224 protein-coding genes, 2 tRNA genes and 1 pseudogene (2 of these 227 cut by a window edge) are annotated in these 223,611 nt (G+C 64.2%); 93 read left to right on the plus strand and 134 right to left on the minus strand.

All coding sequences use genetic code 11. The annotated features are described in order from the left end of the window. The 7 genes in view from SKP52_RS15690 to SKP52_RS15720 are tightly spaced (at most 47 nt apart) and all read right to left on the minus strand, a layout consistent with a single transcriptional unit that may run on beyond the window. A protein-coding gene (locus SKP52_RS15690) for a sugar phosphate isomerase/epimerase family protein (RefSeq protein ID WP_039576260.1) crosses the window boundary here: on the minus strand, positions 1-561 show its 5' portion. Its footprint begins 279 nt before the window's first position; only the first 561 of its 840 coding nucleotides appear in the window; it begins with the start codon at positions 559-561; its stop codon lies off the left edge, out of view. Then, positions 558-1,118, minus strand: coding sequence for a gluconate 2-dehydrogenase subunit 3 family protein (locus tag SKP52_RS15695; protein WP_039576262.1), 561 nt, complete (start codon positions 1,116-1,118; stop codon positions 558-560). The genes SKP52_RS15690 and SKP52_RS15695 overlap by 4 nt, the downstream gene beginning before the upstream one ends. Beyond that, complete coding sequence (locus tag SKP52_RS15700) at positions 1,115-1,936, minus strand: 3-keto-disaccharide hydrolase (RefSeq protein WP_081997575.1); 822 nt, start codon at positions 1,934-1,936, stop codon at positions 1,115-1,117. The genes SKP52_RS15695 and SKP52_RS15700 overlap by 4 nt, the downstream gene beginning before the upstream one ends. An 8-nt stretch (positions 1,937-1,944) precedes the next feature. Beyond that, positions 1,945-2,835 carry a hydroxypyruvate isomerase family protein gene (locus SKP52_RS15705; RefSeq protein WP_228383670.1) on the minus strand — a complete coding sequence of 297 codons (891 nt, stop codon included), beginning with the start codon at positions 2,833-2,835 and terminating at the stop codon, positions 1,945-1,947. A gap of 17 nt (positions 2,836-2,852) precedes the next feature. Then, positions 2,853-4,151: an MFS transporter gene (locus SKP52_RS15710; protein WP_039576268.1), complete on the minus strand. Its 1,299-nt coding sequence runs from the start codon at positions 4,149-4,151 to the stop codon at positions 2,853-2,855. A 47-nt stretch (positions 4,152-4,198) separates the two neighbouring features. Next, positions 4,199-5,242: a sugar phosphate isomerase/epimerase family protein gene (locus SKP52_RS15715; RefSeq protein WP_039576270.1), complete on the minus strand. Its 1,044-nt coding sequence runs from the start codon at positions 5,240-5,242 to the stop codon at positions 4,199-4,201. A gap of 25 nt (positions 5,243-5,267) precedes the next feature. Continuing rightward, entirely contained in the window at positions 5,268-5,657 is a 390-nt protein-coding gene (locus tag SKP52_RS15720; protein WP_039576272.1) for a c-type cytochrome, read from the minus strand. Between the two features lie 95 nt (positions 5,658-5,752). Here SKP52_RS15720 and SKP52_RS15725 point away from each other — a divergent pair, with 95 nt between their 5' ends. Then, positions 5,753-6,949, plus strand: coding sequence for a Gfo/Idh/MocA family protein (locus SKP52_RS15725; RefSeq protein WP_039576274.1), 1,197 nt, complete (start codon positions 5,753-5,755; stop codon positions 6,947-6,949). On the opposite strand, the gene SKP52_RS15730 is transcribed toward SKP52_RS15725, so the two are convergent. From SKP52_RS15730 to SKP52_RS15750, 5 genes are all read right to left on the minus strand, one after another. After that, on the minus strand, positions 6,905-8,257 hold the full coding sequence (locus SKP52_RS15730; RefSeq protein WP_052208381.1) for a hypothetical protein: 1,353 nt from the start codon (positions 8,255-8,257) through the stop codon (positions 6,905-6,907). The two genes, SKP52_RS15725 and SKP52_RS15730, sit on opposite strands and share 45 nt — an antisense overlap. A gap of 12 nt (positions 8,258-8,269) precedes the next feature. Beyond that, the gene (locus SKP52_RS15735; RefSeq protein WP_052208383.1) at positions 8,270-10,447 is read right to left on the minus strand and encodes a GumC family protein; all 2,178 of its coding nucleotides are present in this window, start codon (positions 10,445-10,447) and stop codon (positions 8,270-8,272) included. Between the two features lies 1 nt (position 10,448). Then, entirely contained in the window at positions 10,449-11,306 is an 858-nt protein-coding gene (locus SKP52_RS15740) for a UTP--glucose-1-phosphate uridylyltransferase (protein ID WP_039576278.1), read from the minus strand. A gap of 158 nt (positions 11,307-11,464) precedes the next feature. After that, on the minus strand, positions 11,465-12,397 hold the full coding sequence (locus SKP52_RS24705) for a hypothetical protein (RefSeq protein WP_052208385.1): 933 nt from the start codon (positions 12,395-12,397) through the stop codon (positions 11,465-11,467). Between the two features lie 66 nt (positions 12,398-12,463). Next, the gene (locus SKP52_RS15750; RefSeq protein WP_052208387.1) at positions 12,464-13,711 is read right to left on the minus strand and encodes an aldehyde dehydrogenase family protein; all 1,248 of its coding nucleotides are present in this window, start codon (positions 13,709-13,711) and stop codon (positions 12,464-12,466) included. A gap of 22 nt (positions 13,712-13,733) precedes the next feature. Between SKP52_RS15750 and SKP52_RS27060 the strand changes: the two genes are divergently transcribed. From SKP52_RS27060 to SKP52_RS15770, 4 genes are all read left to right on the plus strand, one after another. After that, positions 13,734-13,958 (plus strand): hypothetical protein, encoded by a 225-nt coding sequence (locus SKP52_RS27060; protein WP_052208389.1) that lies wholly within the window; start codon positions 13,734-13,736, stop codon positions 13,956-13,958. A gap of 75 nt (positions 13,959-14,033) precedes the next feature. Next, on the plus strand, positions 14,034-15,377 hold the full coding sequence (locus tag SKP52_RS15760) for a UDP-glucose dehydrogenase family protein (protein ID WP_039576285.1): 1,344 nt from the start codon (positions 14,034-14,036) through the stop codon (positions 15,375-15,377). Next, positions 15,374-16,387 carry an NAD-dependent epimerase/dehydratase family protein gene (locus SKP52_RS15765; RefSeq protein WP_039576287.1) on the plus strand — a complete coding sequence of 338 codons (1,014 nt, stop codon included), beginning with the start codon at positions 15,374-15,376 and terminating at the stop codon, positions 16,385-16,387. Before SKP52_RS15760 ends, SKP52_RS15765 begins: the two co-directional genes overlap by 4 nt. Positions 16,388-16,424: 37 nt before the next feature. Next, positions 16,425-17,618 carry a glycosyltransferase family 4 protein gene (locus SKP52_RS15770; RefSeq protein ID WP_052208391.1) on the plus strand — a complete coding sequence of 398 codons (1,194 nt, stop codon included), beginning with the start codon at positions 16,425-16,427 and terminating at the stop codon, positions 17,616-17,618. On the opposite strand, the gene SKP52_RS15775 is transcribed toward SKP52_RS15770, so the two are convergent. Together SKP52_RS15775 and SKP52_RS15780 are read right to left on the minus strand one after the other, a co-directional pair. Continuing rightward, positions 17,615-17,890: a hypothetical protein gene (locus SKP52_RS15775; protein ID WP_039576289.1), complete on the minus strand. Its 276-nt coding sequence runs from the start codon at positions 17,888-17,890 to the stop codon at positions 17,615-17,617. The two genes, SKP52_RS15770 and SKP52_RS15775, sit on opposite strands and share 4 nt — an antisense overlap. Positions 17,891-17,913: 23 nt before the next feature. Continuing rightward, positions 17,914-19,074 (minus strand): acyltransferase family protein, encoded by a 1,161-nt coding sequence (locus SKP52_RS15780; RefSeq protein WP_039576292.1) that lies wholly within the window; start codon positions 19,072-19,074, stop codon positions 17,914-17,916. Between the two features lie 195 nt (positions 19,075-19,269). Here SKP52_RS15780 and SKP52_RS15785 point away from each other — a divergent pair, with 195 nt between their 5' ends. The 3 genes from SKP52_RS15785 to SKP52_RS15795 are packed head-to-tail and all read left to right on the plus strand — an operon-like array spanning position 19,270 to position 21,736. After that, positions 19,270-20,451, plus strand: a complete 1,182-nt coding sequence (locus SKP52_RS15785) for a glycosyltransferase (protein WP_052208393.1) — start codon at positions 19,270-19,272, stop codon at positions 20,449-20,451. Beyond that, entirely contained in the window at positions 20,448-21,011 is a 564-nt protein-coding gene (locus SKP52_RS15790; protein WP_039576295.1) for a polysaccharide biosynthesis/export family protein, read from the plus strand. The genes SKP52_RS15785 and SKP52_RS15790 overlap by 4 nt, the downstream gene beginning before the upstream one ends. A 5-nt stretch (positions 21,012-21,016) precedes the next feature. Further along, entirely contained in the window at positions 21,017-21,736 is a 720-nt protein-coding gene (locus SKP52_RS15795) for a serine acetyltransferase (protein WP_081997576.1), read from the plus strand. Positions 21,737-21,745: 9 nt separating this feature from the next. Here SKP52_RS15795 and SKP52_RS15800 read toward each other — a convergent pair whose 3' ends face one another. Genes SKP52_RS15800 through SKP52_RS15815 form a run of 4 tightly spaced genes read right to left on the minus strand, consistent with a single transcriptional unit; the run spans position 21,746 to position 25,789 of the window. Further along, positions 21,746-23,044: an outer membrane beta-barrel protein gene (locus SKP52_RS15800; RefSeq protein ID WP_039576297.1), complete on the minus strand. Its 1,299-nt coding sequence runs from the start codon at positions 23,042-23,044 to the stop codon at positions 21,746-21,748. After that, positions 23,041-23,958 carry an endonuclease/exonuclease/phosphatase family protein gene (locus tag SKP52_RS15805; protein ID WP_052208395.1) on the minus strand — a complete coding sequence of 306 codons (918 nt, stop codon included), beginning with the start codon at positions 23,956-23,958 and terminating at the stop codon, positions 23,041-23,043. The genes SKP52_RS15800 and SKP52_RS15805 overlap by 4 nt, the downstream gene beginning before the upstream one ends. Beyond that, positions 23,955-24,920: a glycosyltransferase family 2 protein gene (locus SKP52_RS15810; RefSeq protein ID WP_039576298.1), complete on the minus strand. Its 966-nt coding sequence runs from the start codon at positions 24,918-24,920 to the stop codon at positions 23,955-23,957. Before SKP52_RS15810 ends, SKP52_RS15805 begins: the two co-directional genes overlap by 4 nt. Then, a complete protein-coding gene (locus tag SKP52_RS15815) occupies positions 24,920-25,789 on the minus strand; it encodes a glycosyltransferase (protein WP_039576299.1) in 870 nt (289 codons plus the stop codon). The genes SKP52_RS15810 and SKP52_RS15815 overlap by 1 nt, the downstream gene beginning before the upstream one ends. Positions 25,790-26,011: 222 nt before the next feature. Between SKP52_RS15815 and SKP52_RS15820 the strand changes: the two genes are divergently transcribed. Genes SKP52_RS15820 through SKP52_RS15830 form a run of 3 tightly spaced genes read left to right on the plus strand, consistent with a single transcriptional unit; the run spans position 26,012 to position 29,242 of the window. Continuing rightward, on the plus strand, positions 26,012-26,773 hold the full coding sequence (locus SKP52_RS15820; protein ID WP_228383671.1) for a glycosyltransferase family 25 protein: 762 nt from the start codon (positions 26,012-26,014) through the stop codon (positions 26,771-26,773). Beyond that, a complete protein-coding gene (locus SKP52_RS15825) occupies positions 26,763-28,244 on the plus strand; it encodes an oligosaccharide flippase family protein (protein WP_039576300.1) in 1,482 nt (493 codons plus the stop codon). Before SKP52_RS15820 ends, SKP52_RS15825 begins: the two co-directional genes overlap by 11 nt. After that, positions 28,241-29,242 carry a polysaccharide pyruvyl transferase family protein gene (locus SKP52_RS15830; protein WP_052208397.1) on the plus strand — a complete coding sequence of 334 codons (1,002 nt, stop codon included), beginning with the start codon at positions 28,241-28,243 and terminating at the stop codon, positions 29,240-29,242. Before SKP52_RS15825 ends, SKP52_RS15830 begins: the two co-directional genes overlap by 4 nt. A gap of 21 nt (positions 29,243-29,263) precedes the next feature. Here SKP52_RS15830 and SKP52_RS15835 read toward each other — a convergent pair whose 3' ends face one another. From SKP52_RS15835 to kdpF, 9 genes are all read right to left on the minus strand, one after another. Beyond that, positions 29,264-30,652, minus strand: a complete 1,389-nt coding sequence (locus tag SKP52_RS15835) for an exopolysaccharide biosynthesis polyprenyl glycosylphosphotransferase (protein WP_039576301.1) — start codon at positions 30,650-30,652, stop codon at positions 29,264-29,266. 185 nt (positions 30,653-30,837) lie between these two features. Next, positions 30,838-31,002 (minus strand): hypothetical protein, encoded by a 165-nt coding sequence (locus SKP52_RS26540; protein ID WP_160292435.1) that lies wholly within the window; start codon positions 31,000-31,002, stop codon positions 30,838-30,840. A gap of 136 nt (positions 31,003-31,138) precedes the next feature. Next, on the minus strand, positions 31,139-31,459 hold the full coding sequence (locus SKP52_RS15840) for a hypothetical protein (protein WP_052208399.1): 321 nt from the start codon (positions 31,457-31,459) through the stop codon (positions 31,139-31,141). Between the two features lie 343 nt (positions 31,460-31,802). Continuing rightward, positions 31,803-32,516, minus strand: a complete 714-nt coding sequence (locus SKP52_RS15845) for a response regulator (RefSeq protein ID WP_039576302.1) — start codon at positions 32,514-32,516, stop codon at positions 31,803-31,805. Next, positions 32,513-35,182: a sensor histidine kinase gene (locus SKP52_RS15850; protein WP_039576304.1), complete on the minus strand. Its 2,670-nt coding sequence runs from the start codon at positions 35,180-35,182 to the stop codon at positions 32,513-32,515. Before SKP52_RS15850 ends, SKP52_RS15845 begins: the two co-directional genes overlap by 4 nt. Then, a complete protein-coding gene (kdpC, locus tag SKP52_RS15855; protein WP_039576306.1) occupies positions 35,179-35,769 on the minus strand; it encodes a potassium-transporting ATPase subunit KdpC in 591 nt (196 codons plus the stop codon). The genes SKP52_RS15850 and kdpC overlap by 4 nt, the downstream gene beginning before the upstream one ends. A gap of 10 nt (positions 35,770-35,779) precedes the next feature. Continuing rightward, positions 35,780-37,816: a potassium-transporting ATPase subunit KdpB gene (gene kdpB / locus SKP52_RS15860; protein WP_039576308.1), complete on the minus strand. Its 2,037-nt coding sequence runs from the start codon at positions 37,814-37,816 to the stop codon at positions 35,780-35,782. Positions 37,817-37,828: 12 nt separating this feature from the next. Then, on the minus strand, positions 37,829-39,532 hold the full coding sequence (gene kdpA / locus SKP52_RS15865) for a potassium-transporting ATPase subunit KdpA (protein WP_039576311.1): 1,704 nt from the start codon (positions 39,530-39,532) through the stop codon (positions 37,829-37,831). Between the two features lie 13 nt (positions 39,533-39,545). Further along, complete coding sequence (gene kdpF / locus SKP52_RS15870) at positions 39,546-39,635, minus strand: K(+)-transporting ATPase subunit F (protein WP_039576313.1); 90 nt, start codon at positions 39,633-39,635, stop codon at positions 39,546-39,548. 387 nt (positions 39,636-40,022) lie between these two features. On the opposite strand from kdpF, the gene SKP52_RS15875 reads away from it, so the two are divergent. Both SKP52_RS15875 and SKP52_RS27265 read left to right on the plus strand, forming a co-directional pair. Then, positions 40,023-40,286, plus strand: a complete 264-nt coding sequence (locus SKP52_RS15875; protein WP_039576315.1) for a hypothetical protein — start codon at positions 40,023-40,025, stop codon at positions 40,284-40,286. A gap of 84 nt (positions 40,287-40,370) precedes the next feature. After that, positions 40,371-40,460 carry a hypothetical protein gene (locus SKP52_RS27265; RefSeq protein ID WP_267127960.1) on the plus strand — a complete coding sequence of 30 codons (90 nt, stop codon included), beginning with the start codon at positions 40,371-40,373 and terminating at the stop codon, positions 40,458-40,460. On the opposite strand, the gene SKP52_RS15880 is transcribed toward SKP52_RS27265, so the two are convergent. Both SKP52_RS15880 and SKP52_RS15885 read right to left on the minus strand, forming a co-directional pair. After that, complete coding sequence (locus SKP52_RS15880; protein WP_039576317.1) at positions 40,457-41,137, minus strand: UTRA domain-containing protein; 681 nt, start codon at positions 41,135-41,137, stop codon at positions 40,457-40,459. The two genes, SKP52_RS27265 and SKP52_RS15880, sit on opposite strands and share 4 nt — an antisense overlap. Next, complete coding sequence (locus tag SKP52_RS15885) at positions 41,134-42,480, minus strand: formimidoylglutamate deiminase (protein ID WP_039576320.1); 1,347 nt, start codon at positions 42,478-42,480, stop codon at positions 41,134-41,136. Before SKP52_RS15885 ends, SKP52_RS15880 begins: the two co-directional genes overlap by 4 nt. A 59-nt stretch (positions 42,481-42,539) precedes the next feature. Between SKP52_RS15885 and hutI the strand changes: the two genes are divergently transcribed. From hutI to SKP52_RS15935, 10 genes are all read left to right on the plus strand, one after another. Then, positions 42,540-43,724, plus strand: coding sequence for an imidazolonepropionase (gene hutI / locus SKP52_RS15890; protein WP_407695033.1), 1,185 nt, complete (start codon positions 42,540-42,542; stop codon positions 43,722-43,724). After that, positions 43,721-45,241, plus strand: a complete 1,521-nt coding sequence (gene hutH / locus SKP52_RS15895; protein ID WP_039576324.1) for a histidine ammonia-lyase — start codon at positions 43,721-43,723, stop codon at positions 45,239-45,241. Before hutI ends, hutH begins: the two co-directional genes overlap by 4 nt. Beyond that, positions 45,241-46,056 carry an N-formylglutamate deformylase gene (hutG, locus tag SKP52_RS15900; protein ID WP_039576326.1) on the plus strand — a complete coding sequence of 272 codons (816 nt, stop codon included), beginning with the start codon at positions 45,241-45,243 and terminating at the stop codon, positions 46,054-46,056. The genes hutH and hutG overlap by 1 nt, the downstream gene beginning before the upstream one ends. After that, positions 46,053-47,714 carry a urocanate hydratase gene (gene hutU, locus SKP52_RS15905; RefSeq protein ID WP_039576328.1) on the plus strand — a complete coding sequence of 554 codons (1,662 nt, stop codon included), beginning with the start codon at positions 46,053-46,055 and terminating at the stop codon, positions 47,712-47,714. The genes hutG and hutU overlap by 4 nt, the downstream gene beginning before the upstream one ends. 75 nt (positions 47,715-47,789) lie before the next feature. Next, positions 47,790-48,953, plus strand: coding sequence for an acyl-CoA dehydrogenase family protein (locus SKP52_RS15910; RefSeq protein ID WP_039576329.1), 1,164 nt, complete (start codon positions 47,790-47,792; stop codon positions 48,951-48,953). Further along, entirely contained in the window at positions 48,953-49,786 is an 834-nt protein-coding gene (locus SKP52_RS15915; RefSeq protein WP_039576331.1) for an FAS1-like dehydratase domain-containing protein, read from the plus strand. The genes SKP52_RS15910 and SKP52_RS15915 overlap by 1 nt, the downstream gene beginning before the upstream one ends. 199 nt (positions 49,787-49,985) lie before the next feature. Beyond that, positions 49,986-50,513 (plus strand): hypothetical protein, encoded by a 528-nt coding sequence (locus SKP52_RS15920; RefSeq protein ID WP_039576333.1) that lies wholly within the window; start codon positions 49,986-49,988, stop codon positions 50,511-50,513. 81 nt (positions 50,514-50,594) lie between these two features. Further along, positions 50,595-51,005: a hypothetical protein gene (locus SKP52_RS26215; protein ID WP_148309161.1), complete on the plus strand. Its 411-nt coding sequence runs from the start codon at positions 50,595-50,597 to the stop codon at positions 51,003-51,005. Positions 51,006-51,012: 7 nt separating this feature from the next. Beyond that, positions 51,013-51,747: a C39 family peptidase gene (locus SKP52_RS15930; RefSeq protein WP_052208401.1), complete on the plus strand. Its 735-nt coding sequence runs from the start codon at positions 51,013-51,015 to the stop codon at positions 51,745-51,747. An 8-nt stretch (positions 51,748-51,755) separates the two neighbouring features. Then, positions 51,756-52,322, plus strand: a complete 567-nt coding sequence (locus tag SKP52_RS15935; RefSeq protein WP_039576337.1) for a hypothetical protein — start codon at positions 51,756-51,758, stop codon at positions 52,320-52,322. A 93-nt stretch (positions 52,323-52,415) separates the two neighbouring features. Here the strand turns inward: SKP52_RS15935 and SKP52_RS15940 are convergent, their stop codons facing one another. Together SKP52_RS15940 and SKP52_RS15945 are read right to left on the minus strand one after the other, a co-directional pair. Continuing rightward, positions 52,416-53,852 (minus strand): SlyX family protein, encoded by a 1,437-nt coding sequence (locus SKP52_RS15940; RefSeq protein WP_148309162.1) that lies wholly within the window; start codon positions 53,850-53,852, stop codon positions 52,416-52,418. Continuing rightward, on the minus strand, positions 53,849-54,529 hold the full coding sequence (locus tag SKP52_RS15945; RefSeq protein WP_052208405.1) for a helix-turn-helix domain-containing protein: 681 nt from the start codon (positions 54,527-54,529) through the stop codon (positions 53,849-53,851). The genes SKP52_RS15940 and SKP52_RS15945 overlap by 4 nt, the downstream gene beginning before the upstream one ends. A gap of 358 nt (positions 54,530-54,887) precedes the next feature. On the opposite strand from SKP52_RS15945, the gene SKP52_RS15950 reads away from it, so the two are divergent. Next, entirely contained in the window at positions 54,888-55,154 is a 267-nt protein-coding gene (locus tag SKP52_RS15950; RefSeq protein WP_052187702.1) for a response regulator transcription factor, read from the plus strand. Between the two features lie 81 nt (positions 55,155-55,235). Here SKP52_RS15950 and SKP52_RS15955 read toward each other — a convergent pair whose 3' ends face one another. The 5 genes from SKP52_RS15955 to SKP52_RS15975 form a co-directional block, all read right to left on the minus strand. Beyond that, the gene (locus SKP52_RS15955) at positions 55,236-55,640 is read right to left on the minus strand and encodes a hypothetical protein (RefSeq protein ID WP_052208407.1); all 405 of its coding nucleotides are present in this window, start codon (positions 55,638-55,640) and stop codon (positions 55,236-55,238) included. A gap of 287 nt (positions 55,641-55,927) precedes the next feature. Beyond that, positions 55,928-56,004: transfer RNA gene (locus tag SKP52_RS15960), tRNA-Arg, on the minus strand. A 49-nt stretch (positions 56,005-56,053) separates the two neighbouring features. Further along, positions 56,054-56,518, minus strand: a complete 465-nt coding sequence (locus tag SKP52_RS15965; RefSeq protein ID WP_039576339.1) for a DUF1178 family protein — start codon at positions 56,516-56,518, stop codon at positions 56,054-56,056. Between the two features lie 2 nt (positions 56,519-56,520). Then, entirely contained in the window at positions 56,521-56,781 is a 261-nt protein-coding gene (gene grxC, locus SKP52_RS15970; protein WP_039576341.1) for a glutaredoxin 3, read from the minus strand. Positions 56,782-56,793: 12 nt separating this feature from the next. Further along, the gene (locus SKP52_RS15975) at positions 56,794-57,648 is read right to left on the minus strand and encodes a ComF family protein (RefSeq protein WP_052208991.1); all 855 of its coding nucleotides are present in this window, start codon (positions 57,646-57,648) and stop codon (positions 56,794-56,796) included. Positions 57,649-57,690: 42 nt separating this feature from the next. Between SKP52_RS15975 and SKP52_RS15980 the strand changes: the two genes are divergently transcribed. Further along, the gene (locus SKP52_RS15980; RefSeq protein WP_039576344.1) at positions 57,691-58,542 is read left to right on the plus strand and encodes a methyltransferase domain-containing protein; all 852 of its coding nucleotides are present in this window, start codon (positions 57,691-57,693) and stop codon (positions 58,540-58,542) included. A gap of 11 nt (positions 58,543-58,553) precedes the next feature. Here the strand turns inward: SKP52_RS15980 and SKP52_RS15985 are convergent, their stop codons facing one another. Next, positions 58,554-58,982: a (deoxy)nucleoside triphosphate pyrophosphohydrolase gene (locus SKP52_RS15985; protein ID WP_052208409.1), complete on the minus strand. Its 429-nt coding sequence runs from the start codon at positions 58,980-58,982 to the stop codon at positions 58,554-58,556. Between the two features lie 86 nt (positions 58,983-59,068). Between SKP52_RS15985 and SKP52_RS25575 the strand changes: the two genes are divergently transcribed. Together SKP52_RS25575 and SKP52_RS15990 are read left to right on the plus strand one after the other, a co-directional pair. Further along, the gene (locus tag SKP52_RS25575) at positions 59,069-59,218 is read left to right on the plus strand and encodes a Flp family type IVb pilin (RefSeq protein WP_228383672.1); all 150 of its coding nucleotides are present in this window, start codon (positions 59,069-59,071) and stop codon (positions 59,216-59,218) included. A 147-nt stretch (positions 59,219-59,365) separates the two neighbouring features. Beyond that, complete coding sequence (locus SKP52_RS15990) at positions 59,366-59,539, plus strand: Flp family type IVb pilin (protein ID WP_039576346.1); 174 nt, start codon at positions 59,366-59,368, stop codon at positions 59,537-59,539. An 85-nt stretch (positions 59,540-59,624) separates the two neighbouring features. Here the strand turns inward: SKP52_RS15990 and SKP52_RS15995 are convergent, their stop codons facing one another. From SKP52_RS15995 to SKP52_RS27065, 6 genes are all read right to left on the minus strand, one after another. After that, positions 59,625-61,124, minus strand: a complete 1,500-nt coding sequence (locus tag SKP52_RS15995; RefSeq protein ID WP_052208411.1) for a M48 family metalloprotease — start codon at positions 61,122-61,124, stop codon at positions 59,625-59,627. A 134-nt stretch (positions 61,125-61,258) separates the two neighbouring features. Next, positions 61,259-62,206, minus strand: coding sequence for an acetyl-CoA carboxylase carboxyltransferase subunit alpha (locus tag SKP52_RS16000; RefSeq protein WP_039576349.1), 948 nt, complete (start codon positions 62,204-62,206; stop codon positions 61,259-61,261). A gap of 9 nt (positions 62,207-62,215) precedes the next feature. Continuing rightward, complete coding sequence (locus tag SKP52_RS16005) at positions 62,216-63,103, minus strand: tyrosine recombinase (RefSeq protein WP_267128064.1); 888 nt, start codon at positions 63,101-63,103, stop codon at positions 62,216-62,218. Between the two features lie 28 nt (positions 63,104-63,131). Next, positions 63,132-64,934, minus strand: a complete 1,803-nt coding sequence (locus SKP52_RS16010) for a hypothetical protein (RefSeq protein WP_052208413.1) — start codon at positions 64,932-64,934, stop codon at positions 63,132-63,134. After that, entirely contained in the window at positions 64,931-65,056 is a 126-nt protein-coding gene (locus SKP52_RS27270; RefSeq protein WP_267127961.1) for a hypothetical protein, read from the minus strand. Before SKP52_RS27270 ends, SKP52_RS16010 begins: the two co-directional genes overlap by 4 nt. Positions 65,057-65,248: 192 nt before the next feature. Continuing rightward, a complete protein-coding gene (locus SKP52_RS27065; protein WP_148309163.1) occupies positions 65,249-65,629 on the minus strand; it encodes a hypothetical protein in 381 nt (126 codons plus the stop codon). 311 nt (positions 65,630-65,940) lie between these two features. Between SKP52_RS27065 and SKP52_RS16020 the strand changes: the two genes are divergently transcribed. Both SKP52_RS16020 and aroB read left to right on the plus strand, forming a co-directional pair. Next, entirely contained in the window at positions 65,941-66,531 is a 591-nt protein-coding gene (locus SKP52_RS16020; protein WP_081997412.1) for a shikimate kinase, read from the plus strand. Next, positions 66,519-67,625 carry a 3-dehydroquinate synthase gene (gene aroB, locus SKP52_RS16025; RefSeq protein ID WP_039576354.1) on the plus strand — a complete coding sequence of 369 codons (1,107 nt, stop codon included), beginning with the start codon at positions 66,519-66,521 and terminating at the stop codon, positions 67,623-67,625. Before SKP52_RS16020 ends, aroB begins: the two co-directional genes overlap by 13 nt. An 18-nt stretch (positions 67,626-67,643) precedes the next feature. Here aroB and SKP52_RS16030 read toward each other — a convergent pair whose 3' ends face one another. From SKP52_RS16030 to radA, 4 genes are read right to left on the minus strand one after another with little or no spacing between them, the layout of a single operon-like run. Next, positions 67,644-69,545, minus strand: a complete 1,902-nt coding sequence (locus SKP52_RS16030) for a cation:proton antiporter domain-containing protein (RefSeq protein ID WP_039576357.1) — start codon at positions 69,543-69,545, stop codon at positions 67,644-67,646. Beyond that, positions 69,542-69,970, minus strand: coding sequence for an iron-sulfur cluster assembly scaffold protein (locus SKP52_RS16035; RefSeq protein WP_039576359.1), 429 nt, complete (start codon positions 69,968-69,970; stop codon positions 69,542-69,544). Before SKP52_RS16035 ends, SKP52_RS16030 begins: the two co-directional genes overlap by 4 nt. Beyond that, positions 69,967-70,512: a CvpA family protein gene (locus SKP52_RS16040; protein ID WP_081997413.1), complete on the minus strand. Its 546-nt coding sequence runs from the start codon at positions 70,510-70,512 to the stop codon at positions 69,967-69,969. The genes SKP52_RS16035 and SKP52_RS16040 overlap by 4 nt, the downstream gene beginning before the upstream one ends. Before the next feature lie 10 nt (positions 70,513-70,522). Beyond that, positions 70,523-71,884 (minus strand): DNA repair protein RadA, encoded by a 1,362-nt coding sequence (gene radA / locus SKP52_RS16045; RefSeq protein ID WP_039576361.1) that lies wholly within the window; start codon positions 71,882-71,884, stop codon positions 70,523-70,525. Between the two features lie 211 nt (positions 71,885-72,095). Here radA and fsa point away from each other — a divergent pair, with 211 nt between their 5' ends. The 3 genes from fsa (at position 72,096) to SKP52_RS16060 (ending at position 75,216) form a co-directional block, all read left to right on the plus strand. After that, complete coding sequence (gene fsa, locus SKP52_RS16050; RefSeq protein WP_039576363.1) at positions 72,096-72,746, plus strand: fructose-6-phosphate aldolase; 651 nt, start codon at positions 72,096-72,098, stop codon at positions 72,744-72,746. 174 nt (positions 72,747-72,920) lie between these two features. After that, positions 72,921-73,715 (plus strand): enoyl-CoA hydratase-related protein, encoded by a 795-nt coding sequence (locus SKP52_RS16055; protein ID WP_039576365.1) that lies wholly within the window; start codon positions 72,921-72,923, stop codon positions 73,713-73,715. 4 nt (positions 73,716-73,719) lie between these two features. Next, a complete protein-coding gene (locus tag SKP52_RS16060; RefSeq protein ID WP_039576367.1) occupies positions 73,720-75,216 on the plus strand; it encodes an acetyl-CoA acetyltransferase in 1,497 nt (498 codons plus the stop codon). A gap of 114 nt (positions 75,217-75,330) precedes the next feature. Here the strand turns inward: SKP52_RS16060 and amaB are convergent, their stop codons facing one another. Then, positions 75,331-76,752: an L-piperidine-6-carboxylate dehydrogenase gene (gene amaB, locus SKP52_RS16065; RefSeq protein ID WP_267127962.1), complete on the minus strand. Its 1,422-nt coding sequence runs from the start codon at positions 76,750-76,752 to the stop codon at positions 75,331-75,333. Between the two features lie 175 nt (positions 76,753-76,927). Between amaB and acs the strand changes: the two genes are divergently transcribed. Beyond that, entirely contained in the window at positions 76,928-78,892 is a 1,965-nt protein-coding gene (gene acs, locus SKP52_RS16070) for an acetate--CoA ligase (RefSeq protein ID WP_039581321.1), read from the plus strand. A gap of 179 nt (positions 78,893-79,071) precedes the next feature. On the opposite strand, the gene SKP52_RS16075 is transcribed toward acs, so the two are convergent. The 9 genes from SKP52_RS16075 to SKP52_RS16120 all read right to left on the minus strand — a co-directional run bounded on the left by SKP52_RS16075 (position 79,072) and on the right by SKP52_RS16120 (position 89,385). Then, complete coding sequence (locus SKP52_RS16075; protein WP_052208414.1) at positions 79,072-80,268, minus strand: serine hydrolase domain-containing protein; 1,197 nt, start codon at positions 80,266-80,268, stop codon at positions 79,072-79,074. 46 nt (positions 80,269-80,314) lie between these two features. Beyond that, positions 80,315-81,049, minus strand: coding sequence for a peptidase (locus SKP52_RS16080; RefSeq protein ID WP_039576373.1), 735 nt, complete (start codon positions 81,047-81,049; stop codon positions 80,315-80,317). Between the two features lie 62 nt (positions 81,050-81,111). Beyond that, on the minus strand, positions 81,112-81,915 hold the full coding sequence (locus SKP52_RS16085; protein WP_039576374.1) for a transglutaminase family protein: 804 nt from the start codon (positions 81,913-81,915) through the stop codon (positions 81,112-81,114). Next, positions 81,912-82,853, minus strand: a complete 942-nt coding sequence (locus SKP52_RS16090; RefSeq protein WP_039576376.1) for an alpha-E domain-containing protein — start codon at positions 82,851-82,853, stop codon at positions 81,912-81,914. The genes SKP52_RS16085 and SKP52_RS16090 overlap by 4 nt, the downstream gene beginning before the upstream one ends. A 160-nt stretch (positions 82,854-83,013) precedes the next feature. After that, positions 83,014-84,411 carry a circularly permuted type 2 ATP-grasp protein gene (locus SKP52_RS16095; RefSeq protein ID WP_187337302.1) on the minus strand — a complete coding sequence of 466 codons (1,398 nt, stop codon included), beginning with the start codon at positions 84,409-84,411 and terminating at the stop codon, positions 83,014-83,016. Between the two features lie 235 nt (positions 84,412-84,646). After that, complete coding sequence (gene secA / locus SKP52_RS16100; protein WP_039576380.1) at positions 84,647-87,382, minus strand: preprotein translocase subunit SecA; 2,736 nt, start codon at positions 87,380-87,382, stop codon at positions 84,647-84,649. A 110-nt stretch (positions 87,383-87,492) separates the two neighbouring features. Then, on the minus strand, positions 87,493-87,759 hold the full coding sequence (locus SKP52_RS16105) for a hypothetical protein (protein WP_039576383.1): 267 nt from the start codon (positions 87,757-87,759) through the stop codon (positions 87,493-87,495). 91 nt (positions 87,760-87,850) lie between these two features. Then, positions 87,851-88,855, minus strand: a complete 1,005-nt coding sequence (locus SKP52_RS24715) for a TonB family protein (protein ID WP_228383674.1) — start codon at positions 88,853-88,855, stop codon at positions 87,851-87,853. A 14-nt stretch (positions 88,856-88,869) separates the two neighbouring features. After that, positions 88,870-89,385 (minus strand): hypothetical protein, encoded by a 516-nt coding sequence (locus SKP52_RS16120; protein ID WP_039576385.1) that lies wholly within the window; start codon positions 89,383-89,385, stop codon positions 88,870-88,872. 109 nt (positions 89,386-89,494) lie between these two features. On the opposite strand from SKP52_RS16120, the gene SKP52_RS16125 reads away from it, so the two are divergent. Beyond that, positions 89,495-90,298 (plus strand): SDR family oxidoreductase, encoded by an 804-nt coding sequence (locus SKP52_RS16125; protein ID WP_039576387.1) that lies wholly within the window; start codon positions 89,495-89,497, stop codon positions 90,296-90,298. Positions 90,299-90,483: 185 nt separating this feature from the next. Here SKP52_RS16125 and SKP52_RS16130 read toward each other — a convergent pair whose 3' ends face one another. From SKP52_RS16130 to SKP52_RS16155, 5 genes are all read right to left on the minus strand, one after another. Beyond that, positions 90,484-91,194, minus strand: coding sequence for a head GIN domain-containing protein (locus SKP52_RS16130; RefSeq protein WP_039576389.1), 711 nt, complete (start codon positions 91,192-91,194; stop codon positions 90,484-90,486). Positions 91,195-91,237: 43 nt separating this feature from the next. Next, on the minus strand, positions 91,238-91,984 hold the full coding sequence (locus tag SKP52_RS16135) for a head GIN domain-containing protein (protein ID WP_052208418.1): 747 nt from the start codon (positions 91,982-91,984) through the stop codon (positions 91,238-91,240). 366 nt (positions 91,985-92,350) lie between these two features. Continuing rightward, positions 92,351-93,277: a reverse transcriptase family protein gene (locus tag SKP52_RS16140; protein WP_148309164.1), complete on the minus strand. Its 927-nt coding sequence runs from the start codon at positions 93,275-93,277 to the stop codon at positions 92,351-92,353. Then, positions 93,264-93,581 (minus strand): helix-turn-helix domain-containing protein, encoded by a 318-nt coding sequence (locus SKP52_RS16145; protein ID WP_228383675.1) that lies wholly within the window; start codon positions 93,579-93,581, stop codon positions 93,264-93,266. The genes SKP52_RS16140 and SKP52_RS16145 overlap by 14 nt, the downstream gene beginning before the upstream one ends. Before the next feature lie 577 nt (positions 93,582-94,158). Further along, positions 94,159-94,395 carry a helix-turn-helix domain-containing protein gene (locus SKP52_RS16155; protein WP_039576395.1) on the minus strand — a complete coding sequence of 79 codons (237 nt, stop codon included), beginning with the start codon at positions 94,393-94,395 and terminating at the stop codon, positions 94,159-94,161. Between the two features lie 105 nt (positions 94,396-94,500). Between SKP52_RS16155 and SKP52_RS16160 the strand changes: the two genes are divergently transcribed. The 7 genes from SKP52_RS16160 (at position 94,501) to SKP52_RS16185 (ending at position 100,283) form a co-directional block, all read left to right on the plus strand. Continuing rightward, complete coding sequence (locus SKP52_RS16160) at positions 94,501-94,782, plus strand: hypothetical protein (RefSeq protein ID WP_148309165.1); 282 nt, start codon at positions 94,501-94,503, stop codon at positions 94,780-94,782. A gap of 69 nt (positions 94,783-94,851) precedes the next feature. After that, on the plus strand, positions 94,852-95,085 hold the full coding sequence (locus SKP52_RS26220; protein ID WP_148309166.1) for a hypothetical protein: 234 nt from the start codon (positions 94,852-94,854) through the stop codon (positions 95,083-95,085). Positions 95,086-95,323: 238 nt separating this feature from the next. Further along, the gene (locus tag SKP52_RS16165) at positions 95,324-95,800 is read left to right on the plus strand and encodes a GreA/GreB family elongation factor (RefSeq protein ID WP_039576399.1); all 477 of its coding nucleotides are present in this window, start codon (positions 95,324-95,326) and stop codon (positions 95,798-95,800) included. After that, positions 95,797-95,976 (plus strand): hypothetical protein, encoded by a 180-nt coding sequence (locus tag SKP52_RS16170; RefSeq protein ID WP_039576401.1) that lies wholly within the window; start codon positions 95,797-95,799, stop codon positions 95,974-95,976. Before SKP52_RS16165 ends, SKP52_RS16170 begins: the two co-directional genes overlap by 4 nt. A gap of 6 nt (positions 95,977-95,982) precedes the next feature. Then, complete coding sequence (locus tag SKP52_RS16175; RefSeq protein ID WP_039576403.1) at positions 95,983-97,161, plus strand: BaiN/RdsA family NAD(P)/FAD-dependent oxidoreductase; 1,179 nt, start codon at positions 95,983-95,985, stop codon at positions 97,159-97,161. A gap of 65 nt (positions 97,162-97,226) precedes the next feature. Next, positions 97,227-99,092: a DEAD/DEAH box helicase gene (locus SKP52_RS16180; RefSeq protein ID WP_039576405.1), complete on the plus strand. Its 1,866-nt coding sequence runs from the start codon at positions 97,227-97,229 to the stop codon at positions 99,090-99,092. A 204-nt stretch (positions 99,093-99,296) separates the two neighbouring features. Then, positions 99,297-100,283, plus strand: a complete 987-nt coding sequence (locus tag SKP52_RS16185; protein WP_039576407.1) for a quinone oxidoreductase family protein — start codon at positions 99,297-99,299, stop codon at positions 100,281-100,283. A 29-nt stretch (positions 100,284-100,312) separates the two neighbouring features. On the opposite strand, the gene fghA is transcribed toward SKP52_RS16185, so the two are convergent. After that, positions 100,313-101,161 carry an S-formylglutathione hydrolase gene (gene fghA, locus SKP52_RS16190; protein ID WP_039576409.1) on the minus strand — a complete coding sequence of 283 codons (849 nt, stop codon included), beginning with the start codon at positions 101,159-101,161 and terminating at the stop codon, positions 100,313-100,315. 62 nt (positions 101,162-101,223) lie between these two features. Continuing rightward, a complete protein-coding gene (locus tag SKP52_RS16195) occupies positions 101,224-101,808 on the minus strand; it encodes an NAD(P)H-dependent oxidoreductase (RefSeq protein WP_039576411.1) in 585 nt (194 codons plus the stop codon). Between the two features lie 88 nt (positions 101,809-101,896). Between SKP52_RS16195 and SKP52_RS16200 the strand changes: the two genes are divergently transcribed. Then, positions 101,897-102,823 carry a LysR family transcriptional regulator gene (locus SKP52_RS16200; protein ID WP_039576413.1) on the plus strand — a complete coding sequence of 309 codons (927 nt, stop codon included), beginning with the start codon at positions 101,897-101,899 and terminating at the stop codon, positions 102,821-102,823. A 4-nt stretch (positions 102,824-102,827) separates the two neighbouring features. Here SKP52_RS16200 and SKP52_RS16205 read toward each other — a convergent pair whose 3' ends face one another. The 11 genes from SKP52_RS16205 to SKP52_RS16255 all read right to left on the minus strand — a co-directional run bounded on the left by SKP52_RS16205 (position 102,828) and on the right by SKP52_RS16255 (position 115,604). Continuing rightward, positions 102,828-103,331, minus strand: a complete 504-nt coding sequence (locus tag SKP52_RS16205; protein WP_407695108.1) for a prolyl-tRNA synthetase associated domain-containing protein — start codon at positions 103,329-103,331, stop codon at positions 102,828-102,830. 2 nt (positions 103,332-103,333) lie between these two features. Then, complete coding sequence (locus SKP52_RS16210; protein WP_039576415.1) at positions 103,334-103,711, minus strand: VOC family protein; 378 nt, start codon at positions 103,709-103,711, stop codon at positions 103,334-103,336. Between the two features lie 50 nt (positions 103,712-103,761). Beyond that, a complete protein-coding gene (purU, locus tag SKP52_RS16215) occupies positions 103,762-104,655 on the minus strand; it encodes a formyltetrahydrofolate deformylase (RefSeq protein WP_039576417.1) in 894 nt (297 codons plus the stop codon). Positions 104,656-104,772: 117 nt separating this feature from the next. After that, positions 104,773-105,885, minus strand: coding sequence for an S-(hydroxymethyl)glutathione dehydrogenase/class III alcohol dehydrogenase (locus SKP52_RS16220; protein WP_039576418.1), 1,113 nt, complete (start codon positions 105,883-105,885; stop codon positions 104,773-104,775). Positions 105,886-106,410: 525 nt separating this feature from the next. Next, positions 106,411-107,790 carry an L-serine ammonia-lyase gene (locus SKP52_RS16225; protein WP_039576420.1) on the minus strand — a complete coding sequence of 460 codons (1,380 nt, stop codon included), beginning with the start codon at positions 107,788-107,790 and terminating at the stop codon, positions 106,411-106,413. 169 nt (positions 107,791-107,959) lie between these two features. Beyond that, complete coding sequence (locus tag SKP52_RS16230) at positions 107,960-108,574, minus strand: superoxide dismutase (RefSeq protein ID WP_039581347.1); 615 nt, start codon at positions 108,572-108,574, stop codon at positions 107,960-107,962. A 185-nt stretch (positions 108,575-108,759) separates the two neighbouring features. Then, complete coding sequence (locus SKP52_RS16235) at positions 108,760-110,328, minus strand: cisplatin damage response ATP-dependent DNA ligase (protein WP_039576422.1); 1,569 nt, start codon at positions 110,326-110,328, stop codon at positions 108,760-108,762. Continuing rightward, positions 110,325-111,338 (minus strand): ligase-associated DNA damage response exonuclease, encoded by a 1,014-nt coding sequence (locus SKP52_RS16240; RefSeq protein ID WP_039576424.1) that lies wholly within the window; start codon positions 111,336-111,338, stop codon positions 110,325-110,327. Before SKP52_RS16240 ends, SKP52_RS16235 begins: the two co-directional genes overlap by 4 nt. Beyond that, positions 111,338-112,753: a UdgX family uracil-DNA binding protein gene (locus tag SKP52_RS16245; RefSeq protein ID WP_321164056.1), complete on the minus strand. Its 1,416-nt coding sequence runs from the start codon at positions 112,751-112,753 to the stop codon at positions 111,338-111,340. Before SKP52_RS16245 ends, SKP52_RS16240 begins: the two co-directional genes overlap by 1 nt. Positions 112,754-112,761: 8 nt before the next feature. Continuing rightward, positions 112,762-114,012, minus strand: coding sequence for a putative DNA modification/repair radical SAM protein (locus SKP52_RS16250; RefSeq protein WP_039576429.1), 1,251 nt, complete (start codon positions 114,010-114,012; stop codon positions 112,762-112,764). Positions 114,013-114,086: 74 nt separating this feature from the next. Beyond that, a complete protein-coding gene (locus SKP52_RS16255; RefSeq protein ID WP_039576431.1) occupies positions 114,087-115,604 on the minus strand; it encodes a sensor histidine kinase in 1,518 nt (505 codons plus the stop codon). 208 nt (positions 115,605-115,812) lie between these two features. On the opposite strand from SKP52_RS16255, the gene SKP52_RS16260 reads away from it, so the two are divergent. Beyond that, positions 115,813-116,607, plus strand: a complete 795-nt coding sequence (locus SKP52_RS16260; protein WP_039576433.1) for a response regulator — start codon at positions 115,813-115,815, stop codon at positions 116,605-116,607. Between the two features lie 9 nt (positions 116,608-116,616). Here the strand turns inward: SKP52_RS16260 and SKP52_RS16265 are convergent, their stop codons facing one another. Both SKP52_RS16265 and SKP52_RS16270 read right to left on the minus strand, forming a co-directional pair. Then, complete coding sequence (locus SKP52_RS16265) at positions 116,617-117,171, minus strand: sigma-70 family RNA polymerase sigma factor (RefSeq protein WP_407695109.1); 555 nt, start codon at positions 117,169-117,171, stop codon at positions 116,617-116,619. Positions 117,172-117,312: 141 nt separating this feature from the next. Then, the gene (locus tag SKP52_RS16270; protein ID WP_052208421.1) at positions 117,313-117,717 is read right to left on the minus strand and encodes a BLUF domain-containing protein; all 405 of its coding nucleotides are present in this window, start codon (positions 117,715-117,717) and stop codon (positions 117,313-117,315) included. Positions 117,718-117,866: 149 nt separating this feature from the next. Between SKP52_RS16270 and SKP52_RS16275 the strand changes: the two genes are divergently transcribed. From SKP52_RS16275 to SKP52_RS16290, 4 genes are all read left to right on the plus strand, one after another. Beyond that, the gene (locus SKP52_RS16275) at positions 117,867-118,121 is read left to right on the plus strand and encodes a NepR family anti-sigma factor (protein ID WP_039576437.1); all 255 of its coding nucleotides are present in this window, start codon (positions 117,867-117,869) and stop codon (positions 118,119-118,121) included. After that, positions 118,121-118,756 (plus strand): sigma-70 family RNA polymerase sigma factor, encoded by a 636-nt coding sequence (locus SKP52_RS16280; RefSeq protein WP_039576439.1) that lies wholly within the window; start codon positions 118,121-118,123, stop codon positions 118,754-118,756. Before SKP52_RS16275 ends, SKP52_RS16280 begins: the two co-directional genes overlap by 1 nt. 67 nt (positions 118,757-118,823) lie before the next feature. After that, a complete protein-coding gene (locus SKP52_RS16285; protein WP_039576441.1) occupies positions 118,824-120,002 on the plus strand; it encodes a PQQ-dependent sugar dehydrogenase in 1,179 nt (392 codons plus the stop codon). A gap of 189 nt (positions 120,003-120,191) precedes the next feature. Next, positions 120,192-120,971, plus strand: a complete 780-nt coding sequence (locus SKP52_RS16290) for an esterase/lipase family protein (protein WP_039576443.1) — start codon at positions 120,192-120,194, stop codon at positions 120,969-120,971. Here the strand turns inward: SKP52_RS16290 and SKP52_RS16295 are convergent. Then, positions 120,950-121,468 (minus strand): GNAT family N-acetyltransferase, encoded by a 519-nt coding sequence (locus SKP52_RS16295; protein WP_039576446.1) that lies wholly within the window; start codon positions 121,466-121,468, stop codon positions 120,950-120,952. The two genes, SKP52_RS16290 and SKP52_RS16295, sit on opposite strands and share 22 nt — an antisense overlap. A 244-nt stretch (positions 121,469-121,712) precedes the next feature. Here SKP52_RS16295 and SKP52_RS16300 point away from each other — a divergent pair, with 244 nt between their 5' ends. The 4 genes from SKP52_RS16300 to SKP52_RS16315 all read left to right on the plus strand — a co-directional run bounded on the left by SKP52_RS16300 (position 121,713) and on the right by SKP52_RS16315 (position 124,984). Then, positions 121,713-122,177, plus strand: coding sequence for an Rrf2 family transcriptional regulator (locus SKP52_RS16300; protein ID WP_039576448.1), 465 nt, complete (start codon positions 121,713-121,715; stop codon positions 122,175-122,177). After that, positions 122,170-122,865, plus strand: coding sequence for a class I SAM-dependent methyltransferase (locus SKP52_RS16305; RefSeq protein ID WP_039576449.1), 696 nt, complete (start codon positions 122,170-122,172; stop codon positions 122,863-122,865). The genes SKP52_RS16300 and SKP52_RS16305 overlap by 8 nt, the downstream gene beginning before the upstream one ends. A gap of 336 nt (positions 122,866-123,201) precedes the next feature. Continuing rightward, positions 123,202-124,521, plus strand: a complete 1,320-nt coding sequence (locus SKP52_RS16310; protein WP_052208422.1) for a S41 family peptidase — start codon at positions 123,202-123,204, stop codon at positions 124,519-124,521. After that, complete coding sequence (locus SKP52_RS16315; protein WP_052208423.1) at positions 124,505-124,984, plus strand: MarR family winged helix-turn-helix transcriptional regulator; 480 nt, start codon at positions 124,505-124,507, stop codon at positions 124,982-124,984. The genes SKP52_RS16310 and SKP52_RS16315 overlap by 17 nt, the downstream gene beginning before the upstream one ends. A 59-nt stretch (positions 124,985-125,043) precedes the next feature. Here the strand turns inward: SKP52_RS16315 and SKP52_RS16320 are convergent, their stop codons facing one another. The 3 genes from SKP52_RS16320 to SKP52_RS16330 form a co-directional block, all read right to left on the minus strand. Beyond that, positions 125,044-125,970 (minus strand): homocysteine S-methyltransferase family protein, encoded by a 927-nt coding sequence (locus tag SKP52_RS16320; protein WP_039576451.1) that lies wholly within the window; start codon positions 125,968-125,970, stop codon positions 125,044-125,046. 73 nt (positions 125,971-126,043) lie between these two features. Beyond that, positions 126,044-126,442 carry an acyl-CoA thioesterase gene (locus SKP52_RS16325; protein WP_039576453.1) on the minus strand — a complete coding sequence of 133 codons (399 nt, stop codon included), beginning with the start codon at positions 126,440-126,442 and terminating at the stop codon, positions 126,044-126,046. Continuing rightward, positions 126,439-127,689: a threonine ammonia-lyase gene (locus SKP52_RS16330; protein WP_039576455.1), complete on the minus strand. Its 1,251-nt coding sequence runs from the start codon at positions 127,687-127,689 to the stop codon at positions 126,439-126,441. Before SKP52_RS16330 ends, SKP52_RS16325 begins: the two co-directional genes overlap by 4 nt. A 59-nt stretch (positions 127,690-127,748) precedes the next feature. Between SKP52_RS16330 and SKP52_RS16335 the strand changes: the two genes are divergently transcribed. The 4 genes from SKP52_RS16335 (at position 127,749) to SKP52_RS16350 (ending at position 132,780) form a co-directional block, all read left to right on the plus strand. Beyond that, on the plus strand, positions 127,749-128,627 hold the full coding sequence (locus tag SKP52_RS16335; protein WP_039581362.1) for an NAD(P)-dependent oxidoreductase: 879 nt from the start codon (positions 127,749-127,751) through the stop codon (positions 128,625-128,627). A gap of 11 nt (positions 128,628-128,638) precedes the next feature. Continuing rightward, positions 128,639-130,306: an amidohydrolase gene (locus SKP52_RS16340; RefSeq protein ID WP_052208992.1), complete on the plus strand. Its 1,668-nt coding sequence runs from the start codon at positions 128,639-128,641 to the stop codon at positions 130,304-130,306. Continuing rightward, positions 130,296-131,564 carry an FAD-dependent oxidoreductase gene (locus SKP52_RS16345; RefSeq protein WP_039576457.1) on the plus strand — a complete coding sequence of 423 codons (1,269 nt, stop codon included), beginning with the start codon at positions 130,296-130,298 and terminating at the stop codon, positions 131,562-131,564. Before SKP52_RS16340 ends, SKP52_RS16345 begins: the two co-directional genes overlap by 11 nt. A gap of 67 nt (positions 131,565-131,631) precedes the next feature. After that, positions 131,632-132,780, plus strand: coding sequence for an alpha-hydroxy acid oxidase (locus SKP52_RS16350; RefSeq protein ID WP_039576459.1), 1,149 nt, complete (start codon positions 131,632-131,634; stop codon positions 132,778-132,780). A gap of 117 nt (positions 132,781-132,897) precedes the next feature. On the opposite strand, the gene creD is transcribed toward SKP52_RS16350, so the two are convergent. Together creD and SKP52_RS16360 are read right to left on the minus strand one after the other, a co-directional pair. Continuing rightward, positions 132,898-134,358 carry a cell envelope integrity protein CreD gene (gene creD / locus SKP52_RS16355; RefSeq protein WP_052208425.1) on the minus strand — a complete coding sequence of 487 codons (1,461 nt, stop codon included), beginning with the start codon at positions 134,356-134,358 and terminating at the stop codon, positions 132,898-132,900. A 164-nt stretch (positions 134,359-134,522) separates the two neighbouring features. Beyond that, complete coding sequence (locus tag SKP52_RS16360; RefSeq protein ID WP_039576461.1) at positions 134,523-135,272, minus strand: TorF family putative porin; 750 nt, start codon at positions 135,270-135,272, stop codon at positions 134,523-134,525. A 251-nt stretch (positions 135,273-135,523) separates the two neighbouring features. On the opposite strand from SKP52_RS16360, the gene ispG reads away from it, so the two are divergent. The 3 genes from ispG to SKP52_RS16375 all read left to right on the plus strand — a co-directional run bounded on the left by ispG (position 135,524) and on the right by SKP52_RS16375 (position 137,989). Then, positions 135,524-136,675, plus strand: coding sequence for a flavodoxin-dependent (E)-4-hydroxy-3-methylbut-2-enyl-diphosphate synthase (ispG, locus tag SKP52_RS16365; RefSeq protein WP_039576463.1), 1,152 nt, complete (start codon positions 135,524-135,526; stop codon positions 136,673-136,675). 214 nt (positions 136,676-136,889) lie between these two features. Then, the gene (locus SKP52_RS16370) at positions 136,890-137,372 is read left to right on the plus strand and encodes a GNAT family N-acetyltransferase (protein WP_039576465.1); all 483 of its coding nucleotides are present in this window, start codon (positions 136,890-136,892) and stop codon (positions 137,370-137,372) included. Positions 137,373-137,521: 149 nt separating this feature from the next. Further along, positions 137,522-137,989: a nuclear transport factor 2 family protein gene (locus SKP52_RS16375; protein WP_148309167.1), complete on the plus strand. Its 468-nt coding sequence runs from the start codon at positions 137,522-137,524 to the stop codon at positions 137,987-137,989. Positions 137,990-138,003: 14 nt separating this feature from the next. Here SKP52_RS16375 and SKP52_RS16380 read toward each other — a convergent pair whose 3' ends face one another. The 4 genes from SKP52_RS16380 to SKP52_RS16395 form a co-directional block, all read right to left on the minus strand. Next, positions 138,004-139,113 (minus strand): S41 family peptidase, encoded by a 1,110-nt coding sequence (locus SKP52_RS16380; RefSeq protein WP_039576469.1) that lies wholly within the window; start codon positions 139,111-139,113, stop codon positions 138,004-138,006. 74 nt (positions 139,114-139,187) lie between these two features. Then, on the minus strand, positions 139,188-139,394 hold the full coding sequence (locus SKP52_RS27070) for a hypothetical protein (protein WP_039576472.1): 207 nt from the start codon (positions 139,392-139,394) through the stop codon (positions 139,188-139,190). Between the two features lie 13 nt (positions 139,395-139,407). Further along, entirely contained in the window at positions 139,408-140,541 is a 1,134-nt protein-coding gene (locus tag SKP52_RS16390; protein WP_039576475.1) for an acyltransferase family protein, read from the minus strand. Between the two features lie 108 nt (positions 140,542-140,649). Further along, positions 140,650-142,167: an acyl-CoA carboxylase subunit beta gene (locus SKP52_RS16395; protein WP_039576477.1), complete on the minus strand. Its 1,518-nt coding sequence runs from the start codon at positions 142,165-142,167 to the stop codon at positions 140,650-140,652. A gap of 55 nt (positions 142,168-142,222) precedes the next feature. On the opposite strand from SKP52_RS16395, the gene SKP52_RS16400 reads away from it, so the two are divergent. From SKP52_RS16400 to SKP52_RS16410, 3 genes are read left to right on the plus strand one after another with little or no spacing between them, the layout of a single operon-like run. Then, a complete protein-coding gene (locus tag SKP52_RS16400) occupies positions 142,223-142,708 on the plus strand; it encodes a thioredoxin family protein (RefSeq protein WP_039576479.1) in 486 nt (161 codons plus the stop codon). 10 nt (positions 142,709-142,718) lie between these two features. Continuing rightward, positions 142,719-143,498: an SDR family NAD(P)-dependent oxidoreductase gene (locus tag SKP52_RS16405; RefSeq protein WP_039576481.1), complete on the plus strand. Its 780-nt coding sequence runs from the start codon at positions 142,719-142,721 to the stop codon at positions 143,496-143,498. Positions 143,499-143,507: 9 nt separating this feature from the next. Then, complete coding sequence (locus SKP52_RS16410) at positions 143,508-144,410, plus strand: DMT family transporter (RefSeq protein ID WP_039576483.1); 903 nt, start codon at positions 143,508-143,510, stop codon at positions 144,408-144,410. 168 nt (positions 144,411-144,578) lie between these two features. Here the strand turns inward: SKP52_RS16410 and SKP52_RS16415 are convergent, their stop codons facing one another. Further along, the gene (locus SKP52_RS16415; RefSeq protein WP_039576485.1) at positions 144,579-145,526 is read right to left on the minus strand and encodes an L-threonylcarbamoyladenylate synthase; all 948 of its coding nucleotides are present in this window, start codon (positions 145,524-145,526) and stop codon (positions 144,579-144,581) included. Positions 145,527-145,579: 53 nt separating this feature from the next. On the opposite strand from SKP52_RS16415, the gene SKP52_RS16420 reads away from it, so the two are divergent. From SKP52_RS16420 to SKP52_RS24720, 8 genes are all read left to right on the plus strand, one after another. Continuing rightward, positions 145,580-147,322 (plus strand): acyl-CoA dehydrogenase, encoded by a 1,743-nt coding sequence (locus tag SKP52_RS16420; RefSeq protein ID WP_039576486.1) that lies wholly within the window; start codon positions 145,580-145,582, stop codon positions 147,320-147,322. Positions 147,323-147,436: 114 nt separating this feature from the next. After that, on the plus strand, positions 147,437-149,728 hold the full coding sequence (locus tag SKP52_RS16425) for an EAL domain-containing protein (protein WP_039576489.1): 2,292 nt from the start codon (positions 147,437-147,439) through the stop codon (positions 149,726-149,728). A 740-nt stretch (positions 149,729-150,468) separates the two neighbouring features. After that, positions 150,469-152,421 carry a ribonucleoside-diphosphate reductase subunit alpha gene (locus tag SKP52_RS16430; RefSeq protein WP_039576491.1) on the plus strand — a complete coding sequence of 651 codons (1,953 nt, stop codon included), beginning with the start codon at positions 150,469-150,471 and terminating at the stop codon, positions 152,419-152,421. A gap of 119 nt (positions 152,422-152,540) precedes the next feature. Next, positions 152,541-153,605, plus strand: coding sequence for a ribonucleotide-diphosphate reductase subunit beta (locus SKP52_RS16435; protein ID WP_039576493.1), 1,065 nt, complete (start codon positions 152,541-152,543; stop codon positions 153,603-153,605). A gap of 127 nt (positions 153,606-153,732) precedes the next feature. Then, on the plus strand, positions 153,733-153,957 hold the full coding sequence (locus SKP52_RS16440; RefSeq protein WP_039576499.1) for a hypothetical protein: 225 nt from the start codon (positions 153,733-153,735) through the stop codon (positions 153,955-153,957). Between the two features lie 16 nt (positions 153,958-153,973). After that, entirely contained in the window at positions 153,974-155,020 is a 1,047-nt protein-coding gene (locus SKP52_RS26230; protein WP_148309168.1) for a hypothetical protein, read from the plus strand. A gap of 170 nt (positions 155,021-155,190) precedes the next feature. Continuing rightward, positions 155,191-155,505 (plus strand): GIY-YIG nuclease family protein, encoded by a 315-nt coding sequence (locus SKP52_RS16450; RefSeq protein ID WP_039576504.1) that lies wholly within the window; start codon positions 155,191-155,193, stop codon positions 155,503-155,505. Positions 155,506-155,765: 260 nt separating this feature from the next. Continuing rightward, the gene (locus tag SKP52_RS24720) at positions 155,766-156,506 is read left to right on the plus strand and encodes a hypothetical protein (RefSeq protein ID WP_052208426.1); all 741 of its coding nucleotides are present in this window, start codon (positions 155,766-155,768) and stop codon (positions 156,504-156,506) included. 82 nt (positions 156,507-156,588) lie between these two features. Here SKP52_RS24720 and SKP52_RS16460 read toward each other — a convergent pair whose 3' ends face one another. Continuing rightward, positions 156,589-157,086 (minus strand): hypothetical protein, encoded by a 498-nt coding sequence (locus tag SKP52_RS16460; RefSeq protein ID WP_148309169.1) that lies wholly within the window; start codon positions 157,084-157,086, stop codon positions 156,589-156,591. Between the two features lie 254 nt (positions 157,087-157,340). Between SKP52_RS16460 and SKP52_RS27275 the strand changes: the two genes are divergently transcribed. The 3 genes from SKP52_RS27275 to SKP52_RS16465 all read left to right on the plus strand — a co-directional run bounded on the left by SKP52_RS27275 (position 157,341) and on the right by SKP52_RS16465 (position 158,322). Beyond that, a complete protein-coding gene (locus tag SKP52_RS27275) occupies positions 157,341-157,475 on the plus strand; it encodes a hypothetical protein (protein ID WP_267127963.1) in 135 nt (44 codons plus the stop codon). A gap of 76 nt (positions 157,476-157,551) precedes the next feature. Next, positions 157,552-157,719, plus strand: a complete 168-nt coding sequence (locus tag SKP52_RS26680; protein ID WP_167702734.1) for a hypothetical protein — start codon at positions 157,552-157,554, stop codon at positions 157,717-157,719. A 156-nt stretch (positions 157,720-157,875) separates the two neighbouring features. After that, the gene (locus SKP52_RS16465) at positions 157,876-158,322 is read left to right on the plus strand and encodes a hypothetical protein (RefSeq protein WP_039576505.1); all 447 of its coding nucleotides are present in this window, start codon (positions 157,876-157,878) and stop codon (positions 158,320-158,322) included. A 265-nt stretch (positions 158,323-158,587) separates the two neighbouring features. Here SKP52_RS16465 and SKP52_RS16470 read toward each other — a convergent pair whose 3' ends face one another. Beyond that, positions 158,588-158,827 (minus strand): DUF2171 domain-containing protein, encoded by a 240-nt coding sequence (locus SKP52_RS16470; RefSeq protein ID WP_039576506.1) that lies wholly within the window; start codon positions 158,825-158,827, stop codon positions 158,588-158,590. Positions 158,828-158,967: 140 nt separating this feature from the next. On the opposite strand from SKP52_RS16470, the gene SKP52_RS16475 reads away from it, so the two are divergent. Further along, entirely contained in the window at positions 158,968-159,696 is a 729-nt protein-coding gene (locus tag SKP52_RS16475; protein ID WP_039576507.1) for a hypothetical protein, read from the plus strand. Here SKP52_RS16475 and SKP52_RS16480 read toward each other — a convergent pair. The 5 genes and pseudogenes from SKP52_RS16480 to mnmA all read right to left on the minus strand — a co-directional run. Continuing rightward, a pseudogene (locus tag SKP52_RS16480) lies at positions 159,693-159,978 on the minus strand (thermonuclease family protein); the annotation flags it as partial. The gene SKP52_RS16475 and the pseudogene SKP52_RS16480 overlap by 4 nt on opposite strands. After that, positions 159,977-160,303 carry a hypothetical protein gene (locus SKP52_RS16485; RefSeq protein WP_052208429.1) on the minus strand — a complete coding sequence of 109 codons (327 nt, stop codon included), beginning with the start codon at positions 160,301-160,303 and terminating at the stop codon, positions 159,977-159,979. The pseudogene SKP52_RS16480 and the gene SKP52_RS16485, both read right to left, overlap by 2 nt. 55 nt (positions 160,304-160,358) lie before the next feature. After that, positions 160,359-161,051, minus strand: coding sequence for a DsbA family oxidoreductase (locus tag SKP52_RS16490; protein ID WP_039576508.1), 693 nt, complete (start codon positions 161,049-161,051; stop codon positions 160,359-160,361). Between the two features lie 616 nt (positions 161,052-161,667). After that, positions 161,668-162,096 (minus strand): hypothetical protein, encoded by a 429-nt coding sequence (locus tag SKP52_RS16495; RefSeq protein ID WP_052208430.1) that lies wholly within the window; start codon positions 162,094-162,096, stop codon positions 161,668-161,670. A 54-nt stretch (positions 162,097-162,150) separates the two neighbouring features. Further along, positions 162,151-163,314, minus strand: coding sequence for a tRNA 2-thiouridine(34) synthase MnmA (gene mnmA, locus SKP52_RS16500; protein WP_187337259.1), 1,164 nt, complete (start codon positions 163,312-163,314; stop codon positions 162,151-162,153). 132 nt (positions 163,315-163,446) lie between these two features. Here mnmA and SKP52_RS16505 point away from each other — a divergent pair, with 132 nt between their 5' ends. The 4 genes from SKP52_RS16505 to SKP52_RS16520 all read left to right on the plus strand — a co-directional run bounded on the left by SKP52_RS16505 (position 163,447) and on the right by SKP52_RS16520 (position 164,854). Further along, entirely contained in the window at positions 163,447-163,827 is a 381-nt protein-coding gene (locus SKP52_RS16505) for a hypothetical protein (protein WP_039576510.1), read from the plus strand. Positions 163,828-163,829: 2 nt separating this feature from the next. Further along, the gene (gene sciP, locus SKP52_RS16510; protein WP_039576512.1) at positions 163,830-164,129 is read left to right on the plus strand and encodes a CtrA inhibitor SciP; all 300 of its coding nucleotides are present in this window, start codon (positions 163,830-163,832) and stop codon (positions 164,127-164,129) included. A 114-nt stretch (positions 164,130-164,243) separates the two neighbouring features. Continuing rightward, the gene (locus SKP52_RS16515) at positions 164,244-164,450 is read left to right on the plus strand and encodes a hypothetical protein (RefSeq protein ID WP_081997416.1); all 207 of its coding nucleotides are present in this window, start codon (positions 164,244-164,246) and stop codon (positions 164,448-164,450) included. Between the two features lie 119 nt (positions 164,451-164,569). Further along, positions 164,570-164,854 carry a hypothetical protein gene (locus SKP52_RS16520; RefSeq protein ID WP_039576519.1) on the plus strand — a complete coding sequence of 95 codons (285 nt, stop codon included), beginning with the start codon at positions 164,570-164,572 and terminating at the stop codon, positions 164,852-164,854. A 223-nt stretch (positions 164,855-165,077) separates the two neighbouring features. Here the strand turns inward: SKP52_RS16520 and SKP52_RS16525 are convergent, their stop codons facing one another. Then, entirely contained in the window at positions 165,078-165,713 is a 636-nt protein-coding gene (locus SKP52_RS16525) for a GNAT family N-acetyltransferase (RefSeq protein ID WP_039576521.1), read from the minus strand. Positions 165,714-165,911: 198 nt separating this feature from the next. Here SKP52_RS16525 and SKP52_RS16530 point away from each other — a divergent pair, with 198 nt between their 5' ends. Further along, positions 165,912-166,250, plus strand: a complete 339-nt coding sequence (locus tag SKP52_RS16530; protein ID WP_052208432.1) for a helix-turn-helix domain-containing protein — start codon at positions 165,912-165,914, stop codon at positions 166,248-166,250. A 100-nt stretch (positions 166,251-166,350) separates the two neighbouring features. Here SKP52_RS16530 and lepA read toward each other — a convergent pair whose 3' ends face one another. The 4 genes from lepA to SKP52_RS26550 form a co-directional block, all read right to left on the minus strand. Continuing rightward, positions 166,351-168,174 carry a translation elongation factor 4 gene (gene lepA, locus SKP52_RS16535; RefSeq protein ID WP_039576523.1) on the minus strand — a complete coding sequence of 608 codons (1,824 nt, stop codon included), beginning with the start codon at positions 168,172-168,174 and terminating at the stop codon, positions 166,351-166,353. Between the two features lie 402 nt (positions 168,175-168,576). After that, a complete protein-coding gene (locus tag SKP52_RS16540; RefSeq protein WP_052208434.1) occupies positions 168,577-169,476 on the minus strand; it encodes a hypothetical protein in 900 nt (299 codons plus the stop codon). Between the two features lie 83 nt (positions 169,477-169,559). Continuing rightward, entirely contained in the window at positions 169,560-170,573 is a 1,014-nt protein-coding gene (locus tag SKP52_RS24725; protein WP_160292436.1) for a HEAT repeat domain-containing protein, read from the minus strand. Between the two features lie 70 nt (positions 170,574-170,643). Next, on the minus strand, positions 170,644-170,790 hold the full coding sequence (locus SKP52_RS26550) for a hypothetical protein (RefSeq protein ID WP_160292437.1): 147 nt from the start codon (positions 170,788-170,790) through the stop codon (positions 170,644-170,646). Between the two features lie 176 nt (positions 170,791-170,966). On the opposite strand from SKP52_RS26550, the gene SKP52_RS16550 reads away from it, so the two are divergent. Continuing rightward, the gene (locus SKP52_RS16550; RefSeq protein WP_052208437.1) at positions 170,967-171,917 is read left to right on the plus strand and encodes a beta-propeller fold lactonase family protein; all 951 of its coding nucleotides are present in this window, start codon (positions 170,967-170,969) and stop codon (positions 171,915-171,917) included. Positions 171,918-172,119: 202 nt separating this feature from the next. Here the strand turns inward: SKP52_RS16550 and SKP52_RS16555 are convergent, their stop codons facing one another. The 4 genes from SKP52_RS16555 to argH form a co-directional block, all read right to left on the minus strand. Continuing rightward, complete coding sequence (locus tag SKP52_RS16555; RefSeq protein WP_039576525.1) at positions 172,120-172,908, minus strand: precorrin-2 dehydrogenase/sirohydrochlorin ferrochelatase family protein; 789 nt, start codon at positions 172,906-172,908, stop codon at positions 172,120-172,122. A 142-nt stretch (positions 172,909-173,050) separates the two neighbouring features. After that, positions 173,051-174,310: a diaminopimelate decarboxylase gene (gene lysA, locus SKP52_RS16560; protein ID WP_039576532.1), complete on the minus strand. Its 1,260-nt coding sequence runs from the start codon at positions 174,308-174,310 to the stop codon at positions 173,051-173,053. 18 nt (positions 174,311-174,328) lie between these two features. Next, complete coding sequence (locus SKP52_RS16565; RefSeq protein WP_039576534.1) at positions 174,329-174,580, minus strand: hypothetical protein; 252 nt, start codon at positions 174,578-174,580, stop codon at positions 174,329-174,331. Continuing rightward, positions 174,580-175,956, minus strand: a complete 1,377-nt coding sequence (gene argH, locus SKP52_RS16570) for an argininosuccinate lyase (RefSeq protein ID WP_039576536.1) — start codon at positions 175,954-175,956, stop codon at positions 174,580-174,582. Before argH ends, SKP52_RS16565 begins: the two co-directional genes overlap by 1 nt. Positions 175,957-175,981: 25 nt before the next feature. On the opposite strand from argH, the gene SKP52_RS16575 reads away from it, so the two are divergent. Then, positions 175,982-176,578 (plus strand): TlpA family protein disulfide reductase, encoded by a 597-nt coding sequence (locus tag SKP52_RS16575; protein ID WP_039581406.1) that lies wholly within the window; start codon positions 175,982-175,984, stop codon positions 176,576-176,578. A gap of 193 nt (positions 176,579-176,771) precedes the next feature. Here SKP52_RS16575 and SKP52_RS16580 read toward each other — a convergent pair whose 3' ends face one another. From SKP52_RS16580 to zwf, 11 genes are all read right to left on the minus strand, one after another. Further along, a complete protein-coding gene (locus SKP52_RS16580; RefSeq protein WP_039576541.1) occupies positions 176,772-177,110 on the minus strand; it encodes a hypothetical protein in 339 nt (112 codons plus the stop codon). Positions 177,111-177,223: 113 nt separating this feature from the next. Continuing rightward, positions 177,224-178,225 (minus strand): NAD(P)H-dependent glycerol-3-phosphate dehydrogenase, encoded by a 1,002-nt coding sequence (locus SKP52_RS16585; RefSeq protein ID WP_039576543.1) that lies wholly within the window; start codon positions 178,223-178,225, stop codon positions 177,224-177,226. A gap of 39 nt (positions 178,226-178,264) precedes the next feature. Next, positions 178,265-179,197 carry an alpha/beta fold hydrolase gene (locus SKP52_RS16590; protein ID WP_039576546.1) on the minus strand — a complete coding sequence of 311 codons (933 nt, stop codon included), beginning with the start codon at positions 179,195-179,197 and terminating at the stop codon, positions 178,265-178,267. Further along, positions 179,194-180,054, minus strand: coding sequence for an alpha/beta hydrolase (locus tag SKP52_RS16595; protein WP_039576548.1), 861 nt, complete (start codon positions 180,052-180,054; stop codon positions 179,194-179,196). Before SKP52_RS16595 ends, SKP52_RS16590 begins: the two co-directional genes overlap by 4 nt. A 2-nt stretch (positions 180,055-180,056) precedes the next feature. Further along, positions 180,057-181,505, minus strand: coding sequence for a DUF3336 domain-containing protein (locus SKP52_RS16600; protein WP_039581409.1), 1,449 nt, complete (start codon positions 181,503-181,505; stop codon positions 180,057-180,059). Between the two features lie 149 nt (positions 181,506-181,654). Further along, the gene (locus SKP52_RS16605; RefSeq protein ID WP_039576551.1) at positions 181,655-183,211 is read right to left on the minus strand and encodes a wax ester/triacylglycerol synthase family O-acyltransferase; all 1,557 of its coding nucleotides are present in this window, start codon (positions 183,209-183,211) and stop codon (positions 181,655-181,657) included. A gap of 115 nt (positions 183,212-183,326) precedes the next feature. Beyond that, a complete protein-coding gene (locus SKP52_RS16610) occupies positions 183,327-185,672 on the minus strand; it encodes a glycerol-3-phosphate 1-O-acyltransferase (protein ID WP_039576553.1) in 2,346 nt (781 codons plus the stop codon). A gap of 131 nt (positions 185,673-185,803) precedes the next feature. Further along, entirely contained in the window at positions 185,804-187,384 is a 1,581-nt protein-coding gene (locus SKP52_RS16615) for an HAD-IB family hydrolase (RefSeq protein ID WP_039576557.1), read from the minus strand. A gap of 203 nt (positions 187,385-187,587) precedes the next feature. Further along, complete coding sequence (gene eda, locus SKP52_RS16620; protein WP_267128065.1) at positions 187,588-188,181, minus strand: bifunctional 4-hydroxy-2-oxoglutarate aldolase/2-dehydro-3-deoxy-phosphogluconate aldolase; 594 nt, start codon at positions 188,179-188,181, stop codon at positions 187,588-187,590. A gap of 20 nt (positions 188,182-188,201) precedes the next feature. Then, on the minus strand, positions 188,202-190,043 hold the full coding sequence (gene edd / locus SKP52_RS16625; protein WP_039576561.1) for a phosphogluconate dehydratase: 1,842 nt from the start codon (positions 190,041-190,043) through the stop codon (positions 188,202-188,204). A gap of 195 nt (positions 190,044-190,238) precedes the next feature. Further along, entirely contained in the window at positions 190,239-191,723 is a 1,485-nt protein-coding gene (zwf, locus tag SKP52_RS16630) for a glucose-6-phosphate dehydrogenase (RefSeq protein ID WP_081997417.1), read from the minus strand. A 103-nt stretch (positions 191,724-191,826) separates the two neighbouring features. Between zwf and glpD the strand changes: the two genes are divergently transcribed. Continuing rightward, positions 191,827-193,350, plus strand: a complete 1,524-nt coding sequence (gene glpD / locus SKP52_RS16635) for a glycerol-3-phosphate dehydrogenase (protein WP_039576563.1) — start codon at positions 191,827-191,829, stop codon at positions 193,348-193,350. A gap of 25 nt (positions 193,351-193,375) precedes the next feature. Here the strand turns inward: glpD and SKP52_RS16640 are convergent, their stop codons facing one another. The 3 genes from SKP52_RS16640 to SKP52_RS16650 are packed head-to-tail and all read right to left on the minus strand — an operon-like array spanning position 193,376 to position 196,291. Beyond that, complete coding sequence (locus tag SKP52_RS16640; RefSeq protein ID WP_039576565.1) at positions 193,376-194,038, minus strand: MOSC domain-containing protein; 663 nt, start codon at positions 194,036-194,038, stop codon at positions 193,376-193,378. A gap of 40 nt (positions 194,039-194,078) precedes the next feature. Continuing rightward, the gene (locus SKP52_RS16645; RefSeq protein ID WP_039576567.1) at positions 194,079-195,242 is read right to left on the minus strand and encodes an MFS transporter; all 1,164 of its coding nucleotides are present in this window, start codon (positions 195,240-195,242) and stop codon (positions 194,079-194,081) included. A 14-nt stretch (positions 195,243-195,256) separates the two neighbouring features. After that, positions 195,257-196,291, minus strand: a complete 1,035-nt coding sequence (locus SKP52_RS16650) for an aldo/keto reductase (RefSeq protein ID WP_039576574.1) — start codon at positions 196,289-196,291, stop codon at positions 195,257-195,259. Positions 196,292-196,377: 86 nt separating this feature from the next. Between SKP52_RS16650 and SKP52_RS16655 the strand changes: the two genes are divergently transcribed. Further along, positions 196,378-197,292 (plus strand): LysR substrate-binding domain-containing protein, encoded by a 915-nt coding sequence (locus SKP52_RS16655; RefSeq protein WP_039576575.1) that lies wholly within the window; start codon positions 196,378-196,380, stop codon positions 197,290-197,292. A 248-nt stretch (positions 197,293-197,540) separates the two neighbouring features. On the opposite strand, the gene SKP52_RS16660 is transcribed toward SKP52_RS16655, so the two are convergent. The 3 genes from SKP52_RS16660 to SKP52_RS16670 all read right to left on the minus strand — a co-directional run bounded on the left by SKP52_RS16660 (position 197,541) and on the right by SKP52_RS16670 (position 199,040). Next, complete coding sequence (locus SKP52_RS16660) at positions 197,541-197,960, minus strand: hypothetical protein (protein WP_039576577.1); 420 nt, start codon at positions 197,958-197,960, stop codon at positions 197,541-197,543. A gap of 323 nt (positions 197,961-198,283) precedes the next feature. Next, positions 198,284-198,766, minus strand: coding sequence for a bacterioferritin (bfr, locus tag SKP52_RS16665; protein WP_039576579.1), 483 nt, complete (start codon positions 198,764-198,766; stop codon positions 198,284-198,286). Positions 198,767-198,866: 100 nt separating this feature from the next. Beyond that, positions 198,867-199,040, minus strand: a complete 174-nt coding sequence (locus tag SKP52_RS16670; RefSeq protein WP_037513974.1) for a (2Fe-2S)-binding protein — start codon at positions 199,038-199,040, stop codon at positions 198,867-198,869. A 194-nt stretch (positions 199,041-199,234) separates the two neighbouring features. Here SKP52_RS16670 and purS point away from each other — a divergent pair, with 194 nt between their 5' ends. Next, complete coding sequence (purS, locus tag SKP52_RS16675; protein ID WP_037513977.1) at positions 199,235-199,465, plus strand: phosphoribosylformylglycinamidine synthase subunit PurS; 231 nt, start codon at positions 199,235-199,237, stop codon at positions 199,463-199,465. Between the two features lie 14 nt (positions 199,466-199,479). Further along, positions 199,480-200,145: a phosphoribosylformylglycinamidine synthase subunit PurQ gene (gene purQ, locus SKP52_RS16680; protein ID WP_039576593.1), complete on the plus strand. Its 666-nt coding sequence runs from the start codon at positions 199,480-199,482 to the stop codon at positions 200,143-200,145. On the opposite strand, the gene SKP52_RS16685 is transcribed toward purQ, so the two are convergent. Beyond that, on the minus strand, positions 200,107-200,502 hold the full coding sequence (locus tag SKP52_RS16685) for a hypothetical protein (RefSeq protein ID WP_039576594.1): 396 nt from the start codon (positions 200,500-200,502) through the stop codon (positions 200,107-200,109). The two genes, purQ and SKP52_RS16685, sit on opposite strands and share 39 nt — an antisense overlap. Positions 200,503-200,506: 4 nt before the next feature. Continuing rightward, complete coding sequence (locus SKP52_RS16690; RefSeq protein ID WP_039576596.1) at positions 200,507-201,256, minus strand: queuosine precursor transporter; 750 nt, start codon at positions 201,254-201,256, stop codon at positions 200,507-200,509. A 72-nt stretch (positions 201,257-201,328) separates the two neighbouring features. On the opposite strand from SKP52_RS16690, the gene SKP52_RS16695 reads away from it, so the two are divergent. Then, positions 201,329-201,405, plus strand: a tRNA-Arg gene (locus SKP52_RS16695). On the opposite strand, the gene SKP52_RS24730 is transcribed toward SKP52_RS16695, so the two are convergent. The 4 genes from SKP52_RS24730 to SKP52_RS16720 all read right to left on the minus strand — a co-directional run bounded on the left by SKP52_RS24730 (position 201,364) and on the right by SKP52_RS16720 (position 204,295). Continuing rightward, positions 201,364-203,019, minus strand: coding sequence for a recombinase family protein (locus tag SKP52_RS24730; RefSeq protein WP_052208995.1), 1,656 nt, complete (start codon positions 203,017-203,019; stop codon positions 201,364-201,366). The two genes, SKP52_RS16695 and SKP52_RS24730, sit on opposite strands and share 42 nt — an antisense overlap. A 21-nt stretch (positions 203,020-203,040) precedes the next feature. Continuing rightward, positions 203,041-203,265 (minus strand): hypothetical protein, encoded by a 225-nt coding sequence (locus tag SKP52_RS16710; RefSeq protein WP_039576603.1) that lies wholly within the window; start codon positions 203,263-203,265, stop codon positions 203,041-203,043. A gap of 183 nt (positions 203,266-203,448) precedes the next feature. After that, positions 203,449-203,754 (minus strand): sigma factor-like helix-turn-helix DNA-binding protein, encoded by a 306-nt coding sequence (locus SKP52_RS16715; protein WP_052208446.1) that lies wholly within the window; start codon positions 203,752-203,754, stop codon positions 203,449-203,451. After that, the gene (locus SKP52_RS16720; protein WP_148309170.1) at positions 203,747-204,295 is read right to left on the minus strand and encodes a hypothetical protein; all 549 of its coding nucleotides are present in this window, start codon (positions 204,293-204,295) and stop codon (positions 203,747-203,749) included. The genes SKP52_RS16715 and SKP52_RS16720 overlap by 8 nt, the downstream gene beginning before the upstream one ends. 98 nt (positions 204,296-204,393) lie before the next feature. Here SKP52_RS16720 and SKP52_RS16725 point away from each other — a divergent pair, with 98 nt between their 5' ends. Further along, positions 204,394-204,624: a hypothetical protein gene (locus SKP52_RS16725; protein WP_039576604.1), complete on the plus strand. Its 231-nt coding sequence runs from the start codon at positions 204,394-204,396 to the stop codon at positions 204,622-204,624. A gap of 465 nt (positions 204,625-205,089) precedes the next feature. Here SKP52_RS16725 and SKP52_RS16730 read toward each other — a convergent pair whose 3' ends face one another. The 7 genes from SKP52_RS16730 to SKP52_RS16760 all read right to left on the minus strand — a co-directional run bounded on the left by SKP52_RS16730 (position 205,090) and on the right by SKP52_RS16760 (position 216,629). Beyond that, on the minus strand, positions 205,090-205,974 hold the full coding sequence (locus tag SKP52_RS16730; RefSeq protein ID WP_039576605.1) for a hypothetical protein: 885 nt from the start codon (positions 205,972-205,974) through the stop codon (positions 205,090-205,092). 34 nt (positions 205,975-206,008) lie between these two features. Next, positions 206,009-207,277, minus strand: a complete 1,269-nt coding sequence (locus tag SKP52_RS26765) for a hypothetical protein (RefSeq protein WP_039576607.1) — start codon at positions 207,275-207,277, stop codon at positions 206,009-206,011. Positions 207,278-207,734: 457 nt separating this feature from the next. Further along, the gene (locus SKP52_RS16740) at positions 207,735-209,813 is read right to left on the minus strand and encodes an AIPR family protein (protein WP_039576609.1); all 2,079 of its coding nucleotides are present in this window, start codon (positions 209,811-209,813) and stop codon (positions 207,735-207,737) included. After that, a complete protein-coding gene (locus tag SKP52_RS16745; RefSeq protein ID WP_039576612.1) occupies positions 209,810-210,808 on the minus strand; it encodes a PD-(D/E)XK motif protein in 999 nt (332 codons plus the stop codon). The genes SKP52_RS16740 and SKP52_RS16745 overlap by 4 nt, the downstream gene beginning before the upstream one ends. After that, positions 210,798-213,518: a Z1 domain-containing protein gene (locus SKP52_RS16750; RefSeq protein WP_228383677.1), complete on the minus strand. Its 2,721-nt coding sequence runs from the start codon at positions 213,516-213,518 to the stop codon at positions 210,798-210,800. The genes SKP52_RS16745 and SKP52_RS16750 overlap by 11 nt, the downstream gene beginning before the upstream one ends. 10 nt (positions 213,519-213,528) lie before the next feature. Next, entirely contained in the window at positions 213,529-214,968 is a 1,440-nt protein-coding gene (locus tag SKP52_RS16755; protein WP_228383678.1) for an ATP-binding protein, read from the minus strand. A gap of 62 nt (positions 214,969-215,030) precedes the next feature. Then, positions 215,031-216,629, minus strand: a complete 1,599-nt coding sequence (locus SKP52_RS16760) for a DNA cytosine methyltransferase (protein ID WP_039576615.1) — start codon at positions 216,627-216,629, stop codon at positions 215,031-215,033. Between the two features lie 67 nt (positions 216,630-216,696). Between SKP52_RS16760 and SKP52_RS16765 the strand changes: the two genes are divergently transcribed. The 7 genes from SKP52_RS16765 to SKP52_RS16785 form a co-directional block, all read left to right on the plus strand. Continuing rightward, positions 216,697-217,137, plus strand: coding sequence for a very short patch repair endonuclease (locus SKP52_RS16765; protein ID WP_039576616.1), 441 nt, complete (start codon positions 216,697-216,699; stop codon positions 217,135-217,137). Between the two features lie 387 nt (positions 217,138-217,524). After that, positions 217,525-218,031 carry a hypothetical protein gene (locus SKP52_RS26235; protein WP_148309171.1) on the plus strand — a complete coding sequence of 169 codons (507 nt, stop codon included), beginning with the start codon at positions 217,525-217,527 and terminating at the stop codon, positions 218,029-218,031. 237 nt (positions 218,032-218,268) lie between these two features. Next, a complete protein-coding gene (locus SKP52_RS16775; RefSeq protein ID WP_148309172.1) occupies positions 218,269-220,218 on the plus strand; it encodes a hypothetical protein in 1,950 nt (649 codons plus the stop codon). A 368-nt stretch (positions 220,219-220,586) separates the two neighbouring features. Further along, positions 220,587-221,054 (plus strand): hypothetical protein, encoded by a 468-nt coding sequence (locus SKP52_RS26240; protein ID WP_148309173.1) that lies wholly within the window; start codon positions 220,587-220,589, stop codon positions 221,052-221,054. 84 nt (positions 221,055-221,138) lie between these two features. Continuing rightward, entirely contained in the window at positions 221,139-221,393 is a 255-nt protein-coding gene (locus tag SKP52_RS26245) for a hypothetical protein (RefSeq protein ID WP_148309174.1), read from the plus strand. A gap of 198 nt (positions 221,394-221,591) precedes the next feature. Beyond that, complete coding sequence (locus tag SKP52_RS16780) at positions 221,592-222,500, plus strand: tyrosine-type recombinase/integrase (protein WP_039574391.1); 909 nt, start codon at positions 221,592-221,594, stop codon at positions 222,498-222,500. A gap of 4 nt (positions 222,501-222,504) precedes the next feature. Then, a protein-coding gene (locus tag SKP52_RS16785; RefSeq protein WP_039574394.1) for an IS91 family transposase crosses the window boundary here: on the plus strand, positions 222,505-223,611 show its 5' portion. 84 nt of this gene lie beyond the right edge of the window; only the first 1,107 of its 1,191 coding nucleotides appear in the window; the start codon lies at positions 222,505-222,507; its stop codon lies off the right edge, out of view.

Raw genomic sequence — 223,611 nt, forward strand, 5'->3', positions numbered from 1 at the left:
CTTGACCAGAGCGGGATCGGTGTCAGCGACCAACATGTCGAACAGGCTGGTGCCGCCGGGCTTTACGGTGAATTCGAAATCATGATTATGATAGGCGAAGCCGAGCCCGGCCTTTTTGAGCTGTTCGGCCCAGCGGCTGAAATTGGCGACCGCGACCTTCCAGCCCTCGGCATTGCGCTGCGCCTCGGCCATCCATGGCAGGACCACCGTGTCGGCGCCGAGCGTCTTGGCCATCTTCACCGATCCATCGAAATCGGAGACGAGCGCGTCATAACCGATATGCACCGAGGGCGAGGTCAGCCCCAGCCGGTCCATCGTCTTGCGGAGCGCGGCATGGTCCATCCTGTCGTAACCGCCGCCGCCATATTCGACCTCGCGATAGCCGATCGCCGCGACCTTCTCGAGCGTGACCATCGGGTCCGCGGCGAACAATTCGCGCACGGTATAGAGCTGGATGCCGATGGGCTTTGCTTTCAAGCTCTTCGCCATCAGCGGCCCCGCCGCCAGCGTCGTCGCCAAGGCCGCACCGCCCGCCATCCATTGCCGCCGGTTGACCATCATGACGAATAGACCTTGTTCACGTTGGAATAGGGAAAAGCGCCGTCATACTGCCCTGGGACGGGCAGATATTCGCGCTCCTGCGTGATGCCGACCTCCGACGTGAAATAGCCGGTGAGCACGAGCTGGCGGAACTTGTCGAAAAAGTCCGCACCGCCCGGAATCTCGTTTTCCATTGCCAGCGTCAGCAGCGCGTCCTGCTGCACGGGCGTCGCCTTGTCGGCGGCGACCTTATAGTCACTCCGGCTGCGCGCCTCGATCGCATCGAGCCCCGCGACGATCGGCTTGCGGTCTGCGGGCGCCGCCCAATCGGCGAGCAGCTTTTCGATGAATTCGGGCACCCCGGCCGCGATCGCACCCGGCGTATCAGTCGTCGGCATCACCCGTTCGCTGAGCGCGGTCATCAGCGCGCGCTGCTGCGCGGTGAACACCGGGGCCGAGGGCGGCCCGTCGCTGATCACCGTCGGGACCGCCACCCCCGCCGCGCGGGCGATCGGCGCGAACAGGGCCGCACCGAACATCGCGGCCATTCCGGCCAGCGCGTCTCTGCGGTCGATCATTTCACCTCTCCCTGAAAATCGCGGCTCTCCGCCGCTTCGGGCAGCGGGCGCACCCAGATGTTGCGGAACGACACCGGCGAGTCATGATCCTGCAGCTGGATCGGTGCGGCGTCGCCATGCGCTTCATAGGTCGCGACCTTGCGCCAGACGGTGCTACCCAGCCACGGCTGGCGGTTCTGCACGAGCACGCCGTTGAGGAAGGCGGTGGCATAGGCCGGGCGCAGCAATTTGCCGTCGGGGCCGAAGCGCGGGCGTTCGAAGATGACGTCATAACTCTGCCACTCGCCGGGCGGACGCGACGGGTTCACCAGCGGCGGCTTCCACGCATAGATCGCGCCGACGGTGCCGTCGGCGTAGGTCGGGTTCCGGTAGCCGTCGAGGATCTGGAGCTCGTAGCGCTGCATGAACCAGATGCCGCTGTTGCCGCGGTCCTGCGAGCTTTTCGTCGGCGGATTGGGCGAACGAAATTCGAGATGGAGCTGTACGTCGCCAAAGCTCTGCTTGCTGACCAGCGCGCTCTCGCCGGCACCCCCGGCGCGCGGCGGCACGGTCATCGCGCCGTCCTTCACCGTCCACGCGCGGCCCTGCGGCTGCCAGGCATCGAGCGACTTGCCATCGAACAGGATGACGGCATCGGACGGCGCCGCGCCCGGGGCCGATCCCGGCGTTACCACCTCGGGCAGCGGCCGGTCGGCGTCGTGCACCAGCCATTTGCCGTCGGGCAGCATCGGCGTATCTTTAAAGCCGGGCTTCTCCTGCGCGATCGCGGTCGACCCCGCGGACATGATCACCATGGCCAGTATGATACGCTTCACCATAATCTCCTTCATGCCGCGTCGATCTCGCGATAGGCGGCGACCAGCCGCTCTTCGCCGGCGCGGCCGTCGATCGAATTGCCGTGTTCCATGCCGATCACGCCGGCGAATTTCTTCGCGCGCAGCCAGCGGACGATATTGCGATAGTTGATCTCGCCGGTCCCCGGCTCCTTGCGCCCCGGATTGTCGCCGAACTGGATATAGGCGATCTCGTCCCAGCAGGTTTGCAGTGTGTTGATGAGGTTCCCTGCCTGGATCTGTTCGTGATAGAGGTCTGCCAATATCTTGATCGCCGGGCTGTTCACGGCGCGTGCGACCGCATAGCCTTGCGGCACGGACGACATGAACACGCCGGGATGGTTCACCAGCGTATTGAGCGGCTCCATCACCATGACCAGCCCATGCGGTTCATAGATGTCGGCGGCGCGGCGCAGCACGTCGATAACGCGCGCGGTCTGGATATCGACCGGCAGCTTGCGGTCCATGAAGCCGGGGACGATCGTCATATGTTTCGAATTCAGCCGCTTGGCGACGTCGACCGACGCGCGGATATCGGCAAGGAAGCGTTCGCGATCGGCATCGTCGGTGCCGCCGAGTTGCGGCCGGAAATCGTCCCACCGCGGCATGCTCGCGACGAACACGCCCATCGTCATGTTCCGCTGCTGCAGCGCGCGCGCCATCGCACTCTGATCGGCGACCGACCGTGTTGCCGCTTCATTGTCCTCCCACGCGGTGAAGCCCTGATCGGCGGCAAAAGCGATCTGCTCGATGCGGCCCCCGCGGCTCGCGAAGCTGCCTTCGTGCGGGGCATAGTTCAGCGAAAAGCGTGCCGCGTTCGACGGCGCAGCGGCGTTCGCGAGCGTCGCTGCTGCGGCAGCCGCGGCGGCACCGCCTGCCAACATTGTCCTGCGCGTCAGACTCATGCAGCTTCACCGGCAAGGACCGCGCGCGATTTGCCACGCTCGCGCAGCCAGATGAAACCGAACACCGCGAGCAAGATGAGCGGCAGAATCGCCAGCCGCTGGAATGACAGCGACGCCGCCGCATCCTCGACCGCCAGCTTTGCAGCACCGGTCAGCGCCGCGAAGGCTTCGGGGCCACCCGCGAACTCGATCTTGGCCTGATCGAACATTGCACCAAGCTGCGGCAGCACGAAGAAGCTGGCGAGCGCGCCCGCCGATCCGACGAGACCCATCGCCCACGATCCGCCGCGCGGATAACGTTCGGCGACCGAGGCAAGCATCGTCGGCCACATCACGCAGACGCCGAGGCCCCAGACGGTAGCGGCGAGGATCGCGGCGACCGGCGACTGCGCCTGGCTCAGCATGAACAGGCCGATCGCGGCGAGCAGGCTCGATACCCAGAGCAGGCCGGGGTTCGTTATCCTGTTGGCGAGCCGCCCCGCGAAATGGCGGAAGATGAACATCAGCGCGTTGACATAGACGAGCAGCAAAATGCCGCGCATGCCGACGCGGTTCGAAAGGGCGACGTCGATCCACTGACCGGGCGCGAGTTCGGACGCCGCGGTGAGGAACATCGCCGCGAACCAGATGAAGAAGCTGGGCCGGCGAAATACCTCACCCACCATCTCGCCGAAGCTGACGCCGCTTTGCTCACGGAGCGGCGGCGGGAAGGTCGTGGTCAGGGCGATCACGACGGTCGCGACGGCCGGGATCATCACCAGCGCCATGATGCCCTGCCACGGCAGCGCCGCCGACAGGAAGAAGCCGGCGAGGCCGCCGACGATGATGCCGCCGGGGAACCATGCGTGGAGGACGTTCAGGCGGTGCGTCGTGTCGTCGGGATAGAGCTGCGCGGTCAGCGGATTGATCGCCGCCTCGGTCAGACCCCAGCCGATGCCGCTGAGCAGCATGCCCGCCCAGACGACCCAATAGATGGTCATGCCGGTCGCGAGATGGCCCGCAGTGACGATCATCAACGGCCCGAGAATGAAGCACAGCCCCGCGCCCGCCAGGCACCGCTTCATGCCGATCTGGTCGAGCAATGCGCTGGCGACGAACAAGGTGATCGCAAAGCTGAGGAACGCCGCGCCGAGCGCGGCGGCGACCAGCTCGCCGGCCTGCAGCGGGGCGATCGGATCGATCCATTCGGCCTTGAGCCCGCTGGCGATCGCGCCGCGGATCGCGAGGCTCGCCGCCGCGGTGAACAGTGCGAGCACACCCAGCCAGAACAACCGGCCCTTGTTCAATGTCGTCATCCTGCGTCCCCTTGATTATTATCTTTTGGCCGTCGTCTTGCGCGCGGTCAGGTCAGTCCCAGCATTTTGCGGTTGAGCGCGGGATCGCTGCCGCCAGCGAAATCGTCGAACGCCCGGTCGGCTTTGCGGATCATGTGCGCGGCGATGAAAGGGGCGCCCTCGCGCGCGCCGTCTTCGGGATGCTTCAGGCAGCATTCCCATTCGAGCACCGCCCATCCGGCATAGTCATATTGCGTCAGCTTCGAGAAGATTCCGGCGAAATCGACCTGCCCGTCGCCGAGCGAGCGGAAGCGGCCGGGGCGGTCGACCCAGTCCTGAAAGCCGCCATAGACCCCCGAGCGGCCGGTCGGATTGAGCTCCGCGTCCTTGACGTGGAACATCCGGATCCGCTCATGATAAATGTCGATGAACTGCAGATAGTCGAGCGCCTGGAGCACATAATGGCTGGGGTCATAGAGGATATTGGCGCGCGGGTGGTTGCCAACGCCCGCGAGGAAACGCTCGAAACTCACACCATCATGCAAATCCTCGCCCGGATGAATCTCGTAGGCAAGATCGACACCCTGTTCCTCGAAGGCATCGAGGATCGGCCGCCAGCGCTTCGCGAGTTCGCCGAACGCCTCCTCGACCAGCCCTGCGGGGCGCTGCGGCCAGGGATAGATATAAGGCCAGGCCAGCGCGCCCGAGAAGGTCGCATGCGCGTTCAGCCCCAGCCGCCGGCTCGCCTTCGCCGCAAGATGGAGTTGCTCGACCGCCCATATCTGGCGCTCGGCGGGTTTGCCGCGCAGCGCTTCGGGGGCGAACGCGTCGAACGCCACATCATAGGCCGGGTGCACCGCGACCAGCTGGCCCTGCAAATGCGTCGACAGCTCGGTGATCTCGACCCCCGCCTCGCGGCAGGTGCCCGATAGCTCATCGCAATAATCCTGGCTTTCGGCCGCAAGCGCCAAATCGATGCAGCGGCTGTCCCAAGTCGGGATCTGGACGCCGACATAGCCCGCATCGGCCATCCAGCGCGCGGCGGAGGGCAAAGTGTCGAACGGCGCCGTATCGCTCATGAACTGCGCGAGGAAAACCGCTGGACCCTTCATGCCGTCCCTCCCTTCGGTGCCAAAATCATTTCGACGTTTCGGCTTTGAGCCACGCGATCAGCGCCGCGCGGCGCGCCGGATCGGCTACCTTGACGACCATACGCGTGCCCGGCACCTTCTTGGTCGGCGCCGCGAGATATTCGTCGAGCTCCTTGGCATCCCAGCGAATTTTCGAGGCCTTGAGCGCGGGGCTGTAGTTGAACCCGGCGACCGATCCGGCCTGCCGTCCAAACAGGCCGTGAAGATTGGGGCCCATCGTGCTTTTACCGCCCGCCTCCAACGTATGACAGGCGCGGCAGCTCGCGAACGCCTGCGCGCCGGGATCGGCGGGGGCCGCTCGCGATGCGGGCGATAGTGCGAGCGCCAGCACAATCAAGACTACGGCTGCCGATGGCAGGGCGACTAAAAATTTCATTAACCTCTCCCGTCTGGCAACAGCCGGTCGGACGATGTAAGCGGTCGCAATCGAATTATGCAAACAAATTTGGAAATTCTTGCCAGGGGAATGCGATGAATACGCAGTCAAAAACACGCTACGGCATGGTCGGCGGCGGCGAGGGTGCATTCATCGGCGCTGTGCACCGGATGGCCGCAGCGATCGACGGCGAGTTTACGCTGGTGTGCGGCGCGTTCAGCAGTGAAGCTGGCCGCAATCGGCGGAGCGCCGCGGCGCTAGGACTCGATTCGGACCGCACCTATGCGACGCTCGACGCCCTGCTTGCGGCGGAAGCAGCCCTTCCCGCGGATGAGCGGATGGAGGCGCTCGCGATCGTCACCCCCAACCATCTTCACGCGCCGATGGCGATCTCCGCGCTCGATGCCGGGTTTCATGTCTTTTCCGAAAAACCGATGGCGCTGAACCTGGCCGAAGCGCTGGCGATCGAGGCGGCGGTTTCGCGGAGCGGCAAGCTCTATGGCCTCGCCTTCGCCTATAGCGGTTATCCGTTGATCGCGGAGGCGCGGGCGCGCGTTGCGCGCGGCGATTTCGGTGCGATCCGGCTGGTGCAGGTCGAATATTCGCAAGGCTGGCTGAGCCTGCCGATCGACCGCGACGGCAACAAGCAGGCCGAATGGCGCACCGACCCGGCGCGCGCGGGCCTCGGCGGCTGCCTCGGCGACATCGGCACCCACGCCTTCCAGCTCGCCGAACATGTGTCGGGGCTTTCGGTCGAGCAGCTGAGCGCCGATGTGACCGCGCACGTACCGGGGCGCCGCCTCGACGACGATGTGGCGGCGCTGTTGCGCTTCGCGGGTGGCGCGCGCGGCGTGCTCAAGGCTAGCCAGGTCGCCGCAGGCGACGAGAACGGCCTGCGCCTGCGCATCCACGGCGAAAAGGGCGGACTCGACTGGTCGCAGATGGAGCCCAACACGCTGACCCTGCGCTGGCTCGACCGGCCGATCGAGGTGATCCGCGCGGGCGGGCCCGGGCTCGATGCGCTGACGATGGCGCAGTCCCGCACCCCCGCGGGCCATCCCGAAGGCTATATAGAGGCGTTCGCCAATCTTTACCGCAGCTTCGGCCGGGCGGTCCGCGCAGGCGCGACGGCCCCGCCCGCGCCCGGCACCGCCGGCTGGTTCCCCGGCATCGGCGACGGCCTCAGGACGATGGCCTTCGTCGAGGCGACGATCGAAAACAGCGGCGGCGACGCGAAGTGGACGTCGTTAGCCGGGATATTGGACGATAGCCGAGCGACGCGAGACGCCTGAACCGCGGCGGCGGCTGCGCGCGGCATAGATGGTGTAGCCGCAGAGCAGGCCATAGAGCGCAAGTCCTTCAACCTGCCAGAATGGCATCGTCGCCATATTGAGCAGGAAGAAGGCGAAATGCGCTGCAAGCAGCTTGAACCGCTCGCCGTGCGCCGACGCCGCCGCGGCGACCATCACCGTCCACAGCGCAATCATCGCCGCGACGCCGAACCAGCCGAGCTCGTAGAGTGTCGCGACCAACGTATTGTGCGGATAGACTTTGAACACGCCCTCCCAGCTTTCCGGTCCGAGGCCGAACAGATGCTGGAGCGGCGTGCCGTCGGACCAGGCATAGATATAGCTGCTCCAGATCAGCGGACGCGCCGACATCACCTGGCGCTCGAGCAGATCGAAGTCGCGCGGCGGTTTGATCAGGCCGGCAGGGTCCGAGAGGAAAGCAGCGAGGTCCGCGAAACTCTCACCGTAAGATAAGGCGGCGACCGAGACGAGCAGCACGCCCGCCACCATGGCGGTGACCGCCATCGACGCGCGCTGGTCGCGCCGCACGCTCAGCGTCAGCCCGGTCAGGAACACCGCCAGCACGAGCGGCGCGAAGGCGAGGATCGTCGTGCGATAGCCTGCGAGCAGAACGCCGAGGAACGTCGCGGCCAGGAACGCCACCCGGACGCCGCGCGGCGCCGACTTGGCGAAGGCGCCGACCAGGAACCCGGTCATCATCGCGACCGAAAAGGCCGCCTCGTGATTATAGCCGCCGATCCAGACCAGCCCGTCGCCATCCTCCGACCCCTTGGGCAGGCCCAACGCCAGCGACAGCGCCTGGAAGACGAGCAGCGGCAGGAACGAAACCATCGCCCAGGTCAGGAAGCGCGCGTCGGGGTCGATGCGTAGCGCCTGGAACACCGCAATCATGATCACGATCAGATAGGCATATTTGACCCCGACATTGATCCCGCCGGCGACGTCGCCGTTCAGCGCCGCGCTGAACAGCGCAAGGCCCACCAACGCATAGACCGGCAGCAGCCATTTGAGCGCCAGATTGGCCGGCCGCACGACGAAGAGCAGCCCGAAGGCAGTCACCCCGATCGAGAGCAGGGCGTTACCCGAAAGCCCGCCCGCAAGCGGCTTGAACATATAGAGGTGATAGGCGCCCGCGGTGTAGCGCATCCATAGCGCCACCACCACGAACGCGCCCGCGACGCTGCCCGCCCGCCGCGCCGCGATGACGAGCGTGACGAGCAGCAGCGCCGTCACCGGCAGCAGGACGCCAAGCCCGAAGGACGGGCCATAAGGCAGCGCCTGCGCGGTCACGGCGCCGCCCGATCAGTCGGCATAATAGGAGCGGTAGGCCTTCAGAAAGGTGCCGCCATCCTCATAACCGGCGCGCTCCTGCTCGCGCACATCGACCAGCGTCAGCACCACGCCCAATATTTCGGCATGGACGTCGTAAAGCCGCCGCAGCGCCACCGACGCCGCCTTCGACGCCGTCTTGCGCCAGCGCACCAGGAACACCACGCCGTCCGCCATGCTGGCGATCACGCGCGCCTCGTCGACCGGCAGCACCGGCGGCGTGTCGAGGATGACCAGATCGTAACGGTCGCGCACCTGCTCGATCAGTTCGGCCAGCCGCGGGCTCTCAGTCAGCCCGAGGCCTTGCGAATCGAGCCGCTGCGGCAACAGCCACGCGTCGGACAGGCTATCCTTGACGATCGCCTGTTCGAGCGTTGCCTGACCCGCAAGCACTTCGTCCAATCCCAAGATCACATTGTCGGTGAACTGGCGGCTGGAGGCGCGGCGCCGCGCATCGACGTCGATCAGCAGCACCTTGCCGCCCGCCGCCGCCATCGCGCGGGCGAGGCCCATCGCAGTGGTCGTCTTGCCCTCACCCGGCACCGCCGAGGTGATCGCGACGACACGGATCGGTTTCGCCGCCTCGGCGAACTGGATGGAGGTGCGCAAGGTGCGGAAGGCTTCCGCATAGGTCGATTGCGGCCGCTTGATCAGCAACTCCGCGGGCGGGGCTGGCAGCCCCGCCTTGCGATAGCCCGGCAGCGTGTTGGCATCGGGAATCGCGGCAAGCGTTGGCAGCCCCAGTGCATTCTCGATCGCATCGCTCGTCTCGAGCCCGCGTTCGAGCAGCTGCAACAGCACGACGAGCAGCACGCCGATGCCCAGCCCGCCGACCACGGCCATCGCCGCATAGACCAGCATGTTGGGCGAGCTCGGTGCGCCGGGCACGCGCGCGCGGCTGACGATATAGGCGTCGCTGCGCTCCAGCCCCGACTGCGCAACCGTCTGACGATAGCGGTCGAGGAACGCCTGATAGAGCGTCCGTGCCGATTCGGCGTTGCGCTCCAGTTCATTGAGCCGCACCGATGCCTCATTGTCGCTGGCCAGCTTGCCCTGCGACTGCGCCACCGACCCCGCCAGCGAACTCGCGCGCTGGTTGGCGATGCTCGCCTGGATCGAGGCGTTTGCGACGATGCGCTGCACCTCGGCAGCGATCTGCTGATCCGCCGCGCGGAGCTGGTTCTGCGCGCGGAGCAGATCGGGATGGCGCGGACCATAGCGCTTTTCCAGACCCGCGACTTCGCGCCCGACCTCGGCGCGCTGCGCACGCAATTGGCTGACGACGGGGGAATCGAGTGAATCGCCAAGCTCCTCGCCGCTCCGTCCGCCATTGAGCTGCGCGCGCGCAGCCGACAATCGCGCCTGCGCCGCGGCATTTTCGGCCTTGGCCTGCGCGAGCTGGGTCGAAAGGCCCGACAGTTCCTGCTGCGTCACCGTGCTCGCCTCCGAAACGGCGAAGAGGTTGTGCGCGGCGCGATAGTCGGCAACTTCACGCTCGGCGCCGACCACCTGCGCGCGCAAATCCTGGAGCCGTTGCTCAAGGAAGCCGCGCGCGCGGTGCGTCGCCTCGGTCTTCGCCCCCGTCTGGCCCGAGACATAATTGTCGACCAGCGCGTTCGCGATCTGCGCCGACTGCACCGGCGTCGCGCCCTCGAACGAGACGCTGATGGCGTAGGAAAGCCCGTCGCGCTTGACCGTGAGGCCGCTCAGAATTGTGCCGATCGCACGCTGACGCCCGATCAGATCGGGCTGTTTCGCGGGCGCGCCCTGCCCCGCCGCTTCGTTGAACGCGGGGTCGCGATCGAGCTTCAGCCGGTCGACCACCCGCCCGATCAACTCGGGCGAGCGCAGGACCTGCACCTCGGTGTCAACCGCCGCCGAATCGGGATCGGTCGTCGGAATCACCGAATCGACCTTGATCACCTGCTCGGCGGTACGCTCGAGCGCAACCTGCGCGGTGGCAAGGTAACGCGGCTCGGCGACGAGATAGGCGGCCGCGGCGACCACGATCGCCGCGAGCATCGCCGCGCATAAGATCATCCAGCGTCGGCGCACCACGCCGCCGACGCGCCGCAGGTCGATCAGCGCGCCGCGATCGACCTGCGGGTCCGTTTCCCTCTGGGGCGGCGCACGCCGTACCATTGCGTCCATATTATGCGGCGGCCAGGAAAGCGCGCACCGCGGGCGCGATGTCGGGCCGGGCGAGCGCGAGCGCGAGCGTCGCGGTCACGAAGCCGCCCTTGTCGCCGCAGTCATAGCGCTTGCCATTGAAGGTGACGCCGTGGAACGGCTGCTGCCCGATCATCCGCGCCAGCGCGTCAGTGAGCTGGATCTCGCCGCCCGCGCCCTCTTCCTGATTGCCGAGCACGTCCATCACCTCGGGCTGGAGGATATAGCGGCCGATGATGGCGAGCCGCGACGGCGCGACGTCCGCCGCAGGCTTTTCGACCAGCCCCTTGACCTCGGTGATCGCCCCGGCGCGCGCGCCCGGGGTGATGATGCCATATTTATGCGTGTCTTCGGCCGCCACTTCCTCTGTGCAGATCAGATTGCCGCCGAGTTCGGCATGCGCGTCGACCATCTGCTTGAGGCAGCCGGGCGCGCCGACCATCAGATCGTCGGGGAGCAGCACCGCGAAGGGTTCGTCGCCGATCAGGCGGCGCGCGCACCAGACGGCGTGGCCGAGCCCAAGCGGCTCCTGCTGCCGCACAATCGCGATGTCGCCGGGCGAGGGCCGCGTGCCATCGAGCGCGGCGAGCGACTTGCCGCGCCGCGCCATCGCTTCTTCCAGCTCGAACGCATGATCGAAATGATCCTCGATCAGGCTCTTGCCGCGGCTGGTCACGAAAATGAACTGCTCGATACCCGCCTCGCGGGCCTCGTCGACGGCATATTGGATCAATGGCCGGTCGACGACGGGCAGCATCTCCTTCGGCATGGACTTGGTCGCCGGAAGGAACCGGGTTCCAAGGCCGCCAATGGGGAATACGGCCTTGCGTACTTTTCGCATCTTTTCACCCTTTTCTGGTCGCTGGGTTCCCCCCCCAATTACCAGCATTCGGATTTGTCGACACGATCGCCGCGTGCCGACAGCGCGCGATCTGCGCCTTTACGCTGCATTGCAGCAAGAGCCCGTCGTCGAAGCGTGTCCAAACTGCGCCCGGACCGTTAGAGCTTTGGAGGTGTCCCAGCAAAGGACACTCCCCCCGGCACCGAGCCGCCGCCGCGCGAGCGGACCAGCGGCGTGCCCGGCGGCACCTGGATATCGTGCGACCGGACGATGATCTTTGCCGCCCCCTTGTGCACGTCGAAAATCGGCCAGCCGCGATCGCTCTTCACGATCAGATGATCGATGGTGATGACGAGCGGTTCCCCGCCCGGCGCGGCCATGATCGCGAAATGGGTGGTGTCGCCGATCCCGCCAATCTTGACCGGATCGAGGCTGGTGAGCCGCGTCGCGCGCATGCTCGTCCAGAGCCGGAAGTTACGCGCGTTGCGACCACTGACGCAATCGTCGAGCAATGTCTCGCTCGATTTCAGGTCGAACCCCCCATCGCTATTGTCCCAGGCCGCGCATTGGCGGAACAGCATCCGCTTATTGCCGCGCTCGGTCGAAAAGCCGTCGCCGTTCCAATATTTCTTCGCCGCGCGCTTCCACCGAAAGCCGCGCATGACGCAGCGCTCCATCCGGAAGTCGTGGGCGGTGCCGTCAAAGGCGATGCCGACCGGCAGATCGGTTGCGCCGGTGGTCAGCATGCCGCTTGCGCTGACGTCCGCGATCACGCCGTCGTGGCTGTCGTAGCGAATGCGCGCAAAGCCGCGTTCGAGATCACTCGCCCTGGCGTCGCGTACACGCAGCCCCACGCAGCCCGCGGGCGCCTGCTTGAGTGCCGCGCTATTTTCGATCACGCGGTAGCCGCCTTCGACCCGGATATCGGATATTTGGACGTCGTGAACCGGCTCGCGGATCACGAACAGGCCGTTGCCGACGTCGCGCGCATGCACGCCCCGATAGGCGGCGCCCGAGCGCACGAAATAGACCGGTTCGCGCTCGGCGGCGATCGGAACGCGCGCTGCAACGCGGGAGGAGGTGTCGGCCATGCCGCCGCGTAAGCGAAGACCCAAGACCACGCGAGCGCGCTGCGGCGCCGCGTGGCGCGGCCGCGATCAGTGCAGCGCGGGGGCCGCGCCCGCAAACCGGCGCACGAAACCGCTGAGCGGCTGGCGACAGACAAGCCGGGTCCGGCTGAATCGGCGGAAACCCGCCTCGCCATGATCGGTATTGAGTGTCATGCCCGCGTCGGCCTTCACCGCCGACGGCACGCGCCCGTCGATCGCGATCGCGGAGGACAGCGTGCGCGCGAGGATGTGTCGGCGCTCGGCGGCGTCGCGGCCGAAATAATAGATGGCGAGCGGCGGCGGGCGGCGGTGGATCGTGGCGATCGCATCGTCGATCCGCGCATAATTGCGCAGCGGCAGGATCGGCCCCGGACTGTCCTCCTGCATCACCAGCATGTCCTCGCTGGCGTGGCGGACGATGTGGAGCGGCATCGCCGAGCCCCGCGGCTGCGCCGTCATCACCTCGCCCCCGCGCACGCGCGCGTCGTCCAGGAGCCGCGCGACCCGTTCCTGCTCGGCGTCGGTCAGAACCGCCGCGTTTGCCTCCGGCCGCATCGCCGCGCGCCACAGCCAGTCGGCGATCGCCTCCTCCTGCTCTTCGGGCACGAGCAGATAGTCGGGGGCGAGCGGCACCCGCCCGCCGTTGATGCGCTTGCACGCGATGATGGTGTCGGAAGCCTTGGCGAAATCGGCCGAGCGCCCAAGGATCACCGGCGATTTATCCGAGCGCGCGATCGTCACCCCATCGCCGTCCTGCGCTTCGCTCGTCACGAGCAAATCAAAGGCGAGCTTGGCAAAGGCGCCGTCGGGCGCGACCGCCAGCTCGAGCGGGTCGAAGAAATCGGGCACCAACTCGCCGATCAGCCGACCGAGGTGCGGCGAGCCGGGGTCGAATGTCAGTGTTACCCGATTGCCCGCCGCAAGCGCGCTGGCGATGATGCTCGCCGTCTGGAGTAGCGGCAGCGATGCCGGCGCCGCGATGCCGATCACCCCGATCGGCAGATATTCGACATAGTCGCCGGACCCGCCGAGCCGCGCGAGCAGTCCGCGTGCGCTGTCAGGGCGCATCCAGCGGGCGACGCGGTCCATCGCCCCCCGCAGCGCGGCCAGCGCGGGTGCCACTTCGGTAAGCTTTGCCGAATCAATATCTTGATTTGCCTGGTCGGCCGCGAGCGCGACGCACAGGGCATGGCCGTTTTTTTCGATCATCAGCATCGCGCGCCGCAACCGATCGCGTCGCATCGCCAGCGACACCGGCAAGTCGGCGAAAAATGCCGCGCGTTGCGCTTCCAACATCCTACCCATCCCACAGCTTATCGTGGTCAACTTCTACTCCGTCGCTGACACGTGGCAAGATCAAGTCGAAGCGTTTCGTCGCATTGCAGCCAAATTGCCTGATGGTCGTTTAGGCAAAGCCGCGAATTACCGGCTTCTTATCTGTTTCAAATATATTGCGTTTTTTCATCTTGTTCCATTTTGGGTCGGCCGCATGGCGCCGATCATTTCGCCTTTCAATTTGCTCTATTCAAAGCGGGCGCGTTGACGCCCCCGCCTCCAAAAGGCGATTGTTCGCAAGTGCAGCAAAAAGCCGACTTCATATAAATAGGAGCAACGCGTAATGCGTATCGTAATGATCGGGTCCGGCTATGTCGGGCTGGTTTCGGGCGCGTGTTTTGCCGATTTCGGCCATCACGTGACCTGCGTCGACAAGGACGCGGACAAGATCGCCCGGCTTCAGGCCGGCGGCATTCCCATCTATGAGCCCGGTCTCGACGATTTGGTCGCGCGCAACGTCGCGGCGGGCAATCTGACCTTCACCACCGAGCTGTCCGAGGCGGTCGGCGCCGCCGACGTCGTGTTCATCGCGGTCGGCACCCCCAGCCGCCGCGGCGACGGCCATGCCGACCTGTCCTACGTCTATGGCGCGGCGCGCGAGATCGCCGGGGCGCTCGGCGGCTTCACCGTGATCGTCACCAAGTCCACCGTGCCCGTCGGCACCGGCGACGAGGTCGAACGGATCATCCGCGAATGCAATCCGGTCGCCGAATTCGCCGTGGCCTCCAACCCCGAATTCCTGCGCGAAGGCGCCGCGATCGAGGATTTCAAGCGCCCCGACCGCGTCGTGATCGGCATCGAGGACGAACGCGCGCGCGCGCCGATGGAGCGCGTCTATCGCCCGCTGTCGCTCAACAAGGCGCCGATCGTCTTCACCCGCCGGCGCACCAGCGAGCTGATCAAATATGCGGCGAACGCCTTCCTCGCGATGAAGATCACCTACATCAACGAGATGGCGGACCTGTGCGAACAGGTCGGCGCCGACGTCCAGGAAGTCGCGCGCGGCATCGGGCTCGACAACCGGATCGGCGCCAAGTTCCTGAATGCCGGACCCGGCTACGGCGGCTCCTGCTTCCCCAAGGATACGCTTGCGCTAATGAAGACCGCGCAGGACCATGATGCGCCGCTGCGACTGATCGAGGCGACGATCGCGGTGAACGACCAGCGCAAGCGCGCGATGGGCCGCAAGGTTCTCGCGGCGATGGATGGGAATGTTCGCGGCCAGACTGTCGCGGTGCTCGGGCTCACCTTCAAACCCAATACCGACGACATGCGCGACGCACCGTCGATCGCGATCATCCAGGCGCTGCAGGATGCGGGCGCCAAGGTGCGCGCCTATGACCCCGAGGGCATGGAAGCGGCCGCAGCGGTGCTGAAGGACGTGGAATATGCCACCTCTGCTTACGCCGCGATCGAAGGCGCCGCCGCAGCGGTGATCGTCACCGAATGGGACGCGTTCCGCGCGCTCGACCTGCCGCGGATCAAGGCCGCGATGTCCGCGCCGGTGCTGGTCGACCTGCGCAACATCTATCCGCCCGCCCAGGCCGAAGAAGCGGGCCTGCGCTACGTCGGTATCGGTCGGCCGGACAAAGAGCGCGAAACCCCGAGCGAAAGGCAAGCCGCGTGAGCGATGACAGCCCCATTTTGGTAACCGGCGCTGCAGGCTTTATCGGCCATGCGGTGTCCGAGCGGCTCCTCGCGCGCGGCGAGCGCGTGATCGGGCTCGACAATTTCACCGACTATTACGACGTCGCGCTCAAGAAAGCGCGCGTCGCGCGGCTGACGGGCAATGTGGGCTTCCGGCTGATCGATGGCGACATCGCCAGCCCGGGGTTGGTCAGCGAACTGGTCGAGGCGAACGGCGTGCGCCGGATTGTCCACCTCGCGGCGCAGGCGGGCGTGCGCTACAGCATCGAAAACCCATTCGCTTACGAGCATAGCAACCTCAAAGGCCATCTCGCGGTGCTCGAGGCGGCGCGCCACGCGGGCCATATCGAACATCTTGTCTATGCCTCGTCGAGCTCGGTCTATGGCGAGCGCCCGCTCGGCGGCACCGGCTTTCGCGAGGACGAGCCGTGCACCGATCCCGTCTCGCTCTATGCCGCGACCAAGCGCAGCTGCGAGTTGATGAGCCAGAGCTATGCGACGCTCTATGGCCTGCCGCTCAGCGGACTGCGCTTCTTCACCGTTTATGGCCCGTGGGGCCGGCCCGACATGGCCTATTATGGCTTCGCCCAGAAGATCCTGCTCGGCCAGCCGATCGAGGTGTACGGCGAGGGCCGGATGGCGCGCGACTTCACCTATATCGACGACATCGTCGACGGCGTCGTCGGCGTGCTCGACAAGAAGCCCGCAGCCAGCGAGCACCGGCTGCTCAACATCGGCGACTGCAATCCGGTCGGGCTGATGGACATGATCGCGACGCTCGAACGCGCGCTTGGGCGTCCGGCGATCAAGCTGATGCGGCCGATGCAGCCGGGCGACGTGACCGCGACCTATGCCGACATCTCGGCGATCAACGCACTCACCGGATACAGCCCGAAGGTATCGCTCGCGCAGGGGATCGAGCGCTTCGTCGACTGGTATCTGGGCGAAATCGAAAATGGTGGAAGAGGGCCGATGGCAGCGGTGGCCTGAGCCGGAAAATCCGGCCGGGCGCTAATGGAGTTTAAGAATGCTGCAACGGACAAATGTATCTTCCAGCGATCCCGCGGGATCGCCGATCATCTGCGTGACCGGCCTCCGCGGCTTTCCGCATGTGATGGGCGGGATCGAAAGCCATTGCGAGGAACTGCTTCCGCGCATCAAGGCGCTTTGGCCCGCGCATCGCTCGGTCGTGCTCGGACGCGCGCCCTATCTGCCCGAGCCGGTGGGCGAACATCGCGGCGTTGAGATCGTCGGCATCCCCTGCCCGCGTTCGAAAAATCTCGAGGCGGTGGTGTCAACCTTCCTCGCGGTTCTCGATGCCAAAAAGCGCGGCGCCGGCCTGGTCCACATCCATGCGATCGGTCCGGCTTTGTTGGCGCCGCTCGCCCGGCTGCTCGGTTTGAAGGTCGTCGTGACGCATCACGGCACCGACTATCACCGCGCAAAATGGGGCCTGCTTGCGCGCAGCGCTCTGCGCGCTGGCGAGTGGCTGGCGCTGAACTTCGCCGATCGCGTCATCGCGGTTTCGCCCTCGCTCGCCGCGCAATTGAAGCAAAGCTTTCCTGAGCGTGCCCACACTGTCACCTATATTCCCAATGGCACCTCCGACCTGCCCGGCGATGCCGATCCCGCGCTCGTCCTCGAACGACTGGGGCTCGACGATGGCGATTTCCTCCTCGCGGTCGCGCGGCTGGTTCCCGAGAAGGGCCTGCACGACTTGATCCATGCCTATGAACAGTCGAACTGCACCGCCAAGCTGGTGATCGCGGGTTCGGCCGATCACGAGAGCGAGTACGCGCGCGACCTGCTCGCGCGCGCCAGCGACCGCGTGATCTTTGCCGGCGTGCAGTCGCGCGCAACGCTGAGGTGCCTCTATGAGCGCTGTGCGATGTTCGTGATGCCGTCCTATCACGAAGGCCTGCCGATCGCGGCGCTGGAGGCGGCAAGTTGCGGCGCGCGGATGCTGCTCAGCGATATCCCCGCCAATCTCGACATCGGACTCGATCCGCAGAATTATTTCCCCGTCGGCGATGTCGCCGCGCTCACCGAACGGCTGAATGCGGATAGCGCCGACTTTCAGGTCGACGCCGACAGCGTCCGCGCGCGCTTCAGCTGGGACAAGGCGGCCGAGGATACGCTCGACGTCTATCGCGCCGCGCTCGCGCCGCGCCGCGTACCCCCGCGTCCGTCCAACACGCCCGGCACTTTCGTCGAAGGCTAGATGCGGAGCTGGGCGACCACGTCCGCCCGGTCCGCCGCATCGATACTCCCGCTGATTTCGATACCGGCATCGGTCCGCTTCGCGCGGGCGATCAAAGGCCGCCACGCATTCTCCCGCCATTGCCAGCTACGGATGCGCCAGCGGCCCGGTCCGTCGGAATCGATCGCCAGCGTCGGCCGGCCCGTCCGCTCGGCGTCGCTATCGCCTTTCGCGGTGCACGCGCTGCTGGTGGCAGCGGCCCCGATCGAAGCCAGGAGCGTCCGTCGATCCATCGCAATAACCTCCTACATATCCATCACGGCGCCGCGAGCTTCTCCGGCACTGTCTGGAGCGCGCGCGTCGAGTTGCGGCCGATCACGCGCTTGATCACCGCCTTGCCCAGCCGCTGTCCGGGCAGTTCGACCAGCTTGTACGTCATAAAAGCAAGAACGTAGGTCACCGGTATCACGACGGCGCCCGTCAGAGCGAACCGCCCGACGGCGCCAAGCCCGATGCCGAACTGCCCGATCACCGCCGCCGCGACGGGCTGCAATATCAGCAGGTGGATCAGATAGGTGCCGTAGGAAAGCTCGCCCAGCCAGAAGAAGGGCCGACGGCCGAGAAGGCGCGAGACCCAGTCGATCAGCCCGAGCGAGCGCAAATGAACCAGCGCGAAAAAGCCGAGAACGAGCAGCTCGCGGATCGCGAAATGGAGGAAATCCTGTTCGCCCCCGATCGGGATCGCCGCGAGCAGCATCGCCGCCCCGAGGCGGGCCCATAGCTGCGCGCGGCTCGCATCGCGATCGACGGCGATCAACATCCCCGCCAGAAAGAGCTGGAGCTTGAGCGCCAGGAAGGACGGCATCGGAAACTCGAGCCCCGCCGCCCCGGCGATCATCGCGACAATGACGCCGCCAACCGCGGCGACCAGCGCCGACGGCACCCAACCGATCCGCTGGCCGAGCAGGATCAGGAAGGGAAAGAGCAGGTAGAATTGCATCTCGAGCCCAAGGCTCCAGTCGGGCAGCGGCGTACGGAAAGCATAATCGGGGAGTAGTCCGAACAGGAAGGTCAAATGCAGCGCGATGTTGGTGAGGCTGCCATCGGTATAACGTTCGCGCGGCTGGAGGTCTTGACCGAGGAAGGTGTCGATAACGACGCGGTCGGCATAGATCAGCGGCCCCGCGATCAGTGCCGCCGCGAGGGTGACGTAAAAGAGCGGCGCGAGCCGAAAGAAGCGGCGCGTCCAGAAGGCGGCCCAAGTGGCGGGCGCGTTCCAATCCTCGCTGCCCGCGCGCAGCCGGTACTGGAACATCATCAGAAAGCCCGAAAGCAGGATGAACAGGTCAACGCCGAGATCCGGCTTGCTCACCAAGGGCAAGCGAAAACCGGTCAATATCATCATATGCCCGATGAGCACCCAGAGCGCCGCGACACCGCGCAGGCCGTCCAGACACTCGACTCGCCGAATGTCCATTTCACACCTCCGCAATCGTTCGTCGATGCCCGCCTTGATAGACGCATCGCAGGGCGAAACCACCGCGCGGGGCCAGCTAATCGGCCAGCCGCCCCGCCGGGGCGACGAAGCGGGGCGGCTTGTGTGCACTGCAACAAATGCCCGTGGTAAGAGTATTTCCGAGGCGAATTCCGCCCCCAATTCCAGCGAGGAAAAATGCTGCACAGAAAGCGGATATTGTTCGCGATCAACTCGCTCGCGGGCGGCGGTGCCGAGCGCGTGCTCGCCACTTTGCTCGGCGGATCGACCCCGTGGCGCGAGCGTTACGACATCCACCTCGCGCTGCTCGACGACGAGCCGCGCGCCTATGACGTGCCCGAATGGGTCGAGGTGCACCAGCTCGATGCCCGGCACAAGTTGCTGCCGAGCCTGACCCAGCTTCGCGCGCTCGTCGGACGGCTTTCGCCCGATGCGACACTCAGCTTCCTCACCCGCGCGAATGTCGCCAACGCCTGGGCGATGGCCGGGCGCGGCCGGCCGTGGCTGATCAGCGAGCGAGTCAATACCAGCGCGCATCTGGGCAGCGCGCGCGCCGCCAAGGCAATGGTTCGCATCGTCTATCCGCGCGCCGCGCATGTCATCGCGGTGTCCGAAGGCGTGGTCGATGATCTCGCGGCCAATTTCGGCGTCGCTCGTGCGCGCATGTCGGCGATCGCCAACCCGGTCGACCATGAGCAGATTGCCAAACTCGCGGCCGAACAGCCTAGCTTCACGCCCGCCGGGCCCTATATCGTTGCGGCCGGACGGCTGATGCCGAACAAGAATTTTCCCCTCCTCCTGCGCGCCTATGCCGAGGCCGCGCCGCCGGAACGCCTCGTCATTCTGGGCGAAGGACCTGAGCGCGGCGCGCTTGAGGCGCTCGCCGCGTCGCTCGGTATCGCCGATCGCGTTGACATGCCCGGCTTCGTCGCCAATCCCTTTGCGGTGGTCGCGCGGGCGCGGGCCTATGCTATGCCCTCCAACGCCGAGGGTTTCCCCAACGGATTGGTCGAGGCGATGGCGTGCGGGCTGCCCGTCGTCGCGACGAATTGCGCCTCGGGTCCGTCGGAGATTCTGGCCGACCGGGCGCGCGAGACGATCACCGGCGCGATCGATGTCGACGCCGGCGCGCTGGTGCCGACCGACGATGTGCCAGCCTTTGCCGTCGCACTTGGCCGCGTCCTCGCGGAGCCGCGCCGCAGCCTGTGCGGCGCGCGCGCGCGCGAACGATCGCGGGCGTACGGCGTTGAACAGGCCGCCAGAAATTATTGGGCGCGGATCGAGACAGCGCTGGCCGCGCCGTCCGCCGCGCCCGAAATCAGAGAAATTGTAACAGCACGTCCGGGAGTAAGGTCATGAAATTCTATGTGCAAATCGCGCTGGCGGGGGCGCTGGCGGCGCTCGGCGGGTGCGCCGGGCAGACCCCCCTCGCGGGCAGCGGCGCGGCGCCACCGCCCGCCGAGGCGTTCCGCCTGTCCTCGGGCGACAAGATCAAGGTCGCGACCTATGGCGAAGAGACGCTCACCGGCGATTTCGAGATATCGCCCGCCGGCACGATCGCCTTCCCGCTGATCGGCGAGGTCAAGGCGGCAGGGCTCCAGACCGAGGAGCTTTCGAAGGAAATCGAGGCCAAGCTTGGCGACGGCTATCTGCTCAATCCGAAAGTCTCGATCCAGGTCGCGAGTTTCCGCCCCGTCTATATTCTCGGCGAGGTGAACAAGCCCGGCGAATATCCTTACACCCAAGGGCTCACCATCCGCGGCGCCGTCGCCAAGGCCGACGGCTTTACCTATCGCGCCAACGAGAAACGCGTCTTTCTGAAGCGTGCGGGCGAAGCGGGCGAGCAGGAATATCCGATGACCGCCGATTTCGCTGTCCTTCCCGGCGACACGATCCGTTTCGGCGAGCGCTATTTCTGATGGACATGGCCACCGCATCGCTCGCGCCGGTTCCGTTCGAGGAACCCATATCCGACGAGAGCGGCAAGCCGCATCTGCGCGGCTGCCCGGTGAGTTTCGCCAAATTGAAGGCGCTGCTCGCCGCCGATCTCTATCGCTATGCCGGGCGCGTCAGCTTCGGCGCCTTCGCCAAACATTATGCCTTCACCCCGGGATATAAATATACGGTGCTGATGCGTACCACCGGCTGGCTCAAGCTTAAGCCTGCCAAGGCGTTCGGCCTCTATCCCTTTGCCAAATGGATGCTGCTGCGCGCGCGGTACAAATATGGCTTTGCGATCCCCGAATATATGGAGGTCGGGCCGGGCCTGTTCCTCAACCGCTTTGGCGGTTTCTATTTCCACGGCGACACGGTGCTGGGCAGCAATGTCAACATCACCCACGGCGTCGTACTCGGCTATATGAACCGCGGCAGCCGCCGCGGCGCGCCGGTGATCGGCGACCGTACCTTCCTGGGGTCGGGCGCGAAGGTGATCGGTGGGATCCATGTCGGTGCCGAGGCGGCGATCGGCGCCAACGCCGTGGTGACCAAGGATGTGCCCGAACGCGGTGTCGTGGGCGGGATCCCCGCGAAGCTGCTCTCCGACCAAGGATCCGACGGCTATATCAACCGCCTTGCGCCGCCCGAATTGCTCGCCGCCTGCGAGGGGGCGCTCTACGGCTCGCGCGCAGCCAAATCCGCCTGATCGCTCGCGTCACAAGCCCGAGAAAGTGAGGCCGACCGAGACGCGATTGTCGGAAAATTCCCGCCCCGGCGTCGCCCCCCAGCTCGACTGGGTGCGGCGCTGGACGTCGAAGCGCAGCGCCATCCGCTTGCTCACCAGATAGGAGGCGCTGCCGCGCCACGTCCAGCGATCGTCCTGCCGGTCGATATTGTTGAAGTCGCGCTTTTCCAGCTCGCCCCCGGCGCTGAGGATCAAGTTGCGCAGCAATTCGTAATCGGCGCGCAATGTCATATTGGTCGCTAGATAACCGGTCGCGCCATTGACGCCGGTTTCGCGGATGCCGCGATCGACCGTGCCGGTGATCGTCACCAGCGGGGTCAGGAAATAAGCGAGCTCGCCGCGCACCAGAAAACCTGAGACATCCTCGAACTCCGCCGGGCGATAATCCTGATGAAGATAGCCGAGCCGCAGTGCGCCACGCGCCTTGCGCCCGATTTCGAAGCTGGCGCCTGCGGCGAGGTCGAAACCCGTCGAATCGCGCGCCGCGACCGGGCCAATGCGCTCGCGATAATCGCGCTTGTTGACCGATCCGGCGACGAACAGCGCGACGCTTGGGCTCAGCGCATATTCGCCGACCGCGCTGCCGGTGTAAGTCGTGTGATCGCGGAAATCCTGGTCGATCGGCGTATCATCGGGGGTCACGCTGTCCCCATAATTGCGGTTTTCGACATCGAGCACGCCGCGCACACGAAGCCGGTTGAAGACATGCGTATAGGTCGCGGTCCCGCCGCTCTGTGTGAACCGGATCGGCCGGTCCGCTTGCGTCGGGCTGTCGGGAGAGACGCGCTCCTGGCTGTAGCGCCCGTTGCGCAGCATGATGTTCAGCGTGTTCGACCTGCTGATCGTATAGAGCGCGCCCGCATTGACCGAATATTGCGTGGCGTTCTCGCTCGCGCGGCTCGCGTAGCGCAGCAGGTCGAGCTCGCCGTCGAGCGACAATTTGAGGTTCGGCGAGGGCCGCACCAGCGAAAACTTCGGCCGGATGCGCAGATAGGCGTCGCCGATCCGGTCGTTTTCCTGCGCATAGAGATTATCGTCATAACCCGCGCCGATCGCCATGCGTGGCATCAGTTCGAGCACGCCGAGCTCGATCGGTTCAGGCGTGTAATCGGGGCGGCGGCGCTCGAGCACTGCGACATTCCGATCGCGGCCGAAGCTGTTTTCGGTCGACACCGAGCCGAGCCCGTCGGTCGCATCCGATTGCTGGGCATGCGCGGACACCGCGAGGCCGCAGCTGCCGAGCAGCGCAAAGGTGATCGCGCGCTTCATCGGTGAGCCAGCGTCACGAGGATCGGGACATGATCCGACCCGGTCGCAGGCAACCGGCGTGCCGACACCAGACCCCAATCTGGCCCGGCATAAAGCTGGTCGATCGGCAGCACGGGAAAGGCGCGCGGCCAGCTGGGCAGCGCGCGCGTCATGCGGGTGAGCGGGGCGAGCGCGCGGTCTTGCTCACGCATCGCCGCGGCCCAGGGGGTGAGGTTCATGTCGCCTGCAACGATCAAGGGGCCGCGTTCGATCCGCGTCAGCGCACGCGCCACATCGCGTCTGCGCACCGCCTGATCGCGCGAGGTGGGCCGCGGATAGTGGAGCGTGACCACGGTAAAGGGTTGCCCCCCGGGGCCGACGATCCGCGCCCATAGCATCGCGGGGCCGAATTTTTGCCCCTTCGCGTCCTTCAGGAAATAATCGCTGTCGGCGATCGGCCAGCGCGAGAAGATCGCGAGGTCACAGTTCGCCGGGCATTTTGTCGCATAGGCAAAATGCTGGTTCAGCGCCGCGAGCATCGGACGGAAGTCGCCGTCCACCTCCTGAAGCATGACGACGTCGGGCTTGGCATCGATGATCGCCTGCGCGGTTTCGGCGGGATCGGCGTTGCGGGTCCAGACATTGTGAGTGAGCAGGCGAACCGGCGTCGCGCCTTCTTGCGCGGCCGGAATTTCGCGCGTCAGTTCCGGCATCACGCCGATGGCAACGGGCGTCAGGCCAAGCAAGGCCACGACGGCGGTCGAGCGCAAGCTTCGCCGCGCGAACAGCAGCCCCAGCAAGACCGCGCCCCCAAACAGCGGCAGGAACGAGGCGAGCACGTCGAGCGCCCGAACGAACCCGCCACCGAGCGACAGCCAGGCAGCAAAGCAGCCCCCGCCGGCCAGCAGGGTCCCGAAGGTGCGGGCCAGCTTCACGCCCGCGCGCGAATCCGGTTGCGCAGCGCATAGCTCGATTGGCGAAGCGACGCCGGGATCAGCTTTGCCGCGAGCAACAGCGCCGCGGTGCCGGCCCCCTCGGGCAAATAGAGGTCGCCGACCCGGATCGCCGTCCGGCCCGGATATTTCATCGCATAGCGGGCATAATGCGCGATTTCCTGGTTCACGAGCCGCCGCAGCAACGCTGACTCGCGTGCCGTGGCATCGGCAATCATTTCCCTCGCGGTCTCGACAAGGCAGGGCACGTCGAGCGTCGTGGTCGACTTGCTGACCTTGTTGTCGCTATCGCGGTGAAAGATGGCGGTGACGCGCGGGTCGTACCGCAGCGCGCCTTTGGCGAGCACGCGCAGCCAGAGATCCTTGTCGCCGCCGCGCACCGCGCGTCCTTCGGGAAACAGGCCCGCCTCGAACAAAGTGTCGCGCCGGATCGCGATCGCGCCGGTCCACATCGGACATTCGCGCACCGCTAGCCACGCCGAAAGAAAGTCGGCGAGGTCAAGACTTTGCGCCTGCTCAAGCTGCGGCGCGATCTTTTGGAGCTGAGAGCGATCGTCAAATTTGTGATCGAACCGCGTTGCCGCCGCGTGCACGTCCGGATCGGCCTTTATGCCTTCGGCGAGCACTCCCAAATGCTCGGGATGCCAAAGGTCGTCGGCGTCGAGAAAGGCGATCCAGTCGCCGCGCGCGGCGCGGATACCGATGTTACGCCCGGCATAACCGCCCGGCCCCGGCGTCGACAGGTCGAGCAGCTTGATCCGCGCGTCGCCGAGCGCGGCCACGATCTCGCGCCCGCCGTCGGTAGAGCGATTGTCGACGACCAATATTTCGTGCGCCGGGCATGTCTGCGAAAACACGCTTTCGATCGCCGCGCGCACATGCGCGGCCTTGTTGTAAAGCGGCATCACCACCGAAAAACGGGGTGCTTCAAGGGGGTTCGTCATTAGTCGCGTGCTGCCTTTCGTCCCCCCGCGAGATTCAGATATTCGCTTACCGCCACCCCGGCGAGCTGCAACGTCAGCAACATCACCGCCAGCCGCCGCTGTATTGGCAGCTCGCGCGAGACCGCCGCGCGGCGCAGCCGCCGGATCGTGTCGACCGCCGTGATGCCAAGGACATGCACGATACGCGGGCGCTGTTTGGTGCGGTCCCAGCGCCCGCCGCTCAGCCGCTGGCGCTTGCGCACCAGCTCGGCGCGGCTGGCGCGCACCGGGTGACGCACGATCATCGCGGGCACATAGATAAGCGGATGGCCGCTATCGCGGATGCGCAGCGCCATCTGCCGGTCGCCACCCGATTTCAGCGCGGCGTCGAACCCGCCCAGCGCCTTCAGCAACGCCGTCTCGCTCGCCCAATTGGCGGTTGCGCAATTGCCGCGCGCGGCATGCGCCTGGGGAAAGCTGAACAATCGTTCGTAATCGCCGAACACTTCGCGCTCCTGCGCGATCTCGTCGAACAGGTCGATCTTGCCGGCGAGCACGCCAAAGCCGGGATTCGCCGCGGCGGCACGGAGTATCTGTTCGAGCCAGTCGGGCGCAGGTTCGCAATCGGCATCGGTAAAGGCGGTGATCGGCGCCCGGACGCGTCCGATCCCGAGGTTGCGCGCGACATAGGAGCCGGGGCGCTTCTCTTCGAGCAATTCGACGCCCGTAAAGCTGCGCGCAATGCGAGCCGTCGCATCGCTCGATCCATTGTCGACGACGATGATCTGATAGCTATCGCGCGGGATCGTCTGGCGCGTCAGCGCATCGAGACAACGGCCGAGCACGGCTTCGCCATTCCACACGGGTACAATGACTGCGACTTGAAACATTTATCCGCCTGTTCAGTGCCCCCGCGACGTTCCAATCGGCCCCCGACACCATACCGGTCAACCGTATGCTGCACCTGCGAAGACGAGTTGCCCCGTTGACCGGACGACCGGAGGCGGAGTGCCTTCGCTCTCTCATCATTGCCCGCTACGAAGGACCGCCCGGGCCTGTCGGGGCTGCCGCATCGCACAGCCGTCCGAAGCCGTAAGAAGAAAGCGACATTAGTGGGTGAAATCCTGCCCGAATCGGGCGAAGCCGCCGAAGTGTTGGTGGTGTCGCTCGAATCCGCCGAAGCCCGCCGCGCGGCCTTCGCCGCACGCGCGGCGGACACGTCGCTGGCCTGGCGATTCTTCGATGCGTGCACCGGCCCCGCGCCGGGCATGGTGATCGACGAGGCCGCGGTCCGCCGGAATAAGGGCCGACCGATGAGCAAAGGCGAGATCGGCTGCTACGCCAGCCATTTCTCTATCTGGCAGGACATGATCGCACGCGGCGTGCGCCAGGCGATCGTCCTCGAGGACGACACTATGGTCGACTGGGCCTATCTCGAGCCGCTCGCCCGCACCGATCTTCACGCCGAGGGCATCGATTACCTGCGGCTCTACGCCAAAAGGCCGACGTGGCAGCGCGTGGTGCGGCGCGATTTCCTTCAGCATTCGCGCACGATCGTCGAGCTGGTCGGGCTCGCCTATGGCACACAGGGTTATGCGATCACGCTCGACGGTGCGCGCAAGCTGGTCGAACATTGCCGCACCGTCCGCCGCCCGATCGACGACGCGATGGACCGCTCATGGTCGCACGGCCTGCCCAATCTCGCGCTCTATCCCGCGCCGATCCTCGAGGCGGCGATCGTTTCGGATATCGGCAATTCGCGTTTCGGGCCCAAGAGTGACCCGCTCTATCATTCGATGAAGCAGAAGGCGTGGCGCCATATCGAGCGCGCGCGCATGCGGATGCTGAAAGCGAGACGCCTGCTTGAGCGCTGAACTCCCCGCCCGCTTCGACGATGGGCTCCGCGCGCGCAGTCGCAGCTCGATCGGCTGGACGATTACGCGATTCCTGTCGGACCAGATCTTCTCGTTCGTCGTCTTCGTAATTCTCGCGCGCCTGCTGACGCAGGCCGACATCGGCGCCTTTGCGGTGATGACGGTGACTGCCGAGGCGTTCCGCATCATCGCGACCGCGGGCCTCGTCCAGACGATCGCGCGCAAAAAGGAGCTGAGCCCGGCGTTTCTCGACACCATCTATCGCTCGCAGCAAGCCTTTTCGTTCGTTTCCGCGATTTTGATCATCGCGCTTGCGCGGCCGATCGCCGACTGGATGGACGCGCCCAACATCGCCCTCCCCCTCGCGGTGATGAGCCTCGCGCTGCCGATCTCGTCCTTCGGCGCCACGCACATGGCGCTGCGTCTGCGCGAATTCGGGCATCGCACGACGGCGCTCCGCTCGGTCGTTGGCGGCCTGATCGGCGGCGCCTGCGCGGTCGCCGCCGCCTTTGCGGGGCTTGGCCTGTGGAGTCTGGTCATCCAGCGCCTCGTCACCGAGATCGTCGGAGTCGTTCTGTCGCGCGCCTCCTATGACTGGAAGCCCGGTTGGCAGTTCGAGCGCGCGATCCTGCGCGGCAATATCATGCTCAACGCCAGCCTGATCTATGTCCAGCTCGCCTTCCTAGCCACGGTGCGCGTGCAGGAAATGGCGATCGGCGCCGGGATCGGGCTCGCCGCCGTCGGTATCTACCGCACCGCCTGGCGCACCGTCGAGTTGATCGGACGCGGCGCGATCCAGCCGTTCACCCAGGTTGCGGTACAGACGCTCGCACGCGTCAAGGACGACCCTGCCGAACTGCGCAAGGCCTATCGCTGGATGATCTCGCGCGCCTCGGCGCTCTCCTTTCCCGCGCTCGTCGGTTTCGGCGCGCTGGCGCCGATCGCCATCCCCACGGTGTTCGGCGCCAAATGGAGCGAAGCCGGTGAACTGGCGCAGATTTTTGCGTTCATGGCAGTGCCCTTCACGCTCAATTTCTTCGCCTCGCCCTCGCTCAGCGTATTGGGCGCGTCGCGCAGCCTGATTTCGCTTTCGACGACGCAATTGGCGCTCGGGGTGATCCTGACGCTCGCCGCGCTGCCCTACGGCCTGTTCGCGGTTGCCGTCGCCTATGTCGGGCGCGCCTATCTGACCCTGCCGATGCAGATATGGCTGCTGCGCCGCGCCTCGGGCATCCGTCCGATCGACAGTTTCCGCGCAGTGCGCGCGCCGTTGTTCGCCTCGACGCTGATGGGCGTGGCGCTCGCGATCGCGATGCGGCTGCTCGATGCGCACCTGCCCGACTGGCAGGTGCTGCTGTTGCTCATCGCGATCGGCGGATTTTTCTATGCCATCGCGCTGCTCGCGATCTCCGGGTTGTGGCGCGGCCATTTCCTCTCCCTGTTCAGACGCTTTAGAAAGAGCCCGATATGACCCAGAAAACCGCCGACCAGCTTGTCGGCGAACTCGCGCAGCGTTTCGTCCGGGTGCTCGATGCCGTGCTGCCCGCGGGGCCGCTCGCCTTGGTCGACTTCCCCGATCACTCGAATGTCGGCGATTCGGCGATCTGGCTCGGCGAAATGGCCTATCTGCGCAAGCGCAGCCGTCTTCCAAGCTATTATTCGGCCATCGCCGATTTCGAGGATGGCGCCTGCCGCGCAGCGATCGGCGGCGGGGCGATCCTGATCCATGGCGGCGGCAATATGGGCACGCTTTGGCCCAAGCATGAGGCGTTCCGCCTCCACCTGCTGCGCACGCATCGCGGTCGCCCGATCATCCAGATGCCGCAATCGATCCATTATGCCGATCCCGCCGCTGCGGCCGAGATGGCCGAAGCAATCCGCGAACATGGCCAGTTCACCCTGCTCGTCCGCGACGCGCGCTCGCTCGCCTTTGCCGAGCAGCATTTCGACTGCGCGATCCATCTCTGTCCCGATGCCGCGCTGATGCTCGGCCGCCAGCAACGGAGCGCCGCCACCGTGCCGGTCTTCGCGCTGCTGCGCACCGATCATGAGCGCGCGGCCGGTGAGGCCAATGCACTGCCCGCCGGCGTCGTCGCCGATGATTGGCTGGAGGAGGATGCCGGCCAGAAACGTCGCCTCCGCCTGTCGCTGAAGCTCGGCCGCCTCTTCAACCGCGATCCGATGGCGCAGCGCGCCGCGCGGCAACAGCGGCTGGCCGAATGGCGGTTTCAGCGCGGTCTCGTGATGCTCTCGGCGGGCGAGCTCGTCGTCACCGACCGGCTCCACGCGCACATCCTCTCGCTGCTGCTCGACATCCCGCACGTGCTGCTCGACAACAGCTATGGCAAGGTCGCGGGTTTCGCCGATCAGTGGACGGGCGATTATGCCGGCCTGATGCGCGCAACGCACCGCGCCGAGGCGTTCGAGACCGCGCTGGCCTGCCGCGCGCCGCTTATCGTCGACGGCTAGACCGGGGCCCGAACGCGTCGGTCAATAGGCATTGCGGTGAACCAGAACCTGCGCCGTGCGCGCCAGGATCGACACGTCGCGGAGCAACGACCAGCCATGCTGATATTCGAGATCGGCCTCTAGCCGGTTCAGAATATCGCGCTTGGTGTTGGTCGCTCCCCGGAAACCGCGGATCTGGGCGAGACCGGTGATGCCGGGTTTCAGCGCGTGGCGGTGCCAATATTGCCGGTCGACCCGCCAGAACAGCTCGTTACCAGCGGTCGAGCCCAGCGCGTGCGGGCGCGGGCCGACCAGACTCATCTCGCCCGACAGCACGTTGATCAGTTGCGGCAGCTCGTCGATGCTCGTCGCGCGAATGAATTTGCCCACGCGCGTGACCCGGTTGTCGTCGCGGCTGGCCGAACGCGCGCCGTTGGCGTCGGTGGTCTCGGCGCGCATGCTGCGGAATTTCAGGATCCGGAAGATACGGTTGCCGCGTCCCATACGCTCCTGACGGAAGAAGACCGGGCCCGGCGAATCGAGCTTGATCGCCAGCGCCACCACCAGCATCAGCGGCGCCAATAGCAACAGCGCCGGGATCGTCGCCGCAAGGTCGAGCGCGCGCTTTTTCACGCGGTTTGCCCGGTTGAGCGGCCCCCACGACACCACCAGCGTCGTCACCCCGCCGCGCTGCCGCGTGGTGAGCGGCCCCAGTGCGGCGATTTCGGGCATCACGATCTCGCCCACGATGTTCACGCCCTTCAGCGCGCGCGCCCATTCGATTTTATGCTCGGGCGCGCAAACGATCGTCACCCGGTCGTAATCCTGCAGCACGGTGCCGAGGCGATCGAGCATGTACGGATCGTCGAGATCGGTGCGGAGCCCCGATGCGCGCGCGTCGATAATCTCGCGGCCGAAATAGGCGGGCGGCAGGTTGGCGCCATCGACGATGACCAGTTCGGCGGTCAGGTCGCCGAAAGCCCGGCGCACGATCCGGCACAGCAACAGCCGCTGGCTTACCAACAAGGTCACCGCGGTCACCATGCCCATACCGACCGCCAGACGCGGCATCTTGCCGGTCAGCCGGAACGAGAAGGCGACAAGCAGAAAGATGAACAGCGTCGTCGCGAACGACAGCAAAGTCTGGCGAACGCTTTTGACCGGATGGGTCAGACACCGCGGGTTATAGGCCTGATTCTGGAAAGCGATTGCGAAGTGGACGAACAAGGCGCCCAGAATCACGGTCAGCAGTCCCTCGGAGATGACGCGCGGTTGCTCGATCATCAGCGTCACGGCAAAGCCGGCTGCGAGCGCCGCGCCGTCCAAAGCAATCAGCCCCAGACAGAGCCATATCTTGGCATCGCGCCGCGCCGCTTTTGCGAGCGGCGTCCGCACGGGTGCGCCTTGGAGCGCCAAGTCGATTTTGGTCATGGGATGGGGAGCTCCCTGGGGTTCGCGTTATATTGTTGCAATGCAACATGACTTGAACGCCAGGGAATACAAGCGAACCGCGCGGGCACGTGCCGGATACAAGATGATCCGTGCGGATACCATTTGGTGTGCCGAGATGGATCAAAACGCCCCGGGCGGCGCGGACCGTCCGGAGCGTGTGTTTATCAGAAGGCGGCCGTTACGATCGCCACCACCGCACCATCTGCGATCGAGCCGGTGCCATCGCCACCCTTGCTGAAATTGGGCTGCAACAGCGCCGCCTCGGACTTGCTGATATCGGTATCAACATAAGACAGGCCCAGCGTCAGATTGCGCCATGTGGCGTCCATGCCGAGCGACCTGCGCGAAAGCAGCGGCGGGGAGAAGTCCCGCGAGAAGCGCGGCGGCGGAAATAATGGTTTTCATACTGTCCTCTTGAACTGGCCTTTTCCCGAGTGGAGAGGCTGGCGAGGACGCCCAACTAGATCAGCGCGGCATTGGAAATCGAGAGCGCCGGGCACTCATTTTCATAGTGTTTTCGTTATGCGACGGGACGCGTTTCCATCGCGCCGACACCTCGACGGTCTCCCAAAGGCCAGCGCCGACAAACAGGAGCGCGCTTCCCGCGCTCGCGCATAGGAAGGTCGCCGCCGACAAAATGATCATCAACGAACCCGCGTCGCGCGGTCCGGTCGTCTGGGCCATGTGATGCAGCCTGAGGGCCAGCAGCCAGCCGATGCCGAGCAATGCGGCGCCCGCGGCGCGCAGGCCGATATCGGCGGCGCGGTTTCCATGCCATTTCTTCATCGTATAACCTCCAGCAGGGAGGCCATCCAATTACGCATCATCGCGTAGTATTTCGAGATCGGGAAACAGCGCGGCACATTGAGATTGCGTATAATTCAGGCGATCCGGGCTCAGCGCATTCTGTCGGCAAGAAAGGCGACCAAAGCCACCGCCGCGCACATATAGATTGTGAGGATCAAGGGCCCTTGCGCGCCCAGCCAGTCGATGACCCTGTCGTGCCGCGAAGCAGCGGGCGGGTTTTTGAAATCGTCGCCTATCATGGGGACTGAATAGGCGTTCGCGCCATATGAAATCGAGAGCAGGTCCGCCCCGACTTCATATGATCGGCGTAGAAATTGCGCGATTATTGCCCCGGCCCGGCTTCTTCGCTCACCGACCGCAACCGATAACCGATGCCGAGTTCGTTGCTGATGATCTGCGGCTGCTGCGGATCGCTCTCCAGTTTCTGGCGCAGGGTGCGGACGAGGACGCGCAGATATTCGACATGATGGTCGACCTCACGCGGCCAGACTTCGGTCATGATCTGCTTGTGGGTGATGACCCGTCCCGGGTGCCGCGCAAGCTGCGCCAGCACCGCATATTCCTTTGGCGTCAGATGGACCTCTCGCCCCGCCTTGACGACGGTGCGTGCGATGAGGTCGATCGTCACATCGCCCGCGGTCACGGCGAGCATTCCGCCGTCGCGGGTCATGCGGTTGCGCAGCGCGACCCGCACGCGCGCCAGCAATTCGTCGGTGTCGAACGGCTTGGTCAGATAGTCGTCGGCGCCCAGATCGAGCGCGGCCACCTTCTGGTCGGTCGCGTCGCGCGCCGAGACGACGATCAATGTCGTGTCGGACTGCTGTTTGACGAGCGGCACGAGTTCCAGCCCGTCGCGATCGGGCAGGCCGAGATCGAGCAGCACGATGTCGGGGCGCTCCTTGCGAAGCATGTCGAGCGCGTCGCGGGCGTTCTCGGCTTCGACGATCGCATAGTCGGCGCGCGCCAGCGCCGCGTGGATCAGGCGGCGGATATGGAGCTCATCGTCCACGACCAGAACCTTGTGACGCACTTTCATGGTACTTCCTTGTCGTCCAGATGCGTGATGATCAGCGTCTCGGGGATACGAATGGTAAAGCAGGCGCCGAGGGGATCGTCATTGTTGCCCGCCTCGACCGACAGGCCCATCGCCTCGGCAAATCCCTTGACGATGGCGAGGCCGAGGCCGGTGCCATGCTTCGCGCGGTCGCTGCCCTCGAGGCGGGTGAAGGTATCGAACACACGCTTCTCGTTCCCCGGCGCGATCCCCGGCCCCTGGTCGATGATCGACATGAAGATGGCATCGGCGGCGCGGCGGGCGCGAATGACGATCGGGGTGCCCGGATCAGCATAGCGCCCGGCATTGTCGAGAAGATTGATCAGGCAATGGTGGAGGAGCACCGGATCGACGCGCACGAGCGGGATATTGGGTGAAATGTCGACCTTGACCTCATGCCCCAGCAGCGATGCCCGCGTATCGTGCGCCGCGCTGGCGGCGGCATCGAACAGGTCGGTGGCCTCGACCTTCATCGGCAGCGCGCCCGCTTCGACGCGCGCCATGTCGAGCAGGTTCGAGACGAAGCGATTGAGGCGGAGCGCCTCGGTCTCGATCGTCTCGGCCAGGTTTTCCGACGGATGACGCCGCATCTCCTGCGCGGCCGACAGGATCGTCGTGAGCGGGGTGCGAAGATCGTGGCTGACCGACGACAGCAGGGCCGAGCGCAGCCGATCGCGTTCGTCGACCTGCCGCGTGCGCAGCGATGCTTCTTCCAGTTCCATGCGGTCGAGCGCGATCGACGCCTGATCGAGCAGGCTCATGAGCAGCGGCACTTGATCGGACCGGACGGGCTCGCGCGCGTCATCGCGCGTCAGTCCGAGCACGCCGAGCACGCCGCGCGTCGTGCGCAGCGGATGGAACAACCAGTCCGACGCGGTGAGCGTCGACGACCCGCGCCCCGCCGGCTGCTCATTGTCCATCGCCCACTGTGCCGCGGCGCGCTCGATCTGCTCGAGCCGGTCTTCGGGCGGCACCGCGGCGCGCAGCATCGGACCATCGGCGGACGGCAGCAGCAGCGCGGTGCGGACGTCGAGCAGTCGCCCTACCTCGGCACAAATGGCTTGCATCAAGCTTTCCTGATCGGGCGCCGCAATCAGCAGGCGCGAGAAGCTGGCAAGTGCTGCATTCTGGCGCGCGCTCGATTGCGCGAGATCGGCCTGTGCCCGCACGCGCGCGGCAAACTGGCTGGTAACCACCGCGACCCCGAGCAGGACGAGGATGCTGACGACATTTTCCGGATTGTTGACCGTCAGCGTGCCGGTCGGCGGCAGGAAGAAGAAATTATAGGCGAGGCTTGACGCAAGACCCGCAAACAGACCGGCGCGCAGCCCGAAAGTCGCCGCGGCGAACATCACGGGCACAAGGTAGAGCAGCGAGATATTGCCGAGGTCGATGACAGCAAGCAGCAAACGGCCAAGCGCCGTCATCAGGGCGACCATAGCAAGCGCCAGCAGATAATCCGACGGCTTGCCCCAGCGACCGGGAATGGCCACTGCGCTGCGGGAGACCGCCTTCGCGTCGGGCTCGCCGGGCAGCACATGGACCGCGACATCGTCGATCGTTCGCACGAGCTGGTCGACGACCGAACCGTGGCGCATCTCGAACCACCAAGGACGGCTCGACTTGCCGATGACGACCTGCGTCGCGCGCGCATCGGCGGCGAACGCCCGCAAGCCCTCGACGACACTCGCCGCCGGGACCGTCGCGGTCGAGGCGCCGAGCCGCGAGGCGAGCGCCAGCGTGTCGGCGAGCTGGCGACGATCATCGTCGGTCATCCCCTGACTGCGCCGCGTCTCGATATAGACCGCGCTCCACGGCGCCTTGAGGGCATCGGCGAGGCGCTTGCCTGCGCGGACAAGTTCGGCGGCGACCGGCAGTTCGCTGACCGCAACGACGATCCGTTCGCCGACCGCGAAGCTGCCCGCAAGCGCGTGACTGCGCACATGCTCCAGCATCTGCGCATCGACCGCCTGTGCGGCGCGGCGGAGCGCGAGTTCGCGCAGCGCGGTGAGGTTCGATTTGGAGAAGAAATGGGTGAGTGCGCGCGTCGCTTCCTGCGGGATATAAACCTTGCCGTCGCGCAGCCGCTCGATCAGCTCGTCGGGCGGGATATCGACGACCTCGATCTCGGCATTTTCGAGGATCGAGTCGGGCACCGTCTCGCGGACGCGAACGCGCGTGAAGGAGGCGACGACGTCGTTGAGGCTTTCGACATGCTGGATGTTGATCGTCGAATAGACGTCGATGCCGGCACCCAGCAGTTCCTCGACATCCTGATAGCGCTTGGGGTGGCGGCTGCCCGGCGCGTTGGTGTGGGCGAGTTCGTCGACGAGCACGAGTTGCGGCCGCCGTGCAAGAATCGCGTCGATATCCATTTCGCCAAGGCTGTGGCCCTGATGATCTACGTCGCGGCGGGGGATGATCTCATGGCCGTGGACGAGCGCTTCGGTCTCGCGCCGGCCGTGCGTTTCGACCACACCGATCACGACATCGACCCCGGCCTCACGGCGTTGCCGTCCGTCGGTGAGCATCTCCCACGTCTTACCGACGCCGGGCGCCGCACCGAGAAACACTTTTAAACGGCCGCGACCTTCCTGCGCCGCCTGACGCAGGAAGGCCTCGGGTGATGGTCGGTCGTTTCCTGTCACGCGGCGGGTTTAGCCCCAAAAGCATCGAGCCGTCGATTGAGCTTGAACACATTGACGCGCGGCTCGCCCAGAATGCCGAGAAGCGGCTTGTCGATGCTCTGTTCGACGAGCCCCCGGACCACTTCGGGAGCAATACTCCGCGCACGTGCAACCCGCTCAACCTGATAGAAAGCAGCCTCGGGGGTAATGTCGGGGTCGAGACCCGAACCCGAAGCCGTCACCAGATCGGACGGGACAGCTTTGCCGGGCTCGGCGGCCTTTAATTTTTCGACATCGCCCTTGACCCGGTCGACGAGCTCCTGCGAGGTCGGCCCGAGGTTCGAGCCCGACGAGGCAAGCCCGTCATAGCCCTTACCCGCCGCCGAGGGGCGCGTGTTGAAATAGCGCTCCGACGTGAAGGCCTGGCCGACGACGGTCGAACCGACGACCTTGCCATTCTCTTCAACGAGGCTGCCGTTCGCTTGGCTCGGGAACAGCGCCTGCCCGATGCCGGTGAGCGCCAGCGGGTAGGCGAGGCCGAGGAGCAGCGCAAAGAGCAACGTCATGACGAGCGCCGGACGCAGCGAGGTGATGAGATCCTTGTTCATTTCATTATCCTCAGACGAGACCCAGGCCACCGACCGCGAGGTCGATCAGCTTGATGCCGACAAAAGGTGCCACAAGGCCGCCAAGGCCATAGACGGCGAGGTTGCGGGCGAGCAGCGGTCCGGCGCCCATCGGGCGATAGGCGACGCCCTTGAGCGCCAGCGGCACGAGCAGCGGGATGATCAGCGCGTTGAAGATGATCGCCGACAGGATCGCGCTCTCGGGGCTGGTCAGCCCCATGACATTGAGCACGCCCAATCCGGGATAGAGCACGATGAACATCGCGGGGATGATCGCGAAATATTTGGCGACGTCGTTGGCGACCGAAAAGGTCGTCAGCGCCCCGCGCGTCATCAAGAGCTGCTTGCCGAGCCCGACAACCTCGATCAACTTGGTCGGATCGCTGTCGAGATCGACCATATTGCCGGCCTCGCGCGCCGCCTGCGTGCCGGTGTTCATCGCGACGCCGACGTCGGCCTGCGCAAGCGCCGGGGCGTCGTTGGTGCCGTCGCCGCACATCGCGACAAGGCGCCCGCCCGCCTGCTCCTTGCGGATCAGTTCCAGCTTGTCCTCGGGCGTCGCCTGCGCGAGGAAATCGTCGACCCCGGCTTCGGCGGCAATTGCCGCGGCGGTGAGCGGATTGTCGCCGGTGATCATCACCGTGCGAATGCCCATCGCGCGCAGTTCGCCGAACCGTTCGCGAATGCCCGCCTTAACGATGTCCTTCAGGAAGATCGCGCCGAGCAGCTGGCCATCCTTCGCCACCGCGAGCGGCGTGCCGCCAGCGCGCGCGATCTCGTCGGTGATGCGGCGCAGTTCGGTCGCGGCGGCGGTCGCCCCCGCGCCCGGATTGGCTTTCAGGACCGAATCGACCGCGCCCTTCTGGATCACGCTCCCGGCGATGTTGACGCCCGAAATGCGCGTTTGCGCCGTGAAGGGAATGATCTCGGCGCCGGTCGGCAAATCGGCCAATGTCTGCCCGAACTTCTCGCGCGCGAGCGCGACGATCGAGCGGCCCTCGGGCGTTTCGTCGGCAAGGCTGGCGAGCAGCGCGGCTTCCGAAAGCACCGCCATCGACTGGCCGCCGACCGGCCGGAACTCGGTCGCCTGGCGGTCGCCGACAGTGATCGTGCCAGTCTTGTCGAGCAGCAGGACGTCGATATCGCCCGCCGCCTCGACGGCGCGGCCCGATTTCGCAAGCACATTGAAGCGCACAAGGCGGTCCATGCCGGCGATGCCGATGGCGGAGAGTAGCGCCGCGATCGTCGTCGGGATGAGGGTGATCAGCAGCGCCGCTAGGATCGCGACGGGGATGCTGCCGCCCGCATAGTTTGCAAAGCTGGGGATCGTGCCGACCGCGATCAGGAAGATGATGGTCAGGCCGACGAGCAGCAGTGTCAGCGCGATTTCGTTCGGCGTCTTCTGCCGCTCGGCGCCTTCGACGAGCGCGATCATCCGATCGAGAAAGCCCTGCCCCGGATTGACCGTCACCTGCACGCGGATTTCGTCGGAGATGACGCGCGTGCCCGCGGTCACTGCCGAACGATCGCCACCCGCTTCGCGGATCACCGGCGCGCTTTCGCCGGTAATCGCCGCTTCGTTGACCGACGCGACACCCGCGACGACTTCGCCGTCCGACGGGATCAGGTCGCCCGTCTGGACGAGCACAACGTCGCCGACCCGAAGCGCGCTGGCGGGAACATTTTCGTACGCGTCCCCGTCGCCCTTCAGCTTCTTGGCCGTGAGTTCGGCCTTGGTGGCGCGCAGCGAGGCCGCCTGCGCCTTGCCGCGCCCTTCGGCGAGCGCTTCGGCGAACGTGCCGAAGAGCACCGTCAACCAGAGCCAGATCACGAGTTGCAGCTTGAAGCCGGTCGCGAGGCCGTCGTGGCCGACGACAAGCAATAGCGTCAGCAAGGTCGCCACGACCGCGGTGGTGAACATCACCGGGTTGCGAATCAATTCCTTGGGTTTGAGTTTGCGGAAGGCGTCGCCGATCGCCGGAACGATCAGGTCCGCCGTGAACAGAGACTTGGTTTCAGACCGAGCCATGTGCATGGATCCTTAAAAGAGCTGGCCGTTGATCATCGCGAGATGATCGGCGATGGGACCGAGCGCGAGGCTGGGCAGGAAGGTCAGGCCGCCGACGATCAGCACGATGCCGACCAGCAAGCCCGTCCACAGCGGCCCGGTGGTCGGGAAGCTGCCCGCCGATTCCGGCGTATATTTCTTCGCCGCCAGACCGCCCGCGATCGCCAGCATCGGGATGATGATGAAGAAACGCCCTAGCCACATCGCGACGCCGAGCATCCCGTTGTAGAACGGCGTACCGGCTGACAGGCCGGCGAAAGCCGAACCATTGTTCCCGACAGCACTCGTGAACCCGTAGAGGATTTCCGAGAAGCCGTGCGGCCCCTTGTTCAAGGGGCCCGCAAGTCCCGCTTCTGTGACCGAAGCAATCGCCGTGCCGCCAAGGATGATCAGCGGCAACACCGCGATCGCGAGCACCGCGAGCTTAACCTCGCGCGCCTCGATCTTCTTGCCGACATATTCGGGGGTCCGCCCGACCATCAGCCCGGCGACGAACACCGCGAGGATGGCGAAGAGCAGGAAGCCATAGATACCCGCGCCGACGCCCCCGATGACGACTTCGCCGAGCTGGATATTGAGCAGCGGGATCATCCCGCCCAATGCGGTGAAGCTGTCGTGCATGGCGTTGACCGCGCCGCACGAGGCCGCGGTGGTGACGACCGAGAAGAGCGCCGACGCGGCGATGCCGAAGCGAACCTCCTTGCCCTCCATATTGCCGCCTGCTGCGCCAAGCTGGTGCAGAATGGGATTGCCCGCAGCTTCCTGCCAATAGGTGATCGAGACGCCGGCGAGGAAAATCGTCAGCATTGCGGCGAGGATAGCCCAGCCCTGCCGCTGGTTGCCGACCGCCTTGCCGAAGGTCCAGGTCAGCCCGAAACCGATCGCGAAGATCGAGAGCATCTGGACGAGGTTGGTCAGCGCGTTCGGGTTTTCGAACGGGTGCGCGCTGTTGGCATTGAAGAAGCCGCCCCCATTGGTGCCAAGCATCTTGATCGCTTCCTGCGAAGCGACGGGGCCGAGCGCCAGCGTCTGCTTGACGCCTTCGAGCGTGCTGATGTCGATCGATGCCGCCAGCGTTTGCGGAACGCCGTTCGCGATGAGGAAGATCGCATAGACGAAGCAAAGGGGCAGCAGCAGGTAGAGCGTCACGCGCGTCATATCGGCCCAGAAATTGCCGATCGTCGCTGCGCTGCGCCGCGCGAAACCGCGGAACAAGGCAAAGGCGAGCGCGATGCCCGTCGCGGCCGAGAGGAAATTCTGGATCGTGAGCCCGAGCATCTGGCTGAGGTTCGACAGCGTCGCTTCACCCGAATACCATTGCCAGTTGGTGTTGGTCGTAAAGCTGATCGCGGTGTTGAACGCGCCGTCGGCGCCGACCGCATCATAGCCGAGCGGATTGAGCGGCAGGACGCCCTGCAGTCTCAGGACCGCATAAGTGAAGAGCAACAGCATGGCGTTGAAGATGAGCATATGCACCGCGTAGCGGCGCCAGCCCTGTTCCTCGTCAGGGTCGATCCCCGAGAGGCGATAGAAGCCGCGCTCGACCGGGCCTAGCAGGCGGTGCAACGGCGTGCGACGTCCTTCGTAGAGCGCGAACAGCCATCGCCCCATCGGTTTGGTCAGCACGAGCAGGATAGCGACGAACGCGATGATGAGAAACCATCCCTGAAAGGTCATGGGTTCGCCTCCCTTAAAAGCGTTCGGGCCGTGCAAGCACGGCGACGAGATAGATGAGAAGGCCGAGCGCGGTGGCGCCCGCGAGCCAAAGGTCGAGAGTCATGGCCATCAGTCCCTTACGCGTCGTCGCACAGGCGCGCGTAGCCGAGGCTCGCGGCGAGCAGGGCGAGGATGATGCCGACCCAGATGAGATCCTGCATGGGTTTGCTCCAGCATGGCGCTGGCCACGGGGCGTGGCACGAGTCGTCTGCGGACTTCCAAATAGGTGAGGCGTGCGTTTGAATGCGAGAGAGCGAAAGTGTGGCTCGCATAGTATTTGCATATGATTTTGCAGATTGTCCGGGCGCTGGTTTGAACCCTTGGAAACAAATGAAAATACAATGGGCGACGCCCTTGCTCGATCTCGAATCCCTATGCGCGGCTGAATAGATTGCCCGCATCGAGCCCCGATCTTCGGGCATCGATTTGAGTAGCCAAGGAGCATCTCACCATGATTTCTGCGACTTCCGCGGAGCCCGACCCAGAAGGGTCGATCTTATTCGTCGGCCGCGATGCGGCCGGCCACTGGCTCGTTCAGGGCTGTGAAGGCCAGCTTGAAGGCCGGTTCATCGCGCGACGCCGACTTGGCTTCGCCCGCGCCGAGTTCCGCGGCTTTCCCCGCGCGCGGATCGTCGCCGCGCTGCGTCCGCTGATCCCCGCCGTCTCGTTCGAGCCGTTTCGGCCCGACGAATGTGCGATCGACCGTGCGGATTGAGGAGGCTCGCCATGCAATATTCTTATAGAGCCTCCGCCGCCATCTTTTGGATGGCGCCAGTCGAGCGACCGCCTCTATCAGCTGGTGCGGCAGTCGGCGGGCGCGAAAGCGCGGACGTTCGAAATCGAGTTCCTCGACCCCGGCGTCCGCGCCTACGCCTTCACCTTTGGCTAAGGGCCGGCGTTGAAATCGGCGATCAAGTCGAAGCGATCACCGCGAAACAGTTGCCGCACATGCGTCACGACGCGCCCCGCGCGCCACGTCATGCGGTCGAGTTCGAGGCAGGCGGCGCTCGCACCGATAGCCAATAATGCTGCTTCCTTGTGCGTCGGCGTCACCGCGCGAATGACATGGCGCGCCTGCGTCCACGGAATATGCCCGAGCAGCCAGGTTCCAGGCGCTTCCTTTGCAAAGTCCGCGTCCGCCGCCTCGGGAACTTCGCCCAGCGCAATGAACCGCCGTTCGAGCGCAAAGGCTTCGCCCGCCGCCATGTGCACACCCTCGATCCGCAACGCCGTTCCGGCGAGCAGATCGTCATCCGTCTTCACGGTTTCGACCGACGCCAGATCCCATCGATAAACCTCGCCGCGCGCTGCAATCAGTTCCGCAAGGTCGGGCACGGTCATCACCGCCGAATGGACCGGCGGATGCGCAACGAAGGTTCCCGCCTTGCGGCGGCGTTCGACCAGCCCCATTGCCGCGAGTTCGCCGAGCGCCTTGCTCACCGTCGCGCGCGCGCATCTATAGCGCGCGGCGAGCTCCTGTTCGGTAGGCACGCGGTCGCCGGGGCGCCACTCGCCCGACTGGATCGCGGCGGCAATCTCGTCGCGGATGCGGCGGGCAGGGTTCACGCGAGGAGCCGCGCAACGCACGCTCGAAAGGCGGCGGCGATGGCATCGGCATCGACATGGCATCCCTTTTCGACGCGCTTGATGCCGGCCCGCCACACGCTGTCGATCGCGCCCGCGCGGGCGGCGAATATCCAGCGATCGAGCAGCGTCGCATCGTCGGTTCCGGCAAAAGCCGGGTGATCGAGGTCAAGCGCAACGATGTCGGCGGCATGGCCGACCGCCAGCCCCGCGGGCACGCCAAGCGCCTGCGCACCGCCCTGCACCGCGCGCGCAAACAGGTTCGCGCCTACAAAGGGAGCCTCCTCACTCGCCAGTAATGCCCGAGCGCGCTGCGCCAAGCGCTGCGAATATTCGAGCGCGCGGAGTTCCTGCGCCGCATCGACGAGGATATTGCTGTCGGTGCCGACCCCGAACCGGCCGCCCGCGGCAAGATAGTCGACCGCCGGAAAAATCCCGTCGCCCAGATTGCCCTCGGTGATTGGGCACAGCCCGGCGACTGCGCCGCTCGCGGCGAGGCGCTGGACTTCATCTGCGTCGAGGTGGGTCGAATGGATCAGGCACCAGCGTCCGTCGACCCCGGCATTGCGCAGCAGCCATTCGACCGGCCGCGCCCCGCTCCACGCGACGCAATCGGCGACCTCCTTCACCTGCTCGGCGGCATGGATATGCACCGGACCCGTTGGCGACAGTTCGAGCAATGCCGCAAGTTCACCGGGCGTCACGGCGCGCAGCGAGTGCGGCGCGATCCCGATATTGGCGTCGCCGGCGAGCTTCGACCGCGACGCATCGAGCAGCGCCGCAAAGCTATCGACATCGTTGAGGAAACGCCGCTGGCCGTGGCTCGGCGGCGCGGCGTCGAAATTGCCATGCGCATAGAAGACCGGGAGCAACGTCAGCCCGATCCCCGTTTCGCCGCTCGCCCGCACGATCGCGCCCGCCATCTCGGCCGGGTCCGCATAGGTGGCGCCCGCCGGGTCGTGATGCAGATAATGAAACTCACCCGCGCGCGTGAACCCCGTTTCGAGCATCTCGGCATAGGCCTGCGCGGTGATCGCCGCGACATCGTCGGGCGTGAGCCGGTCGAGGAAGCGGTACATGATCTCGCGCCAGCTCCAGAAATTGTCGTCGGGGCGGCTGCGGCGTTCGGACAGCCCCGCCATGCCGCGCTGGAACCCATGGCTGTGGACGTTGCAAAGCCCCGGAAGCGCAACGCGATGCCGCTCGTCGTCCGGCGCGACCGCAACGCCGGTCTCGATCGATGCGATCCGGCCGTCGGCGATGGTCAACCGCACATCCTTCGCCCAGTCCTTGTCGATCCATGCGCGTTCGAACCAGAGAGCCATCGTCGTTCGTCCTCATATTATGTCTAGACATAATGGCGTATCGGCGCGAGACTGTCCAGATGGAGCAGCTCTGGACGAACGCCCGAATCGCGACGATGGCCGACGATGGTCTCGGCCTGATCGACGATGGCGTGGTGGCCGCGAAGGACGGTCGGATCGTCTATGCCGGACCCGCCGGCGGCGCCCCGGCGATGGCGGGAACCGTCCAAGATTGCGGCGGCCGCCTCATCACGCCGGGCCTGATCGACTGCCACACGCATCTGGTTCATGGCGCCAACCGCGCGAACGAATGGGCGATGCGGCTTGCGGGCGCGAGCTATGAAGAGATCGCCCGCGCGGGTGGCGGGATCGTCTCGACGATGCGCGCGACGCGCGGCGCGAGCGAGGCCGACCTGGTCGCGAGCGCCCTCCCCCGCCTCGACGCGTTGATCGCCGAGGGCGTCACGACGATCGAGATCAAGTCGGGTTATGGGCTGTCGACCGACGACGAATTGAAGATGTTGCGCGCGGCGCGCGCGCTTGCCGGACACCGCAAGATTCGCGTCGAACCAACCTTCCTCGGTGCACACGCTTTGCCCCCCGAATATAAGGACGACAGCGACGCCTATATCGACCTCGTCGTGGGCGAGATGATCCCCGCCGCGGCGCCGCTCGCGACCGCGGTCGATGCCTTTTGCGAAGGGATCGGCTTCTCGCCCGCGCAATGCGAGCGCGTCTTTGCCGCCGCGAAGGCCCACGGGCTCAAAATCAAGCTCCACGCCGAACAATTGTCGGCGCTGAGCGGCAGCGCGCTCGCGGCGCGGCACGGCGCCCTTTCGGCCGATCATCTCGAACATGCGACCGAAGACGACGTGCGCGCGATGGCCGAAGCAGGCACCGTCGCAGTGCTGCTCCCCGGCGCTTATTATTTCATGCGCGAGACCAAGCTGCCGCCGATCGACGCGATGCGCCGCCACGGCACCCGCATCGCACTCGCGACCGACAACAACCCCGGCACCTCGCCGACGACCTCGCTGCTGCTCATGCTCAACATGGCCGCGACTTTGTTCAGGCTGACCGTGGTCGAGGCGCTGCGCGGCGTCACGGTCAACGCCGCTGCCGCGCTCGGCCTTGGCGCCGAGATCGGCACACTCGAAAACGGCAAGGCGTGCGACCTAGCGATCTGGGACGTCGGCGACCCCGCTGAGCTTGTTTATCGCATCGGCTTCAACCCGCTTCACCAACGCATCAAGGACGGCCAATGATTATCACCCCCGCCGCCATAACGCTCGCTGACTGGCGGGAGATTTACGAGGGTGCGAGCGCCGAACTCAGCGCGGGCGCGTGGGATGCGATCGACGCGAGCGCCGCCGCGGTCGCACGGATCGTCGCAAAGGGGGCGCCGGTTTACGGCATCAACACCGGCTTCGGAAAGCTCGCGAGCGTGCGCATCGCCGACGATGAGCTGTCGGTGCTCCAGCGCAATATCGTGCTCAGCCATGCGGCGGGCACCGGCGCGCCGTCGCCGACGAAGATCGTGCGGCTGATGATGGCGCTCAAGCTCGCGAGCTTCGGCATGGGTGCGTCGGGTGTGAAGCGCGAAACGGTGGCGATGCTGGAGGCGATGCTGGCGAAGGGGCTGATCCCCGTCGTCCCGTCGCAGGGATCGGTCGGCGCGAGCGGCGACCTCGCGCCGCTGTCGCATATGGCCGCCGCGATGATCGGCGTCGGCGCGATCGAGATCGGCGGCAAAGTCTTGCCCGCCGCCGAAGCACTCGAACAGGCGGGCCTCGAGCCGCTCGACCTCGGCCCCAAGGAAGGGCTTGCGCTGCTCAACGGTACGCAATTTTCGACCGGCAACGCGCTCGCGAGCCTGTTCCGCGCGGAAATCCTGTTCCGTTCGGCGCTGATCACCGGCGCGCTGTCGACTGAGGCGGCTAAAGGCTCCGACGCGCCGTTCGATGCGCGCATCCATGCGCTGCGCGGCCATGCCGGGCAGCGCGAGGTGGGCGATGCGCTGCGCACCCTGATGGCGGGATCGGCGATCCGCGCCTCGCACGCGGTCGACGATCCGCGCGTGCAGGATCCCTATTGCCTCCGCTGCCAGCCGCAGGTGATGGGCGCGGTGCTCGACCTGCTGCGACAGGCCGCAACCACGCTCGGCATCGAAGCCAATGGCGTGTCGGACAATCCGCTGATCTTCGCCGACACCGACGAGGCCCTGTCGGGGGGTAATTTCCACGCCGAGCCCGTCGCTTTCGCCGCCGACATGATCGCGATGGCGTTGTGCGAGATCGGCTCGATTGCCGAGCGCCGCATCGCGATGCTTGTCGATCCCGCGCTGTCGGGCCTCCCCGCCTTCCTGACCCCGCGCCCCGGTCTCAACTCGGGCTTCATGATTCCGCAGGTCACCGCCGCCGCGCTGGTCAGCGAGAATAAGCAGCGCGCCTATCCGGCCAGCGTCGATTCGATCCCGACTTCGGCCAATCAGGAAGATCATGTGTCGATGGCCGCGCACGGCGCGCGGCGCCTGCTCGACATGGCCGATAATGTGAGCGCGGTGATCGGCATCGAGCTGCTCGCGGCGTGCCAGGGGATCGACTTTCACGCGCCGCTGAAATCGAGCGATGCACTCGAAGCCGCGCACAAACATCTGCGCGCCCAAGTCCCGACCCTTGAAGACGACCGCCATTTCCATCCCGACATGGAAGCCGCGACCGCGCTGATCCGTTCGGGCAGCCTTGTCGCCGCGGTGCCCGCCAGCCTGCCGGGCGTCGGCTGATGGACTGGCTGCGCGTCCATCGCGGCGAGGCGCCGCTCGTCATCGCCTTTCCGCATGGCGGCACTGACCTGGCGGGGCTCGACGAACAGTTCGTCTCGCCCTGGCATGCGCAGATCGACACCGACTGGTGGATCGCCGACCTTTACGCCTTTGCCGCCGACATGGGCGCGACGCTGGTTGCCACCGATATTTCGCGCAGCGTGATCGACATGAACCGCGATCCGTCGGGCGCGTCGCTCTATCCGGGGCAGGCGACGACCGAGCTGTGCCCGACGACGACCTTCGACGGCGAGCCGCTTTATCGTTTCGACCTGCCCGACGAGGCCGAGATTAACCGGCGGCTGACACAATACCATAGACCTTATCATGAAGCGCTGGCGGCTGAGCTCGAACGACTAAGAGCAGAGCACGGCAAAGTTGTCCTTTACGATGCGCATTCGATCCGCAGCCATGTGCCGCGCCTTTTCGAGGGCGAACTCCCCCATTTCAACATTGGCACCAACGGCGGCGCTAGCTGTGATCTTGAATTGACCGAGATGTTGGTCGACGCCGTATTTCTTGGAGATCTGGAGGGCTCATGGTCGGGCGTCGTCAACGGCCGCTTCAAAGGCGGCTGGACGACGCGCCACTATGGCCGCCCCGACGACGGCATCCACGCGATCCAGATGGAGCTGGCGCAGCGCGGCTATATGGCCGAGCCCGCCGCGATCACCCACGCCAATTGGCCCTCCCCCATCGACCCGACCCCCGCGATCCGGCCCGTGCTCGAGCAAGTGATCGCCGCGACCCTCGATTTTGCGAAAGGACGTTCATGACCCGCCTCGATAATAGCCGCGTGATCCGCCCCGCAACCGGGACCGAGATCAGCGCGAAAAGCTGGCTCACCGAAGCGCCGATGCGGATGCTGATGAACAACCTCCACCCCGATGTCGCCGAGGCACCGCACGAACTCGTCGTCTATGGCGGCATCGGCCGCGCCGCGCGCGACTGGGAAAGCTATGACAAGATCGTCGAAACGCTGAAGCGCCTCAACGACGACGAGACGCTGCTGATCCAGTCCGGCAAGCCCGTCGGCGTTTTTCGTACCCACACCGACGCCCCGCGCGTCCTGCTCGCCAATTCGAACCTCGTCCCCGAATGGGCGAATTGGGATCATTTCCACGAGCTCGATAAAAAGGGCCTGATGATGTACGGTCAAATGACCGCGGGCAGCTGGATCTATATCGGCAGTCAGGGCATCGTGCAGGGCACCTATGAAACCTTCGTCGAAATGGGGCGGCAGCATTATGGTGGCGATCTGTCGGGTCGCTGGCTGCTCACCGCGGGTCTTGGCGGCATGGGCGGCGCGCAGCCGCTCGCGGCGGTGATGGCGGGCGCGAGCTGCCTCGCGATCGAATGCCAGCCGAGCCGCATCGAAATGCGTCTGCGCACCGGCTATCTCGACAAGCAGGCGGCGAGCATCGACGAGGCGATCGCGATGATCGAGGCGAGCCATGCCGAGGGCAAGCCTATATCGGTCGGCCTGCTCGGCAACGCCGCCGAAATCCTGCCCGAAATGGTCTGGCGCGGCATCCGCCCCGACCTGCTCACCGACCAGACCTCAGCGCACGACCCGGTCAACGGCTATCTCCCCGCGGGCTGGACGCTCGACGAGTGGTTTTCTAAGCGCGAGAGCGATCCAGCCGCGGTCGCCAAAGCCGCGAAAGCCTCGATGGCGGTGCATGTACAGGCGATGCTCGACTTTCAGGCGGCGGGGGTGCCGACGACCGATTATGGCAATAATATCCGCCAGATGGCGAAGGACGAGGGCGTCGAAAACGCCTTCGACTTCCCCGGCTTCGTCCCCGCCTATGTCCGCCCACTCTTTTGCCGCGGCGTCGGCCCGTTCCGCTGGGTGGCGCTGTCGGGCGATCCCGAGGATATCTACAAGACCGACGCCAAGGTGAAGGAGCTGCTGCCCGACAATGCACATCTCCACAACTGGCTCGACATGGCGCGCGACAAGATCCAGTTTCAGGGCCTGCCCGCGCGCATCTGCTGGGTCGGGCTCGGCGACCGCCACCGGCTTGGCCTCGCGTTCAACGAGATGGTCGCGTCGGGCGAGCTGAAAGCCCCCATCGTGATCGGCCGCGACCATCTCGATTCAGGCTCGGTCGCCTCGCCCAACCGCGAGACAGAGGCGATGCGCGACGGCAGCGACGCGGTTTCCGACTGGCCCCTCCTCAACGCGCTGCTCAACACCGCGAGCGGCGCAACCTGGGTGTCGCTGCACCACGGCGGCGGCGTCGGCATGGGCTATTCGCAGCATAGCGGCATGGTGATCGTCGCCGACGGCACCCCCGAAGCGGCGAAGCGCCTCGAACGCGTGCTTTGGAACGATCCCGGCACCGGCGTCATGCGCCACGCCGACGCGGGCTATGATATCGCGATCGAGTGCGCGCGCGAGAAGGGCCTCGATCTGCCGAGCATCTGACGCTTGTTTCAGTTGCGCCGAAACAGCTTCGCATCCTAAGGCTCTTCGCGACGATCAGGGGAGAGCCAGAAGCCGATGTCCGAAGCGCAATCGCCTAGCTACCCCGAAATTCGCGACGCGGTGCGCCGCCTCTGCGCCGACTTCCCCGGCGAATATTGGCAGCGCCTCGACCGCGACCGCATCTATCCGACCGAATTCGTCCGCACATTGACCGAGGCGGGTTTCCTCTCGGTCCTGATCCCCGAACAATATGGCGGATCGGGCCTTGGCCTTGGCGCCGCGACCGCGGTGCTCGAGGAGATCCACCGCTCGGGCTGCAACGGCGGCGCGTGCCACGCGCAAATGTACACGATGGGCACCTTGCTCAAGCACGGGTCAGAGGCGCAGAAGCAGGCCTATCTGCCCGCGATCGCGCGCGGCGATCTCCGGCTGCAAGCGTTCGGCGTGACCGAGCCGACCGCGGGCACCGACACGACGCGCATCCGTACCTTTGCCAAGAAGGTCGGCGACAAATATGTGGTCAACGGGCAGAAAATCTGGATCAGCCGCGCCGAACATTCGGACCTGATGGTCCTGCTCTGCCGCACTACTCCGCGCGAGGAGTGCGCGAAGCCGTCGGACGGGATGAGCGTCCTCCTCGTCGACATGCGCGAGGCAGAGGGCAAGGGGCTGACCATCCGGCCCGTTCGCACGATGCTCAACCATGCAACGACCGAGCTGTTCTTCGACGATCTCGAAGTCCCCGCCGCGAAATTGGTCGGCGAGGAGGGCAAGGGCTTTCGTTATATCCTCTCGGGAATGAACGCCGAACGTATCCTGATCGCATCCGAATGTATCGGCGACGGCCGCTTCTTCATCGATCGCGCCACCGCCTATGCGAAGGAGCGCGAGGTATTCGGCCGCGCGATCGGCACGAACCAGGGCGTCCAGTTCCCGATCGCCCGCGCCTATGTCCAGATCGCCGCTGCGGCCGAGATGGTCGCCAAGGCCGCGCGCCTGTTCGACGGCGGACAGGATGGCGGGACCGAGGCGAATATGGCAAAGATGCTCGCGTCCGAGGCAAGCTGGTACGCCGCCGACATGTGCGTGCAGACGCACGGCGGCTTCGGTTTTGCCGAGGAATATGACATCGAACGCAAGTTCCGCGAAACGCGCCTCTATCAGGTCGCGCCGATCAGCACGAACCTGATCCTGAGCCATGTCGCGACCCACGCGCTCGGCCTACCCAAGAGTTTTTGATGGACGATTATTCCGCCTGGGTCGGCCGCAGCGAAACGCGCGCAGACGTCGCCACCGCGGCGCCGCTCGCGGGTCTCGCCGCTCTCCTCGATCATGACACCACCGCCGCGCCCGACATTGTCCCGCCGCTTGGCCACTGGCTCTATTTCCTCCCCACCGCGCCCCAGTCGATGATGGGCGCCGACGGCCACCCGCGTCGTGACGGTTCGGGTCTGCTTCCGCCTGTCCCGCTCCCGCGCCGCATGTGGGCGGGCGGCCGGATCGAATTCCTGTCACCGATCGCAGTCGGTGCCGCGCTGACCCGGCTCACCACGATCGACGCGATCAAGCCCAAGCGCGGCGCGAGCGGCGACCTGCTGTTCGTAACACTGCGCCACGACATCGCGGCCGACGGCGTAGCGGCGATCCGCGAAGAACAGGACATCGTCTTTCGCGAACCTGCGCCGGCGACACCTGCGACCGCGCCGGCCATCGCAATCGAAGCCGAAGCCGCCGACGCCGTGCGCAGCATATCGCCGGGCCCCATGCTGCTGTTCCGCTACTCGGCGCTCACCTTCAACGCCCACCGCATCCACTACGACCGCGACTATGCCCGCGACGTCGAAGGCTATGCCGGACTCGTCGTCCACGGTCCGCTGATCGCAACATTGCTGATGGACCATTTCCTGCGCACCGCGCCGAGGGCCTCGCCCCGCCATTTCAGCTTCCGCGCCGAAGCGCCGCTGATCGACGGCGCGCCCGTCGACCTTTGCCTCGCGCACGACGGCGACGCCGCGCGATTGTGGGCGCGCGACGCGGCGGGGCGAAGGACGATGCGCGCCGACGTCGCTTAGCGGACCGCCCGCGCAAATCCACCCACAGAGATCATCTGGGTATTTCTCCACCCCCGACATTGCCAATTCGCAAAGCGGTCCATGCCGGTGCGGATCATGATCGCCGTGTTCGCACCGATGCGGACGGAGTCGGGGAGGATCCGCAACAGCCATGCCGTCAGGCATCGCGCGCCGTCCCCTTTTTGTAAGGAGAATAGTCATGATCAAGAAAGTCATGCTGGCGGTGTCGACGCTGGCGCTTGCAGCAACCGCAGCGCCCGCGCTGGCGCAACAGAACCAGGACAACGACAACACCACGACCGGTGCTGCAGGTGGGATCGGCAACGATACCACTGTCGTCAACGACCTGATCGACCTGTTCGTCCAGGACAATGCCGCTGACACCTTCTCGGATGACGACCAGGACAATGACGGCAACGGCTCGTTCAACGGCAACAGCCTCGTTGTGGCGACCCAAACGTTGAACGCCAACAACACCAACCAGCAGATGGACGAACTCGTCGATCTGGACGGTGAAGACGGCAGCGAAACGCCGGTCGGTTACAACAGCGGTAACAACTCGGTGAGCGGCAGCGCCTTTGCTGCTTATGCCGGCATTCTGAACGCCGCCTGGAATACGGGCATCAACTCGAATGCCCAGGCTGCAACCAACATCGCGGCAAGCGGCACTGTAAGCTTCGGCGACAGTGCTCCGGCTGCTGGTGGCGGTGACGGCGGCGGCGACTAAGAGTCCCCCCGGATGGCCGGCCCGGCACCACTGGCGGGCCGGCCATTTCTTCCAGTTTCGCTTTCAAGGAGCGCCCGCGTAATGAAACCCCCGATCGTCCCGGTTCTGCTGGTTATGGCAGGCCTGTCCGTGCCCGTATCGGCGCAGTTGCCTTTGCCCGACGCTGCGGCTCCCCTCGTTACAGAAGCCGTGCCGTCGGATATCACGGTAACGCTTCCGGCAAGCATAATGCGGCCGGAACGCAAATCGCCGATGTTGAAGGATACTGAGCTCGACACGCTGCGCGGCGGCCAGTCGCTCGTGATCACCAACCAGACGATGGACTCGATCGTCAGCGGCAACGTGCTGAAGGGCGACTATACAGCAGGTGCGGTCACGTTGAGCGATTTCGCGCTTTCCAATTTCAACGGTGTCGGCAACCTGCTGATCAACACCGGCGCACAGGTCAGTGCCCAGAGCGGCATGAACCTGACGATCAACCTCGGCGACTGAGCGCGCTATGCGGGCCCTGCGCATCTTGATCGCGGGCCTGCTGTGCGCCGCTGCCGCGGCGCCCGCCGCCGCCGAAGTCCGGCTGACCGGTCCCGAAACGGGCGGCAACTACCAGCTTCAGGTAATGACCTGGTGGGAAATTCCTTTCCGTTCGGTCGTTCGCCAACGCTATGATTTCAGTTGCGGATCGGCGGCGATCGCGACCCTGCTCACCTATCATTATGGCGCGCCGACGTCGGAGACCATGCCCTTTCGCGCGATGTGGGAAAAGGGCGACCGCGAGGCGATCCGCAAGGTCGGCTTCTCGATGCTCGACATGAAAACCTACCTCGCCTCGCGCGGCTTTCGCGCCGAAGGCTTCCGGCTCACCGCCGAGCAATTGAAGCAGGTAAAGCGTCCGACGATCGTCCTGATGGACCTTAAGGGATTCAAGCATTTCGTCGTCATCAAAGGCGTTCGCGGCGACCGGGTGCTGACCGGTGATTCGGTTCTCGGCCTTAACGAATATTCGCTCAGCGACTTCGAAAAACATTGGAACGGCATTGCGCTGGCGATCGTCGACGGCGGACAAAAGCGCCCGTCCTTCAACCTCGCCGGCGACTGGGGCCCCTGGTCGCAGGCGCCGCTCGAAGATGAAGGGGCGCTTCGCGTGTCGATCAGCGACCTGACGACCAACCTCCCCCCGCAATATCAGCTGACGCCGCAAATCCTGCTCGATGTACGCGTCGGTACCGTGAAATGAGATTGACCATGTCCCCACGCATTTTTCTCCTCGCCTTTGCGCCGACGCTTCTCGCTGCAAGCGAGCCGCCGAGCGGCGATCCGCTTATCGGTGCGGAGACGGTGCCCGATGAGGTCCTGGCGACGCAGCGCGGCGGCTTTGCCTTTCAGGGCATGGTGATCGCGTTCGGCGCCGATATTCGCAGCTTCGTGAACGACGAGCTGGCGCTGCGCACGATCGTCAGCTGGACACCCCAAGGCTCCTCGATCGAGCGCTTCGTGTCGCCGGCGCTGACCGCGGTCGACGCCGCGCAGATTCAGGGCGGCATTTTGACAAGCGGCGGCATTACGATGCGCGTCGGCGACGAACCGGTGTTCCTCGCGAACAACGGCCAGACGGCGCTGATCCAGAGCACCGATGCCATCCAGAATGTCCTGATCAACACCGCCAGCAACGTCTCACTGAACCAGCAGGTCGACGCCGTGCTCGATATCAGCGGCTACGAAGGCTTTCGGGATGGGCTGGCCTCCACGCGTATGAGCGACGCGATCGGCGCCGCGATGGGTGCGCAGACCCTCAGCGCGCTCGGCAACTGAACGACCCCCCGCCCCCGTTTCGATGGGGACGGTCACCTCGCCCCGCCTCTTTCGGCGGGGCTTTTCTTTGCGATAATGGCGGTCGCCGGGGGGTTATATTTTCCCGCCAAACGGCATGCGCAGCGTGATCGATACGTCGGGCGCATCCTCGGTCACCCCGATTTCGAAGCCCATGTTCAGAACGTCGCGCTCGGTCAGGCGATAGGACATGCCGAAATTGAGCGAACCGACGTGGATATAATTGGATTTCTGATTCGTATCGCCAATCTCGGTCTTGGTCGGGAAGATATAATTGTGCCGATAGCCGAGCGAGAAGGAAAAGCGCGGGTTCAGCGCGAAGCCGAAGCCGATGTTGGCCGACACCGCATCGCCCGGATCGACGCGCCCGATCAGCACGTCGCCGACCAATTCGTTCACATCGCGCGGGATATGATAAAGATAGGCCACCCCGCCGTAAATGACCGCGGGATCCGACGGCATCAGGAAATTGAGTCCCGGCTGAACCGCCCAGAAACCCGATCCGGTGGCCAACCCCGTGGCAACGCCGAATTCATCATAGCCGACCTCGAACGGCCCCTTGCCCGTGTCCGATTTCACACGGAGCGTTCCGACAAAGATCGGCTTTTGTCCGACCGGCCGATTGAATTGATAGCGCAGCGAGAATTCGGCATCGCCGACCCCGTCCTCGCGCAGCGCGATCGACCGGACGATACCTTCGTCACGTTGCTGGACGACCTCGATCCGGTCGTTGCGATAGAGATAGGGGATGCGCACTTCGGCCTCGAGCCGGTCGCTGATTCCGTAACGCATCGATGCCGTGCCGACGAGCGTGTCGCGGTCGGCGTCGGTTGCTTCGATCAGGCCGATCTGAATGCCCGGGATCAGTTCGATCCCGCGAAAGACGAGTCGATTGGTCGACGAGCGTGTATATTCGAACGAGGGTTCGAAAATGAAATGGCCGGCGCGCGTCAGCACGCCCTGTCCTTCGGGAACCGCAGCGACGCGTTCCGTCGTCGACTCGCCCGGAGGCGGCGCTTCGCCGACGGGTGCATCGGGCAGCGCGACCGCATCACTGCCCGGACCGGGAAGCGCGGGGCCGGCAACGCCTTGCCCCATGCCGGTACCGCGGAACATCTCCAGCGGCGCCTCTGCGAGCGCAAAGGAGGAAAGTCGGTCGATCTGCGCCTGCTGGGTGATAAGCTGCCCCTGCATCTTCACGATCTGCTGCCGCTGCTCCACCAGCATCACATTTTGCTGGTCGATCAGCGCGCGCTGTTCGGCCAGGATTCGGCGCTGCACATCGATCTCGCTTTCGACGCTCGCGGCCGGTGGGCTTTCGGCAGCAGCGCCCGCACCCGCGACTGCGGCGTTCCAGATTGGCGCGGTATCGAGAAATGGCAGTGCGTCGCACAGACATTCAAGCGCTGGCGTCTCGTGCGCGTTGGCCTGCGAAGGCGAAAAAATCGCCGACAGTCCAACGGCGGCCACACCGACATGGCGCAGCACGGGCGACACTATCAAGTTACTCATGCGCCCGCCCCCTGTCCGGTGAAGCTTCGCCGCGGCCGCATCGCGCCGATCTTGTCGATCGCCACGCCCATCTCTTCGCCGGCGATCGCGCGAAGCCCGTCGAGGTCGACCAGCCGGCACAATTGCGGACCCTCCAGCTCGATCAGCCCCTGGCGGACAAAGCCCGAGATCGTCCGGCTGACCGTATGAATCGTGAGGCCAAGATGATCGGCGATATCGCCACGTGTCATCGGCAGGGGGATGCTGCCCAGTGCCGACAGCCGCTTCGCCGCGATCAGCAGAAATGCCGCGACCCTTTCGTTGGCGTTCCGGCGGCCGAGCAGGAATATGCACTGATTCGCGCTGTCGAGCGCGCGTTCGAGCGCGCGATTCTGTCCAAAGGAATCGGGGTCGCCGTTCAGCGCGGGGCGGCGCGTCAGGATCGTGTTGGTGACCGCTTCGGCGGCCGCGTCGCGCGAACCATATTCGACGCCGAACACGTCGCCCTGATAGAAAAAGCCCGTCAACTGGCGGTGCCCGTCGACGTGGAAATGGCAGGTTCTCACCGTTCCCGAGATGACCTCGAACCAGCAATCGCCGGGATCACCCTGTGAAAAGATGATCTCGCCTTTACGAAATTTAAGAATGGTATCCTGCGGAATCGAACCGCGTTGATATTCTGCCGACAGACCTTGCACGCCACGTCTCCAATCTGAAATTGGTATTTGCGGCGACCCCATTTGCGAGTCTCATCTGCCTTTGCGAAGGCTGACACCATCCGGGTAAAAACCAAGGAATTCGTGTGTATGAATGCCCTAGCAAAATTCCTTAGGTAATTTTACTTAGCATCTAGAGATAGATTACATCAGTTTTTCAACAACATAGATATATTGGCACAGCAAATGTCGGTATATACTTAATTAGCTTAGGTTAATTGCTAAACAGCGCGCAAAGAGATATTGTCGAAGCCAGAGCAGGTGGGTTGCGGCATTGCCGCACAAAAGATGCTCGTCGGTCGCACCGTGTCTACGCCTTGGGGTATCAGGGGATTGCGCCGTGCATCAAAACGCTTTGAACGTCGAACCGCATTTGACCTTTCGTGAGCATCAAATACTGGAATTGGTAGCCGTCGGCTGCTCGGCCAAGCAGATCGCGATCGAGATCAATATCGCGCCGCGAACCGTCGAACGGCATATCGAGAATGTGCGGCTGAAACTGAATGCGCGCAACCGCGCGCATCTGATAACCCAGGCCATGCACCTCGGCCTGCTGGTCATCGAGACGCCCTCGCCAGACGAACCGACGCTCTTCGAACTCAAATGATGGAAGAGGCCCGCCGGCCTTGGTCGCGGCTCGTCAGATCGAATGACCTGCCAAGCCCCGCTTCAAGCGATATAAGCGTCGTCATCGTTCCCCCCGGCGGATTTCGGCTGAAAGCTGGTCGTCGCGGGCCGTTAGCAGAATCTCGGTCGCCAAGGAGGAAGATCGGACCGCTCGCGCCAGAACCAGCGTGCCGATCAACTGCGCAATGACGCGAATCGCCCCTTCTCGGTCCTCGCCATCGGGAAGCTCAACCAATATTTGCGCGATCGAGGCCTCCAGCCCCGTCTCGAATGCCGGCCCGAGCGCATCGGAATGCCGCAGCGCCTCGGGAGCGAGCGCAGCATAGGCGCAGCCGTTCGCGGGATGATAGCGGTGCGCCGCCGGCAAATACCAGCGACGCAGCGCCGCGACCGGATCATCCGGCGCCCGACAACGGTACGAGGCCCGCCAGAAAAAGTTCTTCAGGATGCTGCCGACAAGATCCATCGGGAGGCATCTGCTCGCGAGGATAAACAAGCATACCGTCGAGCTCGCCATCGCCTACCGGGCGTTTTCGGAAAACTTCGACCAACGCGAAACTGCACGCAGCCACCAAGCGCGCGAAGGCCGATGATCGGCCCAACCGCTTTGGGGCCGAATGGGAAGTGGTGCTGTGTTCCAACTTTATTGCATGAAGCCGCCCCTAAAGAGAAGAAACGGACGGAAAACAGCGAGAAACATGATTAAGAGAATGGAAGAACGCTGGCTTGATATCGCACCAAGTCTTTGAAAAATGGTGCACCCGGCGGGATTCGAACCCACGGCCCCCAGATTAGGAATCTGATGCTCTATCCTGCTGAGCTACGGGTGCGCCGCCGGTCGTGTAGCGGGGCGCGCTGCAAAGCGTCAATCGGGATGGATCAATTGGCCGCCTCGGGCGGCACGATCGGTACGAGCAGGGGCATCGCGGCGATGCCGTCGTCGCGTAGCGCCTCCGCCTCTTCGGGCGAGGCCTGGCCGTGGATCAAATCCTCGGCCGAGCGCCCTTCGTGAATCGCACGCGCGGCGTCGGCGAAATCGCGGCCGACCCAGCGCGACTGCGGCAATATTTCGGCCTGTTTCGCGGCGATGTCGGCAAGCATTTTGCGTATCAGTTCGGGCGATGGCTCGCCCGAACCCGGCGGCGTGGCTGGCGGCTGAACGGCCATCTGCCGGTTGGCCTTGGTGCCGACGCGCGGCGCCATGACCGCCTTTTTGACGTCGGCATCGCCGCACACGGGGCAATTGATCAGCCCGCGCGTCTGCTGGTCACCAAAGCTGTCGCTGTTCGCGAACCAGGCTTCGAACCGGTGGTCGCCGGCGCAACAAAGATCGAAAACGATCAAGCTCAGCCCAGTCCCAACAGCGGATCGAGCCCGCCCCGCGCGTCGAGCGCCGCCATGTCGTCGCTGCCGCCGATATGTTTTCCGTCGATGAATATCTGCGGGACGGTGCGCGCGCCACCCGCGCGTTCGACCATCGCGTCGAACCCGGCCCGGTCCATCGTCAGGTCGATTTCCTGATACTCGACGCCCTTGCGCTCGAGCAACGCCTTGGCGCGCGAGCAATAGGGGCAGAGGAATTTGGTAAATACTTCGATCTTGGCCATGCGGCTATCCTGTCATCCTTCATTCGTCATATCGGAATCCAACGAAGCAAAGTCAAATATGTTGCCGCTCATCAGCGCATCGGGAACGACACGCGCCCAGCTTAACGCCGATACACGCGCTGCACCGCTCCGATTGAGCATTTTCGCCGCCGCGCGCAGGGTCGCGCCGCTGGCATGGACGTCGTCGACCAGCACCAGATGGCGGCCCGCCACGCGCGCCTTTGCGCCCGTGGCCAGCGTAAAGGCCCCCGCGACGATCCGCTCGCGTTCGCGCCGTCCCTTGCCGCGCAGCGACGCAGTCGACTTGACGCGCAGCAGCAGATGATGGTCGCGCGCCGCGCCGGTCAGCCGTGCCAGTTCGTCGGCGACCAGCGCCGCCTGATTGAACCCGCGCGACCACAGCCGCCAGCGATGCAGCGGCACCGGCACCAGCAGCATATCGTCGATCGCCCCCAGCGTCGCGAGCCGCCGCGCCATCAACCGCGCCATCAACCGCGCGTGCCCGGTGCGCCGCCCATATTTGAGGCGCAGCGCCACGGTGCGCGCAACGGGACCATAAGCGACTGCAGCCGGCGCGCCGTCGAAGGGCGGCGGGCTGGCAAGGCACGCGCCACAGACGATCGGCGCGCCGGGCAAGGCCGTCGGCAGCGGGATCGAGCAGCGCGAGCAGGAGGGGCCATCGAGGAAGTCGAGCGAGGACCAGCAGGTCAGGCAAAACTGGCGATCTTCGCCGACGATCACCCCGCATCCGGGGCAGCGCGGCGGCAGCGCATAATCGACGATCGCGCGCCCCGCGGCACGCAAGCTCCCCAGCCACGCTCCGGCCGGCGCGCCGTCTTTTTCGACATCCCCCGTCGTCGTCGCCATCCGCCGCTTGTGAAGCATCGCCGGGGACGGCACAAGCGGCGCATGTCGCAGCCTCCCCGCCCGCTCTTCTCCCCGGCCCGTCACCGCGCCCAGCGCGACCGCATGGCCCGCCTGCCCGCGTCGGCCAATTTTCTTGCGCCGCTGATCGCCGAAACCCTGCTCGACCGGCTGGCAATGGTGACGCGCGAATTTCCGCGCACATTGCTGATCGGCGCGCATGATGCCGCGCTCGCCGATCATCTGAGCGCGACCGGCACCGATCTCACTATCGCCGAGGCGGGACCGCGCCTCGCCGCCAGGGCCGGCGCCGTCGCGGTCGAGGCCGACGCCATCGACCTGCCCTTTGCCAGTTTCGACCTCATCCTCTGGCCCGGCGGGCTCGACAGCATCAACGATGTGCCTGGCGCACTCGTCCGCCTCCGCGCGCTGCTGGCGCCCGACGGCCTGTTGCTCGGCGCCTTCGTCGGCGACGGCAGCCTGCCCCGGATGCGCCGCGCGGTGATGGCGGACGGGGTGCGGTCGATCGCGCGGCTGCATCCCCAGATCGACCTCGCCGCGATGGGCAATTTGCTCCAGCGCGTCGGCTTCACCCTGCCCGTCGTCGATGTCGACGCGCTGACGGTGCGCTATGGCGACTGGTTCGCCCTGGTGCGCGATATCCGCGCGGCGGGCTTGTCGAGCCGGCTCGCGCCCGCGCCCCCGTCCTTGACGCGCGAAGAGGCGGCGCGGATTGCAGCGGCTTTCGCGGCCCAGGCCGATCCCGACGGCCGCATCGGCGAAACATTCCGCCTTATCCATTTCAGCGGCTGGGCGCCGCATCCCGACCAGCCGCAACCCGCGCGGCGCGGCAGCGGCACCGCCTCGCTCGCCGAGGCATTGAAGCCAAAGACCTAGACCCCAAAGATCTAGACCAGCGCCTCCAGCAAGCCGATCAGCGGCTTGTCGGCGGGCGGCATAGCAAGCCCGTGCAGTTCGACCGGGCGCACCCAGCGCAGCGCGCTGGCATGCTGCGCCACCGGCGTTCCGCGCCATTTCCGGCAGACATAGAGCAACAGCAGCAGATGCCGGTCGCCGAGCGGCTCGCTCGCGAAACAGGCGGGCGCAAGGCACGCATGATCGACATCGATCGCGAGTTCCTCGCCCAGTTCGCGGATCAGCGCCTGTTCGGGCGTTTCGCCGGGCTCCAGCTTGCCGCCGGGAAACTCCCAGAGCCCGGCCATCGACAGACCTTCGGGGCGCTGCTGGACCAGCAGCCTCCCGTCACGGTCGACAAGCGCCGCGGCCACGACGATCAGCGGCGTTTTTGGCGGTTTTCCGGGGTCGGTAGCGGACAAATTGTTAACCTTCCTGTGTAAACATGACACCCTCGGGAACTATAATTTCAGTCAGGGGTGGAACAATGCGAAAGTTTTACAGGCTGATGCGGTCGACCAGGGCCGCCACAGCCGTCGAATATGGGCTGATTCTGGCCCTTATCTTTTTGGCGGCCGTCGTTTCGGTGGGCAATTTCGCCAACTCCGCCAACGGCATGTGGAACAGTATCTCGAAAGCCGCCGAAAATAATATGTAGCGTCGCAGTGGCTGTCCCATTTCGGGCTTTCGGCGCACAGGTTTCGGGCGGGTAGCATTAAGATTTTCAAAACCTATTCGCCCTAAACCCCCGGATGTTGACCCAGACCAGACCGTCAACAGGGTAAGTGAAATCAGGAGACCAGTCATGAAGTTCATCAAGAAGTTCGTCCGCGATACCAAAGCCGCCACCGCCATCGAATATGGCCTGATCGCGGCCCTGATCGCCGTCGCCGGCATCGCGGCAATGGGCGCCGTCGGCAACAGCGTCGGCAACACCTTTAACAAGGTTTCGACCAAGCTCGACGAAAAGAACGCCTAATCAGGCGATGCTCACGCCGCTTATCGCGGCGGAAATCGGAAAGGGCGGTGGAGCGATCCACCGCCCTTTTTCGTTGCGGCCGTCGTTACCGGCTTGCGTACACGACGATCTTCACGCGCTGCCCCGGGGTCAGGCGGCTCGATGCGGTCAGGCGGTTGAGCACCTGGAACCGTTCCGCCTGATAATTGCTGTACGCCATGCGCCGCGCCAGCGTGGCGACGGTATCGCCGCGCCCGACGGTCACGACATCGATCCGCCGCGGCTTGATCGCCGCCGCTTCCGAAGTGCTCAGGCGCCGGACGCTATTGAACATCGAATTGAACACGCCGCTGCCGCCCGCCTGCGTCAAGGTGACGAAGTGGAACGCGCGCTCACGCGAAAATTCATAGGCGAAGATGGTCACATCGACCTGCCCCGACTGGCTATTCACCCGCGCGGTCGAATAGGACGCCGGAATGCCGTTCACCGTCGTGCGCTGGATCGCGCCGGGGCTGATCGCGGCATTGCCAGCGATGGCCTTGAAGGCGGCGGCGATATAGGCATTCATGTCGCCGCTGTACGGACCGGTCGTGAATTGCGCTTGCCCGCCGTTGCCGCTGACCGACACCGCGTCGGCGCCATTCTGCATTCCGTAACCGTTCGGCACCGTGAAGCGCAGCTTGAGGTCGGGGTGCAGGAAATCACGCCCTTCGACCACGCCCTGCGCCGGATCGTCGCCGTAAAGCACATTGTCGACCGAGGCGAGGAACGCGTCGGCATTGCGCGTCCCGCCGTTGCCGCCCGCGCGGTTCGCCAGCGACTGGGCGTTGCGCACGCGTGAAGCGGGATCGGGGTGAGTGCTCGCCCATTCGGGGAGCGAACGCGCGTCGCCGCCCGACAGGCGCGCCTCGAGCGTCGTCTGGTTGGCGAGGCTGGTCAGCATCGTCGACAGCGCCAGCGGGTCGTAACCCGCGCTGCGGAGATATTGGACGCCGAGCTGGTCGGCCTGCAATTCCTGGCTGCGCGAAAAGCCGAGCGTCGCGAGTTGTGCGACCTTCAGCGAATTATTCTGGAGCAGTCCGCCGAGCCCGCCGAGCAGTCCGCCATTGTCGCCGATCGCGCCGCCGAGCACCGCGCCGAGCACACCGAGGATCTGGTTGCGCGTCGCCGCCGACTGGCGCTTCTTGCTGTGCTGCGCCGCGACATGCCCGACCTCGTGCCCCAGCACGCCGGCAAGTTCGGCCTCGTCGTTCATCAGCGCCATCAGCTGGCGTGTGACATAGACATAGCCGCCGGGGATCGCGAAGGCGTTGTTCACCGGCGAATTGAGCAGGGTGACGGTAAAATCGCTTGCGCTACGCGACAGTCCCGACTGAACGGCAATATTCTGCCCGACACGGTTCACATAAGCGGCCTGCGGACCATTATAGGCGCCGCCGAATTCGGCCATCAGCTGCGGGTGCGCGTCGGTACCCTGCTTGCGCTCGGCGGACGAAATGCTCGTCGCGGTCTTGATCGCCTTCAACTGCGCGTCGGCCGCGCCGGTCGCGGCAAGACCGCCCAACGCCAGCACTGCCGCCAGTTTTTTCCCGGTCTTCCAGCTCATCGAAATCCTCCCACTACACGCCGTCGCTCAGCGATATCCCCATCACACGACAAGGCAAGCCGCGCGATGAACCGCGGCCGCCCGATTTTGAAAGGGAACGCGATAACCCGCGATCGGGTTCCGCGGGACCGCGCCTAAGCGCGGCCCATTGCTAGGAATTTATCCTCGCGCGCGGCGAGCAATGTCTCGCGCGGCAGCCCGGCAAGCGCATCGAGTTCCTGTGCGATCGCATCGCCGAGCGCCGCAATCGCGACGTCGGGCGCGCGATGCGCTCCGCCGACGGGTTCGGTGACGATCCGGTCGATAATTTTGAGCCCGAGCAGATCCTGCGCCGACATCTTCATCGCGGCGGCGGCATCAGCCGCCTTGTCCGACGTGCGCCACAGGATCGAGGCACAGCCTTCGGGCGAAATCACCGAATAGACGGCATGTTCGAACATCAGCACGCGGTTCGCGGCGGCAAGCGCAATCGCGCCGCCCGAGCCGCCCTCGCCGACCACGGCGGCAACCATCGGCACGCCGAGCGCCAGGCATTGTTCGGTCGAACGCGCGATCGCTTCGGCCTGGCCGCGTTCTTCGGCCTGGATTCCCGGAAAGGCGCCCGAGGTGTCGACCAACGTCACCACCGGCAGTCCGAACCGGTCGGCCAGCTGCATCAGGCGGATCGCCTTGCGATAGCCCTCGGGCTTCGCCATCCCGAAATTATGCTTCATGCGCGACGGAATATCGTCGCCCTTTTCGTGGCCGATGACCATCACGCGACGGCCGCGGAACCGCGCCATCCCGCCCAAAATAGCCTGATCGTCGCCGAAATTGCGGTCGCCCGCCAGCGGCATCCAGTCGTCGAAGAGGCCGGCGACATAATGTTTGAAATGCGGGCGGTCGGGGTGGCGCGCGACTTGCGTCTTTTGCCAAGGCGTCAGTTTCGAATAGATATCGCGCAGCAATTTGGAAGACTTATCCTCGAGCTGTGCAATATCATTGTCGATGTTGAGCGAGGGGTCGTCCCCCATTTCGCGCAGTTCGGCAATCTGCCGATCGAGCGCCGCGACCTGTTTTTCGAAGTCCAGAAAGGCTGTCATGCGCAGTCGCTAGGACGATGGCGGCGTAACGTCAACTTTGGGGTGGGCACCATCCATCCGCGCGAGCGGATGCCGCTGGTTGACCAGCTCGACAAGGCGGCGGCTGTCGACATGCGTGTAAATTTCGGTCGTCGCAATATCCGCGTGCCCCAGCATCAATTGCAGCGCGCGCAGATCGGCCCCACCCTCGAGCAGATGCGTGGCAAAGGCATGGCGCAGCACATGCGGGCTGACTGCGGTCGGGTCGACCCCTGCACGGCCCGCGAGGTCGCGCAGCATCTGGAACAGCCGCACGCGGGAAATATGCGCCTTGCCCGACGGGAACAGCCAGGGTGATACTTCGGTGAGGAAGGGCACCCAGCGATCGAGGACGGTCCGTGCGCGTTCGGACAGCGGGACCAGCCGCTCCTTGTCGCCCTTGCCGCGGATGATCAGATACTCGCGCTCGCCCGCCATCGCGCGGCGCGGCAGCGACACCAGCTCGCTGGCGCGCAGGCCCGACCCGTAAAGAAGTTCGAGCAGCAGCAGCATCCGCACCGCCGCGGCCGGCGGCGCTTCTCCCGCCGCTTCCTCTTCGGCCTGAGCGAATAGCCGCTCGACATGATCATGGGTCAGGATGCGCGGAAGCGGGCGGCGCGTCGTCGGCCGCGCGATATCGAGCGCCGGATTGTCGGCGCGCTCGCCCTCATCGAGCAGGAAGGCAAAAAACTGGCGCAGCGCCGACAACTTACGCGCCGCGCTACTCGCTACAAGCGATTGATAATCCGCCATCAATTTGCGCAAGTCGGCCGCATTGGCATCGCCCAGCGGGCCCTTCACCCACTCCGCCGCCTGCTCCAGATCGCGGCGGTAGGCGGCAAGCGTGTTGCGCGAGGCGCCACGCTCGGCCGCCATCATCTCGAGAAAACGATCGATCAGAGCGCCGTCAGACACGCACCAGCGCTTCGGCGGCGATCATCCGCGCTTCGGACGACAGGCCCACTTCGCGCAGCGCTCGGACGATATAATAGAGATGGTAGGGCGGGACTTTCGACCATTCGCCCTGCATCCCCGCCGCCGCGAGAAGCGCAACCATGCCGGGCTCACGCCGCTCGGCGGCCGCCATGATCGCGCGCGACCAGCGCGTCTGCTTGCCCAGATCGACTTCGAGATCGCTCGCCGCCGCCGCCGCCGCGCTCGCATCGAGGCGGCCGAGACCGGCGAGGCCCGCGAGCAGGAATTTCGACCGCAGCGTATCGGCGCTGTCGTCGTCGCCCGAAAAGCGTTCGACGGCACCCGCGCTCATGCCGGTGAGCGGCCGCGGCGAACCCACCGCGAGCACGGCCCACGCGCGGCTGCCGACCGAAACGGTCGGCACCCACGCAATCGCATTCTCGTCATAACCGCCCGCGAGCATCGATCCGAGCAGTTGCCAGGGGTCGTCGCCGACCTCGGTACCGACGGGCAGCGCCGCTGCGGCGCGCGCGGTCGCGACCATCGCCGCATAGCGCTGGGTCGGACCGGCATCGGTGCCCCAAAGCCGTTCCATCGCGGCATAACGGTCGGCACCGCGCGCCAGACGGAAGGCGGCGCGCAATTGATCGGTCTGCGCCGTGACCGCTTCGGTGGGCTCTTCTTCGCTCGCCGCGGCGCTGAGCAGCGATACATAGGCCTCGCTCGACAGCACACCGCGCGCAGCCGCTTCGGGGGCAGCGGCGACGCGGCTCGCCATGTCGGTCATCGGCGCCAGCACCGTCCAGCTTTTGATATTGGGCGCGGCCGACGTGCGCAGCGCCTCGGGCACCGGGATCGCGGTCGCGGTCGCCATGCCGAAGCGCCAGCTTGTCAGCCGGTCGATATTGTCCCACTCGATCGTCGTCGACCGGCGGCCGGCGCCGGTCGCGCCGAGGACGCGTTCGGTGAGCAATATGTCGAAATTCGAAATCTTGCCGCTCGACCGCACGCGGCTGATCGCCCAGCCCGCCGGCCCGGCTTCGCCCGACAGGCCCGCACAGATAGCCGACGCCAGGCGCCACGCCTGTGCGTCGCCATGCGCGAGCCCGGCGGGGACATAAGGGCACATGCCCGCGGGATCGGCATTGGCGAGATAGGTTTGCTGTGCGGTGGCGACGAGGCGCGGGCTGGCGCGGTCGTAATCGACCGACTGGACGATCCGGCGCGCGGTGATCGATTCGCCCATGCGGAGCAACAGCGAAGCGCGAGCGGCGGCGAGATCGGCGCCGTTGATCGTGTCGGGGGTATCGATCGCCGAGGCGAGCGAGCGCCGCAGCAGGATCTGTCCCCAACGCGACGCGAACTGTCCGTTCGTCTTGCTCATGATCGCGGCGGCATATTGGCCGCGCACCCCGAACGCATCCGGCGCAAGCCCGCCCGTTTCGGGCGTCAGCGGCCCGATTCGGGTGAGCAGGCGGCGCGCACCCGGCGGCAGGTCGTATTTCAGCCCGCCCGATTCGACCTCTTCGCCGTCCTCGCCCTCTTCGGCGGCCGCGCTCGTCGGCGCCGTCCCTACGGTCGGGGTGACTGCAGGCGGAGCGGTGCCGTTGGTCGGCGTCGAACTCGGGGCAGGCGTCGGCGTCGATGAAGGCGCCGGCGCCGGACGCGGCGCATCGGCCGGGTTGCCGAAGCCTTCGGGCAACAGCGATTCCTGTGCGAGCGCGGGCAGCACCAGCACGGCGGCCATGGCGGTTCCCGACAAGCCCAGCGCGAGCGATAGCGTTTTCATCTTCATTGCGGCACGCTTTCGGCAATCTTGTCGGTCACGTCCACCTCAATCATTCGCGGCTCGATCGGCCGGCCGAGAAACAGCAGGAATAGAAAGAACGCCACCAGCACCAGCGCCAGCACGATCAATCGTGCAATCCAGCGGCCTTTTCCCGATCTGCCCCGCGTGCGCAATATCCCATGCCTGTCGTTCGTCTCATTAAACGCGCAGCAAAAGCATTGTTCCGCGCGGCCCTCGCGGTATAGCCGCGCGGACCATGTGACGCACTCCAAATTAATCGATTAAAAGCCGCCAGACCGAAATCGACCAGTTGTTGGATGTCAGTCAGCGATCATTTTGCGCCGTTCGAACAACGTCAGGGCAAGCACCCATACACTGGACGTGATACAGGACAAAGCGACGACATCGAGCAAGCTTGCGCCGCTAAGCGCCCACCAACTGCCGCAGATAACAATCGGTCCTAAGATACAAAAAGGTATGATGTATCGGTCTAGAGCGTTCCCCCTAAACCAAACGATAGCGAGAACCGCCGCGATCCAAGGGAGCGAGAATATCGCACCGGCAAACATGCCGAAAAATGCTCCTGCTCCAAAGCCACCCGACGTTCCAACTGTTCCGTAGAAGCCGACGATCAGCAGGCCGAAGAGGTGAGCGACACCTATACGCACTGCCAAAACTTGTCGACGACTGGGGCTTGTCATTCCCGAATAATAGCTGTCCCAGTTTTGCGAGGCAATGTCCGTTTCCCACCCCAAGTTTGCAGTTCGGCCATCTTGGCCACCGTCTGAAACCAGACTTTTGCGAACGCAGCCATGTGGCCCAATAAGACAATCATTTTGATGATCGGCTTGGCATGCTACGGGCACGCGCAAGCAGAGCCTCAACGGATATTACGATATCGTAATCGCTGGCTTTGTGACGTTTGGGTGTGCAATGGGGGCGACCGCATCCGCTGATTCCCGCGGTTTTTAGCGCTTCGGCACTTTTGTTTACAACTGTTTGTGATTGCACCATGTCGCGAAACCCGAAAAGCCTGGCCCCGATGACCGCGGGGCCCATCCCCGCGTCGATCCGCGAGCGGTCGATCGTGCTCGTCGGTTTGATGGGCTCGGGAAAATCGACCGTCGGCCGCCGCCTCGCGCAGCGGCTCGGCATGCGGTTCGCTGATGCCGACGACGAGATCGAACGCGCCGCCGACACCAGCATTTCCGACATTTTCGAGCGGTTCGGCGAGGCGCATTTCCGCGACGGCGAACGCCGCGTTATCGCCCGGCTTCTGGCCGGAAAGCCGATGGTGCTGGCGACCGGCGGCGGCGCTTTCATCAACGACGAAACGCGCGCGCTGATCCTGCGGGGCAGCCTTTGCATCTGGCTCGACGCCGATATCGCGACGCTCGTCGAACGCGTCGGCCGCCGCAGCCACCGCCCGCTGCTCAAGAACCGCGACCCCGGCGAGGTGCTCCGCGACCTCGCGGCAGTCCGCAATCCCATCTATGCCGAGGCGCATCTTCGCGTCAGTTCGGCAAGCACGCCGCACGACCACACGGTGCGCGCGATCCTGGAGGCCCTGTCAAAGTGGGAAGATCCGCAATGGAAAGCCTGACCGTCGAGCTCGGCAGCCGCAGCTATCCGATATTGATCGGCGACGGGCTGATCCGCGATATCGGCGAACATGTCGCGCCGCTACTGAAGCGTCCGCGCACAATGATCGTCACCGACACGCACGTCGCCGACCATTATCTGATCCCGCTCGGCACCGCGCTGGCGATGGCCGACATCTCCTTCTCCTCCTTCGTCCTCGACCCGGGCGAAAGCACGAAAAGCTGGGCGGGGCTCGCGCGCCTGACCGAATGGCTGATCGGCGAAGGCGTCGAGCGCGGCGATCATGTCATCGCTCTCGGCGGCGGTGTGATCGGCGACCTCGTCGGTTTCGCTTGCTCGATCGTCAAGCGCGGCTGCAACTTCATTCAGGTGCCGACCACACTGCTCGCGCAGGTCGACAGCAGCGTCGGCGGGAAGACCGCGATCAACGTCCCCGCGGGCAAAAACCTTATCGGCGCCTTTCACCAGCCCGCGCTCGTCGTGATTGATCCGACGACGCTCGAAACGCTGCCGCGCCGCGAACTGGGGGCCGGCTATGCCGAGGTCGTCAAATATGGGCTGATCGACGACGCCACCTTCTTCGGCTGGTGCGAGGCGAATGGCGCCGCACTGCTCGCGGGCGATAGCGAAGCCCGGCACAAGGCGATCGCTCAGGGCGTCGCGGCCAAGGCGCGCATCGTCGCCGCCGACGAGCGCGAGACGCAGGACATTCGCGCGCTGCTCAACCTCGGCCACAGCTTCGGCCATGCGCTCGAGGCCGAGACGGGCTATTCGGACCGGCTGCTCCACGGCGAAGCCGTCGCCGCCGGCATGGTCCTCGCGCACCAGTTTTCGGCTGCGAAAGGGCTTTGCACGCCGGAGGATGCCGTGCGCGTGCGCGATCACCTCGCGAGCGTCGATCTGCCGCACAGTCTTGCGAGCGCGGGCGTCAACACGGGGGGCGCCGAACTCGCAGATCATATGGCGCACGACAAAAAGGTGCGCGGCGGCAAGCTGCCGCTGATCCTGACCCGCGGCATCGGGCGAAGCTTCGTCACCGACGAATATGGCCTCGATGCGGTGGCGGCGTTCCTCGACGGACAGCGCGCCGCATAGCAACGACGCGCTGGCCGCCTAGCTCTCGCTCGTCAGCCCCATCGCCTCATCTTCTTCGCGCGCGATCTTCGCCGCGAGCCGTTTGCGCCGGAATTTTTCGAGCACGCTATCGGCCTCGCGCCCGCCGCCCGGCTTGAAGCGATGATCCATGCCCGCCGACAGGTCGCCCCCGTCAAGCTGCGCCTGCAGCCGCGTTTCGTCGAGATGGCGCAACGTCGCCTCGACATCGTCCATCTCGCTTGGATCGACATCGAGATAGCGCAGCGCCGTCAGCCCCATCGCGATCGAGCTCTCGAAGACCTCGCGCACGACCGTATCGACGCCCGCGCCGTCGATCGCGAGTAGCTGGCGGCGATCGAAAACACGCATCAAAATCTTCGCATTCGGGAACGCCTCGACGATCGGCTTGAGCGCCGCGGCATCGACCGACGCATCGTCGATGCAGAAAATGATCAGCCGCGCCTCTTCGGCCCCCGCGCGGCGGAGCAGGTCGATCCGCAGCCCGTCGCCGAAATAGACTTTCGTGTCGAAGCGGCTCGACAGCTCGATCTGGCTCGGTTTCTTGTCGATCAGCGTCACCGAACAGGCGACGCCATGCAGCATTTGCGACACGATCTGGCCAAAACGGCCATAGCCGACGACGATCGCCGATCCGCGCGGCGCGCCCTCGGGATCGTCGAGATCGGGCTCGTCGGCTCCGGGCGAAAACTCCAGATTGCGCGCGAACAGCATCAGGAACGGCGTCGTCACCATCGACAGCGTCACCACCGCGCTGAACAGGCTTGCGGCCTCGGGCTCGATAAGCAGGGCGTCCGCCGCTTGCGCGAAGAGCAGGAAACCGAATTCGCCGCCCTGGCTGAGCAACAGGCCAAGGCCGAGCGCGGCCTGCCAGCTCTTTCCGAATGCCCTCACGATCAACGTCAGCACGACGACCTTCACCGCCACCAATCCGAGCGCCAGCGTCAGGACGAGCAACGGACGTTCCATCACCGCCCCGATGTCGAGCACCATGCCGACCGCGAGGAAAAAGAGGCCGAGCAGGATCAGGCGGAAGGGTTCAACGTCAGATTCGATCTCGTGCCGATAAGGCGAATCCGCGAGCATCACGCCGGCGATGAACGCGCCAAGCGCGGTCGACAGGTGCAGGCTGTGCATCAGCGCGGCGCTGGCAAGAATGGTCAGCAGCCCGACGATGACAAACAGTTCGCGCTCGCCGTACCGGCCGACGATGCGGAGCAGCGGATTGACGATGAAGCGGCCAGCCAGCACCAGTACGACGATCGCCCACAAGGTGAAGAACGCCATCTGCCACCCGGATGGTGCCGAGGGATCGGCGGGCGCGCGCGACAGCACCGCGACGATCGTGATCATCGGGACGATCGCGAGATCCTGGAACAAAAGGATCGAGAAGGCTTTCTCGCCAAAGGGCGAATTGATCCGGCCCGAGCTTTTGAGCCCCGGCAGCACCTGTGCGGTCGACGAGAGCGCGAGCGGAAGGCCGAGCGCGAGCGAGGCTGCCGGGCTGAATCCGAGCGTCAGATAGATGAGCCCGGTGAGAATGAGCCCGGTCACCACGACCTGCATCAGGCCGAGTCCGAAGATCGCGCGGCGCATGTCCCAGAGCCGACGCGGCGACAGTTCGAGCCCGACGAGGAAAAGGAGGAAGGCGATGCCCAGTTCGGCAAAGGCGAGCTTCGATTCGCCGCCGCCGACGAGCCCGAGTCCATGCGGACCGACGACCGCACCCGCGATCAGGTAACCGAGCACGGCGCCAAGGCCGAGTCGGCGAAAGATCAGCACGAATAAAGTCGCGACGCCGAGCAGGATCGCACCTTCGACCAGTGCGGTATCGGTCGCGGCCTCGCCGACCTTTTCGGCGGCTTCGGCAGCGGCAGCCGCCGTGAGCGCGAGCAAGTTCATGCCGCCGCCGCCCGTTCCTCGAGCGCGGCGATCGCGGCGTCGAAGGGCAGCAGGATCGCGCCGTGGCGTGCCGGATAGCCCTGCGCCGGTGCGAGCAGGTCGAACCCCGGCCAGTCGGGCTGCGCCCCGTCGCCCGCGAACCAGCCCGCGATCGCACCACGCGCGGCGCGCAGTTCGGCGAGGCCGATCCCCGGCGCATGGCGCGCAAGCAACGTCGCCGACGCCTGACCCAGCGCGCACGCTTCGACATGCATGCCAACGCGCGTCACACGCCCCGCATCGTCGGTATCGAGATCGAGGATGATCGCGCTGCCGCACAGCGGGGCACGCTTGCTGACTCGGTGGCGCGCATCGGCAATCGGCAGATATTCCGAGGTCGCGACCGCCAGCGCCAAAATGTCACGGTTATAGAGCGGCACGTTCATGACGCGTCCCCCTTGGCCGCCTCGGCCTCGGCCTCGCGCGCTTCGGCGCGACGCGCGGCGATCACCTTGCTCATCGCGGCACTTGTGGCGCTCAGCGCCGGATAGGTGCGGCTGTCGGTCATCCAAGCGGGGCGCTGCGCATTGCCATAACCGATGTCGTAGAGCAGCGTCACGAGCATGAAGCCGATCGACGCGATCAACAGGCCTTTGACCGCGCCGAAGCCCGCGCCCAGCCCCCGGTCGAATCCGCCAACCAGCGACGCACGGCTGCGCTGTCCCATCGCGCGCGATCCCCATTTTGCGAGCGCGAACACGCCGCCGAAGAGCAGCACGAAAGCGAGCGCCGCGGCGCCGCCCTCGGTGCCGACCCAGCCCGCGAGGAGGTCGGTGACGAGCGGGTGAAAGAAGCGCACGGCCGCGATCGCGAGGATCCACGCGAGCAGCGTCGTCACCTCCTGCACGAGGCCGCGCGAAAAACCGAGCACCGCGCCGCCGCCAACCAGCACCAGCACGACGATATCCAGAGCCGTCAGACTTCCCATTCGCCGATCGCTAGTCGCGACCGAGCATCAGGTCAACGAGTTCGCCGAGGCGTTCGAAACCCGTGACCGAAATCCCGCCGACCGCTTTCATACCTTTCGGTCCCCAACCGCGCGAGAAACCGAGCTTCGCCGCTTCGCGTAGCCGCAGCCCGTCGTGCGAAACCTGCCGCACCTCGCCCGACAGCGATAGCTCGCCGAATACGATGGCGTCGGCGGGCACCGGCCGTTCGCTGAACGCCGAGATCAGCGCCGCCGCGACCGCGAGGTCGGCGGCGGGATCGGTGAGCCGATAGCCCCCCGCAATGTTGAGATAGACTTCGGCGGCGCCCATCTGCAGCCCGCAGCGCGCCTCCAGCACCGCGAGCACCATTGCCAGCCGCCCGCTGTCCCAGCCGACGACGGCTCTACGCGGCGTCGCGCCGCTCGCCAGCCGCACCGTCAGCGCCTGCACCTCGACCAGCACCGGGCGCGTGCCCTCCAATGCCGGAAACACCACCGATCCCGGCACGTCGCGGCTGCGGTCGGTCAGGAACAGGCTCGACGGGTTCGACACCTCGCCCAGCCCTTCCTCGCCCATCGCAAACACGCCAATCTCGTCGGTGCCGCCGAAACGGTTCTTCACCGCGCGCAGAATGCGATATTGGTGGCTGCGCTCGCCCTCGAACGCCAGCACGGTGTCGACCATATGTTCGAGCACGCGCGGCCCGGCGATCGTCCCGTCCTTGGTGACATGGCCGACGAGCACGATCGCCGCGTCGCTGTCCTTGGCATAACGGATCAGCTCCTGCGCGCTCGCGCGGACCTGGCTCACCGTCCCGGGGGCGCTGTCGATCAGGTCGCTGTGCATCGTCTGGATCGAATCGATCACGACGAAATCGGCGGTCTGCCGATCAAGCGTCGCCAGGATGTCGCGCACCGACGTCGCGCTGGCGAGCGCGACCGGCGCATTGCCCAGCCCCAGCCGCTGCGCGCGCAGCCGGACCTGCGCCGCCGCTTCCTCGCCGCTGATATAGACGACCGACTTGCCCGCTTTCGCGAGCCGCCCTGCCGCCTGCAATAGCAACGTAGACTTGCCGATCCCCGGGTCGCCGCCGATCAGCGTCGCCGATCCCGCGACGAAACCACCGCCGAGTGCGCGGTCGAACTCCGCAATCCCGCACAGCATGCGTTCGGGCATTTTGCTTTCGGCATTCAGCGTTTCGAGCGGGATCGTCCGCCCGCCTTTGCTCAGGTCATGCTTGGCCGAAAACACGGTCTCGCCCGCCTCCTCGACCAAGGTGTTCCACTCGCCGCAATCGACGCATTGGCCCTGCCAGCGATAGGTGGCGGACCCGCAATTCTGGCAGACATATTGACGTTTCGCTTTGGCCATGACCGGCGCTTAACGTGAACAAAGAACGAACGCCAGTCCTTTCCGATCTTCGTCACCCCGGACTTGATCCGGGGTCCATGCGGCGCCGCGGCTATGGATGCCGGATCAAGTCCGGCATGACGAAAGGGGCGTGCGGACGGTTCATATTTCGCGCCCGTTGCTCTAGGGCGTCGTTAAACCCGAATCACCTTCCCACCAGAAAGCCCGCGCCATGAAATTCTTCGCCGACACCGCCGAAATCGCCGACATTCAGGAACTCGCCGCGACAGGCCTGCTCGACGGCGTCACCACCAACCCGTCGCTGATCGCCAAGTCGGGACGCGACTTCAAGGAAGTGACCCGCGAAATCTGCGCGCTGACCACCGGCCCGGTCTCGGCCGAAGTCGTCGCGCTCGATCATGCGACGATGATGAAAGAGGCCGAAATCCTCCGCAAGATCGCCGACAATGTCTGCATCAAGGTGCCGCTGACGATCGACGGTTTGAAAACCTGCAAGGCGCTCACCAGCGACGGCACGATGGTCAATGTCACGCTCTGCTTCTCGGCGGCGCAGGCGCTGCTTGCGGCGAAGGCCGGCGCGACCTTTGTCTCCCCCTTCGTCGGCCGCCACGACGACAATGGCTTCGACGGGATGCAACTCATCTCCGACATCCGGCTGATCTACGACAATTATGGCTATGAGACCGAAATCCTGGTCGCGAGCGTGCGCCACGGCATCCATGTGCTCGAAGCCGCGAAGATCGGCGCCGACGTGATGACCGCGCCGCCGTCGGTGATCAAGGGGCTGTTCAAGCATATTCTGACCGAAAAGGGCATCGAAGGCTTCCTCGCCGACTGGGCGAAGACCGGCCAGTCGATCTGATCCAATTCCTCCCTGTGGCGAAGCCATGGGGAGGTGCAGCGCGCAGCGCTGACGGAGGGGCCATGGCGCGAGGTCGCTGCCCCTCCACCTGCCCATCGCTACGCGACAGGGAGGATTAAAGTTGACGTAAACGTCAACCACCCGCGATACTCCCCCGAAAGGGAGAGATTCGCGATGACCGATACGACCATCCTCACGACACGCCGCGGCCATGTCCTGATCGTCACGATCAACCGGCCAGAGGCGCGCAACGCGGTCAACGCCGCCGTCCATGTCGGCATCGGCACCGCGCTCGAAACCGCCGAAGCCGACCCCGATATCCGCGTCGTCGTCCTCACCGGCGCGGGCGACAAGAGCTTCTGCGCCGGCGCCGACCTCGTCGCCCTGTCGCGCGGCGAGAGCCTTTATCCCGACGATCCAGCGCAGCAGGCGTGGGGCTTCGCAGGAATGGTTTTGCACCCCATCTCGAAACCGATCATCGCCGCCGTCAACGGCTTCGCCTTCGGCGGCGGCTGCGAAATCGCGCTGATGAGCGACATCATTATCGCCGCCGATCACGCGCAATTCGGGCTGCCCGAGGTCAAGGTCGGGCTGTTCGCCGCGGCGGGCGGCGCCTTCCGCCTCGCGCAGCAAATCCCGCGCAAGCTGGCGATGGAATATATGCTCACCGGCGACCCGATCCCCGCCTTGCGCGCCGCCGAATTCGGGCTCGTCAACCATGTCGTTCCGCTCGCCGACCTGATGCAAACCGCGATCGCGCTCGCCGAGAAGATCGCAGGCAACGCTCCGCTGTCGGTGCAGGCGTCTAAGCGCGTCGCTTTGGGGATCGACGAAGGCCGTATCGCTGCCGACGCGCCTTATTGGGAGCATAACACCCGCGAACGCGGCGTGCTGATGCGCAGCGAAGACGCACGCGAGGGCCCGCTCGCCTTCGCGCAGAAGCGCAAGCCCGAGTGGAAGGCGCGCTGACATGATGACCGATCCTGAGCGTATTCCCGTCATCATCGGGGTCGGACAGGTCAACGACCGGCCCGACGATCCCGATCAAGGGCTCGATTCGCTGGGGCTGATGGTCGCGGCGCTAGAGATCGCAGCGCGAGACGCGGGTGTCTCACTGACGGAACTCGACAGCCTCGCGATCGTCGACCAGATCAGCTTCCACCATCTCGGCAAGCTCTGCGAACCGCTCGCCGCCACGATCGGCGCCAACCCCGCAATCAACTATCAGTCCGCCGCCCCGCACGGCGACACGCCGGTTCGCCTGCTCAACGAAGCCGCGAACCGCATCGGCGCAGGCGAGATCAAACTGGCGGCAATCGTCGGCGGCGAGGCGCTGCGCACCGCCGCGGGCCGCGCCGCCAAGGCTGCGAGCGGCGAAGACAAGAGTTATAATGCAATCCGCCAGGTCGCGACGCGGCGCGAGCCCAATTACGCGCAGAAGCACGGCCTTGCGGCGCCGGTCGACGTTTATCCGCTCTATGAAAATGCGACGCGCGCCGGATGGGGTCAGAGCCTTGCCGAAGCGCAGTTCGAAAGCGCCGAAATCTGGTCGCGCTTTTCGGAAGTCGCGGCGGCCAACGACGGCGCGTGGATCCGCAAGCCGACGACGCCAGAGGACATCCTCAAAGTCGACGAACGCAACCGCCCGATCGCCTTCCCCTATTCGAAGCTGATGGTCGCCAATTCGTCGGTGAACCAGGGCGCGGGCTTCATCGTTGCGAGCCTCGCCGAGGCGTGGCGTCGCGGTATCCCCGAGGACCGCTTGATCCATATCGGCATGGGCGCCGCCGCGAAGGAGCCGGCAAGCATTCTCCACCGCGACCGTTACGACCGCAGCGTCAGCATGGAGACATCGATCACGCGCACGCTCGACCTCAACGCGATGACCGCCGCCGATTTCGATTTCGTCGAACTCTACAGCTGCTTTCCCTGCGTGCCCAAGATGGCGCGGCGCATCCTCGGCTGGCCGTGGGACCGGCCCGCGACGGTGTTCGGTGGTCTTACCTTCGGCGGCGGCCCGATCGCCAATTATATGAGCCATGCGATCGTCTCGATGGTCGACAAGCTCCGCACCGAAGGCCGCTATGGCTTCCTCTTCGCCAATGGCGGCTTTGCGACCGACAATCATTGCATTGTGCTGGGGAACCGGCCGATTGCTGCCGCCAGCTTCCCGCAGGATTTCGACTATCAGGCCGAGGCCGAGGCGAAGCGCGGGCCAGTGCCCGACCTGGTCGAGGATTATGCCGGCCCGGCGACGATGGAGAGCTACACGGTCTTCTATGGCCGTGACGGGGGGCCGAAAGCAGGGGTCGTGGTGGCACGCACGCCCGAGGGCCAGCGCACGCTCGCGCATGTCGATGTGGGTGATGCGGCTATGCTGGCGTTTCTGACCGACGGGACGCGGGAGCCCGTGGGGACGGCAGGGCGGGTCGTGCCGCTCGAAGAAGGCTTTGGCTGGCGCCAAGCATAAACTCATAAAGTCCGTTCATGTCGAGCGAAGTCGAGACACCCTGAAGGCACGCGCCCACGATGGGCATCTCGACTTCGCCCGATGCGAACTGCAATTGGTGGTCAGCTCTCCGGCCTAAATCTCGAACGAAACCCCCTGCGCCAGCGGCAGCGTGTCCGAATAATTCACCGTATTCGTCGCGCGGCGCATATAGGCCTTCCAGCTGTCCGATCCGGATTCGCGCCCGCCGCCGGTCTCCTTCTCGCCGCCGAATGCCCCGCCAATCTCGGCGCCGCTGGTCCCCAGATTGACGTTGGCGATTCCGCAATCGCTCGCGACCAGAAACCGTTCGGCCTCACGCATGTCGGTGGTGAAGATCGCCGACGACAACCCCGCCGCCACATCGTTGTGCAGCGCGATGACGGCATCCAGATCATCATAGCGCATCACATAGAGGATCGGCGCAAAAGTCTCCTCCAAGACCGGCCCGACCTGCCCCGGCATTTCGACGAGTGCGGGCTTCACATAAAAGCTCTCGCCCTCGCCGACGCGTTCACCGCCATGGACCACGCCACCCACCGCCTTGGCTGCCGCGAGCGCATCCTGCATCATCTCGTACGCCGCGCGGTCGATCAGCGGCCCGACGAGCACCTCGCCCTCCAGCGGATTGCCAACGCCGACGCTGGCATAGGCGGCCTTCAGTTTCGCAACGAAGCCATCATAGATGCTGTCGTGCAGGAACAGCCGCCGCGTCGTTGTGCAACGCTGCCCGGCGGTCCCCATCGCGCCGAACGCCACCCCGCGCAGCGCAAGGTCGAGGTCGGCCGACGGCGCGACGATCACGCCGTTATTGCCGCCCAGTTCAAGGATCGCGCGCGCGAATCGCTGCGCCAATCGCGGCGCGACGGCGCGGCCCATGCGCGTCGAGCCCGTCGCCGACACCAGCGCCACGCGCTTGTCGTCGACCAGCGCCTCGCCCGCCTCGCGCCCGCCGATCAGCAGTTGCGCCAAGCCTTCGGGCGCATCGCCGAAGCGCGCCACCGCGCGCTCGAAAATCGCCTGCGTCGCCAAGGCGGTCAGCGGCGTCTTCTCCGACGGCTTCCACACCACGCTGTTGCCGCAGACGAGCGCAAGCGCGGCGTTCCACGCCCACACCGCGACGGGAAAGTTAAACGCCGAAATCACGCCGACGACTCCCAGCGGATGCCAGACCTCCATCATCCGATGCCCCGGCCGCTCGGTCGCGATGGTCAGGCCGTATAATTGCCGGGAAAGTCCGACCGCGAAGTCGCAGATGTCGATCATTTCCTGCACCTCGCCCGCGCCCTCGGACGGGATCTTGCCCGCCTCGATCGTCACCAGCCTGGCGAGATCGTCCTTCGCGGCCCGCAATTCCTCGCCCCACAGGCGGACGAGTTCGCCGCGGCGCGGTGCCGGGACATTGCGCCAAGCACGAAACGCCGCGCTCGCTTGGCCCAGCGTCTCGTCGATCGCGGCCGCATCGACGACCCGCACCATTGCCAACTGTTCGCCGGTCAGCGGCGTCACCGACGGCATCGATCCATCGCACCACAACGCGCGTTCAACCCCCAGTCGGTCTAGGAGACTACCTATATCTTGGCCCAGTTGAACCATCGTCTGTCCCTTCATAAATGCCTTCGCGCCTTGCAACTTGTGGTTCGCCGGTTATCGCAGCGGGCGAACAATGCAAAACCGAATGGGAGAGTCGTCCGTGTCAGAATTGCCGCCGTCCGAACCTTTTGTTCCCGTTCCCGCCGACGCCGCGGCGAACACGCATTGCAGCGCCGGCGATTACGACCGGCTCTATGCGCAAAGCGTCGCCGATCCCGACACCTTCTGGGCCGAACAGGCGCAGCGGATCGACTGGATCACGCCGCCGACGAAAATTGCCAACTGGTCTTACGACCCCGTTGAAATCAAATGGTATGAGGACGGCGTCCTCAACCTCTGTCACAACGCCGTCGACCGCCATGTTGCCGCCGGTCATGGCGACCGCACCGCAATCATCTTCGAACCCGACGCCCCCGATGGCGAAACGCGCACGATCAGCTATGGCGCGCTGCTCGCCGACGTCATCCGCTTCGCGAACACGCTGAAGAAGATGGGCGTGCAGAAGGGCGACCGCATCACCATCTATATGCCGATGATCCCCGAGGGCGCGGTCGCGATGCTCGCCTGCGCGCGCATCGGCGCCGTGCACAGCGTCGTTTTCGGCGGTTTCTCGCCAGAAGCTATCCACGGCCGGATCGAGGATTGCGCGAGCGACTGGGTGATCTGCGCCGACGAAGGCCTCCGCGGCGGCAAGCATGTGCCGCTCAAGGCCAATGTCGACAAGGCGCTTGAGCGCGTCGACGTAAAGGCGGTGCTCGTCATCGCGCACACCGGCGGCGATATTGCGATGAAGGAAGGCCGCGACCATTGGTACGACGCGCTCTCGGCCGACGTCGGCGATGAATGCCCTTGCGAGCCGATGAATGCCGAAGACCCGCTCTTCATCCTCTACACCTCGGGATCGACCGGCAAGCCCAAGGGCGTGCTCCACACCGTCGGCGGCTATTCGGTCTGGACCGCCAGCACCTTCTATTATGGCTTCGATTATCGCCCCGGCGAGATCTTCTGGTGCACCGCCGACATCGGCTGGGTCACCGGACACTCCTATGTCGTCTATGGCCCGCTCCAGAACGGTGCGACGACGTTGATGTTCGAAGGCGTGCCCAACTATCCCGACCACGACCGCTTCTGGCAGGTCGTCGACAAGCATCGGGTCAACATCCTCTACACCGCGCCCACCGCGATCCGCGCGCTGATGCGCGAGGGCGACGATTATGTGACGCGCCACGATCTTTCGTCGATCCGCCTGCTCGGCAGCGTTGGCGAGCCAATCAATCCCGAGGCGTGGCGCTGGTATCATCAGATTGTCGGCAAGGGCCGTGTCCCCGTCATCGACACCTGGTGGCAGACCGAGACGGGCGGGATCATGATCACCACCCTGCCGGGCGCGCACGCGATGCAGCCGGGCAGCGCGGGCAAGCCCTTCTTCGGCATCCGGCCCGAACTCGTCGATGCCGAGGGCAACACGCTCGTCTGCGAACAGACCGGCGGCGCGGCTGAGGGAAATCTCTGCATCACGCATAGCTGGCCCGGGCAGGCGCGCACGATCTACGGCGACCACCAGCGCTTCGCCGAGACCTATTTCTCGACCTATAAGGGCAAATATTTCACTGGCGACGGCTGCCGCCGCGATGCCGACGGATATTGGCGGATTACCGGCCGCGTCGACGATGTCATCAACGTGTCAGGCCACCGAATGGGCACCGCCGAGGTCGAAAGCGCCCTCGTCCTCCACGACCTCGTCGCCGAATCCGCGGTCGTCGGCTTTCCGCACGACATCAAGGGTCAGGGCATCTACGCCTATGTCACGCTCAACGCCGGGGTCGAGCCGACCGCCGAGGTCGAGGCGGCGCTGAAACAGCAGGTCCGCAAGGAAATCGGCCCGATCGCGACCCCCGACCATATCCACCTGACACCGGGACTTCCCAAGACACGCTCGGGCAAGATCATGCGCCGCATCCTGCGCAAGATCGCCGAGAATGATTTCGGATCGCTGGGCGATACCTCGACTTTGGCCGATCCGAGCCTCGTCGACGGATTGATCGAAGGACGGAAGAACCGCTGAACGCTGGCGCCACGCGCATAGGCTCTATCATCCCTTCGTATGATTGAGCGCGCAGACGTCAGACGCCATATAGGAGGCACCCCCGAGTTCCGGCGGCCCCTCCCCCCTCCCTGGCGGCCGGAGCAACAAGGCCCGGAAGGTTACGCACCTTCCGGGCCTTCCCTTTTCCAAAATCGATTTTAGCGGTTCGAGCCCGCCAGTGCCTCGCACAGACCATCGGCCGCGAGCGCGATACGCGATTCCGCCGTCTTGCGATTGGCGGCGCTATTCTCGACGCCCCGTGTTTCGGTGTTGAACGCGAGCAGGCTGCCGACGCGCTGGTCGGGGCAGAGGCTTAGATAGGCGCGAAAGCCATTCTGGTCGCCATTATGCCCGACGAACCGCACCGCCGCGCTACGGTCGATAAAGAAGGAGAGGCCGCTCTGCGTCGTCTTCGCCATGCGCCCCTGCGTAAAATCGTCGCCCGCCGATATTTGCGGCACCCACATTTCCTCTAGCGAAGACCGTTTCAGCACCAGATCATAGTCGGCCTGACGCGCCCGATCGCCGAGCAGGAACGCGACATATTTCGCCATGTCGGGCATCGGCGAATTGAGCCCGCCGTTCGATACCGTCACCCCGGTATCGACGTCGAATGGCGCCGCGACCCGCCGGCCATCGCGAATATAATAACTATGCGAACGATGCGGCAGCAGATGCGGCGGCGTGCGGTCGAAATAGCTGGCGTGCATGCCCAGCGGCTTCAGAATATTCTTGTCGACATAGACTTCATAATCCTCGCCCGACAGGCGCTCGATCACCTGTCCCAGATAGACGATCCCGGGGTTCGAATAGCCGAAGCGACTGCCCGGTTTGAACTCGACCCGCGTGTAGGGCAGCATCGCCGCGAGTTGCGCCCAGCCCTTCGGCTCGAACGGCTGCCAATCCTGATCGCGCCACGGCCAGCTCCCGCTGCGAAATCCGGCGCTATGGCTCATCAACTGGCGCAAGGTGATCGCACCGGTGTCGCCATGGGGATTATGCACGGCCGCGAGTTCGGGCACATATCGGACGATCGGATCATCGAGCGACAACAGCCCGCGATCGCGAAGCTGCATGATAGCGATCCCGGTCATCGTCTTGGTGATCGACGCCCAATGATAGATGGTGCCGGCATCGACGGGGACATGCGCATCGGCGTCCTGCTCGCCCAAATGGTCGGCGGCAACGGTGCGGCCATCCCGCACGACATAAAAGCTGCTCCCCGCGATCTTCGCGCGGCCGGTCTCGGCGCGGTGCAGCGCGCGAAAGTCGCGCAGCGCCGCGTCGAAACGCGATTCTTCGGCTGCCGCCGGATTGGCTATCAGAACAAGTGCGGCGACAATCCAGCGCGACATGGCGATCCCTCCCGTTTAATCGTCTCGGGACGGTGGCCGAAGGCGATCAGAAATGAAAGTCGGGAAGCTCCGCCAGCGCGATCCCCAACGCCTCGGCCCAGCCGTTGGCGACACTTTCGAAATAGGGATCGTTGCGCTCGAACCGCCGCTCGCGCACCGTCGTATAATCGTCGCGCTCGTGGATTTTGAGGTCGATCGGCAGGTCGACGCCGGCATTGGCGCGGATAGTCGAATCGAACGACACACAGAGCAATTTTACCGCGTCCTCGAACGACATCGCGGGGTCATAGGAGCGCACGATGATCGGCCGGCCATATTTGGTTTCGCCGATCTGGAAGAAGGGATTGTCCTCGCCCGCCTCGATGAAATTGCCTTCGGGATAGATCAGGAACAGGCGCGGCTCGGCACCCTTGATCTGCCCGCCGACGATCAGCGAGGCGCGGAACAGCGAATCCGCGGCAGATTGGCCCTCGTCATTGTGGCGCATCACGATGTGGCGCAGCGTTTCGCCGATGATCGTTGCGACCGCGAACATCGACGGCGCGGCGAGGATCGAGGGGTGCCGTTCCTCGGGCGCCTTGGTGCGCTCGTCGAGCAGGCTGACGACCGCCTGCGTCGTCGCGAGATTGCCCGCCGACATCAAGGTGATCACGCGCTCACCCGGCAGGTGCCAGCTGCGCATCTTGCGGACCTGCGAAATGTCGTCGACACCCGCGTTGGTGCGGGTGTCCGACATGAACACCAGCCCCTTGTTCAAACGCATGCCAACGCAATAAGTCATCGAATCCCGTTTTCCCCGCCCGGAAAGTCCTGATCGCCCAAAAAACCTGGTGCCCCGCCCGCTTATTGCTGGACCTGCAATTGAACAACCAGATTTTCCTGCGCCGCACCATAGCGCATGCCGCGAACCGGCGCCGCGTCGCGATAATCGAGCCCCGTTGCGACGCGGATATAACGCTGGTCGGGCGAATGGCCGTTGCTGACGTCGAAGCCGATCCAGCCGATATGCTCGAAATGCGCCTCGGCCCACGCGTGGGTCGCATCCTGATGCGTCCGGTCGTTCATCATCAGATAGCCCGACACATAACGCGCCGGATGGCCAAGGTGGCGCATCGCGGCGATGAAGATATGTGCATGATCCTGGCACACTCCGCCTTCGGCACCGAGCGCCTGTTCGGCAGTCGTACCCGCATCGGTAAAGCCGATCCGGTACGCGAGCTTGTCGATGATCAGCGCCGACAGCGCATGCGCGCGCTCGATCTCGTTACCGAAGTCGCGGCCGAGCGTCGCAATCAGCGAGCGAATCCCACGCCCCGCGCGCGTCAGCGGCGTCGGGCGCAAAAAGGTCCAGAGCGGCATGGCGCCGCGGTGCTGCCCGATCACCCCGTCCCATGTTTCGAGTTCGATCGTCCCATGGCAGCGGACGATTAGCTCGCTCGTTCCGCCATGCACCGCGATCAGGTCGACGCCATTGCCATGATGGTCGGAATAGTGGAGCTGTTGCGACCCGCCCTCGACCTCGATCGCCCAGTCGAGAATATGCTGCTGCCCCGGGCGGTCCTTCGGCGTCAATTTCAGCTGCTGCAGCGCGTAGCTGACCGGTGCATCATATTGATAGCGGGTGGTATGATCGACGCGCAGCTTCATTCGACAAACCTGTAATCGCGCTCGACCTGCCGCGCGAGGTTCGCAGTATCGCGCAGGAAGCCGGTCACATATTGGTGGAGCCCACCGTCAAAGATCGACTGGATCGGGGCGTTGAGTTTGTCATGGACCAAGGCGTGCGCCATTCGCCGCGCGTCGGTTTCCTCGCCATAGTGACGCTGCAGTTCGTTCAGGTGATTTTCCATCCGTTCGCTGCAAAAGGTCAGGCTGCGCGGCATCTGGCGGTAGAGGATCAGGAACTCGGCGATCTTCAGCGCGCTGATCTCCGCCCCGTACAGCCAGCGATAGGCGCGGTGCGCCGACACCGACCGCAGGATCGTCTCCCACTGCACATTGTCGATCGAGGTGCCGATATGCGCGACCGACGGCAGCAGCAGATAATATTTGACGTCAAGGATACGCGCGGTGTTGTCGGCGCGTTCGAGATAGGTACCGAGCAGCGCAAAATGATAGCCGTCGTTACGCAGCATCGTGCCGTTGAGTGCTCCGCGCACCTGCGCGCTTTGCTGGCGGATCGTCGTCAGAACATCGGGCAGATCATCCTCGCGCACCTGCCGCTTGAGCAGCGCGACTAGCGTCATCCAGCTCGTATTAACCGCCTCCCACGTCTCGCGCGTCAGCGCGGTGCGCGCCGTGCGGGCATTGTCGCGCGCCTGGCGGATAACCGACAAGATGCTCGAAGGGTTGGCGGGATCGCGAAGCAGGAAATCGATGACCCGCGCCGAACTGTAATCGCCATGCGCCGACTTGAACGCCTGGTTGACCCCTGCGGTCACAAGCACCGATTTCCACTCGGCGGCAGCGGTGCTCGACCGCGTCAGCGCGATGCGAAAGCCCGCGTCGATCAGGCGCGCATTATTCTCACTGCGTTCAAGGTAACGCGCCATCCAGAAGAGCGCGCCAGCGGTCTTGCCTAGCATCTAAGCTCCTCCCCTTCAGGGGAGGGGCTGGGGTGGAGTTTCGCGGCGTAGAGCAAGGCCGACAGACCCCACCCCGCTGCGACTAGGGAGCAAGCTCCCAAGTCTCGCTGCCCCTCCCCTAAAGGAGCGGGGCTGACGAACAGAAGATCGCCTATCCCCATCAATCCTCCAATACCCACGTATCCTTCGTGCCGCCACCCTGGCTCGAATTCACCACCAGCGATCCCCGCGTCATCGCAACGCGCGTCAGCCCGCCCGGCGTGATCGTGATCCCCTGCGGCGACATCAGCACGAAAGGACGCAGGTCGACGTGCCGCGGCGCGAGGCCCTTCTTTGTAAAGATCGGCACGGTCGACAGCGACAGCGTCGGCTGCGCGATATAATTGCCCGGGTTCGCTTCCAGCTTGGCGCGGAAAGTCGCTAGTTCCTTCTTGCTCGCGGCGGGGCCGACGAGCATCCCGTAACCGCCCGACCCGTGAACTTCCTTGACCACCAGTTCGGGTAGCCGGTCGAGCACTTCGCGCAGATGCTCGGGGTCCGAGCAACGCCACGTCGGCACATTGGGCAGCAACGCCTTTTCGCCCGTATAAAATTCGATGATGTCGGGCATGTAGCTATAGAGCGCCTTGTCGTCGGCGATCCCCGTGCCCGGCGCGTTGGCGATGGTGATGCCGCCGGCGCGATAGACGTCCCAGATGCCGGGCACGCCGAGCATTGAGTCCGTCCGGAAATTCAGCGGGTCGAGGAAATCGTCGTCGACGCGGCGATAGATGACGTCGATCGCCTTATAGCCCTGCGTCGTGCGCATTGCGACGCGCCCGTCGACGACACGCAGGTCATGCCCCTCGACCAGTTCGGCGCCCATATGGTCGGCGAGGAAGCTGTGTTCATAATAGGCGCTGTTGTGGATGCCGGGGGTCAGCACCGCGACCGTCGGGGTGCCGCCACACGCGGGCGGGGCGCAGGCGGCGAGCGATTTCAGCAGGTTGATCGGATAGTCGCTGACCTCGCGCACGGGCACTTTGGCGAACAGCTCGGGGAACATCTGGAGCATCGTTTCGCGGTTTTCAAGCATGTAGGACACGCCCGACGGGGTGCGCGCATTATCCTCGAGCACATAGAATTCATCGGCGCCGGTACGCACGATGTCGGTGCCGCTGATATGCGTGTAGATACCGCCGGGCGGATCGAGCCCCATCATCATCGGCAGGAAGGCCTCGTTCCCGGCGATCAACTCGACAGGAACCCGTCCGGCGCGAAGGATCTCCTGCCGATGATAAATGTCGTAGAGGAAGGCATTGAGCGCGCGCACGCGCTGTTCGATGCCGCGCGACAGGCGGCGCCATTCGCTGGCCGAGATGATCCGCGGCACGACGTCGAAGGGGATCAGCCGCTCGTCGCCGTCGACGGCGCCATAGACGTTGAAGGTGATCCCGGTGGTGCGGAACAGCGCTTCGGCCTGCACCGCCTTGTGCTGGATGCGCGCCACATCCTCGGCCTCGAACCACCCGCAATAATCACGATAGGGCGACCGGGTCGCGCCCTCCTGGCTCGTCATTTCGTCGAAAAATGAAATGCGCCTGCCCTTTCCACGCAACATGCCGTCATCCACCGCGCCGGAAGGCGCAGCCCACCATGTCCCTGCTGCTGCGTCGCCCGCCTGCTACATGGCCACCGGGCTTATCGCAAAGATGCTAATCGTGCCCGCGTGCCTTGGCAAGCGGGCACGTGAAGCACCGTGTTACCGTAACTTCAAAGACTTGCCGCACGCCCGAAAGCGTCCGGCAAAAGCATCAAATCGCGCCGTGGCAATGCTTGTATTTGCGGCCCGAACCGCAGGGGCAAGGCGCGTTGCGGCTGATGTCGAGCGCCGCATAGGGATTCTCGCCCTCGGGCAGGTCGGGACGCGGGATCTGCATCGGCGGCAGCGTGTTCGCAATCACGCCCAGATCGCCGCCGTCGATGTCGGCGCTGTTGTCCTCGCCGGTGAACGGATCGATGTGCGTCGTCAGGAAATCGGGCAAGTCGGGCAGCGGCAATGCCTCGGGCTCTTCGAAGCGCAGGTCGATGCGCGCGACGGTGCGCGTCACATCCTCACGGATGTTCTGCAACATGCGTTCGAACAGCGCGAACGCTTCCTGCTTATATTCGTTGATCGGCTGCTTCTGCGCATAGGCGCGCAGGAAGACGACCTGGCGCAGCGCGTCGAGGGTCGAGAGATGCTCTTTCCAGTGATGATCAAGCGTCTGGAGCAGCACCGATTTCTCGATGCCTTTCCATGTTTCCTCGTCGACCAGCGCCGCCTTTTCGGCCGCAACCGCATCGGCCTGCGCCTGGATGCGCTCCTCGAACATTTCGGCGTCGACTGCGTCTTCCTGCATCCACGCATCGATCGGCGGCGACAGGTCGAGGATATTCTCCACCCGCTCCTTCATCTGTTCGATGTTCCACTGCTCGGGATAGCTGCCCGGCGGGCATGCGTCGGCAACGATCGAATTCACCGTTTCAGCGCGCATCGCGGTCATCACTTCGTCGACGGTCTCGCTGTCGATGATCTCGCCGCGCTGTTCATAGATGACCTTGCGCTGGTCGTTCATGACGTTGTCATATTCGACGACCTGTTTGCGGATGTCGTAGTTGCGCGCCTCGACCTTTCGCTGCGCGGTCTCAATCGCCTTCGACAGCCACTTCGACCCGATCGCCTCGCCATCCTCCAGATTCTTGTTCATCATCTTGGAAAAGAGCGTGTCGGGGCCAAAGATGCGCAGCAGGTCGTCGTCGAGGCAGAGGTAGAATTTCGACAGGCCGGGGTCGCCCTGACGCCCCGAACGCCCGCGCAGCTGGTTGTCGATGCGGCGGCTTTCGTGGCGCTCGGTCGCGAGCACGAACAGCCCGCCCGCGGCCTTCACCGCTTCGCGCTCGGCCGCAACCTCGTCGCGGATGCGCTGTTCGGCGGCATCGCGTTCGGGGCCTTCGGGCATGTCCTTCAGCTCGTCGTCGATGCGGAATTCTTCGTTGCCGCCGAGTTTGATGTCGGTGCCGCGGCCCGCCATGTTCGTCGCGATCGTGACCGCGCCGGTGCGGCCCGCCTGCGCGACGATATGCGCCTCGCTTTCGTGGAAACGCGCGTTGAGGACGCTGTGCGGTACGCCCTCCTTTTCAAGGAAGGAGGACAGCAATTCGGACTTTTCGATCGACACGGTGCCGACGAGTACCGGCTGGCCGCGTTCGTTCGCCTCGCGGATCGTCTTGGCGATCGCGCCGAACTTGTCGGTGATATTCTTGTAGAATTCATCCTCGTCGTCGACGCGCGCGATCGGGCGGTTGGTCGGGATGTTGACGACATTCATCTTGTAGATGTCGAAGAATTCGGCGGCTTCGGTCGCCGCGGTGCCGGTCATGCCCGACAGTTTGGGATACATGCGGAAATAATTCTGGAAGGTGATCGACGCGAGCGTCTGGTTCTCGGGCTCGATCTGCACACCTTCCTTGGCTTCGACCGCCTGATGCAGGCCGTCGGACCAGCGGCGCCCGTCCATCATGCGGCCGGTGAACTCGTCGATGATCACCACCTTGCCGTCCTTGACGATATAGTCGGTGTCGATGCGGAACATCTGGATCGCCTTCAGCGCCTGATTGACGTGATGCACGACCTGCGTGTTCTCGATGTCGTAGAGGTTGCTGCCCTGAAGCAGGCCCGCCTCCTCGAGCAGCCGTTCGACATGTTCGGTGCCGTCTTCGGTCAGGTTGATCGACTTGGACTTTTCATCCTTCTCATAATCATCCTCGGTGAGCTTCAGAACGACCTCGTTGACGCGGATATACAGCTCCGACTTGTCGTCGGTCGGACCCGAGATGATCAGCGGGGTGCGCGCTTCGTCGATCAGGATCGAATCGACCTCGTCGACGATGCCGAAATTAAAGGCGCGGTGGACCATCTGCTGGCGATCGAACTTCATATTGTCGCGGAGGTAATCGAAGCCCAGCTCGTTGTTCGTCGCATAGGTGATGTCGCTGTTATAGGCGTCGCGGCGCTGCGTCTCGTTGAGGTTCGGGACGATGATCCCGGTCGTCAGGCCCAGGAAGCCATAGACGGTGCCCATCCATTCGGCGTCGCGCGTCGCGAGATAGTCGTTGACGGTGACGACATGGACGCCCTTGCCCTCGAGCGCGTTGAGGTAACAGGGCAAAGTCGCCATCAGCGTCTTGCCTTCGCCCGTCGCCATTTCGGCGATCTCGCCGCGGTGGAGAACGACGCCGCCGACCATCTGAACGTCGAAATGGCGCATGCCGAGCGTGCGAACCGCCGCCTCGCGCACCGTGGCAAAGGCTTCAGGAAGGATGTCGTCAAGCGTCTCGCCGGCTTCGAGGCGGCCCCGGAATTTCTGCGTCTGCGCCTGGAGCCCGGCATCATCAAGCGCCTGCATCGCGGGTTCGAAGGCGTTGATCTTGTCGACGATCTTGCGGATCGAGGCGACATAACGGTCGTTGGACGAGCCGAACAGGCTCTTGGCAAGGCCAGCAAACATCGAATTTTCCTTGGTATTTGAATGAATGGGCGGCGCTCGGGCCGCGCGAAAATATATGAAAAATGCCCCCTGACGGGGCGGCGCCTCAAGAAAGGCGCTGAAACCTGGCGCTATTCGAGCGCGCGGTCGCTGCCGGTGAGAATGCCGGGAAGGTGCGGCGCAGCGGCCTTGCGCGGTTTTCCGCTACCGCTCGATACGCGCCGGGTCGGCGTCGTGGTGGACGGACGACGTTCGGCATCACTTGCTTCGGCCTTGCCCGCCGTTTCGGCGAACATGACCAACGCCCCCATCGCCGCCGGAACGGCAGGCGCGGCAACGGCACGGTCGGCGGTAGCCAGACCGGTCAGTAATGCCAAAAGGGTCAGCAACAGCCGCAAGAATCGCCCCTAACTACGTCCGGAGCCCGAATTATTGCGCCCCGTTCCCTGAATATAGGGTGAAAGCCGCGCGACGTCCAGAGTTCGCTGTTCACTTGGCCGCGGCGGGCGCGTCCTCGATCGTCAGCTCGCTCTGCAAAATCACACGTTTTGCGACCTTCTTGCCATTCTCATCAACGAAGGGCTGGTAACGTGCCTGCGCCCCAAACGTGTCACAGGGTGTCATGCCGTTCGGCGCGGCGCCGAATTTTCCGGTGTTCGAAAAGCGGCAATCGACAACGCGGCCGTCGGCGCCCACTTGCACCGTCATCGTCGCGCTGCCCGGCTCGCCCAACGGGAAAGCGGCGCTGGATGGAATCGACACGCCAGCGTCACCGCCCGTGCCCTCGCGCGGCAGCGACCATTGGAATGTCGCCGCGACAATCCCCTTCGTCGGCTTGCCGTCGCTGTCGAGCGCCGGCAGGAATTTGCCTTCACTGCGCATCAGGGCGCACGCTGCCTCGTCGAGCGTCGCGGACAGGCTGCTTTCGTTGACCTTGCAACCCGCGACCTGTCCGGCGCTATCGATGTTGAGTTCCATATGGACCACGCCCTCCTCGCGCGCAGCGCGGGCGGCAGCCGGATAGTGCGCCGCGGGATCGATGCGCTTGAATGCGTCGTCGGGGATTGCACCGCGCGGCCAGCTTTCCTGTGCCGGATCGAGCCCAAAGCCAGCCACCGCTACCGGATAAGTGCCTTTCCCGGGAATCTGCCAGCGTATCCGGTTGCTGTAGGTCCCCCCGACGGCCTCGCCGCGCGCGTTGCGCCCTGGCGTAAAGCGCGCGCGTTGCATGATCAATTGGCACGTCACCGCATCGAGATCGCCGTGGCCGCTCGGCGCGATGATGTCACAGCCCGTGGGCAGACCGTCGGCGCCGATCGTCAGCTGGAACCCCGTCGTTCCCTCGCGCTCCTCGCGCATCGCGCTGGCCGGATAATCGTCGTTCGTGACCCAGCTTCCCGGATTGGTCGCCGGTGCCATCCCCTTTTCCACGTCTGCGGCGTCTCCTTGCGCCGCGGCGAGCGCCAGCACGATCGCCATCCCCGGTTGCAACATCGCCTCCATCCCCTTCATCCCAATTGCGGGTTCAAGCCCCTTACTTCTATCAGAAAGCTCTTCGGCTTTTTGAACAATTTGCTCTTCCGATCGACCTTCAGCCCGACCGTTTCGGCGAGCTCCATCACGAAATGGACGCAATTGCGCTTGTTCAGGCTATAGCTCGGCTGCTCGCGGTCGCGCCATTCGGCAACCTTGGCCAACACCCGCGCATAGGTCGCATCGTCGACGGTCACGTCGAACTGGCGATCGCTCTTCGCGATATAATCGGCTTCGGACGATTCCACCTTGCCCTTCACCGATCCCAAAAGGATCGCCGGGCTGACCGAGACGGCGGTGAAACCATAATTGGCGTCGACCGCCTCGCCCGTCGCGTCGACCGTCCCCTTCATCACGATGAAGGCGTGCGGAAAACGATCCCCAAAATCATGACTGTAAAAGCTCACCACGACCTCGGCGCGCGCCGGGGTGGCGAGGCCCGCGCACAGCATCAACAGCGAAAATATGAAAAAACGGAGGCCGCGGGTCATCCTTGCCCTCTTAGCGAGCGGAGCTTCGCCTTGCCAAGCCGCGATTGCCGCTTGACGGAAACGTCAACTTCGCATCTTGTCGCGCTGACATCAATGTAAGGGGGGCTCCGTGGCAAGAAAGGCGATTTTCATCACCGGGGGCGGATCGGGCATCGGCCGCGCGGTGGCGCGCCATTTTGCCGGTCAGGGCTGGTTCGTCGGCATCGCCGACGTCAACAGCACCGGGATCGATGAAACCGCCGCGCTGCTCCCGGCAGGCGCCTCGTCGCGCCATGTGATGGATGTTCGCGATCGCGACCAGTGGCAGGCCGCGCTCGACGCCTTCGCCCTCCAAAGCGGCGGCCGCCTCGACGTGCTGTTCAACAACGCCGGCATCGGCACCGGCGGCCAGTTCGCCGACATGCCGCCCGCCGAGGCCGACCGGCTGATCGCGATCAATTTCGGCGGCGTCGTCAACGGCATCTATATGGCGCTGCCGCTGCTGCGCGCGACCCCCGGATCGACGATCCTCAACACCGGATCGGCGTCGGGCTTTTACGGCGTCGCGGGCCTCGCCATCTATTCGGCGACCAAATTCGCGGTACGCGGCCTGACCGAGGCGCTCGAGATCGAGTTCGCCAAGCACGACATAAAGGTCCGCTCGCTGATGCCGGGCTTCATCGACACCCCATTGCTCGACCAGGTCAGCGCCGACAGCAACGAACCGGCGCGCAATCGCCTGTCCGACAGCGGGTTCGAAATCATCCCCGTCGAACGCGTCGCCGAGGCGGCGTGGGGGGCGGTGCACGGCACGAGTGTCCATACAACGGTCGGCAAGATGGCGAAGCGGCTCTCGCGCCTCGCGCGCTGGTTCCCTGGCCTGATCGTCCGCCAGTCGAAGAAGATCGACGGGCTGGGGACGGCGGGGCATTGAGTTTTTGAAGCGAAAGCTCGGTGTCGGTTTTGGGGTGGGAAGCCGACGTTCGCTGACTGTCTTTCGTCATCCCGGACTTGATCCGGGATCCATGACGACGGTGCAGCTGTGGATCCCGGATCAAGTCCGGGATGACGATGATGGGTAGATCCGCAACCGGTCGTTAGCAGACTGCCGACCGCAACCTATTTCACCGCCCCGCACGTCACCGACCCGCTGCCGACATTGCGCACCGTACAGACCGGTTTCCCCAGCACCACGGTCTTGCCGATCCCGCGCGCGGTGATCGCCGCGCTCTTGACCGCGCGCAAGATGTGATCGCCCGCGCCCTCGCTGTCGCTGATCAGCTCGTCGACCGCGAGCGCGCCGGCGTCGACCGCCCCCGCCCCCGACAGCGTGATCTGCGCATTCTTGGCGGCCCCGCCAAGGGTCATTGTGCCGTTCCCGACCATCGCAACCGACAGGCGATCGGCACCGATCTGGCCGACGGTCAGCCGTCCGGGTCCGCGCAAGCCGACCATCGCGCGCTGCCCCTGCAACTTGTCGATCTGAAGCGACCCCGCACCCGCGAGCGTCGCCGAGTTCAGATTGGCGGCGTTGACGCGAACCACCACCGGCCCGCGCGGACCGCGGCGTTTCTCGTCGCCCGCGAACTGGCGCTGGCTGATCACCAGCTTGCCGTTAGCCGCCTCGACGCTCAGCCGATCGAGTGCATCCTGCGGCCCGCTCGCCACGGCGCTGACGGGCGTACGCGTGACGACCTCGACCGTCACATCGGCGCTCACGTCGATCGCCTCGAAGCTGGTAAGGCCATAGCGCTTTTCCGCCGCCAATGCGGGGGCGGAGGCAAGCAGGGCGGTGGCCGCAATCGCGGCGCATCTTATGGCAAATGTCATGGTGCCGCCTTACCCCGTTCGGGCGGGCGGCACCAGCACGGCATTATTTGCAGGTCGCAGTGCCCGATCCCATCTGGCGCGTCGAACAGCTCGCCCCGCCGGTCAGCGTCACATCGCCCGATCCGAGGATCCGGATATCGGCCTTGCCGGTCGCCTGCGCGTCGACATTGCCCGACCCGGTCACCGACACTTCGAGCGTCGTCGCGACGAGCCCGTCGGCGTCGATGTCGCCCGATCCCGTCACGCTGAGTTCGCCCGATCCGATCGTGCCGCTGGCAATCTCGATGTCGCCCGAACCCGACACTGTGATGTCGGCACGCTTGCCCGTCAGCTTCGCGACCTTGAGGTCGCCCGAGCCGGTGACCACTGCCTCGACCGCGTCGCCGTCGACGGCATCCGCGTCGATCGTTCCCGATCCGGTCAGCCGCACCTTGGTCAGTCGCGGCATGGTGATCGCGATATCCAGATCATCGTCATCACGGTTCGAGAAGCTCAAGCCGTCGCGTTTGCGTCCGATCGACAGCTCCGGTCCGTCGAGCTTGATTTCCAGCCGGTCGAGCGTCGCCTTGCGGCCGCGCGCGGTGATCGAAAATTTGTCGCCCCGGCGGATGGTGACATCGTCGGGACCTGCAACCTTGACAGCGGTAAAGCCGGTAAGGTCATAGGTCTGGGTCGTGATCGGCCCGGCGCTGGTCGGCCGCTCGGCCTGCGTGTCATTGCTCGGCGCCGCGCCGTTGCAGCCGGTCACAAGCACCAGCGGCAAAATCGCCATCATCCAGTTCCGCATCATCAATCTCCTTTGTGTATTGCTTGCATAACACACGTGTCCGGCGCTGTCCAGCAGCCTTGCCATCTTGTCGCCACCTTCGGCGTCCAGAGGTACGATTCTCCCCCGAAACCGAAAGCCAGACCATGAGCGTAGCCTTTCGCCGCGTGAGGCTCCGGTAATAAAATTACAAAATAACCGCATGATAACGTTAGAAAATGCTGATTTTAGCGATTTTCAGCGGGATATTTTACGTTGCTGGGTGCGCCCTTATGCGAAAGTGGGATACGCCGGGATACGAGCCCAAGAAAACCACGTAATTCCAGTCACTTGCAGCCGACCTTAGCCTTTCAGATTGAAAGGGTTGATCGCGCGTCAAGCGCACTCTGCCTATCGTGAAATGCCGGCCTTCAATCGACGACGATGGAGCACCATCGCGTTTTTCCGACCGGACCATGATGAATCCACAACGGCCGCTTCGCTCAGCTTGCCGATCAGCGAGGGGAGTAGCCGCAGCTTTTCCACCGCCGTGGTTGCGCTTGCCTCTTCCTGCTCAAGATCAGCGATGCCCTTCGCCCGGCGATGGGGAACCTCTCGGCCCCTTTTGGTCTTCGCGACACCGGTGAGCACGCGCGGTTGGCCCGGCGAAAAATTCTTCAGTTTGTGTGTGCGGAGGCCATAGAGCGCGACGATTTTGGCGGCTTCCCGCTGCAATTCTCGATTGGCGAATTTTCCGGTGATTGACATGTCATCGACATACAGCGTGAATTCGCAGCCGAGCCTCTTCGCTGCTGCGTCGATCTCATCGAACATGGGCTTGTAGGCCCAAAATGACAGAATGGTGCTAGCGTTACCGCCCGTGGGCAGATGCCCATCGTAGGTAAGCAACCGCCGCGCGCGGGATGCTACATCCGCCGGATATTCCAACGTCTCTTCAAAAAACCGCTGAACATAATGGGAGCTCGATGATGGGAAAAATTTCTGCACGTCGAGTTTTATGCAAGCCTGTTCCGCACCGTGCTGGTTGGCGTTGGTTATGTAGGACCGGCCTTTGACGCCGGAGTGCAGATAGTCGGGCGTCTCGATTTGAGCGAGGAGACGCGCAAAACGCTGCTGGACCAGTTTCAGTTGAGGCTTTGGCTCCTCGATAGTGCGGTTCGATTTGCGATCATGCCGAACGAGGTAATTGCTATCACCAAAATCCAACAACCGCTCGAGGGTCGAGCGTGGGATAAGGAGCATCTCGGCCAAGCGGCGAGGCGAGGTCAATTTGAACACCGCGCTGCCGCGGAGCGGGACTCTCTTATGCGTGCTCATGCTCGTCTCGCTCCGCTGTTACGGTAGCAATCCAATCGAGCATCTTGAGGGTCTTCCCGGCCACGAAGGTCCGAGTTTTTTCCGCGGGCGAGGAGGTAGCCGCTTGTTCGGCAAAGAACAGGAGCGACGATAGGGGGATCGAGAAGGCGGTCGCGTATTTCTCCAACACCTCCATCGTGACCTTCTTATCGCCACGTTCGAGTTCGGTGATGTAGGATTTCGAGAGCCCGACACGATCCGCGGTTTGCGTCTTGTTGAGGTCGTGGAAGACCCGAACCAGCCGCAGCGCTTCGTTGAGCATCATGCGTTCCTTCCGTTATGACGCCTAGAAGTGACGGAACATTTCGAGGACCCCGTTGATCAGTTTCACGATGGCAGTTGCCATCTTGATCAGCGACATCAAGACAAGGCGGTTCCGTAGAACCTTCTTGAGGCTCCACCGCACTGCCTCAGCAATGCGACGGCCCGCCTGTCGTCCGTACTTCCACAACCCGGCGTCTGGGCTCTTTTTCGGCAAATTAGCCATCATAGTGCTCCCAGACTCTCGCCCGGCCGAATTGCCGGACGATCTGCACACAGCCTGAGAGCGGATCAGGGTTGAGGTTCAACTCCTAGGCGCACACTGCACAAGAGATATTCAAAAATTGAATAACTCAGTACCGGGTCAGCTTCGTCTCTCCGGACGCCGGGACGCCGAGAGAGGTGTTGGCTATGTGGTAAAGGCTGCGAGGCCTTCACTGACGGCGAACCGTCACGCTTTTGGTGCAAAATCTCCATTACCAAGACGCTGAGGACCCTATACGCGGCCAGTTCGCGCATTGCAAGCAAAAGTTCGCCAGTGGCGAACTTTCGGTTAGCGGCCGAATTCGGTCAGGCCGCATTTATCCGCCAGCGGCTGAAGTTGCCTCTTCAATCGGATTTAACAGCTCAATAGGCTCTGCTCCCAGAGGCCGGCTCAATTCGTGAAGAGTCAAAACCGTCGGATTGCGGCGTCCGCGCTCAAGGCTGCTCAGATACTGCTGGCTAACCCCAGTGAGCTCCGACGCCTGCTCCTGCGTCAGTCCGCGGGCAGTTCGCAACCTTTTGAAGTTCAACCCGACCTGGAGGCGCACGTCCATGGTGCGGACCCTGCCGGAATGGAGGGTTGAACATTATCAACTATAATATGTATTGGCGATGAGGTGATGCGGGTGTTTGGCCGCACTTGTCTGGGGTTGCACTACATGAAAGACGATTTTTCATTTGAGGCTCAATTTGGAAGCGCGACGGATCAGACCTCACAGGGTGAATCTGGAGATGCCGAGCAACGCCGCCATGAGCCCGACTACAATATCAGCCTCAACACGGCGCTGCTGGTCATCATTGCGATCGTTGGCCTAGCTATCCTCTACCACGTCACCCGTCTGCCTGAGGGCCACCCTTACGCCAAATGCCAGCGCATCATAGGCATGGATGGTGCTTGCAAGGCTGAGGTGGCCGCCAGTCGGATGATGCGCGGGTTTTAGCTCGAACGAATGTCCGTAACTCGCGCCCCGCTGACTACCCCCCCGACACCTCGGCTGCTAGGCAACGACATGGCGGCTGCATATCTGGGTATCAGCGAACGCATGTTCGACCAAGTCAGGACGCTGGCAAATTTTCCCCAATCGATCAAATTTGGTCGTAGGATACTTTGGGACCGCAAAGCTCTAGACGTGTTCGTCGATCGCCTGTCCGCGGAAGCGCTGGAACCCTATGATCCCTGGGACGACATACTGGCGCGTAAGCCGAGCAATAGACGGAAACGAACACGCTCCGTCGAACGCTGAGTCGCTTTGGTTCAATGTGCAAAACAACACGCATGCAGCGAGCCAAAATCGCATTCGACCGTCACGACCAGTAGTGCTACGGGCGAGTAATTCCGCCCTGCGAAATGATTGCCCCGGCGGGATACGCACGATAACCGCGTATCCCACCAGATAGACGACTATAGACAACTATAGACAATTTCGTCGTTTTCGTATCCCACCACACTATGAAAACCCTAGTAAAATCAAGGTCTTAGATATGAGTGTAGCCTTTCGCCGCGAGAGCGACGACGAGCATAAGGAACCCGAATATGAGCTGCCCATTGCGGTCGGCCCGAATCTGGTGACGCCGCGCGGGCTGCGCCTGCTTGGCGAAGAGGTGGCGCGGCTTGAGGGCGAGATCGCGGAAACCGCCGACGAGGAGGCGCGCAAGAAATTGCAGCGCCGTTTGCGCTATTTTCATACGCGGCAATCGACAGCCGACGTGCAGGCCCCGCCCACCGATGGCAGCGTCGGGATCGGCAGTCGCGTCACCTATCGGCTGAACAAGGCTGAAAAGGCGATCACGATCGTCGGCGGCGACGAGGCAGACCCCGCACGCGGCCACATCGCCTTTTCCGCTCCGCTCGCGCGCGCGTTGATGGGCGCCGAGGCGGGCGAAAATGTCGAATATCAGGACCGCGAGGATGCGATCGCGATCCTCGCCGTCGAGCCCGATCCGGAGACGCAGGCATGAAAGACAAGTTCGAGCGCCACAAACAGCCGTGGACCCCGGCCGAAATCGACAAGCTTCATACGCTTGCCAAGAAAGGCATGCCGCTGAAGTCGATCGCGAAGGCGCTGACGCGCAGCGAGGAATCGGTGAAAATCCGTGCCAAGGCCGACAACCTCCCGATTGCAAAGCTGCACTGAGCCACCATGCCCGCAACCGAATTTGACGCCATCGTGCTGGGTGCCGGCGCGGCCGGGCTGATGTGCGCCGCAGTCGCGGGCGCGCGCGGGCGCCGCGTGCTGCTGCTCGACCATGCCGATGCGGTGGGGAAAAAGATCCTCATCTCGGGCGGCGGGCGCTGCAATTTCACCAATGTGAACACCGTGCCCGACCGCTTCATCTCGGCGAACCCGCATTTCGCGAAGTCGGCGCTCGCGCGCTACACGCCCGCCGATTTCATCGCGCTCGTCGAACGCCACGGCATCGCCTATCATGAGAAAACGCTGGGACAGCTCTTCTGCGACGGATCGGCGAAGCAGATCGTCGCGATGCTGCTCGAGGAAGCCGCGAAGGCCGGCGTCGACGTCCGCACGGGCCAGCCCGTGAACGATGTCACCCACACCGACGGCAAGTTCACCGTCCGCTTCGGCGACCAACATTTCACCGCCCCCGCGCTCGTCATCGCGACCGGCGGCCCGTCGATTCCCAAGATGGGCGCCACCGGATTCGCCTACGACCTCGCGCGCCAATTCGGCCTCAAGGTAGTCGAACCCCGACCCGCGCTCGTCCCGCTGACGCTCGGCGGCGACGATGTGCTGTTCCGCGAGCTGTCGGGAATCGCCGCGCCGGTCGAAGCGCGCGCGGGCAAGGCGGCGTTCCGCGAGGCCGCGCTCTTCACCCACCGCGGACTGTCGGGCCCCGCAATCCTTCAGGTCAGCAGCTATTGGCGTCATGGCGAACCCGTGACGATCGACCTTCTGCCCGATGCCCCGTCGGGTTGGCTGCTCGAAGCCAAACGCGCCCGGCCGCGGATCCCCCTTCGCGCCGCTCTGGGGGCGCTCATCCCCGACCGACTCGCCGAAACCCTCGCCGAACGCCTCGCGCTCCCCGGCGAACTCGGCGCCCAGACCGACCGCAAGCTCGCCGATGCCGAGGCGCGTCTCGCCGGCTGGATTTTCCGCCCGAATGGCACCGAAGGCTTCGCAAAAGCCGAGGTTACGGTCGGCGGAATTTCGACGGCAAACCTGTCCTCGCAAACAATGATGGCCAAAACCGTTCCAAACCTCTATGCGGTCGGCGAGGCCGTAGATGTCACAGGGTGGTTAGGCGGCTATAATTTTCAATGGGCCTGGGCCAGCGGGAACGCTGCCGGACAGGTGATTTAAGCCCATTGAGCCCCTTCTGTCGGCCTGCCACCGCACCGGTGGCCGCCTCTATTATCGAGATAAAAATGCCTTTCGAAAATCTTTCCCCCGTCCTTTCGGACGCCCTTGTCGCGCGCGGTTACGAAGCGCTCACCCCCGTCCAGACGCAAGTTAGCGAGGATCAGGCCAAGGGCCGCGATCTGCTCGTCTCGGCGCAGACCGGCTCGGGCAAGACCGTCGCTTTCGGCCTCGCGATGGGCGACGAACTGCTCGAAGAGGGCCGTATGCCCTACGCGACCTCGCCGCTCGCCCTCATCATCGCCCCGACGCGCGAACTCGCGCTGCAGGTCAGCCGCGAACTGAGCTGGCTTTATGCCAAGGCGGGCGCGCGCATCGCGACCTGCGTCGGCGGCATGGACGCCAGCAAGGAACGCCGCGCGCTCGGTCAGGGCGTGCAGATCGTCGTCGGCACCCCCGGGCGCCTGCGCGATCACCTCGAACGCGGCGCGCTCGACCTGTCGGCGCTCCGCGTTGCCGTGCTCGACGAAGCCGACGAAATGCTCGACATGGGCTTTCGCGACGACCTTGAGGAAATCCTCGACGGCACCCCCGCGACTCGCCGCACCTTGCTCTTCTCCGCCACGATCCCCAACCCGATCGTCCAACTCGCCAAGCGGTACCAGAAGGACGCGCTGCGCATCTCGACCGTCGGCCAGGACCGCGGCCATGGCGACATCGCCTATCAGGCGGTGACCGTCGCCCCCGCCGACATCGAAGGCGCCGTCGTCAACCTGCTCCGCCTGCACGACGCCGAAACCGCGATGCTGTTCTGCGCCACGCGCGACAATGTCCGCCGCCTCCACGCCAGCCTTGTCGAGCGCGGCTTCGCTGCCGTCGCCTTGTCAGGCGAGCATAGCCAGAATGAGCGCAACGCCGCACTGCAGGCGCTGCGCGACCGCCGCGCCAAGGTCTGTGTCGCGACCGACGTCGCCGCGCGCGGTATCGATCTGCCGACGCTCAGCCTCGTCATCCACGTCGAAATTCCGCGCGACGCCGAGGCGCTCCAGCACCGTTCGGGCCGCACCGGCCGCGCGGGCAAAAAGGGCACCGCGGTCATCATCGTCCCCTATCCGCGCCGCCGCCGCGTCGACGGCATGCTGCGCGGGGCACGCATCAACGCCGAATGGATGGAAGCCCCCACCGCCGCCGACGTGCGCAAGCGCGATCAGGAACGGCTGATGGAGAAACTGCTCACGCCCGTCGAGCATGAGCCCGAAGATGTGGAACTCGCGCAGCGCCTGATGGCCGAGCGCACCCCCGAAGACATCGCCGCGTCGCTGGTGCAGGCGCACCGCGCGCTGATGCCGCCGCCCGAGGATCTGATCGACAACGGCCCGCGCGGCCGCGACGGTGCCGGCCGTCCCGAGCGCGGCGAGCGGTTCGAGCGCCCGGAACGCGGCGCCGGCGGCGACCAGCGCGAAGGATTCGAGGACAGCGTCTGGTTCCGCCTCAACATCGGCCGCCACCAGAACGCCGATCCGCGCTGGATCCTGCCGCTCCTTTGCCGCCGCGGCCATGTCAGCAAGAACGAGATCGGCGCAATCCGCATCGGTCCCAAGGAAACGATGTTCAACATCCCGCGCGCGATCGCCGATCGTTTTGCCGAAGCCGTGGTGCGCAGCGCCAACGAGGATGGCGAGGACGATAGCGGCGTATCGATCACGCCCGCACCCGACGGCCCGACCTATCCGCCGCGCCGCGACAAAGCTGGGCATTCGGGCCCGCGTGACGGCGCCCCGCGCAGCACGCTCGGCCGCGCGCCCGGCGGCGACCGCGGTTTCGGCGACCGTTCGGGTCCGCGGGGCCCGCGTGGTCCGGGCGGCCCGGGTGGCAACGACAGATACAAGCCCAAACCCTACGGTCAGCGCAGCCCGCGCCGTCCGTCGAAGTAAACCGACAAGCCCTCTCCTTCAGGGAAGGGCAGCGAGAATTGCCAGCTTGCTGGCTTAGTCGCAGCGAGTGGGGTCCATCGGCCTTGCTCCACGTCGACCGACCCCACCCCAACCCCTCCCCCGACGGGGAGGGGCTTTCGTCGCTTGACCCTTGCGCCACAGCTTCTGCCGCCCCAGATGGACCGGACAGCAGGAGAGCGGCGCATGAAAGCGATCGAAGCCTTTATCGAAAGCCAGGGCGGCCCCGAGGTCATCGACTGGCGCGAGGTGATGATCGGCGACCCCGGCCCCGGGCAGGTGCTGCTCCGTCAGACTGCGGTCGGGCTGAACTATCTCGACACTTACCACCGCGACGGCACCTATCCCGTCCCGCTGCCGAGCGGCCTCGGTGTCGAATCCGCCGGTGAAGTGATCGCCGTCGGCGCCGATGTCCACGGCTTCCAGCCCGGCGACCGCGCCGCGACCTTCGGCCCCGAACGCAATGCCTATGCCAGCGCGCGCCTCGTCGGCGCGGCATCCTTGTTCAAACTCCCCGCCGATATCGACGACGAAACCGCCGCCGCCGCGCTGCTGAAAGCCTGCACCGTCGAGATGCTCATCGAGCGATGCGCGAAGGTCGAGGCGGGATCGACCGTCCTCGTCCATGCCGCGGCGGGCGGGGTCGGACTAATCCTCGTCCAGTGGCTGAAGGCGATCGGCGCGACCGTGATCGGTACTGTCAGCACCGAAGCCAAGGCGCACGCCGCGCGCGAAGCCGGCGCCGACCATGTGCTGATGTACAAGAGCGACGATGTCGCGGCGCATGTCCGCGAGATCACCGATGGTCAGGGCGTGCCGGTCACTTTCGACGGCATCGGCATGGCGACGTGGGACGTCTCGCTAAAGGCCACCGCGCGGCGCGGGCTGATCGTAAGCTATGGCAATGCCGGCGGCCCCGTGACCGGGGTCAACCTCGGCATCCTCGCGCAGCACGGCTCGCAATTTGTGACGCGCCCGACGCTGTTCGACTATTATCACCTGCCCGGCGAACGCGCCGCAGGCGCCGCACGCGTCTTCGAGATGATCGAAAGCGGCGCGGTGCGGATCACCGTTGGCCAGCGCTATTCGCTACAGGACGCCGCGCGCGCGCATGCCGATTTGCAGGCGGGGCGCACGACGGGTTCGACGTTGCTGATTCCCGAGCACAGCTAAAACCCCTCCCACGAGCGGGAGGCTAGAAGCTAGGCCTTCAACCTTTCCGCATGCCACGCGACATGCTCGGCCAAAAAGGTCGAGATGAAATAATAGCTGTGGTCGTACCCCGGCTGCATCCGGATTTCGGCTTTCTGCCCCGCCGCCTCGCACGCCTCGACCAGCAGATGCGTTTTGAGCTGCTCAGCCAGGAAATTGTCGGCCTCGCCCTGATCGACGAGCAGGTCGGGCACGCGGAGCCCCATCGAAAGCAGGGTGCAGGCGTCATAGGCGCGCCAATTCTCCCGGTTCTCGCCGAGATAATTGCCGAGCGCCTTCTCGCCCCACGGGCATTGCTGCGGCGCGACGATCGGTGAAAAGGCCGACACCGAACGAAAGCGATCCTGATTGCGCAGCCCGATCGTCAGTGCGCCATGCCCGCCCATCGAATGGCCGGTGATCGCCTGCCGCGTCAGATCGGCGCTCGCGAAATTGCGCAGCACCAAAGAAGGTAATTCGTCCTCGACGTACGAGCGCATCCGGTAGTTCTTCGCCCAAGGCTCCTCGGTCGCGTCGACATAGAAGCCCGCGCCCAGCCCGAAATCCCACGCCGCGTCGGGATCGTCGGGAACCCCTTCGCCGCGCGGGCTGGTGTCGGGGGCGATAAAGATCACGCCATGCTTGGCGCAGGCGGCGCGATATTCGCCCTTCTCCATCACATTGGCGTGGGTGCACGTCAGCCCCGACAGATACCAGAGCACGGGCAATTTAGCGCCCGGTTCGTGGTCGGGGACGAAGACCGCAAAGGTCATATCGGTGCCGGTGACGGTGCTCGCATGTTTGTACACGCCTTGCGTGCCGCCATGGCTGCGGGTGGTGGAGAGGGTTTCGATGGGCATGCCGAGCTTGTGCCGCGCGCGAGCGAACGGCGCAACCCCGCCGTCGCTGTGCCGGTGGACCGCTAGGCGGCGGCCGCGGCGATGCCCGTTGCCGGAGTCGCGGCGATGAACGCCCGCAGCGCCGCCCGATAGTCAGGCCCCGCCGCCGCCAGCTGCGCCTCGTCCAGAGCATTGGCATAATAGAGGATGTGCGGCGGATGCCAGGGCATGCCCGCGCGGATTGCGGTGGCGCGAAGCGGCGTAAAAATATCCTCGAGCGAGATCGCGATCTTGCCGGCAGGCTGGTAGTTCTCGGGGGTGTTTCCAACGGTCGCGGCCAGCATCAACGGCGTGCCTTCGAGCCGGTCACCTTCGGTTTCGGCGAAGACATAAAACATCCGCGTGAAAACGGCATCGATCCAGTCCTTCATCAGCGACGGCACCGAGTACCATTGAACGGGGAATTGGAAGACGACCCGGTCGGCGCCCAGCAACCGCTGCGCTTCGACCGCGCCGTCGGTCATCAGGTCGATCCGGCGATCGGGAAATAGCGCCGCCATGTCGACGACCTCGACGTCTTCGACCTCGACCGCGGCGCGCGCCAGCGCCGCATTGGCAACCGATTTGTCGGGATCGGGATGGAACATCAATATCAGGGTCTTGCTCATGATTGCCTCCTTGGCTTCGATGAGACGGACATGGTTCCAGACATAAAATCATTCCAATTTATATTAAATATAGTCTATTATCGACCAAATGAATTTAAGGGCGATCGACCTCAACTTGCTGGTGATCCTCGACGCGCTGCTCGACGAGGCGCATGTCAGCCGCGCCGCGCAGCGCCTCGGGCTGACCCAGCCAGCGGTCTCGGCGGCGCTACAACGGTGCCGCGCATTGTTCGACGACCCGCTGCTCGAACGGGGTCGTGCGGTCATGCGCCGCACGCCGCGCGGCGAAGGGCTTCGTGCGCCGCTGAAAACGCTGCTGGGCGAGGTCGAAGCGCTGATCGATCCGCCCGAAGTGCCGCTGGATCAGATCCGGCAATCGATCCGTATAATGATCGCCGACCAGATCGCGGCGCTGCTCCTCCCCCAATTGCTCGACCGCCTTCAGGCGACCGCACCGGGAATCGATCTCGTCGTCCGCTCATGGCGCGGCGCCGAACAGGCCTATACCGACTTGCTCAGCGGCGACATCCATCTGGCGATGTCGCTTTTCGACCGCGACGCCGAGGGGCTCGATCGCCAGCATATCCTCGACGAACATTATGTCGTCGTGATGCGTCGCGGCCATCCCGCCGCGGCGGCGTTCGACCTCGATGCCTGGCTCGCCTTTCCGCATGTCGTGGTGTCGGGATCGGGCGCAACGCGGACGCCGCTCGACGCGCGGCTCGGCGCACTCGGCTACCGGCGGCGTGTCGGGATCGTCGTCCCCAGCTTCATGATGGTGCCCGACATCCTGCTCGCCACCGATTTCATCGCGATGATGCCCGCACACGCGATCCTCGAAGGATTGCACGACCGGATCGTCGTCCATGCGCCGCCGCTGCCCGTCGACGGCTTTCCGCTCCACCTCGCTTGGGCCAGCCGGTCGCGGGGCGACCGGGGGTTGATGCATGTGACGGACGAGTTGGCCGACCTGGTCGCTGCGCGCATCGCGCCCAGACCGACAACGGCCCGGTGATCGGCTAGGCCGCGACGACCGGTATCGCCGCCACCCGCGGCGCATGTCCCCAATGGCGCAGCAGGTCGAGGATCGCCGCGCCCGACAGGCCCAGCGTCGCGGTGTTGCGGAGCGGATGGACGTTGACCGGGTCGGCAGCCGCCAGCACCGCGTCGAGCACCACGGTAACGCTCCCCGGCGGCGCATTGACCGCGGCGAGCGGCGTCACCGATCCCGGCGCGATGCCGAGCAGGCGCCGCATATCGTCAGCCTTGGCGAAGCTGACCCGTTTGCATCCGATCGCGGCGGGCAGCGCCTTCAGGTCGACGCGCGCTTCCGACGGCACGGTGACGAGCCAGAACGCCCCGCCCGCATCCTTCAGGAACAGATTCTTCGTATGCGCGCCGGGGATGGCGGCATTCACTCCGTCGCTTTCGGCAACGGTGAACACCGCTTCATGCTCGTGCGCGGCGAAGGGGATGGCGAGTGCACCAAGGTCCGCCAGCAATCCCGCTTCGCCGCGCATCATGATCACATGCGCTTGAGCGCGCAAATCTTGTTGCCGGCGGGATCGCGCAGATAGGCGAGATACATGCTGCCCATTTCGCTGGTGCGAACGCCCGGCGGGTCTTCGCAGGGGGTACCGCCATTGGCGACGCCCGCGGCGTGCCAGGCGTCGCCCTGTTCGGGCGATTCGACCGCGAAGCCAACCGTGCCGCCATTGGCATGGCAGGCGGGTTCGCCGTTGATCGGCACCGAGACGGCGAAGATGCCGGTCTTGCTCATATAGAAGAGCCGGCCTTTGGGGTCGATGACACCCTCGGGCCCGCCCAGTTCGGCGAAGAGCGCATCGTAAAATTTCTTGGACGCGGCGATGTCGTTCGCCCCCACCATGACGTGACTGAACATTTCTCTCTCCCTTTTCGTTGCGAATCGATACCGAACGTCTGCCAGCCTTGTCAGCGGAAGACCACCGTCTTGCGCCCGTCGATCAGCACGCGCTGTTCGGCGACCCAGCGCACCGCCCGCGCCAGCACCTGCGCCTCGACATCGCGGCCGATGCGGATCAGATCGTCGGTGCTGTCGCGGTGATCGACGCGCTCGACCGCCTGTTCAATGATCGGCCCTTCGTCGAGGTCGCTCGTCACGAAATGCGCCGTCGCGCCGATCAGCTTGACCCCGCGATCGTGCGCGCGGTGATAGGGTTTGGCGCCCTTGAACCCCGGCAGGAAGCTGTGGTGGATATTGATGCAGCGCCCGGCAAGCTTTGCCGACAGATCCTGCGACAACACCTGCATATAGCGCGCGAGGACCAGATAGTCGGCGCCGCCGCGCGCCATCACGTCGAGGATCGCGGCTTCCTGGTCGGCGCGGTTCGCGTCGCTGACGGGCAGATAATGGAAGGGCACGCCGTGCCATTCGGACAGCCGCCGCTGCGCCTCATGGTTCGACACGACGCCGACGATATCGATCGCGAGATTGCCGGTCGACCAGCGGTGGAGCAGGTCGTTGAGGCAATGGCTGCCCTGCGACACGGCGATGACGAAGCGCGGCTTTGCAGCGCTGTCGCTGATCCGCGCATCCATGTGGAAGCGTTCGACCACCGGCGCGAACGCGTCCTGCACCCCCGCGAGGCCTTCGGGAAAGCGCGGCCCCGCACCGCGAAACGCGACGCGCATGAAGAAACGCCCCGAATCGAGGTCGGCATATTGCTGGCTGTCGAGAATGAAGCCTTCGCGCTCCGCCAGCAGCCCGGTGACCGCCGCGACGATGCCCACCGCATCGACGCAGCTGAAGGTCAGGACATAGGGTCCGGTCAAATCGATGCTCCCGCCCAAATAGCTATCCGTCATTGCGAGCGGAGCGAAGCAATCGCCAGCAATCGTCCGTGCTCGATCGACATCTGGGGATTGCCGCGTCGCCTGCGGCTCCTCGCAATGACGATGCGGATAGGGCGAACGACAGAAACGTCAATAAACGACGACGCTCCTGATGCTTTCCCCCGCGTGCATCAGGTCGAACCCCTTGTTGATGTCCTCCAGCCCCATGACGTGGGTGATCATCGGGTCGATCTCGATCTTGCCGGTCATATACATGTCGACGATCTTCGGCACGTCGGTGCGGCCCTTGGCGCCGCCGAACGCGGTGCCGCGCCAGTTGCGCCCGGTCACGAGCTGGAACGGACGCGTTGCGATTTCCTTGCCCGCCTCGGCGACGCCGATGATGATCGAGGTGCCCCAGCCGCGGTGGCAGGCTTCGAGTGCCGTCCGCATCACCTCGGTATTGCCCGTCGCGTCGAAGGTGTAGTCGGCGCCGCCATCGGTCATCTGCACGATCGCGGCGACCGTGTCCTCGCGGCTCATGCCCTTGCTATTGAGGAAGTCGGTCATCCCGAACTTGCGGCCCCATTCCTCGCGGTCTGGGTTGATGTCGACGCCGATGATCTGGTTCGCACCCGCAAGCCGCGCGCCCTGGATCACGTTGAGCCCGATGCCGCCGAGCCCGAAGATGACGACATTGTCGCCGACCTGCACTTTTGCCGTGTTGATGACCGCCCCCACCCCGGTGGTCACGCCGCAGCCGATATAGCAGCTCGACTGGAACGGCGCGTCCTCGCGGATTTTCGCGACCGCGATCTCGGGCAGCACGGTGAAGTTCGAGAAGGTCGAGCAGCCCATATAATGGAAAATCGGCTGGCCCTTGTACGAGAAGCGCGTCGTGCCGTCGGGCATCAGCCCCTTGCCCTGCGTCGCGCGGATCGCGGTGCAGAGGTTGGTCTTGCCCGAAAGGCAGCTTTTGCACTGGCGGCATTCGGGGGTGTAGAGCGGGATGACATGGTCGCCGGGGACGACGCTCGTCACGCCCGCGCCAACCTCGCGCACGACGCCCGCGCCCTCATGGCCGAGCACGCTCGGGAAGATGCCCTCGCTGTCGAACCCGTCGAGCGTATAGGCGTCGGTGTGGCAGATGCCCGTCGCCATGATCTCGACCAGCACCTCGCCCGCCTTCGGGCCTTCGAGGTCGAGTTCGACGATCTCAAGCGGCTTTTTCGCTTCGAATGCGACGGCGGCGCGGGTCTTCATGGCGGGTCTCCTTCTCGCTGATCCCAATCAGGCAAAGCGGGCGGCAATGCAAGCATGTGATCCTCCCTGCGGCGAAGCCGTGGCGAGGGGGACCGCCGCCGCACGCGGTGGTGGAGGGGCGCCGTCGCGTCCCTTGCCCCTCCGTCAGCGCTTCGCGCTGCCACCTCCCCATCGCTTCGCGACATGGAGGATTGATCCCGACCTTAAAGCCACAAAAGCCCCGCATGCGAGCACGCAATTTGTGTCCTTTGTGGCATTAGTGGCTCGGTCGTCGGTCCTTAAGGAGACAAAAGACTCGCACGCACAGCGCAAAACTGTCTCCTTTGTCGCCTTAAGCGGAGGCGCGAATATCGACGAGGTCAAAGAGCGGGAGCACAGGCTGGCACAGCGGACTAATGTAGGAAAGCATCATCTGCCGGTGCCTTCCCTACATCGTCACCCCGGACTTGATCCGGGGTCCATGACTGCGTTGTCGCAATGGACCCCGGATCAAGTCCGGGGTGACGATGGAAAAAGGTGTCGCGCTCAACACTCCACCACGCTGACCGCCAGCCCGCCCTTCGACGTTTCCTTATATTTGTCGCGCATGTCGCGGCCCGTTTGCAGCATCGTCGCGATCACCGTGTCGAGGCTGACGACATGCGTGCCGTCGCCGATCATCGCGATGCGGCTGGCGTCGATCGCCTTGATCGACCCCATCGCATTGCGTTCGATGCACGGGATCTGCACCAGCCCGCCGATCGGATCGCAGGTGAGGCCGAGATTGTGTTCCATGCCGATTTCGGCGGCGTTCTCGACCTGCGCGTTGGTGCCGCCGAGCGCCGCGGTCAGCCCCGCCGCCGCCATCGAGCAGGCGACGCCGACCTCGCCCTGGCAGCCGACCTCGGCGCCCGAGATGCTCGCGTTGCGCTTGTACAAGGCGCCGACCGCGCCCGCGGCGAGCAGGAAGGTGCGCACCCCCGCGTCGTCGCCGCGATAGCCGCGGCGGTAGAAGCGGATCACCGCGGGGATGATCCCCGCCGCGCCGTTGGTCGGCGCGGTGACGACCTTGCCGCCCGCGGCGTTCTCTTCGTTCACCGCCATCGCCCACAGGTTGATCCAGTCCATCATCGCGAGCGGGTCGGTGAGATTGGCCTCGTGGCGGTTGCGGATGTCGTCGGCGATCTGCGGCGCGCGGCGCTTGACCTTCAGCCCGCCGGGCAAAATCCCGGTGCTGCAGCAGCCCGCGTCGATCGAAGCGTCCATCGCGCTCGCGATCGCGTCGAGCCCGTTGTTCACTTCTTCAAGACTGCGATGCGCGAGTTCATTCTCGAGCATCATTTCGGCAAAGCTCTTGCCCGACGCTGCGCCCATTTCGAGCAAATCGGCGCCCGAGGTGAAGGCGAAGGGCAGGCTCACCTCATCCTCGGCGCCGCGGCTGTTGCGTCCCGCCTCGTCCTCGTCGACGACGAAGCCGCCGCCGATCGAGAAATACATCCGCTTGGCGAGGATTTCGCCGTCGGCATCGCGCGCGGTGAAGCTGACCGCATTGCTGTGGAACGGCTGGCGCTGGCGCATCTGGAAATGCAGGTCGCGCTTGGGCTGGAAGCGCACGCGCTGGCGGCCGAGCAGGTAAAGGAAGCCTTCGCTCTCCGCGCGGTCCCAGTGCGCCTTGATCGCGGCGAGGCTGGTCGATGCGGGGATTTCGCCCGCGAGCCCCGCGACGATCGCGGTGTCGGCGGCGTGGCCCTTGCCGGTCAGCGCGAGCGAGCCGTAGAGATCGGCCTCGACATGCGCGGTTTTCGTCAGCAGCCCAGCCTCTTCGAGCCAGACGGTGAAGCGCCGCGCCGCGACCATCGGCCCGACCGTGTGCGAGCTGGAGGGACCGACACCGATTTTGAAGAGTTCGAACAGGCTGATCGTCATGGCGGCCCTATAGGTGAGGAGACAGCGTGACGATAGCGGCCAATAGCTGCCGCCAAAAATCTGTGTTCCCCCGCGAAGGCGGGGGCCCATCATCGGTCGGTGCTATTTGGAGCCCACAGGAGATGGGTCCCCGCCTTCGCGGGGACACACGGTCTTCTTCATGGGAAAATTACGCCGGATAGGTCCAGGTCGCCTCGCGCGCGAGATTCTCCGCCGCGAAGTCCCAGTTGAGCAGCTCGTCGACCACCGCGTCGACATAGGCCGGGCGCAGATTCTTGCGGTCGATATAATAGGCATGTTCCCACACGTCGATCACGAGGATCGGCTTGATGCCCGCGACGAGTTCGGTGCCCGCGTCGTGCGTGTCGGTGACCGACAGCTTGCCGTCCTTGGCGACGAGCCACGCCCAGCCCGACGCGAAATGATTGACCGCAGTTTCCTTGAGCTTCTTCTTCAAATCGTCGAGCGAACCGAAATCGCGTTCGACCGCGGCGAGCAGGTCGCCTTTCGGCTCGGTCTTCGACGGGCTCAGGCTCTCCCAATAGAAGGCGTGGTTCCACGCCTGCGCGGCATTGTTGAACAGGCCCTTGTTGCCCGACCCTTCGGCATGGTGGACGATTTCTTCAAGCGGCTTCGACGCCAGCTCGGTGCCCTCGATCGCGGCGTTGGTCTTGTCGACATAGGCCTTGTGATGCTTGCCATGGTGCGTCGCCAGCGTGTCGGCCGAGATATGCGGCTCGAGTGCGTCCTGGGCATAAGGCAGGGGAGGATGGGCGATCGTCATGGCAGTCTCCATTTTTTTATCGAGGGGTTTGCGGCCTTAAACTCGGTATTGGGGCGCGTGGTTGCAACCCTGTGACAGGGAATTTTTCTCCGTCTAACCGGCGGCTTTACAATCCTCGTCAGTTCGAGCCGGCGTCTCCACCTTCGTCATCCCGGACTTGATCCGGGATGACGAGACAGGGCAAGTTAAGTTACCATCGCTTGCAGCGCCGCGATCCGGTCGGCTTCCTCGGCGGGCTTGTCGCGGCGGATGCGCGATATGCGCGGGAAGCGCATTGCGAGCCCTGACTTGTGGCGCTTGGACGCGTGGATCGAATCGAACGCGACCTCGAGCACGAGCGACTTTTCGACCTCGCGCACGGGGCCGAAACGGTTCAGCGTGTTGTCGCGGACGAATTTGTCGAGCCACTTTAATTCCTCGTCGGTGAAGCCCGAATAGGCCTTGCCCACAGGTAGCAATTCACCCGCATCAGACCAGCAGCCGAAGGTATAGTCCGAATAGAAACTCGCGCGGCGGCCGTTGCCGCGCTGCGCATACATCATCACGCAATCGGCAGTGAGCGGGTCGCGTTTCCATTTATACCAAAGCCCCGCGCGCCGCCCCGCCACATAGGGCGCATCGCGGCGCTTGAGCATCACCCCCTCGATCGCCGCATCGCGCGCACCCGCGCGGCGCTCGGCGAGGTCATCGAAATCGCTGGCGTCGATCACTTGCGACAAGTCGAAATGGCTGTCGGCAAGGCGCGGGACGAAGGCTTCAAGCTGCCGCCGCCGTTCGGTCCACGGCAGCGAGCGCAAATCGTTGCCGTCGACCGCGAGCAAGTCGTAGACGCGTACGAACGCGGGATAATCGGCGAGCATCTTCTTCGACACGGTCTTGCGCCCAAGTCGCTGCTGCAACGCGTTGAAGCTCGCCGCCTCGCCGCCCTGCACCTCACCGCGCACGAGCAGTTCGCCGTCGATCACCGCTTCCTGATCGAACGCCGCGACCAGTTCGGGAAATGCGCCGCTGATCTCCTCGCCGCCGCGGCTATATATCCGCGTCTCGCCGCCGCCATGGACGATCTGGACGCGAATGCCGTCCCATTTCCACTCGGCGGCATAGTCGGCGAGGTCGACCGTTCCGTCGCCGAGCGGATGCGCGAGCATGAAGGGGCGGAAGAAGGCAACGTCTTTCAGGTCGGGCCTCTCGGCCCTGCCCTCGCCCCACGCAAAGAGCGGCGCATAGGGCGGCGGGATCGCGTGCCACAGCTCCTCGACATCGTCGACCGGCACGTCGAACGTCTGCGCGAACGCCTGTTTCGCAAGCCGCGCCGACACGCCGACGCGCATCCCGCCGAGCGCGAGCTTGAGCAGCGCATAACGCCCGTCGGCATCGAGGCGGTCGAGCAGTGAAGCGACGACTGCCGGGGCGTCGCTGCGGCTGGCGGCGGCGAGCGCATCGACCGCGGCCGATACGCTGAGGTCGGCTTTCGCCCCCGGCGCATCCGGCCACAGCAACGCCGCCGTCTCCGCCGTATCGCCGACGAAATGCCGCGATAGACGGAACAATTCCTCATCGACCCGTGTCGCAAGTAAGGTCCGCACCGTTCCCGCCTTCACCGCCGGGAAATCGAGGCTCTCGGTCAGCGCCGCAATCGCCCAGCCGCGATCTGGATCGGGCGTATGCCGCAAATAATCGACGATCAGCGCCAGCTTACTGTTGCGCGAACGCGTGTAGATCAGCCGGTCGATCAGGGCCGCGAAGCGCTTCACGCCTCTTCCTCCAGGTCGCGGCCGACAAGGTGCAGCGCGCGCGCTTTGCGCTGATGCAGTTCGCACCAGCGCAGCAGGCCGTCCTCGCTGCCGTGGGTGATCCAGCTCTCTTTCGGGTTCACCTCCGAAATCGTCGTCGTCAGCTCGTCCCAGTCGGCATGGTCCGAAATGACGAGCGGCAATTCGACCATCCGTTGCCGCGCGCGCTGGCGCACGCGCATCCACCCCGACGCCATCGCGGTCACCGGATCGGGCAGCCGCCGCGACCAGCGATCGTTGAGCGCCGAGGGCGGTGCGAGGACAATCTGCCCCGCCATCTCGGCCTTGTCGGTTTCCGACACGAGCCGCAGTTCGCCAAGATCGACGCCGTGTACGGCATAAAGCTGGCACATGCGTTCAAGCGCGCCGTGGATATAGATCGGCGCATCCCACCCCGCGCCGCGCAATTCGGCGATCACGCGCTGCGCCTTGCCGAGCGCATAAGCGCCGACGAGCACCGATCGATCGGGCTCGGCGCGCACCGCGCCGATCAGCTTGGCGATCTCGTCGGCGGTCGGCGGGTGGCGGAATACGGGCAGACCGAAGGTCGCCTCGGTGATGAAGATATCGCACGGCACGACCTCGAAGGGCTCGCAGGTCGGGTCGGCGCGGCGCTTGTAATCGCCGGTAACGACGATCCGCTCGCCCTGATACTCCATCAAGATCTGCGCGCTGCCGAGCACGTGCCCCGCGGGATGAAAGCTGAAGCGCACCCCGCCGCGCTCGAACCCATCCCCATAAAAAAACGCCTGATTATGGCTCGCCTCGACATCGACGCCATAACGCAGCGCCATGATCGCCAGCGTCTCGGGCGTCGCGAACACCGCGCCATGCCCGCTGCGCGCATGATCGGCATGACCGTGCGTCACCGCAGCGCGCTCGACCGGGCGCGACGGATCGATCCACAGGTCGGCGGGTTTCACATAGATGCCGCTTGGGTGCGGCTCGATCCAGGTCTTGGCCTTCGCCATCAGGCGGCGAGTTTCCGCGCGCGGATCAGGTCGGCGACGAACGCCTTGCGCTCCTCGGCGGCGCGTGTCCGATCGGGCAGGCGCAGCAGGAAGGACGGGTGGATCGTCGCGATCAGCTTCGTCCCCCCTTCCAGTTCGTGCACCGTACCGCGCATCGACTTAATGCTGGCGCTCTTGCCCGTGACCCCGCGCAAGGCGCTCCCGCCCAGCGTCACGATCAGGTCGGGCTGAACAAACGCGCGCTCCTTGTCGAGCCACCAGCGGCACATATCGATCTCGCCCGTCGTCGGATTCTGGTGCAGCCGCCTTTTGCCGCGCGGCTCGAATTTGAAATGCTTGACCGCGTTGGTGAGGAAAAGCCGCGTCCGGTCGAGCCCCGCTTCCTCCAGCGCCTCGTTCAGCACCTGTCCCGCCGGCCCCACGAACGGGCGCCCCTGCAAATCTTCCTGATCGCCCGGCTGCTCGCCGACGACCATGATGCGCGCCTGTTCCGGCCCCTCGCCAGCCACCGCCTGCGTCGCATTGCAATAGAGTGGACAACGCGTGCAGCGATCGACCGCGCGCGCCAGCTCCTCCAGCGTCCTCACATCGTCATCGAGAAGCAATTCGTCGGGCACGCGCGTCCGCCATTTGTCGGTCAAAGGGTTCGCCAAGGAAACGGCCGCTTCGCGCATGCGTTCCACCCGCGCTTCGGCGCCCGCAAGCAGCGGCGCGATATCCTGCGCCTCGGGCAGGTTCTTCCAATATTTCTTGGGCATCTCGGCGCGCATCGCGTCGACCTTGACCCGCGCGGGATTGAAGATGGCGCCATAATAGGTGCGCCATTGATCTTCGACGATGTCGCTGTCGGGCACCTCGTCCTTCGTCCCCCCGGCGCCGTAGCTCAGCGTTTCGTTCTGCCAGATCGCCCGCGCGTCGGGGGTCACGATCGCCCAGTCCATGCCGTAGAAGCGGCGCTGAAAGAAGGGTGCGGTGAGCCGCAGGATGCGATGCGTCGGCTCGAACCACGCGGCGAAACTCTCGCGCCCCGCCTCTTCACCGAGCCGCCGAAAGCGCACAAAAGCGTGCATCTTGTGCACATCGCGGCGGATCGCCTTGTCGGCCTTGCGGAGCCAGTCGACATCGGCATCGGTCGTCCGCGCGAGCAACTGCCGGTCGCGCGCCGCGCGCCAGACGATGCGGTAGAGCCGCGCCGGAACTTCGGCGTCGCGGTGGCAGATCACCCGCTCGGCGATTTCGAGCAATTCGCGCGGCAGCGACACGGCGGCCGCAGGCGCCGCCACCGTCTCGTCGCCGAACAGCGACGCGCCCTGCTCGCTCCCCCGCCAGCTCACATCCTCGGGCGCCACCCCGCCCGCGAGCAAGCCCCGCGCCGCGCTCCGCCACTCGGCGAAATCGCCGGGATGGGCCAGCACGACCTCCCTCACAGCGCGAGCGCCAGTTGCTCCGCCGGCGGCGCGAAACGGGCGCGCAGGTCGGCGCTGTCGGTGAGCTTCCCCGGCCGCCAATCCAGCGTGACGATAAACGGCAAGACCTTCTTCACCGACGCGGTCAGCTTCGCGAGATCGCCCAGACGCAGCTTGCCGAGCCGCCGCGCCGCGACGATCCGGTCGACCGCCTTCGTTCCCAGCCCCGGTACGCGGAGCAGCAATTCGCGCGGCGCGCGATTGATGTCGACCGGGAACGCCTCGCGCCGCATCAGCGCCCACGCGAGCTTGGGATCGATGGAAAGGTCGAGCATCCCCCCGCTCGCCCCCTCCATGATCTCGGCGCGCTCGAAGCCGTAGAAACGCAGCAGCCAGTCGGCCTGATACAGCCGATGCTCGCGCATCAACGGCGGGCGCACCGGCGGCAGGTCGCTGCTCGCGTCGGGGATCGGACTGTATGCCGAATAATAGACGCGGCGCAGCTGATAGCCCGAATAGAGGTTGGTCGCGGTCTTCAATATATCGTCGTCGCGCGACGCATCGGCCCCGACGATCATCTGCGTCGATTGCCCCGCGGGCGCGAAGCGCGGCGGCATCGCCTTGCCGATCAGCCGGCTCTTCGCAGCGTCGATCGCCTCCTCGGCGCCGACGCGCACCGACGCCATCGTCTTGCGGATCGTCTCGGGCTTTTTCTCGGGCGCGAAGCTCGACAGCCCCGCCTCGGTTGGCAGCTCGACATTGGTCGAGAGGCGATCGGCATAAAGCCCGGCGAGCGCGATCAGCGCGGGATCGGCCCCCGCGATCGTCTTCAGATGGATATAGCCGCCAAAACGATGTTCCTCGCGAAGGATGCGCGCGACCTCGACCAACTGCTCCATCGTATAATCTTCGGAGCGGATGATCCCCGACGAAAGGAACAACCCTTCGATATAATTACGCTTGTAGAAATCGAGCGTCAGCGTGACGACCTCCTGCGGACTGAAGCGCGCACGCTCGACATTGCTCGACGCGCGATTGATGCAGAAACGGCAATCGTAAACGCAAAAATTAGTGAGCAGGATTTTCAGCAGCGAAATGCAGCGCCCGTCGGGGGCATAGCTGTGGCAGATGCCCATACCCTCGGTCGAACCGATGCCCTTGCTCGCCACCGAATCGCGTTTCACCGTCCCCGACGACGCGCAAGACGCGTCATATTTTGCCGCATCGGCGAGTATGCTCAGCTTTTCCAGAATCGGTTTGGCGGACATGACCCATGCCTAGCACGGGAACATAGCAAGAACAAATCGGCCCGTCGCGTTTACGCGACAAAATTTGGCCGCCTTTACGCCTCGCGCCATTTGGCGGGCAGCGCAATTTCGCACACCAGCCCCGTCGGCTCCCAATGCCGCTCGATCGTGCCGCCCAGATTGTTACGCACGCTGCGCTCCATCAGCAGCGTCCCGAAACTGGTGCGTTCGGGGGGACCGATCAACCCGCCGCCCTTTTCGGTCCAGGTCAGGTGGAACATCCGCGGCTCGCTGCCTTCGGGATCTTGCGACCAATCGACCTCGACCCGCCCGCCGGCCTCCGCCAGCGCGCCATGCTTGACCGCGTTGGTCGCAAGTTCGTTGAACACCAAAGCCATCGCGACCAGCGCATTTTCGGGCAGCAAAAGATCGGGGCCCGACCAGCGGATGCGCGGAAAGGCCGCCTCGACCTCGCGCATTAGCGCGTGCATCGACCCGGTCATGAAATTGGCGCCGAGCAGCACATTTTGCGCGCGGTTGAGCGCGTCCAATCGGCTGCTGATCCGCTCGACATAATCGTCGACGTCGCGCGCGGCGTGACGGGTCAGCGAGATGATCGCGCTGACCGTCGCGAACAGGTTGCGCATCCGGTGATGCAATTCGCGCATCAACAGATTGGCATTTTCCTGCCGGCTTTTCTGTTCGGTGATGTCGATGCTGACCCCGGTCAGGACCGCTTCGTCGGCATGCATGTCCCAATCGCCGCGGTTTGCAAGCCACCGGACGCCGCGTTCCGGATGCTGGACGCGGTGCTCGACGGCGTAAGGCGCGGCCGAAGCGACCGATTCAGCGAGCGCTTCCCGCACCATGGCAAGGTCGTCGGGATGGATGCGAGCGAACACCGCATCACTGTTTGTCAGCGCTGTTTCAAAATCGCTTCCCCACAATTCCGCCGCCGCCCCCCGCCATTGCAGCGCACTCGTCCGGCTATCGTAGCGCCAGGCGGCAATAGCCGAAAAATCGAGCGCACGCTCTAACGTCCGTCGCGCCTCGTCGCGTTCGGCGCCGATCCGGCGCAGATCGGCCTCGGCCATGATAATCGCAGCAAAATCCTCAAGGCGTCCGATATCCCGATCGTCGAGGCCGCCGCGTTCCTTGCGATCGATCACGCATAATGTTCCAAGGATGGCGCCATTATACGCGCGCAGCGGCACCCCGGCATAAAATCGAATAAATGGATCGCCGGTGACCAGCGGGTTATCCCGAAAGCGCTCATCACCGAAAACGTCGACGATCACGACGGGGCGATCCTCAGCTATGACATATTGGCAAAAGCTCATCTCGCGAGGCGTTTCGGCCACTTCGAGCCCATAGGAGGATTTGAACCATTGTCGGCAATCGTCGACGAGCGAGACCAACGCAATCGGCGCATCGTAAAGGTCGGCGACCATCTTGGTGACCCGATCGAACGCCGGTTCCGGATCGGTGTCCATGATCCGATATTCGCGAAGCGTGTCGAGACGCAGGCGCTCGACCTGGTCCGGACCTGTATGACTTCCGTCCGACAAATCTTGCCCCTCGTTGCCTTTCGATGCTGTGGGCCGCTCTGCCATGAATATGGTCCCTAAAAAAGTCTGTTCCCGCCGGAAAGCAAAAGTGGAGTAATTCCACTCACTTACCGACGCCTTCTGTGCGTCCCGGCTGACTCTACGCACCGCGACGGGACAAGTTGCAGGCGGCGATCACGCATCTTTTGACTCGGTATCGCGGAACCGGCACAGCCAGGAATGCGTATGTCGGGCACATGAGGGAGGACTTTGAATGACATTGGGTGAAGAGCTTCGCGGACATCTTCCCTTTCTGCGCCGCTACGCGCGCGCGTTGACGGGCAGCCAGCAACATGGCGACAATTTCGTGCATACCACGCTGGAAGTGATCGTCGCGGCACCCGATGAATTCCACAGCGGCGACGGCACCCGGATCGACCTATACCGCAATTTCCATCGTATCTGGGAAAGCGCCTATATCGACGAAGGCGAAGACGCCGACGAAGGCGAACACCCGCTCGTTCGCGCCGCCCACCAACGCCTTGTCCAGATCACTCCGCTCGGTCGGCAGATCCTGCTGCTCACCGCGCTCGAGGGGTTTTCGGTCGAGGAGGCCGGGTTGATCACCGGCACCGACGGCGAAACCGTCGAAACGCTGCTCGCCGATGCGGTCGGCGAACTCGACCGCGAATCGCGGACCTCGGTTCTGATCATCGAGGACGAGCCGCTGATCGCGATGGAACTCGAACAGATCGTCCGCGACCTCGGCCACAGCGTTGCGGGAATCGCGACGACGCATGAGGATGCGGTTGCGGCGTTCGAGGCGACCGACGCCGGCCTTGTCCTGGCCGACATCCAGCTGGCCGACGGTTCCTCCGGAATCGATGCGGTGCAGGATATTTTGGCGATCGCCCCGGTGCCCGCGATCTTCATCACGGCGTTTCCCGAAAGGCTGCTCACTGGCGGCCGTGTCGAGCCGACCTTTCTGATATCGAAGCCGTTCCGCGAAAACACCGTACGCGCGGCGATCAGCCAGAGCCTTCTCTTTACGCCGCAGCTCGCGGCCTAAGAGGAGTTCCTAATCCCCCGCGGGGCCGTTCGCGGTCAACTGGTCGACATTGTCCATGATCGTCCGGAACGCTTCGCTCGACGGCATCAGGTCGGCGCTGCGCCGCGGCATTTCGCCGCTTTCCAGGATCGTCTGCAACGCTGCGCGGCCGCGCGACACGCGGCTTTTCATCGTGCCGACGGCGCAGCCGCAGATCGCCGCGCCCTCCTCGTAAGACAGCTGCCCCGCGCCGATCAGCACCAGCGCCTCGCGCTGGTCGACGGGAAGCATCAGCAGCGCGCGCTGCACGTCGGCGAGGTGCAGATTGTCGTCCTGATCGTCGGGCGCGATGAGCAGCCGTTCGGCGGCAAGCTCGTCATATTCGGCGGTGAATTTCTTGCGCCGCATCTGCGACAGGAAACAGTTGCGCAGGATGACGAACGCCCAGCTCTTCATGCTGGAGGGGCCGGGCACATATTGTGCGCGCGCCTTCCACGCCTTCAACATCGTTTCCTGTACCAGATCGTCGGCCAGGTCGGCGTTGCCGGTCAGGCTGCGCCCGAACGCTCGAAGGTGCGGCAGCATCGCCGCCAGTTCGCGCTTGAAGCTCGCGTCGTCGAGCGGTTGATTTATTACGTCGCTGATAAAAAAGCCTTTGCCTGGCAATGTTCGATCATATCTCAACCGGCTTAGCGCTTCGACCTTGCATTGCAAGCGCGCCGCCGGTCAGCGGGCAATTGGACGGCGTCCAAGTGCGATGAAGTTGGCGAACATCCTTTCGTCCGCAGCATCGATCCGGCCGTTGGCCGCAAGGCGCGCCAGACCCTCGTCCTGCCATTCGAAACGCGGATCGTACAGCATCGCCCATTCGCCGAAATCGCGGGTCTCGACGGTACGCCGGCGCACTTCGGTCATGCCGTCATGCCGCGGGTCGCTGCGGATGGCGGCAAGGCAGGCTTCGACCTTTTCGTCCGGCCCTTCCAGAAGTTGAAGGAAGTTATGCCCATTATAAACGAGCGCGCCGGTCAGTTCGTCGCGCGCGTTGTTGCGGCAGGCCGATACCAGGATCGCCGCAATATCATCGTCACCAATCAACGGATCAGCGACACTCACATAGGTAACGGAAAGCAACTGGCCACCTCCTGTTGACCGGCTACAGGCCGGGCAAAATGTGACCCCTCACATGCCGCTGCTTAGGGCCGGTGTGATTTATTGGCAACGCGTTCGTCGCAAAAAATGGAATCTGTGGAACCAGCGGCCGTCTTCCTCGTTGCTCCCGCATGGCTACGCAAGGCAACAACAGGACGGACGGCAAGGGTGCCCCGCACCCGATTACCGATGCGTCGAATCGGCAGCGGGGAAGCTTTCCCGGCACGAATGGTGACGAATGGCACCGCACGCTGACCGGGCGGCAGGCGCCCGAGCCGGTGAGCGCGAAGCTGCGCATGATTTACGGCAACATCGTCGCCGAACGCCTTCCCGACAATATGCTCGACCTTCTTTCCCAGCTCGATCAGAAAAGTTCGAAGCAATAATGACCGGACCCACCGCAGCTGCCTCGCAGCCGCAGGCCGACAACCTGTCGGACGGCGAATTCAAGACGCTTCTCGCGGGTGTCATCCCCCACCTGCGCGCCTATGGCCGCAGCCTGTCGGGCAATCCGGACCTTGCCGACGATCTGACGCAGGATACGATGGTCAAGGCGTGGGCTTCGCGCGAACGGTTCGAGCGCGGCACCTCGATCAAGGCGTGGACCTTCGTTATCCTGCGCAACACCTTCCTCTCGCAGATGCGCCGCAACAAGTTCGTCGGCGAATATGACGAGACCGCGGTCGAACGCACCATGTCGACCCGCGCTGCCCAAGAAGACAGCGGCGAGATGGCCGACCTCCAACGCGGCTTGATGGAATTGCCGCAAGACCAGCGCGAGGCGCTGATTCTCGTCGGCGCCGGCGGGCTGTCGTACGAGGAAGCCGCGAGCATCTGCGACTGCGCGCTCGGCACGATGAAAAGCCGCGTGTCGCGCGCGCGCGCCGCGCTCGAAGAAATCATGAACAGCGGCCATTTTTCGCAGAAGCGCGCCGATGCCCCGCCCGCGAGCGAAGCGGTCGACGCGATCATGGACAGCGTCGAGGCGATCACCGCACGGCGCGAGGCGGCGAGCCGCTAAGCCTCTCGACTTTGCGGCATCGGCGCGTCAGAACGGCACGTCCTTCTCCAGCAAAGCGAGCTTCCGCATGAAAAATCTGCCGCATGTTGCCCTGATCGCCGCGCTTGTCGTCGCCGCCTGCTCCGCCGCGCCCGCGTCGACCGAAGCCGCCCCTGCCGACACCGCCAAGCTCGACGCATCGGGCGCGCAGCCCGCGACCCCGCTCGCCGACGCCCCCTTCACGGTCAAGGAGGTCGCAAGCTTCAACGAACCCTGGGCGATGACGTTCGTCCCCGGCACGCGCGCCGCGCTGGTCACCGAGAAATCGGGGAAGCTCAAACTCTGGCAGGAAAGCGGCCCGACGCTGGACGTCGCGGGTATACCCGCGGTGGCCTATGGCGGCCAGGGCGGTTTCGGCGACGTCATCGTCGCGCCCGACTTTGCGACCAGCGGCACGATTTATTTGAGCTGGGTCGAGGCCGGTCCCGGTAAAACCTATGGCGCCGTCGTCGGCCAGGCGAAGCTGATCCAAGGGGCCTCGCCGCGGCTGGAAGGCCTCCAGATCATCTGGAAACAGGATCCGAAAGTCGAGGGTCGGGGGCATTATTCGCATCGCCTCGTCTTCTCGCCCGACGGTAAATATTTCTTCATCGGATCGGGCGAACGCCAGAAGTTCGATCCCGCGCAGGACATGAAGGCCAATCTGGGCAAGATCCTCCGCCTCAATCCCGACGGCAGCGTGCCGACCGACAACCCCTTCGCGGATCAGGGCGGGGTAACGGCGCAAATCTGGTCGCTCGGCCATCGCAATATCCTCGGCCTCGCCTTCGACGGCACCGGAAAGCTCTGGAACCAGGAAATGGGGCCAAAGGGCGGCGACGAGGTCAACCTCGTCGATGCCAAAGCCAATTATGGCTATCCGATCGTCTCGAACGGCGATCATTATGATGGCAAGGATATCCCCGACCATCCGACGCGCCCCGAATTCGCAGCGCCGAAATTGTGGTGGAATCCCTCGGTCTCGCCCGCCGGGCTCGTCTGGTATGGCGGCGACATGTATCCGGGCTGGAAGAACAGCCTCTTGATGGGCGCGCTGTCAGGCGAAGGCCTGATCCGCATGGGCGTCGACGGCGACACGCTGCACAAGTCGGACCGCTGGGATTTCGGCCAGCGCATCCGCGAAGTCGAGGTGCGCGACGACGGCTCGATTTGGCTGCTCACCGACGGCGAAGACGGCAAACTGGTGAAGCTGGTTCCGAAGCGCTGATTTTTCCATCGCCGTAAATTGCCATGTCCCCGCGACGGAGCATGGGGTCGGATCGTCCCCCAGACGATCCTTGGCCATGCCGGGCATGGCCAACCCGATACTGACCCATCTCCGGTGGGCGCAACCTAGAATCGGCAGGAGATAGGCCCCTGCCTTCGCAGGGGTACAAACTCTGATATAGGGCTGACAATGATCCGCGGCTTCCTAACCCGGCGCGCCGAATGGCCGGCGCGTATTCCCGATCCCGAAGCCTTGCCGCCGCTGACGTTGCTGTGGCGCGAGATCGGGTCGCTTGCGCGCGCGATCGGCGGCCGCATCCGCCCGATGCCGCCCGAACCCAATCCCGACAGCGAGCATCCGCCGGTGATGGTGCTGCCGGGCTTCCTGTCGGGCGATTGGGCGACGAAGGCGCTGCGCGCCGACCTCCGGCGGTCGGGCTTTCGCTGTTACGCCTGGGGTCTTGGCTTCAACCGCGGCGCGACGGCCGACATCATCGACCGCATCGACACCCGCGTCCAGTGGATCATAGACCGCACCGGCTATGCCCCCGCACTCGTCGGATGGAGCCTCGGCGGTATCTATGCCCGCGAATATGCCAAGCATCACCCGGACAAGGTTGCGCGCGTCGTCACTTTGGGCTCGCCCTTTTCGGGCAGCCGCCGCGCGAACCGCGCGTGGCGCCTCTATCACCTTGTCGCGCGCCACCCGGTCGACAATCCCCCGATCGACTTCCACCCCGCGCCGCGCCCCGAAATGCCGACCTTCGCGCTCTGGTCGAAGCATGATGGCGTCGTCGCGGTGAGCAGCGCGCGCGGCCAGCCGCACGAAAGCGACCGGCAGGTCGAGGTCGACTGCGGCCATATGGGCTTCGCCTATGCGCCCACCTCGGTCGCCGCGATCGTCAAGGCGCTGACCGAGGAGGTGAGCGCCGCGCCCGAAGACGCCGCTCAGCACACATCGATGCGATAGGCCGGCGCGGCGCGCCACGACAGCAGCATCCGACCCGGCCGCCGCCCCATCAGACCCGTCGGCACAAAGCCGACGCGGCGCAGCAGCGCGCGCGACCGGTCATTATCGGGATGGCATTCGGCAACGATCGAACAGCCCGGCCGTGATGAGGCGAGCGCATCGACGACCGCGCGCACCGCCTCGGTCGCAATGCCCTTCCCACGCGCCCGCGCCGCAAACCAGTAACCGATCTCATATTCCTGTCCCGCGCGGCGGTGGACGCCGATCACACCGTTGAGATCGAGGCCATGTTCGTCGCGCACCGCATGGAAAACGTCGCCGCCGCCCGATCCCGCGATCAGCGCACGGGCGTCGGCCTCGGTGAAGGGCGCGGCCAAGAAATGGACCTGCGACGTCACCGTCTCGTCGGTGATCGCGGACAATGCGCGCGCATCGTCGGCAAACAGCGGCGTGATGCGGCAATGGTCGGTCGACAGGGCAAGCAAGGTATCGGTCATGTCGCGTCTTCTTCAAAAAGCGCACGCCGTGACCGGAGGTTGGTGGTGTGATGATAACCATTCGCCTGTCCGAACACGGCGGCGATGGTCACAGTGATGCCATGCCGCTCCTATGTAAAGGAGCGCCAATACGCCTTGAATCGGAGGGATTGGTCGTTGGTCATCGCGGGTAGGCGTAACAGCGCCGTGTCCGCCGATCAAGTCCCGGCTTGACGGCAATCTTTCACGCACTATTTAAAGTTACATGAAACGCGACAGCCGACTCTCGGGCGTGCTCCACGTCCTCCTCCATATGGCCGAGCATCGCGCCCCGATGACCTCGGACCAGCTGGCAAAGGCGATGCAGACGCACCCCGTTGTCATCCGCCGTATCCTCGGCGGACTCCGCGATGCGGGCTTCGTGCGTAGCGAAAAGGGGCACGGCGGCGGCTGGACGATCGCGAGAGACCTTGCCGACATCACGATGCGCGACGTCTATGACGCGATCGGCCGCCCCGGCCTGATGGCGATGGCCAACCGCACCGAGGCGCCCGGCTGTCTCGTCGAGCAAGCTGTCAACGCCGCGCTCGATACCAGTTTCCAGGAAGCCGAGGCGCTGCTGCTCGCCCGCTTCGGCGAGGTGACGCTTGCGCAGCTCGCCGCCGATTTCCACGCGCGCATGGCCGCGCGCTCCCTCTCCCCCACCGCACAGGAGCATATCCATGGCTGAAGGCGCCCAGCATTTCCTCGACAGCTTCAAGGACCCCGAAGCGGTCGCGCGCTATACCGAAGGGCCCCGCCGCTTCGTCCCCGGACTCGACGGGCTCCACCGCATGACCGGCCTCCTGCTCGCCGAGCGCGTGCCCGCGGACGCGCATATCCTCGTCCTCGGCGCGGGCGGCGGCAGCGAGATGAAGGCGATGGCCGACGCGCATCCGGGCTGGCGCTTCACCGGCGTCGACCCGGCGGGGCCGATGCTCGATCTGGCCGCCAAGGTCTTGGGCGCGAACGCGCACCGCGCCGACCTGATCGAAGGCTATATCGACGACGCGCCTGCCGGACCCTTCGACGGCGCGACCTGCCTCCTCACGCTCCATTTCCTCGAGCGCGAAGAACGCATCCGCACCGCCGCCGAAATCCGCGCCCGCCTCAAACCCGGCGCCCCGTTCGTCGCCGCGCATGGCAGCTTCCCGCAAGAGCCGGGCGAGCGCGACCGCTGGCTCGACCGCTACGCCGCTTTTGCCATCGCATCGGGCGGCGAACCCGATCAGGTTGCCAAGGGCCGCGAAGCCGTCGCCACCCATGTCGCAATGCTGAGTCCCGAAGCCGATGTCGAGGTTCTGCGCGCCGCGGGTTTTACCGGCGTCGAGCAATTTTACGCCGCCTTTACCTGGCGCGGATGGGTGGGTTATGCGTGAGGGCGGGTTTTGACCGGGGCGGCCGTAAATCCTCCCAGTGGCGAAGCCATGGGGAGGTGGCAGCGCGAAGCGCTGACGGAGGGGCTAATGCCGCCGACGTTGCGGCCCTTCCACCACTCGCTGGGCGAGCGGTGCCCCTCCCCATGGCTTCGCCACAGGGAGGAGCAAACGTCCACTCCCCACCCCATATCGACCTGTTCTGTTCCTGATACCCGACAGCCACCAATGGCTCCTGCGCTTCGCGCCGCCTCGATCGTCGCTGCGCGCTTGCGTCGGGCATAAATACAATATATTGCGCAATATATTGTACGAATCGCATGACAGGCAGGAAATCGGATGAAAAACAAGCGCTGGCCCCTCATTCTCATCGCCACGACCCTTTGGCTGGCGCCAGCTGCCGCAGCGGACGAAGCGCCGCTCTCCGCCGCCGACAAGCGCGCCGTCGTCCAACAGCTCGGCCAGACGCTGGAGGCGAATTATGTCTACCCCGACAAGGCCAAGACCATCGCCGCGACCCTGCGCCGCAATCTCGACGCCGGCGACTATGACGCTGCGCACGACCGCCCCACACTCGCGAGCGAATTGACCGACGACCTGATCGCCGCATCGGGCGACCTGCATTTCGCGGTCGGGGTCGATCCCGAATGGGTCGCCGATTATGCCGCGAAGCAAGACCCTGCCCGCGCCGCCGCGCGGCGCGAAGCGGAACGGCGCGAAGAGCTACGGAAAAATTTCGGCTTTGCGGCTCTGCGCTACCTCGACGGCAACATCGCCTATGTCGACCTGACGCATTTTGCCGACCCCGAACCCGGCTATGACGCCGCCGCCGCCGCGATGCGCTTCATCGAAAATGGCGACGCGGTGATCTACGACCTGCGCTATAACAACGGCGGCTATCTCGAGATGGCGCAATTGCTCGCAAGCCAGCTCTTTCCGGGCGACAAGGATCAGGAGCTGTTCGATTATTATTACACGCTCGACGGCCGCCGCGTTGAGCGCGGCCAATGGGTGCTTCCCGCGCTGCCCGCGAAGCGGCTCACCGGGAAGCCCGTCTATGTCCTCACCGGCTCGACCAGTTTTTCTGCCGCCGAATGGTTCGCCTACACGCTCAAGAAACTGGGCCGCGCGACCTTGGTCGGCGAACGCACCGCGGGCGGCGCGCACCCGGTCGACCGCAAGCCCGTCGGCACCGATTTTTTCGTGCAGGTGCCGATCGGCCAGATCCGCGACCCCGTCGATCGCGGCGATTTCGAGGGACAGGGTGTTACACCCGACCATCAGGTCCCGTCGGCCGACGCCCTGACCGTCGCGCACCGCCTCGCGCTCGCCGATCTTGCCAAGGCCGATCCGGCGAAACAGGCCGACGCCGACTGGTTCGCCCCGATGCTCGCATCGCGCCCGCAACCGACCACCGCCGCGCTCAAGGCGATCGCCGGTCGCTACGAGGGACGTCGCATCGACCTTATCGACGGCAAATTGCTCTACACTTGGCGCGAACGACTGCGGCTGACGCTCGCACCGCTCGCCGGCGACCTGCTCGAACTTGAAGGCGTGCGCGACTTCCGCTTTCGCATCATGCGTAAAGGCGGCAAGGTGGTCGCGCTCGAACGCATCGACCGCGACGGAACGACCCTGACCTATGCCCGCCTCGACTGACATCTCGACCGATCTCGACGACATCACCTTCCTCGGCCGCCTCAGCGAAGCGCTGAGCCAGCGGATCGAGGAACAGACGCGGCCGCTGTTCGACGAAGCCGGCATCACCGTCCCCGTGCGGTCCTGCTCGCTGCTCACCGCGCTGGTGGATGCAGGCGAAGCATCGGCCGCCGACCTTGCCCGCGCGCTCGGCCAATCGCACCAGCTGGTCGTCCAGAAATGCCCCGCGCTGCTCCGCCTCGGCCTCATCACCCAACACGCCGACCCCGCGGACGCGCGGCGCAAGATCTTCCGGCTAACCGACGCGGGCCGCGACCAGCTCGCCCGCATCGACGCCTACAGCGTGCGAATAAGCGAGGTTTATCGCGCGCTCTTCGAAGAGGTCGGCGACGTCCACGGCGCGATATTGAAGGCGCTCAACGCCCTGGCCGACAAGCCACTGAGCGAACGCATCAAGGAATAGTCAGAGCACCCGGACCATCACCAGCGCATCGACGAAGCCCTCCGCCGCTGGCAACCGCGCTACTTTATGCAGGCCTCGGCGATCGCCGTCACGTGCCGCAAATCGGTGCCGCAACAGCCGCCGAGGACCTTGATCTGCGGAAAGCGGTCGATCAGCGAACGATGCCGCGCGGCCAGATCGGCCGGATCGCCGATGTCGAGTTCGGTCATCACATCGAGTTCGGCGTGGCTGAGGCACGACGCGTTCGCGCGCACCCCGCCGATCCGCGCAGTCCACGCGGCGCCGTCGTCCAGCACCGCATCGAAATGCGTCGGATGCGCGCAGTTGACCATATAATAGGCCGGGTAATTGCCCGTCGCCGCGTCTACCGCCGCGATCGCATCACCCAGCCCTTCGCCCGTCGGCAACCGCCCGTCGGTCTCGACGGTAAAACTGATTGCGACCGGCAGCCCCAGCGCCTTCGCCGCATTCGTCACGCCGACCGCTTCGGGAACATTCGTCATCGTGATCGCCGCGAGCATATCTACGCCCGCAGCCGCAAGCACGCCCGCCTGATGGGCATGATAGGCCTGCGCCTCGTCGGCAGACATGATCTTCCCCGGATCATAACCGTCGCCGCGTGGGCCGATGCAGCCGCTGACTACCACCGGCACATCGGCATATTCGGCGCGCAATCCGCGGAGCAATTCAATCGCCGCGCCGTTCAGCCCGTCGAGTTCTGCCAACGTAAAGCCGAGCGGTTCGGCCCAATCGGGGCCCGCCCGCCACGTCGCGCTCTCGAGGATGAGGCCGGTGCCCTTCGCCCGCGCAAGATCGAGGAAGCCCCGATAATAGGCTTCGAGCACATCGACGCCTTCGTCGGACGTGAACAAGGTCACGGACGAGAAAAGCGGCAAGTCGATGCCCTTGTTGAATAAAATATCGGTTTCCAGACCCGCGTCGGTCAGGAAAAACCGGTCGAGTTGCGGTAATGAAGAGATCGCCATCCTTAGCCCCTCCCTCAAATATCCTTGGCGAATAATAAAAGGGAAGACGCCGATTGTCTATTGAACCAGCCGATCAGTTCCTCGCCAGAAAAGGCGCCACAATTTCGTCCGTTACGCGCAGCGGCCGGCCGCTCGCCTTGTCAAGCAGCGCCCACACCGTCCGCGCGCGCACATGCACCTTGCCGTCCTCGCCGGTGAATTCCATGAAACGGTCGAACTTCGCGCCCTGCGGCTTGTCGGCGACCCATGTCCGCGCGGTCACCGTCTCGCCGGGGCCGAGCGCGCGGAGGTAATCGACCTCGTGCCGCACCACGACCCAGATATAGGCGTCTTTGTGCGCCTGCGGCGCTGCGGCGTCCCAATGGCCGGTCGCGACCTGCTGGATCCACTGGACCCACACCGCATTGTTGACATGCCCCAGCTCGTCGATGCTCTCGGGCGTCGCGACGAGGTCGAGGGTAAATTCCCTCATGCCAGCTCGACGGTGGTCACCATATAGCCCGCATCGCGAAGCGCCGCGACAAGGCTGTCGAGATGCTCGCGGTCGCGCGCTTCGCATTCGATGTCGGTGATCAGCCCCTTCGCGGGCAGCGTCGTGAAAATGCGCTGGTGATAGATTTCGATGATGTTGACCTGTTTCTCGTCAAACAGCTTCATCACCTTGAACAGCGCGCCGGGACGGTCCTGTAGCCGGATGCGCAGCCGCGCGATGCGCCCCGACCGCGCGAGGTCGCGCAGCAGTACATTCGCGAGCAGCCGCGTGTCGATATTGCCGCCGGTCAGCACCAGCCCGACTTTGCGCCCGGCAAACTCCTCGGGGTGCGCGAGCATCGCCGCGAGTCCCGCGGCGCCGGCGCCCTCGACCACCGTCTTTTCGATCTGGAGCAGTAGGCTGACCGCGCGTTCAAGATGCCGCTCGGCGACAAGCACGATGTCGTCGTTGAGTTCGGCCACGAGCTTGCGCGTATAGCTCCCCGGCTCCTTGACCGCGATACCTTCGGCGAGCGTGTCGCCCTCGCACGCCATGTCGACGCCGTTCAATTCGGCATACATCGACGGATAGAGCTCGGCTTGCACGCCGACGAGGCGCATGTCATTCTTGATCCCGCGCGCCGCGGTGCCCATGCCCGCGAGCAGCCCGCCGCCGCCGATCGGCACGATCAGCGTGTCGAGCTCAGGCACATCCTCAAGCATTTCGAGCGCGACAGTCCCTTGCCCTGCCGCCACATGGGGATGGTCGAAGGGATGGACGAAGGTCAGCCCGCGTTCCTTTTCCAGCTCGCGCGCATGGGCATAGGCGTCATCGAACTTTTCGCCGAACAGCACGATCGTCGCGCCGTGGCTCGCGGTCTGCGACACCTTCACCTGCGGCGTCGTGCTCGGCATCACGATGGTGACGGGCACGCCGAGGCGCTTGCCATGATAGGCGAGTCCCTGCGCATGATTGCCCGCCGATGCCGCGATCACGCCGCGCGCGCGTTGTTCGGGGTCCATCAGCAACAAGGCGTTCAATGCGCCGCGTTCTTTGTACGCGGCGGTGAATTGCAGATTTTCGAACTTCAGCCACACTTCGGCGCCGACCATTTCGGACAAAGTCTGCGAATGGAGGGTCGGCGTCCGCACGACCGCGCCGTTAATTCGCCCCGCCGCCGCGCGCACATCGTCCAATGTGATCGCCGGTAAATCGGCGGCGGAGGTGAGGGTGAGTTGATCTGTCATAACGGCAAGCGCACTAGCCTATCTGGCGCGCCGCGCAAACCATGGTTATGGACTTGGCCATGAGCGAACAAAAATTGCGCATCAGCTTCATCGGAACCGGCGTCATGGGCGGACCGATGGCGGGCCACCTCGTCCGGGCGGGCCATCAGCTCACCGTTTATAACCGCACGCGCGCCAAGGCCGACGCCTGGGTCGCGCAACACGGCGGCACCGGGGCATCGACCCCGGCCGACGCGGCCCGGGACGCCGATGTCGTCCTCACCTGTGTCGGCAACGACGACGATCTGGCGCAGGTCACGCTCGGCCGCGACGGCGCGTTCAAGGCGATGAAGCGGGGCGCGCTGTTCATCGACCACACGACCGTCTCCGCGCGCATCGCGCGCCAGCTGTCGGTCGAGGCCGACGGGCTAGGCCTGCTCTGCCTCGACGCCCCCGTTTCGGGCGGTGAGGCGGGCGCACAGAATGGCACGCTGTCGATCATGTGCGGCGGCACCATGGCCGCCTTCGCCGCGGCCGAACCGGTGATGCAGGCCTATGCCGCGCGCATGGTCCATATCGGCGGACCCGGCGCGGGGCAGACGACCAAGATGGCCAACCAGATCGCGATCGCCGGGGTGATTCAGGGTCTGTCCGAAGCCCTGCGTTTCGCGCAAGCGTCGAAGCTCGACACCGACAAGGTGTTCGAAGCCGTCTCGGGCGGCGCCGCGGCAAGCTGGCAGATGCTCAACCGCTGGGGGACGATGGCGAAGGACGAATTCGATTTCGGCTTTGCCGTCGACTGGATGCGCAAGGATCTGGGCCTCGCGCTCGACGAAGCGCGCGTCAACGGCGCGACGCTGCCGGTCGCGAGCCTCGTCGACCAATTTTACGCCGATGTGCAAAAGGCCGGCGGTGGGCGCAAGGACACCAGCTCGCTCGTCACAAGGTTGCCCCGGTGAAATATATCATGATGAAGCGCCTGACCTTGACCGCCCTCGCGCTCACCCTCGCCGCCGCCCCCGCGCACGCCGACACGCTCGTCGACAATGTCAACGGCATCACGCTCGACAAGGACGGTAAGCTCATCCGCTTCACCGGGCTCGTTATCGACACGCAGGGCAAGGTCAAGCAGCTGCTCGGTCGCAAGGACAAGCGCCCCGAGCGGCCCGATTTCAAACAGGACGGCCAGGGCAAGACCCTGATCCCCGGCCTGATCGACGCGCACGGCCATGTCATGGGCCTCGGCTTCCAGCTGATGCTGCTCGACCTCAGCGGCACCAACAGCCTTGCCGAAGCGCAAGCGGCGATCCGCAAATATGCCGCCGAAAATCCCGAAATGCCGTGGATCATCGGGTCGGGCTGGAATCAGGAAAAATGGGGCCTCGGCCGCTTCCCGACCGCTGCCGACCTCGACGCCGCGGTGCCGAACCGCCCCGTCTGGCTCGAACGCGTCGACGGCCACGCCGGTTGGGCGAACACGGCAGCGATGACCGCAGCGAAGATCACCCCTGCGAGCAAGTCGCCCGAAGGCGGCCGTATCGAAATGGAGGGCGGGAAACCGAGCGGCGTTTTCGTCGACGCCGCGATGGCGCTGGTCAACAGCGCCAAGCCCAAGCCGCTCGCGCGCGACCTCGACCGTGCGCTCTATCTCGCGCAGCAGAAACTGCTCGAACAGGGGATCACGGCGATCGCCGACATGGGAACGACGATCGAAGAATGGCAATCCTATCGCCGCGCCGGCGACAAGAAACAGCTCGCGGTGCGCATCCTCTCCTATGGCGGCGATATCGACAATATGGCGATCATCGCCGGGTCCGAACCGACGCCCTGGCTCTATGACGACCGCCTCCGCATGGTCGGGGTGAAGCTCTATCTCGACGGCGCGCTGGGTTCGCGCGGCGCGTGGCTGAAGGCGCCGTACAGCGACGCGCCGGGGCAGAAGGGTCTGCCTTTGCTCACCCCCGCGCAGCTCCGCAACAAGATGGTCCGCGCGTCGATGGACAAGTTCCAGGTCGCGATCCACGCGATCGGCGACGCAGCCAATGCCGAGGCGCTCGACGCGATCACCGACCTCACCGCCGACCTGCCCGGCGAGCGCCGCTGGCGCATCGAACACGCGCAGATCATTGATCCCGTCGACATCCCGCGCTTCGCGACGCTCAAGGTCATCGCGTCGATGCAGCCCGTCCACCAGACGAGCGACCGCGTGATGGCCGAAGCCCGTCTCGGCCCCGATCGCCTCAAGGGTGCTTACGCGTGGCGCAGCCTCGAAAATGCCGGCGTCCGCCTCGCCTTCGGCTCCGACGTGCCGGTTGAAAGCGCCAACCCCTTCCCCGGCATCGCCGCCGCGATCTCGCGCACCGATGACAAGGGGGAACCCTTCGGCGGCTGGCGTCCCGAGGAAATCGTGACGCGCGAAACCGCGCTTGACGGCTTCACGCGCACCGCAGCCTTTGCCGGTTTTGCCGAAGATCGCATCGGCACGCTGATGCCCGGAATGCGCGCCGACTTCCTGATCGTCGACACCGATCCGATGCTCGCGAGCCCCGACGAAATCCGCCGCATGACCCCGCTCGAAACCTGGATCGGCGGCTATCGCTATTACAAGAAGAGTGAGGGCGCGACCGTTGGCCGCTGACACGCCGACCCGCCGCGCGCTGCTCACCGGACTCGCGGCATTGCCCGTCGCCGCGGCGGCCGCCGCGGCCGAGCGCAAGGAACGCAAACCCAAGAAGCGCAAACCGGCCAAACCCAAGATCCAGCATGTCGATGTCGCGATCATCGGCGCGGGCGTGTTCGGCGCGTGGACCGCATGGCATCTGCTTCGCGCGGGCAAGAGCGTGCGGCTGTTCGACGCCTATGGCGCGGGCCATGCGCGCGCTTCGTCGGGCGGCGAAAGCCGCGTTATCCGCATGGGGTACGGTGCCGACACCATCTATTCGGAGATGGCGCGCGACTCGCTCAAATATTGGAAAGACCTCTCGGACACGGCAAGCGCGCCGATCTTTCACAACACCGGCGTCCTCTGGTTCGCACCGCAAGGCGACGCCTATACCGCGCAGTCGCTTGCCTGGCTGCAGGCAAACCGCGTCGCCCACGAACATGGCGACGTCCGCTGGCTGCAGGAAAAGTGCCGCCAGATCCAATTCTATCAGGGCGAAACCGGCATCCTCGAAACCGAGACCGGCGCGCTGATCGCCGGGCGCGGGGTGCAGGAGGTCATCGCCGACGCGCAGATCGAGGTCGAGCGCGTCGTCATGCCCGCGCCGCTTTTTTCAAAGCGGGTCAAGAAGCACACGCTTCCCGACGGCGGCACCGCCGACCATCTCGTCTATTGTGCGGGCCCCTGGCTCGCCGAACTTTTCCCGCAACAACTGATGCACAAGATCGTCGCGACGCGGCAGGAAGTCTATCATTTCGGCGCGCCGCAGGGCGACACACGCTTCGCCCCGCCCGAACTTCCAGTGTGGGCCGACAACAGCAACAACGGGATTTTCTATGGAATCCCCGACCTTGAGGGAGCGGGCTTCAAGATCGCGATCGACCGCCACGGGCCGGTGATCGATCCCGATACGATGGAGCGCACGCTGACTGCCGAGGGCATTGCGGAGGCGCGCGCCTATGTCGCACGCCGCTTCCCCGGCCTAGCCAATGCGCCGCTGATCGGCGGGCGCGTCTGCCAATATGAGAATAGCTCGAACGGCGACTACCTCATCGACCGTTTCCCCGGTCAGGAACGCGTGTGGCTCGTCGGCGGCGGATCGGGCCACGGGTTCAAGAACGGCCCTGCGGTCGGCAAGCGCGTCGCGGCGCATATCCTCGACAAGGATCTGGCGGTCGAACCGCGCTTCAGCTTCGCGACCAAGGGGACCGTGGCGGCGCGGACGGTGTTCTGATGTCGGGCGCGAACCTCTATTCCCGTTCGTGTCGAGCGAAGTCGAGACACGAACGGATAAGTAGGAAATGAAACTCACCGACTGCCACAATATCGACGATTTCCGCGCGCTCGCGAAGCGCCGCCTGCCGTGGCCGGTGTTCGACTATATCGACGGCGCCGCCGACGACGAAGTCACCCGCCGCCGCAACCGCGCCGCCTTCGACGATTGCGACCTCATCCCGCGCGTGCTCGCCGGGGTCGAAAGCGTCGATATGAAAACGACGCTGTTCGGTCGCGAAATGGCGATGCCGCTCTTCCTCTCGCCGACCGCACTCCAGCGCCTGTTCCACTGGCAGGGCGAGCGCGCCGTCCTTCGCGCCGCCGCGAACGCGGGGACCGTCGCGGGCATATCGAGCCTCGCGACGGTCAGTCTTGCCGAGGCGGGCGCACTGACCACCGGCCCCAAGCTCTTCCAGCTCTATGTCCACCATGACGAGGGGCTCAACCAGGCGATGCTCGACGCCGCGCGCGATGCGAAGTTCGACGCCGTCGCGCTGACGGTCGATACGATTGTCGGGGGAAACCGCGAACGCTGCCTGCGCTCGGGCTTCACCTCGCCGCCGCGCTTCACCGCGTCGAACATGCTGAGCTACGCCGCGAAGCCCGGCTGGGGGCTCAACTATATGCTCCGCGAAAAGTTCAGCCTGCCCAACCTTGCGACGCATGTGTCCGAAGGGTCGAGCGTGCCCAAGTCGGTCGCCGAATATTTCACCTCGATGCTCGACCAGAGCCTCGACTGGAAACGCGCCGAGGCGATCCGCAAGAAATGGGACGGCCCCTTTTGCCTGAAAGGGATCGTCGCGGTCGAGGATGCCAAGCGCGCCGTCGATATCGGCGCGACGGCGGTCATGGTGTCGAACCACGGCGGGCGCCAGCTCGACGGCAGCATCGCCCCCTTCGACGCGCTTGCCGCCATCGTCGATGCGGTCGGGGACAAGGTCGAAGTCATCTGCGACGGCGGCATCACGCGCGGTACGCATGTATTGAAGGCGCTGTCGGTCGGCGCCAAGGCCTGTTCGGGCGGGCGCCTCTATCTCTATGCGCTCGCCGCGGCGGGCGAGGATGGCGTCGCGCGCGCGATCGCCCTGCTCCGCGCCGAGATGGAGAGGGGCATGAAATTGATGGGGGCCAGGACCCTTGCGGATCTCGGCCCCGATAATTTGCGTTGGCGGTAACACGCTAAAAAAATGTACCCCCGCGAAAGCGCGGGCCCATCGCCTGCCGGTACGATTTAGAGCCGTTCGGAGATGTGTCCCCGCCTTCGCGGGGACACACCAATTGAAGGTCGGCCATTACGCCGCCACCGGCTCGCCCTTCTTGCCGATCCCGCCCCAGTCGATGCCGCGCGTCATGTACATCACCCCGGCAAGGGCGAAGAACATCAGCACCGACCCGATCAGCAGCGAGTAAGCCTCAAGGTTGAGCAGCACATAGAGCAACGCATAAAGCCCGATCAGCATCGCCGCGAGAAAACGCGCGCGCTTCCAGCTCCCCAGCACCGCCGCGCTATAGAAAGCGAGCAATCCGATGATCGCCGCCGACGCCAGCATATAGGCGAAGGTGAACCCGATCACCTCGGCAAAGGCAAGCAGCAGCACGAAGAACAGCACCAGTGCGATGCCGGTCAGCAGATACTCCGCCGCTGCCACTCGCGCGCCCGCGATGATGTCGAACATCAGGAAAGCGACGAAGGTGAAGCCGATGAACAGAAAGCCATATTTGATGCTGCGGTCGACCTGGCTGTACAGGTCGACGGGTTCGATCAGGCTGATCGCGACCGCTTTTGCGGTGCCGCCCGACGCTTCGGCCGTGTTCACGTCGTTCGACGCAACCGCAACGGGCGCTTCCATATAGGCATCGCGCCGACCATAAGCGGTCGCCACCGGCGGCGACAGGTCGCCGGTCAGCACTTGCGCCTGCCCCAATGCGAGGTTCGGGATCGCATAGGTCGCGGTAAAGCCGCTTGCCGTCACGTCGCGCTTCGCGGGCAGGAAATCGCCGCCGAAGCTCGGATTCGGCCAGCTCGACTTGACCGTCCAGCGTGTGTCGACCCCGCGCGGGATCAGTTTGAAATCGCCCAGCCCACGCACGCCGATCTTGTAATCGACCTTCAGCGGCGTGGCCGCGGTCCAGTCGACGAACGCGAAGGTGCCTGAATTGCCGGTCGAGAGCAGCCCCTTGCCGGGCTGCAGCGCGAGCGGGGTTCCGTTGACCGCGACGCTGTTGCCGTCGACCAGCCCGCGCGCGTCGCTGATGCCCAAACGCACCTCGGCCCGATCGAGCATCAGCGCCTCGCGCGCGACGCCAAAGCGCGCGATGTCGGCGGGCAGGACGAAATCGGCGCTGCCTGCAATCTGGCTTTCATAAACGACCGTCTCGTAAATCGCCTTCTTCCGCTTTTCGGGCTTGATGACGACATCGGCCTTGTTTGTTTTCGGCGACAGATAGAGGTTGCGGATCGTGTTCACCGTCCGCGTGACGTCCTTGCCATTTTCGGTAACTGTGGTGGTTTCGGTCGCGCGATAGGGGATGACGATCACCGGCCCCGCGATCGTCTGTTGCCCGCCCCAGCCCTGCCCGATCGAGGCCTGCGCGGTCTCGGCCTGCTGCTGACGATCCCAGAGCAGGCCGTAAATCATGAGGAGGGGGACCATGAGCGCGACCGCGATCAGCACCGCAATGACCAGCTTGACACCGGGACTTCGTTCGCTTCGCGCGGACGGAATGGGAGGAACCGAAACGCTTTGAGTCATGGGGGATCACCTTCGCCGCTTCAACTGGTCGACGAATTTGCACGGTTCATCGCCATCGTCAAGCACGTTGCGTCAGGGCGCCCCTGGGCACAACGTGCACGAAAAAGGGGGCGGCCTCCCCCGAAGCCGCCCCCTTAGTGCGTGGTCGCTGACCCGCTAGGCGATCAGAAAGATGCACCCAGCGTAAAGACCACGGTTGGATCGTAAAGCGTGTCGAGTTCCTTGATGCCCGATTTTTTGACGTCGGTGTCGATATACTGCACCGAGAAGGTGAGCGGGCCGGCAGGGACCGAGGCGCCGATCGACCAGTCGACATATTTGCCGTCGGGCGACACAAGGCCGAGCGAACCGTCATTATAGCCGATGCCCGCGGTCAGCGTCAGCGGGGTATTCGGCACGCCGAAACCGGCGCCGAGGTTCAGATAGATATTGTCGTCATCGCCGAGCGAATTCTGCTTCGGCGCATAAGCGACCATGCCGGTGACCGAGACGGGGCCGATGTCGTGCGACAGCTTGCCGATGCCTTCGAAATAATCGGTCGGCGCGCCGCCGTCGTCGCTGCCGGGATAGGTGTAATAGGTGACGCCAAGGTCGACCGTCGTGCCCGAGGCGACTTCGGTGTTGAAACCCGCGTAAAGGTCGAGTTCGAACTTGCCATAGGCATCGCTGTCGGGAAGCGACGAGCCCCAGACGCCGGCGTAGAGTCCGCTTTCATGGCTGACCGTCAGCGTCGGCTGGACGGCGACCTTCTCGTTCGACAGCGAAATGCCGCGGAAGCGATAGTCCGACGTGACCGCGATGCCGCCCGAAAGCGAGAACGGGCCGCTGGCTTCTTCTTCCTGGGCGAAGGCGGGCGTCGACATGGCCGACGCGGCGAGCAGCATGCCGAAACACGCTTTGGTAAGAAACTTCATGGGTGATCCCCCTAACAAAAACACGGATCGTCCCAGCCTGCCGTTGCGTGTTCACGCCTCTTCGTACGGGCCTGTAACGACGAACACGCCTGAAGTTGCCGATTTTGCTGCAATGCACAAACGAAAATTACGCAAAATGACGAATCCGCATCAGACTGTGACTTTCGAGCAACAGCCGCTTGTGCTTTGCCAAGCCGCGCCCGGACGGCTAAAGAGCGCGCATCTCTCCCCTTCTTGTCGAGCCCGCAACCATGAGCGATCACAATCCCGGCCTGCGCCCCTGGCGCGACATTGCGCGGCGCACATCGCGTCAGATCATGGTCGGCGCCGTTCCCGTCGGCGGCGGCGCGCCGATCAGCGTCCAGACGATGACGAACACGCTGACCAGCGATGCTGTGGCAACGATCGACCAGATTCGTCGCTGCGAGGAAGCCGGCGCCGACCTGATCCGCGTCTCGTGCCCCGACGTCGAATCGACCGCCGCATTGGAAAAGATCGTCCGCGCGGCGCGCATCCCGATCATCGCCGACATTCATTTCCACTATAAGCGCGCTTTGGAAGCCGCCGACGCCGGCGCCGCGTGCCTGCGTATCAACCCCGGCAACATCGGCAGCAGCGAGCGCGTCGGCGAGGTCATCCGTGCCGCCAAGGCGAACGGCTGCGCGATCCGGATCGGCGTGAACGCCGGCAGCCTCGAAAAAGACCTGCTCGAAAAATATGGCGAACCCTGCCCCGAGGCGCTCGTCGAAAGCGCGCTCGACCATATCAAGTTGCTCCAGGACCATGATTTCCACGAATATAAGGTCGCGGTAAAGGCGAGCGACGTCTTCCTCGCGGTCGCCGCCTATGCGCAGCTTGCCGACGCAGTCGACTGCCCGCTCCACCTCGGCATTACCGAAGCCGGCGGGCTGATCGGCGGCACCGTCAAATCGGCGCTCGGCATCGGCAACCTCCTCTGGGCGGGCATCGGCGACACGATCCGCGTCTCGCTTTCGGCCGAACCCGAAGAGGAAGTTCGCGTCGGCTATGAAATCCTGAAGTCGCTGGGTCTGCGCACCCGCGGCGTCCGCGTCGTCTCGTGCCCCAGTTGCGCGCGCCAGGGCTTCGACGTCATCCGCACCGTGCAGGCGCTCGAAGACGCGCTCAGCCACATCAAGACCCCGATGTCGCTCTCGGTCCTCGGCTGCGTCGTCAACGGCCCCGGCGAGGCGCGCGAGACCGACATCGGCATCACCGGCGGCGGCAACGGCAAGCATATGGTTTTCCTGTCGGGCGTCACCGACCACCATGTCGAGGACGCCGACATGATCCAGCACATCGTGAAGCTCGTCGAAGCCAAGGCGGCCGAAATCGACGCGGGCAGTTCGGTGAGCATGGACACGCTGCACGGCAAGGCGGCGTAAACACGGATATCCTTTGCGGGCGCGGACGTCTGCTTTGGTGCGGTGAGCTGCCATCCCCATTTTCGTCATCCCCGCGAAAGCGGGGACCCAGAGCGATCGTCGGCTGGCCTAGCCCTAGGTTCCCGCTTTCGCGGGAATGACGAAGTATTAGAAACGGGGCGTCCGCAATCGGTCGAAAGTTGACAGCACGCGCGCGACCCCACAGATCGCTGGCATGACCCTCGCCATCCGCCCCGCTGCGCCCGCCGACCTGCCGCTGATTGCTCAGTTCATCCGTGACCTAGCCGACTATGAAAAGCTCGCGCACGAGGTCCGCTTCGACGAGGCAAAGCTCGGCGAAAAGCTCTTCGGTCCCCGCCCCTATGCCGAGGTCGTGATCGGCGAGATCGATGGCACGCCACAGGGCTTCGCGCTCTTCTTCCACAATTTCTCGACCTTCGAGGGGCGTCCCGGCATCTATCTCGAAGACCTGTTCGTCCGCCCCGAGGCGCGCGGCTCGGGGCTCGGCAAGGCGCTGCTCGCGCATCTCGCCAAGCTTTGCACGGAGCGCGATTGCGCGCGGCTCGAATGGAGCGTGCTCGACTGGAACGACCCGGCCATCGGCTTTTACAAGGGCCTCGGCGCCAAGCTGATGGACGAGTGGACGGTGATGCGCGTCGATGGCGATGCACTGGCCCGTCTTGCGGGCGCCGCCTGACCGCCGGGCCGGATAATCCCGAACGATTACAGCGGGCCGAAACCGCCGTTTGCGACGCCCCCCGAATCATGCTTTCCTGCCGCCGGGCCGCGCCTTTCCAAGCGAGTCGGGCTCCCTCAACGGGAGCCGGCGACAACAGGGGAAATAGCATGAACAGAATATTGTTCGCCGCTTCGGCGGCCCTTTTCGTTATGGCAGCGGCGCCCGTCGCCAGCGCCCAGATGCCGACCTGGTCGGCCGAGCAGACCGAGGCATGGAAAATCGTCCAGCAAAGCTGGGTCGACGATGTCGCGCAGAACGGCAAATGGCCTGCCAACTACGCCGACCCGCAAATGGTGGTGTGGTCGGCGGAATTTGCGGCGCCGCGCGGCAAGGATTCGGCAGTACGCTGGACCAAGTTCCAGACCACGCAGGGCAAGGTCATCCAATATGAGCTAGCCCCGCAATCGATCTCGCTCAGCGGCAATACCGCGGTCGTCACCTACGCGCTGACGATCGTCACCCAGCGCGGCACTGACAAGCCCGACTGGGGCAAGGAGGGGATCGTCGAAACGCTGGTGCGCAGCGGCACCGACTGGAAATTCCTGTCGTCGACGAGCTTCGCACTCGGAAAATAGGACGCGCGCGGCGGTCAGCCTTTCGGCTTTGGCCGCCGCCGCTCCATCGGCCAACTCGGCATGTGCGCGTCGGACAGCGTCTTCGCTTCCGCCGGCGCCACGCCGAGATCGGTGAGCACGCGCACCAGCGCATCGGCGGGCGCCACCGCGATATCGGGCTGCACCCCGTCGCCTTCCCAATCCTTGCCGGTCTTGGGGTCATAGGTGCGCCCGACCGGGATGAAGGCGCCATAGCCGCCGCCCAGATCCTCGCCGGTCCCGAAATGATTGGCGCCCGCGGTCGGCGCGCCCACAAGCACGCCGCGCCCCGTATGCTTCATCGCGAGCGAGAAATGCTCGGCCGCCGACGCGGTCGCGCCCGACGTCAGCACATAGATTTTGGCATCGCGCAGCCGCGTGTCGGCGTTCGGCGTCGCCCAATGTTCGCGCGCCACCATGCCCGCATCGCCCTTTACCAACCGCATCGAGGCCAGCCCGTCGATCGGCGACCCGCCGCGCGCATCGACCGAGGCGCGCGTCGCCATCGTCACCAGCCGCGTCGGCTCGGCGAACAACCACGGAAAGATGACGTCCATCTGGTCGAGCCCGCCGCCATTATGCGTGCGGATATCGAAAATGATCGCCTTGGCATCGGCATGGTCGGCCATGAACTTCTCGGCCTGCGCGGTGACCGCCGCGTCCATCGGAAAGACGTTGAAACGCACAAAAGCGATTCCCGGTGCGATCCACCCCGCCTGCTCGACGGGCACCTTGGGCGGCCGGCGCACTGGCGCCGCGCTGCCCGGAGCCGTCGCTGCCGGTGCGCCCGCCGTTTCGGGCGCGCGCAGCCGCAGATGGCCGTCGGGTGCGACGGCATTCACATCGGCATCGATCGCCTCACCCAGCGCCGGGCCGGAGAGCGCCTTGTACCGCCCCGCCGCAATGCCCGCGCGGATCGCGGCGGCATAGCGTTTGCCCGTCTCGGGATAGACATAGTCGCGCTCAAGCAACGCCGCATATTTTTCGGCAATGCCATCGGCGCTCGCCTCGTCCGCCGCATAGGCGGGCGGGGGCGCCAATATCGGCGCAACTGCCATCCCGGCAGCGAGCAGCAACGCAGGCAAAATACGCGAAGAACGAATCATCCTCATCTCCAATCCAGCCCCGGCCGACAGAGGTGTATCATATTGACAATACAGATCAACTACATTTGTAGTCTTCAGGATTTCGGCGGTCGGTTTGCTAGAAACAAGAGTACGCCTCCTGCGAGCACGACCAGTGAGCCATATCCTACCCAAGCCCGATCATCGATCATGAAACTGGTCGACGGCCAGCGGACGATGCCCAGACCCTGGAACATAAACAGACTGCCCACCATAACGGCGGCGACTCCGACGATCACCAAGATGCCCTTTATCGCCCCCATGTCCGCTCTCCCCCTATTTGCGCTGCAATCCGATCAGCGGCCGCAGCCAGTCGATGTTGCGCCCGATCCAGTAGAAAAGCCAGCATCCGAGCGTCGTCGCCGCGATCAGGATCAGGAAGGACGGCAGCGCCGTCACCCCTGCTTGCAGCAGATACCAGCCGACGACGACGATGATCGTCTGGTGGATGATGTAAAAGGGAAACACCGCCTCGGCGAGCATCGCGCGCTTGGGATGGTCGCGGTTCCAATAGGCGTCTGCGATCCCGACCAGCGCTACGATCGTCGCCCAGCCCTGCACCTGCCGCGCCAGATGATATATCAGGATCGCCCAGCCGGGCGCACGCATGTCGCCGGGCCAGGTCCATTCGACCGAGGCGATGGGCAGGAAGGCAAGCATCGCCAGCGCCGCGGCGACTTTCCAGCCATGCGCCACCGCCTCGAACAAGATAGGCCGCACGCGCAGCAACCAGCCCACGGTGAAAGCGACCAGATAGTGGAGATGCGACGGCCCGTCGTCGAACAGCGCATGCGTCTCGTCATGATCGGGGAAAGCGGCGTAAATCGCGATCCACAACAGCATCGGCACGATGATGAAACCCCACCCGCGAAGCAGCCGCGCCGCGCCGTCCGACATCCGCGCGCGAACGTCTCCGGGGATGACCGCGATCACCAGCGCCGCAAGCATCGTGTAAACCCACAGATAGACGACGAACCACAGATGCTGCCACGTCGGCAGCGCGATACCGTCGATGAATTGAAAACCGAAATAATCGTGTAGCCAGAAATGGAGGAAGCCATGGCGATAGCCATGCTGCCCCGCCAGATCGATCCATGGCTGCGGCGGGATGATGAAGACCACGGCAAAGAGCAGCGGAACCAGCAACCGCGCGCTCCGCGATCGAGCAAAGGCGCCGCTACCGCCCAGCTTCGCGAACAGCGCGGCGCTCGCATAGCCTGAAACGAGGAACAGCAACGCCAGCCGCCAGCCGTTCGTCGCCAGCATCGGGATCGCCACCCAGTCCAGCGGCTCGGCGATCTTCACATGCCAGCCCCAAGGCACGAAATACATGCCGATATGATAGAGGATCAGCAGCGCAAACGCCCCGATCCGCAGCCAGTCCATGCCGTAATGGCGTTGCGTGGTCATGCTGCCCCTCTCCCCACTTCCGTCATCCCGGCGGAGGCCCGGTTCTCACCGTCCCGTCCGGAACGCAAGGTCGAGATTCCGGCCTTCGCCGGAATGACGAAAAAGGGGCTATTTCAACACCCGCCACGCCAATTCGGCAAACTCGCACAGCAACGGCCGCGTATCGCGCGGGTCGATGATGTCCTCAACTCCGAATTTCTCCGCCGTCCGGAACGGCGAGCGCACGCGGTTCAATCGCTCCCTGATCGCTTCCAGATGCGCCGCTGGATCGTCGGCCGCCTCCAGCTCGCTCTTGTACGCGACCTCGACCCCGCCCTCGATCGGCAGGCTGCCCCAATCGCCCGACGGCCAGGCGAAGCGGTACTGGAAGCGCTCGGCGTTCGACATCGCGCTTCCTGCAATCCCGTACGCCCGCCTCACGACCACCGACGCCAGCGGCATCGTCGCGCGGTAGATGGCGTTCATCGCCTGCACCCCGTAACGGATCGTCCCCGTCCGCTCGGCCTCGCCTCCGATCATGAAGCCCGGATTGTCGACGAGATGGACGATCGGCAGGCGGAACTGGTCGGCCATCTTCACGAAGCGCTCGGCCTTCTCGCTCGTCTTGGCATCCCACGACCCGCCGAGATACGTCGGATCGCTCGCCAGCACCGCGACCGGATAGCCGTCGAGCCGCGCAAAGGCGGTGATCACCGCCCGCCCCCAACGCGCTCCCATTTCGAAGAAGCTGCCCTGATCGAACACCGCAGCCGTAATGCGCCGCATCGAATAGACCTGCTTGGCTTCGCGCGGCACGACCGACAGCAAGCTCTCCTCGCGCCGGTCGACCGGGTCGCTGCACGCTGTCCGCAAAGCCCGATCATGGATCGACGACGGCAGGTACGACAGGAACCGCCGCGCCGCCGCAAAAGCCTCGGCCTCGCTCGCGACCTCGTCGTCGACGACGCCGTTGCGCGTATGCACGTCGGTCCCGCCCAGCTCCTCGCGGTCCAAGGTGTCGCCGATCGCCGCCGCGACCGCCGGCCCCGCCGCGAACAGCTGTGACAGCCCGCGCACCATGATGCTGTAATGGCTCGCCACCACCCGCGCGGCGCCGAGCCCTGCGGTCGGCCCGAGTGCCAGCGCGACCACCGGCACCGTGTCGAGGTTGGCGATGATCTCATGCCACCCCGGCACATGCGGGATATAGGTATAGCCCATATCCTCCAGCGTCTTGACCGACCCGCCGCCGCCGGTGCCGTCGATCATGCGGATCAGCGGCAGGCGATATTCATGCGCCATCGCCTCGCACTGGACGAATTTCCGGTGCAGCGCCGCATCGGCCGCGCCGCCGCGCACGGTGAAATCGTCGGCCGAGGCGACGACCGGCCGGCCGTCGATGTTCGCGCGCCCGAAAATGAAGTTGCTTGCGGCGAGGTCTTCGAGTTCGCCATCGGCGCCATATGTCCCGCGTCCCGCGATCTTGCCGATCTCGCGAAAGCTGCCCGCATCGACGATGCCCGCAAGCCGCGCCCGCGCATCCATCTTGCCGCGGCCATGCTGCCGCGCGACCTTTTCTTCCCCGCCCATCTTCTCGGCCATCGCGCGGCGCTGCCCGAGTTCGTCGATCTCTTTTTCCCAGCTCATCGGCAAAGGCTATCTTACGTTGACGGAAACGTCATGCAAAACCTATCGTCGGCAAATGATGCGCCCGATCACCTTCGCGCTCGCCGCGCTGCTCGCGATTGCACCAGCCGCCGCCAGCGAAACACGCACCCTCCCCGGCGTCGCCGAGCCCTACAAGAGCACGGCCTTCATCGCCGACCCGATGCCCGCGATCGACGCCGCGCTCGACACAGCAAGGCAATCGGGCAAACCCGTGCTGCTCGTGATGGGCACCGGCGGCTGCCACGACAGCGCCTGGCTGGCAAACCTCATCGCTACCGACCGCTTCGCCCCCGTCCGCGCGCGCTACGAAATCGTCTACGCCGACATCGGCATGCCGCATGTTCGCGGCTGGGGCCGCAATCCCGAGGTCGCCAAACGCTTTCGCTTCAAGATCAAGGGCACGCCCACCGTCGCAGTGCTCGACGCCGAAGGCCATGTGCTTAATCGCAAGGCCGCACCCAAATGGCGCAACGCCGCGAGCCGCAGCGACGACGACATCTATAATGAACTGATGAATTAGGGAGAGAGACATGGCCGAGATGAACCTTGCGGGGCGCATCGCGCTCGTCACCGGCGCCTCGCGCGGGATCGGCCGCGGCATCGCGATCGGCCTTGCCGAGGCGGGCGCCGACGTCGCGGTCAACTACACCCGCGGCGCCGAAGCCGCCGCCGAAACCGTCGCCGCGATTGAGGCGCTCGGCCGCAAGGCGAAGGCTTACCAAGCGTCAGTCACCGACGAGGCCGCCTGCACCGCAATGGTCGCCGCGGTCGAGGCCGATTTCGGTCCGATGTCGATCCTGATCAACAACGCCGGCATCGCCAGCCGCGGGCTGTCCGTCGCCGACACCAGTCCCGAGGAAGTCGACAAGCTCTTCGCCGTCCACGCCGCCGGCCCGCACCGCCTGTCGCGCCTCGCGCTGCCGCAACTGCGCACGCACGCCCGTAGCGACATCATCGTCATCTCCAGCATCGCGACCTATGTGAACTCGCCGAACGGCGCCCCCTACACGATGGCGAAGGCCGCCGGCGAAGCCCTCGCGCTGACGCTCGCCAAGGAGGAGCTGAAAAACGGCGTCCGCGTCAACATCGTCGCCCCCGCGCTCACCGTCAGTGATATGGGTGAAAAACTCTCGCGCGCGATCACCGGCAACGCGGACATCCACCATCTCGACACCAAAATGCCCTTCGGCCGCGTCGCCGTCCCCGCCGACGTCGCCGCCGCGGTGGTGTGGTTCGTCAGCGACGCGAACAGCTATTGCTCGGGCCAGAAACTCAATATCGATGGCGCGGGACATGCGACCTTTCGCTAAGGCGCCACCATGCGCCCCGATTCGCCCTCGCCCGTCATCCCCTTCCTGATCGCCTGCGCGGGGATCGCGACCTTTTCGGCGATGGACGTACTGATGAAGGGGCTGTCGATCGAGATCGGCGCCTATAATGCGGTCCTCTGGCGCACCGGCACCGGCACGCTGCTGGCGGGCGCGCTCTATTTTGCGAGCCGCCCCAAATGGCCGGGCAAGGCGACCATGACCATCCACGCCTGGCGCTCGCTCTTCGTCGCGGGCATGGCCTTGAGCTTCTTCTGGGCGCTCGCGCGGCTGCCGATGGCGGAGGCGATCGCGCTCGCCTTCGTCGCGCCGCTGATGGCGCTCTATATGGCGGCGATCTTTTTGGGCGAGAAGATCGGCCCGCGCTCGATCGCGGCTTCAATGCTCGGCCTGACCGGCGTGATCGTCATCGTCGCGGGCAAGCTCGGCGGCAGCAGCTATTCGGACGAGGCGCTGCTCGCGGTCGGTGCGGTGTTCCTTTCGGCGCTGCTCTACGCCTATAACCTCATCCTCGCGCGGCGGCAGGCGAAAATGGCCGAACCGATGGAGATCGCCTTTTTTCAGAATTTCTTCGTCGCCGCGATCCTTGCCCTTGGCGCGCCCTGGTTCCTCGCCGTCCCCGACGCAGAGCAAGCCCCGAATATCGTCGGCGCCGCGATCCTCGCGACCAGCTCGCTGCTGCTATTGAGCTGGGCCTATGCCCGCGCCGAGACGCAGATCCTCGCGACGACCGAATATACCGGCTTCCTGTGGGCGATGCTGTTCGGCTGGTTCTTCTTCGACGAAGCCGTCACCTGGCCGACCTTCGCCGGCGCGCTGCTGATCGTCGCCGCTTGCCTGATCGTGGCGCGGAAGACCCCGCAGCTCGACCCGATCGAACCGGCGGCAGCTTAGATTAGTCTCACACAAAGACGCAAAGACGGCCGTCGACGCCCCGCGCGTCGGCTCGTCGGCTCGTCGGCTCGTCGCCGCAGGCGATTTCAAGAAAGCGCTACGCGCAACCGACGCACGACATCGGCGTACCTGCGCCGCCCTCTTTGTGTCTTTGTGTGAGTCAAAAAATCACACCGCCGCGCGCGCAAGCCGATCGTTGATCGCCGCGCCCAGCCCCTCGGCAGGGATCGTTGCAACCGCGATCCGCGCTTTCGCGCTCGCCGCCCCGGCGTGCAGCGCATCGAACAGGCGCGCCGCCGCCTCGGTCAGATCGCCCGTTCCGCTCAGACAATAATCGCCGCGAAGCGCGCCAAATCCGATCGCGAACTCATTGTCCGCAAAATCGACTGCCCCCAGCCGCACTGGCTTGCCCGGCGCATAATGGCTCGCGAGCATCCCCGGCGCGACGATCTCCGATCCCTTCACCCCAGTCACCGTCAGCCCGCTCGCCTCGCCAAGCATATCCGCCGTCACCGGCCCCGGCCGCAATATTTCGACCGCGTCGTCCTTGACCCGCGCGATCGTCGATTCGACCCCCGCGCTCGTCGGCCCGTCGTCGATCACCAGCGCGATGCGCCCATCCAAAGTCGCCAGCACATGCGCGGCCCTCGTCGGGCTCACCCCGCCGCTCGCATTGGCGCTCGGCGCCGCGAGCGGCGCACCCGTCTCGGCCAGCAGCGCCTGCATCGCGCGGTGCCCCGGCACACGTAGCGCGATCGTGTCGAGCCCCGCCGTCGCGATACTCGCGACCGGGCAGTCGGGGCTGCGCGGCACGACCAAGGTCAGCGGCCCCGGCCAGAACCGCGCGGCCAGCACCCGCTCCACGTCGCCAAAAACACCCAGCGCCTCCGCGGCAGCCAGATCGGCCACATGCACAATCAGCGGATTAAAATCGGGCCGCCCCTTCGCCGCATAGATGCCCGCCACTGCCTCAGCATTGCGCGCATCGGCGGCCAAGCCATACACCGTCTCGGTCGGCACCGCGACCGGCTGGCCTGCCGCGACCAGCTCGGCAGCATGGGTAATAGCTGCGCTATCGAACGCGCGAACAAGACTGGGCTTTGAGGCATCGGCCATGCCGCGCTATAGCGCCCGCGCAACGAGATTCATCAAGAAAGTCGGCTTCCGCCATGACCTATACGCCGCCCACCACCGAACAGCTCTTCGTCCTCAACCATATCGCGCGCATCGACGCGATGGCGCAGCATGATCGTTTCGCCGCCGCGACCCCCGACATGGTCGAGGCGATCGTTGCGGGCATCGGCGAGTTTGCCGCCGAGGTCTATGCGCCGCTCAACCGCATCGGCGATACGGTCAATCCCAAATGGGACAATGGCAAGGTCACGATGCCGCCGGGCTTCAAGGACGCGTATAAACAGTTCGTCGAAGCGGGTTGGGGCAGCATCGACGGTCCCGGCGAATATGGCGGACAGGACCTGCCCTTCACCCTCGCGACCGTCGTGATCGAGGCGCTCGGCAGCGCGAACATGGGCTTTTCGCTGTGCAGCATCCTGACCCCCGGCGCGATCCACGCGCTGATGGCCTATGGCACCGAGGAACAGCGGCAGACATGGCTCCCGAAGCTGGTCACCGGCGAGTGGAACGGCACGATGAACCTGACCGAGCCCGCCGCGGGCAGCGACGTCGGCGCGCTGCGCTCGACGGCGGAAAAGGTCACCGAAGGCCCCAACGCCGGCCTCTACAAGATCAAAGGCCAAAAAATCTTCATCACCTTCGGCGAGCATGACCTCACCGACAATATCGTCCACCTCGTCCTCGCGCGCACCCCCGGCGCGCCCGAGGGGACGCGCGGCATCTCGCTCTTCCTCGTCCCCAAATACCGCCTCGACGAAGGCGGCATTCCGACGATCAGCAACGGCGTCCATTGCGCCTCGATCGAACATAAGCTCGGCATCCATGGCTCGCCGACCGCGGTGATGGTCTATGGCGAAGACGAAGATTGCCTCGGCGAGATTGTCGGCGACGAAATGGGCGGGATGCGCGCGATGTTCGTGATGATGAACAACGCGCGGCTGATGATCGGGTGCCAGGGCATCCAGATCGGCGAGCGCGCGACGCAGCAGGCGCAGCGCTTCGCCGCCGAGCGCGTCCAGTCGGCGCTCGCGGGGTCGCCCGACCGAACGCCCGTCACGATCGACCAGCACCCCGACGTGCGCCGGATGCTGTGGCGGATGCGCGCGCAGACCGAGGCGGCCCGCGCGCTGACCTATTATGCCGCGGCGCAGATCGACTTTGGCAAGCTGGGCGACGAGGCCGCCGCGATGCGCGCCGACATCCTCATCCCGCTCGTCAAGGCGCACGCGACCGACATCGGCTGCGAGGTCGCGAGCCTCGGCATTCAGGTGCATGGCGGCATGGGCTTCATCGAGGAAACCGGCGCCGCGCAGCATTATCGCGACGCGCGTATCGCGCCGATCTACGAAGGCACCAACGGCATCCAGGCGGCGGACCTGGTGGGCCGCAAGCTCGGTATGGCGGGCGGCGATCTTGTTCGCGGCCTGATCGACGACATCGCGCACGGTGCCGCCGAATTCCCCGAATTGCAGCAGCTCGTCGACGCGTGCCGCGCGGTCACCGACTGGATGGTCGGCGCGAACACCGCCGACCGGCTCGCGGGAAGCTATCCCTATCTCACCATGCACGCCACGGCGACGTGCGGCTGGCTGATGGCGATCCAGCACAAGGCGGCGCGCGCCGCGCTGGGCGAAGGCCAAGGCGACCGCGCCTTCCTCGAAGCGAAGATCGTCTCGACGCGCTTCTACCTCGAACAGATCGTCCCAGCGGCGACCGGCCTCGCAGCCTCTGCGCGCGCGGGCGACGCGGCGCTGGAGGCGCTTCCGGCAATCGCCTGAATCTCCCGGAATCCTGCGCCTTGCACCATATCGACCGGCGCAGGATTTCATTCATAATTAACGCGATGATAACCATCTGCGACTAGGCACGACCGGCAATTGCTGGAGACGTGCGTGCCCATTCCGGTCAAAAGTCTGATCATCAGCTGGCGGGCGCTCGCGCTTTCGCTGCTGCTCAGCTTGGTCGCGGGTATCAGCGGCTTTGGCGAATTGCCTGATCGCTTGATCGCGATGGCGACAAGCCGCGTCGCATATCGCGATGTATCGGGCGATATCGTGGTGGTCGGCATCGACGATCGAACTTTAGCCGAATCCCGTGATGGCGAATTCACGCGGCATGATCACGCCCGGTTGATACGCGCCGTCGATCGCGCCGATGCGAAGCGCCTTTTCATCGATTTCGACTATGAGCGCCCCGACAACAATGGGGGACTGGAAAACGTCAGCGCGGCGGTGCGCAGCATGGGCGACCGGGTCGTGCTCGCCGTCCCGACGCGATCGGTGCCCGGCACCGATCAGCTTGTTACCATTTTTCCCGATGCCTCTTTCGGCGATCGCGCCAAGCGCGCCAGCATCGCGTGGGAATATCAGTTTTGGCAGGTATGGGACGTCCCGTTGATGTACCTCGCCGATGGAAAGTTGCTGCCCAGTTTCGCCGCCATCATGGCAGACAAATCGGAACGCGCGCCTTCGCAGTTCCGCATCGATTTCTCCTACCGAACAAACAGCATCCGCCAATATAGCGCGATCGACGTCATCGACGGCACGGTCGGCGCAAAGCAATTGTCGGGCAAGGAGGTCATCTTTGCACCCACGGCATCGCGGCTTGAAGATCGTCATTATTTGCCTGGACACGACATGGTTCCGGGCGCCTATATTCATTTGATCGCCGCCGAAACGCTGCGGCGGGGCGATCCGGTCAACCTCGGGTGGCTACCGCCATTGGGGCTTGCGTTGATTCTGACATTGCCCTTCCTCCTGCGCCGCAGCAACCGGTGGTTCAGCGTCTTCGGGTTGGCTGCGTCGGTCGCCCTCATCGGGGCGCAATTGCTGCTCGCAACGCAACTCGTCACGGTTTCCTCCGGCGCTGCATTATTCTTCCTCCTGGCTATCGGCTCCAACGTGTCGCGAGCCCGACGCCGCAACTCCGCTCAGCGCGAGAACCCCGTTTCTGGCTTGCCGAATTTCGAGGCGTTGCGCTCGCTGCCGCCCTTTGGCAGTGCGACGGTCGTCGCAGCCAAGGTCGTTAATTTCGAGGATCTCGCCGCCTTCATTCCGGGCGACGGCATCGGCAGGCTCGTCGAGCAGGTCACGCGCCGACTCCAACTCGCCTCGCAGGGCACGACGCTCCACCACGATCTCGACGGCACCTTTGCCTGGCTCGTCCCCTATTATCAGCATAGCCAGATCGAGGGGCAGCTGGCGGGCCTCGCCGCGCTGTTCAACGCGCCGCTTACGATCGGCGAGCTGCGCGTCGACGTTGCGATCGCCTTCGGCGTCAACGACGAGTTCGAGGGCTCGAACGCGCAGCGCCTCGCCGCGGCGCTCGTCGCCGCCGAGCGCGCAATCCGTACGCGCTCGCTGTGGACCAAATATACGCCGCGGCAGAAAGACGATGCCGGCTGGCAGCTTTCCTTCCACTCGCAGCTCGAGGATGCGCTGACCGGCGGCGACATCTGGGTCGCCTTCCAGCCGCAATATGCCATCGCGACGCAGCAGCTCGTCGGCGTGGAAGCGCTCGCGCGCTGGACGCACCCAGTGCGCGGCCCGATCCCGCCCGACGAGTTCATCGTCCAGGCCGAAAAGAGCCAGGACATCTATCGTCTCACCCTGTTTGTGATGGATCAGGCGATCCGCTCGGCCGCCCAGATCAACGACCGCGGCGTCCACATCAACATGTCGGTCAATCTGTCGGCCAGCCTGCTCGACCACAGCGACCTCGTCGGCACGATCCGCGTCATGCTCACCGCGCACCATCTGCCGCCGGAAAGGCTCACGATCGAGATTACCGAAACCGCGCAGATCGAAAACAGCCGGCAAGCGCGCCAGACGCTCGCCCAACTACGCCGGACCGGCATCCGCCTGTCGATCGACGATTATGGCACCGGCCAGTCGAACCTCGAATATCTGACCGAGATCGAGGCCGACGAAATCAAGATCGACAAGCGATTTGTGATGACGATGCGCGATTCGCAGCGGAACCTCGAAGTCGTGAAATCGACGATCGATCTTGCGCACCGCCTTGGCGCCGTCGCGGTCGCCGAAGGCATCGAAGACGGGGAAACCATGGCGCTTCTCGCCAGCCTCGGCTGCGATGTCGGACAAGGCTATCATCTTGGAAAACCGCAACTTTTTTCCGAGCTGATCGCGACCCTCTCGACCGCTCCCCAGAACCGCACCGCATAACTGCCAAACTGGCGGCAATGTTTATAGTTAAGACTCGATTTACCTTACTAATTAAGGTATATGCTCCGTTAACTGTTCCTCGTGGGCAGTGCGAACAGGAGATTTATCATGGGTTGGTTTTGGCGATTCATGGGTGGCGGCGGTACCGATAGCGGTGGCGGTCAGGCTTAACCTGGAACGAATTTGAGGATGGGGCTCCGGCATCGCCGGGGCCCTTTCTTTTTGCCTCGCGTCCGTGGGCCCAGTCCGGCCACCCGACGCCATATCGCGACGCGCATGCGCCAAAGTGCGTCACCGACGTCATCTTTCGGCCCGATCTTCGCACCCGAAAATCTCGTTTTTTTGACCCGCTCGGCCTAATCTCGCGCCATCTCGCGCCATCTCGCGCTAACCCGCGGAAAGGCTGGCGCGACGCCGCGCGCTCGTGCATCAGCCGCGACGAGACGAATCAAATTATCGACGAGTTGAGTCCCCAAATTGTCATTTAGCGTCTTGCATCGCAGCGCCGACGTGGCACTATAGGTGGTGGGTCAACCACGGGGGCACCCCAAGAAATAGTATTCGGCTGTAAGTGGCGGATTTCCGTCGTCCATCGCATATGGACACGGGAAAACCCTCCTTGCGCCCAAAATAAGTGCCCACGCGGACAGGTTTAAATGCTAAGACCGGGGCTTCGCCCTGAGTCGAACAAGACAGGAACAAAGCGCACCGGGTGCGCGTTCAAATCGGGGGCGAATAAGATGGATTTTCGGGAAACGGAACGAGTGGAGACGAACGACGTGGCGACGGTGGAACTGGCAAAGAATGACGCTCCGGCAGCGCCCGAATCGAAGGGCGAATCGGCAGCCGATGCCGCGCCCGCGGCAAAGCTGAACGACAGCAGCGAGTCCAAGGTCCACGCGCGCCGGTTCGACATCGTGACCGACAAGAGCCGCGACGCGCTGCTCACCGATTTCGGCAAGGAAACGCTTGAGGATCGCTACCTCCTCCCCGGCGAATCCTATCAGGATCTGTTCGCGCGCGTCGCGTCGGCCTATGCCGACGATCAGGATCATGCGCAGCGCCTGTACGACTATATCTCGAAGCTGTGGTTCATGCCCGCCACCCCCGTTCTCTCGAACGGCGGCACCGGCCGCGGCCTGCCGATCAGCTGCTATCTGAACTCGGTCCCCGACAGCCTCGAGGGCATTGTCGAGACGTGGAACGAGAATGTCTGGCTCGCCAGCCGCGGCGGCGGCATCGGCACCTATTGGGGCAGCGTGCGCGGCATCGGCGAGCCCGTGGGGCTCAACGGCAAGACCAGCGGCATCATCCCCTTCGTCCGCGTGATGGACTCGCTCACCCTCGCGATCAGCCAGGGCAGCCTCCGCCGCGGTTCAGCCGCCTGCTATCTCGACATCTCGCATCCCGAGATCGAGGAGTTTCTCGAAATCCGCAAGCCATCGGGCGACTTCAACCGCAAGGCGCTGAACCTGCACCACGGCGTCCTCATCACCGACGAATTCATGGAAGCCGTCCGCGACGGCGCCGAATTCAACCTCCGCAGCCCCAAGGACCAGAGCGTCCGCGGCAGCGTCGACGCGCGTTCGCTGTTCCAGAAGCTTGTCGAAACGCGCCTCGCGACGGGCGAGCCCTACATCATCTTCATCGACCAGGTGAACCGCATGATGCCCAAGCATCACCGCGATCTCGGCCTCAAGGTCACCACCTCGAACCTCTGCTCGGAAATCACCCTCCCCACCGGCCGCGACCATCTCGGCAACGATCGCACCGCGGTCTGCTGCCTCTCGTCGCTCAACCTTGAAACCTGGGACGAGTGGAACGGCGACAAGGGCTTCATCGAGGATGTCATGCGCATGCTCGACAATGTCCTGCAGGACTATATCGACCGCGCCCCGCCCGAAATGGCGCGCGCCAAATATAGCGCCAGCCGCGAACGCTCGGTCGGCCTCGGCGTCATGGGCTTCCACAGCTTCCTGCAAGCGCGCGGCCTGCCGTTCGAGGGCGCGATGGCGAAATCGTCGAACCTGCGCGTCTTCAAGCATATCCGCGCGCAGGTCGATCAGGCGTCGATGCTGCTCGCCAAGGAACGCGGCCCCTGCCCCGACGCCGCCGATCAGGGGGTGATGGAGCGTTTCAGCTGCAAGATGGCGATCGCGCCGACCGCGTCGATTTCGATCATCTGCGGCGGCACCAGCGCGTGCATCGAGCCGATCCCGGCGAACATCTACACGCACAAGACGCTCTCGGGCAGCTTCTCGATCCGCAACCCGCATCTGGAAGCGCTGCTGGTCGACAAGGCGAAGAACAGCGACAATATCTGGAACTCGATCCTCGAAAAGGGCGGCAGCGTCCAGCACCTCGACTTCCTGACGCAGGACGAAAAGGATTGCTTCAAGACCAGCTTCGAGATCGACCAGCGCTGGCTGCTCGAACTCGCCGCCGACCGCACGCCGTACATCGATCAGGCCGCGTCGCTGAACCTGTTCATCCCCGCCGACGTCGAGAAATGGGACCTGCTCATGCTCCACTATCGCGCCTGGGAACTCGGCATCAAATCGCTCTATTATCTCCGCTCGAAATCGGTCCAGCGCGCCGGCTTCGCGGGCGGGGTCGAGGCCGACAACACCGCCGAGGCGCCGGTGTATCAGCTGGAGAGCACCGATTACGACGAGTGCCTGGCCTGCCAGTAAAGCTTACCCTCCCTCGTCACCCCGGACTTGATCCGGGGTCCACGCGGGGGAGCCAACCCATCGATGAATTCCGGCTTTCGCCGGAATGACGAAAAAAATCTGACCCGAGGATAGCCGCCATGCCGTTGTTAGAATCCCGCAACACCTACAAGCCCTTCGAATACCCCTGGGCGTTCGATTTCTGGAAGCGCCAGCAGCAGATCCACTGGGTTCCCGAGGAAGTGCCGCTGGGCGAGGATTGCCGCGACTGGGCGCAGAAGATCAGCGACCATGAACGCAATCTGCTCACCCAGATTTTCCGCTTCTTCACCCAGGCCGATATCGAGGTGCAGGATTGCTACCACGACAAATATGGCCGCGTGTTCAAGCCGACCGAGATCAAGATGATGCTGACCGCGTTCAGCAACATGGAAACCGTGCATATCGCGGCGTACAGCCACCTGCTCGACACCATCGGCATGCCCGAAAGCGAATATGGCATGTTCCTCGAATATGACGAGATGCGCGCCAAGCACGACTATATGCAGCAGTTCGGCGTCGACAATGACGAAGACATTGCCCGCACCCTCGCGATGTTCGGCGGCTTTACCGAGGGGCTTCAGCTCTTCGCCAGCTTCGCGATGCTGATGAACTTCCCGCGCTTCAACAAGATGAAGGGCATGGGCCAGATCGTCAGCTGGTCGATCCGCGACGAAAGCCTCCACTGCGAAGGCATCATCAAGCTGTTCCACGCCTTCACCAAGGAACGCGACTGCCTGACCAAGGCGGTGAAGGAAGACATCATCGACACCTGCCAGAAAACCGTGCGGCTCGAGGATGCGTTCATCGACCTCGCGTTCGAACAGGGCCCCGTCCCCGGCATGACGCCGAAGGAAATCAAACGCTACATCCGCTATATCGCCGACTGGCGCCTGGGCCAGCTCGGGTTCCAGCCGATCTACATGATCGACGAACACCCCCTCCCCTGGCTCGCCCCGCTGCTCAACGGCGTCGAGCACGCCAATTTCTTCGAAACCCGCGCCACCGAATACAGCAAGGGCGCGACCCGCGGCGAGTGGAACAACGTCTGGTCCAGCTTCGACAACCGCAAGAAAGCCAAGGCAAACGACGACGGCGCGCCCGTCATCACCGCCGAAACCGACGGCGACGACATGTTCAAACAAGCCGGCATCGCGGCGGAGTAACGTCTTCCTGAAAACCCCTCCCGCCTGCGGGAGGGGCAGCGAGACTTGGGAGCTTGCTCCCTAGTCGCAGCGGGGAGGGCCACAGACGCCGAACCCCACGCGACCCAAACAAATCAAGGCCAACCAAATGACCGAAAAACAAAAGCTCATCATCCTCAGCCAGCCGCAGCGCACGACCCTCGAAGGCCTGTCGAACCGCCGCCCCCAACTCCCCACCGACCCGATCCGCGACGAACTCGTCACGCTGGGTCTGGTGGTGAAACAGGGCGCCAAATGGGCGCTGACCCCGCAGGGCAAGAAGGTGCTGGCGGCGAGCTCGAACCGACGGAACGCGGGCGGGTTTTCGGTTTGAATAAGATAATTTAGAATTGTCAAAAAGATCGCCCATATCTGTCTACTCCATCGACAAACAGGGCAACATTTTCGATGGCAGCGGAGCGAGAGTTTTTACAAGCATCGATCTATTCACGACGCTAGTTTCTCAAGATGACATCTGTTTTCTCTGCCACGAAAAAAGCATAGACAAGGAATTCAATCAAGAACATGTCATACCGAACTGGGTTCAAAATCTATGCGAACTGAACGATAAATACATACAACTTCCTAATAAGACAAAATTTCCGTACAAAGACTACAAAATTTCATGCTGCAAAGAATGCAACTCCTTTCTTGGTGATTGCTACGAATCTCCAATATCTCGGGCGGTATCCAAAGGCGGCGACCACCTATCTGCCTTTCTTGATGACGGAGGAATGTGGAAAATATTTTTGTGGATGAATCTGATATACTTTAAAGTTCACCTGAAAGATAATTTTCTTAGGCTAAATAGAGATAGGCGAGAGCCAGACATAAAGATCGGATCGCTCCACGATTGGGAGGCAATGCATCATTGCCATTCCTTAATAAGAGCAGAAAAATTCGGCATCCCAATCCAAATTGAAGGTGCTTTGGGATCAACTATGTGCCTTCATTTGGGTGACTGGGCAGAAAAAATCCCCTTTGACTACAATGACCATATTCATACGCACACGATCTTCATAAGATGTCGTAAGATTGCGATAATCTGTGTGCAAAACGATGCTTGCGGAACGCTCCAGGGTCTAGAACCTATAATCGACAATTTGCCTCCCGATCTCTCGCAGGTTCAGCTCAGTGAATTGATTACAGAATTTCAGTTTGTGAGTCACAATTTAAAGAATAGGCCAGAATTTATGACGACCCTTATTAAAGGAAGTCCGCATATCGAAGCCATAGTTCCAAACGAATTTGAGCTAAATGATCTTGAGTTCGAGCTCCGAGGCGCGCTCATGCTAAGAAACCTCAAAGCCATTAGCCCAGGCTTTAAGTTGAATGGACTGACGCCAGAACAGAGTGAAGCGGCAATCCTGAAAGGCGATGTCTCTTTCATCCGATAAAATGCCGTCGAAAATTACACTGAAAAGCGCAACAGGTTGCTCTGTCGCGTCACGCCGCATGGATGCCGGATCAAGTCCGGCATGACGAGGCGCGGGGAAGCATCCGGTTTGGTATAGACTCGTCACCCCGGACTTGATCCAGGGTCCATCGCCGCCCTAGCCTCCACCCCATGCACGCCGACTTCCAGCCCTGCGTTTATATCATGGCCAGCGCGCGGCACGGCACGCTCTACACCGGCGTCACCTCGCACCTGATCCAGCGCATCTGCCAGCATCGGGGCGGCAGCTTCGACGGCTTCACCAAACGCTATGGCGTCAAAACGCTCGTCTGGTTCGAACTCGCCGGGACGATGCACGCCGCGATCACGCGCGAGAAGCAGATCAAGAATTGGCAGCGCAAATGGAAGATCGAGCTGATCGAGGCGGCGAACCCGGAGTGGCGCGATCTGGCCGAGGAATTGGGGTTGACGCCGCTGGGTGGGTGACGCCTACCCTCCGCATCTCCCCTTCATCCGGCACCTCCCCCTCATTCGTCATGCCGGACTTGATCCGGCATCCATTCCAGCGCCGGCGTCGTGGACCCCGGATCAAGTCCGGGGTGACGAAAGAGGGGTGGCGCTTCGAGTATTCGCGCCTTCACGTGAGCCCCAATCTCCGCCAAGCCCCGCACCCCCAAATCCTATTTCGCACACCCCACCCCAAAACCCCCTTTCCTACATTATTCGCCTATGCTCCAAACTGGCAGATGAGCCACATCGCCCCCATCCCCGCGCCCGACGCGACCCCCGCCACCATCCCCGAAACAACCCCCACGCTCGACGCGCACGGTCACGACCCCGCCGCTTACGACTGGGTGCCGGTGCTGAAAAAGCGCCGCAAGGACGGCTGGTCGCCCGACAAGCAGCGCGCCTTTATCGAGGCGCTGGCCGACAGCGGCTCGGTCGCCGCCGCGGCGCGGGCCGTCGGCATGACCGAATCCACCGCCTATCGCCTGCGCCGGTCGCCCGGCGCCGAAGCGTTCGACCGTGCCTGGTCCGCCGCGATCGATGCGGCGTCGAAGAAATTGCTCGACGCCGCCTTCGAACGCGCGCTGGTCGGTACCGACGAACCGGTGTTCGACCGCGACGGCAACCGCGTCGGCCGCCGCCTGCGCCAAAGCGACCGGCTGCTGATGTTCCTGCTGCGCGCCTATGTCCCCGACCGGTTCGGCGAGCGCGGCGCGGCGCCCGCGCCCGCCGCCACCCCGGTGGGCGCTATCCCGATGGCGGAGGCGCTGGTCCGGCTTCACCCCGCGCCGCCCTCCGCGCCCGCGGCGCTGATGGTGCCCGACGACCTCGCGATGGCGCTCGACATCGCCGATCAGTGCGACGGCCAATTGCCGCCTTGGTATCGCGAGGATCGCGAAGAGTTGCTGGAAGTGCCTGCCCCAACGGCCCCCGTCGCAGCGGCGGGCGACGCGGCAGATGACGAGGCTGACCTTTACTGACCTTTGGCCGCACCGCGGCGCCATTGGGCTGACCTTTACTGACCTTTGGCGCAGGCCTTCGCCATCTGGGAGGACGCAGCCCTCAATGCACCGTAACCGGCCGCATCGTCCCGCTCGCCCGCGCCGCCGCGAACATCACCCCGTCGCGCGCCACCTCGGGCGGGCCTTCGAGCATATAGAGCTTCACCAGCTCGCGCGTGACCTCGCTGTCGTCGTCGACGACCAGCCGCAGCGACTCGAACCCGATATTGCCGCGCGCCACCACGACATCGCGCACCAGCGCGAGCGGCCACTGGGCACTCCCACCGCGATAGAGTGTCACCCCGTCGTGGCGGAGGTAATCGCCGCGCCGCCGCCACATGCCGATCATAGTGGCCCACACGCCCAGCACCGCCGCGATGCCGAGCAGCAGCAGCGGTTGCCCGAAGACCATGTTCCAGAAAGCATCGACCGGATCGCCGCCCCAGTCGAGCCGCACCAGCAGCACGCCGAACAGCACCGCGCAGGCGAACTGCCACCCCACCAAAGGCGCCGTCCGCAGCCGCGCCACCACCACCATCTTCCGATCCCCGTCCATCATCGCGGCCTAAATAGGCATCGCCGCCGCGCCGCGCCACCCCGCGCCAACGCGCACGCCTTCGCGCCGGTGCGAAACAGGACCGCGCACCGCTTTCCTACATTGGCGCCGCGCACGGGCAGGCGGGGCAGCGGCGCTGCGACGCCGCAAGGGAACCTAAGGGCGAAGCATCCGTAATTATTGCGGCGCGAAACGGCTGCGCCGAAGGAGTCAATATCATCGAGACCAGAACCCTCATTGCCTATGGCCTTATCCTGTTGCTGGCTGCGGCGGCCATCATTGGCATCGCGGTCCTGCGCCACAACAGCCACGACCGCAAAATCGCCCGTCGGCGTGCGCGCGAACAGGTACGCCAGGACGAACGCAACGAAGCGGCATCGGGGCCGGATTAACCGCCCCGGCCGCGGGACGGGCCGCCGCCCGCCGCGCCAAATCTTTGCTATACTCCGCCCCGAAAGGAGAAAGCCCATGCAGGCCGTAACCGAAGGCGACCGCCGCAAGGAGGTTCGCGTCCTCCTCGACCAGATTCAGGCGCACCCCGAACGCGACTGGACAGAGGCGCGACAACGCCTCGCGACGCTCAACAAATTGATCGCTGGACCGCCCGGAAAACCATCGATATCGAACCCGCATTAGCCACTCGTCGCTCGCTGGCGGCGGTCCGTCGCAACCCGCGCAATGCGATGCAACGATCGGGCCTTGCGCAAGTTTACGGGTCGTAGGCATCGGCGCCGCCCCTTCCCCCCCGCGGGCGCGCGCCGATGCCGCACCAAATGCCACGACGGAGACAGCATGCACAAAGCATTCGCCCTTCTGACGGTCGCACCCTCGCTCCTCGCATATCCTGCCTTCGCTCAGCTCGCCCCGGATGGCAGCGCCAATGTCGACCTTGTCGGCAAGGTCGGGCTGAACGGCAACGCGGTCGTTGCCGCCGTCGATGGCGTGACCAATCCCGTCGCCGGCGCGGTCGGCACCACCGTCGACGACGCGAACCTCACCCTCGCGACGCGCGAGCAGGTCCGCGCCGGCGCCGAACTCTATGATACGGGCGGCAACAGCATCGGCACGGTGCACAGCGTCGAGGGCGACACTGCGGTCGTCGTGCGCGGCGGCAAGCTCTATAATGTGCCGATCGGGCAAATCTATCATGGCGCGGTGGGCGCGACCCACGGCCTCGTCACCAAATTGTCGAGCGCCGAGATTCAGGCGCGCACGACCGCCGAGATCGAATCGCGCTGAACGGGACAAGCAGCGGCGACCCCTTGCAACAAGGGACGTGGCCGCGCTGGGGGGAGCCGGGTGCACTCGGTTCCCCTCCCCGCCGGGGAAATTGAGAGACTGCATCGTACCGCGATCGGTGAGGGAGCCGGGGCACCGGCTCACTTTCGCTTTGCGCGGCGTGCGCCCGCTCCAAAGAAAATGGCCCGCCCCAGGGGAAGGGACGGGCCAGTTTCAGTGCCGGCGCGCCCGATTGCGGCGCCGACCCTCTGGTATCTCGTAAAGCCTATTCGGCTTCTTCAAACAGGTCGACCGCGTTCGCGGCGTTCGCCGACAGGCGAACCGTGTCGCCCTCGACCGCGGCGACCAGGCCCGCAGGCAGATAATGATGCTTGCCGTCGCCGCTGTCGGCCTTGGTCAGCTTGATGCGTTCGCCGTCGAGGTGGTCGACGGTGCCGATGTGGACGCCGTCGGCGCCAACGACGATCATATCTTCCTTGATCGCGCTATGGTCATGCTCTGCCATGGTCATTCTCCTTGCCGCTCCGGGGGAGGGGAGCCTGGTCATCATACGCACAAGAATCGAGTCGGCTCCATATACCAAGATAGGGTGCACCAAAGCTGCGTCCGCTTCCCATTGCGCCGCCGCGGCGCTACCCTTCGGCCATGCGTCCTCTCCCCCTGCTGGCTGCCGCCGCGCTTTTCACCGCGCCGCTCCCCGCCCTCGCCTGCTCGCCCGCTCCAGGCTACCGCATCCCGACCAACCTCGAACTCGTCGAGCACGCCGACCTCATCCTGCTCGGCACCGTCACCGACGGCGATTTCGAACCCGACAGTACGCCGCAGCAGATGATCGCGGTCGAGCCGGTGGAAGCGCTCAAGGGCGCCATGCCGAGCGGTCCGATCGCACTGCCCGCGACGATCGCCACCGACGCCGACATGCAGCTCAGCAATCCGTACGAGCTAAAGGACGCGCATCCGCAGAGCCTCGCAGGCGCCTGCGTCCGCTATGTCTTTCCGCGCGGATCGCGTGTCCTCTTCTTCCTCGATCGCCAGGACGGCGCCTGGCACGCGGCGGGCGGCCCGTTCAGCCGCTGGGCCGAGGATGCGCTGACCGACGACACCCCTTGGCTCCAGGCGGTGCGCTTCTACATCGAGGTCGCCCGGCTGCCCGAGGAAGACCGCGCCGCCGCCCTAACCGCACGACGCGATGAACTCGGCATACTCGACGACGATCCGGTGGCCCAGCTGCTCGCCGCCGATATCGACCGCCAACTCGCCGGGCCGAACGCGCCGCTGAAGGGCTCGATCGAACTCGTCCCGGCGGAACCCGACGCGATCGGGGAAGCAGAGGCGGCGGCTTTGAAGGGCGAAACCGCCATCCCTGAGGATTAACACCAAGGGCGGGGGCGTCCATCCCACGACCGCGCCAGCCCCTCGGCGACCAGTACCGACCCGACGCTCGTCCCGCCGCGCGTAACGATGCGCAGCTTGCGACCGTAGCGATGGCGTCGCGGCCCGCGCTTTCAAGGCTGAACGCGCCTGCATTCAGCCATATGTGCAGCCGTTCGATCGCGGCTTCGCCCAGCGCCGCTCTTCGGCACAGCGCGCGGGGTGCGTTTCGGGGGTGTCGATGTCGGCGATGCGATATTTGTCACCCGCGAACCAGAAAGTGTCAGGTAGCGCCGCGCGGCTCATCATCCTCAACGCCGCCGGGGCCAAGCTCGTCATCCTCGTCGTCGTCGCTGCGTTCGCCACGATAGGCGTCCATGTCGATCACGCCCGACCGCTCCATCTGGTTCATATGATCGACCAGATCCTGCACATCGTCGCTATCGTCGCCGCTGCTCACCTTGTCGCTGTCTTCAAGCGGCCGGTCGCGGCGCGCGGCTTCGGCGACGCTCTGAGCTTGCGCCTCTTCGTCATCCTGCTCGCGGTTGTGCGCTTCGGGCGCTTCGGCGGCGGAGACATTTGGTTCGGTTTTGCGGGGATCGTCGGCCATGACCTGTTCCTTGAAAGAGGATGGTCGGAAAACGCGCAGCCGTCGGTGCGGTTCCTCAGGCGACCGCCGCCAACACCTTCGTCTCAATCACGCGAATAAACACCTCGGGGTCCTGAGCGCCGGGGATCAGCATCCGGCCGCCGAGGATGAACGCCGGCACGCCGGTGATATTCTGGTCGGCCCAATAGGCCTCCTCGGTGCGCACCATCTCGCCGAACTCACCCGACGCCAGGATCGCGGCGGCACGTCCGCGGTCGAGCCCGACCGACGCGGCGACGTCGGCGAGCACATCATGGTCGCTCACATCGCGATTGTCGGTGAAATGCGCGGCGAACAGCGCGAGCTTCAGCGCAGTCTGCACACCCGTCACGGCGGCCTGCTCGGGCTCTTCTAGCGCGCCGGCCCAGGTCAGCAGGCGATGCGCGTCGAAACTGTTGCGCATCCGGAAATCGGGCCCGCGATTGAAGGGGAAACCCAGATCGGCGGCGACGCCCGCCATCTTACCGCTGTTCGCACGGCTCTGCTCGGCGTCGATGCCATATTTTCGCATGACATGGCTTGCCGCATCTTCGCCTTCGGCGGGCATGTCGGGGTTCAGCTCGAACGGATGCCACTGGACGCGAAAATCCAGCCGCCCCGCGAAATGCGCCATGACCTTCTGGAATTTCAACCAGCCGATGATGCACCAAGGGCACATCACATCGGACACGATGTCGACGCTCAAGCGCGGTGTGCGCGGGTCAGTCAAATTCCGTCTCCTGTCGACGCCGCGCGCCGCGCTCAGTCGACCGACCGGCGATCCTTGCCCGCGCGCCGATCGCCCTTACGACGATCCGGTCCCTTGTAATTCGGGTCGTCGGTTGTTCGGCGGTCGTTCGATCGCCGTTCCGGACTCGCCCGTTTATCTTCATCGCTCGCCATATGCTTCCACCCCACCACAAAGGAAAACAGAACGACCCGGTGAACAATAGCGCACAAAATAGTTAAAATGACAAGCAACGCCGGAAATCCGCCGATTGCCAGCTGGTCCGTTTTGGGGTGGTGAGCTGCCGTTCACCCTCGTCCGTCGGGAGAGGGATATGCAGGCTTGGTTGCGCAGCAACCTAGCCGAAGTTGGGTGAGGGGATCACCCGTCAACTGCGCAGACGAACCTCAGACACCCTCACCCAACCCTCTCCCAAGGGGAGAGGGCTTTATGGCCGCAACCGGTCGCAAACGGTCACCTCCCTGTTCTGTTCGTGTCGAGCGAAGTCGAGACACCCATCGACCTTGCGCCACGCCGAGGCGCATCTCGACTTCGCTCGATGCGAACGGGGTAGGTTGGGCAACTTCCGGTCGTTTGCTGCCGTTTTCATTTTCGCCGCTTAATGCGTCGGTTCGCCTGGCACCTCAGCCGCACCGGCGCCCTTTTGCGGCCGCGACAACACCCACCAGCTGCCGACCATCAACAGCACCGTCAGCGCCTCGATGATCATCGCCTGCACAATCCCTGAATTCACCGCGTCACCATTCGCCACACCGAACAGCCGGCCCGCAAGCGCCGTTCCGTACAACGCGGCGGGCACGAGCAACGCGCGTAGCCAGCCTGGCACCAGCGCGCCGATCACGGCGGCGGCAGCGGCGACAAGGAAGAAGGCCGACAAATCGGCGCGGATCGTATTGGTCGCCACGCCCTCGACAACGATACCAAAGGTCTCGGAATAGCTCGCGGGATCGAACAGCCCCCGCGCCCCAACGATGACAAATAACAGCGCCCACAGCAGGACGGCACCGCGCAAGACCCAATTGACCATCAATTTTCTCCCCTGATTGCCAGCAGGCTGCGACATCGGGGCAAAAAGTGCAATCTATTCCGCGTTAAGATCGTCCGCAGCGAACGTCTCTTCGATCCAGCCGCCGCCGAGCACGCGGCTGGCATCGGCCGCGTCATAGAGCACCGCCGCCTGCCCCGGCGCGACGCCATATTCGGCCGCGGCAAAGACCAGCCGGTCGCCTTCGACGCGCGCGGGCACCGGCTTCGCCATACTGCGCACCTTCGCCATCACATCGCGCCCGTCGACCGTACCCAGCCAGTTCGCCTCGCCCAGCCGCGCGCCCGCCACGGCGAGCGCGCGGCGCGGGCCGACGATCACCTGCTTGGCGCCAGCATCGAGGCGCACCACGTACAGCGGCTCGGCCTGCCCGCCGATTTCGATCCCTCGTCGCTGGCCGACGGTATAATGAATCAGCCCCTTGTGCGCGCCGAGCACCGTCCCGTCGACATGCACGATCTCGCCCTGGTCGTCGGCCTCCGGGCGCAGCTTGCGCACCAGCGTCGCATAATCGCCATCGGGGACGAAGCAGATGTCCTGGCTGTCGGGCTTGCCCGCCACGCCCAGCCCCAGGTCGCGCGCGATTTCGCGCACGACGCTCTTTTCGAGCCCGCCCAAGGGAAAGCGAAGAAAATCGAGCTGGTCCTGCGTCGTCGCGAACAGGAAATAGCTCTGGTCGCGCGCCGGATCGACCGCGCGGTGCAGTTCGGCACCCGCCGGGCCCATCATACGGCGCACATAATGGCCCGTCGCGAGGCAATCGGCGCCGAGCTCCTTGGCAAGCCGGAACAGGTCGGTGAACTTCACCCCCATGTTGCAGCGTACGCAGGGGATCGGGGTCCGCCCCGACAGATACTCATCGGCGAACTGGTCGATCACCGTGTCGCGGAACCGGCTTTCATGGTCATAGACATGATGCGCGAAGCCCAGCCGGTCGGCGACCGCGCGCGCGTCGCGGATATCCTGCCCGGCGCAGCACGCGCCGACACGCTTCGCTTTTGCGCCATGATCATAGAGCTGGAGCGTCACGCCGATCACCTCGGCGCCCGATCGCGCGGCAAGCGCGGCGACGACGCTCGAGTCGACTCCGCCCGACATCGCGACGACGATTCGCCGGTCCTTCAGCGGCGAATCGAGCTGAAAGTCAGCCTGGGCGAGCCCGGCGGGGGATGAAATCGTCTCGATCATGATCGGCGTCATCTAGGGATGCATATCCAAAAATACCAGCTTTTCCGCCGTACACGTCAATATATTGACGCCGATTAAGCTTCGCTAACGGGTTCTGAAACGGCCATTTACGGGACCTTAGCTCCTCTCGCGTAAACGAGTCGCATGAACATCGCCCCGTCCGAACTGCCGCGCATTGCCGGTGCAGCCAGACTGTCGAAGCCCGGCTTCGACATCATCTTGGCCGTCTCCAGCGCGCGCCAGGCCATGCTGCCGACCGTCCGGCAACTGCGGACGCAGGCGCACCGCGAATCGCATGCCGCGAAGCTTAACGCGCTCCGCCATATTCTTTGCGGGAGCACCCGCATGGCGGAACAAAAGGCACCGCGAGTCGTTCGTTTCTTCGACTTATCGGACGATCTGAACGCCTCGCCGGAAACTATGAACAGCCTGTTTACCAGAGGATTTCAGGCGATGTTGAGCCCCTCTGATTTAGAGCAAAACGCGTCGGAAAAATCCCCCCCCGACGGTGTAAATATGGAATGACTATGATCGAGAATCAGAAAATCCGGCCCGCACAGGTGATCGGCCCCCTCGGTGAACCGCTAACCCTCGACACGCTGCCGCCGCCATCGACGACCCGTTGGGTCGTTCGCCGCAAGGCAGAGGTCGTCGCAGCCGTTAACGGTGGACTCTTGTCCGTCGATGAAGTGTGCGAACGTTATGGGCTGACCCTCGAGGAATTTGCCGGCTGGCAGCGGTCGATCGACCGCAGCGGCATGCCAGGGCTGCGCGTGACGCGCATCCAGCACTACCGCGACCTCTACGAGCGCCAACAGCGCTTCTAAGGGCCGCGGGACCGGACCAGGCATGAGAGAGGGCGCTTCCGGCGCCCTCTTTTTTTTCGCGGTGGGTTGCGCCGCCGGTAGACAGAGGCCGCCCCCACTCGCTACCGGCGCGCCATGGGTATCACCGCAACGATCATGAACACCGCCACCGGCCAGCCGATCCAGAAGATGAGTTTTGGCCGCATGCCCAAACCTTGGGCCAGTTTTACCCTCGCAACGGGCGAACTCGTCACCGCGGAGCGGATCGACGTCACTCCGCCCGCGCCCGGAAAATTCGCCGCGACGGTCCAGGTCTGGGTTAAGGTCAAGCCGCGCGATTGAGCCCGGACGCGTTGTTGGAAAAAGAAAACTTACGCGAATCCAGTGACATGACGATTTTGTTGCAACCCTGACGTTCATCCCGCGTTAAGCCCCCGAGTCAACTTTGGGAGTCACTCAATATGCGCAAGATGTTCATTACCCTCGCCGCCACTTCGGCCCTCGCTCTCGGCGCCTGCCAGAGCCCCGCCGCCGACAAGGTCGAGGATCAGGCCGAAGCCAAGGCCGACGTGATCGACGAGCAGGCCGACGCCATGCCCGAAGGTCCGGCGAAGGAAGCAACCGAAGCCAAGGCCGACGCCGTCGAAGCCGCCGGCGAAGAAAAGGCCAACGCAATGGACGACAATGGCGAAATCGCCCCGTCGGAAACCGGCGCGATGGCCCCGGCCGATCCCGCGAAGAAATAAGAATCGAGGGCTTGCCTCCCCTAAAGGGCAGGGTGAAGGGCGCCGGATCGAATTCCGGCGCCCTTTATCGTGCGCGCCACTTTCTCGCAGCCTGTGATCTCGATCACCGCCGCAGCGCGCAATCGCGGATATTGACCCTAAATGGGACGGGAACTCGCTTCTAGCGAACCATTTCACGGACCACCCTCCCGCCGTCACCAGCGACCCAGGGCGGCGGGAGGGACTAGCTGGCGGCCCGTTCGAGCGTCCGCAGCACATCCTGCACCCCCGGCGCGTCGCCATCGACGCGGAGCGCTTCGATCGCCGCCGCGACCTCCAGCCGATATTGGGCGACCCCAGCCGACTCGCCCGCCCACGCCGCATCCATCGATTTCACCAGCCGCTTCGCCGCCGCATTCTCCGACAGCATATGCACGTCGAGCACCTCCAGCCCCTCGGCACGGCAATGGACGAGAAGCGCCGCTGTCATCATCCGCGCGAGCCCCTGTCCCTGGAATGCGTCGAGCACCGCGACCGAAAATTCGCCCACCGGCCCGTCATGCCGGTGACGCACCGCATGCACCGCGCCGATCGGCGGCCGCCCGGGGCAGTCGCTGCAGATCGCGCCCCATGCGATATGGTCGTGCCCGTCGACGTCGGCGAGCCGCGCGACCACCGCATCGGGCAGCACCGACGCGGGCGAGAAAAAGCGCAGGTAGCGCGACTCCGCCGACAGTTTGGCAATCCCCTCGCGGATCAGCGGCGCGTCGTCGGGGGTGATCGTGCGCAGGCACACCGCGGTCCCGTCATTCAGCGCGCAATGCACCGCGACATCCTCGATCCGCGGCGCCGACCGCACCTGCCTGTCCGTCCCGGTCATCGGTAACCTCCCTGTCCCCGCACGATAGGAGCGCCGGGCGCCACCCGCAATCCGTCCGCCGATCCATCTGACTACGCATATCGGGCTAGGTATATCGGACTGCGTAAACTCGCCGCCGCATATCGGTGAAATGTTGAAAGCCGACCGCGGCTTAACTTTGGTAATGTTGCATCTTGAAGTCCGAAAGGTTGCAAGTCTGTGATCCATGACCACCCAGACGGCAGCACATTCGAAGTGCTCGGCGATCGGCTCGCACGGCTGCGCCGCGCGCGGGGGTTCAGCAAGACCGACCTCGCCGACCGGCTCGGCGTCACCGTCACGTCGATCTGCTATTGGGAACAGGGCCGCTCGCGCCCGCGGCTTGCAAGACTGCACGAACTCGCCGCGCTGCTCGGCACCACCCCCACCGAGCTCCTGAGCCGCGACAGCGCGCCGGGCGGCGACCATCTCTCCGACCTCGTCACCCGCATGCGCGCCGAAATCGCCCACGCCGCTGGCACGACGCCCGCAAAGGTCCGCATCACCATAGAGATGTAGCCGCGCCACCGATCCCCTCCCCTCGCCGCCCCGATCCTGACACGGGGTGGCGTTGGGCGCGCCGGACTACCCAAAGGGCAAGCTCGGAGGATGGGAGCAGCTAGGCGTCGTCGCCCATGCGCAGCGCGGCAATAAACGCTTCCTGCGGAATATTCACATTCCCATATTCGCGCATCCGCTTCTTGCCCTCTTTCTGCTTTTCCAGCAGCTTTTTCTTGCGGGTCGCGTCGCCGCCATAGCATTTGGCGGTGACGTCCTTGCGCAGCGCGGCGATGGTTTCGCGGGCGATCACCTTGCCGCCGATCGCGGCCTGGATCGGAATCTTGAACATGTGGCGCGGGATCAGATCCTTCAGCCGCTCGCACATGCCGCGGCCGCGCGTCTCGGCGGTGCCGCGGTGGACGATCATGCTCAGCGCGTCGACCGGCTCATTGTTGACGAGGATGCTCATCTTGACGAGGTCGCCGGGGCGGTGGCCGATCTGGTGATAGTCGAAGCTGGCGTAACCGCGGCTGATGCTCTTCAGCCGGTCGTAGAAATCGAACACCACTTCGTTGAGCGGCAGTTCATAGGTGATCTGCGCGCGGCCGCCGACATAGGTCAGATTCTTCTGCACCCCGCGGCGGTCCTGGCACAGCTTCAGGATCGGGCCGAGATATTCGTCGGGCACATAAATCACCGCCTCGATCCACGGTTCCTGAATTTCTTCGATGCGGTTCGGGTCGGGCATGTCGGCGGGGTTGTGGAGTTCGATCTCCTTCGCCGCCTCATTCTTGGTATGGCCGAGCTTCAACTTGTACACCACCGACGGCGCGGTGGTGATCAGGTCGAGGTCGTACTCGCGCGTCAGCCGCTCCTGGATGATCTCGAGGTGGAGCAGGCCAAGGAAGCCGCAGCGGAAACCGAAGCCAAGCGCCGCGCTGCTCTCCATCTCGAACGAGAAGCTCGCGTCGTTGAGGCGGAGCTTCTGGATGCTTTCGCGCAGTTTTTCGAAGTCGTTGGCGTCGGTCGGGAACATGCCGCAGAAGACGACGGGCTGGACTTCCTTGAACCCCGGCAGCGCCTGCGCCGCGGGCTTTTTGGCGTCGGTCACCGTGTCGCCGACGCGCGCCTGCGCGACGTCCTTGATCTGCGCGGTGATGAAGCCGATCTCACCGGGGCCCAGCTCGCTGAGCTGCTCGATCTTGGGCGTGAAACAGCCGACGCGGTCGATCAGATGCGTGGTGCCAGCCTGCATGAACTTGATCTGCTGGCCTTTTTTCAGCACCCCGTCGATCACGCGGATCAGGATGACGACGCCCAGATAGGGGTCGTACCAGCTGTCGACGAGCATCGCGACGAGCGGCGCTGTCGCGTCGCCCTTTGGCGGCGGGATGCGCGTGACGATCGCCTCGAGCGCTTCCTCGATGCCGATCCCGGCCTTGGCGCTGGCGAGCACCGCATCGTCGGCGGGCAGGCCGATGATATCCTCGATCTCCGCCTTCACCTTGTCGACGTCGGCGGCGGGCAGGTCGATCTTGTTGATGACCGGCACGATTTCATGGTCGTGCTCAATCGACTGATAGACGTTGGCGAGCGTCTGCGCCTCGACCCCCTGCGCCGCGTCGACGACGAGCAAAGCGCCCTCGCACGCCGCGAGGCTGCGCGACACTTCATAAGCGAAGTCGACATGGCCGGGCGTATCCATCAGGTTCAGCTCGTACGTCTCGCCGTCCTTCGCGGTATATTTGAGGCGCACCGTCTGCGCCTTGATCGTGATCCCGCGCTCTTTCTCGATGTCCATATTATCAAGGACTTGCGCCGACATTTCGCGCGCGGTCAGCCCGCCGGTGAACTGAATCAGCCGGTCGGCGAGCGTCGATTTGCCATGATCGATGTGGGCGATGATGGAGAAGTTGCGGATGTGGGACATGGGCGTGGTCATGCGCGGCGCACTAGCAGGGGTTTGCAGCGCTGTCAGCAAGGGTCTTAAAGCCACAAAAGACCCGCATGCGGCGGCCCTGGATTATGTCCCCTTCGACCAGCTCAGGACAGGCTTTGTCGCTTTAGCGCGAACGCGCCTTCGCGCGCGCCGCGACGATCGACAGCGGCGAGCGGCGCGGCGTCGATCCAAAGTTCAGGAAAAGTCAGCCCTGCGAAACAATTTTTGTCCGCGCGAGCAAGACGTGAAGGGGCATACCCGCGGGCAATGGGCAAGGACGGCAGAGCGGACAAGTAAAAGAGCCAGACCACGAGGCTGGCACGGCCGGACAATGTAGGAAAGCGGCTTTTTCGCGCGGAGCCCCTCGCCTCTCCGTCAGCGCTTCGCGCTGCGGCACAGGGAGGATTAAAGCGCCAGCCACCGCCTGCAATCATCCCGCACACGCGCGTCGCCATCGCGCAGCCCTCGTTCCAGCACCGCCGCCCTGCCCTCGCCCTGCTCCACCGCCGCCAGCGCGCCAATCGCATTCGCGCGCACGCGCGGAACGGGGTGCGCTTTCGCGAACTGTTCGGCCACGTCGCGCCCATTGTCGGTCAGATGCACCGCGCAGCGCAGCAGCATTTCGCCGCTGGTCAGCGTCGGGCGCCGGGCGATCGTTCCCGCATCGAGGTCGACGATATATTGGTCGCGCCAGGGGACTTGCTCGCCTTCGTCCATGATGTTGAGGCTGACCGACAGGCTTTCGGGCGGCAGCTGGCTGTGGATGTCGCGGTGGGCGCGGTAGAGCATGATCTTGCCCCGAGTCAGCCTGCTGCGCTCGACAAATTGCAAGTTCAGCGGCTCGCCGAGGCGGCCGTCGAGGGTTTCGGAGTCGTAATCATAATAGTCGCTGATGTAGCCGGGGCCGAAATAGCCGATGGTGAGGAAGTGGAAATTATGGTCGTGCGGGACGCCGTAGGAGAAGGCCGCGGGGCCGCTTGTCGTGTACGCGGCGTCGCGCTCGGACGGCCAGAGGTTGGCGCGGAGGTAAAAGCCGCGCGGGCTGCGATGGAGGAGGAAGACCTGCGCGGTGTAGCGGTTGAGTTCAAGCTGGTCGGCGTAGCTTGCCTTGAGCGCGGCGATGACACGGGTTGCGAGGAAGTCGGGGTTGCGCCCGAGGCCGGCGAGGAGGTTCGTGCAGTGGGCGATGCTGGCCTCGTCGGTCAGGTCGACGCCGCTTTCGTCGAGGCGCGCGATGACTTCGTCGAGGTCGAGTGCGGAGCCGCTTGACGTGGGAAAGGGGCACGGGTCGATCAGGCGGGGCATCGTGCTTCTCCTGTTCCCCTCCACTCCTTAAGGGGAGGGGTCTCGCGGGTTTGTGCGAGGCCGATGGCCCCCACCCGCTGCGACTAGCGAACAAGTTCGCAAGTCTCGCTGCCCTCCCCTGAAGGGGAGGGCTTGTTAAACAGCGCGTGCGTCGCCGCAGCGGCGGCGCGAACCTCGGGATGCGGATCGGCCACCGCCATCGCGGCGAGATGCGGACGCGCCGCCGCGGGGTTGAGTGCGACCAGTTCGCGCATCGCGGTCCAGCGCGCGGCGAAATCCTCGCTCGCCGTTTCGGCGACGAACAGCGGCGCGGCGTCGGTGCGGCCGAGGTGCCGGAGCAGGGTCAGCGCCATGGCGCGAAAGCTGCTGTCGCGGCGCGACGCGCTGACATGCGTCAGGCGGCCGCTTGCGATATCGTATGCGCGGATCGGGAGGCGCGACGGCGGCTGGACGGTGAGTTCGAGGTACAGGATGTCGCGGCCGGCGCGCGCTTGCCGGTTCTGGAGCGTGAAGCTTTGGCGCGCGGTGTCGAGGAGCAGCGTCTCGCCTGTCCGCAGCGGACGCGGCGGTTGGGTTTGGCATGGCGCGGCGTCTTTCGCGGTGAATCCGCCGGCTTCCTCGGCTGCGCTGACCACCACGCGGTGCGCGCAAAGCGCGGCGCCGCCGCAATCGAGGATATGGATCGCGGCGCGGCCGGGGACGAAGACCGTGGTGCCAGGCGCGGCGCCGTTCGCGGTGAACGGCCGCAGCTGGAGTGTCAGGCGGATCGCACCGCAATCGGCGAGGACGAGCCCGCCGGGACCGCCGTTGCCGCCGCCCACCATCCGCAGCGGCGGGCGCGCAAAGGGATCGGCGGCGAGCAAGGCCAGCGCCGCATCGAGCCGGCCGCAAAGCCAGCCAGTATCGGCAAGCCAGGGAAGCAGGCGCGTTATCGCGACGTCGGCGGGGGCGTCGGCGAGCTTCGCGATCGCGGTCAGCAGCCCGCCCGGGGCGGTGTCGGCCGCACTCCACGTCGCGTCGAGGTCCGCGACCGCGCGGCGCATCGCGAGGCGGCGCGCGGCATCGGCGCGAGGGAAATGGTCGTGGCGCGACGACATGACGGGCATCCTCGAAACGCGGGGGAAACGGCGGGCGCCGGGTGGTGGCGCCCGCCGCTCCCGCCCCCGCTCAATCGTAGACGATCAGCGCGATGGTGACGGTGAGTTCGAACACCGACGGCCCCGACGAGGCGTTTTCGCCCATCAGCGAGCCGAACAATCCGACCGCGGTGTCGAGCAAAGGCAGCGCCTCGATATCGATGGTTGGCAGACCCATATTCCCCCTCCTGTCCTTGACCGGCGACGCGACTTGCCGCCGGGAACAGCGCTAGGAAGGCGCGGGGGCGCTTCCCAGTTAACTTATCGTAATCAGGCGCATGTCGCTGGTCGAAGCAGGGTTGCGGCGGCGCGCACCGGGGATAGAGTGGCGGCGCCGAAACCGGGAGATCTGTCATGCACCGCGCTATCGCCGCCGCCCTCTGCGCCCTCTTGCTCGCAGCCCCCGCGGCGGCCGAAACCCTGCTCGTCGGCAACAAGGGCGAGGACACGCTGAGCGTCATCGCGCTGGCGTCGGGGGAGGAGCTGGCGCGGCTGCCAACGGGCAAGATGCCGCACGAGATCGCGGTGTCGCCCGACGGCAAGCAGGCGGCGGTCGTCGCCTATGGCAGCACGACGATCGATGTGTTCGATGTGGCGAGCCGGACGAAGGTGAGGACGATCGACCTTAGCCCCAACCAGCGGCCGCACGGATTGCTGTGGCTGTCCGACGGGCGGCTGGTCGCGACGACCGAAGGCAGTGATTCCGTCGCGGTGGTAGCGCCCGATGGCAAGCTGACGTCGATTTCGACCGGGCAGAAGGGCACGCATATGATCGTCGTCGCGCCCGACAACCGCACCGCCTATACCGCCAATATCGGATCGGGGACGGTGAGCATACTCGACCTGAAGACCGCGGAAAAGCTGCGCGACCTGACCATCGGCGGCAAGCCCGAGGGGCTGGCGCTGACCAAGCGCGGGCGCGAATTGTGGGTCGGCGACCTCGAAGCCCCGCGCGTGTCGATCTGGGATACGAAGACGGGCAAGAAGATCGCCGAACAAGCGGTCGATCCGGTCGCGATCCGCGTGCTGGCGAGCCCCGACGGCAAGCTGGTGGCGACGAGCAATATTAAGAGCGGCACAATCAGCCTGTTCGATGCCGAAACGCGCGCGCTGGTGCGGACCATCAAGGTGTCGGGCAATGCCGCGAAGGGGCAGGTCACCTTGCTGTTCAGCGCCGATTCGAAGCGGCTCTATGCGGCCGAGACCGGGCACGACCAGGTGGCCGAGATCGACGTTGCGAGCGGCGCCGTGCTACGCCGGATCGCAGCGGGCAAGAATGGCGACGGGCTGGCGATCGCGCCTTAGGGGCGTGCATGTGGATGGCGGGATTAGGGTGGGAAGCGGGCGTTCACCCTCTCCCGTCGGGAGAGGGATATGCAGGCTTGGTTGCGCAGCAACCTAGCCGAAGTTGGGTGAGGGGATCACCCGTCAACTGCGCAGACGAACCTCAGACACCCTCACCCAACCCTCTCCCAAGGGGAGAGGACTAGACGGCCGCAATCGGTCGCTAGCCGTCCTTCCCCAAACCCGACATCTCGAGCCAGAGCGAGAGGCCGGGCTGCGGATCGGCGGGCGGCGCATCGGCACGGTGGCGGACCGCATCGGCGCGCGCGCGGTCAAGGATCGCGGCGGGGATGGCCGCCGGGTGGAAGATATGGTCGGCCTCGCCGAGAAGCCGCGCGGCGCGCAGCGTGAGGTCGTCAGGGTCGAAGCTCACCAGCGCGATCGTTTCGAGGCGCGGGGGCCGGGTCGCAGCATCGGCGGCGAGCCAGTCGTCGACGCGGTCGGGCGAGCCTTCGTCGAACGGGTCGAGCGCGCCGCCCCGTACCAGCGCGGCGTCGATGGCGCGGCGGCGGTCGGCGGCGGCGGGCCAGCGCGCCTTCATCGCCGCGCGCGCGGCGTAGAGCGCCGATGCCAGCGCGCCCAGCCGCGCCGGAAGCAGCACCTCGATGCGCTGGCGCACCGCCTTGGCGAGACCCGCCGACGCGCCGCCCGTCCCGATCGCGATTGTCACCGGGGCGCGGTCGACGATCGCGGGAGTGGTGAAATCGCAGAGGTCGGGGCGATCGACGACGTTGACGAGCAGGCCGCGCGCGCGGAGGTCGGCGGCGGCGGTGCGGGCTTCGGCCTCGTCGTCGAGCGCGACGAAGGCGATGGTCGCGCCATGTTCCCAGGCCGGAACGATGCGCCCGCGCGCGCGCTCGATCAGGCGGGCCTTGGCATCGGCGGCCTCCCCTTCGCCGACCAGCACCACGGTGCGGCCGGTGAGGTTGAGGAAGATGGGGAGTTGGTGCATCGAATTGGCCCTTTTACTCGTCACCCCGGACTTGATCCGGCATCCATGACCCCTGTCGCGCCGTTAGACCATGGACCCCGGATCAAGTCCGGGGTGACGCAGAAAAGGTCGCATCGCCGCCCATTCGCGCAACCGCGCCGTATCAGTCGATCCAGTCGGGCACGCGCTCGGCGGCCATGATCGTGCCCGCGGTGATGCGATCGGCGACGACGACATAGCGGTCGCCGTCGACAAGCACCTCGGGAACGAGACTGCGGCTGTTATAGGTCGATGCCATCGTAGCCCCATAAGCGCCCGCGGTGCGGAAGACCGCGAGGTCGCCCTCCCCGACCTTGTCGGTGACGCGGTCGCGCGCAAAGGTGTCGCCGGTTTCGCACACCGGGCCGACGATCGACGCGGTCATCGTCTCGCCGGTCGGCTTGACGGCAACGAAGTCGTGATAGGCATCGTAGAGCGCCGGGCGCGCGAGGTCGTTCATCGCGGCGTCGACGATCACGAACGGGCTGGTCGCGCCGGGCTTGACCCAGAGAACTTCGGTCAGCAGCACGCCGGTGTTGCCGGCGATCACGCGGCCGGGTTCGAACATCAGGGTGACGTCCCAATCCTTCGTCACGCGCGCGACCATCGCGCCATATTCGGCGGGGCTCGGCGGATTGTCGTCGGCCTTGTACGGTACGCCGAGGCCCCCGCCGAGGTCGACATGGGTGATGCTGTGCCCCGCAGCGCGCAGCTCGGCCACGAGCTGGCCGACGCGGGTGAACGCCGCTTCGAGCGGCGCGAGGCTGGTAAGCTGGCTGCCAATATGGACCGCAATGCCGCGCATGTTGAGCCCCGGCAGCGCCGCGAGACGGCCGAAGATTTCGGGGGCGACATCGATGCCGACACCGAACTTGTTATCGGCCTTGCCGGTCGAAATCTTGGCATGCGTGCCCGCGTCGACATCGGGATTGACGCGCAGCACGGCGGGCGCAGTCATTTCCTTGGCGAGCGCGATTTTGGCGAGCGCGACGCCTTCGGGCTCATGTTCGATATTGAACTGGCCGATGCCGCGGTCGAGCCCCTGCGCCAGCTCGGCGCGCGTCTTGCCGACGCCCGAAAAGACGATGTCCTCGGGCGCCATGCCCGCCGCGAGCGCGCGTTCGAGCTCGCCGCCGGAGACGACGTCGGCGCCATAGCCCTGCCGCGCGAGGACGCGGAGCACGCCGAGGTTGGGGTTGCACTTGATCGCAAAGGCGAGGTGCTTCTTCGGAACATCCTTCAGTCCGTCGCGGAAAGCCTGCGCATGGCGTTCGAGCGTTGCGCGCGAATAGACATAGACGGGGGTACCGATTTCTTCGGCGATGCGTGGCAGCGGAATGTCTTCGGCGTGCATCACGCCGTCACGAAATTCAAAATGGTTCATGGAGTAAAGTCCTGGAGCTCAGCCCGGAGGCGGCAAGTCAAAATCGTCGGCTTCGCGTTGTTCGGACCGTTTGAGAAGTTCGTCGCTGCGCGCGGGCCGGGCCTGCGCGTCGGGCGTCGTAAGCTCCTCCGTAGTCGGGGCGCGGGTGGCGCCGACGGGAATCACCGGAGCAGGCTGGCCTGCCACGGGCTTCAAATCTTCTCTGCTGCCGCACGCGCCGAGCAGCGCGGTTGTAGCCATGCCAATCAGGATGAGGCGCTTCGTCGCCATCAAATCGTTCCTTCCAGCGCCGCGCGGGCCGCGGCGATGGCCTGTCTTACCCGTTCGGGCGCCGTGCCGCCATAGCTGGTGCGGCTGGCGACCGACGCCTCGACGGTCAGCGCCGCGAGCACGTCGGGGGTGACCGCGGCGTGGATCGCCGCGGCGTCGCCTGCGGGGAGCGCCGACAGCTCGACGTCCAGTTCCTCGGCGCGCTTCACGCACGAACCGACGACATGATGCGCCTCGCGGAACGGCAGCCCCGCCTCGCGCACCAGCCAGTCGGCGAGGTCGGTCGCGGTCGAATAGCCCGAGGCGGCAAGCGCGCGCATACGGTCGGTGCGGAAGGTCAGCGTTTCGACCATGCCGGTCATCGCCGCTAGCGACAGCGCGAGCGCGTCGAAGGCGCCGAAGACCGTTTCCTTGTCGTCCTGCAGATCCTTCGAATAAGTGAGCGGCAGCCCCTTCACGATGACCGCGAGCCGCTGGAAGGCGCCGAGCAGCAGACCGGCGCGCCCGCGCACCAGTTCGGCGGCGTCGGGATTGCGCTTTTGCGGCATGATCGAGCTGCCCGTCGACCAGGCATCGGGCAGGCTGATGAAACCGAAGGGCTGGCTGGCCCAGATCACGATCTCTTCGGCGAGACGCGACAGATGGATCGCGGCGATCGACGCCGACGCGCAGAATTCGAGCGCGAAATCGCGGTCGGACACCGCATCGATGCTGTTCGCCATCGGGCGGTCGAAGCCGAGCGCGGCGGCGGTCGCATGGCGGTCGACCGGGAAGCCGGTCCCCGCAAGCGCCGCGGCGCCGAGCGGCGATTCATTCAGGCGGGTGCGCGCGTCGGCGAAGCGCGACCGGTCGCGGCCCAGCATCTCGACATAGGCGAGCAGATGATGGCCGAGCGTCACCGGCTGCGCGACCTGCAAATGCGTGAAGCCCGGCATGATGCTGTCTGCATGTTCGTCGGCGCGCGCCAGCAGCGCGGCCTGCATCGCGGCGAGGCCCGCGTCGATGCGCTCACATGCGGTGCGCGTCCACAGGCGGAAATCGGTCGCGACCTGATCGTTGCGCGAGCGCGCGGTGTGGAGGCGCCCGGCAGCCTCGCCGACCAATTCCTTCAGCCGCGATTCGACAGTCATGTGGATATCTTCGAGCGCGAGGTCGACCGGCACGCCGTTCGCAGCGAATTCCACGGCGATCTGCGCGAGGCCGCGGTCGATTTGAGCCGCGTCGTCGGTGCCGATGATGCCCGCGCCGCCCAGCATCGCGGCGTGCGCGCGGCTCGCGGCGATATCTTCTTCCCACAGGCGTTTGTCGACCGGGATCGACGCGTTAATCTCTTGCATGATCGCCGCGGGTCCGCCACCGAAGCGGCCGCCCCACATGCTGTTGCTGTCTGGAGAATTCGCCATGCGCCGCGTTCCAAGCCCGTATCTTGCGATCCTCGCCGTGCTTCTGGCCGGATCGATCGCGGGCTGCGATAGGGAAAAGCAGGCGGACGGGCAAGCGGGGCAAGGCCAAGCAAATGTTTCGGCGGGCCAAGCGAAGGGCGTCGGCCAGTTCGAATATCAGATTGACCGCAGCCACAAGGGTGAGGCGGCGCCGACCGCAGCGTTTCGCGGCCCCGACGATGCTGCGGTGACGCTCGCGACATTTCGTGGGCGTCCGCTGCTCGTCAACCTCTGGGCGACCTGGTGCGCGCCTTGCGTCGCTGAAATGCCAACGCTCGATGCGATGGCGGCGAAGAGCGGCAAACGCATGACGGTGATCGCGGTGGCGCAGGATTTGCAGGGTGCCGAAATCGTCGACCCATGGTTTCAGAAGGCCGGATTGAAGGCGCTGCAACCCTATATCGATCCGCAGAACGGTTTGCTCGATGCCGCGAACAGCGCCTTGCCGACGAGCATCTATTATGACGCCAAGGGGCGAGAGATCTGGCGCGTGGTGGGCGCGATCGATTGGCAGGGTAAAGAAGCAAAGGCGTTGTTGGCCGAGGGTGCGTCCTAAACTACACCAAAACCTTCGTCATTCCCGCGAAAGCGGGAACCCAGCGAGCAGCCGTCGCCACTGGGTTCCCGCTTTCGCGGGAATGACGAATTAAGAATATCGATATCGAGACAGAAGCAAGAAAGGGCGGGTGCCCCATGACACCCGCCCTTCCCTGCGACCCAGAGCAAGGCTCCGGGGAACTCGGCGCGGCCTAGCCGCCAACCGTCACGCGGCCGGTGCGATAGCCCTTCTTGCGCATTTCCTTCACATAATCCTTGTCGGCGTCGACCACCTCGGTCTCCCATTCGTCCCACGCGTCCCAGCGGTCCTCGCGGTCGGTCGAGCGGCGAAGGTCGCTGGTCAGCTCCTTCTCGGCCTCGAGAATGTCGGTCTTGTAATTATACCATTGCTGGTTGACGACGCCCGCGATCGGGCTGGTGCGGATGTGCGGCGCCTCGAACCCCGACGGCATCGCACCATAGGGCACGGCGGCGACCGCAGCGGTGGCGGGGAGAGCCGCGAGAATAGCAAGGGTGGTCCATTTTTTCATCGTCCATCTCCTGATTGCCCGCCCTTTGCGGGGCGGTCAGGGGAGTCAACGAAGCGCGCGGCGATTTTCTTCGCGGCCGGACGGAGATTCGGCACGGCTGACGGCGGAATCGATCAGCCGGGATGCGCTTCGTCACCGACGGCCGACCGTAGCAGGCCGCGAAAGACCTCCTGCGCGCTGCGTTTGCCCTGCGTCACGTCATACACATCGCGCGCAATCGGCATGTCGAGGCCGTAACGTTCGGCGAGCGCGATCACCGTCGGCGCGCTCTTCACCCCCTCGGCGACCATGTTCATGCCCGCGATGATCTCGTCGATCGGGCGCCCCTTGCCGAGTTCGACCCCGACATGGCGGTTGCGCGACAAGGGGCTGGTGCAGGTTGCGATCAGGTCGCCCATGCCGGTAAGGCCGGCGAAGGTTTCGGCGCGGCCGCCCATCGCGACGCCGAGCCGGGTAATCTCCGAAAGCCCGCGCGTCATCAGTGCCGAGCGCGTGTTGTCGCCCGCCCCCAGCCCGTCGCCCATGCCGACCGCGATCGCAATGATATTCTTGAGCACCCCGCCGAGTTCGCAACCGAGCAGATCGGTGTTGGTGTAGACGCGGAACAGCCCCGAGTGGAACACGGGCTGGAGCGCGCGGACGACGATTTCGTCCTCCATCGAGAGGACGCTCGCCGCGGCTTGTCCGGTCATAATCTCGCGCGCGAGGTTCGGGCCGGTGAGGACGCCGACAGGGTGGCCGGGGAGCACTTCCTCGATCAGCTCGGTCATGCGTTTGCCCGAGGCGAGTTCGAGGCCTTTGGTCAGGCTGATGACGGGCACCCACGGGCGAAGATGGCTTGCCGCCTCTTCGAGCACGGCGCGGAAGCTGTGCGAGGGCACCCCCATGACGAGAACGTCGGCGCCCGCGACGACTTCGGCCAGGTCGTTCGTGGCGCGGAGCGCGGACGGCAACTTGATCCCGGGAAGATATTTGTGGTTCTCGTTATCGGCATTGATGCCGTCGACGGTTTCGGCATCGCGTGCCCAAAGGGTGATCGGCGCGTTGCGCGACACCACCGAGGCAACCGTCGTCCCCCAGCTGCCCCCGCCGAGCAGCCCTACCTTCAACCGCATCCCACTCTCCCCGTTTTCGGGGGGAGACTGACGCGCATTTCAATGCTTGGCAAGAAAGCCCTTCATCACCGCCGCCGTCGCCTTGGGATCCTCGATCATCGGGACATGGCCGACATGTTCGAAGATGTGGCTCTGGCTGCCCGCGATGCCGGCTTCGAGTACGGGCACGCAGCTGACGTCGAGCAGCCGATCGTGGCGGCCCCAGATGATCAGCGTCGGCACCTTGACCTCGCCCAGCCGGTCGTTGAGCGGAAAGTCGCGGCCTTCGTTCGCAATAACCCAGAAAATGCCATCAAGCTGATCGCGATATTTGAGCGCGTCGGCATAGAGCACGGGCTTGAGGCGCGCCGGAATATAGGGCGGTTTGTGCACGACCATGCCGACCAGCCGATCGGCGTCCTCCAGTCCCGCAAGGACGAGCGGATTATAATCTTCGTTCGCGGCCTGTTTCTGCAGATCGCTTTCGTTGGCGCCGTTGACCCCGGCGTTGTCGAGCAGGATCAGGCTGGCCAGCGCGTCGGGGTAATCGATCGCATAGCGCAGCGCGATCCAGCCGCCCATGCTGTTGCCGCCGACATGCGGGCGGTCGAGGCCGAGCGTATCTACGAAATGCTTGAGCCGCGCGGTCTGCGCTTGCAGGTCATAAGCGAGGTCGGGATCGCGCTCATTTTCGCCGAAGCCGGGGAGATCGGGCGCGATGACATGATAATCGCGCGTGAGGTACGGCGCGATCATCGACCAATTATCCTTGTCGCCCGCAAAGCCGTGGACGAGCAGCAGCAACGGATTCGTCGGGTCGCCGCCCTCCAGATAGGGCCAGGTGCGGCCGTCGACGACGACACTCTTCTGCACCATGCCCCCTCGGCGACGCAGCAGCGCGCGGCCGATCGCGACGAGGCGGCCGGGGAAGATAAAATACATCAGCGTGAGCGCGATCATCGGCGCGAAGATCAGGACGAGCAGGATTTTCATGCGGCGGCCTTGCCTGTTATGTGCGTGTCGAACCAGCCGATCAGATCGCCCAGCACAGCGTCGCGTTCGGGCTCGTTATAGATTTCGTGGAAAAGCCCTGGATAGATTTCGAGCCGTTTGTCCTTCGACGCGACATTGGCGAACAGATAGCGCGAACCCGCGGGCGCCGTGAGCCGGTCGGCCTCGCCATGCTGGATCAGGATCGGCAGGTGAATCTTCGGCGCGTCGGCCTGCGCGACCGCCATCGCGTCCATGAATTCCTTGCCGAGCCTTGCCCCGATCTTGCCGTCATAGACGAGCGGGTCGGCCTGATAGGCGGCGACGACTTGCGCGTCGCGGCTGACGCCATTTGAGTCGAGCGAGAGCACGCCGAGGCGCGGGAAGAAGCGCGAGAGAAAGCGGCTGATCCAGACGGTAAAGCGCGAAGGCGGCTGTGCGGGCAGGATCGCCGGGCCCGAAAGCGCGGCGGCAACGAAGGCCTGTTGGCGCTCGACGAGGAACAGGGTCGCGATCAGCCCGCCCATGCTGTGGCCGAGCAGCAGGCGCGGCGTATCGGCATGGTTGATTTCGACGAGCGTCAGAAGCTCGCTCATCCCGTCGAGAAAGGCGGAAAAGCGGGGCACAAAACCGCCCTCGCCGTCCGAATGGCCATGGCCCCAATGGTCGACGGCGTAGATGGCATAGCCGGCATCGGTCAGCCGCTGCGCGACATATTCATAGCGCCCGGCATGCTCGGCATAGCCATGCGCCAGCAAGATGATCGCACGCGGACGCCCTTCGGGCAGCCAGTGGGTGACATGCAGCCTTGCCCCCGCGCCCGCGGAATCAGCGGGCAAGATCACCGCACCCGCCGCCATGCTCAGCGGACCGCCTTCTGGAGCGCGGCGCTGCGATGGCCGGGGCCATCGTCGCCCGTCTTGTCGATCTTGGCGAGGATCGCTTCGAGCGCGCGGCTGATCGCGGTCTGGGTGCGGACCATTTCGACCTTGGGCCAAGCGGTGCGCTGACCCGTTTCGATCAGTTCGTCGATATCGTCCTGCGCGAGGTCGGACAGGATCTTCGCCGGCGACCAGAATTTGGGCGGCCGGATGATGTTGATGTCGCCGGTATATTCCTGATTGATCACCGAACGCGCCATGTTCGCGAGGCTGTTGAGCGGCGGGATCAGTTCGAGCGGCTTCTGGAAAATGACCATGTTCGCGTTGAGCCACGCCTTGAAGGTCGCCATCGACGCATGTTGAATGGCCTCGATCGGCGCCATCTGCTTGCGCGTATCGGTGGCAAAGGGCAGCGCGATCGGGTTCGCTTGGCTGACGATATGATGGTTGACGCCATAGAGCCGCTCGAGCCGCTTGGTCGGAATATCGTGCGTCACCGACCCGTCGACCCAGCGGCGGTCGGGCTGGTAGGGGATGCGCTCGCCCTTGTCGTCGCGCGCCATTAGCATCACCGGCGGAAAGACGCCGGGTACCGCGCACGACGCGAGAACGGCTTCGCGGATCAGGACGTTCGGCGCGGTGATCGCATTGAGCAAGCGGCCGTTCTGATGTTTTTCGGCGGGCGCGACCGAGACGTTGAGGTGGCGGCCGCTGATCTCATAGGCTTCCTGAAAGGTCAGATCGGGGATCAGGTCGGCGAGGCGGTCGCGCACCTCGTCGGGCGCCAAGCGCTTTTGATCGGGATTTCGGCTGGGGTTGGCGAGGCGCCCGCTTTCGAGGAAGGCGCCGATGTCGGCATTCTTGCGCGTGCAGACGACCGCGGCGACGATCGACCCGCCGCTGGCGCCCGACATGATCGCGGGCAACACGCCCTCTTCCCAAAGCGCCTTCACGACGCCGATGTGGAAGAAGAGGAAGCTGCCCGAGCCCGAGAGCAGCAGCGCCGAGCGGCCGTAGCAATGTTGCGCGCGGCGGAAGAAGTCGCGCTTTTCGTCGCGGGTGATGCTGCGCGCGGTCGCAATCTTGTCGAGCGACGCGACGACCTCGGCGACATAATCCTCGATCAGCTTCTTGGTGCCGAAACGCGCCTTTTGGTACAATCGCTCGTGGCCCATGCCGTCAATATTGCCGTGGATGCCTTCGTTGAGCACGAAGAGCAGCCCCTTGACGTCACCCGCGGCCGACAGCTTGCGCAGCTTTTCGAGCCGCGCGCGGATCGCCTTATAATCGAAATGCTTGCTCTCGTCGGCGTCGCGCCACGCCTGCAATCCCGATTTTTTGTCATGTTCGCGCGCCGCCTTGGCCCATGCGGCATAATCGGGTGCGGTTACAAGGTCGCGGTCGGCGCTGAGCGTCGGGGTGAAAAGCATTCGGTAATCCTGCGAGAGCATGGTTTATTTTTTCCGAGTCTTGCCGGTTGCGTTGTCTTTGGCAACTGTTTTGACATTGGCCTTCCCCCCTGTCGTCATCCCGGACTTGATCCGGGATCCATGACGCCGGCGCTGGAATGGATCCCGGATCAAGTCCGGGATGACGAAGAGGAGGACTTCTTGTTGCCCTTCGCTGCCGCTTTCGGCTTTGCCTTTGGCTTGGCGACCGGTTTAGAAGCTGTCCTGGGTTTGGCCGCCGCTTTCGGCTTTGCCGTGACGGCTTTCGGCTTTTCGGGTTTCGGCGTCGCGGCCATCAGGTCGGCGAAACTTTCCTCGATACATTCGCGGAAAAAGGCGATGTCGGGCATCACCGCGCGTTCGGAGATGAGCGAGAAGGCAATCCGGCCGTTGTAGCTGGGGGTCGCGACGAACAGTCCCATATTGTTCGCGAGCGGCGCCATGCCATGCTGCTGCACGAGCTGCGCCCCCGCGAGATAGAGCGGCACCTGTGCGCCCGGCACGTTGGAGATGAAGAGATTGGTCCCGCGCACCGCGAAACGCTCGCTGGTGACAAGCCGCGCGACCGCCGCCATCGTCGCGCCCGGGATATGTTGCGACAGGTCGGTCATGATGCGTGCGCTGACGCCGGCCTTCGCTTCCTTTGCTTCGACCGTGTAATCGCGAACCGCCGCGAGCCGTGCGAGCGGATCGGCGATGTCGGTGCGGATCGGGACGCTCATCGCTGACACCTGATTGCCCGGCTTCGACGCCTTTCCGCCCTTCCCGCGCAAATTGATCGGCGCGATCGCAACGAGGCTGTCCTTTGGCAATTCCTTGTGCTTCGCGAGATATTTGCGCAGCGCGCCGCCGACGGTGGTCAGGACGACGTCATTGACCGTGGCGCCGGGCACCTTCTTGCGGATTTCGGCGACATCGGCGAGCGCGACCGTCGTCGCGTCGAACATCTTGTGCGGGCCCACCGGCACGTTGAAGCGCGTTTCGGGAACCCCCGCAGTCATTCCGCCCTCGGCAATCGACTTGCGCGCCGACGAGATGATCGCGGGGGACATTTTCATCAGCGCGTTCATGAACTTGACCGGCGACTGCATCGAAGCCGACCAGGCACGCGAGAGGGTTTCGCTGCTCGACGGCGCCTTGCCCAGGTCTTCGACCGGCGGCGGTTCGGCAATCGCGGGCGTGCCCTTGGCATCGATGTCGCTCATCGCGATAAACGCGTGCGCCCCCGACGCGCCATCGACCGCGGCGTGGTGGACGCGGTGGAGCATCGCGAAGCTGCCCTTTGGGATGCCCGGGATGCGGTCGAGCCCCTCGATGATATAAATGTCCCAGAGCGGGCGGTTCATATCCATCGGCTTCGAGAAATAGCGCGCGACCGCGATACAGAACTGCCGCCAGTCGCCGGGTTCGGGCAGGCGCGCATGGCTCATATGCGCCTCGACATCGAAATGCTCGTCCTCGACCCAATAGGGATGGTCCATGTCGAACGGCAGGCGGTGGAGGCGGCGTTTGAATACGGGCGACGTGTCGACGCGGCTCTCGACGTGGCGGATAATGTCCTTGAACCGCACGAAGCCGCCCGGCGCGGTCGAGGGGTCGTAGATATAGACCCCCATGATGTGCGTCAGATTATTCGCGGTCTGGGTGTAGAGGAACTGGGCGTCCTGTGCGCTGAGCTGTTTGAGCATTTGGCCTATCCTCTGAAATCATGAACTAATTCGTCATTCCCGCGAAAGCGGGAACCCAGTCGCCACGTTTGCTCGCTGGGTTCCCGCTTTTGCGGGAATGACGAACGAGAGGGAATCATAGCTGCTCACCCGCTGATGGCAGCCGGTCCGCCAGCGCCACCGTCGACAGTCGCATCGTTTCCATCACGTTCGCCCACCCGCGTAGTTCCATCAGCAGCGCGCGGCGCGCGGCGAGGATGTCGGGCGTCGCGTCGTCGGCCAGCCCCATGTGGCGCATCAGCGACAGACCGTTGGCAAAGAGCAATTTGCCGATCGACGCCTCGCTGCTGATCCGGCGGAGCAGATAGGCTTGCTTGCCCTCGGTGAGTGCGGCGCCCTCCAGCGCCTTGTCATCGACCGCTTCGCTCGGCTTGGCGCGCGCGAGCAGGTCGGCGACGACCGAATAGGCCTCCGCAAACGGCAGCAGGATCGCGTGGCCGACAACCGGCTGGCAGCGGCGCAGCATTTGCGCGATGCCGCGGTCGCCGCTTGCCAATCGGCGATCCCATACGGGGTCGATGCGCGTCAGTTCGGCCTCGATGGCGGCGCGATGTTCGTCGCGCGGCGGATAGAAAAATTCGAATTTGAACAGGTCGCGGAGGCGATCGATCCTGGCCCAGAAAGCGGCGGTCGCATCGCCGCTGTCGGCGTCGCGCAGATCGAACAGCGCAAGCTCGACCATCGCGCGGTCGAGGAAATGATGCGCGATGATGTTGCGATAATAGCTCGCCATCGGATGCTTGGCGGGATCGATTGAATAGATGGTCTCGCTGCCCGCCTCGTAGCGCGCGAGCAACCCGCTGGTGACCAGCGTGTCGACGGTGCCGGACAGCGCGCTACCGTCGCCGCTTTCGAGTTCGCTGCTGAGCCGGATGCCGCGCACGCGGGCCCAGTCGGCCACCGCGCCGATCGCGCCGAGCAATTCGGCCGAGGTCGCGCCGCGTGGCGCCATGCCGAGCAGGATCAGGCACATGACCGAGGTGACGGTCAGCGGGGTGACGCGGTTCGCCTCGACCGCGACCGCGAAGGCGATTTTTTCGAGCGCGCGCTTGTCGTCGGGGCCGGGGGCCTCGTCGATCACCACGGGGTTGCCGATATCGAGGCGGATGCGGCCCGAGGGTTCCTTCAGGCTCTTCATATAGCCGAGGAACCACGACAGGCTCTCGGGCTTCTTGCTGCGGCCGGTCTGTTCGGCGGCATATTCCTCGACGTCGCGGATCAGGTCGAAACTGGTGACGAAGGGCACAAAATGCACGTCGCGCGTGCCGGTCGCATGCGCCGCGTCGAGGACATATTTCATCAGGCCATATTTGGGCGGCATCAGCTTGCCGAGGCGCGAGCGTGTGCCCTCGAACGCCCAGCTCAAGGGGAAGCGCTTGGCGAGCAGCCAGGCGATATAGTGGCGCAGCACGAGCTTGTAGACCGGCTGGTCCTGAAAGCTGCGGCGGATGAAGATCATCCCCGAGCGGCGGAAAAATTCGCCCATCACCGCAAAGTCGAGATTGGCGCCGCCGAAGCTGTGCAGCATCGGCATGTCGTTTTCATATGTGAGGCGGCTGGGGGTGGCGCCGTCGATATAGGTTTTGTGGGTGAAGAGGATCGCGGTCGGATGTTCGCGGAGGATCGCACGCAGCCGCGCGAGTTCGGCGGCGTCGACCTCCATCTCGGGCGCGTAGCCGCCGAACATCATGCGATCGAGCCGGGCGCGCAGATCGAGGAAAAGTGCGCTGGGCCGCGCGATGACCTCCTTCATCAACGGCCGCGCTTCGCGGAAAAGCTCGGCGACAGGGCGCCCCGTCGAGTCGGACAGTTCGGCGAGCGCGGCGCGGAATTTGGGGCTGGTGCGGAGGCCATCGGCGACGAAGCGCGGCACCTTGTAGCGCGTGCCGCGGATGCCGCGTTCGGCGACGTCGAGCGCAAGCCCCGCCTGCCGCGCGACGAAGCCCGCGAATTCGGGGCTGTCGGTTCCCTCGCCGTCGCCGCCGCCGGTCTGGCGGCAGAAACGGTTGCGGAGTGCATCGAGCGTCGCCGCCTCGCCGACCAAAATCTGCGCGCGACGGCGGTCGCGGAGCAGGATCAGCCGCGAGCGAAGCGAGCCGGGGTGGCGCGGATCGCCGAATATGATGTGGCGGAACTTGAGCGCGCGATCGCGCTCGAACCCCGGGATGCGCCACGCGACGCGCAGCGGCACCACCTGCCGCGACGGCGCCCCGTCGAGGCGGGCACGGAGGGTTTCGAGCGGGAGGGCATGGTCGTCGTCCTCGATCGCGAGGCTCGCCCATTGCGGCTCGTTGTCGCCGGACGTGGCATGGACCCAGTCGAGCAGCAGCTTCCGCTCGACCCCGTTGCGCGCGTCGATGATGTAGAGCCGATCGGCCGCGTCCTCCTTCATGATGGGGGTGCGGGCGGTTCCGTCGGCCACTGTTCAATAACGCCCCGCCAGAGACCCGTTCATGTCGAGCGAAGTCGAGACACCCCGATGGCCAGCGCGTGGTCGATAGGTATCTCGACTTCGCTCGATGCGAACGGGGTTTGGAGGACGGTGTGCGATCATCATGCCTTGGGTGATTTTTTGGTCGACTTCTTAGGCGATGCCTTTTTCGTCGGGGCTTTTTTGGCAGCGGACTTTTTGGCCGGTGCGGCTTTTGGCGTCTCGGGCTTTACCTCCGGCGCAGATTCCTTCGCCACTGACTCCGCGACACTCTCCTCAGGCTGGCCGAGCGTGCGCAGGAACATGTTGCGGACGTCGCGGACGTGGTTGTTGATCGTCCTTGGGCTCCATTTCGACGTGTCGACCGGCGGCAGCACGGTGACGCGCACCGTCGCGGGGCGCATCACAAACTCATTTTTCGGCGCGACGTCGGTCGCATTATGGATCACGATCGGAACGATCGGCACCCCCGCCTGCATCGCGAGGTGGAACGCGCCCTTTTTGAAAGGCTCGAGCTTTGGCGTCAGGCTGCGCGTGCCTTCGGGCGAAATGCAGATCGACTTGCCCTCTTCCCTGATCGCATCGACCAGCGGTTCCATCGCCTTGATCGCGCTCTTGCCGTCGGCGCGGTCGACGAAGACGGTGCCGCCCCATTCCATCAGCTTGCCGAGGATGGGGATATCCTTGATCTCCTTCTTGCCCACCCCGCCCATGTCGCGCCGGATGAGCTTGGCGAGGATCATCACGTCGGCCTTGCTCTGGTGGTTGAAGATGAAGACGCAGGGGCGCGACGACCAGAGATGCTTTTCGTCCTCGACCTCGAGCTCGACCCCGGTGATCGCGGTCGCGAAATCGCCGAACAGGCCGATCGAGAAATTGGCCGCTTCGCGCTGCGAGCGGGTCAGCGCCCAGATCGGCAGCCCCGCAGCAAAGGCGCCGACGAGCGAGCCGGTGGCATAGATGGTGCGGGTATAATCGACCCATGACGGCGTGCCGCGGCTGCCGAAGCGCTGCACCGGCCAGCCATGTTCGTCGGCAATCGCTTTCAGCTTGAGGTTCGGGTTGAGCGGGCGCGGTTTGCCGACGCGTTCGAGCAGTTCGATATCGTCGTCGCTGTCCGAATAGAAAAAGCTCTGGTCGAGATCGAGGCCATATTCGGCGGCGAGTTCCTCGGCGGCGAGCACCTTGCCCTCGCCAAAGCAGAGCGGGCGGATGATCTCGCCGGTGAAAACGCCATCCTCGATCTCGTACGCCGAGCATTTGATGTCGGTGATGCCAAGGTCGCGCGCGGTCGGTTCGATCTGGTAGATCGTCGCCGACGAGATGATCGCGACGCGGTGGCCCTTGGCCTGATGCGCCTCGATGATCGCGCGGGTTTCGGGATAGATTTTGCGCGCGATATGCTTTTTGTAGAGCTCTTCGCCGAAGTCGATGAAGCTTTGTTCGTCGACGCCCTTCATGAATTTGGCGGCGCCCGACATCAGCCCGGAGAAGCCGATGGTGCCCAGGCTGTGCTGCGCGATGACCTGCGCAGTTTCGGCGATTTCCTCGACCGACATTTCGCGGCGCTGGAATTTCTCGCGCAGCATTGCGGTGGCGGAATAGCCCGAGATGATCGTGCCGTCGAAATCGAACAGCGCGGCGATATGCGATCCCGGCTCCGATGCCAGAACTTCGTCCAAATGCGGTTGCGGCCTCGGCACGCCTGTCTCCCCACCAACGGCTATGTTGCCGCCTTATCCCTGCACGATGACAGGTAAAATGGGGTTAATCAATGGCGGGAAATCGGCCTCTTCGTCGCGGAAAAAGCAGTGTGCTCCCGCGAAGGCGGGAGCCCATCTCCGGTGGCCGCCATCTTGAACCAACAGGAGATGGGTCCCCGCCTTCGCGGGGACACGCGGCGCTTTTATGCTGTAAGCGCAGCCGCCTCGCGCGCCAGTGTCTCGATTTTAACGGGGTCGAGCGGGCCCGACGGGACGACCCAGCTGCCGCCGACGCAGCGCACCGCTTCGAGCGCGAGCCAGTCGGGCGCGGTCGCGAGGCTGATGCCGCCGGTGGGGCAGAAACGCGCCTGGCCGAAGGGTCCGGCGAGCGCCTTGAGCGCCGGAATGCCGCCGCTGGTCGCCGCGGGGAAGAATTTGAAGCGGTCGAGGCCGAGGTCCATTCCGCGCATGATGTCGCCGGCGTTGGCGGTGCCGGGAAGGAAGGGGATGCCGCTTGCGACCGCCGCCTTGCCGAGATTGTCGGTAAGGCCGGGCGAAACGATGAATTCGGCGCCCGCAGCGATGGCGCCATTGAGCATCGCGGGATCGAGCACGGTGCCCGCGCCGACGACGGCGCCCTTGACGCTCTTCATGGCGGTGATGGCGTCGAGCGCGGCGGGGGTGCGCAACGTCACCTCGAGCACCGTCAGCCCGCCCGCAACGAGCGCTTCGGCCATCGGCACCGCATCCTCGACCCGGTCGATGACGATCACCGGGATGACGGGCGCTAGCGCCATGATCTGGTCGATGGACTGGCTCAAATGACGGACTCCATGGCAGCAAGAACGGCCGACCCGCCCTTTTCGGCTTCGTCGGCGTGATGGCGGAACAGCGCGAAAAGTTCGCGGCCGACGCCGAGCGCGGGCGGCGGGGCGACGGCGGGACTGCGCGCGGCCCAGATGGCGGGATCGACGAGCGCCAGCACCTCGCCCTTGAGCGCGCAGACGCGGACGATGTCGCCATCGACGAGAAACGCGAGCGGGCCGCTGGCACCGTCGGTGCCGGGAAGCGCCTCGGGCGACAGATGGATCACGGCGGGCACTTTGCCGCTCGCGCCCGACATGCGGCCGTCAGTAAGCAGCGCGACGCGGAAACCCTTGTCCTGCAGCACGCCCAAGGCCGGGGTCAGTTTGTGCAGTTCGGGCATGCCATTGGCGCGCGGGCCCTGGAAGCGGACGACGACGACGACGTCGCGCTCAAGCTCGCCCGCCTTGAACGCGGTGAGCACCTGATTCTGATCGTCGAAGATCCGGCACGGCGCCTCGATCGTCCAGCGATCCTCGGCGACTGCGCTCGTCTTGATGATTGCGCGGCCGAGGTTGCCGGCGAGCAGACGCATCCCGCCGTCGGGCGAAAAAGGTGCGGCGACCGGGCGCAGCATATTGTCGTCGCGGCTTTCCGCGGGGGCGCGTTGCCAGTGGATGGTGTCGTCGACGAGCACGGGCTCCGACGCATAATCGGCCATCGTCCCGCCGACCGTGAGCACATCGCCGTGCAGCAGGCCCGCGCCCAGCAATTCGCGCACGACATAGCCGATCCCGCCTGCGGCGTGGAAATTGTTCACGTCGCCCGCGCCGTTGGGATAGACGCGCGCGAGCAGCGGCACCGCGCGGCTGAGTTCGTCGAAATCCTGCCAGTCGATGATGATCCCCGCGGCGCGCGCAATTGCGGGCAGGTGGATCGTATGGTTGGTCGAGCCACCCGTCGCGAGCAGGCCGATCGCGGCGTTGACGATCGCCTTCTCGTCGACGCAGCGCGCGAGCGGACGATAATCGTCGCCGTCCCATCCGATCTGCGCCACGCGATGCGTCGCAGCGCGGGTCAATTCCTGGCGCAGCTTGGTGCCGGGGTTGGTGAAAGCACTACCGGGGATGTGCAGCCCCATCAGCTCCATCATCATCTGGTTGCTGTTCGCGGTGCCATAGAAGGTGCAGGTGCCCGCGCCGTGATAACTCGCGGCCTCGGCCTCGAGCAGCTCGTCGCGGGTGGCCTTGCCCTCTGCATAAAGCTGGCGGATGCGCTGCTTTTCCTTGTTCGCGAGGCCCGAGGGCATCGGCCCGGCGGGGATCAATATCTGCGGCAGATGGCCGAAACGCAGCGCGCCGATCAGCAGGCCGGGGACGATCTTGTCGCAAATGCCGAGCAGCAACGCGCTCTCGAACATCGCATGGCTGAGCGCGATCACCGTGCCCTGCGCGATATTGTCGCGGCTGAACAAAGACAGGTCCATGCCCGCCTGCCCCTGCGTCACGCCGTCGCACATTGCCGGAACGCCGCCCGCGACCTGCGCGGTCGCGCCGACTTCGCGCGCAAAGAGTTTGATCTGTTCGGGGTAGCGGCCATAGGGCTGATGCGCCGAAAGCATGTCGTTATAGCTGGTGACGATGCCGATGTTCATCGCCGCGCCAGTGCGGATGACGGACTTGTCGTCGCCCGATGCGGCAAAGCCATGCGCAAGGTTGCCGCACGACAGATTGCCGCGATTGGTGCCGGCTTCGCGCTGGCGGTCCATCAGGTCGAGATAAGCGGCGCGGCGCGGCCGACTGCGCTCGATGATGCGGTCGGTAACGGCGGCGATGGTGGGGTTAAGATCGGTCATGACAATTCCAAAACCCTCTCCCCTTGGGGGAGAGGGATGCGTAGACTTGCGAGCTTGCTCGCTAGTCGAAGCTGGGTGAGGGAGTGAACGGCAGAGGAGAAAGCAGCGGCGGAGACCCTCATCCAACTGCGCCTAGTCGCTTCGCGCCAAGGCTTCGTATCCTTCTCCCCCAAGGGGAAAAGGTTTGGGGGGGGCTCAATCATGCCAGCTCGCTCCGTCGCGTTCGATCAGCGCGACGGCGCTCGACGGGCCCCAGCTTCCCGCGGTGTAATTTTGCGGCGCCATGTCGACCTGGCCCCAAGCGTCGCGGATCGAGTCGATCCACTGCCACTGCGCCTCGACCTCGTCGCGGCGGACGAACAAGGTCTGGTCGCCCTCGATGAAATCGAGCAGCAGGCGCTCGTACGCAATCCGTCTCCGCTCGCCCGCAAAGCTGTGCGAGAGCGAGACGTCCATCGTCACCTCTTTCAGCTTCACGCCGTCGCGGTCTAGCCCCGGCTGCTTCGCCATCACCTTGACCCGGATATTCTCCTCGGGCTGCAGGTTGATGATCATGGCGTTCGCATCGAGTTTGCCCGCGCCAACGCGCGCGAAGATATTGTGCGGCACCGGCTTGAACTGGATCAGCACCTCGGACTTGCGCTCGGGCATCCTTTTGCCGGTGCGCAGGTAAAAGGGCACGCCCTTCCAGCGCCAATTGTCGATATAGGCCTTGATCGCAACGAACGTCTCGGTGTTCGACGGCTGACCGAGTTCGTCAGCGTAGCCCGCGACCGCGCCGCCATTGACCGCGCCGCTGCTATATTGGCCCTTGACGCTATGCGCCTTCACGTCGGCGGCGGTCAGCTTCCGCAAGCTCCGCAGCAGCTTGACCTTCTCATCGCGCACCGCGGTCGACGACACGCTCGCCGGCGGTTCCATCGCGATGATCGCGAGAAGCTGGAGCATATGGTTCTGCACCATGTCCTTGAGCGCGCCAACGCCGTCATAATAGGAGACGCGGCCTTCGAGGCCGACGGTTTCGGCGACGGTGATCTGGACATGATCGATCGCCTGCGCATTCCACAACGGTTCGAACAACATGTTGGCAAAGCGGAGCGCGAGCAGATTCTGGACCGTTTCCTTTCCGAGATAATGGTCGATGCGGAACACGCGGTCTTCGGCAAAGGCGTCGCCGACCTCTGCGTTCACCTCGCGCGACGACGCGAGATCGTGGCCGATCGGCTTTTCCATCGCGATGCGGCATTCGGCGCAGGCGATGTTCGCGGCCTTCAGTCCCTGCGCGATCGGGCCGAACATCGACGGCGGGGTCGAGAGGTAGACGCCGATCGGGCGGCCCATCCGGTCGCCGAGCAGCGCCGCGAGTTCGTCATAGCCCGTGCCCTTGCCGGCATCGATCGCGCAATAATCGATGCGATCGAGGAAGGCGACGACGCCCGTCTCTTCGATGCGGTCGGCGGGCAGATGTTCGGTCAGCGCCGCCCGGACCTGCTGCTGGAATGCCGCGCGGTCCATTTTCGAACGCCCCGATCCGATGATCGTCAGTGCATCGGCGAGCAACCCGTCGAGGTGGAGATTGTAGAGCGAGGGAAAGAGCATGCGCTGCGCGAGGTCGCCCGTCGCGCCGAACAGCACCAATGTTTCGACTTTCACGCTCACAATCGTCCCCTTGGATAACATGTGCAGAATTGGAGGATGCGCCCCGCGAATGCAACGCGCATACGTAAGCCGCATACGATGTCGGCTCTTGGCAAATCCGACAACGCTGCCATAGGATTTCGCGATGTCGGAAAGCCCCGCACCCTATGATGTCATCGTCGTCGGCGGCGGCGTCAACGGCGCAGGCGTCGCACGCGACGCGGCGGGGCGCGGCGCGCGCGTCCTGTTGATCGAAGCGAACGACTTGGCCGAAGGCACGTCGTCAAAATCGACCAAGCTGATCCACGGCGGGCTGCGCTATCTCGAACATTATGAATTCGGGCTCGTCCGCGAAGCGCTGAAGGAACGCGAGGTGCTGTGGCGCATTGCGCCACACATCATCTGGCCGTTGCGCTTTGTTCTTCCCCATCGCGACGGGCTTCGCCCGCGCTGGCTGCTGCGGCTCGGCCTGTTTCTCTACGACCATATCGGCGGGCGGAAAAAGCTGCCCGCGACGCGTTCGGTCGATCTGCGCCACCATGCCGCGGGCGGACCGCTACAGCCGCAATATGTCCACGGATTCGAATATTCGGACGGCTGGGTCGATGACGCGCGGCTGGTCGCGCTCAACGCGCGCGATGCCGCAGATCATGGCGCAAGGGTCCGCACCCGCACCCGCGCCGAAATGCTGCGCTGCGAGGATGGCCTGTGGATCGTCGATGCAGTGGACGACCAGGGACACCAATATCGCTTTACCGGGCGCAGCATCGTCAATGCCGCGGGGCCGGCGGTGCTCGACCTGCTGAAGCGCGCCGATGCCGAACCCGACCACCAGATGCGGCTGGTGCGCGGGTCGCATATCGTCGTGCGAAAGCTGTTCGAGCACGAATACGCCTATTTCTTCCAATTGCCCGACGGGCGCATCTTCTTCGCCATTCCCTATGAGCGCGATTTCACGCTGATCGGCACGACCGACCAGGATCATGAAGGCCCGGCGAGCGAGGCGAAGGCGAGCGCGGAGGAAATCGCTTATCTGTGCGAGGGGGCGAGCCTTTATTTCCGCACCCCCATCACCCCCGCCGATGTCATCTGGACCTATTCGGGGGTGCGGCCGTTGGTCGAGGACGGATCGGGCCGCCCCGAAGCCGCGACGCGCGGATACCGCATCGACCTCGACCTGGCCGAAGGCGCGCCCTTGCTCACCATCTATGGCGGCAAGATCACCAGCTATCGCCATGTCGCAGAAGCGGCGGTCGATGACCTGGTCGATCATGTCCCGGCGCTCTCGGCAAAGCACTGGACCGCGAAGGCGCCGCTACCCGGCGGCGATTTCGCGACCGACGGTGCCGCGGCGTTGAAGGCCGAATATAAGCTCGCTCACCCCTTCCTGTCCGCCGCGACGGTCGATCGCATCGTCAAGGCCTATGGCACCGATGCGCGCGAGTGGCTTGGCAAGGCAGAGAATTGGGACGCGCTGGGCGGCGAAATTGCGCATGGGCTGAGCGCCGCCGAAGTGCAGTGGATGGCTGACCGGGAATGGGCGCGCACCACCGACGATATTTTGTGGCGGCGGAGCAAGCTGGGGCTGCACTTTACCGCCGAGGAGGTGGCGCGGCTCGCCGCCTGGCTTCACGCAAGGCGCCCCGCCGCCCAGCCCGCACCCGCCTGATGTCGTCGTTCACCCGAAAGACCGCCTAATCCGCGCCGAACTGTTCGGCGAGTTTGGCGCGGCGGACCTTCCAGCTTTCGGCGAGCACGGGAACATCGCGGAGCGCGCGAAGCTCGGCGGGACGATCCTTCGCTTCGCCGCCGATCAGGAGCCCGAACAGCGACGCGAGCGGCCATTCGGGATAGGGCCGTTCGACGAGGTCGAGCGTGTCGCCCGCCCGCACCTCGCCCGGTTCGAGCACGCGATAATACCAGCCCGTCCGCCGCGATTTGACCACGCCCGCCATCACCCCCTTCGCCCCGAAGCGATGGTTGAGCTTCCAGCATGGCTGGCGCGCCTGCGTCACTTCGACGAGCGCGGTGCCGAGGCGGAAGCGGTCGCCGAGAAAGATATTCTGCTCGTCGAGGCCGGATGTGGAGATATTCTCGCCGAACGCGCCGGGCGCATCGAGCAACGGGGCATCGCCGAGATATTCGCGCCACCAGTCATAATGATCGGCGGGGTAATGGTGGATCGCCTTGTCGACGCCGCCATGCACCGTCCGGTCGGCCTGCTCGTCGCCCGCCAGGCCCATCGGACCGACGGCGACCGGATGCGCCACCGGCAGCTTGCCGATGGCGCTCGGTTCGTCGTCACCGCGGAAGGGACGGACCTTGCCAAGGAGGACAGCGAGGATGTCGGTTTTCATGCCGTCGATTGCATAGGCCCCGCCGCCGAAATGGCAATCGTCAGGCCCCGGCGAGCGACGAAGATTTTTGCGCGCGCGATGCGAGCACGATGCCGAGACCGGCAAGCGCCATCACCGCGCCCGCCATCGATACCGCGGGAAAACCGAGGCCGAGACCGATCACCCCGCCGCCGACCGCGGCGCCGATCGCATTGCCGAGGTTGAACGCGCCGATATTGACCGCCGAGGCGAGGTTGGGCGCATCCGACGCCGCCTCCATCACGCGCATCTGGAGCGGCGGGACGATGGCGAAGGTCGCGATGCCCCACAGGAAAATCGTGACCGCCGCCGCGATGGGCGAGTACATGGTCCCGGCGAACAGCAGCAGCAGCGCGGCGAGCGCCGCGAGTGAGACGATCAGCGTGCGGTCGATCGAGCGGTCGGCGAAGACCCCGCCGAGCCAGTTGCCGGCGGTGAGACCAAGCCCGTAGATCACCAGCATCGCGGTCACGAACAATGTCCCTGCCCCCGTCGCTTCGGTCAGGATCGGCGCGATATAGGTGAAGACGGTGAACATCGCCGACGAACCGATCGCGGTGAGCGCAAGCGCGATCAGCACCTCGCGGCGCTTCAGCACGCCGAGTTCGGCGAGTATGTTGCCACCCGCGTCGCGGCCGATGTCGGGAAGCGCGAAACGAAGCGCTGCCATGGTGATGAGGCCCCAGATCGCGATGATGCCGAAGGCGGTGCGCCAGCCGAATGTCTCGCCGACCCATGGCGCGAGCGGGACGCCGATGACATTGGCGAGCGTCAGCCCCATGAACATCGCCGCGACCGCGCTCGCACGCCTTTCGGGCGCGACAAGGCTCGCCGCGACGACCGAACCGACGCCGAAGAACGCGCCGTGGTTGAGCGAGGTAATGACGCGCGCGGCCATCAAAGTCGCATAGTCGTCCGCGATGGCGGAAAGGAAATTGCCGAGCGTGAAGATCGCCATCAGGCCGATCAGCAAGGTCCGGCGGTTCATCCGCGCGGTGGTGAGCGTCATCAGCGGCGCGCCGAGCATCACGCCGAGCGCATAGGCTGAAACGAGCAGCCCCGCGGCGGGGATCGACACGCCCAGCCCTTCGGCCATGTCGGGCAGCAAGCCCATCGGCGCGAATTCGGTGATGCCGATGCCGAAAGCCCCCGTCGCGAGCGCGAGGAGAGGAAAGTTGATTTTCATGTCGGGTCTTCCGATCAGACGAGCGGCGGGTTCAGACGAGCGAACCCCGCCTGCTGCCGGTACGGCGTGTGCGGATAGGGCGGCAGGACGTCGCTCGCGGCATCGAGCGCGGCCACTTGCTCGGCGGTCAGGGCCCAGCCGATCGCGCCGAGATTCTGCCGTAGCTGCTCCTCGTTGCGCGCGCCGATGATTACCGACGACACGGTGGGGCGCCGGAGCAGCCAGTTGATCGCGACCTGCGGCACCGTCTTGCCGGTTCCGGCCGCGACGGCTTCGAGTGCGTCGATCACGCGGTAGAGCAATTCGTCGGCAACGGGCGGCGCGAACTGTTCGGTTTCATGGAGGCGGCTGCCCGCCGGGGCCGGACGGTCGCGCCCGATCTTGCCGGTGAGGCGGCCCCAGCCGAGCGGGCTCCACACCAGCGCTCCGACGCCCTGATCGGCGGCGAGCGGCATCAGGTCCGCTTCATAGGCGCGGCCGATCAGCGAATAATAGACCTGATGCGCGACGAGACGCGGCGTACCGAGGCGATCGGCGGCGGCTTGCGCCTTCATCAGCTGCCAGCCCGGATAGTTGGAGACGCCGGCGTAGCGCAGCTTGCCCGCAGCGACGAGCGCCCCGAGCGTATCCATCAATTCGTCGACCGGGGTCGAGGCGTCGAAGGCGTGGAGCTGCAGCAGGTCGATATGGTCGGTGCCAAGGCGGCGAAGCGCATCCTCGACCGCGCGGATCAGGCGCGAGCGCGAGGCGCCCCAATCCTGCGGCCCGTCGCCCATCGGCAGGCCGGTCTTGGTCGAGATGAGCACGGCGCCACGGCGCCCCTTGATCGCCTCGCCGAGGATCGCCTCTGATGCGCCGTTCGAATAGACGTCGGCGGTGTCGAACAGCGTGACCCCGGCGTCGAGGCTGATGTCGATCAGGCGGCGCGCCTCGGCGGCGTCGGTTGTGCCCCAGGCGCTGAACAGCGGCCCCTGGCCGCCGAAGGTGCCGGTCCCGAAACTCAAGGCCGGAACGCGCATCCCCGACGAACCCAGTTGACGATATTCCATATTCCACCCTTTCGCTTGCGTTGAACGCATAGATGGACTCGCCGCAATAGGCGGAGTAGCGCCGGTAAAGGCGAAGGATTTTTGAAATGAACGCAAAGATGGAAAATGGCGGCGACCGCGCGCGATCGATGGAGGTTTTCGCCGCGACGATCGCGGAGGGCAGTTTTTCCGCTGCGGGCCGCTGTCTCGGGCTCACCCCATCGGCGGTCAGCCGCACGATCGACCGGATCGAGGCGCGGCTGGGTGTGCGGCTGCTGCTCCGCTCGACGCGCGCGCTGACGTTGACCGCAGAGGGCGAGGCCTATCTGCGCGCCGCGCGGCGCATCCTTGCGGACCTCGGCGACGCCGAACAGGCGATCGCCGACCAGGGCGCGCCGCGCGGGCGGCTGCGCGTCAGCGCGGCGCAGGCGCATGGGCGGCTGACCATCGTGCCCTTGCTGGGCGAGTTCGTGCGCCTTTATCCGCATATCCTTGTCGACATCAGCCTTGCCGACCGGCTGGTCGACCTGGCCGCGGGACAGGCCGATGTCGCGATCCGGTTCGGTCCGCTCGCCGACAGCCTGCTCACCGCGCGCAAGCTGGGCGAGAGCCGCCGCGTGATCGTCGCTTCGCCCGCCTATCTGGCGGCGAATGGCACGCCGCGCGTGCCCGAGGATCTGCACAGCCACAACTGCCTGAACTTCAATTTCCGCCGCGCCGAGCCGACCTGGCCGTTCCGCGACGGGGGACGCGAATATGCGCTGCCGGTCGAGGGCAATATCGAGGCGAACAATGGCGAGACGCTGGGGCAGCTTGCCGCCGCGGGGGTCGGCATCGCGCGCGTCGGCGCGTTCAGCATCGCCGACGAAATCGCGAGCGGCGCACTCATGCCGATTCTGGAGGACTATAATCCGGGCGATGTCGAGGCGATCCACGCGGTATTCGCGGGCGGCGCGAACACCCCGGCGCGGGTGCGGGTGTTCGTCGATTTCCTTGGCGAGCGTTTGGGACGGGGTGCGTGAGGCGGGGAGCGTGAGGCGGGGAGCTGCGGCACGCTTTCTCCCGTTAGCATTGGAAACGGCAGCTTTCGACCAGAAGCGGCCGTTGAAGGATTTGCTCTCTCCCCTTCAGGGGAGAGATAAGAAGGCTTGCCGGTTTTACCGGCTAGCCGCAGTTGAGAGGGGCTCGAACTACTTCCGCCCCCTCTCCCAACCCTCTCCCCTGAAGGGGAGAGGGCTACGTCCGCTCACCACCCCAAAACGGTCGTAGCCTAAACCCGCCTCGGCGCCCTTGCTCGAATGAAATTCTCGAGCGCGACGAACAGCATCTCGCGCGCGTCGCTGCCGAGCATTTCGGCAGTCAGCCAGTCGAAATGGACGCGGTCGCGGCGCGAGGCCGCGCCGACGATCGCGGCGAGCAGCGCCTCGTCGAAGCTTACGCGCGGGCAGCAGGGCGGGGCGACGGCAAAGGGTTCGGGCCACATATGGCCTATCGCCTCCACGACCAGCCGGTAACGCCGCGCCGCGAGGATGTTGCCCCAGCGGCGTTCGAGTTCGGGCATCGGGTCGCGTTCGCCGCGCCGGCAGAGGATGCAATAGCGCAGCGCAAGCACCGCCTGCGCCGCCTCGACCGAGAGATCGCGCACCAGCGGCTGGTCGGTGAGTTGGTGGATCAGCTCGCTGCTTTGCATGATTATTATCTCTCCCGGTCCGTGCAGTCCGCCGCTTCCTCATTTTCGAAAAAGATGCCGGCCGCTTTAAAGCGCAGCTTTAAGATGCAGCGGCCGGCAGGAGGGGACTGCCTTGCTGTGCTATTGAGAATTAGTCGCAAATACAAGCAAAAAAAGAGGCGCCCGAAAGCGCCCCTGAAAACCTTGGTTTTTGCTCGGTTTCGTCATTCCCGCGAAAGCGGGAACCCAGTCTTCATTCCTTTGCGTGTGGACGCCGCATCTAGACTCGCCGTCAAGCTGCCTCGCTGGGTTCGTGCTTTCGCGGGAATGGCGAGAAAAAGGGGTTAATCGTCGCCCGCAGGCTTCGACTGGAGCTGGATGTAATTTTCGATTCCCATGCGCTCGATCATCTCGAACTGCTTTTCCAGCTCGTCGACATGATGTTCTTCGCTTTCGAGGATCGACCCGAACAGGTCGCGGCTGACATAGTCGCGCACGCTTTCGCTGTGCGCCATCGCGTCTTTGAGCAGCGGGATCGCTTCTTCTTCGAGCGCGAGGTCAGCTTTCAGGATTTCCTCGACCGTCTCGCCGACGCGGAGGCGTCCGAGCATCTGGAAATTGGGGAGGCCGCCGAGGAAGAGGATGCGGTCGGCCAATTGGTCGGCATGCTTCATCTCGTCGATCGACTCTTCGCGCTCGAACTTGGCGAGGCGCGCGACGCCCCAATTGTCGAGCATGCGATAGTGCAGCCAATATTGGTTTATCGCGGTCAGCTCGTTCTTGAGCGCCTCATTGAGGAAATCGATGACCTTTTCGTCGCCCTTCATGGTGTCTTCCTGTCATTTTTTCGTTGGAATGGGATGGGCACATTATACGCGCCTCAAGCCCATCAGGCCAAGGTCAAAAATGGCGGAAAACCAATAAAAATCAGGCGGTCGCGGCGACGTCGCTGATGATATTGCGAGCGAAAGGCAGGCACTGTCCGCACTTGGGTTTGCGACCCAGTTGCGCATAGGCGGCCTTGGCGCACCGCAATTGGCCGTCGCGCGCGACATCGCGCAGTTGGCTCTCTCTTATTGCGTTGCAGACACAGACGACCATGTGCGAATCCTTCTCAACAAGACCTATCTAGGGATAGTGCGAGGGATTCGCAACAGGAAAGATGCGATTGGTTCGCAGTCCGAACAGCGTTATTTTTCATCGGCGCTGCGCGTGCCCGCCCCTTGCCCCCAAAGTGATTCGCGGGCATAGGCGCGCCCATCTTCCCGCCCTTCCTCGCGCAAAGGTCCGTTCCCATGAAAGTGAATGTCTATGTGACGCTCAAGCCGGGGGTGCTCGACCCGCAGGGCAAGGCGATCCATCATGCGCTCGAGGGTCTCGGTTTCGGGGGCGTCGCCGACGTTCGCGCGGGCCGCTTCATCGAACTCGACGTTGCCGACGGCACCAGCGATGCCGATCTCGACGCCATGTGCGCCAAGCTGCTCGCCAACACGGTGATCGAAAACTACCGCATCGAACGTCCGTAAAGGGAGCCGTAGCCATGAAGACCGCAGTCATCGTCTTTCCGGGCTCCAATTGCGACCGCGACATGGCTGTCGCGCTCGAACAGGTTACCGGCCGCGCACCAGCGATGGTGTGGCACCGTGAGACCGAACTGCCCGAAGGCATCGACTTCATCGCGCTCCCCGGCGGCTTCTCCTACGGCGATTACCTCCGCTCGGGCGCGATGGCGGCGCGGTCGCCGATCCTGCGCGCGGTTTCGGACGCCGCGGGCCGCGGCGTTCCCGTGCTTGGCGTGTGCAATGGCTTCCAGGTGCTGACCGAGGCGCAGTTGCTTCCGGGCGCCTTGATGCGCAACGCCGGGCTCAACTTCGTGTGCCGCACCGTGCCGCTGAAGGTCGAGAACAGCCAGTCGCTGTTCACCGCGAGCTATGATGCGGGCGAGACGATCAACGTCCCCGTCGCGCATCACGACGGCAATTATTTCGCCGACGCCGAAACGCTCGACCGGATCGAGGGCGAGGGGCGCGTCGCGTTCCGCTATGCCGACAGCGTCAACGGGTCGGCGCGCGACATCGCGGGTGTGCTGAATGATGCGGGCAATGTGCTTGGCATGATGCCGCACCCCGAACGCGCGATCGATCGCGCGCATGGCGGCACCGACGGGCTACGCCTGTTCGAGGCGGCGCTCGGCGTCCTCGCCTGAGGCATCGGCGTCGGCGTGGGCGCTGGGCCGCGCCCGGGGCTGGAGCCACTGGCCCACGATCAGCAGCATCGTCGGCCAGAACATCGTGTTCCAGATGTCATGCCAATGCGCGGCGTCGGGCTGCACCGCCGCGCGACTGACCTCGGCCGTCACGTCGAGCCATTCGCCGCCGCACGCCATGACGAGGACCGCGAACCACGCCGCCAGCCAACCGCCGCGCCGCCGCCACAGGAGCCGGACGGTGAGGAACAGCGCCATCCCGAAATAGACGTGCAGCGCGTCCTTGCCGAGCTGGGTGTAGGCCACCAGCCAGCTTTTCTGTTCGGTAAACAGCGCGGCAAGCTCGATCAATGTCATCGGATTAAACCCTGGTGCCGAACGGATTGAAGTCGGTGCCTTCGTCGAACACATCGACCCCCTCGCGCCGTTTGAGCGCGCCGACCACGGCATAGGTGACGGGGGTCAGCGCGGCTTCCCACGCGGTCTTGATCAGCCATTGCGACAGCACGACCTCATAAAGCTGTTCGGGCGGCCAGCCGGCAAGGCCGTAAAAGGCGAGCGGGTAGAAAATCAGGCTGTCGAGACCCTGGCCGACGACCGTCGACCCGATCGTCCGCGCCCATAATTTCTTGCCGCCGGTCCACAGCTTCATGCGCGCGAGGACATAGCTATTGGCGAATTCGCCCACGCAAAAGGCGGTCATCGACGCGATGACGATGCGCCAGCTGTTGCCAAAGACGAATTCATAGCTCGCCTGCCCCGGCCATCCGTCGGCGGGCGGTAGCGCGACGACGATCCATGCCATGAACGCCATGAAGGCGAGCGCCGCGAACCCCGTCCAGATCACCCGTCGCGCGCGCGCATAGCCATAAACCTCGGTCAGCACGTCGCCGATGATATAGCTGATCGGGAAAAAGAGGACGCCGGCGCCGAACGCCCATTGGGTCCCGTTCGGCAGCGTGACGTAGCTCGGTTTCGACGCGCCGATGATGTTCGACAGCAGCAGGATGGCGACAAAGGCGGCCATCAGCAGGTCGTAATAACGGAAATGGCGCACGCTCGCCGCGTTGACCTGGACCGGCTGGTTTGTCGGGGGAGGCGATTCGGACATCGGATCGCTGCTTAACCCGCTTTGCAGCCTCCGCAAACCACGCTATTCGCGGCGCGACGCAAGAGCCTCTGCGCGCCCGTAGCTCAGCTGGATAGAGCACCCGCCTTCTAAGCGGGTGGTCGCAGGTTCGAATCCTGCCGGGCGCACCACTTCGGAACAAAGCTGGGCACGACGCCCGGCTTTGTTTCGGTGGCCCCCGCAATCAGCGCTTGCAGCAGATTGCTTTTCGAGCCGAGAATCCGAACCTCGCCAACATCGACCTCAACGCGCTGTGCAAGCGCGCGGATATGATCGCGCCGATAGCCGCCGCCTTCTACCCGCATCCGCTCGCGCGCGACGCTGGCGAACTTCGCCAGCATATCAGGTGCTATCGACTTTCGGCCCGTAGCGCCGAGTAAGGCCGTCACCCGTTCGGCGTCAGCCTTTGCCTGATCGCGTGTCGCCTTGAGCGTGGCGATGCGCTCCTTAAGGTCCGGGTCTTCCACGTCGGCAACACCGTTCTCGATTGCGTCATAGAGGCGCTTGAGCCGCAAATCGGTTTCGGTCGCCCGCTTGTTCAGCTCCGCGACGTGGGTGCGCTTACGAACCGCCTGCTCCTGCCGCCGATCTAGAATGGCCGAAAGGAGGCGTTCCAGCCGGTCGGGTTGCAGCAGCCGCGTTTCCAGATGGCTCGCAACCAGATCGTCCAGCTTTTCCATTGGAACGCTCATGCCGTCACAAGCGGTCGGCCCCTGCCGCGCCTTGGTCGAGCAGGCATAGTAACGATACAGTCCGCCCTTGCCGGTACGGATCGTCATTGCTCCGCCGCACTTGGCGCAATGAATGAGGCCGGTAAGCAGCGTGGGGCCGCTTACGACGCGGGGCGGCACCTTTTTGGGATTGCGAGCCTGCATGTGCGCCTGCACCGCTTCAAACGTCTCCTGTGCGATGATCGGGGGGACATCGACGACGACGGCCTCAGACTTCGGCTTTAGCTTCCGGTCCTTGCCCCGCCGGTTGAACTCGTGTCGCCCGGTATAGGTCGAGCGGGTGAGAATCTGGTGGACCGCACCAAGACCCCAACGTCCGCCGTCGCGGGTGCGAATGGACCTCTCGTTGAGCCAAGCGGCGATGGCTTTGACGCCCATCGACCCCGAAGTGCCGTCACCCTGCAATGCGAGGCGGAAGATGGTCCGCACGGTCTCGGCATGGAAGGGGTCAATCTCCAGCCGCTTCTTGACCTTGGCGCCGCGCTGTTCGGCGGCGACCACCCGATAGCCGATCGGCGGCAGCGAGCCGTTCCAGAAGCCTTGCCGTGCGTTCTCGCGCATGGCGCGCAGCACATGCTTGGCGGTCTCCTTGGACTGATACTCGTCGAACAGCGCCATGATCTGGCGCATCATGACGTGCATCGGATCGTCGCCCATCTCTTGCGTGATGGAGACGAGCTTCACGCCATTCTTGGCGAGCTTGCGGATATAGAACTCCAGCTCGAAATGATCGCGGAAGAAGCGCGAGAAGCTGTGGACGACCACGAGGTCGAACGGCGCCGGTTTCGATGTCCCGGCTTCGATCAGCCTCTGGAACTCGGGGCGACGATCATTCGTCGCCGAGGCGCCCGATTCAACATAGGTATCGACAACCTTGTACCCGCGCGCCGCGCACCAGCCTTCGCCCTGTCGCCGCTGGTCGGGGATTGACACATCATGCTCCGCCTGCCGAGCCGTCGAGACCCGAAGATAGAGGGCTGCGCGCGCCCCCGTTATCGTCTGCGGCGCAGTCATGGCAGTCTCCGTAAGGTCAACTCAAAAGGGCGGGGAAAACAGCTCGTCGAAGAGATCGCCGAACCAGCGCTCGAACACTTCGACTTCCGCCAATGTGACCGAATAGGGATCGGGCCAATCGTCGGTGACCCGCCAGGTCGATAAGTCATGTTTGGGAGGCCGACCGGGAAACGGCCAAGGCTCGCCGAGCAGCGCTTCAAGCTGCTCCGATGCGCTGGGCGGTCGCTCGGGGGAAAGGCGGGCCATGCTGCAACGGTCGCCCAGTTCATCGGGCGATGGAACAACAATCCGCCTTGCGACGACGGGCGTAGCACTGTGGGTAAGAAAAAGAAGCTGTAGGAAAGATCGGATGCAGGCGCCGCTGTCTTGTTCGGGCTGCGGACCCGTCTCGCAAAGCGAATCACGGTCGCAGACTTCGTTGTCGGAAGGCTACTTCGAATGCTCGCGGGCATGATCTTCTCTCGCCTTGCGAATAGCGCGCAGCGTCCTGACGATCTCCCGCTCGACAGCCTTTTCGGTGATGCCGAGCCGATGTGCGATACGGTCGTATCGAAGATCGTCGAACCGATGCATCAGGAACACTTCGCGGGTGCGCTTTGGCAGGCGGGCAATGGCCCATTCGACGCGCCTGATCTCCGGATCGACATTTTCATCGAAGCTTGGAACGACCGGCGGCGGGACGAGCAGGCTACGGATCGTGCGCGCGAAGCGGGCGGCGATGTTCTCATCAGCCATGAGCCTTCCTCCGCCGGGGGCGAGGGTGTCCGGTCACCCCCCGCACATGATCGAGCAATTCTCTGAGCAGGGGTGGAATGTCAGGAAGCAATTCAGGGGCCGGGGGCCGCGATCCGTCGAGGTCCGGATTACGCCAGACGTTATAGGGTGACAGCACCGGAGCTAGCCATTCGAGTGACGGGGAGTGATAGTTGAGGCCGGTCGCGTTGGCATAAGCCAGTGCCTTGCCGATGTGGAGGCCAATGTTCCGGGCGCACCATCGGTCATCGAAGCCGACGTCCAGCAGATGCGAGCTTAGCGCCATCTGTGCCACGATGCCGCTCTGGTAGAGAAGGTCGCTGGGAACGGCGAAGCGCAACTTTTCAATTCCGAGGAAGAAACTCTCACCGTTTCGGTAGCGAGCTGCGCTCAAAAGGCGGCCTTCGCTTGATCTTCTGAGTATGGGGAAGGCGGTCCGCTGTTCCCCAATGGAAGGCGCAACCGGCGTGGATCGCGGAATGACACCTGACTTTGATCGGGCGCTGGGGGCATCTTGGATCATGTCACCTCCGTCGCTGGCGTGATTCGACCTCAGTTCATCGCCCGCCGACAAACCAAAGCTTGTTTACGCTATCGTTTATAGCATAAACGGTAGCGTATATGCAAATAAACGATGTCATTAACGCGATTCTCTTTGAGATTGAGCGCGAGGCCGATAGCGACGACGGCATGGGACGCCCGCCGCTCGGAATGAAAGCCACGACCATCCGGCTATCGATGGATACGATCCGTCGGATTGAAGCACAGGTAGGAAACCGGCAGCTTGCGAAATTCATTCGCGAGGCGGTTGAGCGCGAGCTTCGGCGGCGAGAAGACGAGCAAAAGCTCTAAGCTGCAATGCGTTGATCAATTGCAGCTAGCCTCGCTGTCGCATCGGTCAGAAAATCGTTCCGCGCGTCTTGCTTCTCCCCAGCCCCCGCGCGCAGGAGATACAGGGTGAAGAGGGCAGGGTATTTGGAGAGGGCGGTTGCCCCGACTTCCGTCCGCCATGTTCGCGTCCGAATAGAGTACGATCCGCAGCCTCGAAACATAGCAGAAAACCGTCACTTTGCACCCCCCAAGGCAGCGGTGTAGTCGGATCGCACTCTCGAAAAGTGGCGGAAAACCGTTATGCACCCGTGCGTGAGGTGTGTGACTATAAATTGTGGGTCCGATGCGAAGCATCGTGGCCCCAAAATTGCGGATCGATCAGCTTGGAGAGCCTCGGGGCGATTGACCGCATTCATTCCGGTTGCAGGCTGCCGCTTTCGCAAATTTGTAACGGATAACCGAACGCATGCATCAGCGAGCAGGCGATTAAATCTCGCCTGCAAGTCGCCTTTGAATGTCGATCTTCGCTTTGCCCACGACCACTAAATGTGCGGGACTGCCTAGCGTGGGATAAAGTTGGAAGCGCGCCGCGATCAGCCCTTGCTCCTCTCCGCCCATTGGTTCGCCGAGGAATATTTGAAGCGTCTGGCCGTCTGTATCGTTTGTCGGCGGGTCAAAGGGATCATCGCCCACGAACTCGGCAACGTCATCGGATCGGCATAGGATTAGGTCGAGCAAATATGGTTCAAAAGCATCTAGGCCGTAGCGCGCGGCGGTAAAGGCGTGGGCTGTCTTTGCTAGTGATCTGAGGTAATGCAGACGGCTGACTTGCCCAGATTCATAGGCAACGTGGTTTGCACCGGTTTCTTCGCGAACTTTACTGCACAGGGCGTTGACGCCGTCACGATCCGCGAACGACCATGGCTTACCCTGCTCCTGCTCAGGCGTGAGAGGGCTGCGCAGACGGCGCGGCATAGGGGACTGCCAGAGGTGGACCGCGAGGGGCAATTCATCGACAGAGATTGAGCGACTGCCCAAGTCTCTCATGAACTGACCGGCGTCATCAACTTCCACGAATTGCAGATCAACGTGCGTTATCCGGTCCTTTTTTCTTGAGCGCGAGGGGGCGTCCACTTGGGTCCGGAATATCCCTAACTGCTTTTTCAGGACTTCCTGTTCATAACGCTGAATGATGTTCTGGCACGTCTCGCAGCACGATTTTTCGAGAATCATCGTGTTCGCTGCCAGCGCATATGGAATGACGTGTTCGTCGCGTAACTTAGTTTCCGCGTTTCCACAGTAGATGCACTGACCAGGGGAGGGCAGGCGGATATTCTGGCTTTTGTAGAGTTCGTGAACGTCTAGTTTCATTCAGCTTGATCCTCATCGCCCAAGCTTTGGGCCGCTACTGATCTGCTAGGCTGTTCCGGCCGTCAGCATCATTGCTCGCCTCCACCGCGGCTGAGAACATTCGCCAGCTACCCCGCTGTTTAGGAATATGCCTCTCGATTACTAAGTGTTCGACATCCGCACCATCGTCCCAAGAGTATGGGCCGCTTCGACTAGCCGCATCGACCAGCCCTCTAGACCTCGCAATAATTTCGGCTTCGGCTTTTGGCGCCATTTTCGGCGCGGGAGGTTTGGGCGTTCTCCACCCCGGCATTCGTACGTCCCAAAGATCAGCAACAAGGCCGTTGTGGTCAATCGGCGGTTTGCTGGCCAAGGTGAAGAGTCCTTTGGCCTTTTCCTCGTCTGGGAGCGTCGAAAAATATGAATTCAGGGCGGCGAGGTCTGCCTTTAAATCTTGGCCCCAAACAAAGCGCTGTCTCGCATCCATAAAGAGGGGCGCTGCCGTTCTGTGCAATTTGTCGCCCGACACGAAGAAGTCGGCGAACGGTAGATAATACAGATAGCTGATATCGATCTTGTTGCTCGGCCTTTGATCAGAGATCAGGCCGTTGGATAAGCAGAGCTCGAAAAAAAGATCGACCTCCAAGCAATGGGCAGCGAGCGGGGCATACTCTCGCAATGGTAAGGAGCCCGCTGCCTTCCAATTCCGCACAACCGCATTGAGCGTTCGAGGCGGCATGCCCAATAGGTTATGGGCCATGCGGAGTATTCGGTAATTCTGACCGCCTGCATCAACGGCGCGTCGGGCGAGATCGCGGGCGGCCTCATGCGTTTTCGGTCGATCTTCGCTTCTGAGTATCGACTTCCACGCTTTGGTTATCGATGGCAGGTCAATGTTAGCAAGCTCATCGCGCCACTGTCGGGCAAATACACGCTCTACTTCTAAGAAGCGGCCCTGCTGCCAGCGGTCAAAGGCATCTTGTTCGGGAGATTTTCGAAATACCAAGCCAGCCTTCCCTTCAACTTTTACCGGGATGCCGCCAGCCACGGCGGGCCTGTGGTCGAACTCCTCGCGCCTTCCCAGCAAGTCTTCTAAGACCACATCTTGATGGTAAGTGTTTATGTAGCTGTGCGCGACCGGCGTGCGCTCTGCCAGACCTCCGACTACCTGTTCGGCAGATCTGCCGCGAGCGGTCTCCTTCGTCAGATCTGCCATCGTTTCCACAAAGAATAGTGGCGTGACTACGCAGCTGAACATTTGATCAAGGATAACAGCTTCATCGACCGTCAGGCTTTGCAGAAACGATTTATCAAATATGATCATCGGACCCACAGGCTGAACCTTCTCATTCGCACTTTCAGACTGCACTATATCTGCGGGAACCCAAGCAACGGCGCAACGGGGTCCGGTTTTAGCAATCAGCAGCCAGTTAGGAGGGGGAACCAGAGATGGCGAGAACTTCGAAAATCAGGGAGCCAAATAAGAGGGCAAGATAAAAGCGGTGCCAGCACTTGGTTGTTAAGATGATGATTTATTGAAGGATTTCCGTATGGCTCCGTCTCCCAGAGCCATACCGACCCTCAGAGAAGCCCGAATTATCAGTATTAAATGGTATGGCACTACCCATAATTGACGGATTGCACCGCTTGAATTCGAACGATCCGCATGGCCGGTCCACCACTGGGCGAGGTCGGTGAAGCCGGTTCGTTGTAGAACGGCAGCACTTCCGCAAAAAATCTGTTCAGTTTCACTAGGGAAATTGATGCCCCGATAGGACGTGTCAGACCGACAAATCGGCACCGATTACGCAACCTTCCGATCTAAGTTTGCGAAGGGATTCGATGACCTTGATGCATTGCTTCTCTGAGGGAATTTTCATCGGCACAGATGCCGCGACGCGCAGAATTCCAAGCTCGGTTGGTGAAAGAAGTTTACGTGATTGGCCCCAGCCGCTCAACTGCTCCCAAAGCTGTCCTCCGGCGGAAACCACTATCGATTGAGCCTCGATGCCGTTCAGTAGTTTCTGATCCTTGATACCGTCCCGTTTGCCTGCCTTGATATGATCTTTGCCAATGAGCTCGTTCAGCCACGCCGCAGGCCATTCCACGTCGACTGCTTTCACCCTCGCCCAGCACGCTTGCTGCTTCGCCCACTCGGTGACATTGCTGATCCCTGCAGGCGGTGAAACAAGCACATCATGAACAGCTTCGGCAACGAGCGCGATGGCTTCGCCCATGTTCTCCGAAACGCCTTGTGCGCGCCATATCGAATCGAAATCGACGAACTCCTCGCGCTTTTCGCAGTCATAGCCCATCTTGGCGATGGCGTAGGCGACGACGTTTGCGCGGTAACCGCCTTGGTACCAGGATTGCTCGGTGACGATTTCTTCCGTCGCCCTGAAAACCAGCGCCTTCGCAACCGCATGACGGAAAAATGCTTCGTTGTAGCTGTCCGGTTGCGCTGCCCATTCACGCCGGTTCCAGTCTGCAAACTGAGCAAAATTCTTCTGCGCTCCCTTGCTGACAATGTCCGGATGTCCGCGCCAGACATTCAGATATTTGGCGAGATCAGTTTTCGATATGAGCTGGGATTTTGGATACTCCAGATCGAACTTTTTCCGTTGGGCTATGGATAGTAGCCCGCGAGCGTCCTGATATTGACCCCTTGCGCGCTCGTAGAACCATTTGGATTCGCGGAAGGTGCCATCGGGTGACGGAGCGAAGATTCTTCGCGAAAACTCTTCCAGCCGAACATGGAAGGGATGATTAGCGAAGAAATCGGCTGCATTCACCCGGTTCTGGCTGTTGGCGAACTCCGAAATCTTTGGAACGATGTCGATCGCCTTTTCTGGCGGCACGATCGACAGCTTCATTTGCACAAAGACTTTCGACAGATCGGCATTTCGTCGCATTGCGGCATGGATGGAAGCTGTCGTTTGCCCGCCGTTGACAATCTGAAGATTTTTGAGCCCGGTAAGCAGCAAGCCGTCGCCAGTCTCTCGGGACATTATGCCCTCGGCGGTAGCGGTGATGCCATTATTGTACGCGAAAAACATGTCCGGATCATTGTCGATGGTGTTCCGGATGCCTTTGTTCACACCGCCCCGGGCCTGAAGAAATACGCGGACGTTCTGTTCAAGCAGACGTGAACCCCACCGGTCGTAGATGGAGGCCAATTGCGCACCCGGGACGACGGCAAGATACGCCTTATAATCCGCGTCTCCCATATGTGCTTGAAGCAACGGTATCGCGCCGCCGTATTCAGCTTCGAGGTCGATTGAGATCTCTTCGCGCGCGAACCCTGCTGCGGCAAACCTGTGAAGGCGCTCGATGTCCCAGACAGAGTAGGAGAGATGCCGCCCATCAATCTCGCCCGCTTCCCGTCCATCTACCTTTGCACTCAGCTGGCGATTACTAACGAGGAAAAGCCGGATTTTGGAAATGACGGGCCAACGGACCGCAATAAGATCGGCAAGGCCGAATGCCGCGCTAGTTTCCTCCAGACTGTTCCTGAACCGGGCATCAAGCGACTTGTTGAGAAAATTCTCCAGCCGTTTGAAGATCGTGTTCATATCGGTCTGGGTCAGGCGCGCCTGATCGGGAGATTGATTGAAATCTAGGATTATAAGGCTCAGGACACCCCCGGCTTGCGCCGGATCACCGGCGTAGCCGTCAACACGGATGCCGCCTGCCGGGGGGCAATACGGGGCGCGGTCTGCCGTATCAAACTCACCAGCTTCCGCTAGGTATTCGCAGAATAGCTCGAAGAACGCGTCTTCGGCATAGAGTCCGTCCACGTCGGCAGATGCCATCACTTCCTGGAAGAAGTCCTGATGGAATTCCTCAATGCTGATCGTCATTGCCTCACACTCTCCATCCTGCCGCGAACGATTTCGTCGTCCACCCTGAACGGCTCGCAATCGACGAGCGATAGATCGTAGCGGACACGCTCGACACCGGAAGCGAAGGCCGCTGGCGTGATGCAGGGAAAATTCTCGCCGACATGCAGGAAGCGGTGCGGGCCGGACATCCAGCGGAACGATGAATAATCGTCGTCCCATGAGAAGCCAGCCGCAACCAGCTGGCCTTCAAATCGCTCGGTCACGGATGGTGCATCTGCTGCAATCCGCTCCGCAATGCGGCGTGCGACGTCGGTTATCGTGAAAGCCGCGCTTGCGTCCTCGGGTGCGGTGTCCAGTTCAACAACATAAAGGAACAGCGCATCGCAGCCGCCAGCGTCAAGCTGGAATTCCGACGATATGGCGACATAGGGCCGCGCGGCACCACGCCTTGCCTTGGCTTCGATTGAGACCCTGCCGCACTCGAAATCCTTGGGCGAGCCGGTCGGGCCAACCCAGGCGGCAGTCGCATCCGCCGGGCCGAAAACGGGAATCAGATGCCGTTCCAGCACGAACAGTTCCCCGATGAGCCCCTTCTGCTCTTCTGCAGAAAGGCGGCGATCACTCCCACCCCGCAGAAGATGATGCCAGCGCCAAGTCCGGGCGAGAAAAGTTTCGCCCGCTTCGATCTCGGATTTCGCGACGGAAGTCGCCTGAACGATGTCGAGGCAAAGCCGGTAGAAGATATCACGATGCTGGTTGTCGGTCAGCTTGAGCGACACCGTCGTGCTGCCGCCGGTGTCCGGTTCCGACTGGGCGACTTCAATCCCTTTCAGTTTCGGCAATTTGCCTTTTGGCGCCGATGCGGTGAGGCATCGCAGGATGAGGAGGCACTTCCTGTCCACGCTCCTTGCCCAGAAGAAGTTCCACGGGTGCTTGCCGTCAACGCGCTTGGCATTGATGATGTCTGCGGAAGCCGGTGGCTCAAGACCGGTCCAGGGATCGTCAGCGCTCATCGTCGCCCCCCATTTCTTCCTCTTCCAGGTCATCCGAGAAGTTCTCGCGGACCCAAGTCGTGTTCACGACATACGCGACCTTCTTTTCCTCCAGCTCGGTGCCGGGGAAACTGACGCTCCAAGCGACAACCGGGGCACTTTGGCTAAGGTCATCTTGCTCTTTGCCAATCGCAAGCATGTGGACGATCAGAAGCGGCCGCTCGCGTTTCGACCTGTAGATGCGATCGGGATAGTTCCAGCTTCCGTCCTTGGCTGGCCTGGCATCGCCCCGCGCTACATATTCATTCTGCGCGTCTTCGATCTGCTTTTCCGTCAGACCGGTCTTTTCTACGCCCCTCGATGCGACACGCTGCTTGTTGGTTATCCGCAGCGTGGTCGGATCATTACGGCTTCTGTCACCTTCGCTGCGGCGTGGGCAATTGATGTTCACGCCCAACGACTCGTCGGAAAGCCCGTTGTCCTCGCGCTTCTGAAGGCTGGTGAACAGCACATCCCATTTGGCCAGCTCGGTAGCTGCGCGGTCATCGATATGCTGACAGACCGGGCCTGTATCCGTAAGGAGCGAACCGGGGTGATTAACGAATGATGCAATGAAATCCCGCACCGGGCCGGCGGGAACCTCCGATAGCAGGTAGCCGCCCGTCACCTGTTCGGCATCTGTCAGAGGCTTTCTGGCGCTTGCGAGCGCCTTAGCCAGTGCAATTGCCGCGTTGCGGTTTGCACGCAGACTTTCGGCATCGCGTTTCAGGATCGCGGTTTCCGCGAATTTGTTGGCAAGGCCGATGGAGACGACCAGCTTTTCGCCGGACCCCATCTTGTTGCGCGCAGTCACGATCAGCGTATCCGGATGGCTGCGGACTTTCAGGCCGAATTGTTCGGGCGTTGCCCCCACGGCTTCCATGTTGCGCAGCTCGTCGCGCAGTTCCTCGATGGATTCCGCAATATGGGCATACCAGCCCTCAGCCTCTTCCGGCATCCACACGCGGCACAGGTCGTCATAGCCGGGCCGATAGCCGAACCATCGCCCCATCTGCATCAACGTGTCGTACATCATCGAATTGCGCAGGAAGTAGGAAACGGTCAGCCCCTCCAGCGTCAATCCGCGCGACAGGGAGAACCCGCCCACCGCGATGACATTCAGGCCGTGTTCTTCGTGATCATGATACGCCAGATTGCCCGACGAGCGGCTGTTGACCTCGACCACGGAAACCGGAGCGACGCTTTCAAGCAGCAATGGCTGGATGTCGCTCCAGCCGAATTCGCTATCCGGTTCATACTCTTCCAGCCAGACTGCGTGTAGAGCCGCGATCTCCCCATCCTGCAACGCCTTCTCTTGCGCAAGGCCACCGTTCACGCGGACACTGGCGCGGATGCGGTCGACGAGAGCATGGACTTCGTTGCGCAACTGCCGCTGCACATCCGTGAAGCGCGAAGCGTTGACCAGCATCGAGCTATGCTTGTTCCGCTGCCCCCGGGCGAGCCGTATCGCTCTGGAAATCAGGAAGGTGCGCACCGCCTTTTCCAAGCTGACGGGCAAGGCGGTGACGGTCGTGTCTTTGGGATGCTTCAGCGGCAACAGATCGCCATTGTCGGTGATCGGGCGGATGATCGCCTTGCTATCTTCCAGGAAGACCCGGTTCGCGCCGAAATAGTTAGTCGGCGGATCAAGGCTGACGATGAAATCGCGCGGAAACAGATCATCGCCCTGCATCTGCGTTTCGCTATCGGGATCGATGAAGATGTTGGCAAAGGGCGTGGCAGTATAACCGACATAGCAGCTATGATCGAACAGCTTGAGCAGCGTCCGCAATTGCCCGTTGATGCGGGAGACTTCGTCTGGACCCTTGCGGATGTTGATCGAAGCATTGTCGGCCTCGTCATCGATCAGCAGCATTGGGGCATCGATCACCGATGTACCGGCGCGCTGGTTATGCTCCTGCAACCACGAAATCAGATTCTTCAGGGTCGAGCTGTTTTTCTTGATAACGAAAACCGCCGGTTCGCGCAGATTGTCGAGCGGCACGCCGACGCCCGATGCCAGTGTCTTGCTGAAATCCTTGATCGAATTGGTGAAGGTCACCGGTCTGCGCGATTTGTCGAACCGGCCCACGCCGATGAAGCGCTGCGCCGGGTCGTCGCGGTTGGAGAGGAGCCGGGCACTGTCGCGCCCCACAAAACCTTCGTCGATGCGCATCTGCGTCTGGTTGCGCAGATTGTTGTGAATGCCCGCGATGACGATTATCAGCCTGTAACCGGCGTCCGCCGCCTTGCAGATCACACCCGTATAATTGGCCGTCTTGCCTGACTGGACGTGCCCGACAACCATGCCACGACGATCCCAGCTTTCGGGCTTCATCGGGTTTTCGAGCAGATTCAGAATCCGATCAGTGACGTCATCAAGGGTAACCAACACATCGCCGGAGAAACCTTTCTCTGCCATCAACTGGCGATAACGGTTCCAGTAATAGGGCTCGATTCCCGCTCGGGCCGCATCGAGCCACGGAACGTAATCCTTGGCCGTCAGCATCGACCCGATTTTCATCGAAACGCCGTGGCTGTTTTCCAAGGACCGAGCCAGTTCCTCGACTTGATCATCAGTGACATCCGAACACAGAGGTATCTGCCGGATTTGCCCTATAAGGTCCCGGATGCGATCCGGTGATGGCATTGGCTCCTTCGCCAGTTGCGCCCCAACCATCGTTTCGAGCATTCTTACGCCATCATTCATCGCTGCAACGTTCCAGTAATCTGTTAAGTTCGTCTGAAACTACAGACCAGTTTTCGCGAAAGGGCTCGGTTGCTCGCATCATCTGCATCGCATCTTCTGGATCGATCCCGGAAGCTCGCAGTGCTGCAAAAGTAGTTGCGACAATGTGGACGAGTGTATCGTCCGCCATCTCCGATCCGGAAACCTGCTCTGGGTTGGCACTGATGTCGGCAAACAATGCGTCGATCGGAATCGATGTTGCCGCCATTTCCAGAACACGCATGAAATCGGTCTTGAGATCATCTGGCAAGCGCCCGGCGAAATCCGCAAACACCGGATGCTCGGGATTCAGGCAATAGGATATCTCGTTGCCGCTTTGCATGCGTTGCCAGACGGGTAAGCGACTGTCGCTAGCCAGTCTGCGTCCACGTGCGGTATAAACTCTGCGCGAGGTCGCTCCGATTGTTTCGATGATCCGGCGCAATCGCTCACGGACGTGGTACGGCGGCTGGGCAGAAGCTTTCTTAACATCGATTTTCCAGTCAGCGTCCATTCCGTTTGGCATGTCGATGCGGACGCGCGCAAGTTTGGTCAGTTCCTTCTGACGAGCCAAGCCGAACCAGGTGCCATGAATAATCAAGCGCTTGCCCCGGTAGACGTAGAACCCCTGATTCTTGAGGTACCCCGCCTTCCCTGCGTAGCGCTCCCACTCCACCGGGTCTTTCTTGTGGTGAGGCAGGGTGAATGTCTGAATTTCCACCTCTTGCCCCCCCGACTTTATCTTTTCGACCGGACCGGCCTGTGTTGCGGGATGGGATGAATGGAACGGGTCAAAGGGCTCAAGTTGCCTTCCATTCAGAAATAATGCGACTTTGCTGATGCCGCGTTCGCCAGCAAGGTAGCGATGAAAGACGAGTTCAAGGTGTTCGGCAGCGTCATCGATCCTCGACACAAAAGCTGAGCGAGCATCACTCCCGTCACCTTCCACCAAACGGTCGAGCGCCTCCCAAATGACCAGCGTTCCCGAACTTCCCAGTTCGTCGATCCAGGGAATTTGGGTGAAGTCATCGAGAAACTCTACGAGCCATTGATTCGTGCGGGCTACCTCATCGAGATTCCATCTCGCACAACACGTGATGCCATCCCTGCGTGAGGCGACAGTCAACATCCTGCATTGCGAAAATGAAGCCGTCTTCAATCCAAGTCCGAAGCGACCCAGATCATCCTGTTCCCGCGTTTCCAGCGGATTGCGACTGCCGGGGCGCATTGCGGCGAGCAACTTATCCTCGGTCATGCCCTCGCCGTCGTCCAGAATTGCAAGGCTCGGGTCGGGGCTAGTCGTGTCCGCAAGCAGCCTGATGCAGCGAGCTTTGGCTGTAATCGAATTGTCAATGATGTCGGCAAGGGCCGTTTCAAGTGAATAACCAATGTCGCGCATGCTTTCGATCAGCATGGCAGCATGTGGCGCTGCTTCTCGCGTTCGTATCGTGCCTGAACTTGGTGCCCCTGCCATGTCTATGCAATTACTGTTTCAAGCAGCGGGTTACTGGCAAACTGTTCGGCATTCAGTTGTGGTGCAGACAGAATTTCCCACAAGGCCTCAGCGATTTGCCTTGCAAGGAACGGTGGCACCGCATTCCCCACCTGCACGAATTGCTCGGTGCGGTTGCCCCGGAAAACATAATTGTCCGGGAAGGTCTGGAGTCTCGCCGCTTCACGCACGGTCAAACTGCGGCACTGCGCCGGATCGGGGTGGATGAAATAATGGCCATCCTTGGAAATATGGCTGGTGACTGTGGTGGAAGGCTGATCGCGCAGCTGGACGCGGAATCTGTCGGCGAATTTTCCGCTATCCCAGTTGCGGTGCGCCGGTGCCAGCCCCGCCGGGAATGACGATGCCTTGGGCGATTGCCCGGTGGCAAAGGCATAGGCAGCGGCAAACAGATAGCGGGCAAGATCACTCGGCATGTGCCCCCGGGTTTCATTATCGGCCAAAGCGGTGAGCCTGTCATCCCGCAGCCACTGTGCCAAGGCTAGGGGGCAGGTGCTGCCGATGCCTGCCGGTTTTCCGGCCTGTCTCGGTAGCTTCGCCGCCGTTTCCAGCGAAGCGCGGACATCGGAAAGGCATTTCCTGAACGCTTGCTCCTGGTCTCCTTCCAGCCGCGGATTCTGCGCGCCTACAGCATCGCAGGCATTGGCCAGCGCTTTTGCCCATGATGCGCCATCATCCTTCTGTCGGCTGAGCCCGCTACGCAGGCGCGGCATCCCATCGAGCACATCGGCGGCGCAGGCGCGGGGGTGGGAAGGCCTACGCCACGGTTTGCTCTGACGTTCCAGCGCTGCGGCCACATCGCGGCGCAAGCCGATGATGATGACCCGGTGGCGCGCCTGCGGAACGCCGAGCGCTTCGGCGCGAACGACGTAGTCAGACGGTTTTGTGCCTTTGGCCGGGCCGCTGCTGCCTTTTGGCGCAAAGGCATAAAGCTCATACCCTTGCGTGTCGGTAGGCGTGCGAAGATCGTCCGTGATGAGATCGAACATCCGCACGCCATCCACTGTGGAGGACAGCATGCCCTTCACATTCTCCATGACGAAGGCCGCCGGTTCAAGCTGGCTGATGATACCAATATATTCGCGATAGAGGAAATGGCGGTTGTCCTGCGCGGCGTCATAATCGGCAATTCCCCGGTTGCGCGCCCGTCCGACGAGCGAATAGGCTTGGCAGGGCGGGCCGCCGATAAGCACTGTATTGCGCCCATGCGCCTTTCTGATCGCCGAAACGCGGTCTGCGATGATACGGTTCGCGGGTTGCTCCCCCAACGTGAGGCAAAGGGCCTCTTCTTCTGCTGCCTCCCATTGGAGTGGGTAAAGTGCTTTCCAGTCAGGTTCAGCGCCGCCAAAATTCAACCAGTCATAGTAATTCTGCGGGATATGTTTCCCGAACTGACGCAGAAAGCTTCTGAACCGCAAAGTCTGATGCGCTGATTTCTCCTTCTCTATTGAAAGAGCCACGTTGAACGGGCGGATTCCACCTTCCGTTTCGAATGATGAAAATCCTTCTGCCAGTCCTCCCGGCCCGGCGAAAAGATCGACAATGGCGAATCCGGCAGTCATCAACGCTATTCTGGTTTCCTGTTACTCGGATTCATGAAGTCGCATAACGGCAGAAAGGGCGCAACCATTGGCCGACATCGTGGACGCGAAAACACGCTCCCGGATGATGGCGGGCATCAGGGGGAAGGATACGACGCCCGAAGTGCGCCTGCGCAAAGCATTGCATAGCGCAGGGTTCCGATTCCGGCTGCATTCGGCAAAACTGCCGGGCAGACCCGACATCGTTCTTACCAGATTTCATGCTGCAGTATTCGTCCACGGCTGTTTCTGGCACCGCCACGAAGGATGCCGCAACGCTTCGGTCCCGAAATCCAATGCTGCTTTCTGGGCGGAGAAGTTTGCCAAGAACGCTGAGCGTGACGCGATGAATCTTACCGGTTTGAAGGAACTGGGGTGGCGTGTCGCGATCGCCTGGGAATGTGCAATCCGCCGCAGGGGGGCGGCAGACGTCGCCGCAGAACTGGCCGACTGGCTGATAAGCGGTGGTGCAGAAATCGAGATCGGCTGACAAACTTGGCGGACTAGGTGATTCGGTCAGCGCATCATTTTGAGCGACACGTCACTCGGGATGAGCGTAATAATTCTGATCCCGTCGATTTGGCCTGATTTAGCCGCTACAGCGTTTACCAGCGAGAGACTTTGTGGGCGCAATGGCCAGGCCATCTAGAGAGCGATAGCGAAACTGTATTGCTCATCCTCACCGGTTACGGCGCGCCGCCGCCGATTGCCCCCTAGCGCGAGATACCTCCCCCCAATATACGATTGCGAACTGCTGAGGTGCACTGCTCCCGACGGCTCCCTGAACGGGACAATCGGGCTGACTCGCTATCAGGTGCGATATTGAAATAGGGGCAAGAGTATCATGCACATATGTAGGCGCCTCTTTGTGGTCCCCTTGGCAGATAACGATCACGGCAAATCGACTATTATCCGCAGCATGGTTTCGCAGGCGATTGGACGAAAAGTCGAACTACATCGGAAGGCCGTTCGAGATATGATTACGCCTGAGGGCCGCCATGTCGACGCATACATTTTCGGTCGATCCTATCAGGAAGTTGAGCGGGGTGACTATGGATCGGTCGTTGCAGCGCTCGATGCAAACGACCCCGACTGGCGACAGCGAGAGTTGATCGTAATGCCAAGCCATGTTGCGTCCGAAGACATCGATGACATCAAGGCGATGATTGCGGCTGCACACGCGGCAGGCTTTGACGCGATAGCAGCACCAATCGTCTATTGGGATGAGCATTCCGACAACCGGGCCGACCTTGCGAAAGCTCTTGTGCTCGATTGGGATGTCCGATGGACGGTCCCCAACCCGTGGCATAGAGAGCCGGAGGGCCAGCTATGGGCGCTTGGCAATGATCTCTGGTCACGGATTTCGCGAACGTTAACGCAATAGTCCCGTTAGGTGGGGGGTACGCCGCGTTAGGCGCTGTTGCGAAGGGTGCAATCTATGAAGCCGCAGCGAACCGGATTGCGTCATCTTCTCCGGTCTCGGTGCACCTTCGCCGAATCACTGCCGATTGTGCGAGGCGGGAGCCAAGGGTTCAATTCGCGCCCGAAAAATCGCCTAGATTATTTAAATTGATTGAGATTTATGGCCTCGAATACTGTCCTTTCGACTACTCAAACTATCATGAAAGCCCCCCTGCCAAAGACGAAAAGAGGCCCGAAGCCTAAGGTCGTAGTCGAATTTCCAGAGCCATTGACCGCAGAATGGATCGAAGTTTCCGCCTTTCCGGAGGCTTTGACGCTGCATGTGGCGCGGCATGGCGAGACGATCTGTCACCTCCACCGTTCATTGGCATGTCAAGGGGACGAGGTAGCGCGATCCACGCTCCTGCAATGGGCGGCGGGAAAGAAGGCGCCTTCTTCAGTTGCCAGCATGATCATTTTAGCCCGGATCGAACGACGCTATCGTCTTCCCCCGGGTTATTTCAGGGCCAAGCTCTTCAATAATGTGCGCGCGCCGACGGGGCACAAAGGTCTGAAGGGTGTTTCCCCGTCCGAACGCAGGCGCTTGGCATGGCACTTGCCAGACGATTTTGATCGTCGGCCCGCCAAGGAACGCGAGGAGATTATTCATTGGATTCGGTCCATCGTCATTTCAGGCTCTACCGAATATCGCCGCTATCAAGCGGAAGCCGTGAAGCAGCGATTTGCCATCCGTTTTCCTAATCTGACTGATCGCAAGTCGATCGGTGAATTAGATTTGGCGGATGACGAGGATATCCAATTTCTTGCCGACGTCGAAATGGACCTCACGGCCGCTGCCGTGGATGCGCCTTCCCGATTGGCAGACGAAATGGCTGATTTGATCCGGTTTAAGACCGCGACCTTGACCGAAATCGGCTTCCAGCGAAACGGTGTGTGGAATGCCGTCACAGGCGCCCAAAAGATCGAGCATCTTGGGTTGTTGTTTGGAGCATTGGCAGCTTCTCCTCGAAGCGAGATCAAAGGGTTCGGAGTTCCACATCGAAGCTTGGCATTTGGTATGCTTGTTTTCCCGGCCGTCTGGGATTGGTACGTTCAATGGCGTGAGCGCAGGCGAGGCTTCTACACAAGCTGGGAGGTAAACATGATCCAGCTCGGCCTATCTCTAACGCGCGCCGAAACCGGGTGGCTGAGACAAAATCCGCAATTGAGCGCCCGCCTTCAAACAATCCCCGGGCTGATATCGTCCGCGGACATCGCAGATGCGCGGGCGGATTGGGAAAGCGCCTGCGAGCGCTTCTACAAGCACGGACTTGCGCGGGCAAAAGAGATACAGCGCGTGGCGCGCGTTCATCGCGATCCCTTCGAGCCGATCTTGCCGGTGCTGGAAGCCGATAGCCCTGTCGCTGAATATCGTCGGATCACAGAAGAGATATTGCGGCTCATGCGTGATGCCCGGCGATATCCGCGCCAAACGGCTGAATCTGTCCGGTCCTTTTTGATGGTTCGGTTAGCTCTTCATCTCGGCCTTCGGCAGAAAAACTTGCGTGAACTTCTCTACTGTCCTCGCGGCCGTTTACCGACGGCGGAGCGGATTCTGGAATCGCGCCGCCGCGGCGAGTTGCGATGGAGCGAACGCGATCATGGCTGGGAGGTGTTGATCCCCGCCTGCGCATTCAAAAACTCCACTTCTTCCTTTTTCGGTAACAAGCCATTCCGGTTGGTGTTGCCCGATCTTGGAGGGCTCTACCGTTACATCGAATCCTATATCCATGATCAGCGAGCCTTGCTGCTTAATGGCGCGCCGGACCCCGGCACATTTCTAGTGAAGACGATGAAGGCCACTAGTCGGGATGCCACCTACAACCAAAATACCTTTTACGAAGCATGGCGGTTGATTACCCAGCGGTACGGCATTCACAATCCTTACACTGGTCGGGGAGCGATTGAAGGGCTGCTGCCACACGGACCACATAACGTGCGCGACGTGTTGGCGACCCATATTCTTAAGCAGACTGGGTCCTATGAACAGGCGAGCTATGCGATTCAGGATACGCCGGAGACCGTTGCGAAGCACTACGGTCGCTTTCTGCCGCAAGATAAGGCTGCGCTAGCGGCGCTGATTTTGAACCGGGTGTGGGAGGCGGCCTGATTTGCTGCCCCCCCCCCCCCGATGCGATCGTTACCTCCGAGCGAGACGGCCTACGACCGTCTTTCGCGCGATGAGGATATCCTAGCGAGCGATTTCCAAGGCGAAGTGCTCATCTTCGAGGTTCGTGGCGCGCCATTCTCCATCGCTCTCTAAAGTGCGATATCGCTTCCTGTGTTACGCTGCCACGTCACCCCCGAACCGGTGTAAGGCAGCTTTCGGGTGGAAAGCGGACGGCGCTTCTCTACAACGAGGCTATGTTCAAGAGAGCTAAACCAACTGGCAAAGGCGCCGTCCCTGACCACCTTCGAGATCGATTCCGGTATTTGGACGGGCTCGCACCTGCCAGCGCTTTGGGGCCGTGGCGTAAATTGACAGCGGTCGCCGTAGGGGGCCTTCAGCACATCGGGTTTGCGTCGAAATCTGATCTGCTTTTGGTTGTCTCGGTCAGCGGACGTGGCGTTGTTGACTGTGCAACCGGCGGCAAAGTCGCAAGAGATGATGAAGAGTATCACCCCGATTTCGGTTCTTTAGAGGCCGAAGGCATAGGCCCGTTGGAGGGGCAGCAGATTCGAGTAGCCGGAACCTCTGGCGGTGGCTTATCCCACGCCACCGAGGACGGATGGCTTATCGAACTGCATCCGCTTTCATGGCCGGAGGAGGAGTTTTTCTTGTGCCCCCCAGGACAGACGATGCTGTGGAATCCCCCTGCGGCCGAACCCGAGTTGTTCAAACTACGGCCGTTACCTTCCTCGTTGGTAGCTTACGGCTTTTCTCCGACCGGTAAATCGTTTGTCATTGCGACATCTTCGGATTTGGAGATCTACAGTCGCGCTTGACGTCCGCAATCGGTCGCTAGCTGCCATTTGCGGACCTTTGCGACTTGTCGCAAGTTGGCCAGCCAATGCATGCGAAGGTCCAATATGACTAAATTGAATAAGCCGCGAGCCGACGCCACACCTGATCCGGAGGCAGCGCGGGCATTTTTGGCTGAGCAGCAGATCGATCCGTCTGAAGTGACGAAAGCCATCCATTTTTCAGATGGGTCGATGTCTGTTGTGTTGCAACGGGGGAGTAGTCAGTGGCACTTGGGAATTGAGTTTGACCCGAGCCTGACGGCTCAGATTGCGCTCGCTCTCCGATCAGTCGGCATTCCTGTAGAAAGAGCAGATGGGTAATTGAGCGCCGTCCGCTTCCCACCCCGTTTTCGATATTCGCTGCCGATCCGCTCAAATAGCCGCTAACGGCCGTTGCACGAACCACTGCGTGGATTGGCGCTAGCCTCGATGTAAAGCCGTCCAGCGAGCGCCGCGTCTGATTGAACGTCGGCCGGCATAGGCAGACCTTTTCGACTTCTTCAACCGAGGAGTCGAACGATGAATGAGCTTGTTCAGATTAGCCCGATCAGCCCGCTGCGCCAGCGCCTGCTGGACGACATGGCGATGCGCAGGTTCGGACCGGAGACGCAGCGTAATTATTTACGCGATGTCGGACGGTTCGCGACCTGGCTGCAGCGCTCTCCCCACACCGCGACCGCCGAGGATATCCGCCAGTTCCAGTTCGAGCAGCTCGAAGCTGGCGTGCCGGCGCCAACGATGAACAGCATCGTCAGCGCGCTCAAGTTCTTGTTCACGCACACGCTCGACCGCCCCGATCTCGCGCGTAAGCTGATCCGCACCAAGCAGGTTCGCAAGATCCCGGTCGTGCTGACCATGGCCGAGGTGAAGCGCCTGCTCGATGCGACACGCTGCCTCAAGCATCAGACCGCGCTGTCGGTGGCCTATGGCGCGGGCCTACGGGTGGCCGAAGTGGCAGCGCTCAAGATCAGCGACGTCGACAGCGAGCGCATGTTGCTGCGGATCGAGCGCGGCAAAGGCGGGCGATACCGCAACGCCATGCTGCCCGAGGGCCTGCTCCTGCTCCTGCGTGACTGGTGGCGCGCCGGGCGGCAGCAGGGCATTTTGCGTCGCGACGGCTGGCTCTTTCCCGGACAGGGCGCAGCGGCCCATATCAGCACGCGCCAGCTCTACCGGGTCGTCGTCGAGGCCGCCGAGGCCGCGGATATCGCCAAGCGGGTTGGACCGCACACGTTGCGCCACAGCTTCGCCACGCACCTGCTGGAAGATGGCGTCGACATCCGCGTCATCCAGGTCCTGCTCGGCCACGCCAAGATAAACACGACGGCCTTCTACGCGCAGGTCGCAACGAAGACCGTTCGGTCGGTCGTCAGTCCGCTCGACAGGCTTGCGCTGGCCGCGCCGGACGAGGAGGCGCCTGACGGCTAAGGCGGTGCGCGCCTCACTCGAGGTCGCCGATATCTTCCGCAGCGCTGGTCCCGCGTATCGCACCGCGCAGGCCGGGCATTTGAGCCTGCATCAGCTCAAGATCATGTCGGCGATCGAACATTGCCGCACCGCCGCGCTCGGCGGTCATGTCGAGGCCTGCACCGACTGCGGGCACTGGCGGATCGCCTATAACAGCTGCCGCAACCGGCACTGCCCAAGGTGCCAGGGCGCTGCGGCGCGCAGCTGGCTCGAAGCGCGCGAGGCCGACCTCCTCCCGGTCGGCTACTTCCACGTCGTGTTCACCCTGCCTGCCGAGGTCGCCGCGATCGCCTATTACAACAAAGCGCTCGTCTATGACCTGCTGTTCAAGGCCGCTGCCGATACGATGCTGACCATCGCCGCTGATCCCAGGCACCTCGGCGCCCGGATCGGTATCACCGCCGTCCTCCACACCTGGGGCTCGGCGCTGACCCATCATCCGCACATCCACATGATCGTGCCCGGCGGCGGCATCTCCCGCGATGGGACACGCTGGATATCCGCACGTCCGGCCTTCCTCCTGCCCGTGCGCGTGCTTGGCGCCCTGTTCCGCCGCCTGTTCCTGACCCGGCTGCGCGCCCTCCATGACCGTGGGCAGCTCGCCTTCTTCGGCGGCATGACGCAGCTCGCCGACCGGCGCGCATTCCTGCGGCATCTCTCACCCGTCAGAAAGAAGCGCTGGGTGGTCTATGCCAAGCCGCCGTTCGCTGGGCCCGAGGCGGTGCTCGCCTATCTGTCGCGCTACACCCACCGCGTTGCGATATCGAACAGCCGCCTCCTCCGCTTCGACGATGCCGGCGTCACCTTCCGCTATAAAAACTATCGCGAGGCCGGCGCCGACCGCCAGCAGGTCATGACCCTCGCCGCTGACGAGTTCATTCGCCGTTTCCTGCTCCACGCCCTGCCGCGCGGATTCCACCGCATCCGCCACTATGGGCTCCTCGCCAGCGCACAGCGCAAGGCTCACCTCGAACGCGCCCGCCGTTTGCTCAGCGTCGCGCCGCCGCCCGCCGCCGACCCGATCAATGAGCCCGAGGCCCGGCCGCTCTGCCCGTGCTGCGGCGGCACCATG

Origin of the sequence: Sphingopyxis fribergensis (assembly GCF_000803645.1) — a bacterium.
GTDB lineage: Bacteria > Pseudomonadota > Alphaproteobacteria > Sphingomonadales > Sphingomonadaceae > Sphingopyxis > Sphingopyxis fribergensis.

Coding starts and splice junctions, on each gene's coding strand:
- kdpB (WP_039576308.1), bottom strand. CDS start 37,816: ATGGCTCGGTCTGAAACCAAGTCTCTGTTCACGGCGGACCTGATCGTT.
- SKP52_RS26540 (WP_160292435.1), bottom strand. CDS start 31,002: ATGGACGCCACATGGCGCAATCTGACGCTGGGCCTGTCTTATGTTGAT.
- SKP52_RS16130 (WP_039576389.1), bottom strand. CDS start 91,194: ATGACATTTGCCATAAGATGCGCCGCGATTGCGGCCACCGCCCTGCTT.
- SKP52_RS16230 (WP_039581347.1), bottom strand. CDS start 108,574: ATGACGATCGCCCATCCTCCCCTGCCTTATGCCCAGGACGCACTCGAG.
- SKP52_RS15770 (WP_052208391.1), top strand. CDS start 16,425: ATGCTGCAACGGACAAATGTATCTTCCAGCGATCCCGCGGGATCGCCG.
- SKP52_RS15995 (WP_052208411.1), bottom strand. CDS start 61,124: ATGAGCTGGAAGACCGGGAAAAAACTGGCGGCAGTGCTGGCGTTGGGC.
- SKP52_RS15920 (WP_039576333.1), top strand. CDS start 49,986: ATGATCAAGAAAGTCATGCTGGCGGTGTCGACGCTGGCGCTTGCAGCA.
- fghA (WP_039576409.1), bottom strand. CDS start 101,161: ATGCCCATCGAAACCCTCTCCACCACCCGCAGCCATGGCGGCACGCAA.
- sciP (WP_039576512.1), top strand. CDS start 163,830: ATGATCGAGAATCAGAAAATCCGGCCCGCACAGGTGATCGGCCCCCTC.
- SKP52_RS26765 (WP_039576607.1), bottom strand. CDS start 207,277: ATGATCATATTTGATAAATCGTTTCTGCAAAGCCTGACGGTCGATGAA.
- SKP52_RS16155 (WP_039576395.1), bottom strand. CDS start 94,395: ATGGACGTGCGCCTCCAGGTCGGGTTGAACTTCAAAAGGTTGCGAACT.
- SKP52_RS15720 (WP_039576272.1), bottom strand. CDS start 5,657: ATGAAATTTTTAGTCGCCCTGCCATCGGCAGCCGTAGTCTTGATTGTG.
- SKP52_RS26550 (WP_160292437.1), bottom strand. CDS start 170,790: ATGGGTCTGCCAACCATCGATATCGAGGCGCTGCCTTTGCTCGACACC.
- SKP52_RS16750 (WP_228383677.1), bottom strand. CDS start 213,518: ATGCTCGAAACGATGGTTGGGGCGCAACTGGCGAAGGAGCCAATGCCA.
- SKP52_RS16200 (WP_039576413.1), top strand. CDS start 101,897: ATGAATTTAAGGGCGATCGACCTCAACTTGCTGGTGATCCTCGACGCG.
- SKP52_RS24725 (WP_160292436.1), bottom strand. CDS start 170,573: ATGTCGTCGCGCCACGACCATTTCCCTCGCGCCGATGCCGCGCGCCGC.
- ispG (WP_039576463.1), top strand. CDS start 135,524: ATGAGCGATCACAATCCCGGCCTGCGCCCCTGGCGCGACATTGCGCGG.
- SKP52_RS26215 (WP_148309161.1), top strand. CDS start 50,595: ATGAAACCCCCGATCGTCCCGGTTCTGCTGGTTATGGCAGGCCTGTCC.
- SKP52_RS16715 (WP_052208446.1), bottom strand. CDS start 203,754: ATGGCTGATGAGAACATCGCCGCCCGCTTCGCGCGCACGATCCGTAGC.
- SKP52_RS16685 (WP_039576594.1), bottom strand. CDS start 200,502: ATGACATTGATCGAGCTTGCCGCGCTGTTTACCGAACAGAAAAGCTGG.
- SKP52_RS16590 (WP_039576546.1), bottom strand. CDS start 179,197: ATGAAAATCCTGCTCGTCCTGATCTTCGCGCCGATGATCGCGCTCACG.
- SKP52_RS15955 (WP_052208407.1), bottom strand. CDS start 55,640: ATGGATCTTGTCGGCAGCATCCTGAAGAACTTTTTCTGGCGGGCCTCG.
- SKP52_RS26680 (WP_167702734.1), top strand. CDS start 157,552: ATGCAGGCCGTAACCGAAGGCGACCGCCGCAAGGAGGTTCGCGTCCTC.
- SKP52_RS16250 (WP_039576429.1), bottom strand. CDS start 114,012: ATGTCCGCCAAACCGATTCTGGAAAAGCTGAGCATACTCGCCGATGCG.
- SKP52_RS16690 (WP_039576596.1), bottom strand. CDS start 201,256: ATGTCCGAATCGCCTCCCCCGACAAACCAGCCGGTCCAGGTCAACGCG.
- SKP52_RS15840 (WP_052208399.1), bottom strand. CDS start 31,459: ATGAAGAAATGGCATGGAAACCGCGCCGCCGATATCGGCCTGCGCGCC.
- glpD (WP_039576563.1), top strand. CDS start 191,827: ATGTCGGAAAGCCCCGCACCCTATGATGTCATCGTCGTCGGCGGCGGC.
- SKP52_RS16280 (WP_039576439.1), top strand. CDS start 118,121: ATGACCGGACCCACCGCAGCTGCCTCGCAGCCGCAGGCCGACAACCTG.
- SKP52_RS25575 (WP_228383672.1), top strand. CDS start 59,069: ATGCGGTCGACCAGGGCCGCCACAGCCGTCGAATATGGGCTGATTCTG.
- SKP52_RS15810 (WP_039576298.1), bottom strand. CDS start 24,920: ATGACGAACCCCCTTGAAGCACCCCGTTTTTCGGTGGTGATGCCGCTT.
- SKP52_RS16655 (WP_039576575.1), top strand. CDS start 196,378: ATGAACGCAAAGATGGAAAATGGCGGCGACCGCGCGCGATCGATGGAG.
- SKP52_RS27065 (WP_148309163.1), bottom strand. CDS start 65,629: ATGACAAGCCCCAGTCGTCGACAAGTTTTGGCAGTGCGTATAGGTGTC.
- SKP52_RS15735 (WP_052208383.1), bottom strand. CDS start 10,447: ATGGACGCAATGGTACGGCGTGCGCCGCCCCAGAGGGAAACGGACCCG.
- SKP52_RS15915 (WP_039576331.1), top strand. CDS start 48,953: ATGGACGATTATTCCGCCTGGGTCGGCCGCAGCGAAACGCGCGCAGAC.
- SKP52_RS16260 (WP_039576433.1), top strand. CDS start 115,813: ATGACATTGGGTGAAGAGCTTCGCGGACATCTTCCCTTTCTGCGCCGC.
- SKP52_RS15740 (WP_039576278.1), bottom strand. CDS start 11,306: ATGCGAAAAGTACGCAAGGCCGTATTCCCCATTGGCGGCCTTGGAACC.
- SKP52_RS15815 (WP_039576299.1), bottom strand. CDS start 25,789: ATGTTTCAAGTCGCAGTCATTGTACCCGTGTGGAATGGCGAAGCCGTG.
- SKP52_RS16430 (WP_039576491.1), top strand. CDS start 150,469: ATGGATTTTCGGGAAACGGAACGAGTGGAGACGAACGACGTGGCGACG.
- SKP52_RS16460 (WP_148309169.1), bottom strand. CDS start 157,086: ATGATGGACGGGGATCGGAAGATGGTGGTGGTGGCGCGGCTGCGGACG.
- SKP52_RS16600 (WP_039581409.1), bottom strand. CDS start 181,505: ATGCTTTTCACCCCGACGCTCAGCGCCGACCGCGACCTTGTAACCGCA.
- SKP52_RS15980 (WP_039576344.1), top strand. CDS start 57,691: ATGTCGCAGCCTCCCCGCCCGCTCTTCTCCCCGGCCCGTCACCGCGCC.
- SKP52_RS16030 (WP_039576357.1), bottom strand. CDS start 69,545: ATGAACTTGCTCGCGCTCACGGCGGCTGCCGCTGCCGAAGCCGCCGAA.
- SKP52_RS16290 (WP_039576443.1), top strand. CDS start 120,192: ATGATCCGCGGCTTCCTAACCCGGCGCGCCGAATGGCCGGCGCGTATT.
- SKP52_RS15990 (WP_039576346.1), top strand. CDS start 59,366: ATGAAGTTCATCAAGAAGTTCGTCCGCGATACCAAAGCCGCCACCGCC.
- SKP52_RS15800 (WP_039576297.1), bottom strand. CDS start 23,044: ATGAAGCGCGCGATCACCTTTGCGCTGCTCGGCAGCTGCGGCCTCGCG.
- SKP52_RS16335 (WP_039581362.1), top strand. CDS start 127,749: ATGAGCGAACAAAAATTGCGCATCAGCTTCATCGGAACCGGCGTCATG.
- SKP52_RS16730 (WP_039576605.1), bottom strand. CDS start 205,974: ATGAAACTAGACGTTCACGAACTCTACAAAAGCCAGAATATCCGCCTG.
- hutH (WP_039576324.1), top strand. CDS start 43,721: ATGATTATCACCCCCGCCGCCATAACGCTCGCTGACTGGCGGGAGATT.
- SKP52_RS15975 (WP_052208991.1), bottom strand. CDS start 57,648: ATGGCGACGACGACGGGGGATGTCGAAAAAGACGGCGCGCCGGCCGGA.
- SKP52_RS16205 (WP_407695108.1), bottom strand. CDS start 103,331: ATGATGCGCGGCGAAGCGGGATTGCTGGCGGACCTTGGTGCACTCGCC.
- SKP52_RS16450 (WP_039576504.1), top strand. CDS start 155,191: ATGCACGCCGACTTCCAGCCCTGCGTTTATATCATGGCCAGCGCGCGG.
- SKP52_RS16085 (WP_039576374.1), bottom strand. CDS start 81,915: ATGAAGCTGCGCGTCGATCATACCACCCGCTATCAATATGATGCACCG.
- SKP52_RS16640 (WP_039576565.1), bottom strand. CDS start 194,038: ATGAAAACCGACATCCTCGCTGTCCTCCTTGGCAAGGTCCGTCCCTTC.
- kdpC (WP_039576306.1), bottom strand. CDS start 35,769: ATGAACAAGGATCTCATCACCTCGCTGCGTCCGGCGCTCGTCATGACG.
- SKP52_RS16390 (WP_039576475.1), bottom strand. CDS start 140,541: ATGACCACGCAACGCCATTACGGCATGGACTGGCTGCGGATCGGGGCG.
- hutI (WP_407695033.1), top strand. CDS start 42,540: ATGGAGCAGCTCTGGACGAACGCCCGAATCGCGACGATGGCCGACGAT.
- SKP52_RS16240 (WP_039576424.1), bottom strand. CDS start 111,338: ATGGCGAAGGCCAAGACCTGGATCGAGCCGCACCCAAGCGGCATCTAT.
- SKP52_RS16650 (WP_039576574.1), bottom strand. CDS start 196,291: ATGGAATATCGTCAACTGGGTTCGTCGGGGATGCGCGTTCCGGCCTTG.
- SKP52_RS15940 (WP_148309162.1), bottom strand. CDS start 53,852: ATGAGTAACTTGATAGTGTCGCCCGTGCTGCGCCATGTCGGTGTGGCC.
- mnmA (WP_187337259.1), bottom strand. CDS start 163,314: ATGACGCCGATCATGATCGAGACGATTTCATCCCCCGCCGGGCTCGCC.
- SKP52_RS16095 (WP_187337302.1), bottom strand. CDS start 84,411: ATGACGAGCCAGGAGGGCGCGACCCGGTCGCCCTATCGTGATTATTGC.
- SKP52_RS16275 (WP_039576437.1), top strand. CDS start 117,867: ATGGCTACGCAAGGCAACAACAGGACGGACGGCAAGGGTGCCCCGCAC.
- SKP52_RS15775 (WP_039576289.1), bottom strand. CDS start 17,890: ATGGATCGACGGACGCTCCTGGCTTCGATCGGGGCCGCTGCCACCAGC.
- SKP52_RS16375 (WP_148309167.1), top strand. CDS start 137,522: ATGAACAGAATATTGTTCGCCGCTTCGGCGGCCCTTTTCGTTATGGCA.
- SKP52_RS16775 (WP_148309172.1), top strand. CDS start 218,269: ATGAAAGCCCCCCTGCCAAAGACGAAAAGAGGCCCGAAGCCTAAGGTC.
- SKP52_RS16760 (WP_039576615.1), bottom strand. CDS start 216,629: ATGACTGCCGGATTCGCCATTGTCGATCTTTTCGCCGGGCCGGGAGGA.
- SKP52_RS15705 (WP_228383670.1), bottom strand. CDS start 2,835: ATGTTGGCAGGCGGTGCCGCCGCGGCTGCCGCAGCAGCGACGCTCGCG.
- SKP52_RS16370 (WP_039576465.1), top strand. CDS start 136,890: ATGACCCTCGCCATCCGCCCCGCTGCGCCCGCCGACCTGCCGCTGATT.
- SKP52_RS16415 (WP_039576485.1), bottom strand. CDS start 145,526: ATGGCCGATGCCTCAAAGCCCAGTCTTGTTCGCGCGTTCGATAGCGCA.
- SKP52_RS16210 (WP_039576415.1), bottom strand. CDS start 103,711: ATGTTCAGTCACGTCATGGTGGGGGCGAACGACATCGCCGCGTCCAAG.
- SKP52_RS16315 (WP_052208423.1), top strand. CDS start 124,505: ATGCCCGCCTCGACTGACATCTCGACCGATCTCGACGACATCACCTTC.
- SKP52_RS16540 (WP_052208434.1), bottom strand. CDS start 169,476: ATGCCCCGCCTGATCGACCCGTGCCCCTTTCCCACGTCAAGCGGCTCC.
- edd (WP_039576561.1), bottom strand. CDS start 190,043: ATGACCGATCTTAACCCCACCATCGCCGCCGTTACCGACCGCATCATC.
- lysA (WP_039576532.1), bottom strand. CDS start 174,310: ATGAACCATTTTGAATTTCGTGACGGCGTGATGCACGCCGAAGACATT.
- SKP52_RS16090 (WP_039576376.1), bottom strand. CDS start 82,853: ATGCTAGGCAAGACCGCTGGCGCGCTCTTCTGGATGGCGCGTTACCTT.
- SKP52_RS15830 (WP_052208397.1), top strand. CDS start 28,241: ATGACCCAGAAAACCGCCGACCAGCTTGTCGGCGAACTCGCGCAGCGT.
- SKP52_RS16165 (WP_039576399.1), top strand. CDS start 95,324: ATGAGTGTAGCCTTTCGCCGCGAGAGCGACGACGAGCATAAGGAACCC.
- SKP52_RS15725 (WP_039576274.1), top strand. CDS start 5,753: ATGAATACGCAGTCAAAAACACGCTACGGCATGGTCGGCGGCGGCGAG.
- SKP52_RS16420 (WP_039576486.1), top strand. CDS start 145,580: ATGACCTATACGCCGCCCACCACCGAACAGCTCTTCGTCCTCAACCAT.
- SKP52_RS16605 (WP_039576551.1), bottom strand. CDS start 183,211: ATGCTCAAACAGCTCAGCGCACAGGACGCCCAGTTCCTCTACACCCAG.
- SKP52_RS16740 (WP_039576609.1), bottom strand. CDS start 209,813: ATGACGATCAGCATTGAGGAATTCCATCAGGACTTCTTCCAGGAAGTG.
- SKP52_RS16075 (WP_052208414.1), bottom strand. CDS start 80,268: ATGTCGCGCTGGATTGTCGCCGCACTTGTTCTGATAGCCAATCCGGCG.
- SKP52_RS16320 (WP_039576451.1), bottom strand. CDS start 125,970: ATGGCGATCTCTTCATTACCGCAACTCGACCGGTTTTTCCTGACCGAC.
- SKP52_RS16470 (WP_039576506.1), bottom strand. CDS start 158,827: ATGGCAGAGCATGACCATAGCGCGATCAAGGAAGATATGATCGTCGTT.
- SKP52_RS16410 (WP_039576483.1), top strand. CDS start 143,508: ATGCGCCCCGATTCGCCCTCGCCCGTCATCCCCTTCCTGATCGCCTGC.
- SKP52_RS26220 (WP_148309166.1), top strand. CDS start 94,852: ATGGCGGCTGCATATCTGGGTATCAGCGAACGCATGTTCGACCAAGTC.
- SKP52_RS16475 (WP_039576507.1), top strand. CDS start 158,968: ATGCGTCCTCTCCCCCTGCTGGCTGCCGCCGCGCTTTTCACCGCGCCG.
- SKP52_RS16405 (WP_039576481.1), top strand. CDS start 142,719: ATGGCCGAGATGAACCTTGCGGGGCGCATCGCGCTCGTCACCGGCGCC.
- SKP52_RS16080 (WP_039576373.1), bottom strand. CDS start 81,049: ATGACTTATTGCGTTGGCATGCGTTTGAACAAGGGGCTGGTGTTCATG.
- SKP52_RS16575 (WP_039581406.1), top strand. CDS start 175,982: ATGCGCCGCGTTCCAAGCCCGTATCTTGCGATCCTCGCCGTGCTTCTG.
- SKP52_RS16435 (WP_039576493.1), top strand. CDS start 152,541: ATGCCGTTGTTAGAATCCCGCAACACCTACAAGCCCTTCGAATACCCC.
- SKP52_RS16360 (WP_039576461.1), bottom strand. CDS start 135,272: ATGAAGTTTCTTACCAAAGCGTGTTTCGGCATGCTGCTCGCCGCGTCG.
- SKP52_RS16325 (WP_039576453.1), bottom strand. CDS start 126,442: ATGAGGGAATTTACCCTCGACCTCGTCGCGACGCCCGAGAGCATCGAC.
- SKP52_RS16515 (WP_081997416.1), top strand. CDS start 164,244: ATGGGTATCACCGCAACGATCATGAACACCGCCACCGGCCAGCCGATC.
- SKP52_RS16725 (WP_039576604.1), top strand. CDS start 204,394: ATGCAAATAAACGATGTCATTAACGCGATTCTCTTTGAGATTGAGCGC.
- SKP52_RS16495 (WP_052208430.1), bottom strand. CDS start 162,096: ATGGTCAATTGGGTCTTGCGCGGTGCCGTCCTGCTGTGGGCGCTGTTA.
- argH (WP_039576536.1), bottom strand. CDS start 175,956: ATGTGGGGCGGCCGCTTCGGTGGCGGACCCGCGGCGATCATGCAAGAG.
- SKP52_RS15935 (WP_039576337.1), top strand. CDS start 51,756: ATGTCCCCACGCATTTTTCTCCTCGCCTTTGCGCCGACGCTTCTCGCT.
- SKP52_RS16265 (WP_407695109.1), bottom strand. CDS start 117,171: ATGCTGCCGCACCTTCGAGCGTTCGGGCGCAGCCTGACCGGCAACGCC.
- SKP52_RS16350 (WP_039576459.1), top strand. CDS start 131,632: ATGAAACTCACCGACTGCCACAATATCGACGATTTCCGCGCGCTCGCG.
- amaB (WP_267127962.1), bottom strand. CDS start 76,752: ATGCCGTCGGTGACGCCGCTGACCGGCGAACAGTTGGCAATGGTGCGG.
- kdpA (WP_039576311.1), bottom strand. CDS start 39,532: ATGACCTTTCAGGGATGGTTTCTCATCATCGCGTTCGTCGCTATCCTG.
- SKP52_RS16225 (WP_039576420.1), bottom strand. CDS start 107,790: ATGACGATCAGCCTGTTCGAACTCTTCAAAATCGGTGTCGGTCCCTCC.
- SKP52_RS16055 (WP_039576365.1), top strand. CDS start 72,921: ATGACCGATACGACCATCCTCACGACACGCCGCGGCCATGTCCTGATC.
- SKP52_RS16400 (WP_039576479.1), top strand. CDS start 142,223: ATGATGCGCCCGATCACCTTCGCGCTCGCCGCGCTGCTCGCGATTGCA.
- SKP52_RS16120 (WP_039576385.1), bottom strand. CDS start 89,385: ATGACCCGCGGCCTCCGTTTTTTCATATTTTCGCTGTTGATGCTGTGC.
- SKP52_RS16005 (WP_267128064.1), bottom strand. CDS start 63,103: ATGATGGCGGCCGAGCGTGGCGCCTCGCGCAACACGCTTGCCGCCTAC.
- zwf (WP_081997417.1), bottom strand. CDS start 191,723: ATGTTATCCAAGGGGACGATTGTGAGCGTGAAAGTCGAAACATTGGTG.
- SKP52_RS16185 (WP_039576407.1), top strand. CDS start 99,297: ATGAAAGCGATCGAAGCCTTTATCGAAAGCCAGGGCGGCCCCGAGGTC.
- purQ (WP_039576593.1), top strand. CDS start 199,480: ATGAAGACCGCAGTCATCGTCTTTCCGGGCTCCAATTGCGACCGCGAC.
- SKP52_RS16520 (WP_039576519.1), top strand. CDS start 164,570: ATGCGCAAGATGTTCATTACCCTCGCCGCCACTTCGGCCCTCGCTCTC.
- SKP52_RS16255 (WP_039576431.1), bottom strand. CDS start 115,604: ATGGCAGAGCGGCCCACAGCATCGAAAGGCAACGAGGGGCAAGATTTG.
- SKP52_RS15750 (WP_052208387.1), bottom strand. CDS start 13,711: ATGTTGGAAGCGCAACGCGCGGCATTTTTCGCCGACTTGCCGGTGTCG.
- aroB (WP_039576354.1), top strand. CDS start 66,519: ATGGAAAGCCTGACCGTCGAGCTCGGCAGCCGCAGCTATCCGATATTG.
- creD (WP_052208425.1), bottom strand. CDS start 134,358: ATGACTCAAAGCGTTTCGGTTCCTCCCATTCCGTCCGCGCGAAGCGAA.
- SKP52_RS16020 (WP_081997412.1), top strand. CDS start 65,941: ATGTCGCGAAACCCGAAAAGCCTGGCCCCGATGACCGCGGGGCCCATC.
- SKP52_RS16380 (WP_039576469.1), bottom strand. CDS start 139,113: ATGATTCGTTCTTCGCGTATTTTGCCTGCGTTGCTGCTCGCTGCCGGG.
- purU (WP_039576417.1), bottom strand. CDS start 104,655: ATGACGGATAGCTATTTGGGCGGGAGCATCGATTTGACCGGACCCTAT.
- hutG (WP_039576326.1), top strand. CDS start 45,241: ATGGACTGGCTGCGCGTCCATCGCGGCGAGGCGCCGCTCGTCATCGCC.
- SKP52_RS24720 (WP_052208426.1), top strand. CDS start 155,766: ATGAGCCACATCGCCCCCATCCCCGCGCCCGACGCGACCCCCGCCACC.
- SKP52_RS15795 (WP_081997576.1), top strand. CDS start 21,017: ATGGCCACCGCATCGCTCGCGCCGGTTCCGTTCGAGGAACCCATATCC.
- hutU (WP_039576328.1), top strand. CDS start 46,053: ATGACCCGCCTCGATAATAGCCGCGTGATCCGCCCCGCAACCGGGACC.
- SKP52_RS15780 (WP_039576292.1), bottom strand. CDS start 19,074: ATGGACATTCGGCGAGTCGAGTGTCTGGACGGCCTGCGCGGTGTCGCG.
- SKP52_RS15835 (WP_039576301.1), bottom strand. CDS start 30,652: ATGACCAAAATCGACTTGGCGCTCCAAGGCGCACCCGTGCGGACGCCG.
- SKP52_RS16595 (WP_039576548.1), bottom strand. CDS start 180,054: ATGGCGGCGGGTGCGGTGATCTTGCCCGCTGATTCCGCGGGCGCGGGG.
- radA (WP_039576361.1), bottom strand. CDS start 71,884: ATGGCCAAAGCGAAACGTCAATATGTCTGCCAGAATTGCGGGTCCGCC.
- SKP52_RS16220 (WP_039576418.1), bottom strand. CDS start 105,885: ATGAAGACCCGCGCCGCCGTCGCATTCGAAGCGAAAAAGCCGCTTGAG.
- SKP52_RS16000 (WP_039576349.1), bottom strand. CDS start 62,206: ATGACAGCCTTTCTGGACTTCGAAAAACAGGTCGCGGCGCTCGATCGG.
- SKP52_RS24715 (WP_228383674.1), bottom strand. CDS start 88,855: ATGTTGCAACCGGGGATGGCGATCGTGCTGGCGCTCGCCGCGGCGCAA.
- SKP52_RS16580 (WP_039576541.1), bottom strand. CDS start 177,110: ATGAAAAAATGGACCACCCTTGCTATTCTCGCGGCTCTCCCCGCCACC.
- SKP52_RS16755 (WP_228383678.1), bottom strand. CDS start 214,968: ATGCTGATCGAAAGCATGCGCGACATTGGTTATTCACTTGAAACGGCC.
- SKP52_RS15845 (WP_039576302.1), bottom strand. CDS start 32,516: ATGAAAGTGCGTCACAAGGTTCTGGTCGTGGACGATGAGCTCCATATC.
- lepA (WP_039576523.1), bottom strand. CDS start 168,174: ATGACCACGCCCATGTCCCACATCCGCAACTTCTCCATCATCGCCCAC.
- SKP52_RS16060 (WP_039576367.1), top strand. CDS start 73,720: ATGACCGATCCTGAGCGTATTCCCGTCATCATCGGGGTCGGACAGGTC.
- SKP52_RS16145 (WP_228383675.1), bottom strand. CDS start 93,581: ATGATGCTCAACGAAGCGCTGCGGCTGGTTCGGGTCTTCCACGACCTC.
- SKP52_RS16440 (WP_039576499.1), top strand. CDS start 153,733: ATGACCGAAAAACAAAAGCTCATCATCCTCAGCCAGCCGCAGCGCACG.
- SKP52_RS16300 (WP_039576448.1), top strand. CDS start 121,713: ATGAAACGCGACAGCCGACTCTCGGGCGTGCTCCACGTCCTCCTCCAT.
- SKP52_RS16555 (WP_039576525.1), bottom strand. CDS start 172,908: ATGCACCAACTCCCCATCTTCCTCAACCTCACCGGCCGCACCGTGGTG.
- secA (WP_039576380.1), bottom strand. CDS start 87,382: ATGTTTGCTGGCCTTGCCAAGAGCCTGTTCGGCTCGTCCAACGACCGT.
- SKP52_RS16340 (WP_052208992.1), top strand. CDS start 128,639: ATGAAGCGCCTGACCTTGACCGCCCTCGCGCTCACCCTCGCCGCCGCC.
- bfr (WP_039576579.1), bottom strand. CDS start 198,766: ATGAAGGGCGACGAAAAGGTCATCGATTTCCTCAATGAGGCGCTCAAG.
- SKP52_RS26245 (WP_148309174.1), top strand. CDS start 221,139: ATGACTAAATTGAATAAGCCGCGAGCCGACGCCACACCTGATCCGGAG.
- SKP52_RS16195 (WP_039576411.1), bottom strand. CDS start 101,808: ATGAGCAAGACCCTGATATTGATGTTCCATCCCGATCCCGACAAATCG.
- SKP52_RS15760 (WP_039576285.1), top strand. CDS start 14,034: ATGCGTATCGTAATGATCGGGTCCGGCTATGTCGGGCTGGTTTCGGGC.
- SKP52_RS24705 (WP_052208385.1), bottom strand. CDS start 12,397: ATGGCCGACACCTCCTCCCGCGTTGCAGCGCGCGTTCCGATCGCCGCC.
- SKP52_RS15695 (WP_039576262.1), bottom strand. CDS start 1,118: ATGATCGACCGCAGAGACGCGCTGGCCGGAATGGCCGCGATGTTCGGT.
- SKP52_RS16465 (WP_039576505.1), top strand. CDS start 157,876: ATGCACAAAGCATTCGCCCTTCTGACGGTCGCACCCTCGCTCCTCGCA.
- SKP52_RS15930 (WP_052208401.1), top strand. CDS start 51,013: ATGCGGGCCCTGCGCATCTTGATCGCGGGCCTGCTGTGCGCCGCTGCC.
- eda (WP_267128065.1), bottom strand. CDS start 188,181: ATGGCGCTAGCGCCCGTCATCCCGGTGATCGTCATCGACCGGGTCGAG.
- SKP52_RS16330 (WP_039576455.1), bottom strand. CDS start 127,689: ATGACAGATCAACTCACCCTCACCTCCGCCGCCGATTTACCGGCGATC.
- SKP52_RS16160 (WP_148309165.1), top strand. CDS start 94,501: ATGAAAGACGATTTTTCATTTGAGGCTCAATTTGGAAGCGCGACGGAT.
- SKP52_RS16175 (WP_039576403.1), top strand. CDS start 95,983: ATGCCCGCAACCGAATTTGACGCCATCGTGCTGGGTGCCGGCGCGGCC.
- grxC (WP_039576341.1), bottom strand. CDS start 56,781: ATGGCCAAGATCGAAGTATTTACCAAATTCCTCTGCCCCTATTGCTCG.
- SKP52_RS16710 (WP_039576603.1), bottom strand. CDS start 203,265: ATGGCCCGCCTTTCCCCCGAGCGACCGCCCAGCGCATCGGAGCAGCTT.
- SKP52_RS16305 (WP_039576449.1), top strand. CDS start 122,170: ATGGCTGAAGGCGCCCAGCATTTCCTCGACAGCTTCAAGGACCCCGAA.
- SKP52_RS16295 (WP_039576446.1), bottom strand. CDS start 121,468: ATGACCGATACCTTGCTTGCCCTGTCGACCGACCATTGCCGCATCACG.
- SKP52_RS16645 (WP_039576567.1), bottom strand. CDS start 195,242: ATGAAAATCAACTTTCCTCTCCTCGCGCTCGCGACGGGGGCTTTCGGC.
- SKP52_RS16660 (WP_039576577.1), bottom strand. CDS start 197,960: ATGCAAAGCAGCGAGCTGATCCACCAACTCACCGACCAGCCGCTGGTG.
- SKP52_RS16135 (WP_052208418.1), bottom strand. CDS start 91,984: ATGATGCGGAACTGGATGATGGCGATTTTGCCGCTGGTGCTTGTGACC.
- SKP52_RS15790 (WP_039576295.1), top strand. CDS start 20,448: ATGAAATTCTATGTGCAAATCGCGCTGGCGGGGGCGCTGGCGGCGCTC.
- SKP52_RS16670 (WP_037513974.1), bottom strand. CDS start 199,040: ATGGTCGTCTGTGTCTGCAACGCAATAAGAGAGAGCCAACTGCGCGAT.
- SKP52_RS16395 (WP_039576477.1), bottom strand. CDS start 142,167: ATGAGCTGGGAAAAAGAGATCGACGAACTCGGGCAGCGCCGCGCGATG.
- SKP52_RS16010 (WP_052208413.1), bottom strand. CDS start 64,934: ATGAAGATGAAAACGCTATCGCTCGCGCTGGGCTTGTCGGGAACCGCC.
- SKP52_RS15710 (WP_039576268.1), bottom strand. CDS start 4,151: ATGACGACATTGAACAAGGGCCGGTTGTTCTGGCTGGGTGTGCTCGCA.
- SKP52_RS16485 (WP_052208429.1), bottom strand. CDS start 160,303: ATGGCCGACGATCCCCGCAAAACCGAACCAAATGTCTCCGCCGCCGAA.
- SKP52_RS16550 (WP_052208437.1), top strand. CDS start 170,967: ATGCACCGCGCTATCGCCGCCGCCCTCTGCGCCCTCTTGCTCGCAGCC.
- SKP52_RS16285 (WP_039576441.1), top strand. CDS start 118,824: ATGAAAAATCTGCCGCATGTTGCCCTGATCGCCGCGCTTGTCGTCGCC.
- SKP52_RS16720 (WP_148309170.1), bottom strand. CDS start 204,295: ATGATCCAAGATGCCCCCAGCGCCCGATCAAAGTCAGGTGTCATTCCG.
- SKP52_RS15700 (WP_081997575.1), bottom strand. CDS start 1,936: ATGGTGAAGCGTATCATACTGGCCATGGTGATCATGTCCGCGGGGTCG.
- SKP52_RS15785 (WP_052208393.1), top strand. CDS start 19,270: ATGCTGCACAGAAAGCGGATATTGTTCGCGATCAACTCGCTCGCGGGC.
- SKP52_RS16585 (WP_039576543.1), bottom strand. CDS start 178,225: ATGCGGTTGAAGGTAGGGCTGCTCGGCGGGGGCAGCTGGGGGACGACG.
- SKP52_RS16310 (WP_052208422.1), top strand. CDS start 123,202: ATGAAAAACAAGCGCTGGCCCCTCATTCTCATCGCCACGACCCTTTGG.
- fsa (WP_039576363.1), top strand. CDS start 72,096: ATGAAATTCTTCGCCGACACCGCCGAAATCGCCGACATTCAGGAACTC.
- SKP52_RS15715 (WP_039576270.1), bottom strand. CDS start 5,242: ATGAAGGGTCCAGCGGTTTTCCTCGCGCAGTTCATGAGCGATACGGCG.
- SKP52_RS16565 (WP_039576534.1), bottom strand. CDS start 174,580: ATGGCGACGAAGCGCCTCATCCTGATTGGCATGGCTACAACCGCGCTG.
- SKP52_RS16140 (WP_148309164.1), bottom strand. CDS start 93,277: ATGAGCACGCATAAGAGAGTCCCGCTCCGCGGCAGCGCGGTGTTCAAA.
- SKP52_RS24730 (WP_052208995.1), bottom strand. CDS start 203,019: ATGACTGCGCCGCAGACGATAACGGGGGCGCGCGCAGCCCTCTATCTT.
- SKP52_RS15885 (WP_039576320.1), bottom strand. CDS start 42,480: ATGGCTCTCTGGTTCGAACGCGCATGGATCGACAAGGACTGGGCGAAG.
- SKP52_RS15910 (WP_039576329.1), top strand. CDS start 47,790: ATGTCCGAAGCGCAATCGCCTAGCTACCCCGAAATTCGCGACGCGGTG.
- SKP52_RS16505 (WP_039576510.1), top strand. CDS start 163,447: ATGAACATCGCCCCGTCCGAACTGCCGCGCATTGCCGGTGCAGCCAGA.
- SKP52_RS15875 (WP_039576315.1), top strand. CDS start 40,023: ATGATTTCTGCGACTTCCGCGGAGCCCGACCCAGAAGGGTCGATCTTA.
- SKP52_RS16780 (WP_039574391.1), top strand. CDS start 221,592: ATGAATGAGCTTGTTCAGATTAGCCCGATCAGCCCGCTGCGCCAGCGC.
- SKP52_RS27070 (WP_039576472.1), bottom strand. CDS start 139,394: ATGGGGGCGATAAAGGGCATCTTGGTGATCGTCGGAGTCGCCGCCGTT.
- purS (WP_037513977.1), top strand. CDS start 199,235: ATGAAAGTGAATGTCTATGTGACGCTCAAGCCGGGGGTGCTCGACCCG.
- kdpF (WP_039576313.1), bottom strand. CDS start 39,635: ATGACTCTCGACCTTTGGCTCGCGGGCGCCACCGCGCTCGGCCTTCTC.
- SKP52_RS16745 (WP_039576612.1), bottom strand. CDS start 210,808: ATGAGCGCTGACGATCCCTGGACCGGTCTTGAGCCACCGGCTTCCGCA.
- SKP52_RS16525 (WP_039576521.1), bottom strand. CDS start 165,713: ATGACCGGGACGGACAGGCAGGTGCGGTCGGCGCCGCGGATCGAGGAT.
- SKP52_RS16170 (WP_039576401.1), top strand. CDS start 95,797: ATGAAAGACAAGTTCGAGCGCCACAAACAGCCGTGGACCCCGGCCGAA.
- SKP52_RS16040 (WP_081997413.1), bottom strand. CDS start 70,512: ATGGGAAGTCTGACGGCTCTGGATATCGTCGTGCTGGTGCTGGTTGGC.
- SKP52_RS16180 (WP_039576405.1), top strand. CDS start 97,227: ATGCCTTTCGAAAATCTTTCCCCCGTCCTTTCGGACGCCCTTGTCGCG.
- SKP52_RS16035 (WP_039576359.1), bottom strand. CDS start 69,970: ATGAACGTGCCGCTCTATAACCGTGACATTTTGGCGCTGGCGGTCGCG.